We start from the raw sequence: 230686 nt of genomic DNA on the forward strand, positions 1-230686 counted from the left end.
AAACGGATCCATCTGCTCTGCGTCACCGGCGCACTGGTCGGCGGCCTCGCCCTCAGCGGTGGCACCGCGGAGGCGGGCAGCGCCCGGAGCGACGCGGGTGTCCGGGCGCTGCCCGCCGGGGTCTACTTCCAGAACGAGGGCACCGTCGAAGGGTGGTCCAACTACCCGCAGAAGCCCCAGAAGCAAGGCGTCATCCGCGATGTCACCACCCCCGCCTACAAGGGTGGCAACGCCATCGAGGCCAAGCAGACGTACATCAACGAGGGTGGTGGCTACCACTCCGAGACCGTGCAGGCGTCCACCCAGGCCGTCGGCCAGGACCGCTACTACGGCCAGGCCGTCTACATCGCCCCCAACTGGCAGTTCCACAACCAGAACGTCACCTTCCAGCAGTGGTCGCCCGAGGATCCCGAGGGCCCCTGGGAGCTGATGTTCATCCAGAACGACGAACTGCGCATCGGCGGATCCGGCGGCTTCAGCGCCAACGTCGCCAAGGTGACCGATCTGCGTGGCACATGGATCCGGATCGTCACCCGCCTCAAGTTCCACGCGACCGACGGCGCCATCGAGATCTGGGTCAACGGTGTGAAGAAGTACAGCAAGACCGGCGTCACCGTGCTGCCCAAGACGTCGAACACGGCCCGCTGGTCGTCCGGGATCTACTGCACCGGCTGGCGCGAGAACCCGCCCGCGGGCCCGTCGGAGCTCTCCGTCTTCCACGACCAGGCGCGCATCGCCAACTCCTACCGCCTCGCCGAACCCGCCAACTGGTGACATACGCCCGTAGGCGGTGCGGGTGTCCGCGCCGCCTACGGGAGGCCGCTACCTGACCGCGGCCGCGGGGAGGGCCGTCAGGAGCGCTTCTCGATGGTGATGAACGGGTCCCACTGGAAGTACCCGACCAGCTGCTGGTCGCTGTCCAGGATCTGGAAGTAGAAGTGGTACGTGACCTCGCCGGTCTTCTTGACGTCCGCCTCCCAGAAGTGATCCTCGTAGTCCTGCGTCTCGAAGTCCGGCCGGTCGGCGGCCCCGTCCTTCGGGATCGGATAGGTGGCGTCGCCGATCACGACCTGCGGTGTGCTGATGAGCGGGTCGGCGCTCACGTACCGGTACAGCAGGGCGCAGTACTCGCTGTTGAGCGACAGCGTCGTCTCGCGCCACCTGATGATGTCCCTGGGGTTGGCGCGGAAGTTCAGCTCGGCCCCCGAGGTGCCGACGACGCGGTCCTGGCGCGTCGTCATATAGATCAGGCTCTGGTCGACATACGTCGGCTCGGTGTAGTCCTTTGACGCGTCGGGATACTGCTTGGCGATCGAGTACGCGTCGAACGCGATCAGCACGTTAATGATTTCCGACATGTTCCTACTCCCCTTTGACTTTGTACGCCATCGCCCGCGGGTAGTCGTGCCGGTGCAGGCGGACCCGGACCAGCAGTGGTCCGGAGTTGACCGGGTCGGTCGGATCGGTGAGGCGGGCCAGCAGCTCGTCCAGCTCGGAGGTGTGCGCCACGCTGACCCCGTGCGCCGGGGTCTTCTTGCCGGAGAAGACATCCGCCAGCCGCTCGTAGTGCCACGGGTGGAGGACGTTGTAGAAGTCCGCGCCGTCCGTGTCATCGGCGCCGTGGGCGTCCCGGTCCGCGTAGTAGGACGGGTGCACCAGCATCTGCTCGATGCCGTAGAAGTGTCCGTTGTCCATCACGAACACCACCGACCGCAGCCCCAGCCTGGTGTGGGTGGAGATCTCCTGGCAGGTCTCCTGGAAGGCACCGTCGCCGACGAACACCATCGGGCGGGCGTGGCCGCGCTCGGGGGCGAGCGCCGCGCCGGTGGCCGCGCCCACGGACCAGCCGATGGACAGCCAGCTGACCTGCGACAGGAAGCCGCCCGCTGGCAGGGTCAGGTTCATCGAGCCGATGAGGGAGAACGCGGCGTCGGAGACCACCGTCCAGCTCTCCCGGGTCTCCTTGGCCAGGAAGTGGTTGATCCGGTCGAACACCCCGTCGTACGTGAGCCGTTCGCCGGACCCGGACGACGAGCCGCCGGCGCGGAGCGTCGTGGCGCGGTGCTCCTCGAGGGAGGCGGGACGGTCCTCGGCCGCGCCGTGGTGGGCGTGGGCCTCGGCGAAGTAGTCGGCGGTCAGGCCACCGGAGCCGAAGCGCGCCACCAGCGCGTCCTGGAGGGCGGGTATCAGCCGGGCGAGCTGGACGTCGGGGAAGTACTGGGTGCCGACGCTGACACCGCCCCGGGCGGCCACCACCCAGTCCGTGCCGACAGCCAGTTCACCGCCGAGGTTCTTCGAGGTGGACCAGGTGCCGAGGCCGATCCGGCAGGTGGCCCAGTCCTTGAAGATGGAGTGCACCTCCGGGTGGCTGGCCTTGCCGTTGTAGACGCCGTGGAACTGCGGCAGCCGCTCGTCGAGGACGGCCTTGGCGCCGACGGTGGTGCAGAACGGCACGCCGGTGGCCTGTGTCAGATCGCCGAGCTGCCGGTCGAGGCGGAACCGCTCGACCTCCTCGCCCGCCCATACGATCGGGCGGGGCCTGCCGTCCGGGCCGGGGTGCTCCTCGACCAGCGCGAGGATCGCGGCGACGGCCTTGTCCAGCATGGCCTGGTTGCGCGCGCTGAACGGCCGCTCGCGGCGCAGCAGCGGCTCCTCGGCGACGGCACACGGCTCGTCCCACAGATCCTCCATCACCTCCAGATAGACGGGCCTGCGCGTCGACAGACAGGCGGTGAGCGCGGCGTCGATCTGGCCCGGGGCGAGGCCGGGGTTGGAGATGACCTGCGCTTCCACGGTGACCTGCCGGTAGGCGTCCAGATTGCTCTCCCGGCGCGGGCTCATATGGGAGGTGAACAGGCCGAGAGCGCGGTAGTTCTGCCACTGCTCGTACGGCGGGCAGGCGTTGATGGCGATGAGCGGGACATGCTCCACATACGCCCCGCCGCAGGCGTTGAGCAGGTTGAACGCGCCGACACTGTAGGTGACCGCGGCCGCGCCGATGCCGTGGAGACGGGCGTAGGAGTCGGCGGCCTGGCCCGCGCCGCCCTCGGTGGGGGTGCCGACCCACTCGACATCCCCCTCGGCCCGCAGGGTGGTGAGGAACGGGCCGAGGTGGTTGCCGGGTACCCCGAACAGATGGGTGATGCCCAGCTCGGCCAGGCGGCGGGCCAGATAGCGGGCGACCGTGCACTCGGGGGTGATCGCGGTCATGAACCGCCCTCCTGGTCCGGGCCCGGGGTGGTGAGGGGCGGTGCCTGGTGGACGGCGGTGGCGGCGCGGACGGCGCTCTCCAGGGCGCCCTCGATCCAGGCGTGTTTGAGGGAGGTGTGCTCCCCGGCGAAGTGCACCGGGCCCTCGGGGCGGGAGGCGTCCAGATGGAAGCTGGTCATCTGGTGCGGGGTGTACGTGGCGGCCTCGCCGAAGGCGTACGGGTCGCGGGCCCAGCTCTTGGTGGCGCCCAGGCCGGTGAAGAACACCTCGATACGGCGCCCGTGCAGGGCCTGGAGGTTGCGCAGGGCGTAGACATAGCGCTCCGCCTCACGCATGGAGTCCCAGCGCGCGGCGTCGTCGGACCAGGAGTACGAGGCGAGCACCACACCGCCGGTGCTGCCCTCGACCGGGTGCGAGGGGTAGTAGATGAACCGGTTGGGGTTGTCGGTGGCGGAGCCGCCACCGAAGCAGTGGGTGGCGGGTCGTACGGCCGGGCCGCGCAGTGGCATGACGCTGTTGACCTGGCGTAACTCCTCGGTGACCCCGCTGTCCTTGACCGCCGCGCCGAGCAGGTCGCGGCCCGCCTCGGCGAGCGCGGGCACGGGATCGGGTCCGGTCTCGCCGCCGCGCTGGTAGTACTCGTAGAGGCCCGGGGTGATGCTGTCGAGTTCCTCGCGCCAGTCGTCCTCGGTGAACTCCCACCACCGGTGGCTGAACTCCAGCAGCACCTTGGTGGCCGAGTCGTAGTGGGTCTCGATGATGGCGCGGCGCTTCTTGTACGCCATCGAGGGGACGATCTCCACGAAGCGCAGGGTGGAGAACGGGATGGTGACGATGGCCAGGTCAGCGGTCCACAGCCGGGTGGGGCCCGCCGGGTTGTCCTCGGCCACGGTCTGCACGGCCACGCCCCATCCGTCGGGTCCGACGGCACCGGTGCCCTCGGGGGTGGAGTCGCGGCTGGGGTCGAAGTACTCCAGGCGGATCATGCGGTGGCCGAACCGCACCTCGTCGCGCAGGCCCCGGTGGAGGGCGTCCGGGAGTCGCCAGCTGCCGCCGGGTATCTCCCAGTAGCGCACACCGGGGTTGATGTCGGTGTGGCTCAGGAAGCTGTGGAAGAAGGAGAGATGGAGCCGCGAGGACATGTTCTCCAGCGTTCCGACCGCCTCGATGGCCTCGTCGCTGAGCCCGGCGTAGTCGCGCAGGAAGCCGCCCATCGAATAGCCGTCGAAGTCATGGATCACCCGGGCCCAGCCCTCGATCCACTCCTCGAGCGGCTTGTTGACCCGCTTCCCGTCCACGACGTCGGAGTAGTAGTCCCGCACGCTCTCCAGCGCGTCGTCGACCATCTGCACGGCGGGGGCGCGGACCTCGTCATCGGTGAGGTGGAAACCCTCGTTGATCTTCTCCGGGACGGCGCTGTAGTCGGCGCGCCGCACCTGGACGCGGTTGGTGCGGATCCAGGTGTTGCCGCGCTTGTCGGGCGCGCGGAAGTCGGGGCTGTCGTCGCCGTAGGTCCAGGTGCGGCCGGTGAAGGAGGTGTACGTCACCGGGGGGAGGGGGACATCGGGGCCGCTGCCGGTGGCGGGGTCGACGTCCACGTTGTAGAACAGGCGGCGGCCGAGCCCGAGTTTGTCGACGAGGGCGAGGACGAGCGGGTGGAAGTCGGGCAGCCGCATGGCGCCGGCCTCGGCGTACTGGGCGGCGTCGTCGAACGGCTGGTGGTGCTTGGTGGTGCGGAAGGTCTTGATGCGCCCGCCGACACGGCCGGTGTTGGCCTCCAGGATGGTGACGTCGTGGCCCGCGTCCTTCAGCAGCCGGCCGGCCACCAGGCCGGTGATACCGGCGCCGATGATGAGGATCTTCTTGCGGGGGTGGCGGGTGACGCCGAGGCTGCCCGTGTCGATGAGGGTGTGGAGATAGCCGAGTTTGAGGTCGGTGTTGTCCGGTCCGATGAGGAGGAGTTCGCGGGCCAGCTTGAGACAGGTCTGCCAGCGCGCACGGGTGGCGGAGTTATCGCGTGGAGCGTCGGTCATAGCTTGCGATCGTAGATTTGCAGAAACGGTTTCTCGTTTCCTTCACAAGGTAATGTATGGGTAAAGTCCTAAAAAGGCGGACCTTGCGGCTGACGGAATTTCGACTTGCTGGATTTTCCCTGGCGGGAGCCCGAGATCCGGCTGAGGCGGGTGCTTCACCAGGGGGCGGAGGGGAAGGGGGCGTGGCGGCGTCGGCGCCTCGGCGAACTCGGTGGCTATGGCGGCGAAGGACGCAACGGGGCCAGGTCGGCCATGCTCGCGATATGGACGGACGTCGAACTCCTGCCCGATAATGAAGAAATGCGCGTCGCACTAATACCTATGGCCGCTCGGGTACTGTTCAGAAACCTATTCCGACGGGTCCGGCCGCCCATCCGAATGGGTTTCAGGCCGTCAAGGACGTGGCGTACGGGAAATGAGATGAGCGGGTTTCCGGGCGCGCCGGAAACCCGCTCATCCGCTGTGTGGGGATCAGTGCGGAGTCGTCACCGCTGCCGGGCTCACCGCGCCGTCCCGCGCGGCCGCGCCCGCCTCCGCGTCCAGGCTTCGCCGGAAGGTCTCGGGAGCGACCGCCATCGTCGCCGCGGCGATGAGGGCACCCGCGGCCACCAGGACCATCAGGCTCCAGGACGCCCCGCCGCTCCACAGGACCACCGACGTGGCCAGCGTCGGGGTGAAGCCGCCGAGCACCACACTGCTCGCCTGGTAGCCGATCGACACTCCGCTGTAGCGGACCCGGGCGGGGAACAGCTCGGGGCGTAGAACGCGGCCAGCGGGCCGAACACCGCGCCATGTCCCAGGGCCATCATCACGACCAGGGCCAGACAGATCAGCACCGGCGACCGGGTGTCCACCATCAGGAAGAACGGTCCGGCGAAGGCCGCCATGAAGAGCGCGCCCCCGATGAACACCGGCCGGCGGCCCACCCGGTCCGAGAGCGCACCACATCGGCTGCGACCAGGCCACCGCCGACAACGTCGCCGGAGGGCGGCTCGCCGCCCAGTACCTGGTGCGGGCCGGACACGAGCGCATCGGATTCCTGCGGGGACCGCAGTCGGCCAGCACCGCGCTCCACCGGGAGCGCGGCTTCCGCGAGATGCTCGACGAACTCGGGCACCCACTGGCGCCCGAGCTGGTGCTGGCGGGGGACTTCTCCCACGACACGGCGCGCGCGGCGATGCGCGAACTGCTCGACCGCCCGCAGCCCCCGTCCGCCGTCTTCTGCGCCAACGACCTCACCGCCCTCGGCGCCGTGGACGGCGCGATCTCACTGGGCGTGCGGATCCCCGAGGACGTCTGGGTGGTCGGGTACGGACCGCCACCGTGGCACCCGCGCCCCCCGACGGCGAGACGGTCGACTTCATCATCAGCGCCGACGGACCCACGCTGACCGGCGCCCTCAACGGCGGCCTGGCCAGTGTCCCCATCAGCACCCTGACGGTGGGAAGCCACACGGCGGCGGCCGCCTACCCGGGTGACGGCACCTTCGACCCGTCGAGCTCGGCGTTCGTGCCGATCACAGTGGTTCCGGCGGCGACCACGACGACGGTTACGTCGATCAATCCGGCTTCGCCGGTCTGCGGTCAGGCGGCGCAGGTGTGCGTTCAGGTCTCCCCGACGGGGCCGGGCACATGTCAGCCGTCGGGGACGGTGCAGTTCGCGTTCACCAATGGTCCGACGCTGAACGCGAACCTGAACAACGCCGGTCAGGCATGCGTGACCGTCAATCTGTCCGTCGGTGCCCACCCCTTCACGGTCACCTACCCCGGCAACGCCACCACGGGCGCCTCGTCGGCCAGCGGAACGGTCACCGTCGCGCAGGCAACGTCGAACGTCCTCTTCACCTCGACGCCGGCTTCACCGGTGTGCGGTCAGACCGTACAGCTCTGCGCGCATGTGGCGGCCGATTCGCCGAGCACGTACCAGCCGACCGGGCAGGTGACCTTCGCGGTCTCCGGTGGGCCGACGCTGCTCGGGAACCTGGACGCCAACGGGAACGTGTGTGTCCACAGCCGGCATCGCCCCGGGCACCCACACGGTGACCGTCACCTACGCGGGCGACGCGGGCGTACAGGGCTCGTCGGTCACCGGATCGATCACGGTGGCCAAGGCGAACAGCAGCACCTTGCTGACCCCCTCGCCGAATCCGTCCACCTTCGGCCAGAACGTGACCTTCACCGCCACCGTGGTCGCGGTGGCCCCGGGCGGCGGAGTGCCCACGGGGACCGTGACCTTCACCATCAGTGGTGGCCCCACCCTCGTGGGCACCCCGAACGGCGCCGGGCAGGCGACGGCCAGCACCAGCGCGCTGACCGCCGGGCCGCACACGGTCACCGCCACGTACGATCCTGGGCAGCGCGGTCACGGATGCCACCGGAACGGCGACCCTCACCAACGTCACCGTCCCCTCCACCGTGCGCACCGCCCCGACGTACACCGCCACGTTCGCGGGTGCGCCGGGCTTCAGTGCGTCGACGGGCTCGGCAGTGCTGGTGTTCCAGCCGCTGCCGTTGCTCCCGTAGGGCGCCACGTCTGCTCGCCCGCGCCGGACCGCCGCCCCGCTCGCGTTCAGCTGCGATGCAGCGGCGTGCGGGGCGATGTCCCGGCGCGGTGCTGTGGCGGCCCGTCAGGCGGCTGAGCCCGCCAGGGTGTTGCGCAGGGCGGCGAGCCCGTCGGCGTAGATGCCGTGGAAGAGCGCGACGGCTTCGTCGTCGCTGACGCCGGTGGGGGTGAACGTCCCGGACCACTCGACGCGCGACGCGTCGGACCGGCCGGGGACCTCGCGCACGCGCAGCGTGGAGAGGTAGTCGGTCACCGGGAACGGCGCCTCCAGGATGGCGTAGCTGTACGAGCGCGCCGCGTCGTCGAAGGCCACGAGCCGCTCGACGATCACGCCGCCCTCCTCGTTGCGCAGCCGGCGGACGCGGCCGCCCTCGGCGGCGACGCTCTCGGAGATGTACGGCAGCCAGTCGGGCAGCGCGTCGAAGCCGCCGATGAGCTGCCACACCCGATCGGGGGGTACGGCCACGTCGAGGGTGGCGGTGGTGGTGGCCATGGAGATGCTCCTGTCCTAGGTGGGGGGAGGGGGTTCGTCAGGCGGTGGGCAGGGGCGCGAGCGGGGAGACCAGCCCGGCCTCGCGGAGCTCGGTCCAGAACGCCGCGGGGACGTTCTCGTCGAGAGCCGCGACGTCCTCGGCGATACGGCTGGGCCGGGTCGCGCCCGGGATCGCGGCGGCGGCCGCCGGGTGGGCCAGGGAGAACTGAAGGGCGGCGGCCTTGATGCTGACGCCGTGCCGCTCGGCGAGCTCCTTGATGCGCGCCACCTTCTCGATGATGTGCGCGGGCGCGTCCTGGTACTCGAAGTGGGTGCCGCCCGCGAGGATGCCGGAGCTGTAGGGGCCGCCGACGACGAGGCTGACGTCCTGGTCGGCCGCCGTGGGGAGCAGGCGCTGAAGGGCACGGTCGTGGTCCAGCAGCGTGTAGCGCCCGGCCAGCAGGAAGGCGTCCGGCTTCGGCTCGTCCAGGTCGAGGGTGAGCTCGATGGGTTCGACGCGGTTGACGCCGAGCCCCCACGCCTTGATCACGCCCTCGTCGCGCAGCTGCTGGAGGACGCGGAAGGCGCCGGTGCGGGCGCTCTCGTAGACGGCGAGCCACTCGTCGCCGTGGAAGTCCTGGGCCACGTCATGGACCCAGACGATGTCGAGCCGGTCGGTGCGCAGCCGCCGCAGGCTGTCCTCGATGGACCGCTTGGTGGCATCGGCCGTCCAGTCGTGCACGAGCTTGTTGGGGCGGCCGTGTTCGAACAGGCCGCCCTTCTCGCCGAGTTCACGGGCGGCGGGGTCCTCGATCTCGTCGAGGATGACGCGACCCACCTTGGTGCTGAGCACGTAGCTGTCGCGGGGGCGCCCGGCGAGCGCGTCGCCGAGGCGTATCTCCGCCAGGCCCGCGCCGTAGAAGGGGGCGGTGTCGTAGTAGCGGATGCCGTGGTCCCAGGCGGCGTCGACGGTCGCGGCGGCCTCCTCGTCGGAGACGTCGCGGAACATGCTGCCCAGCGGGGCCGTGCCCAGTCCGAGGCGGCCCGGGAGCAGAGACGTGATGGTCATGAAGTGTCCTCGCGGAGAGAGGGGGAAGGGACGGACTCATGGCCTTCGGCCGGTCCGCCGTTCGTTCGCCTTCGACGTTAGGATCGGGACTTCAGACTGTCCAAGACTCTCTTGGATATACTTGAGTCCTCGGAGGTCTTAGATGCTTGACCTGCGACAACTGCGCTACTTCATCGCCGTGGCCGAGACCGAACACGTCGGCCGCGCCGCCGAGCAACTCCACATCTCCCAATCTCCGCTCAGCCGGCAGATCGCTCAGCTGGAGAAGAACCTCGGCCTGACCCTGTTCGAGCGCAGCCAGCAGCGCATCCGCCTCACCCGCGATGGCGCGGTCTTCCTCAGCGAGGCCCGGGCGCTGCTGCGCCACGCCGACCGGCTGGAGAACCTCGGCCGTCGGCTGGGCAGGGGCGAGGAGGGCGGGCTGTGCATCGGGTACGTGGCCGACGCCATGCACACCGGTGTGCTCCCGGGCGCGCTGCGCCGGCTCCAGGAGGAGAGTCCCGGCATCCATGTCGCGCTGTACAGCATGGCCGCGGCCGAGCAGTTCGAGGGGTTGCGCCAGCGCAGCCTGGACATCGCCCTGGTGCGGGAGCCGCCGGACCGCGACGACCCCGTGCTGCGGGCCGCGCCGCTGCTGGAGGACCCGTTGCTGCTGGTCCTTCCGGCGGGTCACCCGCTGGCCGCGGGCGAGACGGTTTCGGCGAAGGATCTGGACGGGCAACCGTGGATCGCGGTCGAGGAGCCGGGCGACCCGGCGTGGCGGGACACGTTCGTCGCCTCGTGCGTGTCCTCGGGCTTCACCCCCGACATCCGGCTCGACGCCGCGGATCCCCTGACGGCACTCGGCCTGGTCGCCTCCGGCCTCGGGCTGGCGCTGGTGCAGAAGAGCATGGTGCGCGGCGCCACGGAGGCCGTGGCCGTGCGCGCCCTGCCCTGGCACGAGGCGTCCGTCCAGCTGTGGGCCGTCTGGCACCACGTCGATCTGCGGCCGGTCGTCGCCTCGTTCCGCGAGACCGTGCTGTCGGACGAGCGGGAGCTGGGTGCGGCGCCGCTGGCCGGTGGCCTCGCCTCCGGGGTGTGAGATCAGCCGGGGTGCTCACACCCCGGAATTCGAAAGTGACGAGGCGTCGAGGGGCGACGCCTCCAACGAGGCCACTGCCGTGACCAGGGTGGTGAGCCTCGGGTCCCGCGCCGCCAGGTCGAGCGCCTCGCGCAGGGCGCCCTCGTACGTCGGCCGGGCCTGGCCGAGCAGGAGCAGCCCGGCCTCGGTGACATTGGTGTAGATCCCGCGCCGGTCGGTGGGGCACAGGTAGCGGGAGAGGAGTTCGCGGTCCTCGAGCCGGGCGACCAGCCGGGTGGTGGCGCTCTGGCTGAGGGCGACCGCGTCGGCCACCTGCTTCATCTGGAGATGGCCGTTGTCCCCGTCGTGCTGCCGGCTCAGGACGTCCAGCACCGCGTACTCGCGGGCGCTGAGCTCATGGCGGGTGTGGAGAGCCCCCTCGAGATGCGTCTCGATTCTGCTGTGCAGCAGTGACAGGGCGCACCAGCTCTGGGCGAGGGGAGTGGCGACGAGGTCCGGTGCGGTCATGGGGGGTGTGGTCATGAATGCCTCCTGATGCGGGGTGGGGCGGGCTGAAGCGGGGCGGGGCGGGGCCCGGTCGGGGTCCGTGGCGGTGGCGATGACGTGATACACAGCACGAGCAATATAGCGCGCTTGCAATTACTGCGTCTGCAAGTATTGTGGATGCTCGTAAAGGGCGGTAGCAATCTCTTGGAGTGAACTTTCATGCCCATCGCACTGCTGGCCCTCGCCATCGGGGCCTTTGGGATCGGAACCACCGAGTTCGTGATCATGGGGCTGCTGCCCGAGGTCGCCGGGGACTTCGATGTGTCCATCCCCACCGCCGGATTCCTGGTGACCGGCTACGCGCTCGGCGTCATGGTCGGCGCGCCGCTGATGACCGCGCTCGGTACGAAGATCTCCCGCAAGCGCATGCTGATGCTGCTGATGGGGCTGTTCGTGGTGGGCAATCTGCTCTCCGCGGTCGCCCCCGCCTTCGGCGTGATGGCCGCGGGGCGGATCGTCGCCTCCTTCGCGCACGGCGCGTTCTTCGGCATCGGATCGGTCGTCGCGGCCGATCTGGTCGCGCCCGAGAAGAAGGCCGGAGCCATCTCGATGATGTTCACCGGCCTGACCATCGCCAATGTCGTCGGCGTGCCGCTCGGCACCTCGATCGGCCAGTCGCTGGGGTGGCGGACCACCTTCTTCCTCGTCGCGGCGCTCGGCGTGATCGGCCTGGCGGGCATCGCCAAGCTCGTTCCCGACATCCCCAAGCCGGAGGGTGTGCACCTGATCCATGAGCTGGCGGCCTTCCGCAATGCACAGGTGCTGCTGGCCATGGCGATGACCGTGCTCGGCTTCGGCGGTGTCTTCGCCGCCATCACCTACATCGCGCCGATGATGACCGAGGTCGCGGGCTTCGCGGACTCCTCCGTCACCTGGCTGCTGGTCCTCTTCGGGCTCGGCATGGTCGGCGGCAATCTCCTCGGCGGCCGGTTCGCCGACCGGGCCCTGATGCCGATGCTGTACGTGTCGCTGGGCGCCCTCGCACTGGTCCTGGCCGCGTTCACCTTCACCGCCCACAACAAAATCGCGGCCGCCGTCTCCATCGCCCTCGTCGGGGCCCTGGGCTTCGCCACCGTGCCCCCGCTCCAGAAGCGGGTGCTGGACCACGCGGCGGGTGCCCCCACCCTCGCCTCCGCCGTCAACATCGGCGCCTTCAACCTGGGCAACGCGCTCTCGGCCTGGCTCGGCGGCCTGGTGATCTCGGCCGGACTCGGCTACACCGCGCCCAACTGGGTCGGCGCCATCCTCGCCGGATCCGCCCTGGTCCTCGCCGTCCTCTCGGCCGCCCTGGAGCGCCGCGACGCCCGCCGCGGCCCCGACGGCGCCACCACCGAACCGGCCCGCGCGTTCACCGGCCGGCACTGAGCCACCCCGTACCGAACACCGAACAGCACCACCACCATCAAGGAGACCGACCCGCCATGAGCACCCCCGAGACCGCCGTCGCCCCGCTGACCACCAAGGACGCCGAGGCCCTCGTCCAGGCCGCCCGCGCCGCCGCCGAGGCGGCCGGGGTGGCGGCCGCCATCAGCGTCCTCGACGCCGGTGGCCATCTGCTGGCCTTCCGACGCGACGACCGGGCCGTACTGATCGCCGGGGAGACCAGCACCCGCAAGGCGTTCACCGCGCTCCAGCTGGACGCCCCCACCGCGGGCCTGGTCGACGCGGTCCAGCCCGGAGGTGCCTTCCACACCCTGCCCACCGCCCTCGACCGCCCGCTGCTGTTCATCGCCGGTGGCGTCCCGGTCCACCGCGACGGCCGGCTGATCGGCGCGCTCGGCGTGGGCGGTGGCGCTCCCGAGCAGGACCACGAGATCGCCACCACGGCGGTCGCGACGCTCGGCTGAGCCCCCCGGGCCGCAGAACCGCACAGCACACCACCCACGACCCGACGAAGGACACCATGACCTCCGTACCCAACGTCACCCTCCACACCGGCCTCGAGATCCCGCAGCTGGGCTTCGGCGTCTTCCAGGTGGAGGACGAGCGGACCACCGGCGCGGTGCGCTCCGCCATCGAGGCCGGCTACCGCTCCATCGACACCGCGGCCATCTACGGCAACGAGGCCGGTGTCGGCCGTGCCCTGGCCGAGTCCGGTGTCCCCCGCGAGGAGCTGTTCCTCACCACCAAGCTGTGGAACGCGGACCAGGGGTACGACTCCACCCTCGCGGCCTTCGATGCCAGCCTGGCCAAGCTGGGCACCGACTATGTGGACCTCTACCTGATCCACTGGCCCACCCCGGCCCGTGACCTCTACCTGGACACCTGGCGCGCCCTGGAGAAGCTGCTGGCCGACGGCCGCACCCGCGCCATCGGCGTGTCCAACTTCCAGCCCGCCCACCTGGGGCGGCTGCTGGACCACAGTGGTGTGGTCCCCGTCATCAACCAGGTGGAGCTGCACCCCTACCTCCAGCAGGGGGAGCTGCGGGCCTTCCACGCCCAGCACAACATCGCCACCGAGGCGTGGAGCCCGCTGGCCCAGGGCGCCCTTCTCCAGGACCCCGCGCTCACCGCGATAGCGCGGCGGCACGGCAAGACGCCCGCCCAGGTGGTCCTGCGCTGGCACCTCCAGCTGGGGAACGTCGTGATCCCCAAGTCCGTGACCCCCGCCCGCATCCGGGAGAACATCGACGTCTTCGACTTCACCCTCACCCCTGAGGACATCGAGGCGATCAGCGCTCTCGACCGCGGTCAGCGCACCGGGCCGGACCCCGACACCCTCAACTGACCCGGCCACCGCGCCACTGGACCACCCCACTCGACCGTCCCACTCGACCGTCCCACTCGACCGTCCCACTCGACCGTGCCGCCGCGGCCGTGCTCATCAGCCGGCCGGGGCGGCGCGGCCCGTTCCCGCCCCGTTTCCCCTCTCCCGGAAGCCGTCCTCGCATCATGCCCACTGCCCTGAACCGCCTGACCCACCCCGGTGGCCGCCTCACCCTCGGCCTGGAACTCCCCCTGGACAACGACTGGGGGCAGTCCCGGCTGGCCACCGACCGGAAGGCGGGCCGCCCCTTCGGCGTGCCGTCCCTCGACGCACACGCCCATCTGGCCCGCCTCGCCGACCGGTCCGGATTCGCCGCCCTGTGGGTCCGTGACGTCCCGCTGTACGACCCGGTGCACTTCGGCGACGCGGGGTCGGTGTTCGAGACCTTCACCCACCTGGGACATCTCGCGGCGGTCACCGAACGCGCGGTCCTCGGCACCGCGGCCGTCGTCCTGCCGCTGCGCCGGCCGCTTCTGGTCGCCAAGGCGGCCGCGACCGTCGACGCCCTGTCCTGCGGGCGCTTCGTCCTCGGCCTGGCCAGTGGTGACCGTCCCGTCGAATGGCCCAGACCGCCAAGCAGGTCAGCGGCGACGCCATCAGCCGGGCCGTCGATCTGCTGCACGAGGCGGACGCGGTGGTGTTCTGCTGCATGGGCTCCTCCAGCATCGCCGCGGAGGAGGGGGTCATGCGGTTCACCCGAGCGGGTAAGAAGTGTCTGCTCTACCGCGACCAGAGCGTGCAGGTCATGCTGGCCACCATCCTGACGCCACGGGATGTGCTCATCGGCATCAGCGACTCCGGCAAGTCCACCGCCATCGTGGACGCCATGCGGCTCGCCCGGCAGACCGGGGCCACCTCCATCGGCATCACCTCCGTCCAGGACAGCCCGCTGGCGGAGCTCAGCGATGTGCCGCTGTTCACCTCCAACGTCGCGGGGGAGGGGCTGTACGGGGAGTCCGTCACCTCGAAGTGGGGCCGGCTGCTGCTGATCGACATCCTCTACGCCAGCTACGCGGCACGCCACTTCGACGACACCCTCCAGCACCTCAAGGAGACCTACGAGGCGGGCATCCGCCACTCCCGTTCCCCCGGAAGCCCGCCGGTGGAGAGCTGACCACCGGGGCCGGTCACCTGGACATGATGTGCAGGACCGCCGTACCGTCCTCCCCGGCGGCCATCAGGATCACCACGGCGCCGGGCTGGGCGGCCGGCCGCATGGTGCTCACCCTTCCGCACACGTTGCTGCTGCCGTGTTCGCGCAGCACGGTGAGGCATCCCTGGCCGGGGCCGCTCGCCCCGCCCCGGGAGCGGTTGCCGCCCGACTCCACCGTGTACGTGACCTTGTTCGGGCCGATCTCGTCCACGGTCAGCGTCGCCGGACCGGCCGGGCCCTCGAAACGGACCGTCACCCGCTCGGACACCGCGACCTCGCAGTTGCCGTCCGCGCAGGCGCCGATGTCACGCCCGTCCGCCGCCGACTCCGACGGTTTCGCCGAGGCGCCGGGATCGCCGGAAGGGCTGCCCGAGGGCCGTGCGGAACGGGACTCCGACGGGTTCCCACCGTGCGAGGGTGCCCCGTCGGTCGTGTCAGAACCGCCGCAACCGGCCACGGTCAGGGCGGTCAGCACCACCATCACGGCCGCCGTACGGCCCAGTCCCGGCTGATGCGCTCGCGCCCCGCGCGTTCCACGTACCGATCTCATGGTGGTCATCATGACCGGTGTCCCGGCGTGCCCGGGTGCGACATTCCGTCGCGGGGCCGGTCAGGGGGCGAGTTGGCGGCTGATGATGAGCCGCTGGATCTGGTTGGTGCCCTCGAAGATCTGCATGATCTTCGCTTCGCGCATATAGCGCTCCACGGGGAAGTCGCGGGTGTAGCCGTAGCCGCCGAAGACCTGGACGGCGTCCGTGGTCACCTTCATGGCGGCGTCGGTCGCCGTCAGCTTGGCGACGCTGGCCTGCCGGGTGTACGGGCGCCCCTGGTCGCGGCGGCGGGCCGCGTCCAGATAGGTGGCGCGCGCGGAGTCGACCGCGGCGGCCATGTCGGCCAGCAGGAAGCCGAGCCCCTGATGGTCGATGATCCTGCGGCCGAAGGCGGTGCGTTCGTGGGCGTAGCCGACCGCGGCGTCCAGGGCCGCCTGGGCGAGCCCGGTGGCGCAGGCGGCGACGCCCAGCCGGCCGGAGTCCAGGGCCTGGAAGGCGATGTGGAGCCCCTGGCCCTCGCCGCCGATGAGCCGGTCGGTGGCGAGGAGGGCGTCGTCCCAGAAGGCGGAGGTGGTGGGGATGGCGTGCAGGCCCATCTTCTCCTCGGGGCGGCCGAAGGTGAGGCCGTCGGTGTGGCCGGGCGCGAAGAAGCAGGAGATGCCATCGCTGCCGGGGGCGGTGCGGGCGAACAGGGCGTAGAAGTCCGCCTTGCCGCCGTGGGTGATCCACGCCTTGGTGCCGTTGATCCGGTAGGCGTCGGGGGCCTTCTCGGCGCGGCAGGTCAGGGCTGCCGCGTCGGACCCGGCCTGGGGCTCGGACAGGCTGTACCCGCCGATGAGCCGGCCGCCGAGGATGTCCTCCGCCCAGCGTTCGCGCTGCCCGGTGGTGCCGAACGTGAGCAGGGGGAAGGCGGCGAGGGTGTGGACGCTGGTGGCGATGGCGACGGCGGCCCAGCGCGCCGCCAGCTCCTCCAGGACCTGGAGGTAGACCTCGTAGGGCTGGCCGCCCCCGCCGAACTCCTCCGGGTAGGGCAGGCCCAGCAGCCCGGCGTCGCCCAGCAGGCGGAACAGGCCCTCGGGGTAGGTCTCGCCGCGTTCGTGCCCGTCGACGCGGGGGGCGAGCTCCTTGTCGGCGATCTCGCGGACGAGGTCGAGCAGGTCCTCGGCCTCACGGGTGGGAAGCAGACGGTCGACGGGCATCAGGGGCGCTCCTGAGGTGCGGACGGGCGAGGAGAGGTGCTGAGGGGGGGCCGGGGTCAGACGGAGACGGCCGCGGGGGCGTCGGCGGAGGCGGTCAGATCGTCCAGGGCCGCGCGGGCCGTGGCGCGGAACTCCTCGACCCGGGCCAGCTTGATGTCCTCGTAGCCGCGGACGGCCTCGACGAGCCGCACCAGATCCTCCACGGCCGTGGCGTTGCCGGGCGTCAGACGGGCCAGGGCGTCGCGGACCAGGCGCGGGTACTCCTCGATCAGCGCCCGCTCCTGGCGGCGGACCTCGGCGTATCCGAAGAGGTCCAGCCGGGTGCCGCGCAGCCGCCGCAGGGCGCGGAGGAGCGAGAAGAGGGCGGGGGCCGTGCGGCGGAGCCGGATCTTGCGCTTCATGCCCAGCGCGCGCAGCGCCGGAGGGTGCAGCAGAACGGACACGTCGGCATCGGCACCGAACTCGTCCGCGATCCTGGCCCGTTCCACGGTGTCCAGATGGAGCCGGGCCACCTCGTACTCGTCCTTGTAGGCCATGAGCTTGTGCAGCCCCTCGGCGTAGGCGACGGCGATGCGCTCGCCCGCCTCGTCACCGGCCCGCCGCCGGGCCGTCGCGGCCACCTGCTCCACCTCGGTGGCGTACCGCTCGGCGTAGGCCCGGTCCTGATAGGCGATCAGGTCGGCGGCGCGCAGGGCGACGGTGTCCTGGAGCGTCCCGGGACCGGCGGCGGTGGCCGCGACGGTGCGCGCCTCGGGTGTGACCTCCAGGACCGGCCGTTCCGGCGCGGCCAGGGTGCGCCGTACGGCCTCGGGGTCGAGGGCGGCGGCGCGCCCCCAGCGGAAGGCCGCGAGGTTCTTCTCCACGGCCGTGCCCAGACGGATCGCGCCCTCGATGGCGTCTTCCGTCAGCGGGAGGCAGCCGCGCTGGAAGGCGGCTCCGACGAGGAGCATATTGGTCGGCATGTGATCGCCGAACAGGGCCTCGGCCATGCTCTGCGCATCGAGGTAGAGGTTGTCCCCGGGGCGGGTGGCCGACTCGATCCGCTCCAGGGCGTCGTCCGGGGAGCCGGGCACGACGACCCGGTTGGTCACCATGGCCGCGGTGGGGACGATGGCGGAGTTGACGACGGCGATGGTGTGGCCGGGGCGGGCGATGCGGAGATTGGCGTCGGCGGCCGCCCCGAGCAGATCGAAGCCGATGAGCACGTCGGCGGTCGCGCGGGAGGCGCGCACGGCACCGGTGACCGGAGTGGCCGAGATCCGTACGTCACTGACGACGGGCCCGCCCTTCTGGGCCAGCCCCGTCTGCTCCAGTCCCGCCGCGTAGCGGCCGTCGAGATGGGCGGCCCGCTGGAGCATCTGGGAGACGGTCACGACACCGGTGCCGCCGATGCCGGGCATCCGCAGCAGTGTGCTCTCCCCGTCCACCGCCGGGGTGGGCGCGGTCAGGGCCACGGGCGGCTGGGGGATGGCACGGGGCCGCTTGTCCTTCGCCTCCTTGGCCGCCTCCGCCTTCGCCTTTGTCGCGTTCGCCTTCGGCTCGACGAGGAGGAAGGAGGGACAGTCGCCCTTCAGACAGCTGAAGTCGGAGTTGCAGGACGCCTGGTGGATCCGGGTCTTGCGGCCGAACGTGGTGTCCACGGGCTGCACCGACAGACACGTGGACACGTCCCCGCAGTCGCCGCAGCCCTCGCAGACCCGCTCGTTGATGACCACCTTCTCGGCGGGGGTGGGCAGCTGACCGCGCTTGCGCAGCCGGCGCTCCTCCGCGGCGCAGCGGTCGTCATGGATGAGCACGGTCACGCCGTCGGTGGCGGCCAGCTCCTTCTCGGCCTCGGGCAGATCGTCGCGGTGGCGCACCGTGGCGATCGGGTCGAGGCGTACGCCGCGGTAGTCGGCCGGTGCCGCGGTGGTCACCACGACCCTCCGCACGCCCTCCAGGGCGAGCCAGCGGGTCAGCGCCGGGACGTCCAGCCGCCCCTCCGGCCGCTGACCGCCCGTCATCGCGACGGCGTCGTTGTAGAGGAGCTTGTACGTCATGGTCACGCCCGCGGCGACCGCCGCGCGGATGGCGAGCGAGCCGGAGTGGTGGAAGGTGCCGTCACCGAGGTTCTGCACGAAGTGCCGGTCGTCGGTGAACGGGGCCAGGCCGATCCACTGCGCGCCTTCGCCGCCCATCTGGGTCAGCCCGATCTGGTGGCCGCGGCCCGCGCCATCGAGGGCGATCATGGCGTGGCAGCCGATGCCCGCGCCGACGAGGGTGTCATCGGCGGTGCGTGTGGAGGTGTTGTGCGGGCAGCCGGAGCAGAAGTAGGGCGTGCGCGCCGAGATGGTGGGCAGTGCGATCCGGGGCGCGGGCGGCGGTGCCAGCGAGGCCAGCCGGGCGGTCGCGGTCCGCGGCAGCCGGTCCTGGCCGATGCGCTGGGCCAGGGCCTTGGCCACGTCCTCGGCGCCGAGGGTGCCGCGGGCAGTGAGCAGCGGCCGGCCGTTCTCGCCGCGGCGGCCGACCACCACGGGCGCGTCGGCGCTGCCGTACAGGGCGGCCTTGAGGTGCCCTTCGAGGAAGGGCACCTTGTCCTCGACGACCAGGACCTGGTCCAGATCGCCGGTCATGGCCACCAGGTCCTCGTCGCAGAGGGGGAACGGCATCGCCAGCCGGATCAGCCGGATACCGAGCGCCTCCATGTCCGCCTCGCCGATGCCGAGGTCGGCCAGGGCGCGCCGCACCACGGCGTACGAGGTGCCGGAGGCCACCACGCCCAAGGTGGCGTGTGCGGCGCTGAAGGTGACGCGGTTCAGCCCGGCCTCGCGGGCGTAGGCGCGCGCCAGGTCCAGTCGGCGGGTGAGCATGTCGTGCTCGGCGTCCACGGACGCGGGGCCGACCAGAGTGGGCGGCGCCCCGCGCGGGGCGGCGGGCGGGGCGGGGATGTCGGGCCGGAGCGCGTCCAGGTCGACGATCGCCGAGGCGTCCGCGATATCCGCGACGATCTTCAGCCCGGCCCAGAGGCCGGTGGCGCGGGACAGTGCCACGGCGTGCAGTCCGAGTTCGAGGATCTCGGGCACGGAGCCGGGCGCGAGCAGGGGCATGGCCAGGCTCTGGCACATCGGCTCGCAGGAGCTGGGCACGGTCGAGGACTTGCTCCCGGGGTCGTCGCCGATCCAGGCCACCGCGCCGCCCAGCGCCGCCGTACCGGCCACCGTCCCATGCCGCATCGCGTCGGCCGCGCGGTCGAGACCGGGATTCTTGCCGTACCAGAACCCGGTCACCGCCTCGTGGCGGCGTCCGGGCACCTGCCCCAGCAGCTGCGTCCCGGCCACGGCGGTGGCGGCCAGCTCCTCGTTGAGCCCGGGCCGGAACACCACACCGGCGGGGTCGAGAAAGCGGCGTGCCCGGGCCAGCTCCAGATCGACCCCGCCGAGCGGTGAGCCCGGATAGCCGGAGACGAACGCGCGGGTGTCCAGGCCACGCGCCTCGTCCAGGCGGCGCTGTTCGAGGGTGAGCCGGACCAGGGCCTGGATGCCGGAGATCAGCACACGGCCGCCGCGGGCCGTGTAGGGGTCATCGAGAGAAACCGCGGCGGGGTCGGTGCTCACGTGAGCCTCCTCGGCGTGTCTGGGGTGCGGCTCAAGGACAGCAACACCCACCGGAGGAGCACAAGTAACTTGCGGCCGATCCGGGTGAAGACGCAAACTGCCGGGGAAATTCGCGAGTCTGACTAAAAGAGTTTGCGCGCGCTGTGCGGGTCGGGCGGGCGTGTGCGGCGCGGAGTGGAGGGCCGATGCCCGAGTTCGACGATGTGGACCGGCAGTTGCTGCGCATGCTGCGCGAGGACGGGCGGCGCACCTTCTCCGAGATGGCACCCGAGGTGGGATTGTCGGTGGCCGCGGTCAAGCGCCGGGTGGACCGGCTCAAGGACGCCGGGGTGATCAAGGGCTTCACGGTGCAGATCGACCACACCAAGCTCGGCTGGGGCATCGAGGCGTTCGTGGAGCTGTCCTACACCGGTACGACACCGGTCGGGGAGATCGTCCGCACCTGCTACACGGTTCCCGAGGTGCAGGCCGTCTTCACCATCGCCGGTGACCCCGACGCGCTCGTGCACGTCCGGGTGCGGGACATCGAGCATCTGCAACAGGTCATCGACGGTCTGCGCCGCGTCGGCCTGGTCACCGGAACCAAGACGCTGATGGTGCTGGGCTCGTGGACACGGCACGCCTGACCTGGGGGCGTGCCTACGGGTGTCCGGCGGATCTTGGCGCCTGCGGCGGGCCACGCGGCGGAGCCGCATATCGATGCCTCCCCCTCCCCGCCCCTTCCCACAACTAGGGCTCCGCCCCAGCCCCCGGACCCCGGGGTCCAGGGGCGGAGCCCCTACCACGCGGCGGAGCCGCATATCGGTGCTGCGGGAAGGGGCGGGGAGGGGAAAGATCCGTCGGACAACCCCCTAAGCGCGCTCGGGGCCCGCTTCGCCCTCTTCCGCGGCGAGGTTCTTCTCGACCTTCATGAGGATCCTGGCGAAGGCCTCGCGCTCCCCGTCGTCGAGCCCGTCCAGGATGTGCTCCTCCAGCCGCGCCCAGGTCTCCGCGACCTTGGGCCGCAGGGAGTAGCTCCGCTCCGAGGCCCGGACCAGCATGACGCGGCGGTCCTGCGGATCGCGGGCCCGGGTGACATGCCCGCCCTGCTCCAGCCGCCGCAGCATCAGGGTCACCGTCGACGGGTCCAGGTCGAGCGCCCTCGCCAGCTCCGACTGCCGGACCGACCCCGCGTCCCACAGGGTCATCATCAGGAATTCCTGGCCGGAGCAGAGGCCGGTCGGGCGCAGCAGCCTGCCCCCGGCGAGGCGGTGCAGGCGGGACACCCGCGCCAGGGTCTGACTGACGTGGCCGCCGTATCCGGCCTCCGTGGCGCCGGTGGGCTCGGCCTCCGTCGCGTCGATGTCCGGGAGCTCTCTGGTCATGGTGGCAAGGCTATCGTGGCCGACCAATCATTGGCCACCCAATGAATGGGTTATGGTGGCTTCGCCGCGAGGTCGTTGGTCGCCCAATGATCTCGTTGCCGACTGTTGTGCCCCATCGACCGCATGCCCCACCGACCCCGGGAGCCGTTGTGTCCACACCCTTCGATCCGATCGACCTCGCCGGGCTGCGGCTCCGCAATCGCCTGGTCATGCCCGCCATGGGCCGTGCCCGTGCCTTCGGGCCCGGCAATACGGCCACCGGCTCCATGGCCACGTACTACGCACAGCGGGCCACGGCCGGGCTGATCATCACGGAGGGTTCGCAGCCGTCCGTGGTCGGCCAGGGCTTCCCCCACACCCCGGGGCTGCACAGCGCCGAGCAGATCGCCGCCTGGCGCCGCGTCACCGACGCGGTGCACGCCGAGGGCGGGACGGTCTTCGCCCAGATCTCGCACGTCGGCAGGGTCGGCGACCCCGGCCTGCTGCCGGACGGGCTGGTCCAGGTCGCTCCCTCGGCCGTCGCCGCACCCGGCCGGCTGTTCACCGTCGACGGGATGAAGGACTTCACCACCCCACGCGAGCTGACCTCCCAGGAGGTGCGGGAGACGATCGCGGACTTCGCCCAGGCGGCACGCAACGCCGTCGAGGCGGGGTTCGACGGGGTCGAACTGCACGCCGCCTACGGCTACTTGATCCACCAGTTCCTGGCCCCCAGCTCCAATCTGCGCACCGATGAGTGGGGTGGTTCGACCGAGGGCCGGGTCCGGTTCGCGGCCGAGGTGGTCGCGGCCGTGTCGGCGGCCATCGGAACGCGGCGCACCGGGATACGGATCTCGCCCGGGATCCGTTACAACGGCATCGAGGAGCCCGACCTCGAGGCCACATACGTCCCGCTGATCCGTCGCCTGAACGAGACCGGCCCCGCGTATCTGCACATCGTCGAGGACTCCCGCGATCTGACCGGCATCCTCCGCAAGGAGTTCTCCGGAACCCTCGTCCTCAACCCCGCGACGGACGGGTTCACCAGCGCGGAGGAGCTGGCGCTCATCGAGGACGGTACGGCCGACATGCTGTCCTTCGGGGCGCTCTTCCTCGCCAACCCGGACCTTCCGGCCCGGCTGCGCGCGGGCGGGCCGTACAACACACCGGACGAGACGACCTACTACGGCGGCACCGACAAGGGGTACATCGACTACCCGCGCCTGAATGCCTGAGGGCCGGCCCTCCTGGCCACGGTCGTAGCCGTGCTCGATGTGGTGGTGCGCGAAGCCGCTCAGGCTGCGTGTGCCACGGTGAACCGCTCGACGGCGTCCCACAGTTCGCGCTCGCGCCGCGGGTCGTAGGACTCCTCCGACGACCGCGCCACCCGGGCGCGGTCGACGTAGGAGCCGGTCGGCGCCGCGGTCGTGCCCAGCACGACATCGGCGAGGTAGCGGCCCGCCGCGCCGCGGCCGGTGGCGAACGGCGTGAGGGCCATCACCGGCAGCACGCGCCGCATGGCGAAGCGGGAGAGCGGACCGGCGTTGCGGGCGAGGCCGGTGCCGGGGACGAAACCGGGGTTGTACGCGATGGCGTCGATCCCGGCCGGAAGCCTCCGCGCGTACTCGTGCACGAGGTGGATGGCGGCCAGCTTGCTCGTCGAGTACGCGGTGCGCCCGCCCGCCGTGCCGGCCGGCTTGGCGAAGGCGCCCGGACGGGCCAGGACATCGGGGGAGTGCCAGACGGGGCCGGGCACCATGCCCATGTTGTGCCTGAAGTCCCCGAAGTGGGTGTCGCTGACGGTGATCACGATCCGGGCGGGCGGGGCGAAGTGGTCCTGGAGCACCCGGACGAAGAGGTGGTTGGCCAGTACGTTGACGGCGAAGGTGGCCTCGTATCCGTCGGGGGACTCGGTCAGCGCGTTGGTGTACTGCATCCCCGCGTTGCCCACGAAGCTACGCAGCGGTGGCAGATCACCGCGCTCCAGCCGGTCGCGGATCTCGGCGGCGGCGGAGCGGACGCTCTGGAGCGAGCCGAGGTCCGCAGGGACGTACGAGACCGTCTGCCCGCCCGTGGCGAGCTCCTCGGCGAGCCGGGCGCCGGAGGACGCGCGGGCCACGACGAGGAGGTGTGCGTCGGGCGACCGCCGCACGATGTGCTCCGCGGCGACGCGCCCGATCCCGCGGCTCGCGCCCGTCATCACGATGGTGTGCTGCGCAGCAGGCATGGAAGGCTCCTTCGCTGGTCGGCCGATGGCGCCCGGCCGGGCGCGGCGGTTCCACGTTCGCCGCCCGTGCCCACGCCGGCCAGTGCCGTCCCCGTCACTAGGACCGGCAGTACCCAGGCTCATCCGGCGCCGCGCGGCGAGAATGCACCCATGGCTTCCTCCCGCTCCGACTTCGCCGCGCTGCTGCGCGCCTGGCGCGACCGCCTCGCCCCGGCCGACGCCGGCTTCACCCCGAAGGCGAGCCGCCGCGCCCCGGGGCTGCGCCGCGAGGAGCTCGCCGAGCTGGCCGGGCTCTCCGTCGACTACATCCTGCGCCTGGAGCAGGGACGCGCGAAGCACCCCTCGGACCAGGTCGTCGGCGCCCTCGCCCGCGCCCTCCAGCTGTCCCGCGCCGAACGCGACCAGCTGTACCGGAGCGCCGGGCTGCTGCCGCCGCGGGACGGGACGGTCAGCTCCCACGTGCCCCCGGGCATCCAGCGGCTCGCGGCGCGCCTGGGCGACGTCCCGATCGGGGTGTTCACCGCCGACTGGACCCTGGTGTGGTGGAACGCGATGTGGAGCGCCCTGCACGGCGACCCCACCGTGCTCCCGGCCGCCGAACGCAACCTCGCCCGCGCCCTGTTCGGCACCGGTGCCGCCCGCGACCCGGTGCTCCGCGTCCGCCCCGAGCGCGGAACCGACACCTTCGAAACCTCGATCGTGGCCGACCTCAAGGACGCCGTCTCCCGCTACCCCGCCGACGCCCGGCTCGCCCGTCTGGTGCGGGAACTCCGGGCGGAGTCCGAGGTCTTCGCCCACCACTGGGCCACCCGGGCGACCGCCGCCCAGCACACCTCGGACCGCAAGACGATCCGGCATCCGGAGATCGGCGACATCCTGCTCGACTGCGATGTGCTCATCGTCCCCGGCGCGGATCTGCGCATGGTCACCTACACGGCGGCGACCGGAACCAGCGACGCGGGCAAGCTGGACCTGCTCCGCGTCACCGGTCCCCACGGGTCAGGACGCGGGCAGCTCACCTCGGACCGTACGGGCCGCGGTGACCAGGTTCTCCAGTGAGGCGCGGGTCTCCGGCCAGCCGCGGGTCTTCAGCCCGCAGTCGGGGTTGACCCACAGCCGCTCGGCCGGGATGGCCTTCAGCCCCGTCCGCAGCAGTTCGGCCGCCTCCTCCGCGCCGGGCACCCGCGGGGAGTGGATGTCGTACACCCCGGGCCCGGCCTCGCGCGGATAGCCGTGGGCGGCGAGCTCGCGGGCCACCTGCATATGGGAGCGGGCGGCCTCCAGGCTGATGACATCGGCGTCGAGGTCGTCGATCGCCTGGACGATGTCGCCGAACTCGGCGTAGCACATATGGGTGTGGATCTGGGTGCCGGGGCGTACGCCGCCGGTGGTGAGCCGGAAGGCCTCGGTCGCCCAGGCCAGATAGGCGGGCCGGTCCGCCGTGCGCAGCGGCAGGGTCTCGCGCAGCGCGGGCTCGTCCACCTGGATGACCGAGGTCCCGGCCGCCTCCAGGTCGTTCACCTCGTCGCGCAGGGCGAGCGCCACCTGGCGGGCGGTGTCGCCGCGGGGCTGGTCGTCGCGGACGAAGGACCAGGCGAGCATGGTGACCGGTCCGGTGAGCATGCCCTTGACCGGGCGGTCGGTGAGCGACTGCGCGTACGCCGTCCAGCGCACCGTCATCGGCTCGGGGCGCGCGATGTCACCGGCCAGGATCGGCGGGCGGACGTAACGCGTGCCGTAGGACTGGACCCAGCCGTGCTGGGTGGCGAGGTAGCCGGTGAGCTGTTCGGCGAAGTACTGGACCATGTCGTTGCGCTCGGCCTCGCCGTGCACCAGCACATCCAGGCCGGTCTTCTCCTGGAAGGAGATCACCTCCTGGATCTCGGCCCTGATGCGCTCCTCGTACCCGGCCGTGTCGATCCGGCCCCCGCGCAGGTCGGCGCGGGCGGTGCGCAGTTCGCCGGTCTGCGGGAAGGAGCCGATGGTGGTGGTCGGCAGCAGCGGCAGCCGGAGGTGGGCGCGCTGGGCCGCGGTGCGCTCGGCGTACGGCTGGGAGCGGCGGGCGTCGGCCTCGGTGACCGCGGCGGCGCGGGCGCGGACGGCCGGGTCGCGGGTGATGGGGGAGCCCGCGCGGGAGGCGAGATCGGCCCGGTTCGCGGCCAGCTCGGCGGTGATCGCGCCGGTGCCGCGGGCCAGGCCCCTGGCGAGGGTGACGATCTCCGCGGTCTTCTGCCGGGCGAAGGCCAGCCAGCGCAGGATCTGCGGTTCGATGTCCCGCTCGGGTGTCGTGTCGAGGGGGACGTGCAGCAGCGAGCAGGAGGCCGCCACATCGACCCGGTCCGCCAGGCCCAGCAGAGTGCCGAGCGTGGCCAGGGACTTCTCCAGGTCGTTGACCCAGATGTTGCGGCCGTTGACGACACCGGCGATCAGCCGCTTGCGGGGCAGTCCGCCGACGGCGGCCAGCGCGTCCAGATTCGCCGCGGCGGCCTCCGTGAAGTCCAGCGCCAGCCCCTCGACCGGGGCGTTGGCCAGCACCGGCAGCGCCTCGCCGAGGCGGTCGAAGTACGAGGCGACCAGCAGCTTCGGGCGGTCGGTGAGGGCGCCGAGGTCGCGATAGGCGCGGCCGGCCGCGTGCCGCTCGGCCGCGGTGCGGTCCTGGACCAGGGCGGGCTCGTCGAGCTGCACCCACTCGGCACCGGCCGCCCGCAGATCGGCCAGGACCTCGGCGTACACCGGAAGCAGCCGGTCCAGGAGGGTGAGCGGCTCGAAGTCCGCGGGCGCGTCGGGCGCGGGCTTGGCGAGCAGGAGGTAGGTGACGGGGCCGACGAGGACCGGCCGCGCGGCCGGCCCGAGGGCGAGGGCCTCCTTGAGCTCGGCGACCTGCTTGGCGGAGTCGGCCGTGAACACCGTGTCCGGGCCCAGCTCGGGGACCAGGTAGTGGTAGTTGGTGTCGAACCACTTGGTCATCTCCAGCGGCGCCACGTCCTGTGTGCCCCGCGCCATCGCGAAGTACCCGTCGAGCGGGTCGGCGGCGACCGCGTCCCGGTGGCGGTCGGGGATGGCGCCGACCATGACGGTGGTGTCCAGCACATGGTCGTAGTACGAGAAGTCGCCGGTGGGGACCTCGTCGATGCCCGCCCCGGCCAGCTGGAGCCAGTTGGCGCGGCGCAGGTCGGCGGCGGTGGCCCTCAGCGCGTCGGCGGTGACGCGGCCCTTCCAGTAGCCCTCGATCGCCTTCTTCAGTTCCCGGTTCGGGCCCTGGCGGGGGTAGCCGTACACGGTGGCCCGTGCTGCCACGGCCGCGGACTTGGTGGTCACGGAGATCTCCTTCGCGAGATGAATCCCTGAGGTCCCGGCGACGGGAGGAGGGCGCGAAGGGTGACGGACCGGACGCCACGACGTCGCGCGGCAGGCGCGCGGTCGTCCGCCTGGTGCATGTTCGCCGACCCGCCCTCGAGGTCACCGGGATGTCCGCGCACGGGTGGTCCGTACGCGGGCAGATGGCAGGTCTTCGGACTCACGGGCGCGCCCTCCTCAGGAGGACACCTACTGGCCGTCGCTTCCCAGGTCCCTCTCACCGGACCCAGTGCGTATGACGGCGGTCGTTCCCGCTCACCGCTGCGGGGCAGTCCCGGATTCCCACCGGGTTCCCTCTTGCGACGTCCCGCCTGGCGGACGGGGCGAACCAGCTGCGCCGGCCAGCCTACGGCATGGGAAACCCCCGGCCGTGTCGGCCGGGGGTGCCGCTCCTCACGGGCTCGTGGAGCGGGGGGTCAGCACGAGCTGGAGTCCGACTGGCCCACCAGATTGACCGGGACGGTGACGAAGGAGAACTGGTTGCTGGCGCATACGCCGGGGAAGGTCGTGGTCGTGCTGCTGGTGTTGTCGACGGTGACATCGGGGCCGTCCTCCGCGAGGGCACCGGTCGCGCCGACGGCGAGGGACGCGGCGGTGAGAGCGAGCGTGGACAGGGCGGTCCGCATACGCATAGGAACTCCTTGCTGGGAATGAGCGGCCGGAAATGACCGGCTTCGCATGCATGGTGCCCCTTTGTCGGACGGATCGCGGCCCAACGTCCCCCCAATGGGGTAACGCGTCACCCGCTGTCACATCATGCGCCGCCGAGCCGTGCGTCGTCCTTGTCGACGAGGGTCTCGGAGAGCGAAGCGCGAGCATCAGTCTGCTGGCGATCTCGCTGGGCTCGGCGGGCCTCGGCGGGGCCTCTTCACGCGTCCATGGCGGTCGGCTCTGGCGCCTGCGGTCCCGTCGTCACCCGAGCCATCGGTGAGCTGATTGCCTCAGCCGCAGATACGAGGGAAATTCAGATTTCTTCCTCGCATCTGCGTGATCTTTGGTCTATCGGCATGGCATGTGCGTTTGCCTGGGATGGGTGTTCGGGTAACGCTCCTCCAGGAGGTGGTAGCCCGTGAGTGACTCCCTCGCAGCTGCCAGTACGGCCGCCGGTCCAATGGCGGAAGTCGCTCTCACCGGCGATCTGACCCGCCCCGCCCGGCTGACGGTGTCCGAGCTGCTCACCTGGCCCCAGCACCGGGCGCAGGTGAGCTTCGACTGCGCCACCAGCGGCATCCAGCGCCACCGCTTCACCGGGCCGTTCCTGCACGACGTCCTGGTCGCCGCCGGCCCCGGCTTCGACCCCGCCCGGCGCAAGGACCGGCTGCGCTTCCTGATCGCCGTACGCGGCGCGGACGGCCACCGCGCGCTGCTGTCCTGGGCCGAGATCGACCCGGACTTCGGCCGCGCCCCGGTCCTGCTCGCGGTCACCATCGACGACACTCCGCTCGACCGCGCGGGCCCCCAGCTCGTCCTGCCCCAGGACCGCTGCGGCGCCCGGTACATCAGCGGCATCGAGGCGATCCGCGTGGACGGCGGATACACCGTCTGGACGTGATGGCCCCTGGTGGAGCCCGGTGGCGGCCGGGCGTCAGATCAGCGGACGGTACGCCGTGAGCGTGACGGACAGCGTCACATCGCAGGGCTCGGGCAGCCGCGCGATGCGCTCCTCCAGCCGCTCGCTCTGCTGATGCCAGGCGTTGGGGCCCATCCCCACCAGCTGCGGCAGGGCCTTGTGGTCCAGTGCCATGGTGCTCCGCGACCGCTCGCGGGCCACCTCGGTGAAATGCGCCGAGAGCCGGTCCGCCAGCCGCTCGTCCTTCTGCTCGCCCACCCGCAGCAGCCCCAGCGCCGCCACCAGTTCCCGTAGATGATCCGGCCGGGGCGTCACCACCAGCAGCACACCCTCGGGGCGCAGAATCCGCCGCAGCTCGGCCGGATTGCGCGGCGCGAAGACATTGAGGACCACCGACGCGGCCCCGTCGGCGAGCGGCAGCCCGTCCCAGGCGTCGGCCACCACCGCGCTGATCCGGGGGTGCGCCCGCGCGGCCCGGCGGGCGGCGAACTTGGAGATGTCGAGCAGGATCCCCTCGGAGTCCGGGAACTCCGACATCACCCGGGCAAGGTGATAGCCCGTGCCGCCACCGATGTCCACGACACAGCCGGGGTCCCCGCCCGCGGCCTCCGGTGCCGTCTCGCGCGCCAGCGCGGCCAGCGCCCCGGCGATCGGCGCGTAGTGACCGGCGGCCAGGAAGTCCGCGCGGGCCGCCACCATGGCGGCGGTGTCCGCGCTGAACTTGGCGGCGCCACGCAGCAGATTGACGTACCCCTGCTTCGCCACGTCGAAGTTGTGCCCCTGCGAGCACTCCAGCGTGCCGTCGGTCATCGTCATGGCGCCGGAGCAGTACGGGCAGTGAAGGTACCGAACCGCCTCTTTCCGCATCGTGTCCCCCGTTACCGCCGTTGTCCTGACAGGGTCCCAGCCTATGCGGATGATCCGGGGGTGCCGCACACCCGCCCCCTGCCGCGGCCGGCGGGCGCGCTCGTTCCTTCGCGGCCAGTCCGCCCGGCGCGGCCGCCCGGCGGCCTCAGCGGCGGCGGGCGGCGGCCTCGAAGCGGCCCACCCAGTACGCGGTGCGGTCGAGATAGGCCGTCTCGGCCGCGCGGCCCGTCCGCCCGTACGCCCCGTTGTAGGTCCGGTAGCTCAGCGCCGTGGGTGGGGTGGCGGTGGCGGGTTCTATCTGGCTGCCCTCGTGCCACTCGTTGAACGAGGTGATCGAGACCCAGGTGGGCGGGCCCCCGTTGGCCGGGGAGAGGGCGTTGTTCCACTCCAGGTCGTAGGTGGCGCCGTCCGCGCGCTCCAGGGTGGGCGTGGTGTTGCCGGGCACGGCGCGGTCGTCGATGTAGCCGGGGCCGATGGACGGCGCCCAGACCATGCCGTGGTCGCGGCAGTACGCGGCCGGACCGGCCCACTGCGGATTGTTGCCCGCGGCGATGGCGTCGTAGGTGTACATGCCGCCGAAGTGCGCCACCTTTGACACGTCCGTGGTCTGGGCAAGCACGATCGCCCGGTCGGCCACCTGGTCCAGCGGGGTCCAGTCGGCGATCCGCAGGGACTCGAAGACGTAGTACGCGCCACGGTTGCCGTGTGCCGCGTCCCGGTGGAAGGCCGGATGGCCGCCGTACCGCTGGATGAGATAGCCGATGTCGTCCACGACGGACCGCGCGGTGCGTCCGGCGTACGGCTCGATGTGCCAGGCCACCTCGAGCCCGTGTGCGGCCGCCGCGTCCAGGAGCAGCGGCACCCGCTGGTCCTCGTAGCCGCCCCGCCCCCACCAACTGGTGACGAGCACACCGGTGCGGGCCTGGGCCAGCCACCCCATGTGGCGGTCGACCACGGCGCGGTCGCCGGAGTCGTACGCACCGGCCACCGGGTAGAAGTCGGAGCCGATCCGGTCGGGCGGGGTGAGGCCGCCCTGCGACCAGTGGCGCCAGGAGCCGCTGACCGCGGGGCTGCCGTACCAGGGGTAGGAGAAGATGTGCACGTCCGGCGAGGGCGCGAGCCGGGCCGCCGGTGAACTGGAGGCGGCGGGCACGGCGGCCGCCGCCCGGCCTTCCGCCGCGGCGGGGGACCCGGCGCCCAGGGCGACGCCCGCGGCCGTGCGGGTCAGAAAGGTCCGGCGCGAGGTGCCGGGGCTCTGTGCCATCTCACGTTCCTTCCGTGGTGGAGGGGCACCTCGGAACCCTCGTCAGCGGGGGTCCTCGGGGCCGGCCGGCGCCGCCGCGTACAGCACATGGCTGTCTGCATATGAGCCCTCGCCCGATGCGAAGCGTTCAGGAAACCGAATGGCGTTGGAGTAACGGAACATAGGCTTGCCGTGATATAGCGTCAAGACGAGCTACGGAAGTTGTCGGGGGCCGGGGTCGGCGGGGCGCCGGGCCGGGGAGCGGAGGCTGGCGTGGAATCGGTGTCGGGAGCAGCGCGGGTCCGGCGTCACGAGGACGTCAAGTCCGCGGCGCGCGTCCTGGAAGTGCTCGAACTCCTGGGTGCCGAGGGCGCCCGGCTCTCGCTCGCCGACATGGCGAGCACCCTGTCCGTGCCCAAGAGCAGCCTGCACGCGGTGCTGCGCACCATGGAGTCCCGCCGCTGGGTGGAGACCGACCCGTCCGGAACGCTGTACAGCCTCGGCCTCAAGGCGCTGCTGACCGGCACCGCCTATCTGGAGAGCGACGACCTGGCCGGGATCGCCGGGCCCGTGCTCGACCTGCTGGCCGAGGAGACGGGCGAGGCCGTCCACCTCGGACGGCTGGACCACACCGATGTCGTCTACCTGGCCAAGCGCGAATCCCGGCACGCCCTGCGGATGTACTCGGCGGTCGGCCGCCGGCTGCCCGCGCACGCCACCGCGCTCGGCAAGGCGATCCTGTCCCAGTACGACGCGGCGGAGGTCCAGCGCCGCCTCAACTGGCCGCTGGAGGCGCTGACTCCGAGCACCGTCACCGACCCGGACGAGCTCCTCGCCCAGCTCGCCGACGCCCGCAAGCGCGGCTGGGCGGCGGACGAGGGCGAGAGTTCGGTGGACATCCGCTGTGTGGCGGTCCCGCTCGGCACCGGGTACGGCGGCGGCGCCGCGATCAGCTGCTCGGCGCCGCGCAGCCGCATGGACGACGCCCGGCTGAGCGAGATCGCCGCCCATGTCACCGAGGCGGCCCACTCGTTGCGGACGCTGCTGAAGCGCCTCGGGGAGCACTGAGCCTCCGCACACCGCCGGGCGCCCGGGTCCGGCCGGATCCCGGTACGGACATTGACACCGCCCCTGAACCCTCTTTACGTTCGAATGGACGATCGCCATTCGGCTATGGGAATGGGAGCGTATGTCCGCGCCGCGCGAGCCGCACCTCCCACTGGCAAAGGCCCCCTGGGCGGAGGAGCGCGGCGACAAGCTCCGCATCACCACCGTACGCACCTTCCTGACGGCGTCTCAGGGCTGTCTCGCCCCGCTGCTGCGCGGCCGCGACCCCAGCGATGTCGAGGACCTGCACCGTCTGGCCCTCAACCGGGAGCGTGCAGAGGCCGTGACGACGAACGAGACGAGCAGATGGGCGCCGCAGGCGCGGGGACTGACCGGGAGGGGACCACTGTGGGCGAGCCGCTGAGGATAGGGCTGGTCGGGGCGGGGAAGATCAGCGGGGCCTATCTGGACACGTTGGCGCGCCTGCCGGGACTGCGCCTGACCGCCGTGACCGACCTCAACCGGGCCCGCGCCGAAGCCGCGGCCAAAACCGCCGAGGCGTCCTCCGAGACCGCGAAGGGCGTGGCCGTCGCCGCGTCGGCCGGCGAGCTGATGGCACGCGAGGACGTCGACGCCGTACTCAACCTGACCATCCCGGCGGCGCACGCCGAGGTGGCGCTGGCCGCGCTCGCCGCGGGCCGGCATGTGTACGGCGAGAAGCCGCTGTCCGGCACCCGCGAGGAGGCCGACGCCATCCTGGTCGGGGCCGGGCGAGCGGGGCTGCGGGTCGGCTGCGCGCCGGACACCGTGCTCGGCCCGGGCACCCAGACCGCGCGCAGGGCCGTGGACGACGGGCTCATCGGCACACCGGTCGCGGCCACCGCCTTCATGGCCACCGCCGGACCCGAGGTGTGGCATCCGGACCCGGAGTTCTACTACCGGCCCGGCGGCGGGCCGCTGTTGGATATGGGCCCGTACTATCTGTCCGCCCTGGTGCACCTGCTGGGCCCGGTGGTCCGGGTCACCGGGGCGGCCTCCCGGCCGCGCGCGCAGCGGAGTATCGGCAGCGGGCCGCGCGCGGGCGGACGCTTCGCGGTGGAGGTGGACACCCATGTCACGGGGGTTCTGGAGCATCGAGGCGGCGCGCTCACCACACTGCTGATGAGCTTCGATGTGCACGCGGCCCGGCTGCCGCGCATCGAAGTCCACGGCAGTGAGGGCTCGCTGTCGGTGCCGGATCCCAACACCTTCGACGGCCCGGTGGAACTCTGGCGCGGTGGCACCTGGGAGCCGCTGGCGCCGTCGGCCGGATACCTGGGCTCCACCCGGGGCTACGGCCTCGCCGACATGGCTCGGGCGCTGGTGGAGGGCCGTCCGCACCGGACCTCCGCCGAGCTCGCCCGCCATGTCCTGGACGTGATGCTCACCCTGCTCGACGCCGTCCGGGAGCGGATCTCGCTGCCGGTCGGCACCACATGTTCCCGTCCCGAGCCCGTGCCCTTCGCCGACGAGCTTTTCATGTCGGCGGGCCATGGCCAGGGGGTGTCCGACAGATCGTGACGCCCGCGGCGGGCCACGCGGCGGAGCCGCATATCGATGCTTCCCCCTCCCCGCCCCTTCCCACAACTGGGGCTCCGCCCCAGACCCCGGGGGTAAAGGGGCGGAGCCCCTGCCACGCGGCGGAGCCGCATATCGGTGCTGCGGGAAGGGGCGGGGAGGGGACAGTTCCGCCGGACACCCCGTAGGGCGGTGTCGAGTACGGGCACAAGGGTCCCCTCCACCCTGCCGAAGGCCCGTACCGCGGCGCGGCGGCGCGCGCCTGTGCTCAGCACGTCCGCGAGTATCCCCCACCGCATACGGAGGGCTGTCCCGCGCCCACGAGGCGGTGAACGGATGACCGGGCACAGGATTTTGTCAACGGGCTTTGCAAAGTGGGGCCGGCTCGGTACGGTCCCCTTACGCTCAACGGACGCGGTCCATCCCCCTCACCGAGGCTCGCATCCGTGCGGCGCCCCAGGCGCGACGGCGCGCGCTGTGCCCAACCCCCTTTGAGAATCACACTTCTCCCCGGAGGTTCCCCGTGCACAGGAAACGTCCCGACCTGCCCGTCCCCGGCCCCGCCCCGCGCCGCTCCGTGATGAAGGCCGCGGCCGGTGCCGTCCTGATCACCGCGGCGAACGCGCCCGCGTGGGCCGCGCCCGTCCGCAGGCGGCCGAAGGCGGGCCGGGTGCTGGTGTTCTCCAAGACGGCGGGCTTCCGGCACGACTCCATCCCCGACGGCATCGCCGCCATCCGGCAACTGGGCACCCAGGCCGGGTTCGCCGTCGACGCCACCGAGGACGCCGCCGCCTTCACCCCCGGCAACCTCGCCCGCTACGCCGCCGTGGTCTTCCTGTCCACGACCGGCGACGTCCTCGACACGGCCCGGCAGACGGCCTTCGAGGGCTATATCGCGGCGGGCGGTGGCTACGCGGGGGTGCATGCCGCCGCCGACACCGAGTACGACTGGCCGTTCTACGGCGGCCTGTGCGGTGCCTGGTTCCAGTCCCACCCGGCGATCCAGCAGGCCACGGTGAAAGTCGAGGACCACGGCCACCCGGCGACGGCCCACCTCGGAAACACCTGGGTGCGCACCGACGAGTGGTACAACTACCGCACCAATCCGCGCGGTACGGCCACCGTGCACGTGCTCGCCGCGCTGGACGAGTCCTCGTACAGCGGCGGCACCATGAACGGCGACCACCCCATCAGCTGGTACCAGGCGTACAAGGGCGGCCGGGCCTTCTACACCGGCCTCGGGCACACCAAGGAGTCCTACGCCGAGCCCGCCTTCCGGCAGCACCTCCTCGGCGGCATCACCTACGCCATGGGCATCACCTACGCCATGGGCGTGGCCAAGTGACCCCCGACGTCCCGCGCCGGCGGTTCATGGCCCTCGCCGCCACGACCACCACGGGCCTCGCCACCACCGGCCTGCCCGCCGGGGCCGCCCACGCCGCTCAGCACGGCGGCCACCAGGCGGCGGACCGGCCGCTTGCGCTGTGGTACCGCGCGCCCGCCGCCGACTGGCTGAGCGCCCTGCCGCTGGGCAACGGGCGGCTCGGCGCGATGGTGTTCGGGGGCACCGAGACCGAGCGGCTCCAGCTCAACGCGGACACCGTCTGGGCGGGCGGGCCGCGGAATTACGACAACCACAAGGGTCTTGCCGCCCTGCCCCGCATCCGGCAGCTCGTCTTCGACGGCACGTGGCCCGAGGCCGAGACGCTGATCAACTCCGACTTCCTCGGTGTGCCCGGCGGCCAGGCCCAGTACCAGACCGTCGGCAATCTGCTCCTGACGCTGCCGACGGGCGGCACGGTGTCCGGCTACCGGCGGGACCTGGACCTGGACTCGGCGATCGCCACCACCACCTACACCCGCGACGGTGTGACCTACACCCGCGAGGCGTTCGCCAGCGCTCCCGACCGCGTCATCGTCGTCCGGCTGTCCGCGTCGAAGAAGGGTGCCCTGTCCTTCGGCGCCACGTTCGACAGCCCGCTGCACACCTCCCTGTCCTCGCCCGACCCGCTCACCGCCGCGCTCGACGGGACCGGCGATGCCACGGGCGGCGTGGACGGCGCGGTGGGGTTCCGCGCGCTGGTGCGGGTGCTCGCCGAGGGCGGCACCACCACCAGCGCGGGCGGAACCGTCACCGTCCGGGGCGCCGACGCGGCCACCGTTCTGGTGGCCATCGGCACCACCTATGTGAACTGGGAGAACGCCCACGGCGACGCGGTGGGCCGGGCGGCGGCGGACCTCAACCCGGCGGCGAACCGCCCGTACGGACAGCTGCGCGGCCGCCATGTCGAGGACCACCGCGCGCTGTTCCGCCGTACCTCGCTGGACGTGGGCACCAGCGACGCGGCGGCCCTGCCCACCGACGAGCGCGTCACCCGCTTCGCCTCCGGCGGCGATCCGCAACTGATCGAGCTGCACTTCCAGTACGGCCGCTATCTGCTCATCGCGGCATCCCGCCCCGGCACCCAGCCGGCCAATCTCCAGGGCATCTGGAACGACCTGACGAGCCCGCCCTGGGGCTCGAAGTACACCATCAACATCAATACGGAGATGAACTACTGGCCGGCCGCCCCCGCCAACCTCCTGGAGTGCTGGGAGCCGGTCTTCGCGCTGCTCGACGAGCTCGCCGTGGCCGGGCAGTCGACGGCGCGTACCCAGTACGGCGCGAACGGCTGGGTCACCCACCACAACACCGACGCCTGGCGCGGCACGGCGCCCGTGGACGGCGCGTTCTGGGGCATGTGGCCGATGGGTGGCGCCTGGCTGTCCATGGCCATCTGGGAGCACTATCGCTACACCCGCGACACGGCGAAGCTGCGGGCGCGCTACCCCGTGCTCAAGGGCGCCGCCCAGTTCTTCCTCGACGCGCTGGTGACCGACCCGACCACGGGCGCGCTGGTCACCTGCCCCTCCGTCTCCCCGGAGAACGCCCACCACGGCGGGGGCGGCGGCTCGCTGTGCGCCGGGCCGACGATGGACATGCAGCTGCTGCGCGACCTGTTCGGCGCGGTGGCCTCGGCCGCCGACCTCCTCGGCACCGACGCCGCCTTCCGGGACCAGGTGCTCGCCGCGCGCGGACGGCTCGCCCCGATGAAGGTCGGCGCGCGGGGTCAGCTCCAGGAGTGGCAGCAGGACTGGGACGCGGGCGCCCCCGAGCAGCAGCACCGCCATGTCTCCCATCTGTACGGGCTGCATCCGAGCAACCAGATCAGCCGGACGCGCACCCCGGAGCTGTTCGCCGCGGCCCGCACCACCCTCGTCCAGCGCGGTGACGCGGGGACCGGTTGGTCGCTCGCCTGGAAGATCAACTTCTGGGCGCGGCTCCAGGAGGGGGACCGCTCCTACAAGCTGCTCACCGATCTGCTCACCCCGGAGCGCACCGCCCCCAACCTCTTCGATCTGCATCCGCCGTTCCAGATCGACGGCAACTTCGGCGCCTGCGCCGGAGTGACCGAATGGCTGTTGCAGAGCCAGCACGACGAACTGCATCTGCTGCCCGCCCTCCCGTCGAACCTGCCGGACGGGAGTGTGCGGGGCCTGCTGGTGCGGGGCGGTTTCGACGTGGACGTCAGCTGGCGGGGCGGTGCGCTGAGCGAGGCGCGGCTGGGGGCCAGGGCCGGAGGCCCTGCGCGGCTGCGCACGGCGAAGGCGGTGCGGGTGACCTCCGGGGACGCACCCGTCGCCACCACCCGGCCGGAGCCGGGGGTCACGGCCTTCACCGCGAACGCGGGCGCCACCTATGTGGTCCGTCCCGCCTGACCGCCTCCCCGCAGCAGGGCGGGGAGGCCGGCCACCGAGTCCAGTACGTGGGTCGCCCCGGCCGCCCGGAACGCCTCGTCACCGTGGGCCCCGGTGCGCACCCCGGCGACCAGCCCCGCCCCGGCCCGTACGCCGCTGAGGATGTCGTAGGAGGTGTCGCCGACGACGGCCACATCCAGGGCGGGGAGGCGTACGCCGGGTAGTAGCGGAAGCTGTCGGCGTCGGCGACCGACTGGTCGTTCGGGTGGTCCACGCGGAGATCGTCGCAGACCGGGGCGCGGGCCACGGGCGGTGGCCGCCGTCGGCCCCGTTCCGCCCGGTGCCGCTACCGGGCCCCCGGGGCGCCGGACTCCAGCAGCCGGCCGCCGTTCCAGACCACACCGACCTGGCGGTAGTACGCGGCGATCGGTTCGCGGACCTCCAGCCGGGCCAGCTCCTCGGTGGGGGAGTCGAACAGCTCCAGCTCGGCGTCGCCGACCCACGGCTGACCGCCCTCGAAGGAGGCGGCGCCGGACTCGATCAGCTCGTCGAGCGCGAGGCCCTTGCCGTTCTCGATCGACGGCAGCCGACGGTGGTGGGCCATCGGGTGGCCGTTGACGAAGCCACCGGTCCCGGAGGGCTCGCGCAGGGTCACCACGACCTGGGCGAGGCGCCGGTCGGCCGCGGCGAGGGTCGCGCCGAACCGGGCGCCGGGCTCGACGCGCGGGGCGGGCCCGTACGGGTGGGGGCGGGTCTGGTGGATGGAGCCGAGCTTCTTCGGATAGCCCTGGTGCAGGCCACGGGCGATCGCGAAGTCCTTGTCGACCCAGATGTAGACGCAGCGGGAGTACGTCCGGCCCCGGTACGTACAGCGGACGACCGCGAAGGTCTCCTTGTACTGGGAGAGCACCGGATCCAGCAGCTCCCGTCCACCGGCCGCGCAGGACTGCCAGTCGGCCCAGATCAGCGCGACCGCCCCCGGGTCCTCCTCGGCGGGCTCCAGCGGCTCCGGCAGGAGTTCACGCACCCGCGCGGGGTCGGTGCGGTACTCGATGGTGAGCAGATCGCCGGAGTAGTGCCACGGCGGGGCGGGGATGAGGGACGCGGCGCCGGTGGCGGTCCTGGGCGGGAAGTAGCCTCGGACGCTGGTCATGCCGTCACGCTCCTGACGCGGATGGGCTGAGGGGTTCAAGGGGGGCCGTCACGTGCGCGCGAGCCGCTCCAGACGCTCGTGGAGCTGGTCGACATAGCCCTCGGACTCCGGCTTCATCAGCACACTCCGCAGGACGCGGGCCCCGTCGGCGTCCCGGACGAGCTTCGGATGGAGGGCCGTCAGCCGATCGGCGCCGACGCGGAGCGTGCTCACGAAGACGGGGTCGCCGTCCGTCATCCCCTCCTGGAGGACGCGGTTGCTGGCCGCGTCGATCTGGGACAACGTGGCGGCCTCGGTCACCGGGAAGTAGCTGACGATGTCCAGCTCCGGGGCCTGGTACAGCTCCAGGTGCTCCGAACCCTCGATCAGTTCGGCCCAGCGCAGCGCCGCCCGCCGGCCCGCCGCGAGCGACTGCCCCAGCCCCTCCCGCGTGGGCGGTATCAGCTGGAAGGTGAGCCACAGCGCGGCGGCCGCCGCACCCGCGCGGGAACACTCCAGGCTGATCTCGCCGAGGTGCAGTTCCTCGGAGGTGAAGTACGTGTACGGCGAGTCGTGCAGATAGAACCGGCCCACCGAGGGGTCGCGGAACAGGACGGCGCCGCAGCCGTACGGCTGGAGGCCGTGCTTGTGCGGGTCCACGACGATGGAATCCGCCTCGGCGATGGCCCGCCACGGCTCCTCGGGCAGGCCCTCCGGGCCCGGCGCCCCGGCCAGCAGGGTGAAGAAGCCGCCGTAGGCGGCGTCGACGTGGATGCGCACGCCGTAGCGCTCGCGCAGCGCCGCCGCCTCGTGGATCGGCTCGACGGCGCCGAGCCCGGTGGTGCCGGCGGTGAGCACGACGGTGCCGACGCGCCCGGTCCGCAGGACCCGCTCCAGCGCGTCGAGATCGATCCGGCCCAGGTCGTCCACCGGGACCGGATGGCCCTCCACTCCGAGGACACCGCACATCCGGCCGTGGGTGTAGTGGGCCTCGGTGCTGTAGGCGACGCCCTTGTCGGGGTGCAGTTCGCGTGCCACGAAGAGCGCCTCGAGGTTGGCGATGGTGCCGCTGGTGGTCAGGTGGCCGAGGTGGGTGTCGTAGCCGAACATCGTGGCGAGCTGCTGGACGGCCTCCCGCTCCATCTCGGCGGTGGCCGGGCCGCCGTCCAGAGCGTGGTTGTTGGGATTGATCAGCATCGCCGTGAGGTAGCCCACGACGGCCGCCGGATGCGGTGGCTTGAGCATCTGGCCCGCGTAACGGGGATGGAAGAAGGGGTAGTTGTCCTTGAGCCGCTCGGTGAAGACCTCGAACGCGGCGGCGAACCGGTCGTCGTCGACCGCCAGCGCCGGATGGGCCTGGTAGGGGCCGAAGCTCTTCACCCAGTCGGCGTTCGACGCCACGGCGGTGGCGAGCCAGGCATTCAGATCCATGTGGTCCACTCCTTGGTCGGGCGGTCGGGCGGTCGGGCCGGAGATTCTGTTCAGGGCAGCTGGTGCGGTCAGGGCAGCTGGTGTGCTCAGGGCCGCTTGGGCGGGCGGATGCCGCGGAACTCCCAGTCTCCCCCGAGGGCGGTGGACAGGACCTCCTCCGACGCGGTGGGCTGCGCTCCGACATCGCCGCGGATCGGGGTCGGGCCGGTGACGATGTGGTTGGTGAGCCGCCCCAGGCCCTCCACCTCCACATCGACCACGTCGCCGGGCTGTACGGGGCGGGAGTTGGCGGGTGTCCCGGAGAGCAGGACGTCACCGGGGTGGAGGGTGATGGTGCGGGCGATGTCGGCGACGAGGTAGTGCATGTCCCACTCCATCTCGTCGGTGGACCCGTCCTGTGCCAGGCGGCCGTTGACGTAGGTGCGCAGATACTTGCCGCGGAAGTCCCAGTCGGTGACCAGTCCCGGCCCCAGCGGGCACAGGGTGTCGGACCCCTTCACCCGGAGCATCGAACCGGCGTCGGTGTCCCGGAAGTCGTGCAGCCCGTAGTCGTTGGCGATGGTGTAACCGGCGATGTGCTCCGCCGCCTGGTGGGGCGCGATGTTCCGCGTGGTCTTCCCGATGACGATGGCCACCTCGCCCTCGTAGTTGAGCCACTTGCAGCCCTCGGGGCGGACGACGGCGCCCCGGTGGGAGGTGAGGGCCGAGGTCGGCTTGTGGAAGTAGGTGGGGGCGGCGGGGAGCCGGACCCGGAACTCGGCGACGCGGCTGCGGTGGTTGAGGTGGACCGCGATCACCTTGGAGGGGACCACGGGAGGCAGGTGGTGTGCCTCGTGGATCGCGACGCGGCGGCCGTCGCCGGTGAGGAGTTCATCGCCCTCGCGGACGGTCTCCACGACCGCGCCGTCGAGGAGGACGCGGCGGTACTCGGGCATGTCGGCTCTCCTCAGGCGGGGCTGGACGGGGTGGTGGCGGACGTGGCCGGGCCGGTGCCGGTCCAGCCGTCCGCCGGGCGGTCGAACCAGAGGTGGGCCTGGCCGGTGCCGACGGAGTTCTCGTACGCGCCGTACTGGCGGGCCGGGGCCACGCACCCCCGCTCGCCGAGGGCGCCGGCCATCATCAGATAGTGGAAGAACCTCGCCTCGGGCTGGTACGTCCAGAACTCGTCCATGGTGTCGAGTACCTTGCCGTGGCGGCCCTCCTTGAGCCAGGCGATGCGCTCCTCGTCGGCCGCCCTCGCCTGGGGGGTGAAGACATGGCGCGGGTCGCTGGCCTCGTGGTCCCGGATCTCGCGCAGTGGCCAGAAGGTGTGCGAGAGGGCGCCGGAGGCGATCAGGAGCACACGGCGGCCGGGGGTGGCGGCGATGCCGTCGGCCAGCGCCCGGCCCAGCCGGAAGTGGTCCTCCATGTCGCCGGTCTGGCACACCCCGATCGTCATCCACCGCTTGCCGGGCAGCCCCTCGCCCAGGAACTTCCAGAGGTTGACGGTGGCGTAGTGGATCGGCAGGAAGGGGTCGTCGATCGGGGTGATGAAGGTGCCGTGTGCCTCGGCGAACCGGGCGACGGCGTGGGCGAGTTCGGGATCGCCCGGGAAGTCGTACGGCATCCGGCACATGCCCCGTGGCAGCTCGTCGGAGGTGAACAGCCCCGCGCGCCGCGAGTGGGCCGTCACGACGAACTCGACCGTGGTGGCCCAGTGGGAGTCCAGGACCACCACGGTGTCGTAGTCATCGCGTCCGAAGACGTCCTCGCGGAGCTGCCGGAGGCCGGTGACCAGGGTGATCTCCTTGCCCTCGTTGAGCTCGCGCCGGGTTTCCCCGGGGAGCACGATGGTGGGGACGTGGGCGAGCAGACCCGCCCCGACGATCTCACCCATGGTCGCTGAATCCCTCTCTGGCGGTCACGCGGTTCTTCAGATCGCAGTAGAAGTCGAAGCTCCAGGTGCCGCCCTCGCGGCCCACGCCGGAGAGCCGGGAGCCGCCGAAGGGCGCCCGCAGATCGCGTACGAAGAAGCAGTTGACCCAGACCGTGCCCGCCACCAGCCGGGCGGTGACGCGTTCGGCGCGCCGGTGGTCGCCGGTGGCCACGGTGGCGGCCAGTCCGTAGCGGGTGTCGTTGGCGAGGTGGATCGCCTCCGCCTCGTCCGCGAAGGTCTGGAGCGTCAGCACCGGGCCGAAGACCTCCTCCTGCGCGATCTCCGAGTCCTGGGCGACATCGGTGAGGAGGGTGGGCCGGTAGTACAGACCGCCGAGCCGGGTGTGGGAGCCGCCGCCGAAGACCACGCGGGCCCCGGCCGCGATCGCTCGCCGTACGAAACCGTCGATCCGCTCGAGCTGGCGGGGGTGGATGGTGGGCCCGATGTCGGTGGCCTCCTCGCGTGGATCGCCCTGCGTCAGCCGGGCGGCCTTGCGCAGGAGGCGGTCGGTGAACTCGTCCGCGACCGACTCCTCGACGAGGAGGCGGGTGGCGGCCAGACACACCTGCCCGGCGTTGTCGAACTGCTCCACGGCGAGGTCGGCGGCCAGTTCCAGATCCGCGTCCGCGAAGACCAACAGCGGTGACTTGCCGCCGAGTTCGAGGCTCAGCGGGGTGAGGTTCCGGGCGGCCGAGGCGGCGATGCGCCGGGCGGTCGGGACCGAGCCGGTGAAACTGATCCGGCGGACGTCCGGATGGGAGGTGAGGTCGTCGCCGATCTCGGAGCCATGGCCCTGGACCACGTTGAGGACACCGGGCGGCAGCCCCGCCTCGGCGGCGATGTCCGCGAGCAGTGAGGCGGTCAGCGGGGACCACTCCGCGGGCTTGAGCACCACCGTGTTCCCGGCGGCCAGGGCCGGGGCGACCTTCCAGGTGGCCAGCATCAGCGGGGCGTTCCACGGCGTGATCAGCACACAGGGGCCCGCCGGGTCCCAGCTGATGTGATGGGTGTGGCCGGGGCCGGTGGGGCCGCCGGTGTGCGTCGTGAAGTCCTCGTGGCCCAGGGTGAGCCGCCAGTCCGCGAAGAAGCGGAAGTTGCGGGCGGCACGCGGTATGACACCCCGGCGGTGCGAGCGCAGCAGCGCGCCGTTGTCCGTGGTCTCGACGATCGCCAGCTCCTCCAGACGCTCCTCCACGCCGTCGGCGATGGCGTGGAGGACGCGGGCGCGCTCGGCCGGGGGAGTGGCGGCCCAGCCGGGGAAGGCGGCCTGGGCGGCGGCCACGGCGGCCTCGGCCTCGTCGGAGCCGCCGCGGGCGATCCGGGCGAGGGTGCTGCCGTCGATGGGTGAGAGGTCGGGGAAGGTGTCGGCGGACGCCACGCGCCGGCCGTCGATCCAGTGCCGGGTGTCGACGGCGACACCGGCGATCAGAGCCTCGCTCACAGCTGTGTCCGGCCGTTGGGGCATGTCCCGGTCCTCCATTTTGTTTGACCCCAAACAAGCTAGACGTGCCACGGGGCCGGGTCAAGGTCGCCCCGGTGGCCGGGGCCTGGGGAGCCGCTCCGGGGACGTGCCCGGGGCGCGGTCACTGGCGGGAGCGGCGGCCCGAACGTCGCGGGGCGAGATCCCTTCCGTCGAGCAGCTGCCGTCGGCGCTCCTCGCCGTGCTCCTCCAACTGCGCCACGATCGCGCGCAGTCCGTTGGCCAGCCGCAGGCACTCCTCGGCGCTCAGCGGCGTGGCGACGAACGCCTCTTCGGCGTTGAACGCGGGGAAGAGGCGCTCCATGAGCTCCTCGCCCTCGGGGGTGAGCGAGAGCAGCACGCGCCGCCCGTCCTCGGGGTGGGACGCGCGGGCCACCAGGTGACGCGACTCCAGGGTGCGCGCGATCCCGGTCAGCGTCCCCTTGGAGATGCCCGCCTCTTCCGCGACCGACCAGGTCTCGGCCTCGCCCCAGATCCACAGCACCCACAGCACCACGAAGCCGGTCCAGGTCAGATCGTGCGGGCGCAGCGCGGAGTTCTCGAGATGCTGGCGGACGGCCGCGGCGGCGCGGTGGATGTTCGCGATGGCGGCCATCTGTTCACGCTGCAACTCGAAACCGCCGAGTCGTTCCTGGACGGCCTGTTCGGTCTCGGCGATGGATCGGCGGCGCCCGGGCACGGTGGATCCTCCTCGGCTTCGGGCGGCCTGGGCCGCCGGGTGATTCGTTCGCGCTCAAATGTAGCCCCAGCGCGCCGGATGCCGGGTGACGGCAACCCTTGTGGACGGCCCGGCCGCCTCGTATCGTGTGGCCTCCCTCGTTTGGCATCAAATAATTCCGGCGCCCTCGGGGGCCGGAACAGAGCACGGGGCCGGAACGGAGCACACCGTCCGGCCCGCTTCCAGGGAGTGACCATTGAGCGCCGAGACAGCCGACCGGGTCCACCGGAGGACCGAGGCGCTCGCGGCCGAGGGCATCGACGTCGTACGGGTCGCCTATCCCGACATGATGGGCTCCGACCGGAGCAGGGACATCCTGCTGCACCATCTGCCGCATGCGGTCGGCCACGGGCTCGCCTTCAGCCGGGCCGTGTACCACACCGCGGCCCTGGGCGATCACTCCTCCATCCCCGGCGGCCTCGAAGCCGGTATGCCGGACTTCCTCGTCCGCCCCGACCTGACCACGCTCGTCGCCGTGCCGTGGGAACCGGGCGTGGCCTGGTGCATCGGCGACGTCCGGGACCCGGACAGCGGGCTGCCCGTGCCCGAATCGCCCCGTGACCTGCTGCGTCAGATCATCGGCCGGCTGCTCGACGCGGATCTGACCGCGGTCGTGGGGCCGGAGCTGGAGTACGTCCTGCTCGACCCGGACCCGGACTCGCCCGTCGGCTGGCGGCGCTACGCCCCCGCCCCGGGCCATGTCTATACGACCGGCCGCAAGGGCGACCCGGACGGACACCTCCTGCGCACCCTCCGGGCGTTGCACGCGCTCGGGCTCGACGTCAGCGGCGGCAACCGGGAGTTCGACAGCGGTCAGTTCGAGATCAACCTCAGCCACTCCGAGGCGCTGGACGCCGCGGACCGGGCCTTTCGCTTCAAGGCGGCGGTCAGGGAACTCGCCCATGGGGAGGGCAGGTTGGCCACGTTCATGGCCAAGCCGTTCAACGACGGAGGCGGCTCGGGATTCCATGTCCACCTGTCCCTCGTGGACGCGGACGGCCGCAACGTCTTCGACGCGCCCCGGGAGCCGTACGGGCTGTCCGCCTCGGCGCGCCACGCCCTGGCGGGCGTGCTCGCCCACGCCCCCGCGCTCTCCGCGCTGCTCAACCCCACCGTCAACTCGTACAAGCGCTTCGGCCCGGACACCACGGCCCCCTGGCTGGTCAACTGGGGCCTGGACAACCGCAACGCCCTGGTGCGCGTCCCGCCCGAGCGCGGCGGCGCCGCCCGACTTGAGGCACGCCTCGGCGACGCCACCGCCAATCCCTACCTCGCCATCGCCGGTCTGCTCGCCGCGGCCCAGCTGGGCATCGCCGCCGCCGAGGAGCCCCCGACGCCGATGACCGGCGAGGGCCGCGACAGGGGCACCGCCACCCTGCTGCCGACCGACCTCGGCCGGGCCCTCGACGCCCTGGAAGGCGACGACGAGCTCACCGATGTGCTCGGCAAGCCCTTCGTCGACGCCTTCCTCACCTTCAAGCGCGATGAGCTCGCCAGGTTCCAGCGGTACGTCACCGACTGGGAGTTCCGCGAGTACGCGCGGCTCATCTGAGGCCGGCCCTCCCCAAGGCGCCGGAGGTCTCAGGCGAGATGCCGGGCGAAGAACCTCAGCGTGCTGTCCAGCTCGAAGGCCGGGATCTCCGCGTGTGCGCCGGGGCTGGCGTGCAGCGTCTTCTCGGCCGAGGCCAGGGCGTCGAACAGCGCCAGGCTCTGGTCGCGTGGCACCCGCTCATCGTCCCACTGCACCAGGAACTCCACCGGGACGGTGATCCGGGCGGCTTCCTCGGCCGAGGCCGAGGCCCCGCCCAGGCCCAGCACCGCCGCGCGGACCCGGGGTTCGGCGGCGACGAACGGAACGCCGAGGCCGCAGCCCAGCGAGATCCCCCAGTAGCCCACCGGGCCGTTGCCGACGTGGTCGAGTTGGCGCACCGCGTCCAGGACCGCCCGCCATTCCGGGACGGTTTGGCGGGCCACGAGCGCCTGGAACTCGGCGATGAGTGGGGCCAGTTCCGCTCCGGCCTCCACACGTGCCTGGTTCTCGGTGGCGATCCGGCCGTACTCCTCGTGCGGTGGCCGGTCGCCGTGTCCGGGCACATCGACCGCCACCGCCGCGAAACCGCACTCGGCCACGAAGCGGTGTGCACGGGCCAGGATGTCCGGGGCCTTCTTGTGCTGACCACCGCCGTGCCCCAGCAGAATCAGGGGACGGGCACTGGTGGCGCCCTCCGGCGTCCAGAGCACGCCGGGAATCTCACCGAGGGTGAAGAGCTGTTCGCGGACACCGTCGGACGACGTTTCAGAGATGAAGCGCATTGCGTCGCAAGCCTTTCGGGATGCCTTCCACGGGCACTCCCTAGGCCATGCGGGAGAAGGAGGCCCGATCTGTCACAGTGTTGATCGGTCTCACCTCCTCGGTTCGCGGCAGCGCACGGCGGCCCTGAAAATACCACGAAGGCCAGTAGCGCCACGGCGCCCCGCGCCCCGCCGTCAGCGGTCCCGGGCGGGGTGCTGGTTCCGCTGGTTCGGGGCGGACGGGTGGTTCGGGGCGGACAGGGCCGGGATCTCGGGGTGGTCGCGCAGGGCCGCCACGACCGCGTTCACCGCGGCGCGCTGCGTCGTGCCGCGCCGCACCGCGATGGTGATGTTGCGGTGCACCGGTGTGCTGAGCTCGCGGGTGGCGACGGCGTGTTCCGAGGTGATGGCGAGGGCGGGCAGCAGGGTGATCGACCGGCCCGACTCGACATGGCGCAGCAGCATCAGATAGTTGCTGAACCGGCAGGCCACCCGGGGTTCGAACCCCGACTCCCGGCACAGCCGTACGGTCAGATCCGCCATGTACGACTGCGGTCGGTCACACGCCCAGGTCTCCTCCGCGCACGCCGCGAGGTTCACCGTCGTACGGCTGGTGAGCGGGTGGTCGCGCGGCAGCACCAGCACGATCGGGTCGGTTCCCAGTGGGATGATCTCGAGGTCCGCGCCCCACGAGAGGCCGACGTAGTCGGTGGTGGTGACGATGACGTCCGCCTCGCCCGAGCGGAGGGCCGGTCCGCCCTCGTGCGGCTCCAGCTCGAGCAGTTCCAGGTGCAGCCGTGGGTGGGTGGTGGCCAGGCGGGTCGCCGCCGGGACCGCGAGGGTGTAGATCGCGCTCTGGAACGCCCCGAGCCGTACGGTGCCGATGGGCTCGTCGTTCAGGGCGTGCAGCTCGGCCTCGGCCTCCGCCATCTGGTCCAGGATCTCCCGGCCCCGGCGGGCCAGCAGCAGCCCGGCCGGGGTCAGCCGCACCTTCCGCCCGGTCCGCTCGATCAGCCGGCACCGGGTCTCGGTCTCCAGGACCGCCAGTTGCTGGGACACCGTCGACGCGCTCAGATGCAGCGTCTCGGCGACCGCGCGCACGGTGCCCAGGGTTTCCAGCAGGCTGAGCAGCCGTAGCCGACCCGAGTTGAGCATGGATGCGATTCTACGGGGGCACTGTCCGGTTCTGGCGAACAGAACGGTCGGATCTGTGCGATGGACGCGCGCAGTGGCGCATCCCTAACGTCGTTCGTATGGATCCCGAGACAGCCGGTGGCGCCGTGGAGCGCCACCTCATCCGCTATTCCGGCCGAGCCGCGTTCACCCCCGAGGTGATCACCCGCGCCGCGGGCACCTCGGTGTACACCGAGAGCGGCCGCGAGCTGCTCGACTTCACCTCCGGCCAGATGAGCGCGATCCTCGGCCACTCCCATCCGGAGATCGTCGCCACGGTGCGCGAGCAGGTCGCCCACCTCGATCATCTGCACAGCGGAATGCTCAGCCGTCCGGTCATCGACCTCACCCGGCGGCTGGCCGAGACCCTGCCCGACCCCCTCGAGAAGGCGTTGCTCCTGACCACCGGGGCGGAGGCGAACGAGGCCGCGGTGCGGATGGCGAAACTCGTCACCGGCCGCCATGAGATCGTCTCGTTCGCCCGGTCCTGGCACGGCATGACCCAGGCCGCCGCGAACGCCACCTACAGCGCCGGGCGCAAGGGCTACGGACCCGCCGCGCCGGGCAACTTCGCGCTGCCCGTACCGGACCGCTTCCACCCCGACATCGTCGACGCCGAGGGTGTGCTCGACTGGCGCCGCCAGCTCGACCTGGGCTTCGACCTCATCGACGCCCAGTCGGTCGGCAGCCTCGCCGCCTGCCTGGTCGAGCCGATCCTCAGCTCCGGCGGCGTCATCGAGCTCCCGCCGGGCTATCTCGCCGCCCTGGCCCAGAAGTGCCGGGAGCGGGACATGCTGCTGATCCTCGACGAGGCCCAGACCGGGCTGTGCCGCACCGGCGACTGGTACGCCTTCGAACACGAGGGCGTCGTCCCGGACATCCTCACACTCTCCAAGACGCTCGGCGCGGGGCTGCCGCTGGCCGCCGTGCTGACCAGCCCGGAGATCGAGCAGCAGGCGTACGACCGCGGGTTCCTGTTCTTCACCACCCATGCCAGCGACCCGCTGCCGGCCGCCGTCGGCAACACCGTCCTCGACGTTCTGGTCCGCGACCACCTCGACAAGCGTGCGCGGGAACTCGGCACGGCACTGCGCGGGCAGCTCGATGAGCTCGCCGCCCGCCACGATGTCGTCGGGGACGTCCGCGGCCGCGGGCTGCTGCTGGGGATGGAGCTGGTCGGTGACCAGGTGCCGGCCGCCGGTGGCGCCGACCGGCTCGGCGCGGCCGTCACCCGGCGCTGCTTCGAGCTCGGCCTGCACATGAACATCGTCCAGCTGCCCGGCATGGGCGGCACCTTCCGGATCGCGCCCCCGCTGACCGCGAGCGACGAGGAGATCGCCCGTGGCGTCGCCATCCTTGACCAGGCGCTCACCGACGCCGTCCGCGGCCTCTGACGCCATGCCATGAGCCCACCCGGCGCCGTCTCATGAGTCCGCATGACACCTGTCACGCGGACTCATGACACACCGCACTCCTCCCGGCCCCGCCGCCCCGACGTGGCCGTCCTGGACATGCGGATACCCGGGCGGGACGGGGTGTCGGTGGCGGCGCGGCTGCGCGAGGAGCTGCCGGAGTGCGCCTCGACGATCGTCACCAGCCATGCCGGGGGCACCGATGGCGGAGATCGCGTCCCGCGCCGCGCTGTCGCCCGGGACGGTGCGCAACTACCTGTCCGCCGCCGCGGCCACACTCGGCGCGGAGAACCGCCATGTGGCGGCGCGGACCGCCCGCGAGCGCGGGTGGCTGTAGGGGGGTCTGCCGATAGCCGTCAGCGCGGGCGCCGGCGTCGGCGGCGGCCGACGAGGAGGGCGCCACCGCCCAGGAGCAGCGCCGCCACGCCCGCGGTCACCCACGCGGCGGCCGTGTCGGCGGGCCGGGACTCCGCCCGCGCGCGGGAGTCGGAGGGGTTGGCCGCGGGCGACGGCCGGGCCGAACCTTTGGCCGTGGCGGCCTTGATGATGAGGTCGGTGACCGCCTGGGGGTGGGCGATCATGGCCACGTGGGAGGAGTTGATCTCCACGGTGTGCGAGTGGGCGCGCTTGGCCTCGAAGCGCTCCTGCCGGGGGTTGATGGTCTTGTCCTGCCGGGCGACGAGGAACCACGACGGGATCTGCCGCCACGCCGCCACCTTGGCCTTCTCCGAGAACGCGGCCGTACTGGCGGGCCGTTGGGTCGCCGCCAGCAACTTCGCCGTACTGGCGGGCAGATCGGCGGCGAAGACCCGGTGGAGCTTGTCCCGCTTGAGGTACAGATCGGTGCCCCGCACCCCGCCACCGGCCCGGTACGGGACCGCCTTGATGGCGGTGGCGAGCTCGCTGGGGTACCGGGCGGCCAGCGCCTGCCCGCTCTCCCCCTTGTCGAGCATCTGGGCGGACACGTACACCAGCGACGTCACCCGGGAGTTCCCCGCCGCGGCCACGCTGATGACCGCGCCGCCGTAGGAGTGGCCCACCAGCACGATCGGGCCCTTGACGCTGTCCAGGACGGAGGCGATGTAGGCGGAGTCGGTGGTGAGGCCGCGCAGCGGGTTGGCGGGGGCGATGACGGGGTAACCGCGGCGCTCCAGCCGCTCGATGACACCGTTCCAGCTGGAGCCGTCCGCGAACGCGCCGTGGATCAGGACCACCGTGGGTTTACGGCCCGCCGCATCGTCCTCCGCGTCCTCCGCGGTGGCCGGGGCCGCCACCGCCGCGCACACCGCCATGGCGCATCCGGCCGCCGCGACGCGTGCCCGGATCCGTTCGCGTGCCCCGATCCGTCCGCGTGCCCGGATCCGTCCGTGTCCGGGGCCGAGAGCCGGAGACGCCGCCATGGTGTCCTCGTTTCCCTTGGGAGCTGTCGCTGGAGCTGTCGCTGGAGCTGTCGCTGGAGCTGTCGCTGGAGCTGTCGCTGGAGTTGTCGCTCCTCAACGTTGGCCGGACCCGCGGCGCGTGGCCGCGCGGCGGGGTCCGACCGGGTGAAGTAGGTGATCCACCAGGGTTGTGCCGCGCTGACAACGATTCCCACGACCTGCCCGCGTCGTCCTTGTACTGCCTTTGCCTCGAGTTCGCCGAGCATTGGCCTGAGCTTGTTTGCCTACAGGAATGGACCACATCACCTTCTTGGTGGCGGTCGTCATCGTCACGGCGCTCGCCTTCGACTTCACCAACGGATTCCATGACACGGCCAACGCGATGGCGACCTCCATCGCCACCGGCGCGCTCACCCCCAGAACCGCGGTTCTGGTGAGCGGGATCCTCAACATCGTCGGTGCCTTCCTGTCCACCGAGGTCGCGAAGACCATCTCCGGTGGCATCGTCGACGACTCCCTGGTCACCCCAGGCATGATCTTCGCGGGGCTGGTCGGAGCGATCCTCTGGAATCTGCTGACCTGGCTGGTCGGGCTGCCGTCGAGCTCGTCGCACGCCCTGTTCGGCGGGCTGATCGGCGCCGTGTGGGTCGGTGCGGGCTCTCATGGCGTGCACTTTGACAAGGTTGTCGAGAAGGTGCTGATACCGGCGGTGGCCTCGCCGGTCGTGGCCGGTGTCGCCGCGCTGCTGGCCACCTACCTCGCGTACCGGCTCACCGACCGGGCCCGTAAGAAGTCCGTGACCAAGGGCTTCCGGGCCGGTCAGATCGCCTCGGCCTCGCTCGTCTCGCTCGCACACGGCACCAACGACGCCCAGAAGACCATGGGCGTCATCACGCTGACCCTGATCTCGACGGGCGCGCTCGGCCACGACGCCGGTCCGCCGCTGTGGGTGATCGCCTCCGCGGGCCTCGCCATCGGCCTCGGCACCTACCTGGGCGGCTGGCGGATCATCCGCACCATGGGCAAGGGCCTGACCGAGATCCAGTCCCCGCAGGGCTTCGCCGCCGAGACCGCCTCCACGACCGTCATCCTCACCTCCGCCCACCTCGGCTTCGCCCTGTCCACCACCCAGGTGGCCTCCGGCAGCATCCTCGGCGCGGGTCTCGGCCGGCGGCTGGCGGAGGTGCGCTGGGGCGTCGCCGGCCGCATGGTCATCGCCTGGATGGTCACCCTGCCCGCCGCCGCGCTGGTCGGCGGTGTCTCCGCGAGCGTGGTCACGAACGGCGGAAACATCGGTGCGGCGGTCGTCGCGCTGATCGGCGCGGCCCTCGCCGGGGGCATCGTGTTCCTCTCCCGCCGTAACCCCGTGGATGCGAAGAACGTCAACGACGCCCACGAGGTCACCATCCGCAACGAACCGCCGGCCAAGGTCGGCACGGCCGCATAAATCCCAGATTTCCGGAGAGTTGAAACGATGCATCTCGACTGGACCGCACTCGGCCAGGTCACCGCGGTGAGCATCGGCGTCACCATTGCCGTGGTCACCGTCTTCGCCCTCGGCGTCCTGGGCGTCGCCCGCGTGGAGGCGGCCCGTGAGGAGAACGGCACCGGCTCGACCCTGGGCCTCACCCAGGCCGGACTGTGCTTCGTGGCGTGCGCGGCGGTGGTGGCCTACGGGATCTACCTGATCGTGCCGCAGTTCCACTGAGAACGGAAGGGAAGGACCGCATGACAACGCCGCCCTTGCTGTCCGAGCTGGCCGACCTGACGGTCGACTACAGCGACCACGACGACCCCGTGCTCATCCGGCCGGACGGAAGCCCGGTCGACACCTGGCGGGAGAACTATCCCTACGCGCAGCGCATGGAGCGCAAGGAGTACGAGTGGCACAAGCGGCTCCAGCAGATAGAACTGCTGAAGCTCCAGAGCTGGATCAAGGAGACCGGACGCCGGCTCGTCATCGTCTTCGAGGGTAGGGACGCGGCCGGCAAGGGCGGCACCATCAAGCGCTTCACCGAGCACCTCAACCCGCGTGGCGCGCGGGTCGTGGCGCTGGAGAAGCCGACCGAGCGCGAACGCGGCCAGTGGTACTTCCAGCGGTATGTGGAGCACCTGCCGACCGCGGGGGAGATCGTGCTCTTCGACCGGTCCTGGTACAACCGGGCCGGTGTCGAGCGGGTCATGGGCTTCTGCTCCAGGGACGAGTACCGGCGCTTCATGCGCCAGGCGCCGCTCTTCGAGCGGATGCTCGTGGACGACGGCGTGGACCTGGTGAAGTTCTGGTTCTCGGTGTCCCAGAGCGAACAGCGCACCCGCTTCACGATCCGCCAGGTGGACCCCGTACGGCAGTGGAAGCTCAGCCCGATGGACCTCGCCTCGCTGGCCCGCTGGGACGACTACACCGCCGCGAAGGTCGCGATGTTCCATGACACGGACACGGAGTACGCGCCCTGGACGGTGGTCAAGAGCAACGACAAGAAGCGGGCGCGGGTGGAGGCCATGCGCAGTGTGCTCGCCCGTTTCGACTACTCCAACAAGGACGAGGAGGTCGTCGGCACCCCCGACCCGCGCATCGTGGGCGCGGCGGCGGGCCTGCTGGAGGAGGGCGAGGACGACACCAACGACGCTGCCGACGGCACCACGCGCGAAACCGACGACGCCGACAGGCGCTGACGAGCACACCGAGGACGAGCACACCGAGGACGAGCACACGGACGCCGGACGCCAGGACGGGGCCCGCACACCCGGGCTCGGCCCTGGCGTCCGGCGGCGCGTCGGACCGCCCCGGGTTGTCCGGTCAAGCCGCCCGTTGTCTCCCGCATCGTTCAGACAGCCGTAACCGACGGCGCGGGGTGTGCACACCTGTTCTCCGCAGGGTGGGCGTCATCCCCGGTGCCCTCACTCCCCGAGAGGCCCGATTCGCCCCACCGCTCGAAGGACGACGCATGCCTCGCCACCTCCGCATCCCCCTCGCCGCCGCGCTGCTGCCGCTCGTGCTCACGGCCTGCGGGGCCAGCGCCTCCGACAACGGCTCCACCTCGGAGGGACGGGACCCCGACACCCTGGTGGTCGCGGCGATCCCGTCGGAGAACTCCACCTCGCTCGCCCAGCAGTACGCCCCGATCGTCAAGCTGCTGGAGGCCGAGACCGGCAAGAAGGTCCAGATGCAGAAGGCGACCAGCTACGCCGCCGTCATCGAGGCGCAGCGGGCGCACAAGGCGGACGTCGCGCTGTACGGTCCGCTCTCCTACGTCGTCGCCAAGGACAGCGGAGCGGGGGTGAAGCTGGCCGGTGCGCTGGTCGCCGCCAAGGGCGGGACACCGGGCTACCAGTCGTACGGCATCACCCGCAGCGGCAACAAGGACATCAAGAGCCTCGCCGACTTCAAGGGCCGCAAGGTGTGCTTCGTGGACCCGACCTCGACGTCCGGCTATCTCTATCCGCAGTCCGGTCTGCTGAAGGCGGGCGTGAAGGCCGGCGACTACACCAAGGTCATGGCGGGCGGCCACGACGCCTCGGCGCTGTCGGTCGCCTCCGGTGACTGCGACGCGGGCTTCGCGTTCGACACCATGGTGGACAGCGACCTGATCAAGCAGGGCAAGCTCAAGAAGGGCCAGCTGAAGACCGTCTGGAAGTCCACCGAGATCCCCGGCTCGCCCGCCGCGGTCTCCACCGACCTCACCGCGAGCCTCCAGAAGAAGATCGTCGACGCGTTCGAGACCAAGGCCAACGCCGACTACATGGAGTCCAAGGGCTACTGCTCCGGCGACGGCTGCAAGATCGACGACAACTGGGGCTTCGTCGCGGTGAAGGACTCCGCCTACGACAGCGTCCGCGCGGTCTGCGACGCCACCAAGGACGCGCAGTGCAAGGGCGGCTCGTGATGGCCACGGCCCCGACCGCCGTCAACGCCACCGCCACCGCCACCGGCTCCCCGGCCATCGCCTCCCCGGCCACCGGCTCCCCGGCCACCGCCGGGGAGCCGGTGATCCGGCTGGACGGTCTGACGAAGCGGTTCGGCAGCGGCGCCGACTCCCTGCTCGCCCTGGACGAGGTGTCGTTCGAGGTGCGGCCCGGCGAGGTCGTGGCCCTGCTGGGGCTGTCCGGCTCCGGCAAGTCGACGCTGCTCTCGCTGCTCGACGGGCTCCAGGCGCCGACCTCCGGCGACGGCACCGTCCTCGGCACCGCGCTGGCCCGGGCCGACCGGTCCGAGCTGCGCGCGCTGCGCCGCCGGATCGGCTTTGTCTTCCAGCAGTTCCATCTGGTGGGCCGGCTCAGCGTCCTGGAGAACGTGTGCACCGGCGCCCTCGGGTCGCTGCGCGGGCCCCGGCTGGGGCTGCTCAGCTATCCGCGGGCGGTGCGGGAACGCGCGCTGGACGGGCTGGAGCAGGTGGGCCTGGCCGCGCACGCCTTCCAGCGGGCGGACACCCTGTCCGGCGGCCAGCAGCAGCGCGTCGCGGTGGCCCGCGCCCTGATGCAGGAACCCGGCCTGCTGCTGGCCGACGAGCCGGTGGCCTCCCTCGACCCCGAGTCCTCGGCCCAGGTCATGCGGCTGCTGGCGCGCGTGGCCCGGGAGCGGGAGCTGACCGTGCTGTGCAGCCTGCACCAGGTCGATCTGGCCCTGTCCTGGGCGCATCGGATCGTCGGCCTGCGGTCGGGCCGGGTGGTGATGGACGTCGCCACCGAGGGCATCGACCGCGCGACGGTGATGCGGCTGTACGAGGAGGTGGCCGCCGGGAGCGCCGAGGGCATGGCCGCGGCCGTCGCGGCGGGCTCGACCGTCGCCCGCCACCCCGTCTCCGCGTCCGTCCCCGTCCCCGCGCTCGCGAAGGGGGACTGAGTGTCGGTAGTCGAACAGCATCCCCCGGCCGCGCCCCCAGCGGACCCGGCCCGGGGCCCGGCGCCGCGGGTCCGCACCGGCGGTCCCTGGCCCGGCCCACCGCGGCCGGGCTCGGCGCGGCCATGGCACTGCTGCTGTGCGTGGGCGGCGGCGTCTGGGCGTTCATCGCGCTCCGGCTCAACATCGCCACACTCATGGACAGCGCCGACAACGCGGTGGCCTTCCTCTCCCGGGCGCTCCCGCTGGACTTCCCGCCGATCGGTGAACTGCTCTCGCTGATCTGGCAGACGCTGGCCATCGTGGTCTCCGCCACCGTGCTCTCGGTGGTGCTCAGCGTGCCGCTGGCCCTGCTGGCGGCCCGTAACACCACCCCGGGGACCGCCGCCCGGGCCGCCGCGCGCGGGGTGATCGTGCTCTGCCGCGCGGTCCCCGAGGTGGTCTTCGCCATCGCCGCCTTCCGTGTCTTCGGGCTGGGCGGGATGACCGGTGTGGTCGCGCTCGGTGTCCACTCCGTCGGCATGGTGGGCAAGCTGTACGCCGACGCCGTCGAGCAGACCGACGAGGGCCCGCGCACCGCGCTGCGCGCGACCGGCGCCGGGCGGTTGCAGCAGATCACCGCGGCGGTGCTGCCGCAGGCGCTGCCGTCCCTGGTGGCCACCGCGCTGCACCGCCTCGACATCAACCTGCGCGCCTCGGCCGTGCTCGGCTTCGTCGGTGTCAACGGTCTGGGGTACGCGCTGTCCACGGCGATCACCACCCTCGACTACCAGCGGGCGATGGCGATCGCGCTGGTCCTGCTGCTGCTCTGCTTCGTGGCCGAGTCGATCTCCGGTGCGATCCGACGCACCCTGCTCCAGGACGTCACCGTGGCACGGCGGCCCCGCCGTTCGTGGCCGGTCTTCCCGGGCGCGCGCCGCGACAGCCGGCCGGGCGACACCGCCGCCGCCGGGGACGCCGCTGTGGACACCTCCGCGTCCCCGGCCGACGGTGCCACGTCCACGTCCACGCCCGTACGCCGCCGCAGCCTGCCGCGCTGGAGCGCCCGGCGGATCCGCCGGACCACCTGGCTGGTGCTCACCGTCGCCCTGGTCGTGGCCTCGGCCCTGCGCTCCGGTCTGTCCTGGGGCACCCTGCGGCGCGGCGCCGAGTCGTTCTTCCCGACGCTGGGCGACTTCCTGCCGCCCGGCACCGGGGGGATCGGCGGCCAGCTCTGGGCCGATCTGTGGGTCACCCTCCAGATCGCGCTCGCGGGCACCCTCATCGGGCTGGTCCTGGCGCTGCCGCTGGGCACCCTCGCGGCGCGGAACGTGGTGGGGTCGCCCCGGGTGGCGCGGTTCTTCCGCACGGTCATCCTCCTGGTGCGGGCCGTCCCGGAGCTCGTCCTGGCGATCGTCTTCGTCGTCGTGACCGGCCTGGGCGCGGTCTCCGGCGCGCTCGCCCTCGGCGTCGGCTCGGTCGGTCTGCTCGGCAAGCTGGTGGCGGACTCCCTGGAGGAGACCGACCCCGGCCCGGCCCGCGCCCTGGTGGCCACCGGTGCCCGCAGGCATCAGGTGTTCTTCGGGGCCGTTCTGCCCCGGGCCCGGCCCGCGGTGGTGGGGCATCTGCTGTACCAGCTCGACGTCAATCTGCGCTCGGCGACCCTGCTCGGCATCGTCGGCGCCGGTGGCGTCGGCTACGACCTGCTGAACGCGGCCCGGGTCCTCCAGTTCCCGGTGGTCACCACCATCGTGCTGATGGTGCTGGGGCTGGTGCTGCTCATCGAGGGGCTGGCCGTCTGGGCGCGCAAGGTGTATGCCTGACCAGGCGCTCCGCCGCATGGCAGGGGCCCCGTCCCTGGACTCGGGGTCTGGGGCGGAGCCCCCCACGCGGCGGAGCCGCAGGTCGTCAGGCGCTGGGAAGGGGCGGGGAGGGGAACAGCCCGCCGCAGGCGGCTCGGCGGAGGACACGACAACTGTTCCCAGCGTTCACCCACTGGCAGCGGAATGGTTCGATTCGCTGACTTGTCGGGACAACTCGCGAGGACCAGAGTGGCCGGGTGTCCAGTCGAAGCCGCTACACAGAGATTGCCGAGGTGCTCGCCGCCGAGATAGCAGACCAACCGACTGACGTCCGCGTCGCCGGCGAGCACGAGATCGCCGCCCGCTTCGGCGTCAGCCGGGCGGCCGCCCGCTCCGCCCTCCAGGAGCTGGAAGGCCGCCATCTGGTCCGCCGGGTCCGGGGCGCGGGCACCTTCGTCAACCGTCCGCTGGACTATGTGCTCTCCCAGAGCCGGGTCCCCTCGATGCACCAGACCATCCGCGAGGCGGGCGGGGTGCCGCGCACCGTGGTGCGCGACGTGACCACCGTCCCGGCCACCGGCGCCATCGCCGAGCGGCTGGAGCGCGAGGAGGGCAGCGCGGTCCACCTGCTGATCCGGCAGTCGTACATCGACGGCCTGCTCAGCGGCTGGTCCCAGGAGTGGATCCCGGTCGACATGCTGCCGGAGCTGGACGCGGCCGTGCACGCCGTGGAGTCGCTGGACTCCATCCTGCGGCAGATGTGCGGGGTGACCCCGGTGCGCTCCTGGTGCCGGGTGAGTAGTGTGCTGCCGGACCGGCGGGTGGCGGAGGGGCTGGAGACGGCCCACAACCGGCCGGTGTGGCTGGTGGAGAGCCTGAGCCGGGACGCGGTCTCCGGCCGTGCGGTGATGTGCAGCTCCAGCTGGTCCCGCCCGGGCAGCATCCGGATCATCGTCGAACTGGACGGCCCGGCCGCCACCCCCTGACCGCCCGCCCCGTCGCCCCGCCCCTCCACCCGGGCTACGGGCCCGCCGGTCACCGCCGGCGGCGTTGGACGTACAGCCGACGGCCCTCCGGGCCGGTCCACTCCAGCCGTACGACACCGGGCACGGCGGCGTCGGCGATGCGCGACGGATCGGACCAGTAGCCGAAGTTCGGATTGCGGAAGAACGTGGCCCACAGGCGGCCGCCGTGGTCCACGAAGACGTTGTTGTGGCCGGCGCCGACACCCGCGGTCCACCGCTTGGAGTACGGCCCCTCGAAGCGGTCCGACACGGCGATGACGGCGTCGTAGTGGTACTGGACCCGGCCCGGACCGGGTGGGTCGTAGGCGTAGCGGGTGGTGCCGTCGGGATTGGCCGACGTCCGGTTCCACGCGGCCTGGAGGAGGTAGTACGCGCCCCCGTGCTTGAACACATACGCACCCTCGAGATACGGCTCGGGGGAGTAGGGCCGCTGCCGGAACGCCGGGAGGCCGGTCGTCGGGACGATGTCCTCCATGTCGTCCCGGAACCTCGCGTACAGGTTGTTGTGCAGCACGAGCCACGCGTCGTCGCCCTCGGTGAAGAGGCTGCCGTCGATGTGGTGGTACGCGCCGGGCTCGATGAAATCCGGCCCCCCGATGAACGGGTCGCCGAAGGGCTTGTCGTGATTGCCCTCGATGAGCCGGTACGGGCCCTCGATGCCGCCCTCGCTCACCAGCAGGAACGAGCCGACCTTCCGCGAGTGGTCGCCCATGCACGCGACGATGTACCAGGTGCCGCGGAAGTAGTGCAGCTCCGGGGCCCAGACCTGGCCACGCTTGCCGAACCGCTCGTCGTACCAGTACTCCTGCCACGGGGCGACGACGGTGCGTCCGGGCCGGTTCTCGCCGGTGAACTCGGGCGACCACACCTTGCCCCGCTCGGCGCCGGGCCGGATGCCGGTCGTGTCGACCAGCCTCCAGGGGCCCCGCAGGGACGGGGCCACCCACACGAAGATGCCGTCGTTCCACGGGCCGGCGGCGGTGAGCCCCGGCACGCGGGTGGTGCCCGTGGCCACGTAGACCGGACGGCCGGCCACGACGAAGCAGTTGACGTAGGTGTCCCGCATCCAGACCACGCCCCGCTCCTGGTCGCGGGGGCGCGGTTCGAGCGGGAGGAGGAAGGAGTTGTCCTTGCGCGGCCACAGGTCCGGGCGGGTGTCCGCGAGGCCGTAGGGGGTGAGTTCGGGCCAGTTCGACGGGTAGCGCCGCAGCGCGGCGGCCTCCGGGGGTGATGCCTGGGCGGCGCCGGGCAGTCCCGCCGCCACGCCCAGGGAACCCGCGACTCCGGCCAACAATGTGCGTCTGTGGATGGGCGACCTGTTCTCGGAGCTGGTTGGCATGAGCACAGCATGCGGACGCCCGTCGATTTTCGTCAAGAGCCAGGAAAAAAGATGACGCGGCGTGGACCGGGTACCCGATGGGGGCGCCCGGAGGGTCCGGACGCTCCGCCCGGAAAGGCGGTGGCTCAATGGATCTGCCCCGTGCCCGTGCGCACGGCACCGTGACCCAGCGGCTCATCGGTGATCATCTGTTGTCCGGCCGGATGGATCCGGGGGAGGAGATCGCGCTGCGGGTGGACCAGACGCTGACGCAGGACGCCACCGGCACGCTGGTGATGCAGGAGCTGGAAGCGCTGGACCTGGACCGGGTCCGCACCGAGACCAGCGTCCAGTACGTCGACCACAACATCCTCCAGGCCGACGAGCGCAATGCCGAGGACCACCTCTTCCTGCGCTCGGCCGCCCGCCGCTTCGGCCTGTGGTTCTCCAAACCCGGCAACGGCGTCTCCCACCCGACCCATATGCACCACTTCGGCGCCTCCGGCAAAACCCTGGCCGGTTCCGACTCGCACACCTGCGCCGCCGGTTCCCTGGGCATGCTGGCGATCGGCACCGGCGGCCTGGAAGTGGCGCTCGCCATGGCCGGACGGCCGCTCCACCTCACCATGCCGAAGGTCTGGGGCATCCGGCTGACCGGGGAGCTGCCCCCGTGGGTCAGCGCCAAGGACGTGATCCTGGAGCTGCTGCGCCGGCACGGGGTGCAGGGAGGCGCCCATCGTGTCCTGGAGTACCACGGCCCCGGGCTGGCCTCCCTCACCGCGATGGACCGCCATGTCATCGCCAACATGGGGGCGGAACTCGGCGCCACCACCACCGTCTTCCCCTCGGACGGGGCGGTGCGCGGCTTCCTCGACGGGGTGGGGCGCGGCGATGACTTCATCGAGATCACCGCGGCGGAGGACGCGTCCTACGACCTCGACGAGGAGATCGACCTGTCGTCACTGGAGCCGCTCATCGCACGGCCCACCTCCCCGGGAAACGTCGTACCGGTCAGGGAAGCCGCCGGGGAGCCCATCGCCCAGGCCGTCATCGGCTCCTCCGCCAACCCCGGATTCCGCGACTTCGCCGTCCCGGCCGCCATGGTGGCCGGGCGCCAGGTCCCGGCCGGGGTGAGCCTCGACATCAACCCGACATCCCGCGAGATCCTCCAGGACCTGACGCGCTGCGGCGCGACGTTCGACCTGATCGCCGCCGGTGCCCGCATCCACCAGTCGGGCTGTCTGGGCTGCATCGGCATGGGGCAGGCCCCGGCCTCGGGAAGCAACTCCCTGCGCACCTTCCCGCGCAACTTCCCCGGTCGCTCCGGCACCGCGGACGACGCGGTGTGGCTGTGTTCACCGGAGACCGCCACGGCCTCCGCGCTGACCGGCGCCATCGCGGATCCGCGCGACTGGGCCGACCGCGTCTCGGTGGCGGCCCCTCCCACGCCGGACGCCCCCGACCCGCCCTCGAACAACGACGCCATGCTGGAACCACCGCTGCCACCGGCGGAGGCGGCAAGCGTCCGGCTGGTACGCGGCCCCAACATCTCCGCGCTGCCGGAGCTGGATCCGCTGCCGGACAGCATGCACGGCCCGGTGCTCCTCAAGGCCGGTGACGATGTCTCGACCGACGAGATCTCCCCGGCCGGGGCGGCCGCCCTGCCCTACCGCTCCAACATCCCCAAGCTGGCGGAATTCACCCTCGTCCGGCTGGACCCCGACTATCCGCGGCGCGCCGAGGCGGTCCGGGAGGACACCGGGCATCTCATCGTCGCCGGTGCGAACTACGGCCAGGGCTCGTCCCGCGAACACGCCGCCATCGCCCCGCGCTACCTCGGCCTGCGGGCCGTCATCGCCAAGTCCTACGCCCGCATCCACTGGCAGAACCTGGTCAACTTCGGTGTGCTGCCGCTCGAATTCGAGGATCCCGCCGACTACGACCGCATCGGCCCCGACGACCGGCTGCATGTGTCCGGTCTGCACGAGGCCCTCGCCCCGGGCGGCGAACCGGCCCTCCGCGTCCGCAACGCGACCCGGGACGAGGAATACACCGTCCGCCACCGCCTCTCGCCCCGGCAGCGGGAAGCGGTGCTCGCGGGCGGTATCATCCCGGCTCTCGCACCCTGAGGTGAGTGCTATGACACTGAGCGACGGCACGTATCGGATAGGCCCGCCGGACGCCCGGCTGCTGATCAGGACCAGCCGTACCGGGCTCGGCCGGAGGGCGGGGCACGATCTGACGCTCGAGGCCACCCGCTGGTCCGGGGACGTGGCGATGGTGGCCGACGCGCCTGAGCGGTCGTCGGTGAGCGTGACGGTCGAGACGGACTCGTTGGACGTACGGGAGGGGACCGGCGGGCTGAAGCCACTCACCGAGGGCGACCGGGCCGACATCAAACGGACGCTGGAGGGCAAGGGGCAACTGCACACCGCGGAGCACCCCACGATCACCTTCCGCTCCACCCACATCACCGGTACGCCCCAGTCCTTCGAGATCACGGGTGACCTCACCATCAAGGGCCGGACCCACCCGGTGACGGTGCACGGGAGCGCCGATCCGGACGGCACGCTGCGTGGCTCGGCGTCCTTCACCCAGTCCACCTGGGGCATCAAGCCGTACACCGCGTTCCTGGGCGCGTTGAAGCTGGCCGACGAGGTCCGGGTGGAGTTCATCTGCCCCGGCGTGGCGGGCCGTTGAGGGCCCGCCACGCCGGGGGCGCGGCCGGGGGATGCCGCTAGCTGTCGGTCCGGGACGCGTCCTGGCAGCTTTCCGCGCCCTTGCACCGCTGAAGCGCGGTGAGGGTGCGATGCAGGGCGGCCCGTTGCTCGGCCGAGAGGGACGCCGCCCGGTTGTTCAGCTGCTCGGGGTCGGAGTCAAGATCGTAGAACTCCCGCTCTCCATCGGTGTATTCGACATAGAGGGAGTCATCGGTGCGCATCGCCGCGTAGGTCGGCGGGTCGCCCGCGTTCTTGGGCGCTGCGTCGGGATCGCCCTTCTTGGACGCCGCGCGATGGTGCTCGACCAGGACGGCATCACGCCACTCGTCCTCGGTCCGGCCGTGCATCAGGTCGCCCAGGCTGCGCCCGTCCACGGTCGACGGCGGGTCCACGCCCGCGAGGTCCAGGAAGGTCGGGTTGAGGTCGACGTTCTCGGCGAGCTGGGACACCTTCTTACCCGCCGGAACATCGGGTCCGGTGACCATCAGCGGCACGTTGATATCGGTGTCGTAGGCGGTCTGCTTTCCGGTGCGGAGCCGGTGTTCACCCATGTGGAAGCCGTTGTCCGACCCGAACACGATATAGGTGTTGTCCGCCAGGCCCTTGTCCTCGAGCGTCTTCTCCAGCTGCCCGATCATGTCGTCGACCGCCTGGACCGAGCGCGCTCGCTTGGCGAAATTCCGGTCGATCCCCTTCTGTTCCTTCGACGTCAGCGGTGACAATGAGCGCTGCCATTCCGGCGCGTTAAGGGTCGCCTTGTCATAGGCATCGGTCTGCGGAGCCTTGAGCCCCGGGAACTTGCCCTTGTCGCGCGGCGCGGGTGTGTAGGGGCCGTGCGGTGCGAACGTGGCCACCTCCAGCATGAACGGCTTCTTCTCTTCCGCCGAGGAGCCGATGAACGAGGTGGCCTTCTTCGCCAGGACGTCCGTCAGATAGTCCTGGGGGGCCTTTCCATAGGGCACGACCTTGCCGTTCTCGTTCAGCTCGTAGTTGTACTCATTGTAGCCCTCCCCGGCGACGTCCCACTCGTCCCAGCCGGCGGGCACATAGGGCTTGTCGGTGCCGTTCTTGTCGCCCGGCTGGTATCCGTTGAGGTACTTGCCCATGAACCCGGTGCGATAGCCGGCGCGTTGCATCGCGGGCCCGAAGGTCTTCTTTTCGTTGCCGTTCTTCAGAAAGGCGCGGTAGCCGCCGTCGTCGCCGCTGTTGGTGAAGACACCGGTGTTGTGCGGGAATTGACCGGTGAGTATGGACGTACGCGACGGGCAGCACAGCGAGTCGGTGGCGAAGAAGTTACTGAAGGTCATCCCCTTCTTCTGCATCTCCTGTACGTGCGGCATGTACTTCACGAGATTCCATGCCAGGTCGTCGGTGAGGACGTACACGATGTTGGGCTTCGTGCCGGAACGCGAGGCGTCGGTGTCAGAGGTGGCACCTTCGGCCGTGTTCCCCATTCTGTTGTTGCACGAGGCCAACATCGCGATGGCCAGGGCCGCACCCAGGGCGGCGAGGACACGTGGACGGCGACTGCCGAACATGGCGCAACCTCCTACGAGTTGTGCGTCTTCGTCGCCGGGAACCGTAGGAGGCGGCTTTGTGTGATTCTTGTGAGACACCGGCGCCCCGGGCCATGAGCGGCCCGGGACGCCTGCCGTGAGCTTGTCCGATCAGCGCGGTGGCCTCGTCGCCTACGGCGTGGCGGCGTGCTGTTTGACGAGTTCGTAACTGCGCAGGCGTGCCGCCAGCGAGTAGACCGGTGTGACCAGCATCAGCTCCTCCGCGCCGGTCGCCTTCGCCACCTCCGCCAGCCGCCGCAGGACCGTCTCGGGCGTGCCGTACGCCTGATGGGCCCCGAACGCCGCGACCCCCGCCCGCTCCTCCGCGGTGAAGGGGTGCGCCGACGCCTCTTCGGGCGAGGGGAACGGGGTCTCGCTGTGGCCCTTGAGGAGTCCGGCCTTGACGACGTTCATCGGGCCCGCGAACCACCTGGCCTCGTCCTCGGTCTCGGCGCACACGGTTTCCACGCACACCAGCACACGGGGGCTCTCGCACCACGGGGAGGGGGAGAAGTGGGCACGGTAGTGGTCGAGCGCGGCGAGGGTGTTGTCGGGGCGGATGTGATGGGCGAAGGCCATGGGCAGGCCGAGCCGCGCGGCGAGCGCCGCACCGGCCTCGCTGGAGGCCAGCAGCCACGGCTCCGGGAGCGTGCCGAGCGCGACCTCCTCGACCAGGAACCGCAGCGTCGCCGCCACATCGTCCCGGTACTCGTCGTCCGTCGTCGCACCGGCGCCACGCCGCAGCGCCCGGGCCGTGGCCTCGTCGAAGGTGCCGGGACCGCGGCCGATGCCCAGGTCGATCCGGTCGGGGTGCAGCGCGGCGAGGGTGCCGAACTGCTCCGCCAGCATGATGGGGGCGTGGTTGGGGGCCAGTACACCTCCGGAACCCAGCCGGATGGCCGAGGTCGACGCGGCCGCGTGGGCGGTCAGGACCACGGGCGGGAAGGCGCCGATGGCGGGGGAGTGGTGGTGCTCGGCGTACCAGAGTCGGCGGTAGCCGAGGGCGTCGAGACGCTGGGCGAACGCGGTGGTGTCACGCAGCGTGTCCACGGCTCGCGTACCAGCTTGGACCATGGCGACTTCCAGCGCGGAGAGCGGCACATCGATCATGCTGTGAGCATACGGAGTGCCGGTGGTGTGCGGCAGCGGTTCCCCGACCCCGGGTGTTCGGAACCCCGGTGGTCAGGGTAGGCGTTGACGGTTTGGCCTACGAAAGAGGAGCGAGACCGCATGGCTGCCACGCTGGACGACATCACCCGCACCTGGCTCCGGGAACCCCGGTTCTGGCAGGTGGCCACGTTGAACCCGGACGGTTCGCCGCAGCTGACGCCGATGTGGGCCGATCTGGAGGACGGCCTTGTGGTGATCAACACCTCGGCGGGCCGGGTCAAGGAGGAGAACCTCCGGCGTGATCCCCGCGTGTCGCTGTGCTGCATGGACACCGAGGACCCGTATCACCGGGTGGAGATCCGGGGCAGCGCCGTCCGCTTCGTCGAGGGCGATCCGGCCGTACGGGTGATGGACCGTCTCGCGCGGAAGTACCTGGGCACGGAGACGTTCCCCTGGCTGGCCCCCGGCGAGGTGCGGGTGGCGGTCTACATCGAGCCGCACCATGTCCACCGCGTGGTCGGCGTGGAGAAGTTCCGGCCGGGGGTGCTGCCGGAGGCGTGAGGACGCCCCCGCGGCCGCTCGAGCGGGGACCGTCCTCTCCTCTCTGTGGGACGCTGGTCGACAGGGGACGTATCCGGACATCGGGGGAGTGCGGGGTGGACGAGGAGCGGCGCCGCGACGACGGCGAGGACGAGGCGCGGGCGCTGCGCGTGTGGGCCACCGTAGCGGCCCGCCAGGCCCAGGACGTGTTGCGGCGCGCGGCGGACGACCCGGCGCGGCCCGTCGCGCTGTCCCGGACGATCGAGCATCTTGCCGCCATCGAGCGGCTGTTGCCCGCGGACGATCCGCTCCGCGACCGCTTCGTGCCCTTGCTGGGCGTCATGGTGTGCATGCGGTTCGTCGGCCGTGGGACGGACGACACGTCCGAGGACGCCCGGCTCGAACGGGAGCATGCCCTGCGCCATCTGCGCTGGGCCGACCGCACCAGACCGCTCACCGACCCGTTCGCGGTGAAGGCCCGGAGCGCGCTGCTCCAGCTGCTCGTCCCGGAGCACTGCGCACGGGCCATGCGCGCGTGGCGCCATGGCCCCCGCCGGAAGCCGCCGCTCCGGGCCTCGGGTTCGTTCCGGGCCTCGGGTCCGCGGCCGCCGACCGCACCCTCGCGGGAGGACCTGGCGGAGGCCAGGGAGGTTCTGAAGCGCCTCACCGCCGGCCCGGAGGATCCGGACCTGCGCGGGATCCTCGGGTTCCTCGCGTCGGAGATCGAGCCGGCGCGGTCCTCGTCCTCCTCCGGCCCCGCCGCCCCGCCCGGGGGGAGTGCGGCGGTCGCCGCGGAGTCGCCCGATGGGATGGCCCCCGGGGAGCGTGCCGAGGACCCACTGGCCGCCGCTGTCCAGGGCGTACTGCGCTGGGCCACGGACGACATACCGCGGTTCACCGAGCTCGTGGTGTGGCTGTACCGGGCCGTGGACCACCCCACGAACTCCCCCGAGAAGGCCGACGCGGAAGTGGCGGCCCTGGGTCTGGACCGGCCGGGCCTCGCCCCGCTGCGCGAGCTGCTGACCGGGCTCGGCTCGGGCGGGGGCGACCCGCGGGCGCTGGCCCAGGAGGTCCGGCGCGGCGCGGACGTCGCCCGGCGCGCCCTGCGGGAGCTGCCGGCGCACACGCCCCAACGGGCCCGCGTCGCCAGGCTGCACGCCGCCCTGCTGGTGTGGGCCAACCTCCTGGTGCCCGGCACGATGGACTTCGACGAGGTGGACGAGGCCATGGCGGAGCCGGGGCCGGATCCCGGCGACCGTCCCAGCGGCCCGGGGTACGTCGGTCTGGAGAAGCGGCTGGCCACTCTGGTCGATGCCGTACGGGTCTCCCAGAGCGGCGATCTGGCGCACCTGGAGACCAGCGCAGCCCGGCTCCGGGAGATGATCGACACCTTGTCCGGGGACGGCGAGAGGACCGCGACCGCCCGCCGTTCCCTGGCCGCCGGCCTGGCCGGGCGGCTCCATGAGGCGGCGCTGCTCGGAGGCGGCCTCCAGACCGCCGACGCCGCGCTGACCATGGCCAGGGAGTTGCGCGTCGTCCACGAGGACGAGGGCTCACCGCCGTCCATGTCCACGCTCACCTCGGCGGTGTTCGCCGCCCATCACGAGCTGGCTCTGGTCCGCCGCGGTGGGGACCCCACCGTGCTGCCGCGCCTGGTCGAGGAGTTGACCGGTCTGTACGCGATACTGCCGCCCGACCAGGAGAACCGCTTCGCCCTCGCCGGCGTCCTGGCCGAGGTCCATCAGGAACACGCCGCCCGTACCCAGGATCCGGAGGAACGCCGCGCCGCGGCCTGGTATCTGAGGGAGGTGGTGGAGACCGACCCGCGGGGCATCGCCCCCATGCTCGCACCGTACTTCCCGGCCGTACGCGCCGCCGCGCTGATCCAGCTGATCATGATCGAGCCCAGCCGGGAAGCCGCCGACGAGGCCATCGCCGAGGTCCACCGGATCCTCGAGGGCCCGCAGCCCTCCCCCCACCAGGAACTCCGGTCGCGGTACCAGCTCGGCCGGGCCCTGCTGCACACGGCCCGCCACCTCGACGACCCGGATCTGCTCGACCTGTGCATCACCGAGCTGTCCCGGGTTCGTGAGCTGATCGCCCGGGGCGATGGCCCGCCGCACACCGCGGATGCCCTGACGCAGCTGTCCGAGGCCCACTGGCTGCGCCGCGACCGCGGCGGTCCGCGCGCCGCCGCGGACCGCGAGGCCGCCCTGGCCGCCCGAAGGGAGGCGCTGGTCAGGGTGTCCGCCGACGTCCTGCTCCAACTCGGCTCCGAGCACGGTCTGTCCGTGGCCCGCTTCGGGTCGGCACAGGCGCTGTGGCTGGCCTACTGGACCACCGTGTGCGGCCGCCCGGACGATGCGGTGAACGCGCTGGAGCTGGGCCGGGCCCTGGTGCTGCGGGCCGCCGCCGCGTCCCGTGGCATTCCCGAACTCCTCGAGGCCCGGGGACACCCGGATCTGGCCCGGCAGTGGCGCGCCGAGGTCGCCACGGACGTGCCCCGGTCCGACGCCACGGCCGCGCCGCCGGGCCAGGCCGCCGGTCAGCAGGTTCCGAGCACCCTGCGAGCCAGGGCACTCGACGCGCTGGGCGCGGGCACCGGTACGGAGGCATGGAAACTGCTCGGCCCCCCGGACCTGCCGGCCCTGAAGGCCGGTCTCACCGCCTCCGGCGCCGACGCGCTCGTCCATCTCGTCCCCGGGCAGCGCCCCGGCATGCCCGGCTTCGCCCTGGTCCTCCGCCCCGACAGCGCGCAGCCCGAAGTCCTGAAGCTGCCATTGCTGACCCCCGGCAGCCCGCCGCTGGAGCGCTACCTCGACGTCACCGCCCGGCGTACCGGGGCAGCCGGCGCCACGGCCGATCCGGGCCGTCGGACGGAGTGGGACGGGAGCTGGGAAGCGGCGTTGCGCGAACTGTGCGACTGGGCCTGGCCCGCCGCGATGGGCCCCGTCCTGGCCGCCGTGGGCCCGCTCCACCAGCCGCCCAGGATCGTGCTGGTGCCGTGCGGGCCACTCGGCGCGGTCGCCTGGCACGCGGCCCGCACCCCGTACGGGACCGGCGGGCGCGAGTACCGGTACGCCTGCGAGGAGGCAGTGCTCAGCTACGCCCCCTCCGGCGCCGAGTTCCTGCGGGCCGCGCCCCGGGACCGGCTGCCCACCACCGCCGGGCAGGTCCTGGTCGCCGACCCCGAACTCAGCCTCGTATGGGCCGAGATCGAGGCGGAGGCGCTGCACACGGCCTGCTACCCGGACGGCCTCCGCTACGGCGAGTTCCCCACGGCCGACCTCAGCGACGCGCCGGGGACACCCGAGGACATCCTGGCCGCCTTGCCCGGTGGCGGCTCACCGGTGGCCGTTCTGCACATCTGCTGCCATGCCCTGGCCGGTCCGGACCCCACGCGCTCGGCACTCTGGCTCGCCGCCCCGCCCACCGGGCCCGAGGACGCCGGACGCCTGACCGTGGCCCGCATCCTGGACGGCGCCGCCACCGAACAGCCGCGCGCCGCAGGCCCGTTGGTGGTGCTCAGCGCCTGCGAGACGGACCTGAGCACCCGCGACCACGACGAGGCCCTGACCCTGTCCACCGCCCTGGTCGCCCGTGGCGCGGCCGATGTCATCGGTTCGCGCTGGGCCGTGAACGACGCCCCGACGGCCCTGATGATGGCCGTCTTCCACGACTTCGTCACCACACACGGCCTCGCCCCGGTGGACGCCCTGCGCGCGGCCCAGCTCTGGATGCTCGACCCGCGCCGCGAGCCCCCGCCCACCCTCCGCGGTGAACTCCGCGGCGAGGCCACCCGCACCGACCTCGACCACATCCACTTCTGGGCCGCCTTCACCCACCAGGGCAACCCGGCGGCCCGGGACGCACACTGAACCCGGCTCCGCGCCCCCGCGCCGTCCGGGGAGGCGGCTATCCGAGGACGAGCGGGAGCTTCGCGGCCAGGTCGCCCAGGTCGGCCCGCTCCTCTGCGGTCGGGGCCCGTCGCCCGGTGCCGACCAGCAGCGTGTCCTTGTCGGACCACGACGCGGGGAACGCCGCCCCGGCGATCCTCTCCAGCATCCCGCGCGCCCCGGCGAGACTCTCGGCGGGAGGGTCCGCCGCGCCCGGGAGGTGGGCGATCAGGTCGAGATGGTGCAGGGTCCACTCCATGACGTACGCGGAGAGGTAGTCGCCCGCGGTGAGCACCACATCGCGGGTGCCGACCCGGAGGGCCGGGTCGGCGAGCCCGGCCGCGCGCCCGGCGGCGGAGCCCACGTCGTCGAGGTGGAACTTCAGCAGCCACGGCTCCTCGTACGCGGCGGCCAGCCGGACGATCAGCGCGTCGAGCGGGTCGTCGCCGGTCGGTGGCGTGTCGGCCACTTCCCAGTAGGTCACCGCGTCGCGCGTGGGTTCCGCGTCGGTGGGGGTCGCCAGGGTGATCAGGACGTCCTGGGCGTCGATGACCAGGTGGCACACCAGGTCCCGGACGAGCCAGCCGGCACAGCCGGAGGGCCGTGCGAAGTCCTCGTCCGGGAGCTCGGCGACCGCCGTGCGCAATGCCGTCCACGAGCGTGAGAAGAGATCCACGGCCGCAAGCTAGCAGTGCGCCGCCCGCTCCGCGAGCGATTTCTTCCCCGCCCGTGCGAACGCCCAACTCGGGCCCGAGAGTGGGGAATTGGTGGGGCGTCGACGCCATCGGCCCCGGCCCGTCACGTGTCGTAGTGGCGTACGTCGTCGAGGTATTCGCGCGCCCGCTCCTGGACCAGCGGGGGCAGCTCCCCGGCGGCCAGATCCGCGAAGGTGGTCTTCTCCAGCACCTGCCGCAGACTCGCCCGCACCGCGCGCCACACATCCGGCAGCACCGCCGCCGCTCCCGGGTACTCCAGACCGCTGAGGCCCACGTCCCGTACGTTGGCCAGCGGGCCGTCGATGGCGCGGATCGCGTCGGCGAGGGTGATCTCCTTCGCCGGGCGCGCCAGCAGATATCCGCCTTCCGGGCCCCGCACACTGCGCACCAGATGGGCCAGGCGCAGCTCGCGCAGGATGCCGAAGAGGAAACGCAGGGGGATGTCCTGCCGGGTCGCCACCTGTTCGGCGGTCAGGGGTGAGCCCTCCGCGGCCGCCAGTTCGGCCATCGCCCGGACGGCATAGTCCGACTTGGCTGTGATCCGCACCAGGGCAAGTTATCACGCACGTCCGTTTCATGGGGTCGGGCCCCATACCACCGGCTTGGGCATCCACCCTGGTGGCGGTCAAGGTCGCCGCGTTGTTCCGCCATGAGTTCACCAAGTTCATTGAATTGGTGCACTTAGAGGGCTACGGTACCGGTTGCGTGAGCGGGGCATTGATCCTTTCCTGCTCCGCCGCCGGTTCCGGGGAAGCAGGAGGTATCACATGGCATCGCCAGAGCCGTGTAGCACATCAGGGCCGTGTACGAGGACCGTCGCCGTCGTGGGGGCGGGGGCCGCCGGCGCGCTGGTGGCGATCCAGCTCTGCGAGACCGCGGCACGCCGCCGTGTCCCGTTCGAACTCCTGCTGATCGACCCGGCCCCGGAGGCCGGCCGTGGCATCGCCTACTCCACCCTCGACCGGCGCCACCGCCTCAATGTGGTGGCGGGCAGGATGAGCTGCTACCCCGACGATCCCGGACACTTCGTGCGGTGGCTGTGCCACCACGGCGAACCGGGCGTGCGGAGCGGCGACTTCGCGGAGCGCTACCGCTACGGCGCCTACCTCGCCGACACCCTGGGCCGGGCCATCATGGCGGCGCAGGGCGTGGTCACCGTCCGCCGACTGCGCACCCGGGCCACCGGCTGCCACTGGACCACTCTCCCCGGCGGGGACCCGCGGGCCCGGCTGGAGCTCGCCGACGGCCGTACCGTCGAGGCGCACCGCGTGGTGCTGGCCACCGGGCCGTCCCGCGCCACCTCCGCCTGGGCCCCCGAGGAACTGCGTGGCAGTGACCGCTTCATCGCCGACCCCTGGGCGCCGGGCGCACTGGACGCCGCCCTCCAGGACGGGCGGAAGGAGGATGTGCTCCTCGTCGGCACCGGGCTGACCGCGGTGGACCTCGCCATGACGCTCGACCGCCCCGGCCGCACGGTGCACGGCGTGTCCCGTGGCGGACGGCTGCCGCAGGCGCATGCGGTGGACCCGCTGCCCGCCGCCACGTGTGCGACGCCCCTGCACGGTCTCTCCCTGGCGGCGCTGCGGGCCGCGGTACGTCAGCACATCGGCCGCGTCATGCGTACCCACGGCGACTGGCGGCCCGCGGTGGACGGACTGCGCCCGGTCACGGCCGAGATCTGGGCATCGATGTCCACCGCGGAGCGAGCCGAGTTCGTGGAGCGGGACGGCTCGTTGTGGAACACCCACCGCCACCGCATGCCCCCGGCCACCGCCGAGGCGGTCGGGCGCATGCGCCGCACCCGGCGGATGCGGACGTACCAGGGGCGGCTCGACTCCGCCTCGGCACGCCCCGACGGCTCCCTGACCGTGTCCCTCACCACGGCCGACGGCCCGCGCACGCTGCCGGTGGGCTGGGTGGTGGACTGTACGGGTCCGGGCCTGCGGCTCTCCGACACGGCCGATCCGCTGTGGCGGAGCCTGCTCGACCAGGGCGCCGCGATGCCCGGCCCGCTCAGCATGGGCGTCGCCACCGACCACGGACGGCTGCGTGGCGCCGACGGCGGCACCACACGCCCGGTGTGGACCCTCGGCGCGCCCCGCCGTGGCGAGTTGTGGGAAACCACCGCCATCCCGGAGATCCGGGCACAGGCCGCCACCATCGCCGAGGCCGTCCTCGACCCCTGGACGGCACCCGCGCTCCCCGCCACCGGCGGCCCGGCCCGGCGCCGGACACGTCGGCCCACGGACACCTCGGGTATGCCCCTCAGCACCCACGCTGCCGCCGCCACCGCCTACCGCCTCGGCGTGGACCGGCTGCTGAAGGTCCGTACCGGGGCCGCGCAGGCGCTCCGCCGCTCCGTGGCGCTCGACCCCGGCTTCGCCCTCGGCCACGCCGCGCTCGCGCTCATCGGCCATGAGTGCGGGGCCGACGTGGACGTCCCGCGCGCCCTGGCCGACGCCCGGCGCGCGGTGCGCGAGCGGGCCGACACTTTCGAACGCTCCTTCGTGGACGTCGTCTCCCGCCGCGTCCTGCACCCACCCGCGGACGGCGACGCCGCCCTCCTGCGCCACCTGGAGGAGTACCCGGGCGACGCGCTGGCGCTCGCCGTCGCCGTGCCCACCATCGCCTTCTCCGGTCTGCGCGATCTCGACGGCACCACCGCGCTCCGCGTGGTCGAGCGCACCGCCCCGGCGCACGGGGAAGGCTGGTTCCACACCTCCCTGCTCGCCTTCATGCGCCAGGAGCAGGGGCGTTACGACGAGGCCGGAGCCCTGGCCGAGCGGGCCCTGGCCGCCGAACCCGCCTCCGGCCACGCCATGCACGCCCTCGCCCATGTGCACTACGAGTCCGGCGACCACCGGACGGGCCGTGAGCGACTTCAGCGATGGCTGGCCCACCAGGGCCGCGGCGGAGCACACCGCGCCCACTTCTCCTGGCACGCCGCCCTGCACGAACTCGCCCTCGAGGACACGGCGGCGGTGCGCCGCCGGTGGGCGGAGCAGCTGTCGCCCGGGAAGGTGTACGGGGTCCGCGCCCTGGTCGACTCCGGCTCCCTGTTGTGGCGCGCCCGGCTGGCGGGTGCGTGGCAGGGCCCGCTCCCGATCGGCGACGTCCTGGACACGGCGCCCGCGGACGTCCTGGAGCGTCCGGCCACCGCGTTCGTCGCGCTGCACGCCGCCATCGCCCTCACCGCCGCGGACGACCTGCCGGGGCTGCGACGGCTGCGGGTTCACGCCCTGCGCGCCGATGAGGTGCAGCGAAGTGTCATCGCGCCGCTGTGCGCGGCGTTCGAGGACATCCTGGAAGAGCGCTGGACCGACGCGGCGCGTGGATTGGAGCGCCTCCTGCCACGGCTCCCCGGTGTGGGCGGCAGCGCCGCGCAGCGCGAGATCGTGGAGGAGGCCCTGCTGCACGCGCTGGTGTCCGCGGGCCGGTGTGAGGCGGCCCGGGATCGCCTGGAGGAGCGGCTGGACCGCCGTTCCTCGCCCCATGACCGGCGACGGCTGACGGCCCTCTCCTCCTGACCACCCGCCGTACCGGCTGGTGCGCGCCCCGGCCCCGATCCCCGGGCCGGGGCGGTGACATGTGAGGGGATGACAGTGGACCAGACCACTTCCGTCCGATGTCTTGACCGTGAACGGACAGCGGGTATGGTCTAGACCTAGTGCGGCGCTCATTCACGGCCGCCCCTTGCGGCCCGTGCAGCGCTCCGTGCAGCCACCCCCCACATCCCCCCACATCCTCACCTTCGGCAAGGACTTCCCGTCTGGCGTGGGGCCTCGCCGTGAAGGAGTTGGCATGAACATGAAGCGAAAGTTGGCGGTTGTCGTCGGCGCGGGGATAGCCCCCATGATCGCTCTGAGCCTCCCCGCGAGCGAGGCGAGCGCGCACGGCTACATCTCCACCCCGCCGAGTCGCCAGGCCCAGTGTGCGGCCGGGACCGTCTCCTGCGGCGACATCAAGTACGAGCCGCAGAGCGTCGAAGGCCCCAAGGGACTGACGAGTTGCAGCGGTGGCAATGCGAAGTTCTCCGAACTCGACGACGACGGCAAGGGCTGGGCGGTCACGCCCATCCCGTCCAAGGCCGACTTCACCTGGAAACTGACCGCGCGTCACGCCACCAACACCTGGCAGTACTTCGTCGGCGGCCAGAAGGTCGCGGAGGTCAACGACGGCGGGGCGCAGCCGGGCGAGACCGTCACTCACCAGGTGGACTTCGGGAGCCTGAAGGGCAAGCAGAAGGTGCTCGCGGTCTGGAACATCGCGGACACCGCCAACGCCTTCTACGCCTGCATCGATGTGAACATCGGCGGCTGAACGCGGGCAGGTGAACGCAGGCGGTTCGAACATCGGCGGTTGAACACCGGAGGCCGGTCGTCCCTGAGGCGGCCGGCCTTCGGCGTCGCCGCGTGTGCGGTGCGCGTGGCGCCCGGCTATCGGGGGCCGTACGTAAGCCTCCGCAGCAGCTTTTCTGCGGGCCCCGGAAGCGACCGGCGCTGGAGGAAATGGGCCCCGGCCACCGTGGCGAGCCACACCAGGACGGCGCTCAGAAACGCGGCGAGCGTCGGGCTGCCGGTCCGCTCCCCGAGCGCGAGGGCGAACGGCGAGAGCAGCACCACCCACGCGAGGGACTGGAACAGATAGCCGCTCAGTGACCGCTGGCCGAGAGCCGCCAGCGCCTCCACGGGAAGCTTCCGCCGCGAGGCGGAGCGGGTCTTCGACAGGCGCAGGGCGAGGAGCCCGAAGAGCGCCACATATCCCGGGCCGCCGAACTGGCCGCTCACTTCGTACAGGCTCAGGAACGCGTCCGCTGTGGCGTCGTCGACATGGACGAATCCGCCGCTGACCAGGCCGATCGGCACCCCGCCCGCGAAGGCCGCGCCGAGTGCGACCACGGCGGTGCGGACCAGCAGCCGCCGGTGGCGGGCCGGGTCCTCCAGGATGCCGCGCCGCGCGGCCCACGCGCCCAGCCAGACGATCACGATGAACCCCAGCACGGTCAGCGTGTGGATCGGCCACTCGCGGAGCCGGTCGGTCACGGAGGTGAGGTAGTCGGGGGCCGAGAGGGAATCGACATCGTCCGTCGGTACGGCGGCGGATCCCGGGCCGCTGTGGGTGGCGCGGTACCCGGCCACGGCCGCCAGGGCGGCGGCGTACACCGCCGTGCACCCCCACAGCCACAGCACGACGCGCTGCACACGTTCGCCGCGGCGCAGGAGCAGCAGGGTGAAGACGATGCCGACGATGCCGTAAGCCCCGAGGAAATCACCGAAGTTGAGCAACGCGGCATGGACGAGGCCGAAGGCGACGAGCCACGCGTTGCGCTTCAGCAGCACCGAGCGGGCCGCGCCGGGCCCGGACCCCTCCGCGTCCTGTCTGCGGGTGAGCTGCACCAGCCCGTAGCCGAACATCACGGCGAACATCGGATAGGCGCGGGCGTGCACGAAGACGAACATGAAGAGGTTGAACGGGCGCTCCCAGCCGTGTGGCGACGCCTCGGCGCCCGGCTGGTTGCCGAAGGCGGCCACCGCGGCGTTCGCGAGCGCGATGAACAGCAGCATGGAGCCCCGCGCCAGATCGGGGGCCAGGGCCCGTTCGGTCCGGCGGACAGGGCCCCGTGCGGGGCCCGGGGCGTGGGACTGCGTTGTGGCTGTCACCTGGATCTCTCTCCGTCCTGACATGAGGGCCCAGCGGGCAAGGGGCATGGGCGAGCCCTCGCCGCCCGGGCTTAGTATAAGCAATAATCTATATGGTAGATACTAAGTGGCGGTAGGCCATGATGTACCCGGTGAGCAATCGAGGCACGAGAAGGAGAAGCGCGATGTCGGCCGAGCAGGAGGAGGCGCCCGCCGAGCTGGCCCGCCTGTGGCGGCTCCCGGTCCCGGCCTCGGGCCTCGGCCGGCCCGCCGCGCTCGACACCGAGCGCGTGGTACGGACGGGGGTGGAACTGGCGGACCGCGACGGGCTGACGGGCGCGACCCTGCCGAAGATCGCGAAGGAGCTGGGCGTCTCCCCGATGTCCCTCTACCGCCATGTGGGATCCAAGGACGAGCTCCTCGTCCTCATGCGGGACCTGGCGCTCGGCTCTCCGCCCGAGGTCGAGACCGCGCCGGACCGGTGGCGTGAGGGGCTACGGCAGTGGACCGTCGCCCAGCGGCTGGTCCACCACGACCGGCCCTGGCTCCCCCGCCTCCCCATCGCGGGGCCGCCGATGGGGCCTCATGAGATCGCCTGGATGGAGGCGGGCCTGAGCGCGCTGAGCGGCACGGAGCTGGACTGGGCCGCGAAGGTCGGCAGTCTGACCCTGCTCAGCGGCTATGTGCGCCACGCCTCCCTGCTGTCCCAGGAACACGCGCAGGGCAGGAGCGAAACGGGCCTGAGCCAGGAGGAGACCGAGCGGGCCTACGGCAGGACCCTGGCGCGGCTCATCACCCCGGACCGATTTCCGCAGGTGGCGCTGTTGTTCTCGTCGGGCCTGTTCGAGTCGGCGCCCGAGGGGGCGTACGACGACCCGGCGACCGACCATGACTTCGTCTTCGGGCTGGAACGCGTCCTCGACGGGATCGCTGTGGCGGTGGATCGTGCGCGGGCGGGGACGGGCTAGAACGGGACGGGACAGGGGGCGGTGACGTCACGCGAGGGCACGGAGCGGGTCAACCCGGTGTCGCGGAGGCTGTGGCACGTCCCGACATCCGTCCTCGTCGGGCGATGACCGCGGTCACGGTCTTGCCCCCCGGCTCCTCGCTGACGGTCGTGGCCGTGGCCATGCCGCTGATCATCTGCCAGCCGAAACCACCGGTCTCGCCGCGGACATCCGGAGCGCGCCGGCGCGGCGGTACACGGCTGGCATCGCCGACGGCGATGGTGATGGCATCAGGGTCGGCCGACACGCGCAGTGAGCAGAACCGGCCGCCCGAGTGCCGTACGGCATTGGTGACCAGCTCCGAGACGACCAGCATCACCGCGTCGGCGGCGCCCTGACCGGGCGCCGGACGCAGTCCTTCCAGAAGGGTGCTGGTGAGATGTCGTGCGTGCGCGGCCGCTTCGGGGCGGCATTCCAGAGTCTCCCGCACCGCGGACGGCGAGGCGGCCGTCCGCTGGGCCGTGGCGGTGTGCATGACGCTCACCTCTTTTCATCGGGTATGTATCGCGCGGTTGGCGGTTTCCACGCGCTTACCCGATGCGGCGCTCCCGAAAAGGGGCGTCCTCAGGATCCCTTTCCGTAGGTGCGCGGTGCGGAGGTGGAGGGCGGGAGACCGCCGTTGAAACGGGTGTCGACATAGTCGGCGAACGAGAAGCGGCGCGGGGTGAGCTTCAGCTTCGCGAAGGTGTCCGCGATCTCCTGCTCGGAGGCGATGGCGGGCTTGTCGACGGCGACGTTCACCCGGGTGCCGTTGGTCCGCTTCACCGAGTCCAGCGCCACCTGGTACGGCAGCCCGGTCTCCTTGCCCCACACCTTGGCCCACTCCTCGGGGTGCTTGTACACCCAGTCCTGGGCCCGGCGCAGCCGCCCGAGATAGTCCTTGACGGCCTTGACCTTCTTCTCGTCCTCGAGGGAGGAGGGGTTGGCCACCTGGAAGTTGAGGCCGTTGACCACGCCCCGGCCCGTGGTGAGGACCCGCGCGTCGGACTGGCGCAGCGCCTGGGAGGTGTACGGGTCCCAGACGGCCCAGGCGTCCACCTTGCCGCGGCTGAAGGCGGCCAGCGCGTCGGCGGGCTGGAGGAAGCTGACCTTGACGTCCTTGATCGAGAGCCCGGCCTTGGCGAGCGAGGCGACCAGTTGGTAATGGGCCGAGCTGCCCTGCGCGACCGCCACCGACTTGCCCTTGAGGTCGGCCGTCCTCTTCACCGGCGACCCTTTCTTGACCAGGATCGCCTCCCCGTCGGACGTGCCGTGCTTGGCGGCCACGACCTTGATGTGGGACTTGGCGGCCGCGGCGAAGACCGGCGGGGTGTTGCCGACCCCGCCGATGTCCACGGCCTTGGCGCTCACGGCCTCCAGGATCGGCGGGCCGGAGGTGAACGTCGACCACTTGATCTTGTACGGGAGGTTCTTGAGCTGCCCGGCGGCGCGCAGCACCGCCTCGTCATTGCCCTTCTGGTCACCCACGTTGAGGGTCACATCGCCCTTGCCGTCGGTGTTGCCGGAGGAGCCGGAGTTGTTCTGCGCGTGCGAGCTGACGCAGGCGGACAGCAGCAGGGCGAGGGGGAGGGACAGGGCGGGGACGATACGCCGTCTCATGTCAGCGGGGTCCGTTCGGGAGATCCGGGAAGTACGGGAAGTACGGGAAGTTCTGGAGGGATTCGGGGCTGGACTTGATGGTTCGGGATGGACCTGGCGGTTCGGGAGGAACCGGGCGGTTCGGGAGGAACCGGGCGGCTTCAGGCGACCTTGTGGACGGCGGCCGGTTCGGGCGCCTTCACACCCAGCCGGTCCAGCAGCTCGGTGCGCAGCTCAGCGAGGAGCGGATCGGCGATGTCGCGCGGCCGGTCCCGGTCCACCCGGATCTGATGCGCGATGACGCCCCCGTCCATCACCAGGACGCGGTCGGCGAGCAGCAGCGCCTCCTCCACGTCATGCGTGACCAGCAGCACCGCGCAGCCGCGCCGCTGCCACAGCTCGGCCACCAGCTGCTGGGCGGTGATCCGGGTGAGCGCGTCCAGCGCGCCGAACGGCTCGTCCAGCAGCAGCAGATCGGGCTCGCGCACCAGCGCACGGGCGAGCGAGGCGCGCTGGGCCTCACCGCCGGAGAGTGTCTTGGGCCAGGCGTCGACGCGATGGCCGAGACCGACCTCCTTCAGCGCCCGCTCGGCCACGGCCCGCCCGGGGCGGCCGTCCAGCCCGAGCAGCACATTGCGCCACACCCGCTTCCAGGGCATCAGCCGGGGTGCCTGGAAGGCGACGGCCTTGCGGCGCGGCACCAGCACCTCGCCCTCGATCTCCCGGTCCAGCCCGGCGAGCACCCGCAGCAGTGTGGACTTGCCGCAGCCGCTGCGGCCGAGCAGCGCCACGAACTCGCCCGCCGGTATGTCCAGTTCGAGGTTGTCGATGACCGCGCGGCCGTCGAACGAGCGGGTCAGCGAGCGCACCCGCACCGCGGCATCGCCGCTCCCGTCCCCCTTCCCCAAATCCTTCGCCGGGGAGTTCACTTGCCGGTGAAGTTCGGTCGCCATTGCAGCAGCAGCCTCTCCAGAGTGCGGACGATGAAATCGGCGAGCAGGCCGAGGGCGGCGTAGACGATCAGGCAGACCACGATCACATCGGTCTGGAAGAACTCCCGTGCGCGGTTGAGCAGAAAGCCGATCCCGTCATCGGCGTTGATGGTCTCGCCGAAGACCAGCGCCAGCCAGGCGGTGGCGAGGGAGTAGCGCAGCCCGGTCATCGCGCCGGGGAGCGCCCCGGGCAGCACCACATGGCGGATCAGCCCCCAGCGGCCGAGCCCGAGCGAGTTCCCGGCCTCGATGAGCTGGGCGTCCACGCCGCGGATGCCCGCGTAGACGTTCAGATAGAGATGGAAGGTGACGCCCAGCGCGATGAGCGCGATCTTCGGGGCCTCGCCGATGCCCATCCAGATGATGAACAGCGGGATCATGCCGACCCAGGGGATGCTGCGCAGCATCTGCACGGTCGCGTCGACGAGGTCCTCGCCGAGCCGGGAGAGCCCGGAGACCAGCGCGAGCGAGATGCCGATGACACCGCCGAGCACCAGCCCGATCAGCACCCGCTGTACGGACACCAGCATGGCGTGCGGGAGGGTGCCGTCCTTGAGCAGGTCGGAGGCGGTACCGGCGATGGTGCCGGGGGAGGCCAGGGTGTCGGAGGGCAGCACACCGGTGGCGCTGGACACCTGCCAGAGCACCAGCAGCAGAAGGGGTCCGGTCGTACGGCGCAGCCATCGCGGCACGGTGCGGCGGCGCGCGGAGAGCGGCACGACCGGTTCGAGAACCGGGGACATGGGGGCTCCACAAAGGGGTACGCCTCGACGCCCCCGTACGCCGTACGACACGACGATCAGCACGGTACGGCGGAACGGGTCCGAGGCGAGGGGGAGGCGAGAAGGGGGGAGGGAGAAAAGGTCAGCGGAGGCCGGGACACGCGGCGGACGCCACCCGCAGCAGGTCGATATGACCGCGCGTGGTGAGCAGGGCTGACGTAGACATGCCCTCGAAGCTAGCGAGGACGTCCGGAACCGGTCAACGGTGTCTTGCCCCTCGGACCTTTGTTGCGGGAGTTTTACGCGACGGCGTATCAGGATGGTTCCATGAGCACATTCCGTACCCACACCATCAGCGTCACCACCGGATCCACCGAGACCGTCGCCGACCTCACCGCCGACTGCGAGGCGTATCTGCGCGAGGTGGCGGACGGCGGCGATGGCCTGCTCAACGTCTTCGTCCCGCACGCCACGGCCGGGATCGCCATCCTGGAGACGGGCGCCGGCAGCGACACCGATCTGCTCGCCGCCCTCCGCGACCTCCTCCCCGCCGACGACCGCTGGCGCCACCGCCACGGCAGCCCCGGCCACGGCCGCGACCACGTCCTCCCCGCCTTCGTACCCCCGCACGCCACCATTCCGGTCATCGGCGGCAGGCTGGCCTTGGGCACCTGGCAGTCGGTGTGCCTGGTCGACACCAACCGGGACAACCCCGACCGTCAGGTGCGGCTGAGCTTCCTGGGCTGACGTGGGGTGACGTGGCCGAGGTGGTCACTCCCGCAGGCCCGCCAGTGTCACCGCCCGGTGGCGCAGGGCGAACGCGGCGGGGGCGACCGACGACACCACGGCGAGTACCGCGCACGCGGCCACGGCCGCGCCGATGGGCGTCCAGGGGACGTCGATCGTGGTCCGCACCGACAGCAGGGCCAGGGCACTCCACATGCCCGCCAGGTTGAGCCCGGTGACCAGCAGGCCCAGGGCCGCGCCGACCGCGACCACCGTCAGCGCCTCGGCGCCCACCAGCCGCAGCACCTGCCAGGTGGTGGCTCCGGCCAGGCGCAGCACGGCCAGTTCGCGGACGCGGTCGGAGGTCGCCATCACCATGGTGTTGGCCACCGAGATGCCCGTGTAGAGGAGGGCGATGCCGAGGACCAGCAGAAAGCCGAGCCAGGTCGTGCGGTTCGTCCCGGGGTGACTCGCCTTCACCCACTGGTCCTTGGTGAAGAGGTGGCCGCCGGTGGTGCGCACCGCCGCACGCAGCCCGGTGGCCGCGGCGTCCGCGTCGGCGCCGCGCGCGAGGGCGATGTCGACCCGGTCCACGGTCGCGCCCGGGGCGTTGCGCGGGGTGACGTAGACGCCGTTGCCGCCGGTGCCGGTGGCCATCACCGCGGCGATCCGCAGCGATCTCTCCGTGCCGTCGCCGAGCCACACCCGCACCCGCTCGCCCACGGTGTGGCGTTGCCACTCGCCATTGACGATGATCGAGTCGTCCTCGAGATCGCTCGCCTTCCCGGCCTCGACCGGCAACCGGGACGTGGCGGCGAGCGGGCCGGGGTCGGCGGCGCGGGCCTCGGACTCGAGGAGCGACCCGCCGTCCTCCAGGACGTAGACGGCGCTCGACGAAGTCGCGGACACCTCGACGCCGGGCACCTCGCGCAGCCTGCGCAGCGTCGCCGTATCGAAGCCCGTACCCCCGGCCGGGGTGATGACGAAGTCGGCGGCCGTCCGCTGACGGGTCTCGGTGGCCCGCGCCCGGTTCAGCGTCGCGGTGGCGCCCAGGAGCGAACCGGCGAGGGCGACCGTGACCAGTACGGGCGCCGCGATCGCGGCCGTACGGCGCACACCGGCGGCGGCGTTCTCCCGCACCAGCATGCCGCCGGCACCGGGCAGCCGGGCCGGGAGCCAGGCGATCAGCCGGGTCAGCGGGCGCACCGCCACCGGCGCGAGCAGCGCGACCGCGGTGATCAGGAGCATCGGCCGGCTCACATAGGTCTTCCGGTGCAGCAGGTCGCCGGGGTCCGTGAGCAGGCTCAGGCACAGTGTCACGACGGCGGTCACCAGCAGGGCCAGGCCGGACAGCCAGCGGCCCCAGGTCATCGTCCCGCCCGTCGTGGTGTCCGCGGACGCCTCGCGCAGCGCCTGGGCGGGGCCGGTGCGGCCTGCCCGCCAGGACGCGGCCGCGGCGCCGCACAGCGCGACGCACAGCCCCGTCCAGAACGCCAGCTGGTACGGCCAGATGTGGTCGCCGATGGTGAACCCGCGCGGCGCGAGGCCACCGTCGGCCACCCGGCGGGCCAGCCGTGGCGCGCCGTACGCGCCGAGCAGACAGCCGGTGGCCGAGGCGAGCACACCCACCACGAGCGCTTCGGCGAAGACCATCCGGCGGATCTGGCCCGGGGTCGCCCCCGCCACCCGCAGCAGCCCGAACTCCCGGCGCCGCTGGGCGACCGCGAACGCGAAGGTGGAGGCCACCACGAACACCGACACGAAGGCGGCGACACCCCCGGCCGTGCCGAACATCGCGTTCATCGCCGCGAGGGCCTCGCGGTCCCGGTCCGGGTCGGGGTCGGCCTGGCGGCGCCCTTGCCCGGTGAGGACCCGGACGCCGTCGCTGCCGCGCACCGCCTCGCGTACGGCCGCCGGGTCGGCGTCCACGACGAGTTGGACGCTGATCGGTGACAGCCGGGCGGCGCGCGCGTCGGTGGAGAAGACGGCGTTCTCGAAGCCGCGCGCCGCGACGGTTCCGACGACCCGCACGGTGCCGCGGTCGGTCCGTACGCGTTTCCCCGGCCTCGCCCAGTCCCCGCTGACCACGACCTCGTCGGCCGCGCGGGGCGGGCGTCCCGCGTCGATCCGGTACGGGGCGAAGGCGGCGGTTGACCAGGGGTGCCCCACCAGGTCGTCCGGTCCGCCCCGCGCCCGTACGGCGAACGACCGGTCCATGACGACGGCGCCGAGCCGCCGCAGCTTCGCGACGGTCCCGGCGGGCACGGCGCGCGGATGTGCGAGTTTCCGGACCTGGACACCGGCCGAGGTGGCCACCCGCAGGGTGTCGGCTCCCCTGACCACGACCGGCGCGGCGGCGAACCGCTCCGGTCCGCGGTCGGGCGCGTCCAGGGACGAGGCGAGCGCCAGGCCCATCACCGCGGTCAGCGCGACGCCCAGCGCGAGGGCGACGAAGCTGCCGGCGAAGGTGGCCCAGCGCGTGCGCAGGGTGCGCAGGACGACGCTCAGCACGGCACGGCCTCCAACGTGGCCATGTGCGCGGCGATGGTGTCGGCACCGGCCCCGGCCAACTCGCCGCTCACCCGCCCGTCGACGAGGAAGAGCACATGGTCGGCGCGGGAGGCGGCCACCGGGTCGTGCGTGACCATGACGATCGTCCGGCCCTCGCCGTCGACCATGCCACGCAGCAACGTCAGCACCTCACGGCCGGTCCGCGAGTCGAGGGCGCCGGTCGGTTCGTCGCCGAAGAGCACATCGGGCCGGGTGATCAGGGCGCGGGCCAGGGCGACGCGCTGCTGCTGGCCACCGGACAGCTCCGCCGGCCGGTGCCGCGCCCGTCCGCCGAGCCCGACCTGCTGGAGCACCTCACGCACCCGGGCCTTGGCGGGGCGGCGGCCGGCGAGGCGCAGGGGCAGCGTCACGTTCTGCTCCGCGGTCAGGGACGGCAGCAGGTTGAACGCCTGGAACACGAACCCGACGCGTTGGCGGCGCAGCAGGGTCAGCCCGGTCTCGCTCAGCCTCGTCAGCTCGGTCCCGGCCACGGTGACCGACCCCGATGTGGGACGGTCCAGCCCCGCGGCGCACTGCAACAGCGTGGACTTGCCGGATCCCGAGGGGCCCATGACGGCGGTGAAGGTTCCCCTGGGGAACGACAGCGAGACATCGTCGAGCGCCGTCACCGCGCCATCCCCTGAACCGTAGCGTCTGCTGACGGAACGCAACTGGATCACGTCGTTGTCCATCTGTCCCCACTCCGCGGTGTCGCTTTCTCGGTGACCTCACGAAACCGCGCGGGGACATGGCGCCGCAGTACGGCAGGGGCGAGACCTGAGGTAGGGCCAGGCATACCCTCGAAGGACTCCCTGGACCGATGGCACCTGCGGCCCGGGGCCTTCTACGGTGACCTCCATGCACTCGCGGAACGTGTGGCACGCCATGTCCGGACCGGGCTTCCTGCTGTCGTCGTGGCCGTGGCGCTCCGCCGGATACCTGCTCACCGGAGCCGTGACCGGTGGCGCCGCGCTCGTGCTGATCGCGGCCACGGCGGCGGCCGGAGCCGTTCTCACCGTCGTGCTGGTGGGGATCCCGCTGCTCGTCCTCGCGGCCCTCGCCGGAATCCCGGTGGCCTGGGTGGAGCGCCACCGGATGCGCCTGATCGACGCGGATCCCGCCGTCGATCCGCACCGGGCGCCCCTCGCCCATGGCCTCTGGGCCTGGCTGACCACGCGCATGAGGGAGCAGGCGACGTGGCGGGAGCTGGGCCACGCCCTGCTCTTCGCGGTGTTGCTGTGGCCGGTCGACGCGCTCGTCGTCGCCGTTGCCCTGCTCTGCCCGCTGTCCATGGTTACGACGCCGCTGCTGATGGCCACGGTCGGCGGCGGCCAGGAGGCGAAGGTGCTCAAGCAGTGGACGGTCACCACCTGGCCGGTGGCCTTCGGCATCGCCGTCCTCGGTGTGGTGCTCCTGATGCTGGGCGCCTATGCCCTGGGGGTGGTGGCGGGCGCCCGGGCCGGACTGACGCGTCTGCTGATCGCTCCGCGCGAGGCCGAACTGGGCACGAGTGTCGTCGAGTTGACCCGTTCCCGCCTCCGGCTGGTGGACGCCTTCGAGGCGGAACGGCGGCGCATCGAGCGCGATCTGCACGACGGGGCCCAACAGCGGCTGGTGGGACTGACGATGACGCTCGGCCTGGCCCGCCTGGACGCACCTCTTGGGCCGGTCGCCGATCAGCTCGCGCGGGCCCAGGAGGAGGCGGACGAGGTGCTCGCGGAGCTGCGCGAACTCATCCGCGGCATCCACCCCAAGGTGCTGTCGGACCACGGCCTCCCCGCGGCCGTCGCCGACGCCGCGGACCGCTCCGCGATCCCCGTGGACGTGGATCTGGCCCTGTCCGGACGGCTGCCCCAAGCGGTCGAGGCCGCCGCGTACTTCGTCGTCCGCGAGGCCCTCACCAACGCCGCCCGGCACAGCGGGGCGAGCCGCGCGGAGGTGAGCGGAGGACACCGGGACGGACGGCTGTTCCTCCAGGTGCGCGACAACGGCCGGGGCGGTGCGGACGCCCGCGCCGGAACCGGCCTGACCGGACTCGCGGACCGGGTTTCGGCGCTGGATGGCAGAATCTCCCTGTCCAGCCCGCCGGGCGGACCGACCCTGTTGCGTGTGGAGATCCCTTGCGTACGGACCGACCGCTCCGCGTAGTACTGGCCGAGGACAGTGTGCTGCTGCGGGAGGGGCTCATCGGGCTGCTCGGCCGCTGCGGGCACGACGTCGTCGCGGCCGTCGGCGACGCTCCCGCACTGTTCGCCGCGGTCGAGGAGCACGCTCCCGACATCGTCCTGACGGATGTGCGGATGCCCCCGGGGTTCCAGGACGAGGGGCTGCACGCGGCGGTGCGGCTGCGCGAGCAGCGGCCCACGCTGCCCGTCCTGGTCCTCAGCCAGTACGTACAGCGGACGTACGCCTCGGAACTGCTGGACTCCGGTGACGGCACGGGCGTCGGCTACCTGCTGAAGGACCGGGTCGGCCAGGTGGCGGACTTCGTGGCCGCCCTGTGCGAGGTCGCGGACGGTGGCACCGTGGTCGACCCCGAGGTGGTGCGGCAGCTGCTGCGCCGACGCCGCGATCCGCTGGAGCGGCTCACCGCGCGGGAGCGGGAGGTGCTGGGGCTGATCGCGGAGGGCAAGTCGAACGGTGCCATCGCCCGTGCGCTGGTGGTGTCCGAGGCGGCCGTGGGCAAGCACATCGGCAGCATCCTCACCAAGCTGGACCTTCCGCCGGCGGAGGAGACCCATCGCAGGGTGCTGGCGGTCCTCGCCTACCTGCGGGCGTGACACGGAGGACGACCGGGAACCGGCCCGGCTGTCGCGGGGCTCTGATCGAGCGCAGCGAGATGGCGGAGCCGGCCGCGGCCGAAGAGGCCGAAGCGCTCGCGAACTTCCCGGTCGCCGACCCGGACGACCCCGCCGAGCACTACTGGGACATGTACACCAGGCGCGACCGCGTCGAGCAGTTCCACCCGGAGTCCCCGGCCATGCGGGCCACCGCCGGATGACCCACGCGGCCGGGGACTCGGGTTGTGCGGCTACGCCCAGCAGCCGTTGACCGTGGCGGCCAGGCCGTCGAGGGTGTCCTTGGTGGCGGCCGGGTCGGCGGAGGACTGGTTCTCGATGAAGGAGAAGACCTTCCACCGGCCGTCCTCCGCCTTCGTCAGACCGCTGAGCGCGATGGCGCCGGTCAGCGTGCCCGTCTTGGCCTTTACCCGGCCGACGGCGCACTGGGAGTCCGCGGTGTCGAAGCGGCCCCACTCGGGGCCCAGGGTGCTGCCCGCCTCGCCCGCCACCGGCAGGCCCTCGTCGATGGAGCGCAGCAGCCCGCTGTAGCGCGGATCGGTGAGCAGGTCGAGGATGTCCGCCACGGTCCGCGCCGGGATGCGGTCCGCGCGGGAGAGCCCGCTGCCGTCGTGGATCTCGAAGTTGGCCATCGAGACCCCGTAGTGGCGGCTGAGGACGTCCCGCACCACGGCCGTGCCGTCCTCGTAGGTGGCGGGCCGGCCGGCGCCGAGCGCGGTCATGCGCAGCACCGTCTCGGCGATGTCGTTGTCGCTCTTCTTGAGCATCTTCTTGATCGTCTCGGACAGCGTGGGGGACAGGTGCTGCCCCACCGGGACGTCCGTGGCCGAGGCCGTGCCGCGCGTGACCTCGCCGTCGACGGTGACGCCCTGGTCGGCGAGTTGCTGGGCGAAGACCTTCCCCGCGTCGATGGAGGTGTCCGCGGACAGCTTGCCGTCCACCACCAGGGAGCGCACCGGCGACACCTGGTCGTCGTAGTAGGAGTCGTTCCAGCCGGTGGCGAGGGTCGGCTCGGGGAAGAGGCTGTCGTCGACGCGGACCTTCACCGAGTCCAGACCCCCGAGCTTCACCCCGGCGGCGGCCGTCTTGGCGAGCTCGGTGAGATCGGCGGTGGTCAGCATGCGGTCGCCGCCGCCGATGAGGGTGAGTGTGCCGTCGCCGTAGACCACCTTGGTGGTGAACCGGTGCTCGGGGCCGAGCACGGTCAACGCCGCCGTGGCGGTGGCCAGTTTGGCGTTGGACGCGGGCATCAGCGCGGTGTCGGCGTCATGCCCCCAGATGACCTTGTCGGACGCGGAGTCCAGCACGATGCCGCTGAAGGTGTCGCCGAGGCTCGGGTTCTGCGCGCGGGTGTTGAGGTTTTCCGCGATCCGCTGCTCGGCGGGGTCCAGCCCGTCGGCGGCCGCGGACTGGGCCGTCGTGGTGGTCTTGGTGCTCTTGTCGGCGGCGAGCGCGGACGGAGCGGACAGCAACGCACCGGTGACCGGGACGGCGGCGATGATGAACGCGCGGCGGACCGCGAGACTCATGGGCTTGGCTTTGCGATGACGCCCGGTGGACGAGGTCGCGCTGGACATGTGGGGGGCTCCGCGGGCGCGTAGGAGGGACAACAGGGCTGGTAGAGCGAAGCACACACTTTAACCGCGACTGATCGGCTCCGTCCCGCCAGTCGGTGGACATGTGGTGAAGCCACTGGGGAGATACATCCCTGCACCGACTCCTCCGGCTATTTACGAGATGTTGCGACCACCGTTGAGAACGATCGCCCCGCCGTCCGTATCCATCGGCGTCGGGCTGTGCCCTCCACTCCGGGACGGGTGGGGGAGCGCGCTCCGACGTGGCCGAGGGCAAGGCGTCCCCGGCGTATGAAGACTGCCGATGAGGGGCGAAGGATGAGGAACAAGAAGAGACACAAGCGATCCAGGGTCATCGGGCTGACCGTGGTCGGAGTGACCGCACTGGCCGTGGGCGGCGGGGCTCTCCTGATGACCGACAACGATGCTTCCGCCGCCCGCCAGTCGGCCGGGCAGCAGACGTCGGCGCGGATGGCCATGACCGTCAAGTGCCCGGATGCCGCGACCCGGCTGGCGAGTGTGCCGCAGCAGGCGCGGCCCACCGTGGACAAGGAACTGGCGACGATGGACAGCCAGGTGGCCGACGCCTACAAGCAGTTGGCCGCGCGCGGTCCAGGCGCCGACCGGGACTGGGTGCGCACCCGGGTGCTGGAGCCGCTGACCGCCCAGCGGCGTGGCGCGCTGAACCGCATCGGGAACGAGATCGACCGGGTGGCGAGCCGCCCGTCCGGCCTGGACACGATGGCGTCCTGCACCGTGCAGGAGGCGCCCAACCCCGCCGCCGCACCTGCCGCGGCTTCGGCGGGCGCCACCCCCGCCGCGGGAACGGCCGCCCCCGCCGCTCCGGCCGCGGGCGGCCAGGCGCAGTCGGGCCCGGTGCGGGCGGACTTCGTGGACATCCGCAAGGTGAAGCCGAACGTCAAGAACCCCCGCACACGGGGCAACGCCTCCCGCGGCACCTTCTCATCGCGCTGCGGACGCAATGAGAACAAGCACTTCAACTCGGACAACGTGATCGTCGCCCCCGGTGTGTCCAACGGCGCCCACCACATGCACGACTACGTCGGCAACCGCGACACCGACGCCTTCTCCACCAACGACAGCCTCGCCGCCGCCGGGACCACCTGCACCAACGGCGACCGCTCCACCCACTACTGGCCGGTCCTGCGGCAACAGGACGGGACGAAGGAGGTCGACGCCGACGCGCCCGGCGGCGGCACCGAGGGCAACATCGGGAAGATCCTGCGGCCGGCCACCGCGTCGATCACCTTCCGTGGCAGCGCGGTGTCCAAGGTCGTGGCGATGCCCAAGTTCCTGCGCATCATCACCGGCGACGCCAAGGCCTTCACCAACGGCACGGCCAACGCCAACGCCTCCTGGAGCTGCACCGGCTTCGAGAACCGGCAGCTGAAGGACAAGTACCCGCTCTGCCCGAAGGGCAGCAAGGTGGTCCGTACGTTCAAGTTCCAGAGCTGCTGGGACGGCAAGAACGCCGACAGCGCGAACCACCGCACCCATGTGGCGTTCGCGGACGCCAACGGCGCGTGCGCCAAGGGGTTCAAAGCCATCCCGCAGCTGATCCAGCGGATCACCTACAAGGTCGCACCCGGCTCGCTCTTCGCGGTCGACAGCTTCCCCGAGCAGCTCCACAAGCCGGTGACCGATCACGGCGACTTCATCAACGTGATGTCCGACTCGCTGATGAAGAAGGCCGTGAAGTGCATCAACACCGGGCGTAAGTGCGGCTGACAGCCGCTGCCCGCAGGGCCCGGTGCCCCGGCCGGATTTCAGATTCCGGCCGGGGCACCGCCCATGTGTGGTTCAGTCCTGGGGCGTGCCCTTGGGCAGCTGCCGCCACGTCACCTGGGTGTTGGCCCGGAAGGCCCAGTCGAGCATCTTCTTCGCGTCCGGGTAGCGCTTGGGCGCGTTGAGGATCACGCCCACGACGGTGCGTCCGTCACGCTTCGCGGCGAAGACCAGGCACCTGCCGGGCGCGGTACCGGTGCCCGTCTTGATGCCGATCGTGCCGCTGTACGAGCCGAGCAGCCGGTTGGTGTTGTTCCAGTAGTACGTCCGGGTCCTGCCGTTGGCGGCCGGGGCCTTCTGGATGGTGTCGACGGACTTCACGACCGTGCTGAGGGTGGCGTTGCCCAGCGCGTGCCTGGCCAGCTTGGCCATGTCGCGCGGCGTGGTGTAGTTCTGTCCCCCCTCCGAGATGCCGTCGAAGGTGTCGTAGTGGGTCCTGGTCATCCCCAGCGCGGACGCCTTCTTGTTCATCTGCGCGATGAACGACTTGGTGCGCTTGGCGGTGGTGTCACCCGTGCCGAACGTGTCGGCGAGCGCCATGGCCGCGTCACAGCCGGACGGCAGCAGCAGCCCGTACACCAGCTGCTTGACGGTGAGCTTGTCCCCCTTCTGGAGGTCCGCCTTGCTGCCACCGACGCGCGCGGTGTAGTCGATGTACGACTGCTTGACGGAGACCTTCTTGTTGAGATCCAGCCCCCGGCTGTCGAGCACCACCATCGCCGTCATCAGCTTCGTGGTGCTCGCCATCGGCCGCTTGGTGTCCGCCGCCTTGGCCCACAGCTGCTTGTTGGTGCCGTTGTCCAGCAGATACGCGCCCTTGGCACTGACCCCCGACGGCCCCCGCACGGCCTCGGTGGCCTGCGCGCTGGTCGCCGGCACGGCGACCGCCAAGGCCGCCGCCGAGGCGATGGCCGCCGTTCCCCAGCGGCGGATCGCCTTACCCCCACGTCTTTCCATACGCCCTCCGTCTCTCCTATGACATGCCGGTGAATGTCCGGGCATGCGCGCATCGTCTCACTGGAGGGATGGTGGCCGCGGCCCGGGGTGCCGACCACAACCGGTCGGGGGGGCGTCAACTACCGCTGGTGACCCACTCATAGGCCCGCCGGGCGTCGAACTCCGGCTGCCCGCCCCGGAAGAGCAGCCCCGCGGAGGCGAACAGCTCCCCGTCCGGAGACGGCCCGCCCGCGTACGGCACGGCGATACACCGCATCCCGGCCCGCCGCGCCGCCTCCACCCCGGGCCCGGCGTCCTCGACCACCACACACTGCCCCGGCTCGACGGCCAGCAGCCGCGCCGCGGCCAGAAACACATCCGGCTCCGGCTTGCCACGGCCCACGTCCTCCGCGGACACATAGCCGGGCAGCAGCGCGTCCAGCCCCGTGGCCTTGAGCGCGGTCTCGATCGCGGAACGCGACGACCCGGAGGCCACGACCAGCGGATGCCCGGCATCCCTCAGCCGCTCCACGAAGGCCCGCATCTCGGGAAAGATCTCGGTCGTGGCCGCCAGCTCCAGATAATGCCGGTTCTTGACGGCGAGCAGCTCCTCCACGGGCGCCTCGATGCCGTACCGCTCGCGCAGCGTCTCCAGCGTCTCGCGCGTCCCGATCCCGATGAACTGCGTATGCTCCTCCCAACTGAAGCCGACGACCCCATACCGCTCCAGGGTCCGCCTCCCCGCCTCGTAGTAGAGGGGCTCGCTGTCCACTAGCGTGCCGTCCAGGTCGAAGATCACGGCGGGCATGGTGCTCATGGGGACAGCATGCCAAGAGTTCGCTCGCCCTATCGCCGGAACTCCGCGTACGCCGTGCCCGCCGAGGGCCCGTGTGACGGCGTGTTGGTCTAGACCGCTCTGTTAGCGTCGGCCCCGAGCGGATACCGAACCGGAGTCGGCGGAAGGGTAGTGCGGTGGGTGTGACAGGGAGTGGGTGGCGGGCGTATATCGGGTCGTTTACCTCGGAGGGTGGTGCCGGGGTCACCGTGGCCGATGTGGATGATGAGACGGGGGCGCTGCGGATCCGGAACTCCACGGATGCGGTCGTCAATCCGTCCTATCTGGCGGTCGCGCCCGGTGGGCGGGTGCTGTACGCGGTGAGTGAGACCGATGACGGGGCGGCCGCGGCTCTGGATGTCGGGCAGGATCCGCCCTCGTTGATCGGAGAGCCCGTGCCGGTGCTCGGTGCGGCGCCTACTCATCTGGCGCTTGCCGGGGGGCAGCTGCTGACGGCCAACTACGGGTCCGGCAGTGTCACGGCGCTGCCGGTGCTGGAGGACGGCCGGCTCGGGGAGGCGGTGGCCGTGCTGCGGCATGAGGGCAGTGGGCCGAATCCGGAGCGGCAGGAGGGGCCGCATGCTCATGCCGTGGCGGCCGATCCGTCGGGTGGCTGGTTGCTCGCCGTGGACCTGGGGATCGACGCGGTGCGGGTGTACGCGCTGCCCGGGCCGCGTCCGCATCGTGAGGTCCGGCTGCGGCCGGGGAGCGGTCCGCGCCATCTGGCGTTCCATCCGCGGGGCGACCGCGCGTATGTCATCAACGAGCTCGATCCGACGATCACCACGTGCCGTTGGGACGCGGCGTCCGGCGTTCTGGAGCCACTCGGTGAGACCCGTGTGGTGCCCGAGGGCACGGACGTCGAGACCTACCCCGCCGAGGTCGTGGTCTCCGGGGACGGCCGCTTCCTGTGGGCCGCGAACCGCGGGCACGACAGCATCGCGACGCTGGCCCTCGACGCTCCGGGCGACCGCATGGAGCTGGTCACCACCACGCCCTGCGGTGGCCACTGGCCGCGCGATCTGACGCTCGGCCCGTCGGGACGACGGCTCTATGCGTCCAATGAGCGCTCGGGCGATGTCACCTGGTTCGACATCGATCCGTCGAGCGGGGTGCCGCGTCGTGGGGGTTCGGTTCCGGCTCCGGCGGCGTCCTGTGTGGTCTTCGGGTGACGTTCGTCCGGTTGATGTGAGTGGGGGGCGGTGACCTTGTGGTCACCGCCCCCCACTCGTCGTCCGTTGTTCCTCGCCCGCCGCGTCAGCGCATCGCCGGGGACGCCTGCTGGAGCGTGATGCCCAGCGCCGCCGCGTACTTCGCCAGCGCCAGCTTGCCCACGGCCGGGTAGTCGCCCAGCGCCTCGGCCGCCGAGCAGCCCGCCTCCTCGGCCGCCGCCGAGATCAGCTCGGTGGAGACCTCCGGGCCGATGAGGTACGGCGCGAGGGCGAGCCGCGCGGAGCCGGCCGAGCGCAGCTGATCGGCGACGCGGAGGACGGCCCCGTCCTCGTCCAGTGCGGCGGCCATCACCGGCACCGCGAGGCGCGCGGAGAGCAGCATGCCGGTGATGCCACCGGCCTGGGCCGCCTCCTCGCCGCCCACCGTGGCGAGGATGATGCCGTCCGCGGCGGTCGCGACCGTGAAGAGCCGGGCGCGGTCGGCGCGGGCCAGGCCCGCCTCCGACAGACGTACGTGCAGGGCCTCGGCGAGCAGCGGATGCGGGCCGAGGACGTCGGTGAGTTCGGCCGCCGAGCCGCTGCTCATGACGGCCTGGCGTATCCGGCGCAGCTGGCCGCTGTCCGGGCCCGCGAGCAGCGGGACCACGACGGCCGCCGGGCCGTCCGTGGGCACCGTGGGGACGGGCGGGACCTCGTCGACGACCTCGCCCGCGGCCTCGGCCGCGGCGATCGCCTCCGCCGCCTCGTCGGCCAGGGCCTTGGCGGCCTCGGCCGCCTGCCGCAGACGCTCGGGGTTCTCCTGGGCGGCGCGCGTGAGCACCGCCTCGAGCTGCGGGAACTCCTCGCCGTCGCCGTCCAGGAAACCGATCTGGGCGTCGAGCCCGGGCATCTCGGAACGGGCGATGCTCAGGAGCTCCTCGGCCAGGCGCCGGGCACCGTCATTCGGCGCACCGGGGACGGCCAGCACCAGCGGAGGCGCGCCGAGAGGTACGGCGGCGGGCTCCGGTCGGCGGTGCCGTCCGGACTGGCGGGGACGCGGCATTCGTACAGGCAGGCCGGACGCGGGCCCTGTGGGGGAGCTCATGGCGCCGCATGTTAGTCGCTCAATGGGCTCGGCTGTTCGGGAGGGGGTGACTGGGGGCATATGTCCCACTCTGTCGACCGGTGTTGTGTGTTGATGTGCGCTCAGCAGCCATACTTGGTCGAAGAATCAGTCATGTGTCCGGAATGATCGGGCATGGCGTTCGATATGGGTCGCCGTGTAGTGGGCACCTGTATGGGACGCCCGTATCGGGTGTCCCATGTCGGGCGTCCTGTGTTGGGCGTAGCGTGCTGGGCGTCCCGCGTTGGGCGTCCTGCGTTGGGCGTTCCGCGTCGTGCCCGCGTCGTCTTCCGTACGGAGCGTGGGCTCAGACGACGCTGAGCAGCGCCGGGTCCCGCGGCAGTCGCAGTTCGTCCGCCGCCAGCGCCGCCGCGACGCACAGCGCCCCGTCCAGCGGATCCCCGGCCGCCTCGGTGACCCGGACCCCGGGCAGCCGCGCCGCCAGCTCCTCGCGCACGGGCGTCAGCAGCGGCGCGCCCATGCGGAACAGCCCGCCGGTGAGCGCCACCTCGCTCGACTCCAGCCGGGGGCAGACCGCCTCCGCGGCCTCGGCGACATGGCGGGCGGCGGTCCGCAGGATCGCCTCCGCGACCGGGTCCTCGGCGGCGCACCGGCCCACCTCGGGGGCGAAGGAGGCCAGGACGGCGGGGCGGTCGGGGCGCGGATACAGCTTCCCCGGCAGCCCGGTCGCGGGGCCGAAGACCGCTTCCAGACGGGCCAGCAGCGGTTTCGAGCCGCCGTCGCGCCCGTCGTACGCGCGCATCGCCGCCTCCAGGCCCGCCCGGCCGATCCACGCACCGCCGCCGCAGTCGCCCAGCAGATGGCCCCACCCGTCGGCCCGCCGCCAGCCGGTGGCGGCCCAGCGGGTGTCCCCGCCCGGGGCGGCGGCGTCCGCGGCGGATGCGGCGTCCGTGCTGGACGTACCGCCAGCGCTGGGTACCCCGCCCGTGCCGGGTGCACTGCCCGTCCTGGACGCACCGCCCGTGCTGGGCGCATTGCCCGTACGGGACGCGTCATCCGGGTCGGACGCGACGCCCAAGCCCTTCGCGGCCCCCTCCGGCACCGCCCCCAGCGCGATCAGCCCCGTCCCCGCGGCGACCACCGCGCCGGGGCGCTGGCCCAACGCCCCGGCGTACGCGGTCACCGCGTCGGCCGCCAGGGCCAGTCGCCGTACGCCCAGGGCGTCGGCGAGCGCGTCCGGGAGCCTGGCACGCAGATCGTCGCCGAGGGTGGCCATGCCCGCCGCGCCGACGCAGACCGCGCCGAGGCGCCGGGCCCCGGCTTCGCGCAACAGCTCCCGGGCGGCGGGCAGCACCCGCGCCAGCAGGTCCTCCGCGTCGATGCCCCGGGCGCCGACGACGGCGGGCGTGGACGAGGACCACGTCAGCGGCGGCGAAGACCACCCCAGCGGCGGCGAGGACCACCCCAGCGGCGTGGACGACATGGGCGTCGGGGACCCGGTCAGTGGGTTCTGCGCGGCGGAGCCGCCGTAGGCGTTCGCGCGGGCCACCCCCACCCGTACGCCCGAGCCGCCCGAATCGATCCCGAGCACATGCGTCGCCGCGGTGTCGGGCACCGTATCGGTCACCGGCTCAGCCGAATCCGCGCGAGTCCTGCTTGAGCGCCGTGTCCACGGTGAGGGCCGTGGCGATCACAAGGCTCAGCAGCGGATCGGGCAGCTGGCGGTGGATCTGGAGGACGTAGTTGTCCGCCGTCGTGAACATCGTCTTCGCCAGGCCCTCCCAGGTCTTGGTGATCCGGGCGACCTCGCTGTCCGTATGGTCGACGATGGCGAAGTTCCAGGCCCGCCAGTTCTCCGCCTTGATGGCGCCGACCTGCTGGCCGTTGACGAGGATGCCGAAGTTGATCTTGCCGAAGACGTTCTGCTGGACGATCTCACCGACCGGCTGTCCGTCCGGACGGGTCACCAGCACCTTGGACTTCACGAACTTCGCGGGCCGGGTGAGTACCAGATGCGGCTGCCCGTTGGCGTCGCGGATCTCCAGCCGATGCGTCATGAACTGGTCGAGGCTCGTGACGAACCGCGCGACCTTCTTCAGCGTGCTCTGGCCGACCTGGACCACCGAACCGATGGTGCGCCCGTGCTGGTCGAAGACGCTGTACTCATTGGTGAGCTCGATCAGCTTGGCCTTCTGGTTCACCACCAGCACCGGTTCGGTGAACAGCGTGCCGCTGCCGCCCGCCACGGGTCCCACATGTGCCTGCTGCTGCACCTGGTGCTGGACCTTGCCGGGGTTGTGGTTGGGCGCGGCGGCCTGCTGCGGTGGGGGCTGTCCGGGCTGGCCGGCGTGCGTATGGGCGGTCCACTGGGCACCGTCCCACCAGCGCAGCTGGTTCGGTGCGCCCTGGGGGTCGGCGTACCAGCCCGGAGGGGTGTTCGTAGGTGATGTCATGGCGGGCAGACTACCCCTGGCCCACCTGGAACTATGGGTTCAGGGAAGGCGCCAGTCCACGGGCTGCGCCCCCTGTTGTGCCAGCAGCTCATTGGCGCGGCTGAAGGGGCGGGAGCCGAAGAACCCGCGGTCGGCGGACATGGGGGAGGGGTGCGCGGACTCGACCGCCGGAAGGCTGCCCAGCAGCGGTCGTACGTTACGGGCGTCGCGGCCCCACAGGATGGCCACCAGGGGGCGGCCGCGCCCGGCCAGCGCCCGGATGGCCTGCTCGGTGACCTCCTCCCAGCCCTTGCCGCGGTGGGCGGCGGGACGGCGCGGGGCCGTGGTGAGCGCCTTGTTGAGCAGCAGCACGCCCTGCTGGGTCCAGGGCGTCAGATCGCCGTTGGACGGACGCGGCAGAGCGAGGTCGGTGTGCAGCTCGCGGTAGATGTTCTCCAGACTGCCGGGCAGCGGCCGCACCTCGGGCGCCACCGAGAAGCTGAGCCCCACCGCATGACCGGGTGTGGGATACGGGTCCTGACCCACGATCAGCACCTTCACCTCGTCGAAGGGCTGCTGGAAGGCGCGCAGCACATTCGGCCCGGCGGGCAGATAGGTGCGGCCTGCCGCGATCTCGGACCGCAGGAAGTCGCCCATCGCCGCGATGCGTTCCTCGACGGGCTCAAGTGCCTTGGCCCAGCCCGCTTCCACAATTTCATTCAAGGGTCGTGCTGCCACACCGCGCCACTCTAGTGGCTCAGCGGGTGGCCGCGTGCCACCTCACGATCACTCTCAGCCGATCGCGGCGATCGCCCTCAGTCGATCACCGCGGCCCGGACACACAGCACATCGGGGAGATGGTGGGCGATCTGCCGCCAGCTCTCGCCCTCGTCGGCGCTCGCGTACACCTCGCCGTTGCGATTGCCGAAGTAGACCCCGGCCGGATCGGCGTCATCGGTGCGCAGCGCGTCCCTCAGCACCACCCCGTAGTGCGGCTCGCCGGGCAGCCCGGCGCACCGCTCCTCCCAGGTGGCGCCCGCGTCCTCGGTGCGGAACACCCGGCAGCGGTAGCCCGGGGGGTAGCGGTCCGAGCCGTCGGCGGCGGGGAAGACGTACGCGACGCCGCTGCGGCGCGGATGGACGGCGACCGCGAAGCCGAAGTCCGCCGGGAGGCCCTCGCTGATCTCGGCCCAGTGCGCCCCGCCGTCGTCGCTGCGGTACACCCCGCCGTGGTTCTGGAGATAGAGCCGGTCGGGGTCGACCGGATCCCGGGCGATCTTGTGGACGCACTGCCCGAACTCGGGATACTGATCCGGCAGGAATTCCGCTCTGAGCCCGCTGTTGGACGGCGCCCAGCTCTCCCCGCCGTCCGCCGAGCGGTACACCCCGCCGGAGGACACGGCGACCATGAGCGCCCGCGGGTCCCTCGGATCGGTGACGACCGTGTGCACGGCCTGCCCGCCGAACCCCTCGCCCCACTCCGGCCGCTGCGGGTGGTCCCACAGGCTGCGGACGAACGCGAAGGTCTCCCCGCCGTCCTCGGAGCGGAACAGCGCGCCCGGCTGGGTGCCCGCGTAGACCACCTCCGGCTCGTCGGGCCCGGCGGGCTCCAGCTGCCACACCCGCTCCAGCGAGGTGCCGGTGGACTCGGGGAACTTCACCGCGGGCCTGGCGGGCTCGTGCCAGCTCGCCCCGAGGTCCTCGGAGCGGAAGACCGAGGGGCCCCAGTGCGAGCTGTCCGCACCGGCCAGCAGCCGGGGGCGGTCGCCCCGGGTGTCGATGCCGACGGAGTACACCGCCTGCATGGGGAAGTGGGGGCCGGTGAGATCCCAGCCCCCGCGGCCGCCGGGGCGGCCGAGGAAGAGACCCTTGCGGGTGCCGACGGCGAGCAGGACATCGTTCATGACGGCTCACTCCTTGGAGTGCGGGACGGGACGGCGGAACGCATGGATGTGTCCGTCATCACAGAGTCTGCACCCACCCACTGACAACGGCCCGGAAGCGGCCGCGGCACGGAAGGCCTTGCGCGTCATACGAGAGGCATCGTAATTTGACGATCGTCGTACTACGGTGGTTACCGTACTAAGCCGCGGTCCGGCCGGACCCCACGAGGAGAAACGGAGACGTTCATGAGTGCCCTCTTCGACCCCTTCACCCTGCGGTCGGTGACCATCCCCAACCGCCTCTGGATGTCGCCCATGTGCCAGTACAGCGCGGACCCGGACAAGGGCGCCGGGGTCCCGCACGACTGGCACTTCGTCCACTACGGTGCCCGCGCCGCCGGCGGCACCGGGCTGATCCTGGTCGAGGCGACGGCCGTGTCCCCCGAGGGCCGCATCAGCCCCGGAGACCTCGGCATCTGGAACGACACCCAGGTCGAGGCGTTCCGTAAGATCGTCCGCTTCCTCAAGGGGCAGGGCACCGTCCCGGGCGTCCAGCTCGCCCATGCCGGCCGTAAGGCGTCCACCGACGCCCCCTGGAGGGGCGGCGCGCCGCTCGGCGCCGACCAGCGGGGCTGGCAGCCGCTGGGGCCGAGCCCGGTCCCGTTCGACGAGGGCCATCCGGTGCCGGACGAGCTGTCCGAGGCGCGGATCGGCGAGATCACCCAACAGTTCGCGGACGCGGCACGGCGCGCGCTCGCGGCCGGTTTCGAGGTGGCCGAGATCCACGGTGCCCACGGCTATCTCATCCATGAGTTCCTCTCCCCGCACAGCAACCACCGCACCGACGGCTACGGCGGCTCCTTCGAGAACCGCGTCCGCTTCGCCCTGGAGGTCGTCGACGCGGTCCGTGCGGTCTGGCCGGACGAACTGCCGCTGTTCTTCCGCATCTCGGCCACCGACTGGCTGGAGGAGAACGGCTGGGCCCCGGAGGACACCGTCCGGCTCGCCGCCCTGCTGAAGGACCACGGTGTGGACCTCCTCGACGTCTCCAGCGGTGGCAACGCCGCCGGTGTGCGCATTCCGGTGGAGCCGGGCTACCAGGTGCCGTTCGCCGCGCGGGTGCGCCGGGAGACCGGGCTGCCGGTGGCCGCCGTCGGGCTGATCACCGAGGCGGAGCAGGCCGAGAAGATCGTCACCAATGGCGAGGCGGACGCCGTACTGCTGGGCCGCGAACTGCTCCGGGACCCCTACTTCGCCCGCCATGCGGCGGTCGAACTGGGCGGCCAGGTGCACAGCCCGGACCAGTACCACCGCGCGGTCCGGTAGGCGCCGCGAGCGACACCGCCGTCCCGTCCGGGGCCTCGAGTAGTTCGGAGCTGAAGTAGTACGGCGATCGTCAAACTACACTGGAGGTCTCGGAACGAGGCGATGAGGAGCAGCCGTGCAGACACAGACCACGCCGACCGCGCCCCAGTCCCAGCCCCGGGCGTCGTCCCAGCCCCAGGCGGCCGGGCGCTCGCTGGAGCATCCACGGCGCGAGGAGATCCGCCTCGAGGACGTGCTGCACGCGCTCTCCGACCCCATGCGGATGCGGGTGGTGCGGACGCTCGCCGAGGAGAACTGCGAGCTGTCCTGTTCGGTCTTCGACCTGCCGGTCAGCAAGTCCACCACCACCCACCACTTCCGGGTGCTGCGCGAATGCGGTGTGATCCACCAGATCTACCGGGGCACCGCCAAGATGAGCGCGCTGCGCCGCGCCGACCTAGACGCGCTGTTCCCCGGACTGCTCGACAGCGTCCTCGCCGCCGCGGCCCTCCAGGAGGGGCGCGGCGGCGGCGACCGGGGCTGAAGTCCGCCCGCCCGGCAGGTGGTTGAAGAGCAGATTGAGCGCGATCGCGGTGACGCACCCGGCGCTGATCCCGCTGTCCATCACCGTCTGGAACCAGTCCGGGAACTCCTTGTAGATCCCCGGCACGCCCACCGGCAGCAGCCCCACGGCGACCGACACCGCCACCACCGTCAGGTTGTGGTTGTCCCGGAAGTCCACCCCGGCCAGTGTGCGCAGCCCGCTCGCCGCGACCGTACCGAACATCACCAGACCCGCACCGCCCAGCACCGGGGCCGGGATCGCCGCCACCACCGCGCCCAGCTTCGGGCCAAGACCGAGCAGCACCAGCAGGCCGCCCGCGGCCGCGACCACCCAGCGGCTGCGCACCCGGGTCATCCCCACCAGGCCGACGTTCTGCGCGAAGGCGGTGTACGGGAAGGTGTTGAAGACCCCGCCGAGTACGGTCGCGGCGCCGTCCGCGCGCAGTCCGTCCGCCAGCCGCTTCCCGTCGACCGGGCGCTCGGTCAGCTCGCCCACCGCGATGAAGTCGCCGGTGGTCTCGGTCATCGTCACCAGCGCGACGACCAGCATGGACACCACGGCCGGGGTCTCGAACGTCGGGGTGCCGAAGTGGAACGGGGTGGAGACGCCGACCCAGTCGGCGTCGCCCACCCCGGAGAAGTCGGTGAAGCCCAGGGGTATCGCGGCCGCCGTCCCGGCCACGATCCCGACCAGCACCGCCACCCGGCTGAGGAACCCGGGCGCGAAGCGCTGCACGGCCAGGACGAGGACCAGCACCCCGGCGGCCAGGCCCAGGTTCTTCGGCGCGCCGAAGTCCGGCGCGCCCTGGCCGCCCGCCGCCCAGTTGCCCGCGACCGGCAGCAGCGAAAGGCCGATGATCAGTATCACCGTGCCGGTCACCAGCGGCGGGAAGAACCGCAGCAGCCGACCGAAGACCGGCGCCAGCACGATCATCGCCACCCCGGCCACGATCACCGAGCCGTAGATCGCGCGCAGCCCGCCGCCCTCCGTGCCGATCAGCACCATGGGGGTGACCGCCGCGAAGGTGCAGCCCTGCATGATCGGCAGCCGGACGCCGAACCGCCACAGCCCCACGCACTGGAGGACCGTGGCGATACCGCACAGCAACAGATCGGCGTTGATGAGATACGCCAGGTCGGCAGGGGACAGCTTCATCGCCCCGCCGACGATCAGCGGCACGGCCACCGCGCCCGCGTACATGGCCAGCACATGCTGGAGTCCGAAGGCGGCGAGCCGGCCGGGCGGCGGCACCTCGTCCACGGGATGGCGTACGGACGTCATGGCGGCTCCTCGCGCGGGGTTGGGCGGCGGATCAGGGTGAGGCGACCGTAGAAGACTTCAACAATCTGTTGATTTCAGGAGTGTTGCCGTTGTGTGTCAACCCCCTGGAACCCGCGGACTCGCCGTCCCACGCCAACCCCATGGATCGCACGGACCCGCGGACCGCCGGTGGAAGCCGGCCCTCGCCCGGCCCGGATCACTCCTGCCCGCGTGCCGCGCCCAGCAGCCCCGTCCAGTCCGGGATCTTCACCTTCGTACGCCCCAGCGCCTCGCCGAGCGCCTCCTCGGCCGCCTCGATCCGCAGCCAACCGGTCCACTCCACCGGCTCCACCCCCGCCTCGCGCAGCGCCCGCAGCGGATCCGGCGCCACCGGGCGGGCGGCGAGCGCGTCCGCGTCGGCCAGCAGCGAGGCCACGGTCTCCTTCGCGCACGGCCGGTTGGTGCCGATCACCCCGGTCGGGCCGCGCTTGATCCACCCCGCCACGTACTCCCCGGGCGAGGGCACGCCGCCGCGCAGCACCCGCCCCGCCGCGTTGGGGACCGTGCCGCGCTCCTCGTCGAACGGCAGCCCCGGCAGCGGCACCCCCCGATAGCCCACCGACCGCAGCACCAGCGGCGCCTCGATGTCCTCGAACACCCCGGTGCCCGCGACCCCGCCGCGCCCGTCCGGCGCGGTCCGCTCGAAGCGCACCGCGCGCACCGCGCCCTCGCCGAGCAGCGCCACCGGCTTGAGGAAGAACCGCAGATGGATCCGGCGCGGCCGGCCGGTGGGCGCGCGCCGCGCCCAGTCGCGCAGCACCTCGACATTGCGCCGGTTGATCCCCGGCAGCCCCGACGGGTCCGCGTACGCCGGGTCCAGCGCCAGCTCCTCGGGGTGCACCAACACATCGGCGCCGGTCAGCGCGCCCAGCTCGCGCAGCTCCTTGGTGGTGAACTTCGCCTGCGACGGCCCCCGCCTGCCGACCATATGGATGTCCGAGACCTGGCTCTCGGACAGCGCCCCGAGGGCGGCGTGCGGCACATCGGTGGGCCTCAGCTCCTCCGCCCCACGGGCCAGAATGCGCGCCACGTCCACCGCGACATTGCCCACCCCGATGACGACGGCGGAGCCCGCCCCGAGCGCGAAGGAGTCGACGGTCGCGTCGGGATGGGCGCTGTACCAGGAGACGAACTCGGTCGCGGAGAAGCTGCCCGGCAGCTCCTCGCCCGGAACGCCGAGCCGCCGGTCGGTGGCCGCGCCCACGCAGTAGACCACCGCGTGGTAGAGCCCGAGCAGCCGCTCGGGCACCAGCGGGGGCGGGCCCACCTGCACATTGCCGAGGAAGCTGACCCGGGGGTGCTCCAGGACCATGCGCAGCGTGTTCTGTAGCGACTTGATCTTCTCGTGGTCGGGTGCGACACCGTAGCGCACCAGCCCGTAGGGACAGGGCAGCCGGTCCAGCACATGCACCGACACCTCGGGGACGGCCTGCTGCTGGACGAGCGCTTGGGCGGCGTACACCCCGCTCGGCCCGGAACCGATGACCGCGACGCGAAGCACGAGGAGCTCCTTCCGCAGGATGTCTCCAGCATCCCACCCGGCGGGGCGCCCTGTCCGGCACTACGCGCCGAGGGACCGGTCCGGGTGACACCGCCCGGCCGCCGGTCCACGGGCCCGCGACCGCGCCGCGAGCCCGGCTCCAAGCGGGTCCAACGGTCCCTCCGGGTTCCGTGCGCCGCCCGCTACGACCTACGACATCTGCCGCATCCGCCGGATCTCGCTGCTCTGCTGCGCGATCACGTCGTTCGCCATCTCCTCCACCCGGACGTTGTTGCCCTGGGCCAGCACATCCGTGGCCATGGAGACCGCGCCCCGGTGATGGGTGATCATCAGCTTGAGGAAGAGCGCGTCGAAGTCGGCGCCCCTGGCGGCGCGCAGCCGCGCGAGCTGCGCCTCGGTGGCCATCCCCGGCATCTTCGCGTCATGGCCCTCGTGGCCGTCCCCGTCGCCGCCCTTCGGCTCGCCGCCGGCCGTCTTCTGCCAGGCGCGCATCGCCTCGATCTCCGGCTTCTGCCCGGACGCGATGCGCTCCGCGAGCCGCTTGACCTTCGCCGACTTGGCGTGGTCGGCGGCGAGGCCGGTCATCACCAGGGCCTGCCGGTGGTGCTCGATCATCATGCGGACGTAGGAGCGGTCGGCCGTGTTGGGGGAGTCGTCGTCCCCCGCCTTCGCCGCCTCCTCGGCCGACAGCTTCTTCGCCGCCTCGCCGGGCTTGCCCGGCGCGATCACCGCGGGCTTCCCGTCCTTGCCCTTCCCCGCGTCGGCCCCGCCGCCGCTCTCCGAGTCACAGCCGGTCAGGACGAGTGCCAGGGCGGCCGCCGCGGCGGCGGCCACGAGAGATGCGGAGTGGAGCGTCGTACGGCGGTTCAACACCGTGGCCTCCTGGGGCGCTTGGGATCCGCAGACCGTCTTAGCACGTCAGCGGCGCTGCCGGTCCGGGCGAGTTGGGAAAATCTCTTTACGAACATGTTGCTACCTGTTGTGGTGTACATGGATAGAGCGATACTTCCCCCGGTCCGTCAACCGTTCAACTCCGAGCGGAGACGGCGACAAAGGGAGGACGCAGTGAAGCCGTGGGAAAGACCTCCGCAGCGGCGCAGATACCTCGGCGCGGCCGCGGCCGCCTTCGGACTGGTGGCCACCTTGCTGGCCGCGGGCCCGGCGGCCGCGACGCCCGACCCCGGTGACGCTCCCCACAAGGAGCGGGTGACGAAGAGCCAGCAGTCGGAAGCCAGGACCGCCATCGAGAACGGCGACATACCCGGTGTGGACCAGATCGTCCACAGCGACAATGTCAGCCACCTCACCAACATCCCCAAGCAGGACCTCAAGGGCGTCAACTCCGACCTGGCCTTCCAGGGCAAGTACGCCTTCGCGGGCAACTACGACGGCTTTGTCATCTACGACATCAGCCGGCCGAAGAGCCCGAAGATCGTGAGCCAGGTGCTCTGCCCGGGCTCCCAGAACGATGTGTCGGTCTCAGGAGACCTGCTCTTCCTCTCCACCGACTCCTCGCGCAGCGACAACTCCTGCAACAGCACCACCCAGCCCGCGACCGAGAAGTCCTCGTGGGAGGGCATGAAGGTCTTCGACATCAGCGACAAGCGGAACCCGGAGTACGTCGCCGCCGTCGAGACCTCCTGCGGTTCGCACACCCACACCCTGGTGCCCGAGCGCAAGGACGTGTACATCTACGTCTCCTCGTACTCGCCCAGCGCCACCTTCCCGGACTGCCAGCCTCCGCACGACGGCATCTCCGTCATCAAGGTGCCCCGCGAGGCGCCCGAGAAGGCCGCGGTCATCGACTTCCCCGTGCTCTTCCCGGACGGCGGAAACCCCGGTGGGCCCACCAACCCCGGCGTCTCCCAGACCACCGGCTGCCATGACCTCACCACGTTCCCCGCGCTGAAGCTGGCGGCGGGCGCGTGCATGGGCGACGGCATCCTGCTCGACATCGCCGACCCCGCGAAGCCGCGGGTCATCGACCGGGTCGAGGACAACGTGAACTTCGCCTTCTGGCACTCGGCCACCTTCAACGAGCGCGGCACCAAGGTCGTGTTCACCGATGAGCTGGGCGGTGGCGTGGCCGCCACCTGCAACACCGAGGTGGGCCAGGACCGAGGTGCCGACGGCATCTACGACATCGTCGGCAAGGGCGACAAGCGCAAGCTGGTCTTCCGGAGCTACTTCAAGATCCCGCGCCACCAGGCCGACACGGAGAACTGTGTGGCCCACAACGGCTCGCTGATCCCGGCCAAGGGCCGCGACATCATGGTCCAGGCGTGGTACCAGGGCGGCGTGTCCATCTGGGACTTCACCGACTCCGACCGGCCGAAGGAGATCGGCTACTTCGAGCGCGGGCCGCTCTCCGCCGACACGCTCATCACCGGCGGCTCCTGGTCCGCGTACTACTACAACGGCTACATCTACTCCAACGACATCCAGAAGGGCTTCGACGTCCTGAAGATCCACGACCGGCGCACCGACAGCGCCGCGTCGGTCCGGCTGCGCGAGCTCAACACGCAGACGCAGCCCGACTACCGCTGAGCGGGGGCTCCCTGGCCCAGGGCGCTCATCGGCTCTCGCCGGGCGGCTCGTCGCCCGGCGGGAGCCCCAGCTCCCAGTCCAGTCCGTAGCGGTGGAACAGCTCCGCCCGCAGCCGCTCGGGCGCCATCGGCGCGCCCGGCAGCAGCACCGCGACCACCGCGCCCATCAGCAGGGCGCGCAGCAGCCGGTAGTCGGCCTCGGGGTCCTCGGAGCCGTACCGCGTGACGGTGTCCCGCAGCAGGGCGGCCAGCCGCTGCTGCTCGGGGCACTGGATGAAACCCTCGGCGGTGAGGATCCCGGCCATATGCGTCCGCATCAGCCGCGGCCGGTCCCGGGCCAGGCCCAGGATCGCGTCGATCGCCCGCGCCAGCAGCTCCCGCCCGGCCTCCTCGCCCTCCGGCCGCGGCTCCCGCTCGAGCACCCGGGCCAGCTCCATGTGCATCAGCCGGTGGACGGCCGTCTGTAGCAGCTGCCGCTTGCCCGGGAAGTAGTACGACACCAGACCGCGGGCCGCCCCGGCCCGGTCGGCGATATCGGCGAGGGTGGTCGCCTCGTAGCCGTGCTCGCCGATCAGCTCGACCGTCGCCTCCAGCAGACGGGCCTGGGATCGGCGCCGCAACTCCTCATTGACCGACGGGCTTCGGGGGACCATGCTGTAACTCCTGCGTTGGCTGGCTGTCAGTCAATATACTCAGGGGACGTGCGGTTGTCCGCCGTTCCCTTGGGGCGGACGCATGTCTCCGCCGGTTCGGGCGACACGGGGGGATCGCCCGAACCGGTGGGTTTCGGGCCTTTGGAGCGCCTGTGGAACCCCGTACGGGGCCCGGCTTTCGGGTGCTAAGGAGCCGTGGCGGCGTCCGGCAGCGGGCCGAGAACCGCCCGCAGGGCGTCCGGGTGCCGGTCCACCGGGAGATGGTCCACCAGATGGACCCGGCGGCCCAGGGCCGCCGCTCCCGCGTCCGCCCTGCGGTCGTCGCCCACCATCACGGCGTCACCCGGGTCCAGCCCCAGCGCGTCGCACGCGGCCTGGAACAGCTGTGGATCCGGCTTCTGGACGCCGTGCTCGAACGAGAGCGCATAGGCGTCCACCAGCCCGTCCAGGCCGTGGGCGCGGAAGACCGGGCGCAGATCCCAGCCGATGTTGCTGACCACCGCGATCCGCACACCGCGCCGGCGCAGCTCGCCCAGCGCCTCGGGGGCGTCGGGGTACGGCCGCCAGGCGGCGGGCTCCCTGTGGCGGTCATAGAGGGCGTCGTAGAGCTCGGGGCGGGGGAGCGGCACCTGGCGGGCCAGACCGGTGTAGGCGGCCCGGTGCAGTTCGGCGTCGCGGTCCCGTACCTGCCACACGTCCTCCAGGTGCGGGGGCACCGCGAGCGGCGGGGCGCCGCCGGGAAGCGCCCCGGCGTCCTCCAGATCCCGCGCGTACCGTACGACCTCCTCCTCCGGGACGGTGGTTCCGGTTCGCTCCAGCGCGGCACGGAGCCAGGACTCGGTGGACTCGATGCGGAACAGCGTCCCCGAGAAGTCGAACAGGGCGCCCTTTATGGTCACAGTTGACGCTCCCTCATCTTCGGTGTGGCCAGGAGCCAGGACTTCCGGCATCGTATGCCGTGGGCCCGATCCCCTTCAGCCACCGGCGCATCCGTTTCGGCCGTTTTGCTGGCAGATAAATCCCGGCCGAATCAAGGCGTAGGGTTTAGGGGATTCATGAGGTGGAGGCTGTTTATCGTCTCGCTGTCGTGGTGATCATACAGGGGTCAATCCCCGTCACTCCGCGACCGAGTCGGGGCAGGCGATATCTGCTGAGCGCGAGGAGGTTGCCGGCAATGGTACGTGACATGACGTCGAGGCAACCGGGGGATGGCCACGGGTTGGGCGCATGCCGGTCCGGAGCTCGCCGCGGCGGGCGGGGAGCGGCGACCGACCGGGGTGGCTGCTGGTAAACGCCAGCTTTGCAAGAAGCAAGGAACGTGGCCGGTTCCGCGACCGGTTTCACAGGCTGAGGTGTATTCGCGTCGGCATGCCGCACTCTCCCTTTATTGTGCGCGTCGGCGCCGGTGGCGTCCCGCCCTTTCCGGGGTGTGCGGACAGGCCGCCCGCTCAGTCGAGCATGATCACACGGGGGCACACGGGGCAGGTAACCGTGGCTGAGGTCACAACCGATGGAAGGTATCGTTCCGGTTGTGTCTCTGCTTATATGACCGTCAAAGGCACTGGCTCCCACCGGAGGTGATCCACATCAGAGAATTCGCCGCCGCCGACGCAGCGGATATCGCGGATATCTGTCTCGCCAGAGAAACCTTCTTCCGCAGGGTGGGATGACTGCGGACATCAACTCATCGCTCAAACGCAACCCCCACAGCGAGGACTGATGAGTATGAGACTGACAGATTATCAATCCGAGCTCCGCGATGTTCTCGGCGCCGCAGCAGAAGGCAATGGCGGGCTTCTGCAAGTGATCGGGGGGCCCGGTGTCGGTAAGACCACCTTATTGGGAAGTCTGAAGGAGCGGGCGGCCGCATCGGGTGCGGTCTGTCTCACGGCGTCCGGATTCGCGGACGACACCGCCATTCCGTTCAATATCGTGGAACAGCTGATCCGATCCTCCACGGCCACCGGCGCATTGGACGTCGTGGCGCGCTGGAGGACCGCCGGGGAGCGGTATGCGGAAGCCGAGCACGATCTGCTGAGAAGTCTGGTCCGGGAGATATCCGATGTGCTGCACCGCATCGCGGGCGGCAGGCAACTGATCCTCGCGGTCGATGATGCCGAGCATGCCGACTACCCCTCCCTGATGTGTCTTCTGCATATCGCCCGGCATGCGTCCGGCACCCGCACCCTCGTCGTGATGACCAGCGGGCAGACCCACCACCTGTGCACCCGCCTTCACAGCTTCCACCACCTCTACAAGATCGATATCGGCACCCTCCCGGAGTCCGGAGTCGAACGCCTGCTGGAGCGGTACGGCGACGCCGACCTGGCCGACCGGATCCACTCCTCCTGCCACGCCATCAGCGGAGGTAACCCGAGGTTGGTCAAGGCCCTGCTGCGGGACCACCTCAAGACCGCTCGGAGCGGGGCAGGTGCGGAGGTCACGGTCGGAGCGGAGTTCCAGGACGCCTATCGCCTGTCCCTGTTGAGTCATCAGGCGCTGCTCCAGGTGGCACAGGCGCTCGCCGTGCTCGGCCCGTACGGCAGCCCCTGGCGGGTGGCCACTCTGCTCGAATGCGGTGCGGAACGCGCGTCCCGGGCCATGGACCTCCTCAACTCCGCGGGCCTGCTGCGGGACGGGCGTTTCCGGCACCCCGCGGCTCATTCCGTCGCGCTGGAGACGCTGGCGGCGGAGGACCGGGCCCGCCTCAGCGCGAAAGCGGCCGAACTTCTGTATGCCGAGGGGGCCGACCCGGTCGCGGTGGCGGAACTCCTGGTCACCGCCGACAAGACGCCGGACCAAAAGGGGGTGGCCGTGCTCTGGCAGGCGGCCCAGAAGAATCTCGACGAGGGCTGCACGGAGGAAGCGATCGCCAGTCTGCGACTCGCCGACCGCGCGGACCTCAGCCGACGGGAGCACATGGACATTCTCATGGCGCTGGTCGGCGCGTTATGGTCCAGCAATCCGGCGGCCGCCGAACCCGAGCTGGACCGCCTGCTGGCCGCGATCCGGGCGGAATCCCCCGCGGACATCCCGGAGCAGTATCAGTGCTTCCTGCTCTTCATGGTGCTGTGGTTCGGCCGGTACGCCGATGCGGACGAGACCTTCAAATGGTCGTCGGGCTGTGATGACACCGACACCGCGTCCAGTATGGCCGCCCTGCGGGTGACCCGGCAGTGGGTCACCTTCCTCAAACCGATGCTGATCCATGACTTCCCCGGACAGGATGTCCCGGACGGGGAAGTCGACGGTTTGTGGGCGGCCAATCTGGAGCACGGGCTCCAGCTCTCCGTGGACGAGCTGGGCATGGAGATCGGACATCTTCAGGATCCTCGGCAGATGGCGGACTTCTCCCCCGACGCCATGCACCTGTTGTCGCCCTCCAACCATTTCTGGTTCGCTTACGCATACGCCTGCCGGATCGTCTGGGCATTGGCCGCCAGGGGAGAATCGGAGGCGGCGGACCGGCTGTGCGGGGCGCTCTTCACCGCGGCCGACAAGCTGAACATGAAGACCCCGTGCGCCGTCGCCCTGTCCATGCGCGCCTATATCCGATGCCGCCATGGGGATTTCACTACCGCCATTGATCTCGCGGGTGCGGCCTTGCGTTCCATCCCGCCGCGCGGCTGGGGTGTCGCCATCGGATTGCCGCTGTCCGTGCTGGTGGCGGCCCACACCGCCGTCGGCAGACTCGAAGAGGCCCAGCGGTATGTGGATTACTGGGTGCCGAAGGAAATGTTCGACAGCGTGGTGGGCCTGGAGTACCTCCGCTCCCGGGGGCAGTACTGCCTGGCCACCAATCGCCCGTACGCCGCGCTGAACGACTTCATGGCGAGCGGGATGCTGATCGACCAGTGGCCCGTGGACTTCGGTGACCTGGCGCCCTGGCGCGTCGACGCCGCCGAGGCGTATCTGCGGGTCCATGAACCGGCGGAGGCCAAGAGACTCGCCCTGGAAGAACTCAAGCTGTCGCCCGACCGGCCCTTGAGCACCCGGGGCAGAGCGCTGCGCATCCTGGCCATGGCCGAGGACCCGGACAAGCGCAGACTGCTCCTCTACCAGTCCGCCAAGTGCCTGCGCGAGCAGGGTGACCGTTATGAGCTCGCCCGCACGCTGGCCGAGCTCAGCCAGGACTACCTCAGCACCGGGGAGACCCAACAGGCGCGCACCACCTGGCACGAGGCGCAGAAGCTGATGGACGAGTGCGGGATGAGCGCCCAGCACGAGAGCCGGCGAGAGCTCGTCGTGGAGGGTGTTGAGAGCGTCGGGAGCTCTCAACCGCCCAAGGACGCGGGGGATTCCGGACACGCCGAGGACGACGCCCCCGGCACAGCGGCCGAGAGCGCCGAACAACCCGTCCTGTCGGAGGCCGAGTGGCGGGTGGCCACGCTGGCGGCGTCCGGAATGACCAACCGGCAGATCGCCAAGAGTCTGTACATCACCGTCAGCACCGTGGAGCAGCATCTGACCCGTATCTACCGCAAGCTCTCGGTGGGAAATCGGCAGGAGCTGTCACGCCGGCTGTGGCTGCTCATAGGTGCCACGGGAGCGTCGTCCGGCTGACCGCCCCGAGGCAAGGGGGGATAGGGGAGTGGTTAGGGGACTGGGGAGCGGGCGCGCGGACCAGACTTGGCAATCCGTAGGGCGGCGCAGTGGCGGCGATGGAGCGACTGACGGGACGGACAGGCATGGACGAGATACGCGACTACCCCGAACTGCGGGCTGCTGCATGCCCGTTCTCACCCCCGCCGGGATACGAGGAGCTGCGCGAGCGGTCCGCCGTCACACGGGTGCGGATGTGGGACGGCAGCACCCCGTTCCTCGTCACCGGCTATCACGAGGCGCGGACCGTGCTCGGCGACGACAGGTTCAGCGCCGACGGCACCCACAAGGCGATGCCCCGCTTTGTGAAGTTCGAGGTGCCGGCCGATGTGTTCAACCTCGGGAGGATGGACGATCCGGAGCACGCCCGGATCCGCCGCATGCTCACCGCGCACTTCACCATCCGGCGCACCGAGGCGATGCGGCCGATGATCCAGGACATCGTGGACGGCCTCCTGGACCGGCTGATCGCCGAGGGGCCGCCGGCCGACCTGGTGGCCGACTTCGCCTTCCCGCTGCCGTCCCAGGTGATCGCCGTGATGCTGGGGGTCTCCGACGCCGACTTCGCCGAGTTCCAGCGGGCGTCGCAGGGCGTCATGGACTTCACCGTGTCGACCGAGGAGATGGGCGCCGCGCTCGGTGTCATGGTGGACTACGTCTCCCGGATGTGTGCGGCCAAGCGCGCCGCCCCGGGCGACGACCTCCTCAGCCGGCTCATCGTCGACCAGGAGCGGACGGGCGCGCTCACCCAGCAACAGGTGGTCGCCACCGCCCTGGTGCTGCTGCTGGCCGGGCACGAGACCACCGCCAACATGATCGCCCTGTCCACCGTCCTGCTGCTGCGAAACCCCGACCAGCTCGCCCGGCTGCGGGCGGACCCCGGGCTGATGCCCAACGCGGTGGACGAACTGCTCCGGTACATCACGATCGTCCAGGAGGGCACCGGACGGGTGGCCATCGAGGACGTCGAGGTCGGCGGCGTACTCATCCCGGCCGGCGAAGGGGTGATCATCAACCTGCCCAGCGCCAACCGCGATCCCCACTTCGCGGGCGCCCACGAGCTGGACCTGAGGCGGCCGAACGCCCGCGAGCACATCGCGTTCGGCTTCGGCGTGCACCAGTGCCTGGGGCAGACCCTCGCCCGGGTCGAGCTCCAGATCGCCCTGGAGACCCTGGTGCGACGGCTGCCGACGCTGCGCCTGGAGGTTCCGTTCGAGGACCTGGCGTTCCTGTACGAGTCGATGAACTTCGGCGTCGCCCGTGTGCCCGTCGCCTGGTGACCGGTCACCAGGGTTGACCGGTGACCGACCGATGGCCGATGGCCGGTGACCGCGGACCGGAGGCCGGGCGGACAACAGAAGGAGAGGGGAGCACCATGGTGAAGGTCTCGGTGGATCAGGAGAAGTGCTGTGCGGCCGGACACTGCGCGCTGGCCGCGCCGGAGGTGTTCGACCAGCGGGAGGAGGACGGGGCCGTCGTGCTGCTGGACCCGAACCCGCCGCTCGCGCTCCGCAACAGCGTCGCCGAGGCGTCGTTCCTCTGCCCGGCCGCCGCGATCGCGGTAGAGGATTAGCAAGCGCTCCACACCCGATCGCGGCCCCGGCGAGACGCTTCTCGCCGGGGCCGCGCAAGCGAGGGGAAGGCAGTCTTGACCACGTCGACTTCCAGTCCGGCCGCCAGTTCCGCGTCTGCTTCCCGGCAGGTCACCGTAGGGCTGGCCGAACGCTCGTACACCGTTCACATCGGACGCGGTGTGCAGCGGCTGCTCCCGCACGTGGTGGCCGCCCTGGGGGCGCGCAAGGCGGTGGTGGTCACCGCGCGGCCCCCCGAGCGGACCCCCGACCCGGGCGTGCCCTCGCTCGTCGTACCGGCCCGTGACGGGGAGGAGGCCAAGGACCTGGCCGCCGTGACGGACCTGTGCCGCCGGTTCGTCGGATTCGGGCTGACCCGCTCGGATGTGGTGGTGTCGTGCGGCGGCGGCACCACGACCGACACGGTGGGCCTGGCCGCCGCCCTCTACCACCGGGGCACACCGGTCGTCCATGTGCCGACCTCGCTGCTGGCCCAGGTGGACGCGAGTGTCGGCGGGAAGACCGCGGTCAATCTGCCCGAGGGCAAGAACCTCGTCGGCGCCTACTGGCAGCCCGCGGCCGTGCTCTGCGACCTCGACCACCTGGACACCCTGCCCGAACGCGAGTGGCGCAACGGCCTCGGTGAGATCGCCCGCTGCCACTTCATCGGCGCGCCCGATCTCGACCGGCTGCCGCTGCTCGACCAGATCGCGGCCAGTGTGACGCTCAAGGCGGGCGTCGTCGCCGCGGACGAACGGGACTCGGGACTGCGCCACCTGCTCAACTACGGCCACACCCTGGGGCATGCGCTGGAACGTGCCACCGGGTTCGCGCTGCGGCACGGGGAGGGCGTGGCCATCGGCACGGTGTTCGCCGGGCGGCTCGCCGGCGCGCTGGGACGCATCGGCCCGGAGCGGGTCGCCGAGCACCGTGAGGTGGTCGCCCGCTATGGCCTGCCGACCGGGCTGCCCCCGCAGGTCTCCGCCCCCGAGCTGGTGGAGCTGATGCGGCTGGACAAGAAGGCCACCGACGGGCTGACGTTCGTCCTGGACGGACCCGAGGGGCCCGGACTGGTGCGCGGGATCTCCGAGGAGACGGTCAGCGCCACCCTCGCGGAGATGCCCCGCGAACCGGAGGGCTGATGTGGCGCGTATCGGAGGGGCGATGTGCCGTGAGCCGGAGGGGCGATGCGCCGCGCGCCGGAATCGCCGTACGCCACGGTATTCGGCCCTTCCCACTAGGGGCACACAGTCCCGGTAGGGGGTTGACGGTACGGCGCGCGCCCTGGATAACTGAACGGCGCGGCGCATAAATCGAGATGCGTTGGGGTCGGTTAGGGGGCGGAGGATCCGGTAGGGGTTGATGCTGGTACGGGCGTGCTGATGGAATCGTTTCCCGATCAACGTTTGGTCTGACCCAAGGGCCGCGAGTCCGCATTTCGTCGACCTCGATCGGGGACCATGAACATGCCCTACAGCTATGCCATGCCGGTGAATACCGAGCGGAATTCCCGTCCGATGGACAGAATAGGGAATGCCGCGGCGCACCTCGGACATCCATTCGGTGACTCTTCGGTGCGGCCCGGGCAGGCCCTTCTCGTGGACGGGCCGCTGGCATGCGGCAAGACGACCCTGCTCCGGTCGTTCGCCGAGCGGGCCTCGGAGGCCGGCTACCTCGCCGTCACGGCGACGTGTTCCCCCAGCGAGCGGGACCTCCCCTTCGGCGTCGTCTCCCAACTGGCCCGCGGGGTCTGGAAGTTACCAGGCGGGCTGCCCGAGGTGCCGGGGCTGTCGGCCATCCTCCACGGGACCAGCGATCCGGCGGACCAGGCCGAGACCGCCCGGCTGTGCCATCGGCTGTGCACCTCGCTGATCGACCATGCGGAGCACACCCCGCTGCTGCTCGCCGTGGACGATGTGCGGCACAGCGACCCGGCCTCCGCGCACTTCCTCCTCCAGCTGGTGCGCCGCCTGGACGCGGCACGTATCGCGGCCGTGTTCACCGACGACCTGAGCCTGCCCGCGCCGTCCCTGCCGCTCCGCTACGAACTGCTGCGCTCCCAGAGCCTGCGCCGGATCGGCCTGGGCCCGCTCAACCGCGAGCAGGTGGCGGACGTGGTCGTGGCGGAGCTGGGCGAGACCGCGAGCCACCGCGCCGGCGACGTCTACGCCGCCACCGGCGGCAACCGGCTGTTGCTGCACACCCTGCTTTCCGACTACCGCGAGCACGGCGAGCCCCGCCAGGCGGGCTACGGACAGTCCTTCCTGAGCTGTCTGCACCGCAATGAGCCGATCTTCCTGGACGTGGTGCGCGCGCTGGCCGTGGTGGGCGCGTCCTTACCCGCCACCGACCTCGCCTGGCTGACCGGCCAGGAACCCGAGCCCATCAGCCAGGTGCTGGCGGCGCTGACCGGGGCCGGGCTGATGGACGAGGGCGCGTTCCGGCACGAGGCGGCGCGGCTCGGCGTGCTCAACGACATGTCGGCGCGGGAGCGCAGGACCCTGCACCAGCGGGCCGCGCGGCTGCTGCACGACCAGGGCAGGCCCGCCACCACGATCGCCCGCCATCTGGTGCGCGCCGGGCAGATCCCCGACTCGTGGCCCGCGGAGGTGCTGCTGGAGGTGGCCGAGCAGGTGGCGGTGGGCGAAGAGCCGTCCATCGCCGTCGACCTGCTGGAGCAGTCCTTCGAGCAGTGTCCGCACGAAGAGCGGCGCGCCGCCCTCCAGGCCAAACTCGCCGAGGCGGAATGGAAGATCAACCCCTCCACCGCCACCCGCCACCACACACCGCTCTACGGCGCCGTCCGCGCCGGCCGGCTCGGCCTCCCCGACAGCGTCACCCTCCTCATGCAACTCCTGTGGAAGGGCGGTCTGACCGACGTGGAGGGGCTGCTCGCCCATCTGCGCGACGACCCCGCCGCCACGGACCAGCTCCACGCCATCGAGGCGGCGCTCACCTGCACCTACCCCTGGCTGGCCGAGCGGCGCACCGCCCCGGCACACCACGGCGGCTCCGCGGCCACGCGGGCGGCGGTGTGGCCCCGGGCCGGCACCGTGCTGGCCGACGTGCTCACCGGCGGCCAGACCCATGACACCGTACGGCGCGCCGAGGAGGTACTGCGCGAACTTCAGCTCGGCCACGACCCGGCATGCCAGGAGCAGGCGGGACTGTTCGCCCTGCTCGCGCTGGTCTACGGCGGCCGGATCGACCTGGCGTCCGCCTGGTGCGAGGGCGCGCTCGGCGAGACCGGCGGGGGACCGCACGTCCCCATGCGGCAGGCGGTGCTGGCGGCGGCCAGGTCGGAGATCGCCCTGCGCCGCGGTGACCTCGCCGAGGCCGCGGAGCGGGCCCGGGCAGCCCTCACCCATGCCTCCCCCGGCGCGTGGGGCGTGGCGATCGGGCTGCCGCTCGGCGCCCTCATCCTGGCGTGCACACGGATGGGCCGGCACGAGGAAGCGGGGTTCCACGTCGCGCAGACCGTGCCCAACGCCATGTTCAAGAGCACCTACGGGCTGCACTACCTCTTCGCCCGCGGCCACTACTTCCTCGCCGCCAACCGCCACCAGGCGGCGCTCGCGGACTTCCTGCTGTGCGGCGAACTGCTCACCGACTGGGGGCTGAGCAGCGGCTGCGACCCGGTGCCGTGGCGGATCGGGGCGGCGGAGGCCTGGCTCGCACAGGGCAACCACGACCAGGCCCGGATCCTGGTCTACCAGCAGCTCAGCCGTCCGCACACGGACGGGGCCAGGGCCCGCGGGCAGTCGCTGCGCCTCCTGGCGGCCACCAGCTCGGCCAAGCGGCGGCCGCAGTTGCTCAACGAGGCGGTGGGGCTGTTCACCGAGCAGGAGGACAAGTACGAGCTGGCCCGTACGCTGTGGGACCTCAGCCAGGCGTACCACGCGCTCGGGGAGAAGAAGCAGGCCCGCCGGACCATGCGCCGGGCCTGGCACGTGGCGAAGATGTGCGACGCGGCCTCGCTGTACGAGGAGTGGCTGCCGGCCGACGACCCCTCCCAGGCCACGGCGCTGATGCCGAAGACGGACACCGGGATCGAGCGGTTGACCCACTCCGAACGGCGTGTCGCGTCGCTGGCCGCCATGGGCTACACCAACCGGGAGATCGCCGGGAAGCTGTACGTCACGGCCAGCACCGTGGAACAGCATCTGACCCGGGTGTTCCGCAAGCTGGACATCAAGCACCGGGAGCAACTGCCCACCGAACTCTACGCCGACCGCATGGAGTTGGCGTGACAGCGGACGGCCATGCCCCGGGAGGATCCCGGGGCATGGCCGTCGTGGGTGTGCGGTGTGTGCGGTGTGCGCGGTGTCAGCGCTTGACCGCGAGCGTGATGCCATCCCCCACGGTGAGCATGCTGATCTCGACGCGTGTGTCCTCCCGGAGCAGCTTGTTCACCTCGCGCAGGGCGGCGGTGTCGGCGTCCTGCGCGGCCGGGTCGACCACCCGGCCGAAGAAGAGGGTGTTGTCCAGGACGATGAGCCCGCCGCGCCGGAGCAGCGCCAGCGACTCCTCGTAGTAGTGGGCGTATCCGGTCTTGTCCGCGTCGATGAAGACCAGGTCGAACTCCCGGCCCTCCCGCCGCAGTCCGGCGAGGGTGTCCTTCGCGTCACCGATGCGCACATCGATGCGGTCCGCCACCCCGGCGCGCTCCCAGAACGGGCGGCCGAGCTGCGGCCACTTCGGTGTGATGTCGCAGGTGATCAGCGAGCCGTCGGCCGGCAGCGCCCGCGCCATGCACAGTGTGCTGTATCCGGTGAAGGTGCCGATCTCCAGCACCGAACGGGCGCCGACGAGCCGCACCAGGAGCCCGAGGAGCTGACCTTCCTCGGGCATCACCTGCATGGCCTGCGCGGCGGGCAGACCGGCGGTCTCCGCCCGCAGCCCGGCCAGGACCTCGTCATCGCGCAGGGACAGTTCCCGTACATAGCCGAGAATTTCTTCGGTCACATCGACTTGCTGAGCCATCGGATTGCCGCACCCCGCAAAGGTGAAAGGGAAAGTCAATGCGACCGATGCTAAGAATCCGCAGACGCGCCGCGCAATGGCGCCTGCCGGAATGCTGGAACTCATATTCCGGCTGAGGGGGGTCTAGGGGGGATCCTTAGGGGATTTGCGCGAAAGCCCGGACAATATCGTGAACGCGGAAGCGCGTGTCATGGTCGGCACGTTGTTCACAACGCGCTGCGGAGGCGATGAATGAGCGGACATGCGGAAGCGCCGCGGCTCATGGTGCTGGGCGCAGGAACGATGGGACTGGGAATCACCTCGCTCGCCGTCGGCCACGGAATCCCGGTGACGGTCGTCGAGGTGGACGAGGCCAGGGCCGGCCGGACGCGGGCCGCGGTCACCGAACGGCTCCGTATGGCCCAGCTCATGGGAGCCCTGCCGGCCGGCCGGCCGCGGGGCGAGCTGGCGGTCACCGCGTCCCCGGCCGACGGCCGGGACGCCACCGCCGTGGTGGAGGCCGTCACCGAGGACACCCCCACCAAGGCCAAGGTGCTCGAGGCGGTCGCCGGGCTCACCGGAGCCCAGGTGCCACTGATCTCCAACACCTCCTCCATCCCGATCGACGAACTGGCCGGTTTCATCGCCGATCCGGCGCGGCTGGTCGGCACCCACTTCATGAACCCGCCCTATCTGATCCCCACGGTGGAGGTGATCCGCGGCCCCCGCACGGGGGACGCGGTGATGAGCGCCGTGACGGATCTGCTGCGGGCGCTGGAGCGCAAGCCGGTCGTCGTCGGCGACGGGCCGGGGTTCGTCACCAGCCGGGTGCTGCATCCGATGATCAACGACGCGATCCGGGTGGTGCAGGAGGGCACCGCGACGGTGGAGGCCGTGGACGACCTCATGCGGGAGTGCCTGGGCCACCGCACCGGGCCGCTGCGCACCGCGGACCTGATCGGCCTGGACAACCTCGCCGACTCGCTGCGCGTGCTGTACGAACGCACTGGGGACTCCCGGTGCGCGCCGAGCGAATTGCTGCTGGAGAAGGTCCGCGACGGCCACCTGGGCCGCAAGTCGGGCCGCGGGTTCTACGCATACGGGAAGGAACTGGCGTGACCATCTCATCGAAGCCGGGCAGCCACACCGCCGAGACGGTGGCGCAGGAGGTGCAGCAGTTCCTCGAACAGCGCACCAAGCAGAGCTGGGACCCGGACACCGATCTGTTCAGCAGCGGTGCCGTGTCCTCGATGTTCGCCATGGAACTGGTCGTGCACCTGGAGTCGACCTTCGACGTGGTGATCACCGGCCCCGACCTGGCGCTGGACAACTTCCGCACGGTGAACGCGATGACCGGGATGGTCCTGCGGCTGCGCGAGGCACAGCCGTGACCGACGCCGCCACCAGCCATGCCGAGCTGGTCAGCGGGTTGATCGGGGACCGGGCCGACGCCTGGGACGTGGCCGGGGAGCTGCCCCGCGACCTGCTGGTCAAACTCGGCGCCTCCGGAGTGCTGTGCGCACAGGTCGGCCCCGAGCACGGCGGCACCGGGCTGGACAGCCGGGCGGGCGGGGAGCTCACCGCGCTGGTCGGCGCCCGGTGCAGCTCCCTGCGCAGCGTGATGACCTCGCAGGGCATGGCGGCGTGGACCGTACGGAGACTCGGCGGCCCGGAGCAGTCGGACACCTTTCTGCCCCGGCTGACCTCCGGTGACCTGGCGGCGGTCGCGTTCAGCGAGCCAGGGGCGGGCAGCGACCTGTCGGCGATGGAGACCGAGATCGCCGACGACGGCACACACGTGGTCGTCACCGGGCGGAAGGTGTGGATCACCGCCGCCCACTACGCCGATCTGCTGGTGGTGTTCGGCACGTTTGGGGGCGGCGCCACGGCCGTGGTCGTGCCCGCCCGGGCGCCCGGAGTCCGGATCACCCGGGTGGCGAACCCGCTGGGCTGCCGTGCCGCGGGCCACGCGGACATCACCCTGGACGCGGTCCGGGTGCCCGCCGACCACGTACTCGGTGGCACCGGGCTGCCGCTGCCCCTCGCGACCACCGCCGCGCTCACCTACGGGCGGATGTCCGTGGCGTGGGGGTGTGTCGGCATTCTGCGCGCGTGTCTGGACGCCGCCACCGCGCACACCGCCACCCGGGAGCAGTCCGGCCGCGTACTCGCCGAGCACCAGTTGGTGGCCCGGCACCTGGCCGAGCTGTATGTCGCGGAGCGGCACGCCACCCGGGCCTGCGAACACGCCAGTGACTCCTGGGACGCCGGCTCGCCCGACATGGCGGTGGACGCGGTGCACGCCAAGTACGTGGCCTCGCGCGAGGCGGCCGAGGGCGCGGCCCGCGCCGTACAGCTCCTGGCGTCCGCCGGGGCCTCCGACGGCCATGTGGTGGCCCGGGCGTACCGCGACGCCAAGCTGATGGAAGTCATCGAGGGCACCAGCGAGATCTGCCAGCTCATCCTGGCCCAGCACACGCGGAAGCCGGTCCAGTACACGCGGAGGAAGGTGCAAGCATGACGGAGGGGAAGCCCGTGAGCGGGAGCGAGCCGCCGACGGCCGTCAAATGTCTCGTCTGGGACCTGGACAACACCCTGTGGCGCGGCACCCTGCTCGAGGACGGGGAGGTGCCGCCGTTCGAGTGGGTGCGCGATGTCATCACCACCCTCGACGAACGTGGCATTCTCCAGTCGGTCGCCAGCAAGAACGACCATGACCACGCCTGGGCGCGCCTGGAGGCGCTCGGTCTCGCCGAGTACTTCGTCCTGCCGCACATCGGCTGGGGCCCCAAGTCGGAAGCGGTGCGCGCCATCGCGGAGCGGCTGAACTTCGCCCACCGCGCCATGGCCTTCGTGGACGACCAGCCCGCCGAACGCGCCGAGGTCGCCTACCGGCTCCCCGAGGTGCGCTGCTACAAGGCCGAGGACGTGGCCGGGCTCACCGGACTGCCCGAGTTCAGCCCCGCCGTGGTCACCGTGGACTCGCGGCAGCGGCGGACCATGTACCAGTCGGGGTTCCGCCGGGACGCCGAGCGGGCCGAATTCAGCGGCCCCGACGAGGAGTTCCTGCGCACCCTGGACATCCGGATGGCCATCGCCCGCGCCACCGAGCGGGAGCTGTCCCGGGTCGAGGAACTGACCCTGCGCACCAGCCAGATGAATGCCACCGGTGTGCACTACGCCGACTCCGTACTGCGCGGACTGCTCACCGACCCCGCCCATGAGGTGCTGGTCCTCACGATGGGCGACCGGTTCGGCACGCACGGGGCCGTCGGCATCGTGCTGCTGGAGAGGCATCCGAAGGTGTGGCATCTGAAACTGCTCGCCACCTCCTGCCGCGTGGTCTCCTACGGCGCCGGATCCACCGTGCTGAACTGGCTGGCCGACCAGGCGGCGCGGGCCGGGGTGCACCTGGCCGCCGACTTCCGGCGCACCGACCGCAACCGGATGATGGAGGTCGCCTACCGCTTCGCCGGGTTCGCCGAAACCACCTGCGGGTGCGCCGCCGCCCTCGCGCCCCCCGGCGAGGAGGGGGTCGAACGCCTCCACCTCACCCCCGCGTTCCAGCCGGCCCCGACGACGTTGCGACTGACGGCGCCTGACCTCGCCGACGCGGCGCTGCCGCACTCCCGCTGACCGGCGGGCGCTTCCGCCCCGGATCCTCGCGTTCGCCTCTGACTGGTTTGGGTGATCACTGTGCTTGTGCTCGGGCTCAACGGCAACTTCTCCGCCGCGGACACCGATGTGGTGCCGCAGCTGGGCGAGGTGTTCTTCCACGACTCGGCGGCTTCTTTGATCCGCGACGGCGAACTCGTGGCCGCGGTGGAGGAGGAGCGGCTCAACCGGATCAAAAAGACGACGAAATTTCCCCTCAACGCGGTCCGTGAGTGTCTGGCCCTGGCCGGTGCGCGGCCCGAGGACGTCGACGCGGTGGGCTACTACTTTCCCGAGAGCCACATCGACACCGTCCTCAACCACCTCTACACCGAATATCCGCGGGTGCCCCTGCGCTACTCCCGGGAGCTGATCAGGGAGCGGCTGAAGGAGGGCCTGGACTGGGACCTGCCGGACGAGAAGCTGGTGTACGTACCGCACCACGAGGCACACGCGTACTCCTCGTATCTGCACTCCGGCATGGACTCCGCCCTGGTCCTGGTGCTGGACGGCCGTGGCGAGCTGCACTCCGGCACCGTCTACCGCGCCGAGGGCACACAGCTGGAGAAGCTGGCCGACTACCCCGTGGCCAAGTCACTGGGCGGGCTCTATCTGAACGCCACCTATCTGCTCGGCTACGGCTTCGGCGACGAGTACAAGGTGATGGGCCTGGCCCCCTGGGGCGACCCCGCCACCTACCGCGACACCTTCGCCAAGCTCTACACCCTCCGCGACAACGGCGAGTACGAGCTGCACGGCAACATCATGGTGCCGAACCTGGTCAGCCCGCTGTTCTACGCCGAGGGTTTCCGGCCGCGCCGCAAGGGCGAGCCGTTCACCCAGGCGCACCGCGACTTCGCCGCCGCGCTCCAGGAGACGGTCGAGAAGATCGTGCTGCACATCCTCCAGCACTGGGCGAAGACCAGCGGTCTGTCGCGCCTGTGCTTCGGCGGAGGTGTCGCCCACAACTCCAGCCTCAACGGCCTGATCCTCAAATCCGGCCTGTTCGACGAGGTGTTCGTGCACCCCGCCTCGCACGACGCGGGCGCGGGCGAGGGCGCCGCCTACGCCGCGGCGGCGAGCCTGGGCACCCTCCAGCGGCCGAGGAGGCGGCTGCTCAGCGCGAGCCTCGGCCCGGCGCTCGGCGACCGGGAGTGGATCAGGGCCCGGCTGGCCGACTGGGCGCCGCTGATCGATGTGGAGTTCCCCGACGACGCCGTGGAGACCGCGGCCGGACTCCTCGCCGGGGGAGAGGTGCTCGGCTGGGCCTACGGCCGGTCCGAGTTCGGCCCCCGCGCCCTGGGCCACCGCAGCATCGTCGCGGACGCGCGCCCCGAGGAGAACCGCACCCGCATCAACGCCATGGTGAAGAAGCGCGAGGGCTTCCGGCCGTTCGCCCCGGTGGTCACCGCGGAGGCCGCCCCCGACTACTTCGACCTCTCCGGCGCGGAGGGCCACCACGAGTTCATGTCCTTCGTGGTGCCGGTGCTGCCGGAGCGGCGTACGGAACTCGGCGCGGTCACCCACGTGGACGGCACCGCCCGGGTGCAGGTCGTCTCGGCCGAGTCGGGCGAGCGGTTCCACCGCCTGGTACGGCGGTTCGGCGAGCTCACCGGCACCCCGGTGCTCCTCAACACCTCCTTCAACAACAACGCCGAACCCATCGTGCAGAGCCTCGACGACGTGGTGACCAGCTTCCTCACCACCGACCTGGACGCCCTGGTGGTGGAGGACTGCCTGGTCCGCGCCAAACCCTCGCCCGACCTGGGCGCCCTGGTGCCGCGGTTCCGCCCGGTGACCCGGCTGGCCGAGCGCAGGACCGCCGGTCCTGACGCCTCGGCGGGAGCGAAGACCCACGAGATCTCCCTCGACTACGACGGCGGCCCGTCCGCGAAGGTGTCACCCGAGCTGTACGAACTGCTCGGCGCGGTGGACGGCACCACCACGCTCGGGGACCTGGCCAAGACCGTCGCGGGCGGGCTGTCGGAGGCGCTGGCCACCGAGGTGTTCGCCCTGTGGGAGCAGCGGTTCCTCACCCTGACCCCGGCCGGGGACATCGGGCCGTCGGCGGACGACGGCACCCGGGGGCGCTGACCCGATGGCGGCGGACCCGATCACCGAAGTGCACCGGGAGGTCACCCGGCTGCTGACGAAACTGGGCCGGCCCTCCGGCACCCGCCCGGACGCCCTCGTGGAGGCGTGCGTGGCCTGCCTGGAGGCCGCCCAGTGCACCGCGGCCGCCGCCACCGGCCAGGAACACCCGGACACCGGCGCCCAGGAAGCCCTCCATGCGGTCAACGCGGCCGCCCTGGCCATCAGATACGCCCTGGTCAAGGCGGGCGACGAACGCCGCCGCGCGGCCCGGACGGGGGAGAGCGTCACCTCGGACACCTAGTCGCTCCGCTGGATGTGCCCCGACCTGCCGTCGCTCTTGCGCGGCGCCTCTCCCGAGGTGCCATCAGACCCCGCCCCCGGCCGCGAAGCGGGATGCGGGGTCTTCGCACGCCGCCGCGTGTGCTTCTTGTGCGCGGACTGCCGCGAGATACCGAGCGGCTCGGCGATGTCGCCCCAGGCCCAGCCAAGTTCCCGGGCCCGGTCGACCTGGAGCGCCTCCATCTCGTCGACGAGCCTCCGCAGCGCTCGTACGGCGGCCAGCCCTTCGCGGATCTTGTCCGACGTCGCGGCCGCGACGAGCTCGTTCACCTCGGATTCGTCCATATTGTCAACCCAAGCTGACGCTCCGGTCGGCCGTCAAGGATCTCGGCGAGGCTTGTCAGCTTAGGTTGACACGCAGAGGTTGTCAGCCTAGGTTGACGCGAGCCCGGGCATGAATCCGCGCCCACCGATCGGGAGGAGGGATGCCATGCCGCGCGCTCAGGCAGCGCACGCCGTGGACATCGATGATCCGCCCCCACCTCGTAAACAGGCGGTCCTGGTCTTCCTGGGGCTGATGCTCGCCATGCTTCTGGGGACGCTGGACACCCAGATCGTCGCCACCGCCATGCCGACCATCAGCGGTGACCTCGGTGGCGTCGAACAGTTCGCCTGGGTCAGCACCGCGTATCTGCTGACCTTCAGCGTGACCACGCCGCTGTACGGAAAGCTCGGCGACCTCCTCGGACGCAAGCGCGTCTTCGTCTTCGCCATCGTGGTCTTCCTGATCGGCTCCGCGCTGTGCGGTGTGGCCGGGTCGATGACCCAACTCATCGCGTTCCGCGCCGTGCAGGGCACCGGCGGGGGCGGGCTCACCGTCTCGATCTTCGCGATCCTCGGCGACCTGTTCAGCCCCCGCGAGGGCGCCCGCTACCAGAGCTACGCCACCGCCACCTTCGCCGTATCCAGCGTCAGCGGGCCCCTGCTCGGCGGATTGATCACCGACCACCTCGGCTGGCGCTGGACCTTCTTCCTCAACATGCCGGTCGGCGCGACCGCCCTGCTGATGGTGACCGTCTTCCTGCCACTGCCCGACCGTCGCGGGACCCCGCGGGTCGACTACGCGGGCATCATCACGCTCGGAGGCGCCGTGAGCTGCCTGGTGCTGCTCACCAACTGGGCGGGCACCGCGTACGCATGGGGCTCCACCGTCATCGTCGGGCTGGCGATCGCCGTTCTCGCCCTGGGCCTGCTCTGGTTCGTGGCGGAGCGCCGAGCGCGCGAACCGGTCGTTCCCCCGCGCATGTTCACCAGCTCCACCTTTGCCATCTCCAACGCGGTGGCGTTCGTCGGCGGTTTCATCTCCATCGGCGCACTGAACTACCTCGCTCTGTACCTCCAGATGGTGACGGGCACCAGCCCGCAGCACGCCGGCCTGCTGATGCTTCCGATGACGGCCGGAATGCTCCTGGCCACCATGGCCACCGGCCACCTCATGGCCACGACGGGTCAGTACAAGTGGTATCCCGCCGCGAGCATGGCCGTGTCCGCGGTGGCCCTGTACCTGCTGTCGACCATGACGGCCGGCACCGGCTTCGCCGTCGCCTCCGCCTTCATGGCCGTACTCGGTCTGGGCGCCGGCCTCTCCCAGCAGGTCACCGTCGTCGCCTCGCAGAGCGCGGTCGAGGTGCGTGACGGTGCGCCGTATGCCGGAAGCCGCGCGGGACGCCTACACCTCGGCGTACGCCGACTCCCTGTCCAGCGTCTTCCTCACCGCCCTGCCACTCACCCTGGTCGGCCTGGTCTGCGCGCTCTTCCTGAAGAAGCTCCCACTCCGTGCCGGTGGCGGACCGGGCAGGGGCCGGCGATGACCAGGCGGGGGAGCCTTACGAGCGGTGGGTGGGGGGCGGGTTCAGCTGCGTGGCCAAGTCGTCCACCAGGGAGTGGAGTTCGTCCTCGTCCCTCGCGATGCCGAACAGGTAGAAGTCCGGGCGTACCAGCACCGCCAGCGCGTCCATCTCCGACAGGTAGGGCAGGTATCGGTCCTCCACGTCCAGCGCGTCCCGTGGGGCCAGGTCGGCCGTGGGTGTGTCCGCGGGGACCATGCGGACCAGTCGGGTGCCGATGCCGTCGAGGAACTTCAGGCGTCGTGCGTCCAGCGCCGGGACCACGTCCTCGGCGTAGAGGAGGACGAAACCGGTGCCCACCACGTCGTCGAACAGGCCGGTGGTCCCCGCGCGGCGGACTCGCCACTGGGGGCCCGCCTGGCCGGCGTACGGTGCCGGGCGGCCCTGACCGTCCTTTCGCAGCAGCCCGTCCACGAGCGGCTTCACCACGGAGCGGCGGGCGGCGCTCGGGCCGATGTTGCGTTTGCGTGCGGCCAGCATCGCCGCGTCACGGTCCGCCGCCGCGGCCGGGTCCGCCATGCACACCACCCGGCCCAGGCCCACCGACATCTCCACCGCGTGCCGCACATGTGCCCGCCGCTCGGTGGTGTAGGTGTCCAGCAGCGTCGGTGCCGCGTGTCCGCCGAGGACCAGGTCCAGCTTCCAGGCCAGGTTGGCCGCGTCACGGAAGCCCGAGCACATGCCCTGCCCCGCGAACGGCGGCATGAGGTGTGCCGAGTCCCCGGCCAGCAGCATCCGTCCGGCCCGCCAGCGCTCGGCCCAGCGGGCCTGGAAGGTGTAGACCGCGTGCCGGTCCAGGACGCCGTTGTCGGGCGTCACATCGAACAGCCGCAGCAGCTCCCAGGCGCTCTCCACGGTGCCGAAGTGGTCGGGGTCGTCCGCGGGCACCCGCATGAACTCGTACCGCCGGTGGCCGGGGCCCGCGGACACCGCCGTCCGGGGGCGTGCCGGGTCGCAGATCTCCAGGTTGTTCGGCCGGAACTCGCGGTGTTCGTGCAACCGCACGTCGCAGATCAGCCAGTCGTACGAGAAGTCCAGGTCCGTCATGGTGGTGCCGACACCCGTCCGCACCAGGCTGTTCGCGCCGTCGCAGCCGACCACCCACAGCGCGGTGAGGCCCGTCTTCTCCCCGTCCGGGCCGACCACGGTCAAGGTCACACGGTCGCCGTCGTCCGCGAGTCCCACCGCCTCGTATCCGCGCAGGATCCGCAGCGGTGGCAACGTCGCCCCGTGCTCGATCAGCGCGGACTCCAGGGCGGGTTGATAGGCGGACAGCGCCTCCGGCCAGGTGCAGTGGCCCCGGTCGGCCACCTCGTGGTCGATCAGCGTCTCGCCCTTGGTGTTCTGCCAGGCGTGGTCCCGCGCGGGTTCGGTGAACTTGTCGAGCGAGTCGCCGATCCCGGCCGAGGCCAGAATGCGCGCGGCCTCACTGTCGAACCCGACCGCCCGGGGGTGCCGGTACGGCTCCGGCCAGCGCTCCACCACCGTCACCCGCCGGCCGCGCTGGGCCAGCAGCGCCGACAGCAGCTGGCCCACCGGCCCATAGCCGACGATCAGCACCTCGGCCTCGATGCCGTCCGTCTCTCGCGCGGTGTCCACCGCCGTCTCCCTCCCGCTCATGCGCCCGCCAGGATCAGATCGACCACGTCCTGGAATTCGTCCGCCTTCACCAGCACCTTGGTGCGCTCCACCCCGTCCTCGACGGTGAAGTAGCGCCTGCCGATGAGCACGATCTTCCCGTTGTCCGTGGCCCGGCTGCGGAAGGTGGTTCCCGCGAGCACCGAGTCCTGCGCGTAGTCGTCCAGGCTGTCCAGCCGCACCGCGTCCCAGCCGGACGGATCGGCCAGCTCCGGCCGGAACCGGTACACCGGCTGCCAGTCGCTCTCCTTGGGCCGCCGTTCCACCACCCGGTAGCCGTCGTGTTCGGTCACGCGGTACGAGCAGCCGTACTGGTGCTGCTCCTCCTCGGACAGGTACAGCGGCTCCGCATACGACGGCCCGGGGAAGCCGACGTCCACGAGGTGGGTCCGGCCATCGAGGTGGACCAGGTCGAAGGTGTGCTCCCGCTCCGGGCCGAAGGTCCCGTTCGCCTGCCGCACCGCGGCCGCCACCATGCGCACGTCGTAGCCGAGTTCGGCCAGCAGCGTGTGGAACAGCCGGTTGAGCTCGTAGCACACTCCGCCATGGCCCTCGGTCACCACGTGCTCGAACACCACGTCCAGCGGGACGTTCGTGAGGTGCCGCGAGGCCGGGAGCCGGTCGGGGGCCGTGGAGTTGTCGTACGGGACCGCCATGAGATGCCGTTTGTGCAGATGCCGGAGGGTGTCGAGGGTCGGTGGGGGTGTGCCCTCCACCCCGATGCGCCGCAGATACTTCGCCACGTCGAACATGCTGTGTGTCACCTCTCCGTGCTCTGGTCGTCGTCTTCGGCCGCTTCCCGGGCCGCCACGTCCGTGTCCGTGGTGGCGGCGCTCAGCGCGAGCTGGTCCTGGAGGTGCTCGGCGGCCATCGACGGGGTGGGGTAGTCGAACAGCATCGCCGCCGCGAGCTGGAGGCCGGTGGCGGTGTTGAGGCGGTTGCGCAGTTCCACCGCGGTCAGCGAGTCGAACCCGATCTCGAAGAGGGCGTCGTCCGGCCCCACCGCGTCCGGCGTGGCGTGTCCGAGGACGGCCGCGGCTTCGGCGCGGACGAGTTCGGTGAGGCGCTGGTGCCGCTGAGTCGGGTCGAGGGCGGCCAGCCGCTCGGCGAGGGACGGGGCGTCGGCCTCGGGCTGGGCCGAGGTGTGGGCGGTGGGACGGTGCCGGCCGCGTATGAGGGTGCGCAGCAGGGGCGGCAGGGTGTGCGGGCCGGTGTTGTTCTGGAGGGCGGCGAGATCGAGTTTGAGGGGTACGAGGTGAGGGTGAGGGGCGGCGAGCGCGGTGTCGAGGAGGCGCATGCCGTCGGCGTCGGTCAGGGGGATGACACCGCTGTCGCGGGTGCGTTGCTGCTGGGTGGTGGTCATCCCGGCGGTGAGTGCGCTGGTGGTTTCCCACAGGCCCCAGGCGAGTGAGGTGGCGGGGAGTCCGGCGGCGTGACGCTGCTGGGCGAGGGCGTCGGCGTAGGTGTTGGCGGCGGCGTAGTTGGCTTGGCCGGGGGTGCCGAGGGTGCCGGTGGCGGAGGAGTAGACGACGAAGGCGGCCAGGTCGTGATTGTCGTGGGTGAGGTCGTGGAGGTGGGTGAGGGCGTCGACCTTGGGGCGGAGGACGGTGTCGAGGCGGTCGGGGGTGAGGTCGGTGAGGAGTGCGTCGTCGAGGGTTCCGGCGGTGTGGATGATGGCGGTGAGGGGGTGGTCGGCTGGGATGTCGGCGAGGAGGGTGGTGAGTTGGTCGCGGTCGGCGGTGTCGCAGGCGGCGATGCGGACGTGTGCGCCGAGTTCGGTGAGTTCGGTGGTGAGGTCCGTGGCGCCGGGGGCGTCGGGGCCCTGGCGGCTGGTCAGGAGGAGGTGGCGGGCTCCGTGGTGGGTGATGAGGTGGCGGGCGGTGAGGGCGCCGAGGGTGCCGGTGCCGCCGGTGATGAGGACGGTGCCCTCGGGGTTCAGGGCGAGGGGCTCGGGTGTGGTGGCGGGGGCGGGCGTCAGTTGGGGGGTGTAGGCGGTGGCGTCACGGAGGGCGAGCTGGGCCTCGGCGGCGGCGAGCGCGGTGGGCAGGACCCGGTGGGAGTGGTCGTCGGTGTCGATGAGCTGGATACGCCCGGGGTGCTCGGACTGGGCCGAGCGGACCAGACCCCAGACGGCGGCCGCGGCCGGGTCGGTGACCTCGGCGGTGTCGTGGACGGCCATGGCGCCGTGGGTGAGGACGACCAGGCGGGTCTCCGCCAGTTCGGGCCGGTCCACCCACTGCCGCAGCAGCTCCAGGACCCGGGCACAGAGCGCGTGCGTACGGTCGATGGACCCGGTCTTCTCCGGCACCCAGGCGGACACGTCGGCGACGAGCACGGCGGGCCGCTCCCCGGCCTCCACCATCTCCATGGCCGCCACGGCCTCGGAGACATCGGCATAGCCCGGCGGGGAGTCCGGGAGTCGGCTCTCCCCGAGCGCGGCCCACCGCGCTTCCGTGGCGTCGAGCCCGCATTCGGACCAGCCGACCGCCCACAGAGCATTGCCGCCCGACGCGGCGGACAGCGCGCGCAACTGGTCGGGTGTGGTCTCCCGGAGCTGGAGGGAGCCGATCGTGGCCACCGGAACGCCCTGCGGATCGATGATCCGTACGCACAGCCCGTCCCCGTCGGACACCGTCGCCCGCACCCGTACCGCGGTGGCGCCCACGGCGTGGAGCCGCACATCGGTCCAGGCGAACGGCAGCATCGTGGGCCGCTCACCATCGGACTGGAAGCAGAAGTTCCCGGCGTGCAGGGTGGCGTCCAGCAGCGCCGGATGGATGCCGAACCGCCCGGCGACCCCGGTCTGCTCCTCCGGCACGGACACCTCGGCGAACACCTCGTCGTCCCGCTTCCACACCGCCCTCAGCCCGCGGAACGCCGGGCCGTACTCGTACCCGACCTCGGCCAGGTGCTCGTAGAAACCCTCGAGGGCGACGGGCTCCGAGCCCTCGGGCGGCCACGGCTGAGCGTTCTCGGGCGGCGGGGTCGTGGCTCCTGCGGTCAGGGTGCCGGTGGCGTGCTCGGTCCACTGCCGTATGCCCTCCGGGCGCGAGTAGACCCCCACCTTGCGGCGCCCGCGTTCCTCGCCACCGACGAGCACCTGGACGTGCAGCGTGCCCTCGTCCGGTACCGTCATCGGCCGGCTGATGACCAGCTCCTCCAGGGTGGGCGTGTCCGCCTCGTCCCCGGCGCGCACCGCCAGCTCGACCATCGCCGTACCGGGGAGCAGGACGGTGCCGGAGACGGCGTGGTCGGCCAGCCAGGGGTGGCTGTGCAGGGAGAGACGCCCGGTGAGCAGCACACCTCCGGTGTCGGGCACGCTCACCACGGCCCCGACCAGCGGATGGCCGGTGTCCTCCAGCCCCACGGCACGGACGTCGCCCGGACCGCCGCGGTCCAGCCAGAACGTCTCGTGTTCGAAGGGGTAGGTGGGGAGCGGGATGGGGGAGGGTTGTGATCCGGTGTACGCGGTGGGCCAGTCCATTGGTGTTCCCCTGGTGGACAGTTCGGCGAGGTGGGTGAGGAAGCGGGTGGGGGTGTCGTCGTCGCGGCGGAGGGTGCCGGTGACGGTGGTGGTGTGGAGGGTGTTGGTGGTTTCGAGGGTTTCTTGGATGGCGGTGGTGAGGACGGGGTGGGGGCTGACTTCGATGTAGGTGCGGTAGCCGTTGTCGGCGAGGGTGCGGATGGTGTGCTCGAACTGCACGGTTTGGCGGAGGTTGCGGTACCAGTAGTCGCTGTCGAGGGTGTTGGGTTCGATCCACTGGCCGGTGACGGTGGAGAGCCAGGGGATGGTGCCGGGGGAGGCGGTGATGTCTGCGAGTGCGTGGTGTAGGTGGTCTTGGATGGTGTCGACGTGTCCGGTGTGGGAGGCGTAGTCGACGGGGATGATGCGGGCCCTGATGCCCTGGTCGGTGTAGTGGGTGTGCAGCTCGTGGAGGGCGTCGGTGTCGCCTGCGATGACGGTGGCGTTGGGGCCGTTGTGGGCGGCGATCCAGAGTTTGCCGTGCCAGTTGGTGAGGTTGATGGTGTGGGCGGGGGTGGCGAGGGACATCATGCCGCCGTGTCCGGCGAGGTGGTGGGCGATGGTCTGGCTGCGGAGGGCGATGATTTTGGCGGCGGTGGGGAGGGTGAGGTGTCCGGCGACGTGGGCGGCGGCGATTTCGCCTTGGGAGTGGCCGATGACGGCGTCGGGGTGGATGCCCACGGACTGCCAGAGGGCGGCCAGGGAGACGACGACGGCGAAGGTGGCGGGCTGGACGATATCGACACGCTCGAGGCTCGGCGCGTCGGGTGCGTCGGTGATGACGTCGATGAGCGACCAGTCGGTGTACGGGGCCAGGGCTTCGGCGCATTCCTTCAGCCGGGCCGCGAAGACCGGCGAGGTTTTCAGGAGCTGTGCTCCCATGCCGACCCATTGGGCGCCCTGACCGGGGAAGACGAAGACCGTCTTGCCGTGGGTGGTGGCGTGGCCGGTGGTGAGGCGGGGGTGGGGTTGCCCGGTGGCGAGGGCGGTGAGAGCAGCCGTGGCCTCGTCGCTATCGGTGTCGGTGTCGGTGTCGGTGTCGGTGAGGATGACGGCACGGTGGTCGTGGAGAGTGCGGGTGGTGGCCAGGGACCAGCCGATGTCCACCGGGCGTGCGTCCACGCCGGATTCCAGGTGATCCAGCAGGCGTTGCGCCTGAGCCCGTAGCGCTGCCGGGCTCTTGGCGGACAGGACCCAGGGGGCGATTCCGCCGGTGGCGACCAGCCCAGGGGTGTCCGTGCCCTGGTCCACCTTCGACGCGGCTTCGGGTTCGGGCTGAGGTGCTTGCTCCAGGATGAGGTGGGCGTTGGTGCCGCTGACGCCGAAGGAGGAGATCCCGGCGCGGCGCGGGTGGCCGGTCTCCGGCCACGCCCGCCCCTCGGTGAGCAGGGACACCGCGCCCGACGCCCAATCCACCTGCGCGGTCGGTTCGTTGATGTGCAGGGACCGCGGAAGTGTGCCGTGCCGTATCGCCAGCACCATCTTGATGACGCTGGCCACGCCCGCGGCCGCCTGGGCATGGCCGATGTTGGACTTGAGCGAACCGAGCCATACCGGCTCGTCCCCCCGGCGCTCCTGTCCGTAGGTGGCCAGGAGGGCCTGGGCCTCGATGGGGTCGCCGAGGGCGGTGCCGGTGCCGTGGGCTTCGACGGCGTCGATGTCCGAGGGGGACAGTCCGGCGTTCGCCAGCGCCTGCCGGATCACCCGCTGCTGCGACGGCCCGTTCGGCGCGGTGAGGCCATTGCTGGCCCCGTCCTGGTTGACGGCCGTGCCACGAACCACGGCCAGCACCTCGTGCCCGTTGCGGCGGGCCTCCGAGAGCCGTTCCAGCAGCACCAGACCGACGCCCTCGGACCAGTTGGTGCCGTCCGCGCCCTCGCCGAAGGACTTGCAGCGGCCGTCCGACGCGAGGCCGCGCTGGCGCGAGAACTCGACGAACGCGCCGGGCTGGCCCATGACGGCGACGCCACCGGCGAGTGCCATCGTGCATTCGCCGGAGCGCAGGGCCTGTACGGCGAGGTGGAGGGCCACCAGCGAGGAGGAGCAGGCCGTGTCCACGGTCACCGCCGGACCGGTCAGCCCGAAGGTGTACGACACCCGGCCCGACGCCACGCTCGTCGCGCCGCCCACCCCGAGGTAGCCCTCCAAGCCCTCCGGGGCCGCGCCCGGCCCGACGCCGTACCCCTGGCCGCTGGCCCCGACGAAGACACCGACCTCCTGTCCGCGCAGCGACGTCGGAACGATCCCGGAGCGTTCCAGGGTCTCCCAGGCGGTCTCCAGCAGTACGCGCTGCTGCGGGTCCATCGACAGCGCCTCGCGCGGGGAGATGCCGAAGAAGGCGGCGTCGAACCCGCCCGCGTCGGTGAGGAAACCGCCCTCGCGTACGTAGGACTTGCCCAGAGCGTCCGGGTCGGAGTCGAACAGCTCGGCCAGGTCCCAGCCCCGGTCCCGCGGGAACGGCCCGATGGCATCGTCTCCGGCGGCGACCAGCCGCCACAGGTCCTCGGGGGTGCGGACGTCCCCGGGCAGGCGGCAGCCCATGCCGACCACGACGACCGGATCCTCGGCCTGGTCCGGAGCGGTCCGGTCACGTCGCACCGGCCGGGGCGTGGCCTCGGCCGTACGCCCGCCCAGTTGGTCACGCAGAAACTCGGCGGTGGCCACGGGGCTCGGGTGGTCGAAGACCAGCGTCGCCGGCAGCCGCAAGCCGGTGGCGGTGTTGAGGCGGTTGCGCAGCTCCACGGCGGTCAGCGAGTCGAATCCCATGTCACGGAACGCCTGTTCCGGCCCGATGGGGTCGATCGTGGGAAACCCGAGTACCGAAGCGGCCTCTTCACGGATCAACTCGACGAGCACACGCTCCTGTTGGGCCTCTGGCAGCCCGGCCAGCCGCTCGACGAGGCCGCCCTCACCGGCCTTGGGCACCGGCCGGGCCGTACGCCGCGTCGGCCGGACCAGACCCCGCAACAGTGGCGGGGGCTCCGTGGCCTCCGCGCCGAGGGCGGCGAGGTCGAACCTCATCGGCATCAGCACCGACAGCCCGGACTCCACCGACCGGTCGAACAGGCCCAGGGCCTCCGTGGTGGACAGCCCGACGATGCCCCCGCGCCGCATCCGGTGCAGATCGCCGGAGCCCAGCCCGGCCGTCATGCCACTGGTCTCCGCCCACATGCCCCAGGCCAGCGAGGTGGCGGGGAGTCCGTGCGCACGCCGCCACTGTGCGAGACCGTCCAGATAGGCGTTGGCGGCGGAGTAGTTGCCCTGCCCGGGCCCGCCGAGGACCCCGGCGGCGGAGGAGTAGATGACGAACGCCGCCAGGTCGTGGTTGTCGTGGGTGAGGTCGTGGAGGTGGGTGATCGCGTCGACCTTGGGGCGGAAGACGGTGTCGAGGCGGTCGGGGGTGAGTGCGGTGAGGATGCCGTCGTCCAGGGTGCCGGCGGTGTGGACCACGGCGGTGAGGGGGTGGTCGGCCGGGATGGTGGCGAGGACGGTGGCGAGCTGGTCTCGGTCGGCGGTGTCGCAGGCGGCGATGCGGATGTGTGCGCCGAGTTCGGTGAGCTCGGTGGTGAGGTCTGTGGCACCGGGGGCATCCGGTCCCCGGCGGCTGAGCAGCAGCAGATGGCGTACGCCCTGCCGGCCGACGAGGTGGCGGGCGACGGTGGCGCCGAGGGCGCCCGTGCCGCCGGTGACCAGGACCGTGCCATCCGGATCCAGGGCACGGGGGAGGGTGAGCACGAGCTTGCCGGTGTGCCGTCCCTGGCTCATCCAGCGGAACGCCTCGGGAGCGCGGGTGATGTCCCAGTGCCGTACGGGCAGCGGCTCGATCCGGCCCGCCTCGAACAGTTCCACCAGCTGGCCCAGCAACTCCCGCACCCGCTCGGCAGGGGCCTCGCCACCGAGGTCGAACGCCCGGTAGACGACCCCTGGATGCCGCGCCCCGACCTCGCCGGGCTCCCGCAGATCGGTCTTCCCCATCTCCAGGAACCGGCCGCCGTGGCCGAGGAGCCCGAGGGAGGCGTCGATGTGCTCGCCCGTGAGCGAGTTGAGAACGACATCGGCGGTGGGAAAGGTGTCGGCGTAGGCGAGGTCGCGGCTGGAGGCGAGGCGTTCGGCGGGAATGCCGAGCCGGTGCAGGGTGTGGTGTTTGGAGGGGTGGGCGGTGCCCAGGACGGTGGCGCCGAAGTGCTGTGCGAGCTGGACGGCGGCCATGCCCACCCCGCCCGCGGCGGCGTGCACCAGCACCGTCTCGCCAGGTTGGACCCTCCCGAGGTCCTGCAACGCGTACAGCGCCGTCAGATAGGCCACCGGCACCCCGGCCGCCGTGCCGAAAGACCAGCCCTCCGGCATCCGGATCACCGTACGCGCGTCGGCGGTGGCCAGCGGGCCGAACGAGCCGGAGAACAGGCCCATCACCCGGTCGCCCACGGCCAGGTCCCCGACGCCCGGGCCGACCTCGGTCACCACACCGGCGCCCTCGGTGCCGATCACCGACCGGCCCGGATACATGCCGAGAGTCACCAGCACATCGCGGAAGTTGAGCCCGGCGGCACGGACCTCGATCCGCACCTGACCGGACTCCAGCGGTGCGGTTCCGGCCTCGTCGGGCAGCAGCGCGAGGTTGTCCAGGGTGCCGTACTCGGGCGAGTCCAGATGCCACGACGGCTGTGCGGGCACCCGCAGGCCGGGCTCGACCCGGGCCAGGCGTGGCACCCACACCGCGCCACCGCGCACCGCCAGCTGGGGTTCGTCCCCGGACCCGGCCCACACACCGGCGGGCAGCACGGGGAGCTCCTCGTACGTGGCATCGGCGTCCACCAGGGCCAGCCGCCCCGGGTGTTCGGCCTGGGCCGAGCGGACCAGGCCCCAGATCGCGGTGGCGGCCGGGTCGGTGACCTCGGCGTCCCCGTGCACGGCGACCGCGCCGCGGGTGACCACGGCCAGCCGCGTCCCGGCCATCGCGTCGTCGCCGACCCACCGCTGGATCTCCGCCAGCAGGCGGCCGGTGAGCTCCCGGGCGCGCGCGGGCAGCGGCGCGGTGAGGTCGTTCGCCCACGTGCGCGTGTCGGCCACGAGGACGTCGGGAAGGGTGCCCGCGGTGCCCCTTGCTTCGCCGAGCGGCGCCCAGGAAACCGCGCCCTCCGGCAAGGCGTGTTCGCTCCAGCGGACCGTCCACAGCGCGTCATCGGCTTTGCCGCTCTCCAGCTGGGCCGGGTCCACCGCCCGCAGCGTGAGCGAGTCCACGGAGGCCACCGTCTGGCCCGAGCCATCGGTCAGCCGCACCGCGAACGCGTCGTCGCCCATCGGCCGGACATGCACCCGGACCGCGGTCGCGCCGCCCGCGTACAGACGGACGTTGTTCCAGGCGAACGGCAGCAGCGTCACCTGTCGCTCCGGATCGGAGGGCAGGCAGAAGCTGCCCGCGTGCAACGCGGCGTCCAGCAACGCCGGGTGGATGCCGAACCGTTCGGCCTCCGTGGTGTACGCCTCCGGCAGCGCCACGTCGCCGAAGATCTCACCGTCCCGGCGCCACGCGGCGACGAGCCCGCGGAACGCCGGTCCGTACGCGTAACCGGCGTCGACGAGCGAGCGGTAGAAGTCTTCCACCGGGATCGGCTCGGCTTCGGCGGGTGGCCACTCGCCGACCGCCCCGTCCCGCGGTGCCGGGACCTGCGCGGTGAGCGTGCCGGTGGCGTGTTCGGTCCAGTCCGTGCCGCCGTCGGCGCGGGAGTAGATCCGCACCGTGCGCCGCCCGCCCTCGTCCGCGCCCACGACGACCTGCACACTCAGGGCGGTGTCGGCGGTCAGCGTCATCGGCTGCCCGATCACCAGCTCCTCCAGCACCGGGGTGCCGGTCTCGTCCCCGGCGCGCACCGCCAGCTCCACCATCGCCGTGCCGGGCACCAACACCGCACCGGAGATGACGTGTTCGCCCAGCCACGGCTGGGCCCGTACCGACAGCCGCCCGCTGAGCTGCACACCGCCCGTCTCCGGCAGTTGCACCACAGCGCCCAGCAGCGGGTGGCCCGCCTCCCCGAGGCCCACCGCGCCCACATCGCCGGACCCGGCGGCCCGCTCCAGCCAGTAGTGCTCATGCTGGAAGGCGTACGTCGGAAGGGCGACGCGCCGGGCGCCGGACCCGGCGAACAACGCGTCCAAGTCCACCGGCACACCGCGTACGTACAGACCGGCGAGCCCGGCCAGCACCGCCTGGGCCTCCTGGACGCCCGGACGCAGGGACGGGACGAACGCCCCGTCCGCCACCGCGGCCGCCTTCACATCCGCATCGGCATCCGGCAGACAGTCCTGGCCCATCGCGGTCAGCACCCCGTCCGGGCCCAGCTCCAGATGGGTGCGCACGCCCGCGTCGGCGAGCGCGCGGACACCGTCGAGGAACCGCACCGCGCCCCGCACATGCCGCACCCAGTACTCCGGGGTGCACAGCTCCTCGGGATCCGCGATCCCACCCGTCAGATTCGACACCACGGGCACCCGGGGCGGCGCGTAGGTCAGCCGCGACACCACCTCGCGGAACGCGTCCAGCATTCCGTCCATGTGAGGCGAGTGGAACGCGTGCGAGACCACGAGCCGCTTGGTCTTGCGGCCCTGCCGCGCCAGTGTCTCCGCCACCGCCGTGACCACGTCCTCGTCACCGGAGACGACCACGGACGTCGGGCCGTTGACCGCGGCGATGGAGGCCAGGTGCTCCTTCCCCGTGAGCAGGGGGATGACCTCGTCCTCGGCCGCCTCCACCGCGACCATCGCCCCGGTCGCGTCGAGTCGCTGCATCAGCCGCCCGCGCGCCCGCACCAGTGTGCAGGCGTCCGGCAGGGACAGGACCCCGGCCACATGAGCCGCGACCACCTCGCCGATCGAGTGACCCAGCACATACGCGGGGCGCACCCCCCACGACTCCACGAGCCGGAACAGCGCCACCTCCAGCGCGAACAGCGCGGGCTGGGTGAACTCGGTCCGGTCCAGCAGCGCCGCCCTCGCCGACCCCTCCTCGGCGAACACCACCTCGGCGAGCGACACCTTGTCGCCCCCGCCCCCGTCGCCATCTCCAGCGCGCAGGTCGCCGAACTGGGCGCATACGTCATCGAAGGCCCGCGCGAACACCGGGTAGCTGCCGTGCAGTTCCCGGCCCATTCCGGCGCGCTGGCTGCCCTGGCCGGTGAACAGCACCGCGACCTTGCCGGAGGCCACGGACCCGGTGACCGCCGACCTGGCGGACGCGCCCGAGGCCACCGCCTCCAGCCCCGCGACGGCCTCCTCGGCATCGGCGCACAGCACGACCGCGCGGTGGTCGTGGAGGCTCCGGGTGGTGGCCAGCGACCAGCCCACGTCCCGCGCGCTGCCGGCGTCCGTCTTCCGTACATGGGTCAGCAGCCGGGCGGCCTGGGCCCGCAGCGCCGCCTCCGTATGGCCCGAGAGCACCCAGGGCACGACGTGGCCGGTGGCGACCGGACCCGGCTCGGTGGACTCCTCCGGCTGCGGGGCGGTGTTGTCCGCCGGGGCCTGCTCGAGGATGACATGGGCGTTCGTTCCGCTGACGCCGAAGGACGAGATTCCGGCGCGGCGGGCGTGTCCCGTCTCCGGCCACGCCCGCCCCTCGGTGAGCAGGGACACCGCGCCCGTGCCCCAGTTCACCTTGGAGGTGGGCTCTTCGGCGTGGAGGGTCTTCGGCAGCCGGCCGTGCCGTAACGCCATGACGGTCTTGATGACACTGGCGATCCCGGCGGCGGCCTGCGCATGTCCGATGTTGGACTTCAACGACCCCAGCCACAGCGGTTGGTCCTCCGGACGGTTCCGGCCGTACGTGGCAAGAAGCGCCTGGGCCTCGATCGGGTCGCCGAGGGCGGTGCCGGTGCCATGGGCCTCGACCGCGTCCACATCGGCCACCGTCAGCCCGGCGTTGGACAGCGCCTGGCGGATCACCCGCTCCTGGGAAGGGCCGTTGGGCGCGGTGAGGCCGTTGCTCGCGCCGTCCTGGTTGACCGCCGTGCCCCGGATGACGGCCAGGACGTCGTGGCCGTTGCGGCGCGCGTCGGAGAGCCGCTCCAGCAACACGAGCCCGACACCCTCGGACCAGGTGGTGCCGTCGGCGCTCTCGCCGAACGACTTGCAGCGCCCGTCGGGTGCCAGGCCACGCTGGCGGGAGAACTCCACGAACGCGGTGGGCTGGCCCATGACGGCGACACCACCGGCCAGCGCCATGGAGCATTCGCCGGACCGCAGTGCCTGTACGGCGAGATGGGTGGCCACGAGTGAGGAGGAGCAGGCGGTGTCCACGGTCACGGCGGGCCCGGTCAGCCCGAGCGTGTACGACACGCGTCCGGAGATGACGCTGCCGGAGGCGCCGACCCCGAGATAGCCCTCCAGGCCCTTGGGCGCATCACCCGGGCCGCCGCCGTACCCCTGGCCGCTGCCCCCGGCGAACACCGCGATGTCGCGGCCCTCCACCGACCGCGGATCCATCCCCGCCCGCTCGAACGTCTCCCACGCGGTCTCCAGCAGCAGCCGCTGCTGCGGGTCCAGCGACAGGGCCTCGCGCGGCGAGATGCCGAAGAACGCGGCATCGAAACCGCCCGCACCCTCCAGGAATCCCGCCTCGCGCACGTAGGACTTGCCCACGGCGTCCGGATCGGAGTCGAAGAGTGTCTCCAGGTCCCAGCCGCGGTCCTGGGGGAACGGGCCGATCGCGTCCCGGCCCTCGGCGACCAGCTCCCACAGCGACTCCGGGTCGGTCACCCCGCCCGGCAGCCGGCACGCCATCGCCACGATCGCCACGGGTTCGGTGGACTCGGCGATCAGCCGGTCGTTCTCCCGCCGCAGCCGTTCGACGTCCATCAGCGAGGTACGCAGCGCCTTGACCAGGTCTTCCCGGGACGCAGCCATGTGTGCTCCTCTCCGCAACCGCGGCGTCAGTCGTTTCCGAAGGTCGTGCCGCGCATCGCCCGGCTCACCAGTTCGTCGGCGTCCAGGTCCGCGATCGCGGTGTTCTCCGCCTCGGCGGCGGTGCTCAGCTCGCTCAGACCACTCAGCCCGCCCGGCTCACCGGCCGTGGAGTCCGCGAGGCGCACCAGCGCGTCCAGCACCCCGAGCTCGTGGAAGCGGCGCAACGGCACCGAGGCAAGCACCCGACGGATCTCCCGCTCACGGCCGTCGGCGTCGGTGGCCGCGCCGTTCGCGAGGCCGTCCACGGTCCCGTTGGCGGTCTCGTCCGCGGTGGGCAGCAGCTCCGTACGGAGCTTCCTCGCCAGCGTGGTGGGTTTCGGATAGTCGAACACCACCGTGGGCGAGAGCTGGAGGCCGGTGGCCGCGTTGATCCGGTTGCGCAGCTCCACCGCGGTCAGCGAGTCGAACCCGGTGTCCTTGAACGCGCGCTCCGGCTCCACCGCGTCACCGTCGGCATGCCCGAGCACGGCCGCCGCCTCGCGCCGTACCAGGTCGGTCAGGAACGCCTCCCGCTCCGGGCCGGTCAGCTCGGCCAGGCTGTCCAGGAGCACCTCGCGCCGCGACGCGCCCCCACCCGGCGCGTCCGCCGCCAGGATCTCGGCGACCTCGGGCAACTGCCGCAGCAGCGGCCGCTCCCGGGCCATCGTGTATCCCGGCACGAACCGTGCCCAGTCGATGTCGGCGACGATCACATTCGGCGGGCCACCGCCCACGGCACGCGCCATCGCACGCAGCGCGGGCGCCGGGTCCATCGGCAGGATCCCGATACGACGCCACTGGTCGCCGCCATCGGCGTCGATCATGCCGACGCCACCGCCCCAGCCGCCCCATGCCACCGACGTGGCCGCGAGACCCCGGGCGCGGCGGCGCTGCGCCAGCCCGTCGAGGAAAGCGTTGCCCGCCCCGTACGGGGCCTGACCGCCACTGCCCCAGACACCGGCACCGGAGGAGAACAGCACGAAGGCGTCCAGCTCCCGGTCGCCGACGAGCCCGTCCAGTACCAGCGCGCCACGCACCTTCGCCCCCGTCACAGCGGCGAACTCCTCGGCGGTCACCTCGGTGACCGGAGCCGGGGGCAGTCCGGCACCGGCGGTGTGCACCACCGCGGTCAGCGGATGTGTCCGCTCCGCCTCCGCCAGCACGGCGGCCACGGCGTCCCGGTCGGTCACATCACACGCGGCGACCGTGACCCGCACATCCGTCAGGTCCGCCACCAGTTCGGCCGCACCCGGCGCGTCACCGCCCTGCCTGCTGAGCAGCACCACATGGTCCGCCCCGTTCGCGGCGAGCCAGCGCGCCACGTGTGAACCGAGCCCACCGGTGCCGCCCGTGACCAGTACGGTGCCGCGTGGCTTCCAGGCGCTGCCCGAGCCGTCCCGGTCCCGCAGCATCCGGCGCGCGAAGAGCCCGTCGGCGCGCACCGCGAGTTGATCCTCCCCCTCCGGGGAGCACAGCGCCGCGAACAGCCCGTCCGGCAACTCCTCGTCGTCTCCTTGGGCCGGAAGGTCGATCAGGCCGCCGAAGGTGTCCGGGTGGTCGAGCCCGAGCACGGCGCCGAATCCCCACACCGCCGACTGCACCGGGTCGGCCGCCTCACCGGCCACCGCGACCCCGCCACTGGTGACACACCACAGCGGTGCGGTGACGCCGTGGTCCCGCAACGCCTGCGTCGCCGCCAGCGTCGCAGCGGTGCCCACGGACACCGTGCCGTACTCGGTGTCGGCGCGGTCGTCCCACGAGAGCAGGGACACCACACCCGCACAGCCGTCCGCCGACTTGACCTGGTCACCCAGCGCCTCCCGGCTGGTCTCGGCGACCTCGACGGCCACCACCTCGGCGCCCCGCGCGGCCAGTCCGTCCAGCACCGCACGGACCCGTGCCGAACCGGCCCGTACGGCCGGGACCAGCACCAGCCACCGGCCCGACAGGTGCGGTTCGGCGGCGGCCACCCGGGTCCAGCCGACCCGGTACCGCCATGCGTCGGCGAGGGAGTCCTCCCGGCTGCGCCGGCGCCACGAGGCCAGCGCGGGCAGCACCGTGCCCAGGGCCGCCGCGTCCACGTCGAGGTCCCGCGCCAGGGACTGCGCGTCTCCGTCCTCGATGGCCGCCCACAGGGAGCTGTCGGCGGTCTCGGCCCGTGTCGGTGTCCTGGCAGGCTCCAGCCAGTAGTGCTGGTGCTGGAAGGGGTAGGTGGGCAGGGGTACTTTACGGGCTCCGGAGCCGGCGAAGAGGGTGGGCCAGTGGACTGGTGTTCCGGTGGTGGTGAGTTCGGCGAGGTGGGTGAGGAAGCGGTGGGGGCTGTCGTCGTCGCGTCGGAGGGTGCCGGTGATGGTGGTTTGTAGGTGGGGGTGGGTTTCGGTGGTGTCTTGGATGGCGGTGGTGAGGACGGGGTGGGTGCTGACCTCGATGAAGGTGCGGTAGCCGTGGTTGAGGAGGTTTTGGGTGGCTTGGTGGAAGCGGACGGTGTCGTGGAGGTTGCGGTACCAGTAGTCGGTGGTGATGTGGGTGGGGTCGGCCCAGTCGGCGGTGACGGTGGACATCCAGGCGGTGTGGCCGGGTGTGGCGGTGACGCCGTCGAGTACCTGGTGGAGTTGGTCTTTGATGGTGTTGACGTGTCCGGAGTGTCCGGCGAAGTCGACGCCGGGGAGTTGCCAGCGGTAGATCTTGGCTTTGGAGAGGGTTTTGCCGAATTCGGTGAGTGCGTCGGGGTCTCCGGATATGGAGATGGAGGCGGGGCCGTTGACGGCGGCGATCCACAGGCGTCCGTCCCAGGGGGCCAGTGCTTCCTGGATCCATTCTTGTGAGGTGAGGACGGACATCATGCCGCCGTGTCCGGTGAGGTGGTGGGCGATGGTTTGGCTGCGGAGGGTGACGATTTTGGCGGCGGTGGGGAGGGTGAGGTGTCCGGCGATGTGGGCGGCGGCGATTTCGCCTTGGGAGTGGCCGATGACGGCGTCGGGGTGGATGCCGTTGGCCTGCCAGAGTGCGGCGAGGGAGACCATGATGGCGAAGGTGGTGGGCTGGAGGACGTCGACGCGGTCGAGTGAGGGTGCGTCGGGTGCGCCGGTGATGACGTCGATCAGCGACCAGTCGGTGTAGGGGGCCAGGGCCTCGGCACACTCGTTCAGCCGGGCCGCGAAGACCGGTGAGGTCTGGAGGAGTTCTGCTCCCATGCCTGTCCACTGGGCACCTTGGCCGGGGAAGACGAAGACTGTCTTGCCGTCGGTGCCGGTCTCCCCGGTGACCAGGTTGGGGTGGGGCTGCCCTTCGCTGAGGGCGGTGAGGGCGGCCGTCGCCTGGTCGAGATCGGTGGCGAGGACGACCGCGCGGTGTTCCAGTGCGGTGCGGGTGGTGGCCAGCGACCAGCCCAGGTCCACCGGGTCGGTGTCGGGGTGGGTGCGCAGGTGGGCGATCAGGCGCTCGGCCTGTGCGCGTAGCGCCGCCGGGCTCTTGGCGGACAGTACCCACGGCGCCACGCCCCCCGTGGCCACCAGCCCGGGAGCCTCCGGTTCCGTGGCTTCGGTTTCTACGGCCGTCTCTTCCGGGGCCTGTTCGAGGATGAGATGGGCGTTGGTGCCGCTGACGCCGAAGGAGGACACACCGGCGCGGCGTGGGTGTCCGGTCTCCGGCCAGGGCCGGGCCTCGGTGAGCAGGGACACCGCGCCCGATGTCCAGTCCACCTTGGCGGTGGGCTCGTCGGCGTGGAGTGTCTTGGGCAGTACGCCATGCCGCATGGCCTGCACCATCTTGATGACGCCCGCGATTCCCGCCGTGGCCTGGGTGTGGCCGATGTTGGACTTCAGGGAGCCCAGCCAGAGGGGGTGGTCGGCGGGGCGGTTCTGGCCGTAGGTGGCCAGGAGGGCCTGGGCCTCGATGGGGTCGCCGAGGGCGGTACCGGTGCCGTGGGCCTCGACCGCGTCGATGTCGGCGGGCGACAGCCCGGCGTTGGCCAGGGCCTGCCGTATGACCCGCTGCTGGGAAGGGCCGTTGGGAGCGGTGAGGCCGTTGCTCGCGCCGTCCTGGTTCACCGCCGTACCGCGGATCACGGCCAGCACCTCATGGCCGTTGCGGCGCGCCTCGGAGAGCCGCTCCAGCAGCACCAGCCCGACGCCCTCGCTGAAGGTGGTGCCGTCGGCGCCCTCGCTGAAGGACTTGCTGCGGCCGTCCGGCGCGAGACCGCGCTGGTGGGAGAAGCTCACGAACCCGTCCGGGGTCGACATCACCGTCACACCCCCGGCCAGGGCCATCGAGCACTCGCCCTCACGTACCGCCTTGGCCGCCCAGTGGATGGCCACCAGCGAGGAGGAGCACGCCGTGTCCACCGTCACCGCGGGACCGGTCAGGCCCAGTGTGTAGGCCACTCGTCCGGACACCACGCTCCCCGACTTCCCCGTGCTCAGATAGGTCTCGGACCCCTCGGGCAGCTCACCGGCGTTCGTCGCGTAGTCGTGGTAGATGAGCCCGGCGAAGACGCCGGTGTCGCTTCCCTGCATCGACCGCGGGGCGATACCGGCCTGCTCGAAGGTCTCCCACGCGGTCTCCAGCAGCAGCCGTTGCTGCGGGTCCATCGCCACGGCCTCGCGCGGGGAGATGCCGAAGAAGTCCGCGTCGAACTGGGTGGCCCCCTCCAGGAACCCGCCCTCGCGCACATAGGTCGTGCCCACCCGGTCCGGGTCCGGGTCGAACAGCGTGTCCAGGTCCCAACCACGGTCGGCGGGGAACGCCCCGATGCCGTCCTCCCCGTCGGCCACCAGCCGCCACAGCCCGTCCGGGTCGGTCACCCGGCCGGGGAGCCGGCAGGCCATGCCGACGATGACCACGGGGTCGTCCGCGTCGGCCCCCGGCCCGGCGACGGCGGCCGGAGCCGCCTGCGTCGAGCCGAACAGCTCGTCCCGCAGATACCCGGCGGTGATCGCGGCGGTCGGGTAGTCGAACACCACGGTCGCGGGGAGCCGTAGCCCCGTGGCGGCGTTGAGGCGGTTGCGCAGTTCCACCGCCGTCAGCGAGTCGAACCCGATCTCCCGGAAGGGCTGGTCCGGCCCGATGCTGTCGATCGTCGTATGACCGAGCACGGCCGCGGCCTCGGTGCGGACGAGCTCGGTGAGGTGGCGCAGCCGTTCGCCGTGGTCGAGGGCGGCGAGCCGCTGCATGAGCGACGACGTGTCGGCGGGCGCCGGTGTGTGGGCCGTACGGCGCGCGGGACGCCGTACGAGATGGCGGAGCAACGGGGGAACGTGCCGCGCCCTGTCGTGGGCCCGAAGCGCGGCCGGGCTGATCTTGATCGGGACGAGGTGGGGGTCGGTGGCGGTGAGGGCCGTGTCGAGGAGGGCGAGACCCTCGTCGTCGGTGAGGGGTGCGACACCGCCGCGATGGGTGCGCCGGCGATCCTCGGTGTTCATGGTGGCGGTGAGTGCGCTGGTGGTTTCCCACAGGCCCCAGGCGAGTGAGGTGGCGGGGAGTCCGGCGGCGTGACGCTGGTGGATGAGGGCGTCGGCGTAGGTGTTGGCGGCGGCGTAGTTGGCTTGGCCGGGGGTGCCGAGGGTGCCGGTGGCGGAGGAGTAGACGACGAAGGCGGTCAGGTCGTGGTTGTCGTGGGTGAGGTCGTGGAGGTGGGTGAGGGCGTCGACCTTGGGGCGGAGGACGGTGTCGAGGCGGTCGGGGGTGAGGTCGGTGAGGAGTGCGTCGTCGAGGGTTCCGGCGGTGTGGATGATGGCGGTGAGGGGGTGGTCGGCTGGGATGTCGGCGAGGAGGGTGGTGAGTTGGTCGCGGTCGGCGGTGTCGCAGGCGGCGATGCGGACGTGTGCGCCGAGTTCGGTGAGTTCGGTGGTGAGTTCGGACGCGCCTGGGGTGTTGGGGCCTTGGCGGCTGGTCAGGAGGAGGTGGCGGGCTCCGTGGTGGGTGATGAGGTGGCGGGCGGTGAGGGCGCCGAGGGTGCCGGTGCCGCCGGTGATGAGGACGGTGCCCTCGGGGTTCAGGGGAAGTGACTGGGCTGGTGTGTTGGTGGGTGCGGCGGTGAGCCGGGGCACCCAGAGGGTGTTGTCGCGGAGGGCGAGTTGGGGCTGGTCGGCGGTCAGTGCGGTGGGGAGCGCCTGGTCCGAGTGGCCGTCGGTGTCGAGGAGGCGGACACGGTCGGGGTGCTCGGACTGGGCCGAGCGGACCAGGCCCCAGATCGCCGCCGCGGCGGGATCGGTGACCTCGGCCGAGTCGCGTACGGCCATCGCGCCGCGCGTGAGTATCACCAGCCGGGTGTCCGACAGCTCGGGCAGCGTCACCCACTGCTGCAACAGGTCCAGCGCCTTGGTGGTCAACTCGCGTGCGCGGGCGGTGGGGTCGGTGTCGGGGGACTGCCATGTGGCGGTGTCGACGACGATCAGGGTGGGCCGGTCCTCGGCCTCGGCGACCGCTGTGACATCTGCGAAGGCCGGGGTTTCTGCGGCGGCGAGGGCGGGGGAGACGTCCCCGAGGGTGCCCCACGAGACCTCGTCCGTGGCGGTGATGGTGCCGTGTTCGGTCCAGGTGACGGTCCACAGCGCATCGTCGAGGGGTGTGGAGGTGAGCGCTTCGAGCTGCCCTGCGTCGACCTCCCGCAATATCAGCGAGCCGATCGACGCGACCAGCCCTCCGGCCGCGTCGACCAGGGCCACGGAGAGCCCGCCGTCCTCGGTGTAACGGGCGTGTACGCGCACCGACGTGGCACCAGTGGCGTGCAGGCGTATGTCGTTCCACGCGAACGGCAGCAGCATGCGGCTGCCGGGCTCGCCGGGCAGGCAGTAGTTGCTCGCGTGCAACGCGGCGTCCAGCAGTGCCGGGTGAATGCCGAACCGGCCGGCGGCCTCCGTCTGCTCCTCCGGCAGCGCGGCCTCCGCGAACACCTCGCCGTCGCGGGTCCAGACCGCCCTCAGTCCCTGGAAGGTCGGCCCGTAGTCGTAGCCCCCCTCGGCCATCTGCTCGTACAGACCCCCGACGGCCACCGGCTCGGCACCGGCGGGCGGCCATTCGGCCACGGCGGGCGGCGGGGGAGCGGCGCTGTCCTGGGCCAGTGTGCCGGTGGCGTGCTCCGTCCACTGGGTGCTTTCCTCGGCGCGGGAGTAGACGCGTACGTCTCGGCGCTCGGACTCGTCGGGGCCGCCCACGACCACCCTGATGTCCAGGGAGCCACTGTCCGGCAGGGCCAGTGGCTGCTCGATGACGAGCTCTTCCAGGGTGGGGGCGTCGGTCTCGTCCCCGGCGCGGATGGCGAGTTCGGCCATCGCGGCGCCGGGGAGGAGTACGGCGCCGGACACGGTGTGGTCGGCCAGCCAGGGGTGAGTGGTCAGGGAGAGCCGTCCGGTGAGGACGGTGCCCCCGGTGTCGGGGAGGTGGACGGCGGCGGTGAGCAGCGGGTGCGCGGGGTCGTGGAGACCGGCCGAGGCGACGTCGCCCGTGCTGGTGGCGCGGGTGAGCCAGTAGTGGTGGTGTTGGAAGGGGTAGGTGGGGAGGGGTGTGGGGTGGGGGTTGGTGGTGGTGTAGAGGGTGGTCCAGTTGGGGGTGTGGCCGTGGGTGGTGAGGTGGGCGAGGTGGGTGAGGAAGCGGGTGGGGGTGTCGTCGTCGCGGCGGAGGGTGCCGGTGACGGTGGTGGTGTGGGGGGTGTTGGTGGTTTCGAGGGTTTCTTGGATGGCGGTGGTGAGGACGGGGTGGGGGCTGACTTCGATGTAGGTGCGGTAGCCGTTGTCGGCGAGGGTGCGGATGGTGTGCTCGAACTGCACGGTTTGGCGGAGGTTGCGGTACCAGTAGTCGCTGTCGAGGGTGTTGGGTTCGATCCACTGGCCGGTGACGGTGGAGAGCCAGGGGATGGTGCCGGGGGAGGCGGTGATGTCGGCCAGGGTCTGGTGGAGTTCGTTCTTGATGGTGTCGACGTGTCCGGTGTGGGAGGCGTAGTCGACGGGGATGATGCGGGCCCTGATGCCTTGGTCGGTGTAGTGGGTGTGGAGTTGGTGGAGGGCGTCGGTGTCGCCTGCGATGACGGTGGCGTTGGGGCCGTTGTGGGCGGCGATCCAGAGTTTGCCGTGCCAGTTGGTGAGGTTGATGGTGTGGGCGGGGGTGGCGAGGGACATCATGCCGCCGTGTCCGGCGAGGTGGTGGGCGATGGTCTGGCTGCGGAGTGCGACGATTTTGGCGGCGGTGGGCAGGGTGAGGTGTCCGGCGACGCAGGCGGCGGCGATTTCGCCTTGGGAGTGGCCGATGACGGCGTCGGGGTGGATGCCCACGGACTGCCACAGGGCGGCGAGGGAGACGACGACGGCGAAGGTGGCGGGCTGGACGACATCGACTCGCTCGAGGCTCGGCGCGTCGGGTACGCCGGTGATGACGTCGATGAGCGACCAGTCGGTATACGGCGCCAGGGCCTCGGCACATTCCTTCAGCCGGGCCGCGAAGACCGGCGAGGTTTTCAGGAGCTGTGCTCCCATGCCGACCCACTGAGCGCCCTGACCGGGGAAGACGAACACGGTTTTGCCGTCTGGCCCGGTCTGTCCGGTGATCAGGAGTGGGTCGGGTCGTCCTTCCGCGAGGGCGCGGGCGGTTGTCGTGCCTCCGTTGGTGTCCGTGGCGAGGATGACTGCGCGGTGTTCCAGGGCGGCGCGGGTGGTGGCCAGTGACCAGCCCACATCGACCGCACGCGGAGCATCGCCCGTCTCCAGGTGGCTGACCAGGCGTTCCGCCTGGGCGCGCAGTGCCGCCGGGGTCTTGCCGGACAGCAGCCACGGCACCACCCCGCCCGTGGCCACGAGACCAGGCGTACCCTCCTCGTCCGGATCCGCTTCGGGCGCGTCCGCTTCCGGCGCCTGCTCCAGGATCACGTGTGCGTTCGTCCCACTGACGCCGAACGACGAGATCCCCGCTCGTCGCGGGCGCCCCGTCTCCGGCCATGCCCGCGCCTCGGACAGCAGCGACACCGCACCCGAAGCCCAGTCCACCTTGCTGGTCGGCTCGTCGGCGTGGAGTGTCTTGGGCAGTACGCCATGCCGCATGGCCTGGACCATCTTGATGATGCCCGCGACACCCGCTGCCGCCTGCGTATGGCCGATGTTGGACTTGATGGAACCCAGCCAGAGGGGCAGGTCCTCCGGGCGGTTCTGGCCGTACGTGGCCAGCAGGGCCTGGGCCTCGATCGGGTCGCCGAGACTCGTACCGGTGCCGTGTGCCTCCACCACATCCACATCGGCCACCGAAAGCCCCGCGTTGGACAGCGCCTGCCGGATCACCCGCTCCTGGGACGGACCATTGGGTGCGGTGAGGCCGTTGCTCGCCCCGTCCTGGTTGACCGCCGTACCACGGACGACGGCCAGCACCTCGTGCCCGTTGCGACGGGCGTCCGACAGGCGTTCCAGCAGCACCAGACCGACGCCCTCGGACCAGTTGGTGCCGTCCGCGCCCTCGCCGAAGGACTTGCAGCGCCCGTCGCGCGCCAGCCCCCGCTGCCGGGAGAACCCGACGAAGCCACCGGGGGTGGCCATCACCATCACCCCACCGGCGAGCGCCATCGAGCACTCCCCGGACCGGAGCGCATGGCCGGCCAAGTGCATCGCCACGAGCGACGAGGAGCAGCCGGTGTCCAGGCTGACCGCCGGGCCGAGCAGACCGAGCGAGTACGAGATACGGCCGGACGCGATGCTGCCCGCGCCACCGATTCCCAGATACCCCTCGAATCCGTCCGGCACCTGGTCGACGGTCAGCGCGTAGTCGCCGTTGGCCACGCCGGTGAACACACCGACGTCGCTGTCCGCCAGCGAACTCGGGTCGATTCCCGCGTTCTCCAAGGTCTCCCACGCGGTCTCCAACAGCAGCCGCTGCTGGGGATCGGTGGCCAGCGCCTCCCGTGGGGAGATGCCGAAGAACTCGGCGTCGAACTCCGCCGCGCCGGCGAGGAAACCGCCCTCGTGCACATAGGAGGTGCCGCTGGCGTCCGGGTTGGCGTCGAAGAGGTTCTCCAGGTCCCAGCCACGGTCCTCCGGGAAGCCGCCGATCGCGTCCCGGCCGTCGGCCACCAGATCCCACAGCTCGTCCGGGGTGGTCACCCCGCCCGGGAAGCGGCAGCCCATGCCGACGATGGCGATCGGCTCCTCCGTCGCCGTCTCGGCCTTGCGCAACCGCTCCCGCGTCTGGTGCAGATCGGCGGTAACCCGCTTGAGGTAGTTGAGGAGCTTTTCGTCATTCGCCATCTGGACCTCGTCAAGAGCCTCGTGGGTGAAATCGGTGAGCGGAGACGAGAGGGGAATCAGTCCATGCCGAACTCCTGGTCGATGAAGGCGAACACATCGTCGGCGCTCGCCGTGTCGAGTCGTTCGGTGACGGTGTCGCCGTTCACGCCGACCGCCTCGATCTCGGCGACCTTGGTGGTCATCCGCTGCAACCGTGAGGTGATCCGGGCGCGTTCGATCTTCTCCTTCGGCAGCGCCACCAGACTGGCCTCCAGCCGTTCCAGCTCGGCCAGCACCGAGTCCACCGACGAGGTGTCGGTCTGGCCGAGTTCGGTGCGGATGCGACGGGCCAGCACACTGGGCCGCGGGTGGTCGAACACCATCGTGGCGGGCAGCCGCAGCCCTGTGGCGGCGTTGAGGCGGTTGCGCAGTTCCACCGCGGTCAGCGAGTCGAATCCGATCTCGCTGAACGGACGGTCCCCGGTGGCGTCGGCGCTCGCGTGTCCGAGCACGGCCGCGGCCTCCGCCTGCACCAGCTCGGTGAGCAGCCGCTCCTGGTCCTCGGGGCTCAGCCCGGCCAGCCGTGCGACCAGCTCCGACTGTCCCGCGCCGTCCTCGGGCGCGTCCTCGGCCAGCAGGTCGATGACGTCGGGCAGACCCCGCAGCAGGGGCCGGAACCGGGCCATGGTGTAGCCGGGGGCGAACCGTTCCCAGTCGATGTCGGCCACCACGCCGTGGGCGGTGCCGCTGCCCACCGTGTGTGCCATCGCCAGCGCGGCCAGCCGCGGATCCATGGTCATCAGACCCGTACGACGCCACTGCGCGCCCATCATCTCGTCGATGGTGCCGAGGCCGCCGCCCCAGGCGCCCCAGGCCACCGACGTGGCGGCCAGCCCCCGGGCGCGGCGGCGCTGCGCCAGCGCGTCGAGGTAGGCGTTGCCGGCCGCGTAGGCGCTCTGGCCGCCACTGCCCCAGGCCGCCGCACCGGACGAGAAGAGGACGAAGGCGTCCAACTCCCGTTCCCACAACAGGTCGTCGAGGTGTCGCGCCCCGGCGATCTTCGCCCGGCCGATATCGGCGAACTCGGCGAGTGTCATCTTCGACAGCGGCTTCTCCGGCAGCGCCAGCCCCGCGGCATGGACCACGGCCGACAGCGGCGCGCCGTCCGGGAGCTCCGCCAGTACGGCGGCGAGCTGCTCCCGGTCGGTCACATCGCAGGCCGCGATGGTCACGTCCGAGCCCAGTGCGGTCAGCTCGGCCTCCAGCTCCGCCGCGCCCGGTGCCTGGGCACCCTGGCGGCTGAGCAGCACCACATGCCGGGCGCCGTGGCCCGCGGCCCAACGGGCCACGTACGAACCGAGCCCGCCGGTGCCACCGGTGATCAGCACCGTGTCCCGTGGCTGCCACACCGGCGCCGAGGCCACCGGTTCGCGCCGCATCCGCCGGGCGAACACCCCCGACGCGCGCACCGCCACCTGGTCCTCCGCGTCCACTCCGGCGAGGACCGCGCACAGCCGTGCGAGAGCCGGCCCGTCCGGCGTCTGCGGCAGATCGACGATCCCGCCCCAGGTGGACGGCTGGTCCAGCCCCTGTACCACGCCCATCCCCCAGACCAGCGGCTGGAACTCGCTGGTCACCTCGGACAGCTCACGCACGGCCACCGCGCCACGGGTCACGCACCACAGGGGAGCGGCGAGCCCGATCTCCTCCACGGCCTGCATCAGCGCCACCGTGGCCGCCACGCCCCGGGAAAGGGTGCCGGGTTCGCAGATCCGCTCGTCCCATGCCAGCAGGGACACCACGCCGGCGTACTCGTCATCGGAGTCGTCGGACATCCGCTCCCGCAGGCGCGCGGTCAGCTCCGCCCGCTCCACGGTGTCCACCTCGACCACCACGGGGTCGGCGCCGTGCTCGGCCAGGGCGGCGACCACGCCCGTCACCGAGGCGTCGTCCGCCTGTGGCGAGGGGACGACCACCAGCCACGTTCCCGGCAGTATCGGCGGCTCCCCGGTCGCCACCGGATCCCACGCGATGCGGTACGACCAACTGTCCACGGTGGACTGGTCCTGGTTGCGCCGCCGCCACGATGTCAGCCCCGGCAGAACGGGCTCCAGCGCCTTCTCCTCGACACCGAGCGAATCGGCGAGGGAGGACAGGTCGCCCCGCTCCACGGCGTCCCAGAACACCCCGTCGGCCACCGCCTCCGGCACCTCGGACGGCGTGAGCCAGTAGTGGTGGTGTTGGAAGGGGTAGGTGGGGAGGGGTGTGGGGTGGGGGTTGGTGGTGGTGTAGAGGGTGGTCCAGTTGGGGGTGTGGCCGTGGGTGGTGAGGTGGGCGAGGTGGGTGAGGAAGCGGGTGGGGGTGTCGTCGTCGCGGCGGAGGGTGCCGGTGACGGTGGTGGTGTGGGGGGTGTTGGTGGTTTCGAGGGTTTCTTGGATGGCGGTGGTGAGGACGGGGTGGGGGCTGACTTCGATGTAGGTGCGGTAGCCGTCGTCGGCGAGGGTGTGGATGGTGTGCTCGAACTGGACGGTCTGGCGGAGGTTGCGGTACCAGTAGTCGCTGTCGAGCGTGTCGGCTTCTACCCACTGGCCGGTGACGGTGGAGAGCCAGGGGATGGTGCCGGGGGAGGCGGTGATGTCGGCCAGGGTCTGGTGGAGTTCGTTCTTGATGGTGTCGACGTGTCCGGTGTGGGAGGCGTAGTCGACGGGGATGATGCGGGCCCTGATGCCCTGGTCGGTGTAGTGGGCGTGCAAATCGTGGAGGGCGTCGGTGTCGCCTGCGACGACGGTTGACTGAGGGCTGTTGTGCGCGGCGATCCAGAGTCGGCCCTGCCACGGGGCGAGTGCTTCCTCGACTTCTGCTCGTGAGGTGAGGACGGACATCATGCCGCCGTGTCCGGCGAGGTGGTGGGCGATGGTCTGACTGCGGAGGGCGACGATTTTGGCGGCGGTGGGCAGGGTGAGGTGTCCGGCGACGCAGGCGGCGGCGATTTCGCCTTGGGAGTGGCCGATGACGGCGTCGGGGTGGATGCCCACGGACTGCCAGAGGGCGGCGAGGGAGACGACGACGGCGAAGGTGGCGGGCTGGACGACATCGACACGCTCGAGCGAAGGGGCGTCGGGTACGCCGGTGATGACGTCGATCAGCGACCAGTCGGTATACGGCGCCAGGGCCTCGGCGCATTCGTTCAGCCGGGCGGCGAAGACTGGTGAGGTCTTCAGGAGCTGTGCTCCCATGCCGACCCATTGGGCGCCCTGACCGGGGAAGACGAACACGGTCTTGCCATCCGTCCCGGTCTGTCCGGTGATCAGGAGTGGGTCGGGTCGTCCTTCCGCCAGGGCGCGGGCGGTTGCCGTGCCTCCGTTGGTGTCCGTGGCGAGGATGACTGCGCGGTGTTCCAGGGCGGCGCGGGTGGTGGCCAGTGACCAGCCCACATCGACCGCACGCGGAGCATCGCCCGTCTCCAGGTGGCTGACCAGGCGCTCCGCCTGGGCGCGCAGCGCCGCCGGGGTCTTGCCGGACAGCATCCACGGCACCACCCCGCCCGTGGCCACCAGACCAGGCGCATCCGAGCCATCCGGCTCCGACTCCGCCTCAGCCACGGCGACTTCCGGCGCCTGCTCCAGGATCACATGCGCGTTCGTCCCACTGATACCGAAGGACGAGATCCCGGCTCGTCGCCGGCGGCCGGTCTCCGGCCACGCCCGCGACTCGGACAGCAGCGACACCGCACCCGAAGCCCAGTCCACCTTGGTGGTGGGCTCGTCGGCATGCAGGGACTGCGGAAGCGTGCCGTGCCGCATCGCCAGCACCATCTTGATGAGGCCCGCGATGCCAGCGGCGGCCTGGGTGTGGCCGAGGTTGGACTTCAGAGACCCGAGCCAGAGCGGCTCGTCCCCCGCGCGCCCCTGCCCGTACGTGGCGAGAAGTGCCTGAGCCTCGATCGGGTCGCCGAGGGCGGTGCCGGTGCCATGCGCCTCGACCGCGTCCACATCGGCCGCCGACAGCCCGGCGTTCGCCAGCGCCTGCCGAATCACCCGCTGCTGGGAGGGGCCATTGGGCGCGGTGAGGCCGTTGCTCGCGCCGTCCTGGTTCACCGCCGTACCGCGGATCACGGCCAGCACCTCGTGGCCGTTGCGGCGGGCGTCGGAGAGCCGTTCCAGCAGCACCAGCCCAATACCCTCGCTGAAGGTCGTGCCGTCGGCGCCCTCGCTGAAGGACTTGCTGCGGCCGTCAGGGGCGAGTCCGCGCTGGCGGGAGAAGCTGATGAAGCCGCTGGGCTTGGCGATCACCGTCACGCCACCGGCGAGCGCCATCGAGCACTCGCCCGCCCGCAGCGCCTGTACGGCCAGGTGCAGCGCCACCAGCGACGACGAGCACGCCGTGTCCACCGTCACCGCGGGGCCTTCCAGGCCCAGCAGATAGGCCACCCGACCGGAGGCCACACTCGTGGTGCTACCGGTCATCAGATAGCCCTCCAACTCCGGCGGGGACGCCTCGGAGTGGCCGATGTACCCCTGGTCGATGACCCCGGCGAACACCCCGACGGCCCGCCCGCGCACGGACATCGGGTCGATGCCCGCCCGTTCGAACAGCTCCCACGAGGTCTCGGCGAGCAGCCGCTGCTGCGGGTCCATCGCCAGCGCCTCACGCGGCGAGATGCCGAAGAACTCGGCGTCGAACTCGCCCGCGCCGCTGAGGAATCCGCCCTCGCGCACATACGACTTGCCCACGGCGTCCGGATCGAGGTCGAAGAGTGTTTCCAGGTCCCAGCCCCGGTCCGAGGGGAACGGGCCGATCGCGTCCCGGCCCTGGGACACCAGATCCCAGAGCTCCTCCGGGCCGGTGACCTCGCCGGGCAGTCGGCAGTTCATCGACACGATGGCCACCGGGTCGTCCGCCGGGTCCACCGCCGAGGCGCGTACCACCGCCGATGTTGACGGCGAGGCCGCGTCCCCGGCCACCACGGACCGCAGATGCGTGGCCATCGCCTCCGGTGTCGCGTAGTCGAACACGACCGTCGCGGGCAGGCGCAGCCCCGTCGCGCCCGAGAGCCGGTTGCGCAGTTCCACCGCGATGAGCGAGTCGACGCCGATCTCGCTGAACGCACGCCGGGCGTCCACGGCGTCCTTCCCGGTGTGCCCGAGCACGGTCGCCGTGTGGTCGCGTACCAGGTCCAGCAGCAGCCGGTGCTGATCGGCCTCGGACAGCGCCGCCAGCCGGGCCGTAAGACCACCCTCGGCCGATGCGCCCGCCATGGACCGCAGGGTGCGCCGGGTCGGCCGGACGAGGCCGGTGAGCAGGGGCGACACATCGCCCGGAGCGGGCTCGTCCCGCAGCGCGCCGGAAGCCGGCTTCGCGGTGTCCAGCTTTGCCGGTACGACCAGGGACAACCCCAGGCCGAGAGCGCTGTCGAAGAGGCTCAGCGCGTGTTCGGTGCTCATCGGGCGGACGACACCGTGCTTGCCGCGCTCCCGGTTCGCCGTGACCAGCGCGGCGGACAGCTCGCTGGCCTCCGCCCACAGGCCCCAGGCCAGGGACAGCCCGGCCAGCCCCGCCGCGCGCCGCCGCTGCACGAAGGCGTCGAGGAAGGTGTTGGCCGCGGCGTAGTTGGCCTGGCCCGCGTTTCCGAGGATTCCGGCGGCGGAGGAGTACACGGCGAAGAGGGCCAGGTCGTGGTGGTGCGTGAGGTCGTGCAGATGGGTGACCGCGTCGACTTTGGGGCGGAAGACGGTGTCGATGCGGTCGGGGTCGAGGCTGGTGATGATGCCGTCGGCGAGGGCGCCGGCGGTGTGCACGACGCCGGTGAGGGGGTGGTCGGCCGGGATGTCGGCGAGGACGGTGGCGAGTTGGTCGCGGTCGGCGATGTCCCGGGCGGTGATGTGCACCCGCGTGCCGAGTGCGGTCAGCTCGTCGTGGAGGTCGGCCGCGCCGGGTGCGTTCGGCCCCTGGCGGCTTGCGAGGACCAGGTGGCGTACGCCGTGATGGGTGACGAGGTGGCGGGCGATGGCGGAGCCGAGGGTACCGGTGCCACCGGTGACCAGGACGGTGCCCTCGGGGTCGAGGGCGCGGGGGAGGGTGAGCACGATCTTGCCGGTGTGGCGGCCCTGGCTCATCCAGCGGAACGCGTCGGGGGCGCGGGTGATGTCCCACGGCCGGGTGGGCAGCGGGGGAATCAGGCCCCGCTCGAACAGGTCCACCAGCTCGACCAGCAGCTCCTGGATGCGGTCCGGCCCCGCGTCCGCGCCCAGGTCGAACGCGCGATATGTGCGGTCCGGGTGGGTGGCGCTCACCTCGTCCGCGTCCCGGATGTCGGTGCGCCCCATCTCGATGAACCGGCCGCCGGAGTTGAGCAGCCCCAGCGAGGCGTCGATGTGTTCGCCGGTGAGGGAGTTGAGGACGAGGTCGGCGGCGGGGAAGGTGCGGGCGTAGGTGAGGTCGCGGCTGGACGCGCGCCGCTCCTCGGGCACGCCGAGCCGTTCGAGGATGTGGTGTTTGGCGGGGTGGGCAGTGGCGAGGACGGTGGCGCCGAAGTGGTGGGCGAGGTGTACGGCGGCCATGCCGACACCACCGGCGGCGGCATGCACCAGCACCGTCTCGCCCGGCTGGACGTGGCCCAGGTCCCGCAGCGCGTACAGCGCGGTGAGGTAGGCGACCGGCACCCCTGCCGCCGCCGTGAACGACCAGTCGCGCGGCATCCGTACGACCGTCCGCCGGTCCGCCACCACCAGCGGTCCGAACGAACCGGGCAGCATGCCCATCACCCGGTCGCCCACGGCCAGGTCCGCCACACCCGGGCCGACCTCGGTCACCACACCGGCGCCCTCGGTACCGATCTCCGCCTCGTACATCCCGAGGGCGATGAGCACATCGCGGAAGTTCTGACCGGCGGCGCGCACCGCGATCCGCACCTGGCCCGCCTCCAGCGGCGCCTCCGCCGGGGGGTGGGGCACCAGGGCGAGGTTCTCCAGCGTGCCGTGTTCGGTGACGTCCAGACGCCACGCGGCGACTGCCGGTACCGCAAGTCCCGGGCGCGTACGCACCAGGCGTGGCGCCCACGCGGTTCCGCCACGCAGCGCGAGCTGGGGTTCCTCCGTGGCCAGCGCGGCGGGCAGGGCCTCGGCCGACCGGTCATCGGTGTCGATGACGTACACCCGGCCCGGGTGTTCGGCCTGCGCGGCGCGCACCAGGCCCCACACCGCGGCGGCGGCCGGGTCGGTGACCTCGGCGTCGTCATGCACCGCCATGCCGCCTCCGGTGAGCACCACCAAGCGGCTGTCGGCGAGTCCGTCGTCGCTGATCAGACGCTGTATCGCGGCCAGTGCCCGGCCGGTCAGCGCACGGGCGCGCTCCGGCAGTTCGCCACCTTCCGTGCCGTACGCCCGGGTGTCGGCCACGACCACCGGCGGCCACGTGTCGTCGTCGTGCACGGCGTCCAGCTCCGCCCACGTCACCTCGTTGCGGGCAAGGGGATGCTCGGTCCACTCCACGGTGAACTGGGAGTCCGCGCTGGACGAGGGCGATGTGCTGCGGAGCTGCTCCGCGTTGGTCTCCCTCAGCACCAGCGATCCGATGGTCACCACGGGCACGCCGTGCGGATCGGTCGCGTGCAGTGACAGGTTGTCCGGCCCGGTGGAGGTGGCCCGCACCCGCAGGGCGGTGGCGCCGCTGGCGTGCAACCGCACGCCGTTCCACGAGAACGGAAGATACGTCGCACCACCGGGCTCATGGCCCGGGCAGAAGTTGCTCGCGTGCAGCGCGGCGTCCAGCAGCGCCGGATGGATGCCGAAGCGGCCCGCCAGTTCGTGCTGCTCCTCACCGAGGGCGATCTCGGCGAACACCTCACCGTCGTGGGTCCACGCGGCGGTCAGCCCGCGGAACACCGGCCCGTACTCATAACCCGCCTCGGCCAGGCGGTCGTAGAAGCCCTCCAGGGCAACGGGCTCCGCCCCGGCGGGCGGCCACTGCCGCTCCGCCTCGACGGGAGTTTCGACGGGAGCGACCACCTGCGGGGACAGCATGCCCGAGGCGTGCTCGACCCAGGGCTCGGACTCGTCGGGGCGGGAGTAGACCCGTACCGCACGCCGCTCGTCGTCCTCGGCCGCACCGACCAGGACCTGCACCTGAAGCGCGCCGTCCTCGGGCAGCTGCATGGGCCGGCCGAGGACCAGCTCCTCCAGCACCGGGGTACCGGTCTCGTCCCCCGCACGTACGGCCAGTTCCACGATCGCCGTACCCGGCACCAGGGCGACGCCCGACAGCATATGGTCGGCCAGCCAGGACTGCGCCGACGGCGCCAGCCGCCCGGTGAGCAGCACGCCTCCGGTGTCCGGCACGCTGACCACGGCCCCCAGCAGCGGATGCGCCGCCTCGCGCAGGCCGACGGAACCGACGTCCCCGGGATGGCCGGTGGCGGCCAGCCAGTAGTGCTGGTGCTGGAAGGGGTAGGTGGGCAGGGGTACTTTACGGGCTCCGGAGCCGGCGAAGAGGGTGGGCCAGTGGACTGGTGTTCCGGTGGTGGTGAGTTCGGCGAGGTGGGTGAGGAAGCGGTGGGGGCTGTCGTCGTCGCGTCGGAGGGTGCCGGTGATGGTGGTTTGTAGGTGGGGGTGGGTTTCGGTGGTGTCTTGGATGGCGGTGGTGAGGACGGGGTGGGTGCTGACCTCGATGAAGGTGCGGTAGCCGTGGTTGAGGAGGTTTTGGGTGGCTTGGTGGAAGCGGACGGTGTCGTGGAGGTTGCGGTACCAGTAGTCGGTGGTGATGTGGGTGGGGTCGGCCCAGTCGGCGGTGACGGTGGACATCCAGGCGGTGTGGCCGGGTGTGGCGGTGACGCCGTCGAGTACCTGGTGGAGTTGGTCTTTGATGGTGTTGACGTGTCCGGAGTGTCCGGCGAAGTCGACGCCGGGGAGTTGCCAGCGGTAGATCTTGGCTTTGGAGAGGGTTTTGCCGAATTCGGTGAGTGCGTCGGGGTCTCCGGATATGGAGATGGAGGCGGGGCCGTTGACGGCGGCGATCCACAGGCGTCCGTCCCAGGGGGCCAGTGCTTCCTGGATCCATTCTTGTGAGGTGAGGACGGACATCATGCCGCCGTGTCCGGTGAGGTGGTGGGCGATGGTTTGGCTGCGGAGGGTGACGATTTTGGCGGCGGTGGGGAGGGTGAGGTGTCCGGCGATGTGGGCGGCGGCGATTTCGCCTTGGGAGTGGCCGATGACGGCGTCGGGGTGGATGCCGTTGGCCTGCCAGAGTGCGGCGAGGGAGACCATGATGGCGAAGGTGGTGGGCTGGAGGACGTCGACGCGGTCGAGTGAGGGTGCGTCGGGTGCGCCGGTGATGACGTCGATCAGCGACCAGTCGGTGTAGGGAGCCAGGGCCTCGGCACACTCGTTCAGCCGGGCCGCGAAGACCGGTGAGGTCTGGAGGAGTTGGGCTCCCATGCCTGTCCACTGGGCGCCCTGACCGGGGAAGACAAAGACCGTCTTGCCGCGGGTGGTGGCGTGGCCGGTGGTGAGGCGGGGGTGGGGTTGTTCAGCCGCGAGGGCGGTGAGCGCGGCCGTGGCCTCACTGCCCTCGGTGTCGGTCATGATGACGGCGCGGTGGTCGTGGAGGGTGCGGGTGGTGGCCAGGGACCAGCCGATGTCCAGCGGCTGTGCGGTCACGCCGGATTCCAGGTGGTCCAGCAGGCGTTGGGCCTGAGCCCGTAGGGCTGCCGGAGTCCTGGCGGACAGGACCCAGGGCACGGCCCCGCCGGTCGCCACGAGCCCGGGGGCGTCCGCACCGTCGTCCGGCTTCGGCGCGGCTTCGGGCTCCGGTTCGGGTGCCTGCTCCAGGATGAGATGGGCGTTGGTGCCGCTGATACCGAAGGAGGAGATCCCGGCTCGGCGGAGGTGCCCGGTCTCCGGCCAGGGCCGGGCCTCGGTGAGCAGGGACACCGCGCCCGACGCCCAATCCACCTCAGGCGTCGGCTCGTCGGCGTGCAGGGACCGCGGCAGCGTGCCGTGCCGCATCGCCAGCACCATCTTGATGACACTGGACACGCCCGCCGCGGCCAGTGTGTGTCCGGTGTTGGACTTCAGCGAACCGAGCCACACCGGCTCGTCCCCCGGGCGGTCCTGTCCGTAAGTGGCCAGGAGGGCCTGGGCCTCGATGGGGTCACCGAGGGCGGTGCCGGTGCCGTGGGCCTCGACCGCGTCGATATCGGCGCCCGACAGCCCCGCGTTCGCCAGCGCCTGCCGGATCACCCGCTGCTGCGACGGCCCGTTCGGCGCGGTGAGGCCGTTGCTCGCGCCGTCCTGGTTCACCGCCGTACCGCGGATCACGGCCAGCACCTCATGGCCGTTGCGGCGGGCGTCGGACAGCCGCTCCAGCAACAGTACGCCGACGCCCTCGCTGAAGGTCGTGCCGTCCGCACCCGCGCCGAACGCCTTGCACAGGCCGTCCGGCGCCAGACCGCGCTGGCGTGAGAACTCCACGAACGCCGAGGCACGCCCCATCACCGTGGCGCCCCCGGTCAGCGCCATCGAGCACTCGCCCTGCCGCAGCGCCTGTACGGCCCAGTGCATGGCCACCAGCGAGGAGGAGCACGCCGTGTCCACCGTGACCGCCGGGCCCTCCAGGCCCAGCACATACGCCACCCGGCCGGAGGCGACACTCGTCGCCGAGCCGGTGAGCATGTAGCCCTCCAGGTCCTCGGGGGCGGGTCCGCCGCGCACGCCGTAGTCCTGGTTGATGACACCGGCGAACACGCCGATGTCCCGGCCTCCCACCGCCGTCGGATCCATGCCCGCCCGCTCGAACGTCTCCCAGCAGGCCTCCAGGAACAGCCGTTGCTGCGGGTCCATCGCCAGCGCCTCACGTGGCGAGATGCCGAAGAAGTCCGCGTCGAAACCGGCCGCGTCCTCGAGGAACCCGCCGCGCAGCACATAGGAGGTGCCACTGTGGTCCGGGTCCGCGTCGAACAGCGCTTCCAGGTCCCAGCCCCGGTCGCGGGGGAAGTCGGTGATGCCATCGCGCTCGCCGAGCAGCAGGTCCCACAGCCCGTCCGGGTCGGTCACCCCGCCCGGCAGCCGGCAGCTCATCGCCACCACGGCGATCGGCTCGTCCGCTGCGGCGCCGGTGCGCACGGTCACCGGGGTCGCGGCGGCGGGTGCCGGACCGCCGCCGAGCTCGGTGTGGAGCAGATCGGCGAGGAGGACCGGGGTCGGGTGGTCGAAGAGCGACGTCGCGGGCAAGCGCAGCTCCGTCGCCGAGTTGAGCCGGTTGCGCAGCTCGACGGCCGTCAGTGAGTCGAAGCCCATCTCCTTGAACGCTACTGTCGGCTCGATCGCCTCAGGACCGGTGTGGCCGAGGACCACTGCGGCCTCCGCCCGCACCAGGGTGAGCAGGAACTCCCGCTGCCCGGCGGGTGACAGCCCGGCCAGCTGCCCCGACAGACCACCGGCCGCCGACGCGGTGGCCACGGCCCGCGCTGTGCGCCGCACCGGCCGTGCCAGCCCGCGCAGCAGCGGGGACACCTCGGCGTCCGGCGCGCGGAGGGCGGCGAGGTCGACTTTCGCGGCCATGAGCGCGGGCAGTCCGGACCGCAGCCCGGTGTCGAACACCCGCAGCGCCTCGGCGTTGTCCATGCCCAGCACCCCCGCGCGCCGGGTGCGGCGTACGTCGGTGGCGTCCATCGTCGCCGTGAGCGTGCTGGTGTCGCTCCACAGCCCCCACGCCAGCGAGGTGGCGGGCTGGTGGCGGGCGTGCCGCCACTGGGCGAAGGCGTCGAGGAAGGCGTTGGCGGCGGCGTAGTTGGCCTGGCCCGCGTTGCCGAGGACCCCGGCGGCGGAGGAGTAGATGACGAACGCCGCCAGGTCGTGGTTGTCGTGGGTGAGGTCGTGGAGGTGGGTGATCGCGTCGACCTTGGGGCGGAAGACGGTGTCGAGGCGGTCGGGGGTGAGTGCGGTGAGGATGCCGTCGTCCAGGGTGCCGGCGGTGTGGACCACGGCGGTGAGGGGGTGGTCGGCCGGGATGGTGGCGAGGGCGGCGGCGAGTTGGTCTCGGTCGGCGGTGTCGCAGGCGGCGATGCGGATGTGTGCGCCGAGTTCGGTGAGTTCGGTGGTGAGGTCCGTGGCGCCGGGGGCGTCGGGGCCCTGGCGGCTGACCAGGAGCAGATGGCGTGCGCCGTGGTGGGTGATGAGGTGGCGGGCGATGGTGGCGCCGAGGGTGCCGGTGCCGCCGGTGACCAGGACGGTGCCGTCGGGGTCCAGGGCGCGGGGGAGGGTGAGCACGAGCTTGCCGGTGTGACGGCCCTGGCTCATCCAGCGGAAGGCCGTCGGCGCCTGGGTGATGTCCCAGTGCCGTACGGGCAGCGGCTGGATCGCACCCTGACGGAACAGCTCCACCAACTCCGCGAGCAACTCCCGGATGCGGTCCGGCCCCGCGTCGCTTCCCAGGTCGAACGCCTGGTAACCGACACCGGGATGTGCCTCGGCGACCGCTGCGGGATCGCGGATGTCGTTCTTGCCCATCTCCACGAACCGGCCACCGGTGCCGAGCAGCCCCAGTGAGGTGTCCACGAACTCGCCGGTGAGGGAGTTCAGCACCACGTCCAGCGCGGGAAACGCCGAGGCGAAACCGAGGTCGCGGCTGGACGCCAGACGCTCCTCCGGCACTCCCAGCGCGGTCAGCACATGGTGCTTCGACGGATGGGCGGTGGCGTACACGGTGGCGCCGAAGTGCCGTGCCAGCTGGACGGCCGCCATACCCACCCCGCCCGCGGCGGCATGCACCAGCAACGTCTCACCCGGCTGGATGCCGCCCAGGTCCCGCAGCCCGTACAGCGCCGTCAGATAGGCCACCGGCACACCGGCGGCGGTGGCGTACGACCAGCCCTCGGGGATCGGCGCCACGGTTCGGGCGTCCGCGGTGGCCAGCGGGCCGAAGGAGCGGGGGAACAGACCCATCACCCGGTCGCCCACGGCCAGGCCCTCGACACCCGGGCCGACCTCGGTCACCACACCGGCGCCCTCGCCGCCCAGGCCCTCCTGATCCGCCACGCCGCCGAGCGCGACGAGCACGTCCCGGAAGTTCTGACCGGCGGCGCGGACTTCGATCCGGACCTGACCGGTGGCCAGTGGCGCGGTCGCCTCCGGGCCCGGCCGCAGCACCAGGTTCTCCAGGCTGCCCTTCTCCGAGACGTCCAGGTACCAGTGGTCGTGCTCGGGTACGGCGAGACCCCGCGGCGACCGCACCAGACGCGGCACCCACAGCACCCCACGGCGCAGCGCCAACTGCGGTTCGCCGGACGCCACCGCGGCGGACAGGGCCTCCCGCGACACGTCGTCGGCGTCCACCAGGGTGATACGGCCGGGGTGTTCGGACTGGGCGGAGCGGACCAGGCCCCAGATCGCGGCAGCGGCCGGATCGGTGACCTCGGCGGTGTCGTGTACGGACACCGCGCCATGGGTGCGCAATATCAGCCGGGTGTCGGTGAGTTCGGGTTGGCCGACCCACCGCTGCACCAGATTCAGTGCGCGCGTGGCCAGGCCCCGGGTCCGCGCGGGCAGGACGGTGTCCTCGGTGGTCCAGAGCGTGGTGTCGATGAGCACGGCCTCGGGCCGGTCCTCGCCCGCGACCAGCGCGTCCACGTGGGCGTCGTCGAGGGTGGCCCACGAGACCTCGGTGTCGGCGGTGACCGGGTGCTCGGTCCAATCCAGCGTGAACAGCGCGTCAGCGGACCGATCGGCGCCACTGGAGGCGGCGGCGAGCTGTTCGGGACTGATCGCCCGGAGCACCAGGGAGTCCACCGAGGCGACGGGGGCTCCGGTGCTGTCGAACAGGCTGATGGTGAACGAATCCGTGCCGGTGGCGCGGGCGCGTACGCGGACGGCGGTGGCTCCCGTCGCCAGCAGCCGTACGTCGTTCCATACGAAGGGGAGTGGCGTCTGGCCCGGGGTTGGGGGGACGCAGAAGTTGCTCGCGTGCAACGCGGCGTCCAGCAGTGCCGGGTGAATGCCGAACCGTCCGGCGGTCTCCGTCTGGTCCTCCGGCAGCGCGGCCTCCGCGAACACCTCGCCGTCGCGCTTCCACACCGCCTTCAGACCGCGGAACGCGGGCCCGTACTCGTACCCGGCCTGGGCGAGCTTGTCGTAGAAGTCGTCCAGAGCGATCGGCTCGACACCGGGCGGCGGCCACTCGGCGGTGCCGTCCTGCGTGTCGTCCCGCATGCCGTCCTCAGCCGAGCCGTCCGGCTGCGTGGCGAGAGTGCCCGAGGCGTGCTCCAGCCACTCCTGGGCCGCGTCGGCGCGGGAGTAGACCCGCACGCTGCGGCGCCCGTCCTCCGCGCCGCCGACCAGCACCTGGACCTGGAGCGCACCGTCTTCGGGCAACGTCATCGGCTGGCCGATGACGAGCTCTTCCAGGGTGGGGGTGTCGGTCTCGTCCCCGGCCCGGATGGCGAGTTCGGCCATCGCGGTGCCGGGCAGCAGCACAGTTCCGGACACGGCGTGGTCGGCCAGCCACGGATGGGTGGTCAGCGACAGCTGCCCTGTGAGCATCACACCACCGGTGTCGGGCACGCTCACCACGGCCCCGGCCAGCGGGTGTCCGGTGTCCTGAAGACCCACGGCACTCACATCGCCCGTGCTGGTGGCGCGGGTGAGCCAGTAGTGGTGGTGTTGGAAGGGGTAGGTGGGGAGGGGTGTGGGGTGGGGGTTGGTGGTGGTGTAGAGGGTGGTCCAGTTGGGGGTGTGGCCGTGGGTGGTGAGGTGGGCGAGGTGGGTGAGGAAGCGGGTGGGGGTGTCGTCGTCGCGGCGGAGGGTGCCGGTGACGGTGGTGGTGTGGGGGGTGTTGGTGGTTTCGAGGGTTTCTTGGATGGCGGTGGTGAGGACGGGGTGGGGGCTGACTTCGATGTAGGTGCGGTAGCCGTTGTCGGCGAGGGTGCGGATGGTGTGCTCGAACTGCACGGTTTGGCGGAGGTTGCGGTACCAGTAGTCGCTGTCGAGGGTGTTGGGTTCGATCCACTGGCCGGTGACGGTGGAGAGCCAGGGGATGGTGCCGGGGGAGGCGGTGATGTCTGCGAGTGCGTGGTGTAGGTGGTCTTGGATGGTGTCGACGTGTCCGGTGTGGGAGGCGTAGTCGACGGGGATGATGCGGGCCCTGATGCCCTGGTCGGTGTAGTGGGTGTGGAGTTGGTGGAGGGCGTCGGTGTCGCCTGCGATGACGGTGGCGTTGGGGCCGTTGTGGGCGGCGATCCAGAGTTTGCCGTGCCAGTTGGTGAGGTTGATGGTGTGGGCGGGGGTGGCGAGGGACATCATGCCGCCGTGTCCGGCGAGGTGGTGGGCGATGGTCTGGCTGCGGAGGGCGATGATTTTGGCGGCGGTGGGGAGGGTGAGGTGTCCGGCGACGTGGGCGGCGGCGATTTCGCCTTGGGAGTGGCCGATGACGGCGTCGGGGTGGATGCCTACGGACTGCCAGAGGGCGGCGAGGGAGACGACGACGGCGAAGGTGGCGGGCTGGACGACATCGACTCGCTCGAGGCTCGGCGCGTCGGGTACGCCGGTGATGACGTCGATGAGCGACCAGTCGGTGTACGGGGCCAGGGCCTCGGCACATTCGAGGAGGCGTTCGGCGAACACGGTAGAGGTCTGTAGGAGTTGGGCTCCCATTCCGACCCACTGGGCGCCCTGACCGGGGAAGACGAACGCGGTCTTGCCATCCGTCCCGGTCTGTCCGGTGATCAGGAGTGGGTCGGGTCGTCCTTCCGCGAGGGCGCGGGCGGTTGCCGTGCCTCCGTTGGTGTCCGTGGCGAGGATGACTGCGCGGTGTTCCAGGGCGGCGCGGGTGGTGGCCAGTGACCAGCCCACATCGACCGCACGCGGAGCAGCGCCCGTCTCCAGGTGGCTGACCAGGCGTTCCGCCTGGGCGCGTAGTGCCGCCGGGGTCTTGCCGGACAGCAGCCACGGCACCACCCCACCCGTGGCCACCAGACCAGGCGCATCCGCGCCATCCGACTCCGACTCCGCCTCAGCCACGGCGACTTCCGGCGCCTGCTCCAGGATCACATGCGCGTTCGTCCCACTGACGCCGAACGACGAGATCCCCGCGCGACGCGGGCGCCCCTTCTCCGGCCACGCCCGCGACTCGGACAGCAGCGACACCGCACCCGAAGCCCAGTCCACCTTGCTGGTCGGCTCGTCGGCGTACAACGTCTTGGGCAGCGTGTTGTGCCGCATCGCCAGCACCATCTTGATCACACCGGCCACGCCCGCCGCCGCCTGCGCATGCCCGATGTTGGACTTCAACGAACCGAGCCAGAGCGGCTGATCCTCCGACCGTTCCTGCCCGTACGTGGCCAGGAGCGCCTGGGCCTCGATCGGGTCGCCGAGACTCGTACCGGTGCCGTGTGCCTCGACCGCGTCCACATCGGCCACCGCCAGCCCGGCGTTCGCCAGCGCCTGCCGGATCACCCGTTCCTGGGACGGGCCGTTGGGCGCGGTGAGGCCGTTGCTGGCCCCGTCCTGGTTGACGGCCGTGCCGCGTACGACGGCGAGCACCTGATGCCCGTTGCGGCGGGCCTCCGAGAGCCGTTCCAGCAGTACCAGACCGACACCCTCGGACCAGTTGGTGCCATCGGCCCCCTCCGCGAAGGACTTGCACCGGCCGTCGGGGGCGAGGCCGCGCTGGCGGGAGAACTCGATGAACGACGTCGGCCTGCTCATCACCGCGACACCCCCGGCGAGTGCCAACGAGCACTCGCCCGTACGCACCGCCTGAACCGCCAGATGCAGCGCCACCAGCGAGGACGAGCAGGCCGTGTCCACGGTCACCGCGGGCCCGGTCAGGCCCAGTGCGTAGGCCACGCGTCCGGAGACGACGCTCCCGGCGCTGCCCACGCCGAGGTGGCCCTCCAGGCCCTCCGCCGCGGTCCCGGCGTCGGACCCGTAGTCGTGGTACATCACCCCGCTGAACACGCCGACGTCGGTGCCGTGCAGCGACGTCGGGTCGATTCCGGCGTTCTCGAAGGTCTCCCACGCCGTCTCCAGCAGCAGCCGCTGCTGCGGGTCCATCGCCAGCGCCTCACGCGGCGAGATGCCGAAGAACGCGGCGTCGAACCCGCCCGCGTCGCTGAGGAAACCGCCCTCGCGCACGTAGGACGTGCCCACGGCGTCCGGATCGGAGTCGAACAGCCCGGCCAGGTCCCAGCCCCGGTCCTCCGGAAACCCGGCGATCGCGTCCCGGCCGTCGGCCACCAGCCGCCACAGGTCGTCGGGCGTCCTGACCTCACCTGGGAGGTGGCAGCCCATCGCGACGATCGCCACCGGCTCGTCGGACCCCCCGCGCGCCCGCACCGGCGCCTGCTCTGGCTCCCGCCGCCTCCCGGTGATCTCCCGCACCAGATGCCGCGCCAGCGCGGCGGGGCTCGGGTGGTCGAAGACCACCGTGGCGGCGAGCCGTGCCCCGGTGGCCGCGTTCAGCCGGTTCCTCAGCGCGACGGCGGTCAGTGAGGTGAAGCCGAACGCGCTGAACGCCTGGTCGGCCTCAACGGCGTCGACCGAGGCCAACCCCAGCGTCGCCGCGGCGTGTTCGCGTACCAGCGCCAGCGCCGTGCGCTGCCGGCCGGACTCGCTCTCGGCCTCCAGCCGCCGCCGGAACTCCGCGACGGCGGGCTCGTCCGACGTCGGTACGCCGGACGGCGCGTCCACCAGGTGTCGCAGCACCGCGGGCACCGGCTCGCCGCCCGGCAGCCCCGTGGTGCTCGGCCTGAGCAGTACCAGCGGGCCCTGGGCGGCGGTCAGCGCCGCGTCGAAGAGGGCCAGCGCCTCGGGCAGGGGTACGGCACCGGCCACCGGCGCCGTGCCCTGCTCGCCCGGCAGCGGGCCCCACGCCAGGGCCAGCCCGCCCAGGCCCAGCGCCCGGCGCCGTCGTACCAGGGCCTCGCCGAACTGGTCGGCGGCCGCCCGCTCCGGGCGGCCCGGTGAGCCCAGCACACCCGCGGCGGAGGTGACGACGACGAACAGCGCCGGGTCGGCCCGGCGGGTCCGCTCGTCCAGGTGTGTCATGCCGCGCAGCGACGCGTCGAGCGACCGCTCCGGGCCCGGCTCCTCGATGTGCACCGCGGCGGTCACCGGCCGGTCCTGTGCGTCCAGCACCGCGTCCAGCGCCGTCGGGTCGGCCGGATCGCACACGGCCATCGAGACCTGGGCGCCCTCCTGTCCCAACTCGGTGCGCAACGCGGCCGCCGCGTCCTCCGGCAGACCGTTCGCGCCGAGCAGCAGCAGGTGGCGGGCGCCGTACGTGGTCACCAGGTGGCGGGCCAGCGCGGTGCCACGGACGGTGTCGCCACCGTTGATCACGACCAGTCCGTCCGGGTCGAGAGCCGGGTCGAGAGCCGGGGCGGGGTCGGGGCCGGGGTCCGGCTCCGCGGGGACCGAGACACGGGTCAGGCGCGGCACCAGCAGTACGCCGGTACGGATCGCCGCCTGGTCGTGCCCGTCCTCGACGGCACGCAGCAGTGCGGCTTCCCGGCCGTCCTCCCCGTCCCCGGCGACGTCCGCGAACACGCCCCCGTCCCCGTCCCCGTCCCCGTCGACGTCCGCGTTCCCGGCCACGTCCACCAGCGTCAGTCGGCCGGGGTACGCGGCTTGCAGCGACCGCACCACACCCCACAGCGCCGCCGCCAGTGGCTCCGGTGCGGCCTCCTCGGCGCCGGTGGCGACCGCGCCCGTCGTGGCCACCACGAACCTCGTCCCGGCCAGCCGGTCGTCGGCCAGCCACGCGCCCAGTCGGGCCGTCAGCTCACCGGTCGGGTCCTGCCCCTCGTCCCGTATGTCCCACATGTTCCGCACCGCGGGCGCCACCACGACCACATCCGGGCTCGGGCAGTCGTCCGCCACAACGGCGCCGTCCACCACCCGTACGTCCACCCCAACGCCCCGCAGCCCCTCCGCGAGGCCGAGCGCGTCGGCGTCCATCAGCGCCCAAGTGCCGTTCCCCACCGGGGCGTCCGGCAGCGCCGCCTGCGGCACCCAGTCCAGCCGCAGCAGCGAGTCGTACTGGCCGTCCCCGGCGGCCCGCAGCCGTGCGGGCAGCTCCAGCAGCACATGCCGGGTGATCTTCCCCGAGGCGGTGCGCGGCACCCGGGCGATCTCGTAGATCTCCTCCGGGACCTTGAAGTACGACAGCCGCTCGCGGCACATGGCCAGCAGCGCCGACGGGTCGAAGCTGTCCGGGCCGGGTACCACGAAGGCCACCGGCACCTCGCCGAGCACCGCGTGCGGCTTGCCCACCACGGCCACGTCCGCCACGCCGGGCACGGTGCGCAGCACAGCCTCCACCTCGCCCGGGTGGATGTTCTCCCCGGCGCGGATGATGAGTTCCTTGATCCGGCCGGTCACCGTGCAGAACCCGGCCTTGTCGCGGCGGCCGAGGTCCCCGGTGCGGTACCAGCCGTCGCGCAGCGCCGCGGCCGTCGCCTCCGGCTGGTTGTGGTATCCGACCATGATGTTCGGCCCGGACACCCAGAACTCGCCCTCCTGCCCGGCCGGAACGTCCACCCCCGTGTCCGGGTCCACCAGCCGCACCGTCAGCCCCGGCACCGGCAGCCCGCACGAGCCCTCGACCCGCTGGCCGGTGGGCCAGTTCGCCGCGATCGCGCCACACGTCTCGGTGCTGCCGTACGCGTCGACGAGCGGCACCCCGAAGGTGGACTCGAACGACCTGACCAGGTCCGCCGTGGCCACTGCCCCGCCCACGAGGGCGATCCGCAGCTGGGGCGCGGCGAAGTCACGATCCCGCGCCGCCTCGATCAGGTGGTGGTAGAGCGTCGGCACTCCGGCGACGAAGGTCGAGCGGTCCTCGCGCAGTGCCTCCAGCACATCGGCCGTCGACACCCCGTCCACGATCCGGGTGCTGGCCCCGACGGCGGTCGCCGCCAGCAGACATACGATGTGCGAAAGGCTGTGGAAGAGGGGAAGCGGCCACAGCACGCGGTCCTCGGCGGTCAGCCCCGTCACGGGTACGTAGCAGGCGGCCAGGGACCACAGGCAGTTCCGCTGTGTGGACAGCACGCCCTTCGGCAGGCCGGTGGTGCCCGAGGTGTAGAGCATCCACGCGATCTCGTCCAGGCCCAGGTCGTCGCGGGCCGCCAGTTCCGGTTCGGTGTCCGGCAGCGGCTCGAACGCGACGAAACCCTCCGGCAGCGGGCCGTCCCCGCTGACCACCACCCTCAGCTCCGGGAACCGCTCCCGCAGCCGGTCGAACTGATCGGCGTGGGCGATGTCGGTGAGCACCAGCCGGGCGCCGCTGTCGGAGAGCAGATACGAGAGCTCCGCATCGGTCGAACGCGGGTTGACCGGCACCGTGATGGCGTTCGCGCGCAGGACGCCGAAGTAGCTCTCCAGCATCTCGACGCGGTTGCCCAGACAGATCATCGCGCGGTCGCCGGGATGCAGCCGCAGCCCGGCGAGATGACCGGCCAGCCGCCGGGTACGGCGCTCGAGCTCGGCATGGCTGACCGTACGGTAGCCGTCGGAACAGGCCGGCTTGTCACCGAAGCGATCCGCGTTGGCCTGGAGCAGTTCCGGCACCGGCCGGATCAGGTCAGTCCGTAGCATGCCGCCACACCTCTCGGTTCGAAGCAGGGCGCGCGGGAGCGGCGACCGACCCGCGCGGGATCGCCCCGTGCGCGGGACAGCCGCGCTCCGGTCGCGCGGCCCGAGGGAAGGAAGGCCCGGGAGAGAAAGCTCCAGCGAGCTCGGAAGAGCTCGCCGCCGTTGGTGAAAATTCTTGTTCCGGCAGCGAGCGGGCCGTCCCCTAAACATCCCCCTCATTCCCCCTGACGCGCCATGGCCGCGGGAGCTCTACAAACATGTAGATTCTGTTTTCTGCCCACAATGGAGGTATTACTGAGAAGGAGATGCAGATGACGCTGTGGGACCGCCTCAGGGACTCGGTCCAGACGATGCAGGCTCAGCTCACGGCGAAGAAGCACGAGTTGCAGAGCGGGGCGTTCCGGGACGCGAGCATGGCCATGTGCGCCTTGGTGGCGGCGGCGGACGGCACGATCGACCCGTCGGAGCGGGGGCGCGTGGCCCAGCTCATCGCCACCAACGACGTGCTCCAGAACTTCCCCCCGGAGGATCTGCACCGCCGCTTCGAGGATCACCTCGACGAGCTCACCACGGACTTCACCCTCGGCACGGCGAGCGCCATGCGGGAGATCGGCAAGGCGAAGCGGAGGCCCGCCGAGGCGCGGGCCGTCATCCAGATCGGCATCGTCATCGGCTGCGCCGACGGCTACTTCGACGAGAGCGAACGGGACGTCGTCCGCCAGGCGTGCTCAGCCCTGGACATCCCCCCGACCGAGTTCGACCTCCACCGCCCCCTCCGCGTCCCCCGCCCGTACCGGGCCCCGGACGAGCTCCCACGGGCGGCCGGCGACCGGGTGTCCGGGCGGGCGGACGCCGGTACGGGCCGGGCCGTACGCCCCGGGGCGGCCGTACCCGGCGACGACCTCCAGGTCTTCCTCAAGGCGCTGACCAGCGGAACCCGTCAGAAGCTCTTCGCGCACTTCGCCGACGGGGAGGAGCTGACCGTGGGCGAGGTCGCCGAGCGCGCCGGGCTCGGTCCGTCGACCACCTCCGAGCACCTCGCGGTGCTCCGGCGCGGCGGTCTGCTCCAGTCGACCCGCAGCGGCAAACTGGTCCGCTACCGCGCCGACAGGGAGGGCATCGCCGAACTGCTCGGGCAGCTCCATTCCTACCTCCTCGCCCCCTCCGAACCGCGGGACACCCCTCCCGCCCATGGCTAAGCGCCCTCGCTGAAGTCCGGTGCGGTTCGGGTGCGCCCCGAAGGGGCGCGGGGCTGTGTCGATGTGCGGCTCCGCCGCGCGGGCGCGACCGGCCACGACGCAGCCGCGGATGAACGACCGCACCTCGCGGCACTTCCCGCGGAGCGCTTAGTTCGCCGGATCGGGCCGTCACCGCGGCTCCGGTGCGGCAGTAGAGTGCGACGGTGACCTCTCCGCCGGAAAACCCGCCGTCACTCGTCAGCGAAGACGACCGCGAGGCGGCCGTGCGGCGCCTACAGGACGCGTACGCCGAAGGGCACATCTCGCACGAGGAGATGGACCAGCGCCTCCATACGGTGCTCACCGCCACGACCCACGGCGAGCTCATGTCGGCCCTGGCCTCGCTCCCCGCGGAGCCCCCGGGCACCACGTCCACGATCGCCGCCCACAGCGGACGGATCCGGCGGCGCGGCCCATGGCTCGTACCGCGAACCCTCAAGGTCGAGTCGGCGTTCGGCAGGGTGCACCTGGACCTGTCCCGGGCGGTCATCGAGCACCCGATCATCGACATCGAGCTGGCGCTCGGCACCGGCAGAGCCAGGATTACGGTGCCGCGCGACGCGATCGTCGACGTCGAGGGCCTGCACACCGGGTGGAAGGACCTGCGCTACAAGCCCCGTCCGTCCCTCCCCAGTGGCCCGGGCGGCCCGAAGATCCGGATCTCCGGGGCCGTGGGGTTCGGACGCTTGAGGATCCGCCACGCGCGGCGTTGAGCCCCCAGCCGGCGCCGGAGCCACCGGCCCGCCGCTCTTTGGCGCCTCCGGCTCTTGACTTTCCTATCGGGAAAGTAGGACGCTTACTTTCCCGATAGGAAAGTGAGGTCTCGGCATGGACAACATCGTTCCGGAACAGGCCCGCACCGCCCTCGACGCGGCCGACCGTGCCCGCCGCCAGGTGGCCGAGGAAGTCGGCCTGCCCCGCGGCTACTGGTGGGCCATGGCGGCCGGCTGGATTCTGCTGGGCGTGCTCGGCAATGTGCTGCCGCCCTGGCTGGCCGGGGTCGCGACGGTGGGCTTCGGCGTGGGCCACGGGGTGCTCGCGCCGCGCCTGCTCGACGGACGCCGCCGCACGGATCGGCTCCAGGTGAGCGCGGCGGTCGCCGGTCGCCGCACCCCCCTGGTGGTGGTCGGCATGCTGCTCGGGCTCATCGGGGTCACCGTCCTGGTGGCGCTCGCCCTCGACGCCGACGGCGCCGGCCATGCCGGTATCTGGGCGGCGGTGCTGACCGCGGCCGTCATCGGGTTCGGCGGACCGGAGATGCTGCGCGTTCTGCGCCGGTGGGCGCGGGCATGACGAAGGCGCAATTCGACGAGTTGATCCACCCCAGCACCCGTCTGTCGCTGGTGGCGACCCTGGCGGCCGCCGACTGGGCGGAGTTCGCCTTCCTCAAGGACCGGCTCCAACTGTCCGACTCGGCGCTCTCCAAGCAGCTCACGACGCTCGAGGAGGCCGGGTACGTCGCCACGGAACGCCGGCTCAGCGGCAGCCGCCGGAAGGTGCGCGCCCGGCTCACGAGCGCCGGCCGGGATGCCTTCAACGGCCACATCGAGGCACTGCGGGCGATCGTCGCCGACGCCGCGGCGCCGGCCCAGGAGCCCCCGGCGTGAGGCCGGCCCCGGCGCTCAGCCGACGTGGACGTGAGGGCGGCGGGCGCGGTCGGGCTCGGCCTCGCGGAGCACCTCCCTGGTGACGGGTGCGACCTCCCCCTGGCCGAACAGGAAGAACCGCAGGAACTGGGCGAAGGGGCTGCCCTCGGTCCACTCGAAGTAGATGTGCGGCCGCTGCCCGGTGGCGTCCCGTATGTGGAGCAGCAGGGCGGCCAGTGAGTTGGGGATGCTGGAGCCGTCGAGGGTGAGGACCCGGTACCGGTCGTGCAGCACCTCGCCGCGCACCCGTACCGCCGTCTCGAAGTCGGACGGGTCACGCACGCTGACCTCGACGAAGATGAGGTCGTCAGCGGCCGGGATGTCGTTGTCGGCCCGGATCTGGTGGATCTTGTCGCGGTATTCGGCCGGGTCGCGGTTGTCCGGCTCGTTGGCGATGAACCGCATGCGGCGGGTGGCGGCGTCGCGGACGAACCGCTCCGCCGTGGCGTCCAACTCCATGTCCGTCACGCGCAGTTCGAAGGCGCGGGCGAGCCGGGAGAGCAGTGACACCAGGATGATGCCCGCGATGAAGCACGCCCCGATCTTCACACCGTCGGGGCGTTCCACCACGTTCACCCCGGTCGTGTAGACGAAGACCACGGAGATCACGCCGAAGCCGATGGTCCAGCCCCGCTGCCGGGCGCGGCGGGCGGTGATGGTGACCGCGACGGCGGCGGAGGTCATCAGGACCAGCACCCCGGTGGCGTAGGCACCGCCCTGGGCGTCCACGTCGGCGTCGAAGAGCCAGGTGACCAGGAAGCCGATCAGGGTGAAGACCAGCACCATGGGACGGACCGCACGGGCCCAGTGCGGGGCCATGCCGTAGCGGGGCAGATAGCGCGGCATCAGGTTGAGCAGTCCGGCCATCGCGGAGGCGCCCGCGAACCACAGGATGCCGATGGTCGCGGCGTCGTAGACGCTGCCGAAGACGGACCCCAGATAGTGGTGGGCGAGATACGCGAGGGCTCGTCCATTGGCCTCGCCGCCGGCCTTGAACTCGTCCTGCGGGATGAGCACGGTGGTGATGAAGCTCGTGGTGATCAGGAAGACGCTCATGATCACGGCGGCGGTGGTGAGCAGCTTCCTGGTGTCCCGGATCCGCCCGGTGGGACGCTCCTCGGTGTCGCCGGGGCCGCCGTCCACATGGGGCATGACGGCCACACCGGTCTCGAACCCGGATAGCCCCAGCGCGAGTTTGGGGAACACCACCAGCGCCAGACCGACCATGATCAGCGGGTTGCCGTGCTCTTCGGTCAGCGCCCGCGACCAGTCGGTGACCACGTGGGACGCGGTGGCCACATGCCACAGCCCGACGAACACGACGACCGCGTTCAGCGCCAGGTAGCCGCCCACGAGCACCACCGCCACACCGATGGCCTCCATGAAGCCCTTGAGGAAGACGGCGCCGAGCAGGGCGATCAACCCCAGCGTGATGGCCACCTCATGGCCGTGCAGAACGCTGGTGAAGTGCGGGTTCTCCACCAGGTGGGTGGAGGCGTCGGCGGCCGAGAGGGTGATGGTGATCAGGAAGTCGGTGGCCGCGAACCCCAGCAGCGCCAGCACGAAGAGCTTGCCCTGCCAGAACGACAGCAGCCGCTCCAGCATCGCGATCGACCCCTCGCCGTGCGGGCTCTCCTTGGCCACCCGCCGGTACACCGGCAGCGCCCCGGCCAGGGTCACGGCCACCAGCACGATGGTGGCGATGGGGGACAGCAGCCCGGCGGCGAGGGCGGCGATGCCGGGCTGGTAGCCGAGCGTGGAGAAGTAGTCCACGCCGGTCAGACACATCACCCGCCACCACCGCTGCCCCTTGTGCCCCTCCGGGGGCTGGGCGTGCGGCCCCGGCTGCTGCTTGGCCATATCGGACAGGCCCTCCAGCAGCCAGCTCCGCAGCCGACCCCCTTTACGGGCCGCCTCCTGGCGGGGTTCCACATCGGTGGAGGTGGCCATCGCGTGCTCCAGATCACATAGCGTTTACCGATCATGCCGTCCACGGGTGGACGGTCGAATCAGGGTATGCGGGCCCTTCGCCACACCTCACAGCGGCATGTCCGTCGCGGCGGCCCCGACCCCTGCCCTCATCCGGCGGCACGGTCAAAGCCGCGTCCCCGGCATGGTGGCGAATCGACATGCTCATCCGCGCACAACTGGACGCGTGACGAGGGCGTTGCGGACGTATGATCCCTGCTCACAGGAGCCCTCCAGGCGCTGTGCGGTGGGTTTAACCCGTGGTGATCGGCCTGAGAGACCCGCGCAATGAGCGGTTTGTACGGTCACGAAACGTTGGACTGGACCGAGCACAGGATGAGGAGGCGCCCGTGGTCGCGTCGGGCTTCCGGAGCGAGGACACGACGAACACGACGAAGGTGCGGACGGTCTGCTCGTACTGCGGTGTGGGATGCGGCTTGGTCCTCGATGTCGGCAGGGGGCCGGACGGGCGCCGTACGGTCCTGAAGGCCTCCGGGGACAAGGAGCACCCGGCGAACTTCGGCCGGCTGTGCACCAAGGGCGCCACCACCGCCGATATGCTCGCCGCCCCCGGGCGCCTGACCACGGCGCTCCGGCGTCCGCACCGTGAGGAAGAGCCGGTGCCGGTGTCCAGGGACGAGGCGATCGCCGAGACGGCGGGCCGGCTGCGGGCGATCGTCGACGAGCACGGGCCGGACGCGGTCGCCCTCTATGTCTCCGGGCAGCTGAGCCTGGAGGCGCAGTACCTCGCGAACAAGCTGGCCAAGGGGTTCCTCCGCACCAACCAGATCGAGTCGAACTCCCGGCTGTGCATGGCCAGTGCCGGTACCGGCTACAAGCTCTCGCTGGGCGCGGACGGGCCGCCGGGCTCCTATCAGGACTTCGACCGGGCCGATGTCTTCTTCGTCGTCGGCTCCAACATGGCCGACTGCCATCCCATCCTCTTCCTGCGGATGATGGACCGGATGAAGTCGGCCGGTGCCCAGCTGATCGTGGTCGATCCGCGCCGCACCGCCACCGCGGCCAAGGCCGACCTGTTCTTGCAGATCGAGCCGGGCACGGACCTGGTACTGCTCAATGGGCTGCTGCACCTCCTGCATGCGAACGGCCGCACGGACGCCGAGTTCATCGCCGCGCACACCGAGGGCTGGGAGGCGATGCCGGAGTTCCTCGCCGACTACCCGCCCGCCACCGTCGCCGAGATCACCGGCATCCCGGAAGACGACATCCGCACCGCCGCCCGGCTGATCGGCGAGGCGGGCGAGTGGATGAGCTGCTGGACGATGGGCCTCAACCAGTCCACGCACGGCACCTGGAACACCAACGCGCTCGTCAACCTCCATCTCGCCACGGGCGCGATCTGCCGCCCGGGCAGCGGACCCTTCTCCCTGACCGGGCAGCCCAACGCCATGGGCGGCCGCGAGATGGGCTACATGGGGCCGGGACTTCCCGGTCAGCGGTCGGTGCTCGCCGACGCCGACCGGGCCTTCGTCGAGAACCTGTGGGAGCTGCCGCCGGACACGATCCGCGCGGACGGCGTCGGCAAGGGCACCGTCGAGATGTTCCAGAAGATGGCCGCCGGGGACATCAAGGCGTGCTGGATCATCTGCACCAACCCGGTCGCCTCGGTCGCGAACCGCAAGACGGTCATCGAGGGCCTGGAGGCCGCCGAATTCGTCGTCACGCAGGACGTGTTCGCCGAGACGGAGACGAACGCGTACGCCGACATCGTGCTGCCCGGCGCGCTGTGGACCGAGACCGAGGGCGTCCTGATCAACAGCGAGCGCACCCTCACCCTCGCCCAGCCGGCCGCCGATCCGCCCGGCGAGGCGATGGCGGACTGGCGCGTCATCGCGTCCGTGGCCCGCGCCATGGGCTTCGAGAGCGGCTTCGCGTACGACAGCGCGGAGGAGGTCTTCGAGGAGATCAAGCGCGCTTTCAACCCGTCGACCGGCTGGGACCTGCGCGGTGTGAGCTACGAGCGGCTGCGCTCCACCCCGGTGCAGTGGCCCGCCGCGAGCGCCGAGGGATCCGACCGCAATCCGATCCGGTACGTCGGTGAGGACGGCTCGCCGCTCTTCCCGACCGCGAGCGGCCGTGCGGTCTTCCACCCCCGCCCGCACATACCGGCCGCGGAGCTGCCCGACGACGACTACCCGTACATACTCAACACCGGCCGCCTACAGCATCAGTGGCACACCCTGACGAAGACGGCCAAGGTGGCCAAGCTGAACAAGCTCAGCTCCGGTCCCTTCGTGGAGGTGCACCCGCGGGACGCGGCCGAGCTGGGCCTCGCCGAGGGAGATTCGGTGGAGGTCGCCTCGCGGCGCGGCCGGGCCGTGCTGCCCGCGGTCGTCACCGACCGGGTGCGGCCGGGCTGTTGTTTCGCGCCGTTCCACTGGAACGACCTTTTCGGGGAGTACCTCAGTGTGAACGCGGTGACCAGCGACGCCGTCGATCCGCTGTCGTTCCAGCCCGAGTTCAAGGTGTGCGCGGTGTCACTGGCCAAGGTGGCCACCCCGGTGACGGCGCGGGCGCCGGCGCGGACGGACGCACGGTCCACGGCCACGGAGTCCAGCACTGGCACGGCGTCCACCGCGGACACGGCGTCCACCGCGGACACGGCGTCCACCGCGGACACGGCGTCCACGACGGCCGTGTCGTCCACCGCGGACGCGACGGTCCCCCCGCCGCCCGCCGTCCTTCCCGCCGCTTCCGCTCGCGCCGTGTTCGGGCTGGAACCCGCCCCGCCGCCGGCCCTCACCGAACTCGAACGCCGGTATCTGACCGGCTTCCTCGCCGGAATCCCGTCCGGCACTCCCGGCGTACCGGTGCTGCCCGCGGACGCCCCGTTCAGCCCGTCGCACGCCCTGTGGGTGAACGGGGTGCTGGCCGGGATGTACTCCAGAGCCGAGGCGACGCGTCCCACCGCGCACGACGCCGGCGACTCCCCGCGGTCGTCCTCCTCGCAGCCGTCCGCCCCGCAGCCGTCCTCCCCGCCCGTGGACGTGGCGCGCCGCCAAGTCGTGATCCTCTGGGCGTCCCAGACCGGGAACGCCGAGGAGTTCGCGGCCGCCTCGGCCGAGCGGCTGGCCGCGCACGGCCATGTCGCCTCCCGCGTGTCCATGGACGAGGCCGACCCCGCCGCGCTGCCGTCCGACGCCGACCTGCTGCTGATCACGAGCACCTTCGGCGACGGCGACGCACCGGACAACGGCGCCGCCTTCTGGGCCGCCCTCACCGCGCCCGACGCCCCGCGCCTGCCGGACCGGCGGTACTCCGTCCTGGCCTTCGGCGACTCCTCCTACGACGACTTCTGCGGCCACGGCCGCCGCCTCGACCGGCGTATGGAAGAGCTGGGCGCGGTGCGGCTGGCCCCGCGCACCGACTGCGAACCGGACTACGAGACCGAGGCCGGGGCCTGGCTCGACCAGATACTCATCGCGCTGAAGAGCGCGGAGCAACCCGCACCCGACCCGGCACCCGCACCCGACCCGGCACCCGCACCCGCCCCCGCACCCGACCCGGCCCCCGCAGCCGACCCGGCCCCCGCAGCCGACCCGGCACCCGCAGCCGGGACGGCTCCCCGGCCGAGCCGTCCCGCCCCTGCCACCGCCCGCCTGACCGGCAACCGCCGCTTGAGTCTGCCGGGCGCGGGCAAGGAGGTCCGCCGCTTCACCTTCGACACCCGTGACAGCGAGACCCCACTGGGCTACGAGGCCGGTGACGCCCTGGCGGTGCAACCGCTCAACTGGCCCGCACTCGTGGCCGAATGGCTGGCCCTCACCGGCCTCGACGCGAACGCGGCCGTTCAGGTCCGACACGTGGGGGAGGTGCCCTTCGCCGAGGCCCTGTCGCGCCATCTCGACATCACCCGCGTCACCCCCGACCTGCTGCGCTTCGTCGCCGATCGCACTCGCGACCCCCGTGACCTGCGGAAGCTCCTGCGCCCTGACAACAAGGGAGAGCTGGCGAAGTGGTCCTGGGGACGTCAGGCCGTGGACGTACTGGCCGAGTTCGGCATCCGGGCCGGCGCGCAGGAGTGGACCGACCTGCTGGGACGCTTACGGCACCGCCTGTACTCCATATCGTCCAGCCCGCTGACCGACCCCCACCTGGTCTCGCTGACGGTCTCCGTCGTCCGTTACGAGAACCTGGGCGGGCGTCCGCGCCAGGGCGTCTGCTCCCCCTTCCTCGCCGACGCCGAGCCGGGCACCCCGGTGCCGGTCCGGGTCCAGCGCGCGCCGCACTTCCGCCCGCCCGCCGACCCCGACACGCCGATGGTGATGGTCGGCCCCGGCACCGGCGTCGCGCCCTTCATCGCCTTCCTGGAGGAACGCCGGGCCCGCGGCCACCGCGCCCCGAACTGGCTGTTCTTCGGGGAACAGCACCGTGCCACCGACTTCTACTACGAGGAGGAGCTGACCGCGTTCCTCGCCGAGGGCATCCTCACCCGCCTGGACACCGCGTTCTCCCGCGACGAGCGCGCCAAGAAATACGTCCAGGACCGCATGCGCGAACACGGCCCCCTGCTGTGGTCCTGGCTCCAGGACGGCGCCCACTTCTACGTCTGCGGCGACGCTTCCCGCATGGCCAAGGACGTCGACCAGGCCCTGCGGGACATCGCCACCGTCCACGGCGGCCTGGACGAGGCCGAGGCGGCGGCGTACGTCAAGCAACTCGCCACCGACAAACGCTACCTGCGCGACGTCTACTGACCGCCGCGCTCCATCAGGCGCCGACGGCTTCCAGCAGGAGATGGAGGTCATGGGCGGCCTCGGCGATGGACAGGGCGGTGATGGCGAGGACCGTGGCCGTCGCGGTGGCGAGGAGGGGGTGGCGGCCGAAGGGGGGAGCGAGGAGGGCGGCGACACGGCGGGGCACGGGCCCGGCGGCGGCGAGTGGGGTGCGGCGGCCGAGGATGGCCAGCGCGGCGCCCGGGGCGCGGCCGGGGGCGTCGTGGGCGGCGAGGGCGGCCTTGCCGACGGTGCGGGCGACCCGCTCGCGGTCGCCGGTGGCGGCGGCCGCGTTCTCATCGGCCCACCGTTCGACGGTGTACGTCACGGCCGTGGCGAGGGGGCGTAGCAGCGGGTTGGCGGCGGCGCCGAACTGGGCCAGGGCGACGAAGGCGTAATGGCGGCACGTCAGATGGGCGCGTTCGTGGGCGAGCAGGATGCGGCGCTCGGTCTCGTCCAGGGTGTGCAGCATGCCGGTGGAGACGACGACGCGACCGGGCAGGCCGGGGATCGCGAAGGCGTTGGGGGCCTCGTCCTCGATCACGACCAGATCGTCTTCGGCGGGCATGCAGGCCGCTTCCAGGGCGGCGGCGGTCAGGGTGCGGGCGCGCCGCCAGAGCATGCGGGCGGCCATGAGGACGGCGGCGCCGAGCAGTAGCCCGGCGATCAGGGCGACGGACAGTTCGGCGGGGTCGTCGCGCTGCGCGGTGTGGGCCGACCAGTGGCCGAGGCCGGCCAGCTGGGGGAAGCGGATCAGCCCGGTGATGGCCAGCAGCCCCAGCGAGATGGTGGTCGCCGTGCCCAGGACGAGGGCCGAGGCGGTGAGCAGCCAGGTCGCCAGGCGGGGTTCGCACCGCTCCGCCAGGGGGCGTGCGCCGAGGGGAGCGAGCAGGGAGAGCAGCAGGGGGATGTAGACGGCGATGCGCATCTCGGCGGCCTCTTCCTCTTCCTCTTCCTACTGGTCGGGGTCGAGCAGCTGGCGCAGCAGGTCCGCGTCGGTGGTGGACAGGCCGTCGGCGAAGCGGGCGAGGACGTCCTGACGGTCGGACCGCTCCTCCAGAACCGAGCGCATGCGGCGGGCGGCGAAGCCGGGGTCGTCGGTCACGGGGGCGTAGGCGTAGGCCCGGCCGCGCGGGGTGCGGGTGAGCAGCTGCTTGGTGTGCATGCGGGTGAGGATCGTCACCACGCTGTTGTAGGTCAGCTCGCTGCCGAGGCGTTCGGTGACCTCGCGGGGGGTCAGCGCGCCGTCGGCCCGCTGGAGCAGTTCGAGGATCTCGGCCTCGCGTGCACCGTTGGGCCGCTTGGGGCCGTGTCCTGGTGTGCGGGTGCCCATGGATTTGGCGTCCCTTCCCTCATCTCTTACAGTCGTGTAGGACTCCTACACCGGTGTAAAAGTCACTGTCTCCCAAGTGTGCCATGCGCTCGTACCCGGGCCGAACCCTGCCCTGGGCGGCGTACGGCCGGAAAGGACCCCGCAGTGCCGTTGGCCCTCGATCCGCTGGATGCCGCCCCATTCCCGATCGGTCGCCGCGCCGGGACCCGTATCGCCGCGGGGCCGACCGTGGGGAGCGCCAAGTGAAGATCACCTTCCTGATCCACAACGTGTACGCGATCGGCGGCACGATCCGCACCACGCTCAATCTCGCCGCGGCGCTCGCCGACCGGCACGAGGTGACGATCGTGTCGATGCTCCGCCACCGCGCCCGCCCGCGGTTCGCCATCGATCCGCGGGTGACGGTGGTGCCCCTGGTCGACATACGCGCGGACGCCGCCGACGCGGCCGACCCGCTGCTGCACCGGCCGGCCGAGGTCTTCCCCACCGCCGAGAAGCGGTACGGGCAGTACAGCCGCCTCACCGACCAGCGGGCGCGGGAGTACCTGCGGAGCTGCGACGCGGACGTGATCATCGGCACCCGGCCGGGCATCAATGTGTACCTGGCCCGCTTCGCCCCGCCCCGGGCGCTGCGCATCGCCCAGGAACACCTCACCCACGACATGCACACCAAGAAGCTGCGCGCCCAGCTCGCCCGGGACTATCGCGACCTGGACGCCGTGGTCACCACGACCGACGCCGACGCCGCCGTCTACCGGGCGAGGATGCGGCTGCCGGGCGTGCGGATCCTGGCCGTCCCCAACGGCGTGCCCGACCCCGGCCTGCCGCCCACCGACGGCGGCGCCCCCGTCATCGCCGCGGCCGGACGCCTGGTGCGCGCCAAGCGCTTCGACCTGCTCATCGAGGCATTCACCGATGTCGCCGCCAAGCACCCCGGCTGGTCGCTGCGCGTTTACGGCGCGGGCGCCGACAAGGAGCGGCTCCAGCGGCTGATCGAGGAGCGGGGCCTGGAGGACCGGGCGGCGCTGATGGGTGCGGTGTCCCCGATCGAGGCCGAGTTCGCCAAGGCGTCGATCGTCGCCTCCGCCTCCGACGCGGAGTCCTTCGGCATGACGCTGGTCGAGGCGATGCGCTGCGGCATACCGGTGGTCGCCACCGACTGCCCGCTCGGCCCCGCCGAGATCATCAACGACGGCGTCGACGGCCGGCTGGTCCCCATGGGCGACCGGCAGGCGCTCGCCGCCGCGCTGAGCGACCTGATCGCCGACGAGCCCGGCCGCCGCCGCATGGGCGAGGCCGCCCGCGCCGCGGCCCGCCGCTTCGATCCGGCCCATGTGGCCCACGCCTACGAGGAACTGTTCGGCGACCTCGCCGCCACGCGCTCCTCCCGTGCCTGGCAGCGCCGCAAGGCCCGCTGGCGCAACCGCGCGGGCCGGGCCCTGCGCCGTCTGCGCCGCCTGCCCCGATCCCACTGACCGCGGTAGCCCGCGCCGCTCCCCAAGCGAGCACGGCCCGCTCCATCCACCACAGAAACGGATCCAGATGAGTGCCATCAGCATCGGCCAGGCGGCCGTCCTCGGCATCGTCGAAGGCATCACGGAGTTCCTCCCCGTCTCCTCCACCGGCCATCTGAAGATCACCGAAGGGCTGATGGGCATCCCGGTCGACGACACCTCCGTGGTCGGCTTCACCGCGGTCATCCAGGTCGGCGCGATCGCCGCGGTGCTCGTGTACTTCTTCAAGGACATCGTGCGGATCGTCTCCGCCTGGGGCCGCGGACTCGCCCACCGCGAACAGCGGCACCACCACGACTACAAGTTCGCCTGGTGGGTCATCTGCGCCACCATCCCCATCGTGATCGTGGGCCTGGCAGCGAAACCCCTCATCGAGGGCCCGCTCGCATCCCTGTGGGTGGTCGCCGGCTCCCTCGTCGCCGGGTCCGGCGTGATGTGGGTGGCCGACCAGATGGGCCGCCACAAGCGCGGCGAGGACGACACGGGCTTCAAGGACGCGATGCTGGTCGGCTGCTCGCAGATCCTCGCGCTGCTCTTCCCCGGCTTCTCACGCTCCGGCGCCACCATGTCCACCGCGCTCATCCTCGACCTGGACCGGGTGGCCGCCACCCGCCTGTCCTTCTTCCTCGGCATCCCCGCGCTGACCGGCGCGGGCCTGTACGAGCTGAAGGACGCCGTCGGCGCCGGGGTCGGCACCGCCCCCCTCGTGGTGGGCACCGCCGTCTCGTTCGTGGTCGCCTACGCCTCGATCGCCTGGCTGCTGAAGTTCGTCGCCAAGCACTCCTTCAACGCCTTCGTCGTCTATCGCGTCGCCATCGGCCTGCTGCTGCTCGGCCTGCTGGGCACCGGAGCGCTCACGGCATGATCGCTTCGCGTACGGTCATCCGCCCGCCACGCCGGATCCCGTGGTTGGTGCCGGTGGCCCTCGCCTATGCGGCGGCCCAACTCGCCCTCGTGGTGCCGCATCTGGGGCTGGGCTGGGACGAAACGGTGTACCTCTCCCAGGTCGACCCGCACCGCCCGGCGGCGTACTTCAGCGCCCCGCGCTCGCGCGGCATCAGCCTTCTGGCCGCTCCCGTGCTCGCCGTCACCGACTCCACCACGGTGCTCCGGATCGTCCTGGCGCTGCTGTCCGCCGCCGCCCTGTACGCGGCCTATCGTGTCTGGCAGCCGCTGCTGGGCCCGGGGCGGACGGCCCTGGCCGCGCTGCTGTTCGCCGGTCTGTGGACCACCCTGCTCTACGGACCGCAGGCCATGCCCAACCTGTGGGTGGCCCTGTCCGCGGTGGCGGCCGTCGGCTGGTTCCTGCGTGCCGCCCACCCACCTGCGGGGCGGCGGGCCCTGCTCGGCCTGGGCGCCATGGTCGCGGCCGCCACCTGCTTCCGCTTCTCCGACGGCGTATGGCTCGTCCTGCCCCTGCTCGCGGCGTGCGCGATCGTCCCGGCCTGGCGGCGCCCGGCGCCCGCGCTCGCCGTGGCCGGCGGGTTCGCCGTGGGTGGCGCCGAGTGGGTGGCGGAGGCGTACGTACGCTGGGGCGGGGTCGGCGCCCGGCTGCACCGCTCCAGCGCCACCGAGGGCGGCATGGGCGCGCACTGGGCGGGCGGCATGGCCTGGCGCAGCCTCAACGGCCCCCTGCTCTGCCGCCCCTGCCACGTCCCGCTCACCCACCCCGAGCTCACCCTGTGGTGGCTGGCCCTGCCCGTCCTCGCCCTCACCGCCTGCGCCCTGGCCTGGCGGGCCCGGCGCGACGCGGTCATCCTGCTCCCCGTCGCCTGCGCCGCCACGCTGAGCATCCCCTACCTGCTGCTCATCAACTACTCCGCGCCGCGCTTCCTGCTGCCCGTCTACGCCCTGCTCTCCCCTCCGCTCGCCGCCCTGGCCGCACAGTCCGCGCGGGCCATCCGCCCGCCCCGCGCCCGCGCCCTGGCCACCGGGCTGGCGGCCGCGCTGCTCGCCCTGCACCTGTCCGCGCAAGTCGAGGTGCTCGACCGCGACACGGCCGCCGCCCGCACCACCGCCGCCCGCTACCGCACCGCCGCCCACGACCTGCGCCGCCTCGGACTCACCCCGCCCTGCCTGGTCAGCGGCAGACACGCCCCGCCCATCGGCTACGACGCCGGCTGCGCCTCGGCCAACGTCGGCGGCAACAACCGCAACACCACCGCGCACACCCTGCTACGCCGCGCCGCCCGCGAACCCACCGCCGCCCTCGCCAGAACCCGCTCCGGCCCTCCCCACTACGCCCGCGCCTGGACCCCCCACCGCCTGCCGGGCACCGGACTCACCGCCTACGTGCGCTCCCCGGTCAGCGCGTCCGGCCCCGGGGCTTGAGGGGTACCGGGGGGAGTTCGGGGGCGGGGAGCGGGGCGCCGTCGTAGCCGTGGACCTCGCCGAAGCGGGTGCCCGATGCCCAGTCCTCGCGGGCCTGGGAGATCTCGTCATGGGAGCGGCCGATGAAGTTCCACCACATCACGATCTTCTCCTCGAAGGGCTCCCCGCCCAGCAGCATGAACGCGCTGTCCACGTCGGCCCGCAGCGGCAGTTCGGTGCGTCCGCAGCCTAGGTAGAGGAGGGAGCCGGGGGCGAGGCGTACCCCGTCGACCTCGGACTCGCCGGACATGGTGAGGGCCGCGTACTCGAAGTCGGGCCGCACCGGCAGCCGGGTGTCGGTGCCGGCCGCGAGGGCGACGTCCGCGCCCATCAGGGGGGTGAACGTGGTGCCGGGCGAGGCCGCGCCGTCCAGTTCGCCGAGGACGACCGTCGCCCGCAGCCCTCCGCCGCCGGTCACCTGGGGCAGCTCGGCGTGGTGCTCCCACATGGGGGCGATCTGGCGGTCGCCGTCGGGCAGCGCGACCCATAGCTGTGCCCCGTGCAGCAGCCGGGCGTGTTCGCGCGGGGACTCCTCGGAGTGCGCGATGGCCCGACCCGAGGTCATCAGCCCCAACTCGCCGGGGCGCACCGTCTGGAGGCTGCCGACGCTGTCGCGGTGCAGCACCTCGCCGTCGTGCAGCCAGCTGACCGTCTGGAGCCCCATGTGCGGATGCGGAGGGACCTGCATGCCCGGTTCCTGGGCGATGTCGTCCGGGCCGTAGTGGTCGATGAAGCACCATGCGCCGACCATGCGCCGCCCGAGGTTCGGCAGGAGCCGGCGCACGATGGTGGACTCGCCCAGCGGGACCTGTTTGGCGGCCAGCAGTTCCCGGACCGGCTGGGCGGTGACGTCCTGGCGGCCGCCGCACACGGTCGGGGCGGGCCTCGTATCGAGATTGCTCATGACCGCACTCTCCCATCGCCCCGGGCAGCTCAGGGGGAGCCAGGGGGATGTTTAGGGGGCGGTCGGACCGCCGCCGGAAGAAGAATCTATCCGGTGACCGCACCGACCCGAAGGAGATCGCATGCCGTCCACACTGCACACCGAGTCCGTGGCGACCGTCCTGGACGGACTGCTGGAGGCCGAGCGCGAAGGCGACGAGCGCGCGTTCGCCGAGACCGGTGTGACCGATCCCAAGTCGGCCTGGGCCGAACTGGACGCCAGTCAGATGGCCGAGACGTTCAAGGACGCCTCCATGTCGGTGTCCAAGGAGGGCGGTGAGCTGCTCTACCTGCTCACCCGCGCGACCGGCGCCCGGACCGTCGTCGAGTACGGAACCTCCTTCGGCGTGTCCACCCTCTACCTGGCCAGCGCGGTGCGGGACAACGGCGGCGGGCAGGTGATCGGCACGGAACTACAGGCGGACAAGGCGGCCAAGGCCACGGAGGCCATCGCCGCCGCCGGGCTCTCCGACATCGCCACCGTCCGCGTCGGCGACGCGCGCGAGACCCTGCGGGACCTGCCCGGGTCGGTGGACCTGCTGCTGATGGACGGCTGGCCGAACCTCAACCGGGCGGTGCTCGAGGTGGTGGAACCCCGGCTGCGCCAGGGCGCGCTGGTGCTCGTGGACGACATGGACATGGAGTTCGGCTTCGACATCCACCGGGAGATGCGGGAGTACCTCGCCGACCCCGCGAGCGGCTATCTCTCGCTGCCCCTGGGGGTCGCACACGGGATCCTGGCCGCGGTGCGGCTCGGCTGAGCGGATCGGCGGAATGCGGCTGCGGTTCGGTGGCGCCCCGCAGGGGCGCGGGCTGCGTCGATGTGCGGCTCCGCCGCGGCTGTGTCGATGTGCGGCTCCGCCGCGTGGGCGACCAGTCACGACGGCGCCGCGGACGATCCACGGCAGGTCAGGGCACTTCCAGCGGAGCGCTTAGCACCCGGGTGCGGCTACCGTTCGCGCTTGGTGAAGCGTGGGTTCGGGGTTCATGAGCGCACTCTCCCCTCCGGGGACGCCTCGTGCTCGCCCGTACGGCTCTGGACGTAGCCGTACGAGGCGATCGCCCCGTACACCAGCGCCGCGCCCAGCAGCCAGCCGGCCAGGACGTCGCTGGGCCAGTGGACGCCCAGATAGAGCCGGGTGAAGCCGACGCCCAGCACGGATACGGCCCCTACGGCGGCCATGAGCCGCAGCCACTTCGCGGGTGCCCCGTGCAGCGTCATCAGCCACAGCAGCAGCCCGAAGGCGACGGTCGCGGTCAGGGCGTGGCCGGACGGGAAGGCCGTGTAGTGCGCCGAGTCCACCGGATCCGGCCACCGGGGACGCTCCCGGTCGAGCGCGGCCTTCACCGCCTGTTGCAGCGCCGTGCCCAGCGCCGCCGTGACGGCCACCCAGAGGGCGAGCCGCCACTCCCGGCGCCACAGCAGCCACCCCACGGCCACGGCCAGCAGCGCACGCATCGTCCAGGGGTCCCAGAACCAATCCGTGAGCACCCTGTTGGCCCGAGTGAGGCCGTGGTGCCGGACGGCGGAGTGGTGCAGGGTGACGACGATGTCCCGGTCGACGGTCCCGAGGGGCCCCCAATGGGCGGCCACCAGGGCGAGCACCACGAGGAAGAGCGCGGTGAAGACGGCCGCGGCGCGGGCGGCTCGGTGGTGGAGGGTTGCCGGCTGCATGGGTCGATGATCGCCGACGGGCGGGCCCCGGAGCCAGGAGGCCCTCGATCTTCCTCGAATCAGGAGCCGCCGTTCTGCCGAGAACGCCGAGAACGTTGTACTGAGAACGCCGAGAACGTTGTACTGAGAACGCAGAACGTCGTACTGAGAACGCCGGGAACGCCTACCCGAGCACCCGCAGCGCCGGGACGAGCGTGACCAGCAGCGGGACGGCCGGGACGAGCGCCGCGGTGGCCGTAAGGCGCCAGCGGCGCGCCACCGGGAGGCGGGAGGCCGGGGCCAGCAGCCGGTCCACCCGCTGCGGCACCTGCGCGAGCCCGCTGGGGCAGGGGCCGAACACCCCACGGTCCTCGTTGAGTTCGACCAGCGCGAGCGCGGTGGTCGTCCGCCCGAAGCGCCGTGACGCGGAGTCGTCGGCGGCCAGCTCGACCAGCCGGTGCACCTCGTCGCGGAACGCCGCGAACATGGTCACCTGAGGAAAACCGATGGCCAGCGCGCCCGAGCAGTGCAGCAGCCAGTGGTGACGGGCGCGGGCGTGGCCCTGCTCATGGGCGATGACGGCGTCCAGCCGACGGCCCTTGAGGCGGCGCAGCGCCGCCGTGGTGATGACCAACTGGGGCGTGGTGCCCGGCAGCCACCAGGCGTCCGGCTTGTCGCTCTCCAGGACCACCAGACGCTCCTCGCCGGGCTCCTCACCGGGCAAGGCGGGGGAGCGGACGAGGAGTTCGGCGCGGTGCTGCCTGCGCCAGGCGCGGGCGCGGCCGATCTCGCGGGTGAGCATCACCGCGCTCCAGACGGCCCCGAAGGCGAGCACGAGGGCGACGGGTGCGGCCAACGGCCCGTAGCCGGACAGCGCGTACGCGTCCACCACGCCCTTGGGCGCGGGGGCGAAGACATTGCCGCGCACGGCATCCCAGGCGGCCGCCCCGGTGAGCGCCATGGTCAGCGCGCAGCACAACAGCACTCCGACGACCACGCACTGCCACACCCAGAGGGCGAGCACGGGTTCGCGGTCGATCCAGTCGGAGCGGGACAGCAGGCGCGGCGCCATTGCCGCCGCCAGTGCGCCGAGGCCCATCAGCGCGAACGGGACCATCATGGCCGTCAGCCTATGATCGCGACGCTCGGGCGGGTACGGTCACGGCGGGGAAGTGACGCATGCCACGGTGCGACTACGCAACGCGTTGCGGCCCGTTCACAGCGTCAGCAGCATCGCGAACATCCCTATCCCCATCGACAGCCTGCACGCATGCCGCAGCTCGGGCCGCCGCGACCACCCGGCGCCGGGTGGCCCCGCCCCCGCCGCGTCCACGGCCCCGTCCGTCATCGGTACGAGCCGCAGCCCGGACCGTACGACGTAGACCGCGAAGTACACGAGCAGCACCCCGGTCAGCAGCGGCACCCCGCCCGCCATCCGGCCCGGGGCCGTCTCCCCGGTGGGGTGATGATGGCCGCCGGTGGTGCCCACCATCATCGCGAGCGCCATGTAGACCATCGCCAGCGCGCCGATGGTGTGATGCAGACGGTGCCCCGGGAGCCCGGCCCCGTGCGGGACCGGCAGCAGCGCCCTTACGGCGGCCACGGCGAAGACCGCCACGAAGGCGGGCGGGCCCCAGGGCCGGGGGTCCAGCACGGTGGACGGCACCGCCATCACGGCCATCCCCCACCCCATCAGCGCCTCGGCGCCCGCGATCCGCCGCCCCGGCCCGGGCGGCTCACCGCGCATCTGCAACAGACAGTAGCCACCCGTGGCCGCGCACAGCGCGACCAGCAGCCAGCCGATGAGTGGAGGTCCGTGCACGGCCACACCTCCCGAAGGGGGACGTATTACCAGGAGACATCCCCTGCCGCGGCACCACACACGGGAGCGCATGGGCGCAGTGGGGGAGCGCGAGGCGTGCGGAGTAGTGGGGAGCGCGCGGCCTGGTATGGCACGGTGAGAGATGCGCCCGTGGATCACGCAGGCCCCAGCCGCACCACGGGACGTGAACAGCCGTCCAAAGAGGAGGAGAGCCCGTGTCGAATCCACCGCTTCCCGAGGCCGCGGTCGCCATGCTCGAGAAGCCCAATCCGGCCGTGATCGCGACGGTCCGGTCCGACGGTCAGCCGGTGTCCACGGCCACCTGGTACCTCTGGGACGACGGCCGGATCCTGGTCAACATGGACGAGGGCCGCAAGCGGCTCGACCACATCCGTAACGACCCCAGGGTCTCGCTCACCGTGATCGACGAGGCGAACTGGTACAACCACATCACCCTCATCGGCCGGGTCGTCGAGCTCCAGGACGACAAGGACCTGGCCGGAATCGACCGGCTGGCCCAGCAATACCTGGGCAGGGAGTACCCGCAGCGGGACCGCGGCCGGGTCAGCGCCTGGATCGAGATCGAACGCTGGCACGGCTGGGGCGAGCACAAGGAGAACACCCAGCCCGGCTGATCTCCCCTCCGGCACCGTCCGCCGTCCGTCCCACCACCACCTCCGGCCACCGCGAGCCGTGGCGGGCGGACGGCGTCAGACGATCCCGGTACGGGACGTCGCATCCGACGCCCCGACGGTACGGCCGTGGCGATCTACGGCACTGGCCGGTACATCGCAGTGACGGGACGCCGACATGGCAACGCCCTGTCGCTGCTGGGTAATCTGTCCCTGGCCGTCAGCGCGTTCCTGCGTTGAGGTGCCCGGAGAATCGCGGAAGTCGCGCCACGCGTCGCGAACCTCGCGAAGCACTCCGATCGCCTTAACGAGTGATCTTGATTAGGTTCTTTATTTGCCACCCGCGATCGCTAAGGGCTCCTAACAAAAGTGGTGGACTTGACCTGGCCAGCGGTTGGCGTCACGCACGAGGCAGCCGGATAGCGGAACGCGGTCAGCCGCGCCATCGCACGCGATAAACCCGGCGACGCCGACGATCACTCCCGGGATACTGGTCGCCCATGAATGAGGTCAAAGTCGTCGTTGCCCATTCCGAGCGCGCGACCCTGCGCGTCGGCGGCGTGTTCCTGAAGGTGGACGCAGATCAGGCGCGCATCGACGTCGAGGTCGAGGCGATGGCCCTGGCGCCGGTCCCGACTCCGAAGGTCCTGTGGCGCAAGCCGCCCGTGCTCGCGATCGAGGCGGTCCCGGGGACGGCGCTCGGCCGCCTCGGCGAGCCGTCGACCGCGTCCCCGGCGGCGTGGGCTGCGGCGGGTGCCGCCATCCGGAAGTTGCACGACGCGCCGTTGCCGCCCTGGCCCGGCCGGGCGGGCCAGGGCCTCGACGAGTTGGCCGCGGATCTCGACGGCGAGTGCGAGTGGCTCGTGACGAACGGCGTCCTGCCCGCCGACCTGGTCACCCGCAACCGCCAGGTCGCCGAGGCCGCGCTCCGGCCCTGGACTCCGGTATTCACGCACGGCGACCTGCAGATCACTCACGTGTTCGTCGACAGCGACGAGATCACGGGCATCATCGACTGGTCCGAGGCGGGCCGGGGTGATGCCCTGTTCGACCTCGCCACGTTGACGCTCGGACACGAGGAGCACCTCGGCGACGTCGTTGCCGGCTATGGCACCGACGTTGACCCCGACGTGATCCGCGCGTGGTGGTCATTGCGAAGCCTGCTGGGGGTTCGCTGGCTGGTCGAGCATGGCTTTGACCCGTTCGCGCCGGGCTGTGAAGTCGAGGTGCTGAGATCCCGGATGTGAGGCTGCGCGGGCCCGACTGCTGCGAACGCGTTCTGACGCGTCAGCAGGCCATCTCGTAGGCGCGTTGCCTGCCCTTACGCCCGACAAAGTGCGGGGCGGAGTCGTCGCCAGCAGATGACGGCGCAGCCGAAGGTGACGAACGCATGATGGATGTCGTCGCGGATCTCCCAGCGGATGCGCAGGCGGCGGAACCAGTGCAGCAACGCGATCGCTCCTTCCACGACCCAGCGGTAGACGCCCAGGCCGGAGCCGTGCATGGTGCCGCGCCGGGCGATGTGCGGGGTGATCTGGAACCGGCGGGCCTTGTCCCGGTACACCTCGTGGTCATCGCCACGGTCGCGTACAGGTGCTTGGGGCGGCACAGTGGTTGGCCGCGCTTGCCGCGGACCGGCGGGATGGCCTGGATCAATGGGATCAGTTGGGTGACCTCGTTGCAGTTGCCGCCGGTGGTGATCGCGGTAGGTGGGATGCCGTGCGCCTCGACGATCAGGTGGTGCTTGCTGCCGGCCTTGCCCCGGTCCACCGGGGACGGACCGGTGGTCGGCCCGCTCTTCATCGCGCGGATGTGGCTGGAGTCGACCGCAGCGCGGGAGAAGTCCAGCAGGTCTGCGGCCCGTAGCTCGGAGAGCAGCAGCTCGTGCAGGCGCTGCCAGACCCCGACCTCGTTCCAGTCCCGCAGCCGTCGCCAGCAGGTCATCCCCGAGCCGAAGCATCAACTAGAACTGACACGACGTCATTCCCGGATCCCCAGAAGCCTCATTTTGTCAGGAGTCGTAAGGGCGCCGTCGGGGGGCAGCAGGGACCGATCTCGGAAAGATCTTTCGCAACGCTGGCACACCTTGGTCCTTGATCATTTTCCTTTGACGCCTGAAGGGTGGAGCGCTGATGGCCGGACGATGACCCGCCCCGAAGGACCCATCGAAGCGCCGTCGACGAGGTGCCGGAGGAGGACGAATGATCTGCCGGCCCTGCGCCAGGGCGGGTCGACGAGCGCCGCCCCGAGGACCGCGCCCGGTGCGTTGGCGACGGGTGCACGTGCCAGCACCGGCTCGTTGGCGACCGTCAGACGAAATGACCGCAACACAGCAGCCTCCGTCGGGATCATCCGGCGGGGGCTTTTTGCGTTCTCAGGATGCCAGTCCGGACCGCTTGGCCATCGCCGGCAGATCCGGTCGGCTGCGCTGGTGGAGGGTCCAGAGGACGCGGAGCACTTCCCGTGCCATGGGGTGGATCTCCGCCATCTGCGGAGCGACGTGGAAGGCGTACTTCAGCGCGTCCTCGGCCCCGACGAGATCTTTCGTTGCCAGGCGAGCACGCGCAGCGTCGATGGCCAGCCGACCGACCCGTGACGGCTTGAGCCCTGCGGGAGGGTTCTTGAGCAGCGGGGCCGCTACTTCGGCCGCCTTGTCGGGGTGGTTCAGCTCGATCTGCGCAGCCAGCTCGTACAGTGCGGTGTTGCCTTGGCCAAACGTCAGGTTGTGCTGAAGAACGTCGGGCCCGCTGATTCTCTCCGCCATCGCCTTTGCCCGCCTGACGTGGTCCGCGGTGGCGTTGGCGTCCTCGTGACGGCTGGCCAGGACGATGCCGCGGAGATGGAGCGATCCCAGATGGACGACGCGTTCCAGGTCGTCGCCCGGCGTCCGCTCGTACTGGACGATGGCGCGCTCGATGATGGCCAGCCCGTCGGAGTACTCGCCGGCTGACTGGTACGTCCCCGCCTCGTTCCACGCCGCAGCAGCCACGGCCTCGGGATTCCATGTCTGCTGAGCTGCCCACTGCTGACGTGACACGATCATGTCCGCCAGGTCCGGCTGACGGAAACGGTGAGCGCAGGCGTAGGCACAGCTATAGACGTCGGCCACCTGCCCCCACGCCACTGCGTCACCGTCGCTCTCCATTGCCGTTGCGGTGACCTGACCGAGAAGCTTGGGGAGGAGCTGGAGCAGCTTCAGATAGTCGGTATCGGCACGGAGCTGGGCGGCCCGCTGGAGGGACGCTGCCAGTTCGCCAGGAGGCGGAACGTCCTCACGCGGCAGCGTGTGACGACGTACGACGGTTCGGAGGGCGTCCATCAGCTCGTGCTGCTTCGACGGATCAGCGAATGGATCGCCGTAGATGCGGGCCGTCGTGACCTTCAAGGCGCTCGCCGCTGCTGCCACGTTCGGCGGAGTAGCCGGGCGAAGTCCAGTCTCGATCTTGCTCAGATACGAGAGCGTGATCCCCATTTGACGGGCGAGCCGTCTGGCTCAGCCCACGGACCTTACGCAATACCGCGATGTTCTCGCCCGCTGACGGTGCGCTGTGCATGGCCCCACTGTTGCACGGGAAAGTCCGTTCGTCCCTCCCTGCCAAGGGTTCTGACGCTCCGTTGTGCAAGTTTTGTGTTAACTGATCAGAAGTCACCCGTAGTTATCTGGTCACACAGGGGAAGTCAGTGACCGGGGAGCCGCAATGACCACCGACGAGTCAAACACCCTCGTATTCATCTACGACCGCGAAGGGACCAGTCAGACGGATCGATTGCTCGCCCGCATCAGCCTCTGTCGAGCCTACGCGGCCGAGATGAAATGGGACGTTGCAGGTCAATGGGTCGATCGCGGGGATGCCGCCGTGGGTGAACGTCGGCCGTTCTGGCAAGGCATGATCGCGGCAATGAAGCAGGAAGGTCAGGGACGCCGCATCGTGTGTCTGGTGGCGACCTGGAACCGCGTCGCGTATCTCCCGGTCGTTCGTGCTCATCTGCGGCAGCTCGTCACCGACATCGGCGGAACCTGCGTAGCCGTCGAAGACGCTGCGGCCCCTCCGCCTCCGCCTAGTTCCCAGGACGCGGTCCTGCGTCGGATCCGTGCCGGCGGGGTTCAGGTCCGGCCGGGGGCGACGCTAGTTCGTCACGAGGGGACGGCGTCGTGACCTGGTACTCCAGCAGAGACGACGACCGCATGTCGCGGCGAGAGGCGATCACGCGAGTTGCGACCATGACGCCTTGCGAAAAAGCCGCTGTGACGTTTGAGGACCGGGGGCGCGCAGCCATCAGGGCATCGTCGCGGTACCTGGCTGACCCGTCGACGTCGCTCGAAGACGCGCAGGCTGCGATCAAGCTGCTTCAGCTTGCTCTCTCGGACCTGATTATGGTCGCGGAAGACCGACAGCGACGGCTGGTGCAGTTCCAGGAAGCTGCCAGCCACCCCGCTTGATGGCTTCCTCGTCCCCACCCTCACCGGCTGCGGAGGGGCCGAGGGTCGGCGGCGGACGCTCCTCGCGCGTCATGCCCACGCCGCCGGCGGGGGCTCTTGAGACGTGGAAGGGACGTTCTCAAGGCCCCCGCATCAAGACCCCTGCCTGTCGGGCGCTGGAAAGTCAGGCGGGCAGGAAGCGGTCCGGGAGTGCTTTGGTCGGCTCCTCCCGGGCCGTGGTCCCGCTCCGAGTCCCGGTGACGTGCGACGGGATGAGGGGCGGGGGCCGGACGTAGACACCCCGCCCCGGTCGAGTGCTTGGAGGCTGACGACCGGGACGAGGACAGCGCACCACTCACAGAAAAGAGGCACGCACATGAGCAACGGTACAGCTCTGCTGTCCGACGAGGACCGCGCGGCCGTCATCGACACGGTGATGGTCAACAACCCCGACATGGCGCCGGGACTGGCCGGGCGCATCGTCGATGAGGCGGTGAAATACGTCGCGGCCGTCGCAACCGCTCCCGAACCGCTCACCCCGTCCAGGGTCGTCGACGAGGGGTGGCACGCGCTCATCCTCCACACCCGCGTCTACCGACGGCTGTGCGACAAGGTCGGCAAGTTCATCCACCACGTCCCGGAGCGCCCGGACCCGGTGAACCGAGACCCCGAGGCACTGACGAAGACTCAAGCCCAGATCGTCGCGATGGGTTACACCGTGGATGACGCGCTGTGGCTCGCACCGGGTGACACCTCCATCCCGGTCGCGGCGCACTGCCAGCACGGTCCCGGCGGCCCGGAGGGGAGCTGCACGGGCAGCGGCGAGGGCGACGGTCCGAGCGGCCCGAACTGACAACTGACTGACCGGCGGAGCGACGGCGCATACCATCATCACGGGAGGTGGCTATGTCGATACAGTGGGTGAACCCCGACCGGAGAGGGCTCGTGGCTGTCGTTGAGCAGCTTCGTGGCCCCCAGCCTCGGCCTGCGAACGCCTGCGGGTGTACGCGTCGGCGAGGACCGCGGATGACGGCGACGGTTATTGCAGTCGGCGGGATCGCCTACGCCGTCACGTGCAACAGGTGTGGCGGTAAAGGCGTCGTTCCGTAGGTCATCAGTCCCACCAGCGGTCCCGTCCGTGTGCTCAACCCGTGGCGCCGGGCGGGGCTTCTTCGTGTCTGGCTGCTGTCAGATCCCCGGTCGGTATCGAATCGGATGGTCCTCGGGTACCTCCACGACGGCGATCCGCACGCCGTCCGGATCCGCGATCCACATCTCCACCAGCCCCCACGGCTCCTTCTTCGGCGGCCGCAGCACCTCGACCCCCTGCGCGGTGAGCTCCTTGTGCGCCGCCGCCGCGTCCGCCACCTGGAGCCACAGCTGGAGGCCCGGGGCGGGCGGGGTGTCCGAGCGGCCGGAGACCTCCAGGAAGCCCCCGCCGAGGAAGTAGACCGTGCCGCGCTCGGGGCCCGTCCCGAACTCCCGGTAGACCGCCAGGCCCAGGGCCTCGCCGTAGAACGCCCGGGAGCGCTCGGGGTCCGTCGGCCGCAGCAGGACGCGGCTGCTCAGTACGTGAACCATGCCCGCGACCCTACGCAACCTGACCCCTTCGGGGCAGGTTAAGGTCTATTTGCCGCCACCGGCCGCCACACCGGCCACCAGTTGCCACACCGGCCACCGGCTGCCACACCGGCCACCGGCTGCCACACCGGCCACCGGTGGCCACCCCGGCTGCCCCGCCGTCACCGAAGGGAACCCTGCCGACGCCATGGACACCGCGGACACCACCGTACGAGCCACCGACCCCCTCACCTTCCGCACGGCCACCGAGGCCGATGTGGAGGGGCTCGTGGCACTGATCGAGTCGGCCTACCGCGGGGACGCCAGCCGCGCCGGATGGACCACGGAAGCGGACATCCTGGACGGGCAGCGCACCGATCCGGAGGATGTCGCGGACGTGGTGGGGGCCGAGAACGGCCGGATGATGATCGTCGAGCGGAACGGTGAGCTGATCGCCTGCTGCCAGCTCGAGCACCGCGGTGACCACGCCTACTTCGGCATGTTCGCGGTCCGGCCCGCGCTCCAGGGCGGGGGGCTGGGCAAGGTGATCATCGCCGAGGCCGAGCGGTTCGCACGGGCGGAGTGGGGCGCCAAGGAGATGCATATGACGGTGATCTCCGCCCGCGAGGAGTTGATCGCCTGGTACGAGCGGCGCGGCTACACCCGTACCGGCCGGATGACTCCGTTCCCGTACGGCGAAGAGCGCTTCGGTGTGCCGCGCCGCGCCGACCTCGAGTTCGAGCTGCTGATCAAGCCCCTCGACTGAGCCCCCCGAGGGGCTCTGAACGCCTCCGAGGACCCTCAGAGCCCCGCTCACGCCGTACGGGTGAACGCCGTATGGGTGAACGCCGTACGGGGGAATGCCGCCCGCGAACGCGTCACGCCGTGAAGCGCGCCGCCCGCCGGATCTCCGGGAAGTCGGTCGTGGCGCCGTCCAGGCGGAGGCCACGGACCAGCTTCAGCTGGTCGGGGGTGTTCACGGTCCAGCCGATGACCTTGAGGTCGTCGGCGTGTGCCTTCTCCACCAGCTCCAGGGTCAGCCTGCGGATGTTGAGCACCAGCATCCCGGCGCCGACGGCATGCGCCCGGTCGATCACATCGAGGCCGTAGCGGCTGGCCACGAGGGCGGTGCGGGCGGTCGGGAGCAGGGTGCGGATCTCCGCGAGCGCCTCGTCGTGGAAGGACAGGATGTCCACCCGGTCCAGCAGATCGCGCCGGGTCAGCACCTCGGCCAGCGCCCGGGCGGCCGCCGTGTCCTTGATCTCGGCCTGGAGCGGCGCCTCCACGGCGTCCACGACCTCCTCGAAGACCGGGATCCGCTCACCCTGCCCGGCGTCCAGCGCCCGCAGCTCCGCGAGGGTGAAGTCGCTGATCGGGCCCTTGCCGTCGGTGGTGCGGCCGACGTCCGCGTCGTGCATCACCACGAGCGCGCCGTCCTTGCTGAGGTGCAGATCCAGTTCGATGACGTCCATGCCCTCGTGCTCGGCGCGGACGAAGGACCGCAGGGTGTTCTCCGGCTCGACACCCATCACTCCGCGGTGTCCGATGGTGAGAAAAGTCAACGCTGTCTCGCTCTTCTGACGGCCCTCGACGGCCTTCGTCGGGTCGTCTGCGTCGGGTCGGGGGAGGCAGTGGGGTGGCTGATTCATCGGCACGCGGCGGACGGGCCGCCCGGACCGGCGCACACCCTACCGGCCGCTCATGACAGGACCGTTCAAGCGGGGCCGTGGCATGAGTCGAGCCGATGGGGGCAGGAAAAACTGCGGTGGTGCTGCTGTGGCGCAGGATGATTTCCCGTACCGTCGCTTGAGCGAGGGAGCGTCCATAGATACGGTGGTCATACGCGAGTTTCTTCGGTGAAGGAGTGGTCATGACGGAAATCCTTTCGTCTGCGATAGGTGAAGGTGCCGTTCTGTCCGCAGAGCGTGTGGTCGATCGTCCGGCCTGGCCGGCCCTCAAGGACGCTGTCGAAACGTTTCGCCCGTGGCAGTCCAAGGACGGTTCCATCGACTTCGAGGCCGAGGGCGCACCCACTCGGGAGACCGCCGCGGCGACCATCGACCGGGTGATCGCGGCCATCGAGGAGCTCGCCCCGCTGCTTCCGCACGACGCCGACTACCACCGGGCGGTCGTCGCGGATCTGCGCCGCTGGGCCGAGGAGGGATTCGGGGTCCCCGACTTCCTCGACTCGCTGCTCGCCTTCCAGCCCGCCCGCACGCGTGCCGACGGCCTCCAGCACCTCGTGGTCTTCCCCATGTACACGCAGAACGGCAACCCGGACCGCAATCTGGAGGCCGTGGTGCTGCGCATGGTCTGGCCGGAGTGGCTGGCCGAGCTGGAGCGCACCCGCTATGACAACCCGCTCTACTGCGGACTGGCCTTCGAGGACTTCACCTCCGGCTACGACACCAACTCCGCGGTGCTCTTCCCGGAGACCATCGCCGTCCGCGAGGCCCCCGAGCGGTTCAGCTGGGGCGGCATCTTCTGCGACCGCGAGGCGGCCCGGTTCCGCCGGGTCAGCGAGGCGGCCGTCCGGGCCCTGGGGATCGAACTCCCCGACGACATCCGGGACATGCTCGCCGACCAGCGCCGCTGCCAGGAGGCGTTCGCCCTGTGGGACATGGTCCACGACCGCACCCACAGCCATGGCGACCTGCCGTTCGACCCCTTCATGATCAAGCAGCGGCAGCCGTTCTGGATGTACGGACTGGAGGAGCTGCGCTGCGACCTCACCGCCTTCAAGGAGGCCGTGAAGCTGGACGCCGAGGGCGTCGCCCAGGGCCGTGACGTCCAGTACGCCGTGATCTTCGACCGGATGTTCCGGTTCCCGGTCACCGGTGCGCGGGTCCGCAACTACGACGGGCTCGGCGGCCAGTTGCTCTTCGCCTACCTCCACCAGCACGACGTCGTACGCTGGACGGACAACACCCTGCACATCGACTGGTCCCGCGCCTCGCAGGTCACCAACCAGCTGTGCGGCGAGATCGAGAAGCTCTACCGGGACGGTATCGACCGCCCCAAGCTCGTCCACTGGTTCAAGGCGTACGAGCTGGTGTCGACCTATCTCGCCCCGCACCCCGGCTCGGTCTGGGCCAAGGGCCCCGAAGCCCTGGACCTGAGCCAGCCGCCGCGCAAGCTCGTCGACGACGTGCTCCCCGACGAGTTTCCGCTGAGCATGTTCTACGAGGCGCTCGGGAAGAAGCTGCGTGACGTGGTCGCCTCCACCAAGGGCATCACGGCCGACAGTGACCTGTCGGCGGCGGCATGAGCACCGCGGCGGCGAGCCCCCAGGCGGGGCAGGAAGAGGAGGCGGCGAGCATGACCACACCGACATCGAGCCCCAGCCCGAACGAGCCGGGCGAGCGGCCGCTGGACGGTGCGGTGGTGGCGGTGGCCGGCGCGGCCGGCCCCGCGGGCCGGGCCGCGGTGCTCCGCCTCGCCGAGGCGGGTGCCACCGTCGTCGCCTCCGACGCCGACCCGGTCCGGCTGGCCGAGGTCGTGGACGCGGCGCGCTACGCCCACGGCGGCGCCAGCGTCACCGGTGAGACGGTCGACCTGCTCGACCTCGGCGCCGCCCGCGCCTGGGCCGACCGCACCGAGAAGGAGTTCGGCCGGGTCGACGGGCTGATCCACCTGGTCGGCGGCTGGCGCGGCAGCAAGACCTTCGCCGACGCCCCGCTCGCCGACTGGGACACCCTGCACAATCTGCTGATCCGTACCGCCCAGCACACCTCCCTCGCCTTCCACGACGCCCTGCTGCGCAGCGGCAAGGGCCGCTATGTGCTGATCAGCGCGGCGGGCGCCTCCAAGCCCACCGCGGGCAACGCCGCGTATGCCGCGGCCAAGGCCGCCGCCGAGGCCTGGACGCTCGCGCTCGCCGACTCCTTCCGCAAGCTGGGGGGCGAGGGCGGTCCGTCGGCGGCCGCTGCCATCCTGGTGGTCAAGGCGCTGGTGCACGACGCCATGCGGGCGGAGCGCCCCAACGCGAAGTTCGCGGGCTTCACGGACGTCAAGGAGCTGGCCGAGGCCATCACCGGACTCTGGGACCGGCCCGCCCAGGAAGTGAACGGAACCCGCCAGTGGCTGACCCCCAAGCCGTGAGGACCGACGCCCGCCGCCACCACGACCCCGAGGTACGCGGCTTCGCCAGCGACAACTACGCCGGCACCCACCCGGAGATCCTCGCCGCGCTCGCCCTCGCCGACGGAGGCCATCAGGTCTCCTACGGCGAGGACGACTACACCGCGCATCTCCAGTTCGTCATGCGCAGCCACTTCGGCCCGCACGCCCAGGCGTTCCCGGTCTTCAACGGCACCGGATCCAACGTCGTCGCCCTCCAGGCCCTCACCGACCGCTGGGGTGCGGTGATCTGCGCCGAGTCCGCCCATATCAACGTGGACGAGTGCGGGGCGCCCGAGCGCGTCGGCGGGCTGAAGCTGCTCACCGTCCCCACCGAGGACGGCAAGCTCACCCCCGAGCTCATCGACCGCCAGGCGTGGGGCTGGGACGATGAGCACCGGGCGATGCCGCAGGTGGTCTCGATCGCCCAGAACACCGAGCTCGGCACCGTCTACACGGTGGACGAGATCCGCGCCATCTGTGACCATGCGCACGAGCGCGGGATGAAGGTCCACCTCGACGGCGCCCGGATAGCCAACGCGGCCGCGTCGCTGGACGTGCCGATGCGCGCGTTCACCAACGCGGCGGGTGTCGACATCCTGTCGTTCGGCGGCACCAAGAACGGGATGCTCTTCGGCGAGGCCGTCGTCGTCCTCGACCCGGACGCGGTGGGCGCCATGAAGCATCTGCGCAAGCTGTCCATGCAGCTGGCGTCCAAGATGCGGTTCATCTCCGTCCAGCTGGAGGCCCTGCTCGCCCGCGACCTGTGGCTGCGCAACGCCCGCCACGCCAACACCATGGCGCAGCGGCTGGCGGATGGCGTGCGCGCGGTGGACGGGGTGGAGATCCTCCACCCGGTTCAGGCCAACGCGGTCTTCGCCCGGCTCCCGCACGAGGTGAGCGAACGCCTCCAGAAGCGCTACCGCTTCTACTTCTGGGACGAGGCCGCGGGCGACGTGCGCTGGATGTGCTCCTTCGACACCACGGAGGAGGACGTGGACGGCTTCATCACGGCCCTCAAGGAGGAGATGGGCCGGTAGGCCGTTTCCGGGAACGAGCGCACGGGGCGGGCCCCACGGCCCGCCCCGCGGCAGTCCGTCCTAGCGGCCCCGGTCCAGGGCCAGCGCCTCGGCCGGGGTGGGCGCGGTGCCGCCCAGGTGGGCCGGGACCCACCAGGTGTCCTCCGGGCCCTTGGGCCGCACCGGATAGGCCCGCTGCGCCGCCTCCAGCAGTTCCTGCACCCGGCCGCGCAGCCGCTCGGTCAGGGTGTCCGAGGGCTCGGTCGGGTCGGCCTCCATCGGCTCGCCGACCCGCATCGTGATCGGGTAGTGATGGCGGCCCAGGGCCCGCTTCTGGCCCTTGGTCCACAGCCGCTGGGTGCCCCACAGCGCCATCGGCAGCAGCGGGACGCCCGCCTCCTGCGCCAGCCGGGCCGCGCCCGACTTGAAGTTCTTGAGCGTGAAGGACCGCGAGATCGTCGCCTCCGGGAAGACGCCGATGATCTCGCCGGAGCGCAGCGCGCGCAGGGCGTGCTTGTACGCGTCCATGCCCGCCGCGCGGTCCACCGGAATGTGCTTCATCGCGCGCATCAGCGGCCCGGAGACCTTGTGCCGGAAGACCGACTCCTTGGCCATGAACCGCACCAGCCGCTTGGCCGGACGGGCGGTCAGCCCGCAGAAGACGAAGTCGAGATAGCCGATGTGGTTGCTCACCAGAACCGCGCCACCCGTCTGCGGGACATTCTCGGTGCCCTTGATGTCGAAGCGCAGATCGAGCGCCTTGAACATGGTGCGGGCGATGCCGATCACCGGCGGGTAGACGAGCTCTGCCATCGAGGACCCTTCGTCGTATGCCTGGGGAGGGCTCTCCCAGCGGAAGTTACGCGGCCGTAGGTATCCGGCTTCTGGCAGATGGTGCCCGATGTCGTCTCTTTGTGCTACCGCACGGCACGGCCCGGCCGAGAGATCCTCATCACGTCGGGGAGCCGCCGGGGAATCCCCGGGCCGCCCAGGACGCTGCACCAGGGAGGCCCGAACGGGAGGAGACAGGTGCGAGACGGCGACGGAAGCCGGCGGCTGGGCGCCGCCGAGCTCGGCGCGGAGCTGGGGGAGCGGGCGACGCTGATCCAGTTCTCCAGCGCCTTCTGCCAGCCCTGCCGGGCCACCCGGCGGACGCTGTCCGAGGTGGCCGCGATGGTGGACGGGGTGGCACACATCGAGATCGACGCCGAGTCGAGGCTGGAGCTCGTCCGGGCGCTGGACATCGCCCGCACCCCCACCGTGCTGGTGCTCGACGCGGCCGGGCGGGTCGTACGACGGGCCTCCGGGCCGCCGCGCCGGGCCGATGTCATCGCCGCTCTGGGTGATGCCGTGTGAGCCTCCGCGCCCCGGCCCCACTTGACGGTCCGCACCCCGCGTGGTCAGGGTGAACGGCATGCGGCCTGGACCCCTTCTTTACGGACGTGTGCACGTGGACCTGATGCGGACCGCCGGCGCACGGTGTCCGGGCGGGTGAGCGAACGAGAGGACAAGCGCAGCCCCCGCCCGCACCTCCGGCAGAAGGACAACTCCATGACGGCAACGCACGACCTCGGCACGTCCCCGCTGACGACGTCCGACCTCTTCCGCTCCGTCTTCCGCCGGCACGCCTCCGGCGTCGCCGTGATCACCGCCCAGGGCACCCGCCCGGTCGGCTTCACCGCCACCTCCCTCGCCTCCGTGGCCGCCGAGCCGCCGCTGCTCTCCTTCGGCGTGGGCACCGGCTCCTCGAGCTGGCCGGTGCTCTCCGAGGCCGAGTACGTCGGTGTCCACATTCTGGGCGAGCACCAGCGGGAGCTGGCCGGGACCTTCGCGCGCAGCGGTGCCGACCGCTTCGGACCGGCCACCGGCTGGCGCTCGGGACCGGAGGGCGTACCGGTGCTCGACGGGGTGCTGGCGTGGCTGGTGTGCCGGGTGGTGGCCCGGATACCCGCCGGGGACCACCGGGTGCTGATCGGCGAGGTCACCACGGGTACGGCGGCCGGGGCCGGCCGTCCGCTGCTGTACCACCAGGGGCGCTTCAACGCGCTCCGCGACTGACCTGCCACGCGCTCCGCGGCCGGCCCGCGCCCCCTCGGTTGGCATGTACGCCTCGCGTTGATCACGGCCGTTGGCAAGGTCACAGTTCAAGCGGGTTGCGCATGGGGAATGAGCTGGGTGTACTGACGAGTAATATTTTGCTGCGGTGCATGGGCCGCCCCGGCAGGAAACCGCCCGCGGTACCGCCCGGGTCCCGCCCCCGAAGGCGCCTATGCTGCCAGCAACAAGGCAGCTCGGTAGAGACGATGCAGTAGGAGAGCCGGCGTGAGCTTGAGGATCGTTGTCTGTGTTAAGTACGTGCCCGACGCCACCGGCGACCGGCACTTCGCCGAAGACCTGACCGTCGATCGCGACGACGTGGACGGCCTGCTCTCGGAGCTGGACGAGTACGCGGTCGAGCAGGCCCTCCAGATCGCCGACGAGGCCGATGACGCCGAGATCACCGTGCTGACCGTCGGCCCGGAGGACGCCAAGGACGCGCTGCGCAAGGCGCTGTCGATGGGGGCGGACAAGGCCGTGCACGTCGAGGACGAGGATCTGCACGGGACCGACGCGCTGGGCACCTCGCTGGTGCTGGCCAGGGCCATCGAGAAGACCGGCTACGACCTGGTGGTCTGCGGGATGGCTTCCACGGACGGCACGATGGGCGTGCTTGCGGCGATGCTGGCGGAGCGCCTGGGTGTGCCGCAGGTGTCGCTGCTGTCGGAGGTGTCGGTCGAGGACGGCACGGTGACGGGGCGCCGTGACGGGGACACCGCGACCGAGCAGCTTCAGGCGCGGCTTCCGGCGGTGGTGTCGGTGACCGACCAGTCCGGTGAGGCCCGCTACCCGTCGTTCAAGGGCATCATGGCGGCGAAGAAGAAGCCGGTGGCCTCCTGGGATCTGTCCGACCTCGACATCGAGGCCGAGGACGTGGGGCTGGAGGGTGCCTGGACGGCCGTGGAGGGCGCCACCGAGCGTCCGGCCCGCACCGCGGGCACGATCGTCAAGGACGAGGGCGAGGGCGGTAAGCAGCTCGCCGCCTTTCTCGCGGAGCGCAAATTCATCTGACGCTGCCTGGCGGGTCAGAAGTTCATCTGAGCCGCGCCGTCCCTACCGTCCAGATCTTTCGCATGTCGCAGGAGAGCGATTCCCATGGCTGAAGTCCTTGTCTTTGTCGACCACGTGGACGGTGCCGTCCGCAAGCCCACTCTGGAGCTGCTGACCCTGGCCCGCCGCATCGGCGAGCCGGTCGCGGTCTCCCTCGGCTCCGGTGCCGAGAACACCGCGCCCGCCCTCGCCGAGCATGGCGCGGTGAGGGTCCTGACCGCGGAGGCGCCCGAGTTCGCCGACTACCTGGTCGTTCCGAAGGTGGATGCGGTCCAGGCCGCGTTTGAGGCCGTCTCGCCGTCCGCCGTGCTGTTCCCGTCCTCCGCGGAGGGCAAGGAGATCGCGGCCCGGCTCGCGGTCCGTATCGGCTCGGGCATCATCACCGACGCGGTGGACCTGGAGGCCGGTGAGGAGGGTCCGGTGGCCACGCAGTCGGTCTTCGCCGCCGCCTTCACCACCAGGTCCCGGGTCAGCAGGGGCACTCCGGTGATCACCGTGAAGCCGAACTCGGCGGCGGTGGAGGCGGCCCCGGCCGCGGGCGCGGTCGAGGCGCTTGAGGTGTCCTTCTCGGAGAAGGCGACCGGTACGAAGGTCGTGGCGCGTACGCCGCGTGAGTCGACCGGGCGTCCGGACCTGACCGAGGCCGCGATCGTGGTCTCCGGTGGCCGTGGTGTGGGTGGCGCGGAGAACTTCCCCGTGGTCGAGGCGCTCGCCGACTCCCTGGGTGCGGCCGTGGGCGCCTCGCGCGCCGCGGTGGACGCGGGCTGGTACCCGCACACCAATCAGGTGGGCCAGACCGGCAAGACCGTTTCGCCGCAGCTGTACATCGCGGCGGGTATCTCGGGGGCGATCCAGCACCGGGCCGGTATGCAGACCTCGAAGACCATCGTGGCCGTCAACAAGGATGCCGAGGCCCCGATCTTCGACCTGGTCGACTACGGCGTGGTCGGTGACCTCTTCGAGGTCGTCCCGCAGCTGACCGAGGAGGTCAAGACCCGCAAGGGCTGACCCCCGCCGGATCTCCGCGAGGCCCCGCACGCGATGCGCGTGCGGGGCCTCGCGGCTGCCGGGAGGGTGTTGACCCGCGGTTCCACGGCTGGCTAACTTCACTGCACGGATCATCGTTTCCGTACAGCGGAAATGGCGGGAAGGGTGGAGGAGCGGACATGGAGCCTCAGAAGACGGTGCGGACCAGCCTGCCCGGTGCCGTACGGGCGTCCATCGCCGACTCCCTCGCCGCCGTCGACGCCGAGCTCGCCCGCCGCTATCCCGGCGACCCGGGCACCCGTCAGCCCGTCCACACCGTCTACGTCCCGGCCGACCTCTTCACCGCCGGTACGGTGCGCGACTGGGGCGACCAGGCGCTGGCGGCCCTCGACCGGCACGCCCCCGACGCCGCCTCCTTCGCCGCCGTCCTCGGCCTCCCCGGCGAACTCGCCGAACCCGTCCACACCCGGGTGCGGGCCAAGCTCGAGCGCGAGCCCGTGGAGGATCTGCGGATCGACTTCGAGGACGGCTACGGCCCCCGCCCCGACGCCGAGGAGGACGCCGCGGCCGTCCGCGCCGCCTCGCTCGTCGCGGCCGCCGGCGCGGAGGGCACCGCGCCGCCCTACGTGGGCATCCGCATGAAGTGCCTGGAGGCCGCCGTACGCGACCGCGGCATCCGCACCCTCGACATCTTCCTCACCGGGCTGATGGCGTCCGGAGGGCTGCCGGACGGCCTGGTGCTCACCCTGCCCAAGGTGACGTACGCCGAGCAGGTCACCGCGATGGCCCGGCTGTGCGAGGAGTTCGAGAAGGCGCACGGACTCGCCCCCGGCCGCATCGGCTTCGAGATCCAGATCGAGACCACCCAGGCCATCCTCGGCCCGGACGGTCGCGCCACCGTCGCCCGGATGATCGACGCCGCCGAGGGGCGGGCCACCGGACTGCACTACGGCACCTTCGACTACAGCGCCTCCTGTGGCGTCGGCGCCGCCCACCAGTCCATGGACCACCCCGTGGCCGACCACGCCAAGGCCGTGATGCAGGTCGCCGCCGCGGGCACCGGCGTACGGCTCTCCGACGGCTCCACCAACGTGCTGCCGGTCGGCCCCACCGAGCGGGTCCACGACGCCTGGCGGCTCCACCACCGCCTGGTCCGGCGGTCGTTGGCGCGCGCCTACTACCAGGGCTGGGACATGCACCCCGGCCACCTCCCGACCCGCTACGCCGCCGTCTACGCGTTCTACCGCGAGGGCCTGGAGGCGGCCGCGGAACGGCTCGCCGCGTATGTGGACCGTACGGCCGGAGGAACCGGCATCGCCGACGAACCGGCCACCGCGAAGGCGCTCAGCGGTCACTTGGTGCGCGGGCTGGACTGCGGGGCTCTCGACGGCGCCGAGGTCGAGCGGCTGACCGGGCTCGGCCGCGCCGAACTCGACGCGCTGGCGGGCCGCGTCGCCCCGGCTGCCTCCTGACCGACCCCGGAACACCGGATCCGCGGGAGCCCACGGATCGGCCCGTACCACCGGGCCCGCTGATCCGCTTGGCCACATCCGCTCACCCGCACGTGGCACCCGGGATGCGGCCCCGCCGGTGAAGGCGGGAGATGGGTGTCATGGCCAGAAGCGCCGTGTCGGCCCTGCTGATCCTGCTCGGTTGCCTCCTCGTACCGGTGTCCGTGCTGACGGTGTGGGTCCACGACATCGTCCTGGACACCGACCGCTATGTGGCGACCGTCGCCCCGCTCGCGAAGGACCCGGCGATCCAGGACACCGCCGTGGACCAGGTCAGCCAGGCCGTCGACATCCGCCACAACAGCCAGGAGATCACCGCCGGCATCGCCTCCTGGCTGCGCGCCCACGGCCTCCCGGAGCGGGCCGCCGACACCATCGAGGGGCTGGCCCCGCAGCTGGACTCGGCCCTGGACCAGGCGGTGCGGAAGGTGGCCGTCCACATCGTGCGCAGCGAGCAGTTCCCCGCCGTGTGGACCGGCGCCAACCGGGCCGCACACACCGCCGTCGTGAGCGCCCTCACCGGCAAGGGCGGCGGGCCGGTCGGCGTCGAGGGCCACACCGTCACCCTCAACGTCGGCGCCGCCGTGGAGCGGGTCAGACAGCAGCTGGTGGACGCCGGGCTCCCCGCGGTGACCGGCATCCCGGACATCCACCAGCGGCTCGTCCTCTTCCACTCCGACCGGCTCGACACCATCCGACGGTCGGCGCGCCTGCTCGACCTGGCCGGGAACTGGCTGCCCGCGCTGACCGTGACCCTCGGCGGTACGGGAGTGCTGCTCGCCCGCCGGCGCCGCCGGGCGCTCGCCCGCGCGGCCCTGGGCACCGCGCTCGCCTCCCTCGCCCTGGCCCTGGTCCTCGTGGTGGGCCGCCGCTACTACCTCGACCATGTGCCGACGAGCGTACTGTCCCGGGAGGCCGCCTCGGTCCTCTTCGACACGGTGGTGCGCTTCCTGCGGGTCACCGTGCTCACCGTGCTGGTGCTCGGCCTCGTGGTCGCGCTCGGCGCCTATCTGGCAGGGCCGGGGCGGCTGCCGAGCACCGTACGCGGCCGGGCCGAGGTCCTCGCCGACAGCGCGGCCCGCTGGGGCGCGGCCCACGGGATGCGCACCGGCCGGGCCGGCACCTGGACCGCCGACCACCGGCGGGGACTGACGACGACGGCCCTGCTGGTGCCGGTCGCGGTGTTCGCCCTGTGGAACCACCCCACCGTGCTGACGGTGCTCTTCCTGGTGCTGATCCTGCTGGCCGCCCTCGCCGTGATCGCCCTCCTGGCCGCCACGGGCCGCACGGGTGCACACGGCCGGGGCGGTTGAGCCGGGGCGGGGTGGTCCGCCCACAAGCCGTCAGGGGGCCAGGATGAGCACGATGAAGATCAGGCACGCGGCGACATTGACCACCCAGCTATGGGTGGTGAGCCATTCCCGGAGCCGGGGCATCGCGCGCCGCGCCCGGTCGCCGAGGAGGAGGTAGACCAGCAGCGGCAGTGCCGCGATCAGCACGGTGGCGGCGATGAACGGCAGCGCCGCCGTCCATTCCGCGTCGTGCTGCTCCAGATTCGCCCCCACGGTCAGCATGACCGCGATGTCGGACGGCATGAGCAGGATGATCAGAAAGCCGGTCGTGAGCGCCTTACGGGGATCGGCCTCCATCAGCGAGCCCAGCCACTTCGGCGGCTCGACCGTCCGCCGCTTCACCACGTTCTTCACGGCGACCAGCGCCAGCAGCCCCACCAGCACCAGTTGGACGACGACCGCCGCCACACCCCGACCGGACGAGTCGCCCGGTGCGATGGCCTGCCCCAGCAGCGCGAAGATCCCCCGGGCGAGGGCGACTCCCACCGCCGTGGCGATCGCCACCCCGAGCAGAAACGCCGGGCACACCCGCACCGGCCGCGCGGTGGTCACGAGGACGACGGCGGCCACGATCTGCGGCCCCGCCATCATCGTGACGGCCAGGGGAAGAACCTGGAGTCCCATGGTCCGCCCGCCCTTCCGGCCTCCGCCGCGTGGTGACGCCCCGCCCTCCCATTGGTACGCACTGCCCGCCCTTGTGGCATCCGCTGGTGAGCCGACCGGGGGCCGCCGTAAGCTGAGGATGTGGGTCCTGGTGGGGCCCTGGCGGCCTCGCCGGGTGTGTCCGACGGGAGGCAGACGATGGACTATCCACTGCTGAATGTTTTTCTGACCACGATGTGGGTCTTTCTGTGGATCCTGTGGCTGTTTCTGCTGTTCCGCGTGTTCGCCGATCTCTTCCGCGACGACTCGCTGAACGGATGGGCCAAGGCGGGCTGGACCGTCTTCGTCCTGGTGCTGCCCTTCCTCGGCGTCTTCGTGTACCTGGTGGCACGTGGCCGTGGGATGGGCATGCGTGAGATGAAGCGGGCCGAGAAGGCGGAGGCGGACTTCCGGGAGTTCGTACGGACGACCGCCGCCACGGGCCGCGCGGAGGAGCTCGAGCACCTGGTGGAGCTCAAGAATCACGGCGACCTCACGGCCGAGGAGTACGAGCGCGCCAAGGCAAAGGTGCTCGCCGCCTGAGAGGTGGTGGAACGCCTTCGGGTTGTCGCGGGCGAAGGCGCGGGCGCCGTCGGGGCCGGACCGGTCAGTACGGTCAGTACCGCAGCGCCGTGCCCACGTTCGCCGTGATGCGGCCGGTGAGCTTGCGGTGGCTGCGGGCGGTGGCCGGAGTGGGCTGGTCCGGGGGCACCTTGGACAGGCGCAGGACGACGGCGTCCACCAAGTCCCCGCTCGCGTCGCGGAAGTTGACCTCGATGGCGTAGCCGGCCGGGTGCTTGGCCCGGTTGGTCACGGTCAGCGGTGCCACGGCCCGTCCCGCGCCGTCGCGGCTCACCCGGCCGACCTTCACCTCGCGCTTGGCCTGGGATCCGCCCTTGATCTTGTCCAGCTCGGCCTGCGCCGACGCCCTCGCGGACGCGACGGCGGCGGAGGCCCGGGACACCTCGGACGACGGGGTGCCCCCGCCGTCCGAACAGCCGACGGCCGCCGGCGCCAGCACGGCCATGAGGCTCACCGCGCAGATCGTCCGCGTTCGGCGCCCGCTCATCGCATCTCCCTCGTTCCGTCGGACGGGCCCCGGGCCCTCCGCCTCCACCCTCGGGGGAGTGGGAGACCGAGGCAACCGGAGCGGGGCCGTTCAGGCGTTCGGGGAAGGGCGCCGTTCGGGGAAGGAGTGTCGTTCGGAGAGGAGGGCGCTCAGGATGTCGCGGGCGGGGGCAGTTCGCCCGAGCCGCGCGGGATCAGCCGGGTCGGCAGGACGAGCCGCCGGGGGTCCCCGCCCGCGCCGTCGAGGCGGCGGAAGAGCAGATCGGCTGCCGTACGGCCGAGCTGGGCCGAGTCCTGGGCTATGACGGTGATCCCGGGGGAGAGCAGATCGGCGAGCTCGAAGTCGTCGAAGCCGATGAGGGCCACCGGCGTGGCGGGCGCGGGGCGCTCGGCCAGGACCCGTACGACCGTGACGGTGACCCGGTTGTTGCCCGCGAAGAGCGCGGTGACCGGCTCGGCGGCGTCCAGCATCGCGGTGGCCGCGGTCCGGACCCGCTCCGGATCGGTGGGGCCGAGCGAGACCCAGGCGTCATGGACCGGCAACCCGGCCTCGCTCATCGCCGCGTGATAGCCGCGCAGCCGTTCGGTGGCGGTGTGGATGCCGGGCAGGTCGCCGAGGAAGCCGATCCGGCGGTGGCCATGGGCGATCAGATGGGCGACGGCGTCGTGGGAACCGCCGAAGCTGTCGGCGAGCACGGCGTCGGCGTCGATGCGCCCCGCGGGCCGGTCGACGAAGACGGTGGCGACCCCGGCCGCCATCTCGGGCGCCAGATAGCGGTGGTCATGGCCGGCCGGGATGATGACGAGGCCGTCGACCCGGCGCGCGCACAGCGCGAGCACCAGCTCCTGCTCCCGCTCGGGGTCCTCCGCGCTGGATCCGTTGATCAGCAGCGCGCCATGGGCCCGGGCGACCTCCTCGACGGCGCGGCTCAGCGGACCGTAGAAAGGGTCGGCCAGATCCTCCAGGACCAGTCCGATGCTCGCCGTACGGCCCTTGCGCAGAATGCGGGCGCTGTCATTGCGGCGGAAGCCGAGCGCGGTGATGGCCTCCTGGACGCGGCGCTCGGTGTCGGGGGTGACGCCCGGCTCGCCGTTGACCACTCTGGAGACGGTCTTGAGGCCGACTCCGGCCCGTGCGGCGACGTCCTTCATAGTGGGCCGGGTGCCGTAACGGCGTGTGGGGGTGCGGCTGGCGGTGCCCGGGGCGGTGTCGGTCACAGTGCGCTCGTCCCGTCGCTGGTCGTCGTGGGGGAAGGAGTGACGAGCATAGCCCCTGGACAACGTTGTCAGCGCCGGGAAGACTATGGCCGCACACCGAACACGTCCATGCCCACCAGCATGCCCACCAGGAGAGTCGACACCTATGCCACGTGACCTCATCGCCGCACTGGACATCGGCGGGACCAAGATCGCGGGCGCTCTGGTGGACGGAAGCGGAAAGCTGGTCGTACGGGCCCGCCGCGCCACCCTTGCCCAGGAGACCGGTGCCACGGTGATGGGCCAGGTCACCGCCGTGCTCGAGGAACTCGCGGCCACCGCGCACTGGTCGCGGGCCGCCGCCGTCGGCATTGGCAGCGCGGGCCCGGTGGACGCCTCAGTGGGCACCGTCAGCCCCGTCAACATCCCCGGCTGGCGTGACTTCCCGCTGGTCGCCGGGGTCCGGGAGACCACCGGCGCACTGCCGCTCTCGCTGGTCGGCGACGGGCCGGCGATGACGGCCGCCGAACACTGGCAGGGCGCGGCGCGCGGCCGTAAGAGCGCGCTGTGCATGGTGGTCTCCACCGGCGTGGGCGGCGGGCTGGTCCTGGGCGGCCGGCTGCACCCGGGCCCGACCGGAAACGCCGGGCACATCGGCCACATCAGCGTGGAGCTGAACGGCGACCCGTGCCCGTGTGGCGGACGCGGCTGTGTGGAGCGGATCGCCAGCGGCCCCAACATCGCCCGCCGCGCCCTGGACGGCGGCTGGCGCCCGGGGCCGGACGGCGACACCAGCGCCGAGGCCGTCGCCGCCTCGGCGCGGGCCGGAGACCCGGTCGCGCGGGCCTCCTTCGAACGGGCCGCCCAGGCCCTGGCCGCCGGGATCGCCGCGACCGCCGCGCTCGTCGAGATCGAGGTGGCGGTCGTGGGCGGCGGCGTGGCGGGCGCCGGGGACGTGCTCTTCGCGCCCCTGCGGCGCGCCCTGCGCGACTACGCGACCCTGTCGTTCGTCCAGGGGCTGGAGGTCGTCCCGGCGCAGATGGGCACCGACGCCGGGCTGGTGGGCGCGGCCGCCGCGGCGGCGCAGGAGGCGCGTCTCGAGGGGTTCGGCCCGGCGGCGGGCACGGGTCCGGCCGGGGACTGAGCCCCGCTCCTTCACCGTTTGACCATGACCCGCTGTCACCGTCTCCCCCTAAGCTGTTCGCCCTGAGCCCGGAAGTGTCCGGGCGCCCCTTTGACGACAGACCCTGGGGGAGGCGGAGCGGTGGCACCGGCGGACATGGGCGGCGATCTGTCCGGGCGGCTGCTGGGCGGGCGGTACCAGGTGACGGGCAGCCTCGGCCGGGGCGGCATGGGCGTGGTCTGCAAGGCCGTGGACACGGTGCTCGGCCGGGAGGTCGCGGTCAAGGTGCTGCGCGCCCACACCGACGCCTCCAGCGCCGAACTGGCCGATCTGCGCACCCGGATGCAGCGGGAGGCGCGGGCGGCGGCCCGGATCCGGCACTCCGGTGTGATCACGGTCCACGACGTGGCCGAGGAGGGCGGGCTGCCGCTCATCGTCATGGAGCTCATCGACGGGCCCTCGCTCGACGATGTGCTCGACGAGCGGGGCACCCTCGACCCCCGGGAGGCCGCGGGGATCGGCGCCGAGGTCGCGGACGCGCTCGGCGCGGCCCATGGCGCCGGGGTGCTGCACCGGGATGTGAAGCCCGGCAATGTGCTGCTGGACCGCGAGGGCCGTGTCGTCCTCACGGACTTCGGCATCGCGAGCCTGGAAGCGCCCGAGGACGGCGCCACCACCAAGCTGACCCGCAGCGGCGAGCTGATCGGCTCGCTGGACTATCTCGCGCCCGAGCGCGCCCAGGGCCAGGACCCGAGCCCGGCCTCGGACATCTGGGCGCTGGGGATGACGCTGTACGCGGCGGTGGAGGGCTCGTCGCCGTTCCGCCGCACCTCCGTGTGGTCCACGCTCACCGCGATCGTCAATGAGCCGCTGCCCGAGCCGCGGCTGGCCGGGCCGCTGGCCCCTGTGTTGCGCGCGTTGATGGACAAGGACCCGCGAGGGCGGCCGTCCGCCGCCGAGGCGCGCCGGATGCTGGCGGAGGTGGCCGCGGGGGAGACGCCGCGGGGTGCGGCCGGGCCGCCGCCCGTTCCATCGAGCGAGCCAGCCGCCTCCGCCCCGTCGCCGGGGTTCGGCCCGCCGCCCGTAGAGCCGCTGGTGAGCGGGGAGCCGGGCGCGGGGGACGGGGCCGGGGCGCGAAGCGCGGGGCGCAGGCGCCGCGGAGTGCTCATCGCGGCCGCGGCCGCCACCGTCGCGCTCATCGGCGGCGGGCTGACGTACGCGCTGGTCGGAGGCGATGGCCACACCACGGAGTCGGGGCGGACGAAGGATCCGCCGAGCGAACCGGCGGGTCCGGGGAAGACCGCCGCACCGGGCGGCGGTAAGGCGAGCGGCACGGCCGGGCAGGGCAGCGCGGAGCCGGCCGACACGGCCTCACCCACTCCGGACGGCGACAACGGCGACCAGGGCGGCCCGGCGGCCTCATCGGCCCCGCCCCCGGGCGCCGCGCCCGTCTGCCATGGCGGCGACGGCGGGCGGTACGACTGCGAGGTGTGGCGCGACGCCACCTCGTACACCCACGGCGGTGAGCCGGTCGGCACCCTCAAGCACGGTGTGAACTACTTCTCCTGCCAGGAGAACCTGGGCCGCCGGGAGACCTATGGCAAGTGGACGAACGTGTGGTGGGCCAGGACCGACGACGACAACGGCCATCGCGATGTCTATGTGAGCGTCGTCTACGTCAAGGGCGGCGACAATGACGCGCCCCTTCCCGGACTGCCCGAGTGCTGAGCCGGGGACGGCCGCGGGAAGGGGCGGATCTCATCGGTGGATCTCCATCGGTGGATCTCGTCAGCAGGTGAAGGCCGCGTCGGCCCAGTCCCCGTGATCGCTGGTGACCCCGTCCCCGCCGTCGGTGACGACGAGCCGGACCGTCTGCGCCCCGCCGATGGCGGCGTCAAGGGCGGTGGCCGGATCGGCGTTGGTCAGCGTCTTCGACGAGGCCACCTTGGTGTCGTCCGCCCAGACCTCGAAGCCGACCGTCCCGGCGGTGCCCTCCTCGTCGTCCACGCCGACCTGTGCGGTGAAGCGCGAGCACCGGCCCCCGGTGTAGTACGTGACCTCACTCGGCGCGTGCACGCCCAGGCCCTTGGCGTACGTGGTGCCGCCGAGGGTGAGCGGATGGCCGTCACCCGCGTCGTTCTCGCCGACGCTGGTGTTCTTCTCCACCGGGCCCCAGCCGTTGAGCGCGCTCAGCCAGGGCAGATCGCTCGCGTACGAGCTGCCGGAGGGCGGAGCGACCACCACATGGAGGGCCGAGACCAGCCGGGCGGCGGCCTTCTGGCCGCCCGGTGAGCGGTAGTCGGCGCTGACCGTCAGGTCGTACGCACCGGGCGCGGCTCCGGCGGGGGCGGTCACCTGCCAGCGCGTGGCCAGCTTCGAGCCGGTGGGCAGCGAGGCGGCCCGGGTCGGGGAGGTGGCCTTGATCCGCCAGCCGTCGGGGCCGGTGAGCCGGACCGAGACCTGCTGGGCCGGGGTGCGGCCGAGGTCGGTGAGCGTGGTGTCGACCTGGGCCGCGGCCCCGGCCTCGGTCAGCGCGGTGCCGTCGAGGCCGAGTTCGGCGGCGGGCGGGTAGGAGGCCCAGCGGGAGTCGGCCGAGGCCCGGTAGAGCACGGTGCCATGGGCCGGGACGGTGGCCGAGATGGCTCCGGCGGTGTTGTAGTCCTTGTGCGCCCACAGGTCGCGCAGCCGGTACGCGGTCGCCCGGGGCAGCCCGACCCCGGTCGCCGTGGTGGCGATGTGCTGCGGCCGGTCGGTCTCGTTGAACAGCGCGACGGCGCGGCTGCCGTCCGCCATCTCCTTGGCGACGACCCAGCGCCCACCCTCGGAGGAGACCACGGTGCCCTGCTTGCCCAGCGGGTCCTGATCGACGGCGATCACTTCGTGATTGCCGAGGATCTCGTACGTCTCGGCGTTGGCCTTGCGCAGATCGGTACCGATCAGCAGCGGTGCGGCCATGATCGACCACAGCGAGAAGTGGCTGCGGTACTCGGTGGCCGTCATCCCGCCGTTGCCGACCTCCAGCATGTCGGGGTCGTTCCAGTGGCCGGGCCCGGCGTACTTCGCGAGCGGCAGGTTCTGCTTGGCGATCGACAGCATGCTGCCCCAGCTGTCGCTGATGTCGCCCGTGGTCCGCCACAGATGGCCGACTTCCCCGGCCCACTCCCAGGGCTTGTTCTCGCCCCATTCGCAGATGCTGTAGACGATGGGGCGGCCGGTGGTCGCGGTCGCGGCCTTCAGGGCGTCGCGCATGGTGCGGTAGCGCTGCTTGGCGTCGACACCCTGGTTATTGCAGTTGTCGTACTTGAGGTAGTCGATGCCCCAGTCGGCGAACTGCTGGGCGTCGGACTTCTCATGGCCGAGGCCCCCGGGGAAGCCGGCGCTGTTGCAGGTCTTGGTGCCCGCGCTGGTGTAGATGCCGATCTTCAGTCCCTTGGAGTGGACATAGTCGGCGACGGCCTTGATGCCGTTCGGGAAGCGGACCGGATCGGGCACCAGCTTGCCATTGGCATCGCGCTGCGGCAGCGCCCAGCAGTCGTCGAGGTTGACGTACTGGTATCCGGCGTCCTTCAGCCCCTTGGCCACGAAGATGTCGGCGATGCCCTTGACCATCGCCTCATTGAACTCCGCGCGGCAGTGGGTGGAGTTCCAGTTGTTGAAGCCCATCGGAGGGGTGAGGGCGAGCCCGTCACCGGGCTCGCCGCCCGGGACGGAGGCCGGTGGGGTGACCTCGGCGGGATGCGCGGGCTGGGCGACGGCCGGGAGGGCCAGGCCGACCGTGGCCAGCAGACCGGCGCTCAATGCTCCGATGACTCTTCGCCTCGCGGGTCGAAAACAGCGGTGGCGCACGATGCGGGTCCTCCGTTCTCAACGGGGGTGACGCAGTGTCATAGCTGCGTCACATGCGAGCGTTTACGGTAGACCCTGTTGGAGTCTGTTGGAAGAGATGCGATAACAGTTGTTCGATATCTCGTCAAAACCCTTGACGATTCGCCTGGCCGCCGGGTGAGATCCCCTCACTCGCGTTCGGTTGTGTTTGATTGAACCTCTGTGGAGGGGCACATGGCACCGTCATCGTCAGGACATCGGATCTCCCGCCGTGCGCTACTACGAGGCACCGCGGCCGGAGCCGGCGCGGTAGCCCTTCCGACGCTGCTGACCGCCTGCGGTGGTCCGGGCAACGAAGTGAAGATCGGCTCCAATGCCTCCGACGCCGTGCCCCGCAAGGCGTTCGCCGAGGTGTTCAACGCGTACGAGAAGAAGTCGGACAAGAAGGTCAAGGTCAACACCGTCAACCACGAGGCCTTCCAGGAGGGCATCAACCGCTATCTGAAGGGCACCCCCGACGACGTCTTCATGTGGTTCGCCGGGTACCGCATGCAGTTCTTCGCCGAGCAGGGGCAGCTCGCCGAGATCAGCGACCTCTGGAAGGGCTTCGACGGCTTCTCCGACGCGCTCAAGGCGCAGTCCACCGGTAAGGACGGCAAGCAGTACCTCGTGCCGTACTACTACTACCCCTGGGCCGTCTTCTACCGGAAGAGCGTCTTCGCCCAGCGCGGCTACGAGGTTCCGAAGACCTTCGACGAGTTCCGGGCGCTCGCCAAGCGGATGGACAAGGACGGTCTCGACGCCATCGCCTTCGGCGACAAGGACGGCTGGCCCGCCATGGGGACCTTCGACTATCTCAATATGCGGGCCAACGGCTACGACTTCCATATCTCCCTCATGGGCGGCAAGGAGTCCTGGACCGATCCCAAGGTCCGAAACGTCTTCGACCTGTGGCGCGGACTGATGCCGTACCACCAGAAAGGCGCCAACGGGCGGACCTGGCAGGAGGCCGCGCAGAGCCTGGCGCAGAAGAAGTCCGGTATGGCGGTCTTCGGGCTGCCCCACCCTGGGCAGCAGTTCTCCGCCGCCGACCGCGATGATCTGGACTTCTTCCCCTTCCCGGAGATCGACTCCGCCTATGGCCAGGACGCGGTGGAGGCGCCGATCGACGGCTTTCTGCTGGCGAAGAAGTCCAAGCGGCAGAAGGAGGGCAAGGAGCTGATGAAGTACCTCGCCACCCCCGCCGCCGAGGAGATCTACCTGAAGCGGGACCCGAACAACATCGCCGTCAACGACAAGGCGTCCACCTCGTCGTACAACGCGCTTCAGAAGAAGGCCGTCGACCTCGTCTCGAACGCCAAGCAGATATCGCAGTTCATGGACCGGGACACCCGGCCGGACTTCGCGTCCCAGGTGATGATCCGGGCCATTCAGCAGTTCATCAACAAGCCGAACGACATCGACGGCCTCACCAAGGACATCGAGTCCCAGAAGAAGACCATCTTCGCCAGCGACTAGGAGATCCGCGCCGTGCCCCTCACGACCGCGCGGCGTGCCAAACGGCGGGGTCCGCGGAGGTTCACCTCCCGCGACCTCGCCGTCATCGGCGTGCTGCTGGGCATACCCGTCCTGCTCGACCTGGCCCTGATCTGGGGCCCGACCCTCGCCTCCATCGGCCTGTCCTTCACCAGCTGGGACGGCATCGGCGATATCCACTGGGTGGGCATCGACAACTACAAGACCCTCTTCACCGACTATCCGCCGTTCTGGCCCGCGGTCCGCAACAATCTGCTCTGGGTGGCCTTTCTCGGCTTGGTCGCGACCCCCTTCGGCCTGCTGCTGGCCGTACTGCTGGACAAGGGTGTGCGGTTCAGCCGCTTCTACCAGTCCACCCTCTATATGCCGGTGGTGCTCTCCCTCGCCATCGTCGGCTTCATCGCACAGCTGGTCTTCTCCCGTGACCAGGGTGCGCTGAACGCGATCCTCGCCAACAAGAACGACCCGGTGGACTGGCTCGGAGACCCGGACCTCAATATCTGGATGGTGCTGCTGGCGGCCGCCTGGCGGCACACCGGGTATGTGATGATCCTCTATCTGGCCGGGCTGAAATCCGTCGATCCCTCGCTCAAGGAAGCGGCCGCGATCGACGGTGCCAGCGAGACCCAGACCTTCTTCCGGGTGGTGCTGCCCACTCTGCGGCCCGTCAATATCATCGTCGGCGTCATCACCGTGATCGAGGCATTGCGCGCCTTCGACATCGTCTACGCCATCAACCACGGGCGTAACGGGCTCGAACTGCTCTCGGTGCTGGTCACCGACAACATCATCGGCGAGGCCAGCCGGATCGGATTCGGCTCCGCGATCGCCGTCGTCCTGCTGACCGTGTCCCTGGGATTCATCGTGACCTATCTGGTCCAGGAGCTGCGAGGGGGGAAGAAGGGATGACCGTCACCACTCCGCCCGCCCCCGTACGGACCGTGACCCCGGTGACCGGCACCGCCAAGCGACGGGTGACCCGTGGCCGGCTCGGGCTGCACGCCTTTCTGATGGTCGTGTCGCTCGCCTTCCTCGCCCCGCTGCTGCTCGCCGTCTACGCCTCGCTGCGGCCGTACGAGGAGACCGCGAAATACGGCTATTTCTCGCTGCCGCGCCATCTGTCATTCGACTACTACGCCAAGGCGTTCAACGACTCCGGGATGGGCAAGTACTTCGTCAACTCGCTCATCATCGCGGTGCCCGGGGTGCTGTTGACGCTGTTTCTCGCCTCGTTCGTCGCCTTCTGTGTGACCCGGCTGAGAATACGCGGCGGGCTGGTACTGCTGATGGTGTTCACGGCGGGCAATCTGCTGCCGCAGCAGGTCATCGTCACCCCGCTCTATGTGCTCTTCACCAAGATCGATCTGCCCTATTGGATGTCGGACTCGATGACGATGTACGACTCCTACTGGGCCGTGCTCGCCGTTCAGGTCGCCTTCCAGGTGGGATTCTGCGTCTTCGTCCTCGCCAACTTCATGCGCACCATTCCCGATGAGATCGTGGAGGCGGCGCGGGTGGACGGCGCGGGGGTCTGGGCGCAGTACTGGAACATCACGCTTCCGCTGTGCCGGCCCGCGCTGGCCGCGCTCGCCACCCTGCAATTCACCTGGATGTACAACGACTTCCTGTGGGCGCTCGTCTTCATCTCCGACGGCGACAAGCTGCCCATCACCTCCGCGCTCAACAATCTGCGCGGCCAGTTCTTCACCGACTACAACCTGCTCGCGGCGGGCTCGGTGATCGTGGCGCTTCCCACGGTGCTGGTCTTCCTGCTGTTGCAGCGCCACTTCATCGCCGGGCTCACCCTCGGCGCCAGCAAGGGCTGATACGACAGGGGTCACTGTGGCTCACATGGCCACGGTGACCCCTGTGGCACAAGGGCCACACGATCCCCGGCCACGCGCCGTCGCCCCGCCCCGCGTCCCCCGCCCAACCCGTCCGGAGCGACGCGATCCGTCACTCGGTCGTCTTCGCGCGTTTCCGTGGCAGGGTGATGCGGGCAACTGTCAGGAGGCGATGGAATAGGGGGAAATGTGATCGTCTGGCTGAACGGTGCGTTCGGTGCGGGTAAGACCTCCGCGGCCCGCGAATTGGTGGACTTCATGCCCGGCAGCACGTTCTACGACCCGGAGCTGGTCGGTAACGGTCTGCGGATGATGCTCCCGCGGAAACGTCTTGAGCAGGTGTCCGACTACCAGGATCTGCCCTCCTGGCGCCGGCTGGTGGTGGACACCGGAGCGGCGCTGATCGCGGAGGTCGGCGGCCCGCTCGTGGTCCCGATGACGGTCCTCAGACAGGAGTACCGGGATGAGATCTTCGGCGGGTTCGCGGCCCGTCGCATCCCCGTACGGCATGTTCTGCTGCACACCGATGAAACGATCCTTCGCGAGCGCATAGCCGAACGCGAGGAGATACCCGGGAACGCGGACGCCAGCGAGTCCGTACGCCAGTGGTGCCTGGCCCACCTCGCGCCCTATCGGGCGGCCCTGACCTGGCTGACCACCGATGCCCATGTCGTGGACACCACCGGGCTCACCCCGCGCCAGACCGCCCAGCACATCGCCGACGCGGTCCGCGAGGGCGCCGGGATCTGCGACATCGTGCAGACCCCGGAGCCGAGGGCGGAGACGCTGGCCGCCGGGGTCCTGCTCTTCGACGAGGAGGACCGGGTGCTGCTCGTCGACCCCACCTACAAGCCCGGCTGGGAGTTCCCCGGCGGCGTCGTCGAGCCGGGCGAACCCCCCATGTGCGCCGGGGTGCGCGAGGTCACCGAGGAGCTGGGGCTACGGCTGGACGAACCGCTGCGGCTGCTGGTGGCCGACTGGGAACGCCCCCAGCCGCCCGGCTACGGGGGCCTGCGGCTGCTCTTCGACGGCGGCAAGCTCTCCAGCGCGGCCGCCCGGGAGGTGCTGCTGCCCGGCTCCGAACTGCGCGGCTGGCGCTTCGTCACCGAGAGCGAGGCCGCCGCGCTGCTGCCACCGGTGCGGCTGAGCCGGCTGCGCTGGGCGCTGCGCGCCCGTGAGCAGGGCCGCCCGCTGTATCTCGAAGCGGGCGTCCCCACGGGCTGACCACGCAGGCCCGGCCCGTGGGGCCGCCCGCAGGCCCGGCCCGTGGGGCCGCCCCCGCCGACCGGGTGCGAGGTGAAGGGGGGCTCAGCCCTTGCCCGCCGCGTACATCCCCAGGAACAGCGCCTCGGTGAGCGAGAGCTTCTCCAACTCCTCGGGCGAGACGCTCTCGTTGACCGCGTGGATCTGCGCCTCCGGCTCGCTCAGTCCGATCAGCAGGATCTCCGCCTCCGGGTAGAGCGAGGCCAGCGTGTTGCACAGCGGGATCGAGCCGCCCTGCCCGGCGATCGCCATCTCCTGCCCGTCGTACGCCAGGCGCATCGCCTCCCGCATCGCCGCGTACGCCGGGCTCGTGGTGTCCGCGCGGAACGGCTGGCCCTGGCCGACCTGCTCCACCGAAAGCCGCGCGCCCCACGGCACCGAGGACCGGAGGTGCTCGGCGAGCAGCCGGTTGGCCTCGGCCGCGTCCACGCCCGGCGGCACCCGCAGGCTGATCAGCGCCCGCGCGCCCGCCTGGACGGACGGGGTGGCGCCGACCACCGGCGGGCAGTCGATGCCGAGCACGGTGACCGCCGGGCGCGCCCAGATGCGGTCCGCGACCGTACCGGAGCCGATCAGCCCGACCCCGTCGAGCACCTTGGCGTCCTTGCGGAACTCCTCGTCCGGGTACTGGAGCCCGTCCCAGGCCGCGTCCGCGTCGAGGCCCTTGACCGTGGTCGAGCCGTCCTCGGCGCGCAGCGAGTCCAGGACGCGGATCAGCGCGGCGAGCGCGTCCGGGGCCGCCCCGCCGAACTGGCCGGAGTGCAGATTGCCCTCCAGGGTCTCCACCGAGACCCGCAGCAGCGTCATCCCGCGCAGCGTGGCCGTGACCGTCGGCAGCCCGACCCGGAAGTTGCCCGCGTCGCCGATCACGATGGTGTCGGCGGTCAGCAGCTCCGGATGGGCCTCGGCGTAGCGCTCAAGACCGCCCGTGCCCTGCTCCTCCGAACCCTCCACGATCACCTTGACGTTGACCGGGACCCCGCCGTTCGCCTTGAGCGCGCGCAGCGCGGTGAGATGCATGATCACGCCGCCCTTGCAGTCCGCGGCGCCCCGCCCGTACCAGCGGCCGTCGCGCTCGGTCAGCTCGAAGGGCGGGGTGTACCAGGCGCCCTCGTCCAGCGGGGGCTGCACGTCGTAGTGGGCGTAGAGCAGCACGGTCGGGGCACCGGCCGGACCGGGCAGGAAGCCGTAGACGGACTGCGTGCCGTCGGGCGTGTCCAGCAGCGCCACGTCCTCGAACCCCTCGGCGCGCAGCGCGTCGGCCACCCAGCGGGCGGCCGCCTCGCATTCGCCGGGCGGGAACTGCGCCGGGTCCGCCACCGACTTGAAGGCCACCAGCTCGGCCAGCTCGGCCCTGGCGCGCGATTGCAGGGCGGCGACGGTGGCGGCGAGAGGCGCCTTCTCCATGGGGGGACCCTCCTGGGGTGCGACGGGCCGGCGGCGGGATGCGCGGCGATGGGCACGTATGTACGGCTTGATGCCGCGCGGCCGATCATCCCACAGCGGGGTCATCCGCCGGGGAGCCGTAGGATGCCGGTTAGGCGCATCAGGTCGGTCGATTGGGAGCGGATCCACACGTGAGCAGCGACAACGCAGCCCCGGACAATGAGACGGTATGGGACGTCGTCGTGGTGGGCGCGGGCCCCGCGGGTGCCTCCGCGGCCCATGCCGCCGCCTGCGCCGGGCGCCGGGTGCTGTTGTTGGAGAAGGCCGAGCTGCCGCGCTACAAGACCTGCGGCGGTGGCATCATCGGCCCCTCGCGCGACGCCCTTCCGCCGGGTTTCGAACTGCCGCTGCGGGAGCGGGTGCACGCGGTCACATTCTCGCTGAACGGCAAGCTGTCCCGCACCCGCCGCTCCAAGCACGCGCTCTTCGGGCTGATCAACCGGCCGGAGTTCGACGCGGCCCTGGTCGACGCCGCCAGGGACGCGGGCGCCGAGGTCCGTACGGGCGTCGCGGTCACCCGCGTCGAGCAGCACGGCCCGGCCGTGCCCGACCGGCGCACGGTCGCCGTGGTGCTCTCCGACGGTGAGACCGTGCTGGCGCGGGCCGTCGTCGGCGCCGACGGCAGCGCGAGCCGCATAGGCGCGCATGTCGGCGTGAAGCTGGACCAGGTGGATCTCGGCCTCGAGGCGGAGATCCCCGTTCCGGAGACCGTCGCGGAGGACTGGGCGGGCCGGGTGCTCATCGACTGGGGCCCGATGCCGGGGAGTTACGGCTGGGTCTTCCCCAAGGGCGACACCCTTACCGTCGGCGTCATCTCGGCGCGCGGCGAGGGCGCCGGTACCAAGCGCTACCTGGAGGACTTCATCGCCCGGCTCGGCCTCGCCGGATTCGAGCCGAGCATCTCCTCCGGCCATCTGACCCGCTGCCGCGCCGACGACTCGCCGCTGTCCCGCGGCCGGGTCCTGGTGTGCGGCGACGCGGCCGGACTGCTGGAGCCGTGGACCCGCGAGGGCATCTCCTACGCGCTGCGCTCGGGTCGGCTCGCGGGGGAGTGGGCGGTGCGCGTCGCCGAGGCCCACGACGCGGTGGACGCCCGCCGCCAGGCCCTGAACTACGCCTTCGCGATCAAGGCGGGGCTCGGCGTGGAGATGGGCGTCGGCCGCCGACTGCACACGGTCTTCTCCCGCCGCCCCGGGATGTTCCACGCGGCGATCACGGGCTTCCGCCCGGCGTGGCGCGCCTTCACGAAGATCACCCGCGGCACCACCACGCTGGGCGACCTCGTCCGCACCCACCCGGCCGCCCGCCGGGCCCTGGGGGCGATGGACCGGGGCTAGGGGGTATCCGACGGATCTTGACGCCTGCGGCGGGCTGCTCCCCTCCCCGCCCCTTCCCGCGGCATCGATATGCGGCTCCGCCGCGTGGCAGGGGCTCTGCCCCTGGACCCCGGGGTCTGGGGCAGAGCTCCGCACGCGGCGGAGTCCGCCGGACACCGCACAGGGCTTGGCTTCGGCCGCGTCGGGCTGATCTTCGCGGGGTCTGCGACGGGCCATGCCGGGGGCGCCCCGCCGGTACGGGAAGAGGCGACGCTGCCGGAGACAGGCGGTGCGAGGTCCCTGGCGGGCATGCTGGGCGAGCCGCTGCCTGTGCCCGCGCTCGCACGGCTCCACGGCTCGTCGCTGGGCGCCGCAGGTGCTCGGTCTGAGCTCTCCCCACGTCCGCCGCGCCGCGGCCGGGAGCCGGGCTGGCTCGGCCCCGTCCCGCGATCCGCCCGGCAGGGCATGGGCGCCTACTCCGCCGGGAGTAGGCGCGGGCACCGCGCAGGGGGGACGCCTGGGCCGCGCCGCCGGTTTAGCGTTGCCCGTATGCACGGATTCACGGGGGAGCACGGCCCGGGGCAGTGGCCGGGCGGATGGCGGCGCCGGGCGCCCTTCGACCCATCGCGTTCGGCCCTGCCCTGGCGCTCCTCGCTCGCCATCGCCGTCATCCAGATGGTGGGCACCGGGTTCGCCGCTCACGATCAGCCCGCACGGGCGGACCTCGGACCCGGGAGCGCCGTGCTGCTGCTCGCCGGGCCCGCGCTGCTGCTCATGCGCCATCGCCGCCCCGGGACCGTCGTGGTCGGCACGGCGGCGGTGACCGCCGGCTACCTCGCCGCCGGATATCCGTACGGGCCCGTCTTCCTCAGCCTCGTCGTCGCCTGCGTGGCGGCCATCGCGGCCGGGCGGCGGATCGCCGCGTGGAGCGCGCTCGGACTGCTGTGGGGAAGCCATCTGCTCATCGGCCACTGGCTCTACCGCTGGCTGCCGCCGGGCGATGACGGGCCCGTCGGATGGGGACAGGAGCTGGCGGTCACCGCCTGGGCGACGGCGATCGTGGCCGCTTCCGAACACGTCCGCATACGGCGTGAGCAGTGGGCCCGCCAACGGGCCGAACGGGAGGCGGCGGCGCGGCGCCGGGCGGACGAGGAGCGGCTGCGGATCGCCCGCGAACTGCATGACGTACTCGCCCACAGCATCTCGGTCATCAACGTCCAGGCGGGCGTCGGGCTCGCCCTCCTCGACCAGGACCCCGAGCAGGCCCGCACCGCGCTGACCACCATCAAGGCGGCCAGCAAGGAGGCGCTGGGCGAGGTCCGCCAGGTCCTCGACACCCTGCGGACCTCCGGCTCCGGCGCGTCCGGCGCCGCGCCCCGCTCACCCGCGCCCGGCCTGGACCGGTTGGCGGAGCTGACCGGGCAGGCGGCGGACGCGGGGCTCGCGGTGCGGGTGGAGGTGGAGGGCGTACGGACGGCCCTGCCGCCGGGCGCCGATCTCGCGGCGTTCCGTATCGTGCAGGAGGCCCTGACCAACATCGTCCGCCACTCCGGCTCCCGGAACGCCCAGGTACTGCTGCACTATGCCCCCGGTGAGTTGGAGCTGCGAGTGGACGACGACGGCCCCGCGACCGGGGACGGGGCGACGGGCGGCGGCAACGGCCTGGTCGGCATGCGCGAGCGGGCCGCCGCGCTCGGCGGCACAGTGGCGGCGGGCCCGCGCCCGGACGGCGGCTTCCGCGTCCGGGCCAGGATCCCGTTCAAGGGTGGGAGGGAGACCCCATGACGGATGAGGACGGGCCCGAGACCGTGATCCGTGTGGCGCTCGCCGACGACCAGCTCCTCGTCCGCGCCGGATTCCGCGCCCTGCTGGCCGCGCAGCCGGATATCGAGGTGGTCGGCGAGGCGGCCGACGGGGGGCAGGCGCTGGCGCTCGTACGGGAGCGACGCCCCGATGTCGTCCTCATGGACATCCGGATGCCGGTGCTCGACGGCCTCGCCGCCACCCGTGGGATCACCGCGGACCCGGCCCTCGGCGAGGTGAAGGTGGTCATGCTGACCACCTTCGAACTCGATGAGTACGTCTTCGAGGCGATCCGCTCCGGCGCCTCCGGCTTCCTGGTCAAGGACACCGAGCCGGATGAGCTGCTGCGGGCGGTGCGCGCGGTCGTCGGCGGCGACGCGCTGCTGTCGCCCGGGGTGACCCGCCGTCTCATCGCCGAGTTCGCGGCCCGCTCCAGGGAGCCCGCGCCCGCGGCGGCGCTGGCGGAGCTGACCGAGCGGGAGCGGGAGGTGATGGCCCTGGTCGGGATGGGGCTGTCGAACCAGGAGATCGCCCGGCGGCTCGTGGTCAGCCCGCTCACCGCCAAGACCCATGTGAGCCGGACGATGGTCAAACTGGGCGCCCGGGACCGCGCCCAACTCGTCGTGCTCGCCTATGAGTCGGGTCTGGTCCGGCCGGGCTGGCTCGGCTGAGCGAGGGCTTTGCGGTCCGGGCTTTGTGCTGCGGGCTCTGCGGTCCGGGTTTTGTGCTCGGGGTGTGCTCCGGGTGTGCTCCGGGTTTTGTGCTGCGGGTTTTGTGCTGCGGGTCCCTCGCCGGGTACGGCCCTCCGCCCGGCACACCCCTCCCCTCAGAACAATCCTCTCGGCTCAGAACAGCCCTTCCGGGGCCTCCGCTTCCCGCTCCCGCCGTGCCACCGGCGCCGTCGTCGGGGCGTCCGCCGCGGCCGCCGACAGTGCCCAGCCCGCCAGCTGCCGGGTGCCCAGCAGCAGGGCCCGGCCGTCCGTCGAGGTCAGATGGATGTCCGGGCCCGCCACGGCGTCGATACGACCGGCCACGGTGGCCTCGGGGACGAGCTGGACCAGCCCCGGCGCCGGCCGCACCCGGTCCAGATGGAACGCCACGTCATGGTGGACCGGCTCGAACGGGGCCAGGGCCAGCGACTCCGGCAGACCGCCCAGGCCGCGCGCCCGCTGGTGGAGCGCGGCGAGGTCGGCGGCCCGCCGCTCAGGCGGCGGCGGGGCCTCGCGGGCGGTGCGCTTGGCGGCGTAGGGAAAGCGGTCCGGGACGCCGAGCGCTGCGCCCAGCACGGCCTCGGCGCGGCGCGCGGCCATCAGCGGACCACGGCCCAGCAGGCAGTACGAGAGGGCGGCCTGCTCCAGCAGCCGTGCCCCCTCCCGCTCGGCCGCGGTGATCCCGACCTTGACCAGCTCCGGACCGAACCAGGCGAGATAGACGTCGTAAGGGCGCGGATCGTCCGTACGGGTGTCGGCGGCCACCGAGTACGAGCGGTCCAGCCGGGCGCAGTCCGGGCACTGCGCCGATACGGCGGAGGCCGGGACCTCGGCCCCGGCCGGGCACGGAGTGTGCCGGGCGCCCCTGCGGACGCCGACGCAGGCGCGCCTGGGGCCGGTGGTGAACGAGAGCGGGCGGTCCGGAGTCAGCGGGGAGAGCCGTTCCCCCTGGGCCGGATGGCGCCAGACCAGCGCGGGCCCGCCGCGGGCCCAGCGCGCCCCGGCGCACTGCCACCGTGCGGGCCGCGGGTCCTGGCTCTGGCCCTGGGGCATCAGCGCCGCTGCCGGGAGAAGAGCCACAGCGCCCGCACCAGGCGGGCGGTGAATCCGGTGGTGGCCACCGCGAAGGCGGCGACGTGCCAGGCATGCTCATGGGCCCGGTCCAGGTCGCCGAAGAGGGCGGGGCTCGCGACCGCGACGTAGAGCACGGCCGCCAGCAGACCGGCCGTGACCAGGGCGAACACTATCTCGATGGTGAGCGCGTCGCGTTCTTCCTGGGTACGGGGTCCGGTCATCTCGTCTCAGCCCTTCGCCTGGTGTCCGGTGGCCGTCGCCGGGTCGGTCCTCCCCGGCCCCGGCCCGCGCTGCCCGTCATGGTGCTTCCGGCGCACGTACAGCTGCTTCCGTACGCGTGCCACGACCGTACCGTCCGCGGCGACCACCTCGTTCTCGAACCACGGCAGCGCCTTGCCGCCGTCCGCCGTGGCCTCGCGGATCTCCTCGAGCCGCTCCTCGGTGAGCTTGAAGTCGGCGAACACATCGCCGCGGCCGGGCGAGACGAAGTCGATCTCGCCCGCCTTGTCCCAGACGATGTAGTCCCGGCCGAGCCGTCGCATCACCAGCAGCATCCAGAACGGGTCGCTCATCGAGAACAGCGAACCGCCGAAATGGGTCCCCACGTAGTTGGAGTTGAAGCGGCGCAGCCGCAGCCTGACGCGGGCGCTGCTCCAGTCCTCCGCCAGGTGGACCACCCGCACTCCGGCGAAGAGATAGGGCGGCCACCAGTTCATCGCGCGGCGCAGTCCGCGCGGCGACATCGATCGACGTGACATGACAGGAAGCTAACACGGGTTATTACTCGTCGGTAACCCAAGCGGTTGGCCCGCCCGAGCGGTGGGCGCGGCCAAGTGGCGCGCGTTCCCGGGCGATGGGCGCGATCCGATCGGTGGGCGCGACCCGGGCGCTGGGCGCGACCCGAGCGGTGTGGTCGCGCCCCGAGCGGCCGGGAGGTCAGATCCCCGAGTGCTCCCGCCACAGCTCGGCCAGCTTCTCGTCCCCCTCCGTGGTCAGCGCGCTGATCGGCAGTCGGTTCCAGAGCGCGAGATAGACGTCGTGGGCCGGGCCGCTGAGCTCGCAGTCGGCCGCCCCCTCACCATGGCGCTCGGTGCGCGGAGCGTCCTGGGACAGCCGCATCGTCCAGACCGCGCCCTGGTCCGTGGTCCGCACCCGGAGCGTGCGCGGGGTGTCCGTACGCACGCGGGACCGGTCCAGGCTGTGGAAACCGGCCAGCAGCTCATCGACCCCGTCGGCCGCGAACTCCGGGGTGAACGGCGAGAAGTCTCCGCCGCGCGCCGACTCCGCGTCGATCCGGTGGATGGCCGTCTCATGGGCCTGGCGCCGGACCCAGAACGCCAGCGGGGACTCCGCGGGCAGGAAGGTGAAGCACTTCACCTCGGGGTCGGCATGGGTGAGGGCGTCGACAAGGCGGGCATGGACCTCGCGGTACCACGACACCAGCTCGGGGTCGGCCGGTGCCGCCTCGAGCGTCGGCCGGACCGGCTCGGTCAGGCCCTCGGCGACGAACCGGGCGGCCCAGCCGTGCACCTGGCCGATGTGCGACAGCAGGTCCCGGACGCGCCAGTCCGGGCAGGTGGGAACGGGGGCGTCCACCCCGGCTTCGGCCGCGGCGTCGGCCAGCAACCGGCCCTCGCGGTCGACGATTTCGATCAACTCGGCAGTCTCCATGTCGGAATCATGCCAGCCGCCTCTGACAACGACGGGCCGGGGCGGACGGAACGTCAGCTTCCGGCCGTGCGCGCGGCGTTCCGCGTGCCGTACGCGACGACGGCCGCCACGGCGGCCAGCGCCGCGACCGTGGTGAGCGCGACCGGCAGCGAGTACCAGTCGGCGAGGAAGCCGATCGTCGGCGGGCCCAGCAGCATGCCGCCGTAGCCGAGCGTGGAGGCCGCGGCGACCCCGCCCGCCCCCGTCAGCGCGCCCGCCCGCGCGATGGCGACCGGGAAGAGGTTGGCCAGCCCCAGCCCGGTGACCGCGAAGCCGAGGAGGGTGAGCCAGACCGTGGGCGCGAGCGAGCCCAGCAGCATTCCGGCCGCGGCCGTGGCGCCGCCCGCGATCAACGTCCTGGTCTGGCCGAGCCGTTCGAGCAGCGCGGTGCCGCTCAGCCGCCCGACGGCCATCATCAGGGCGAAGACGGCGTAGCCCGCGGCGGCGAGCCCGGCGGACGCGTCGAGGTCCTGGTGCAGATGGAGCGCGGCCCAGTCGGCCATCGCGCCCTCGCCGTACGCCGTGCACAGCGCGATCAGGCCGAACACGGCGACGAGCCACCGGACCCGCCCCGGCCGCGGTGCGCCGGGGGGCGATGCGAGGCCGGCGGCAGGCCCGGACTCGGCCGCGGGCCCCGTGCCGCTCCGCGGCGTGGGCACCGGCAGCGAGATCAGCGTCCGGCCCGCGACGGCCGTGAGCAGCAGCCCGAAGACCGCGAGCAGCGACAGATGGCGGGTGGGGGAGAGATGGTCGGCGATCAGCCCGCCCAGCCCGGCCCCGGCCATCCCGCCCAGGCTGAACGCGGCGTGGAAGCCGGGCATGACCGGGCGGCACAGGGCGGCGATGAGGTCGACGGCCGCGCTGTTCATGGCCACGTTGAGGGCGCCGAACCCGGTGCCGAAGACCAGCAGCACCAGGCCGAGGGCGAGCGCGGAGTGGGTCAGCGGCGGCAGCGCGACCGAGCCCGCGAGCAGCGCACCGGCGGCCACCGTCGTCGGATGGTTGCCGAAGCGGCGGCACAGGCGCCCGGTGGCCATCATCGTGGCCGTACCGCCCGCCGACACGCCGAGCAGCGCCAGCCCCAGCGCGCCCTCCGAGGCGCTCGTCTGGTCCTTGATCGCGGGGATCCGGGCGACCCACCCGGCGAACACGAATCCGTCGAGAAAGAAGAACGCGGTGATGGCGGCGCGGAGTCGGGTGAGGGCGCGATCCGTGGAGGCGGAGCGGCGCGCGCCCGGAGTGGCCGTCCGTGTTTTGTTTGGAGTCGGCACAAAGTGAGAATAGAGGCGTGACCCAGACACGGACAAGGCTCGAGCGCGGCCGAAGCGCTCTTGGCCCGGCACTGGCACTCGTCCACACCGGCCGTGCGCCCACCCGCGCCGTGCTCACCGCCGAGCTCGGGGTGACCCGAGCGACCGCGGGCGCCGTCGCCGCCGAGTTGGAGGCGCTCGGCCTGATCCAGGTCGACTCGCGGCCGCTCGGGGCCGCCGGGGCACAGGGCCGTCCCTCCCACCGGCTGTCGATCGCGCCTCACGGGCCGGTCGCGCTCGCCGCCCAGGTGCACGCCGACGGCTTCCGCGCGGCGCTGGTCGGACTCGGGGGGCAGACCGTGGCCACCGCCCCCGGCTGCATGACCGTGCCCGCCGACCCGGCGCACGTCATCGACGCGGTCGTCGAGGCCGGTGCCCGGCTGCTGAGTGAGACCGGCCGCCGCTGTGTGGGCGCGGGGCTCGCCGTCCCGTCCGCGGTCGCCGAACCGGAGGGCACCGCCCTGAACCCGCTGCACGTCGCCTGGCCGGCGGGCGCTCCGGTCCGCGAGCTGTTCAACCGCAGCCTGGCGGCGGCCGGGATCCGTGGCGACGACGGCGAGCCGGTCACCGGCTTCGCGGGCAATGACGTCAACCTGGCAGCGCTCGCCGAACATCGCCATGGCGCGGGCGGCGGCGCTCAGCATCTGCTCTGCGTCGCCACCGGGCACCGGGGCGTCGGTGGCGCGCTGGTGCTCGACGGACGGCTGCACACCGGCAGTGCGGGGCTCGCCCTCGAGGTGGGCCATCTGACCGTCAACCCCGAGGGACCGCCCTGCCACTGCGGCAGCCGCGGCTGTCTGGACATCGAGGCCGATCCGCTCGCCTTCCTCACGGCGGCCGGGCGCGAACCGGGCCCGGAGGTGTCCCTCTTGCAGCAGGCCCGCGATCTGCTGCGCGAGGAGTACGCCACGGCACCGTCCGTAAGGGCGGCCACCGAGCAGCTCATCGACCGCCTCGGCCTGGGGCTCGCCGGTCTGGTCAACATCCTCAACCCGGACCGGATCATCCTCGGCGGGCTGCACCGCGAGCTCCTGGAGGCCGACCCGGAGCGGCTGCGCGCCGTGGTGGCGGAGCGCAGCCTGTGGGGCCGGAGTGGGGGCGTACCGATCCTGCCGTGCACGCTGGACCACAACAGCCTGGTCGGAGCGGCGGAGCTGGCGTGGCAGCCGGTCCTGGACGACCCGCTGGCGGCCCTGGGCGTGGGCTGACCGGCCCGGCGGTCACCAGTGCCGCCCCCGGGGAAGCGCGTCCACGTCCGGGGTCGACAGATGGAGCACCTGGTAGCGGTCACCCGGCTCCGAGGGCGGTGCCGACTCCTCCCAGAGCGTGAAGTGGATCAGCTCCCAGCCGCGCGGGTCGATGCCGAGGGCCGTGGTGTGGACGCCGTCCTTACGGGCGCGCTCGGCCAGCCGTACCAGCGCGTCCTCGACGGCGGAGGCGGGATCGGTGGCCGGGACCGGCTCGGCGTGGCGGGTGGCGGCGCGTGGCATGGCGCCCGCGGCCGGGCCCCGCTCGAAGCCGAGCCCCTGCCAGTGCTCGACCGGGGGTCTGCCGAAGTCCCGGACGATGCCCTGGAATCCGGGGCCCCACAGAAACCGGTTCATGGCCTCGGGCGCGGTCCACAGATAGAACGGGGCGTACTGATGGACCGGCGAGCCGTCCACACCGCGCTCCCGGATCCC

General features: G+C 71.7%; 168 protein-coding genes, 9 pseudogenes and 1 riboswitch (2 of these 178 only partly in view). Of the genes and pseudogenes, 95 read left to right on the top strand and 82 right to left on the bottom strand.

The annotated features are described in order from the left end of the window. Positions 1–774 carry the 3' portion of a heparin lyase I family protein gene (locus KHP12_RS42885; RefSeq protein WP_086883901.1) on the top strand. 21 nt of this gene lie to the left of the window's left edge, so the window shows 774 of its 795 coding nt (coding positions 22–795); the start codon falls outside the window, past its left edge; it ends in the stop codon at positions 772–774. Positions 775–851: 77 nt separating this feature from the next. Here KHP12_RS42885 and KHP12_RS42890 read toward each other — a convergent pair whose 3' ends face one another. From KHP12_RS42890 to KHP12_RS42905, 4 genes are all read right to left on the bottom strand, one after another. Continuing rightward, positions 852–1358 (bottom strand): inclusion body family protein, encoded by a 507-nt coding sequence (locus KHP12_RS42890; RefSeq protein WP_086883900.1) that lies wholly within the window; start codon positions 1356–1358, stop codon positions 852–854. Between the two features lie 4 nt (positions 1359–1362). Continuing rightward, positions 1363–3210 (bottom strand): thiamine pyrophosphate-binding protein, encoded by a 1848-nt coding sequence (locus KHP12_RS42895; RefSeq protein WP_086883899.1) that lies wholly within the window; start codon positions 3208–3210, stop codon positions 1363–1365. Beyond that, positions 3207–5243 (bottom strand): flavin monoamine oxidase family protein, encoded by a 2037-nt coding sequence (locus KHP12_RS42900; protein ID WP_211834496.1) that lies wholly within the window; start codon positions 5241–5243, stop codon positions 3207–3209. The genes KHP12_RS42895 and KHP12_RS42900 overlap by 4 nt, the downstream gene beginning before the upstream one ends. A gap of 471 nt (positions 5244–5714) precedes the next feature. Beyond that, entirely contained in the window at positions 5715–5963 is a 249-nt protein-coding gene (locus KHP12_RS42905; protein ID WP_211834497.1) for a hypothetical protein, read from the bottom strand. Positions 5964–6189: 226 nt separating this feature from the next. Between KHP12_RS42905 and KHP12_RS42910 the strand changes: the two genes are divergently transcribed. The 3 genes and pseudogenes from KHP12_RS42910 (at position 6190) to KHP12_RS53640 (ending at position 7881) form a co-directional block, all read left to right on the top strand. After that, positions 6190–6633: a substrate-binding domain-containing protein gene (locus KHP12_RS42910; RefSeq protein ID WP_086883897.1), complete on the top strand. Its 444-nt coding sequence runs from the start codon at positions 6190–6192 to the stop codon at positions 6631–6633. Next, a pseudogene (locus tag KHP12_RS53635) lies at positions 6567–7001 on the top strand (Ig-like domain repeat protein); the annotation flags it as partial. The gene KHP12_RS42910 and the pseudogene KHP12_RS53635, both read left to right, overlap by 67 nt. Positions 7002–7428: 427 nt before the next feature. Further along, complete coding sequence (locus KHP12_RS53640; RefSeq protein WP_372455330.1) at positions 7429–7881, top strand: Ig-like domain-containing protein; 453 nt, start codon at positions 7429–7431, stop codon at positions 7879–7881. On the opposite strand, the gene KHP12_RS42925 is transcribed toward KHP12_RS53640, so the two are convergent. Beyond that, positions 7870–8298, bottom strand: a complete 429-nt coding sequence (locus KHP12_RS42925) for an SRPBCC family protein (protein ID WP_086883905.1) — start codon at positions 8296–8298, stop codon at positions 7870–7872. The two genes, KHP12_RS53640 and KHP12_RS42925, sit on opposite strands and share 12 nt — an antisense overlap. A 37-nt stretch (positions 8299–8335) precedes the next feature. After that, complete coding sequence (locus KHP12_RS42930; RefSeq protein ID WP_086880829.1) at positions 8336–9346, bottom strand: aldo/keto reductase; 1011 nt, start codon at positions 9344–9346, stop codon at positions 8336–8338. Positions 9347–9488: 142 nt separating this feature from the next. Here KHP12_RS42930 and KHP12_RS42935 point away from each other — a divergent pair, with 142 nt between their 5' ends. Further along, on the top strand, positions 9489–10427 hold the full coding sequence (locus tag KHP12_RS42935) for a LysR substrate-binding domain-containing protein (RefSeq protein WP_086880828.1): 939 nt from the start codon (positions 9489–9491) through the stop codon (positions 10425–10427). A gap of 15 nt (positions 10428–10442) precedes the next feature. Here KHP12_RS42935 and KHP12_RS42940 read toward each other — a convergent pair whose 3' ends face one another. Further along, on the bottom strand, positions 10443–10934 hold the full coding sequence (locus tag KHP12_RS42940; RefSeq protein WP_037946356.1) for a MarR family winged helix-turn-helix transcriptional regulator: 492 nt from the start codon (positions 10932–10934) through the stop codon (positions 10443–10445). Between the two features lie 198 nt (positions 10935–11132). Here KHP12_RS42940 and KHP12_RS42945 point away from each other — a divergent pair, with 198 nt between their 5' ends. From KHP12_RS42945 to KHP12_RS42965, 5 genes and pseudogenes are all read left to right on the top strand, one after another. Then, positions 11133–12338, top strand: a complete 1206-nt coding sequence (locus tag KHP12_RS42945) for an MFS transporter (protein WP_086886348.1) — start codon at positions 11133–11135, stop codon at positions 12336–12338. A gap of 56 nt (positions 12339–12394) precedes the next feature. After that, positions 12395–12820 (top strand): GlcG/HbpS family heme-binding protein, encoded by a 426-nt coding sequence (locus KHP12_RS42950; protein WP_037946352.1) that lies wholly within the window; start codon positions 12395–12397, stop codon positions 12818–12820. 56 nt (positions 12821–12876) lie between these two features. Beyond that, the gene (locus tag KHP12_RS42955; RefSeq protein WP_086886349.1) at positions 12877–13701 is read left to right on the top strand and encodes an aldo/keto reductase; all 825 of its coding nucleotides are present in this window, start codon (positions 12877–12879) and stop codon (positions 13699–13701) included. A gap of 164 nt (positions 13702–13865) precedes the next feature. Continuing rightward, a pseudogene (locus tag KHP12_RS42960) lies at positions 13866–14240 on the top strand (LLM class flavin-dependent oxidoreductase); the annotation flags it as partial. 59 nt (positions 14241–14299) lie between these two features. Beyond that, the gene (locus KHP12_RS42965; RefSeq protein ID WP_086886350.1) at positions 14300–14854 is read left to right on the top strand and encodes a MurR/RpiR family transcriptional regulator; all 555 of its coding nucleotides are present in this window, start codon (positions 14300–14302) and stop codon (positions 14852–14854) included. A 13-nt stretch (positions 14855–14867) separates the two neighbouring features. Here KHP12_RS42965 and KHP12_RS42970 read toward each other — a convergent pair whose 3' ends face one another. Genes KHP12_RS42970 through KHP12_RS42980 form a run of 3 tightly spaced genes read right to left on the bottom strand, consistent with a single transcriptional unit; the run spans position 14868 to position 20236 of the window. Then, the gene (locus KHP12_RS42970; protein WP_244203485.1) at positions 14868–15443 is read right to left on the bottom strand and encodes a hypothetical protein; all 576 of its coding nucleotides are present in this window, start codon (positions 15441–15443) and stop codon (positions 14868–14870) included. Positions 15444–15503: 60 nt separating this feature from the next. Continuing rightward, complete coding sequence (locus tag KHP12_RS42975) at positions 15504–16643, bottom strand: acyl-CoA dehydrogenase family protein (protein WP_086886351.1); 1140 nt, start codon at positions 16641–16643, stop codon at positions 15504–15506. A gap of 56 nt (positions 16644–16699) precedes the next feature. Beyond that, complete coding sequence (locus KHP12_RS42980) at positions 16700–20236, bottom strand: indolepyruvate ferredoxin oxidoreductase family protein (RefSeq protein ID WP_086886352.1); 3537 nt, start codon at positions 20234–20236, stop codon at positions 16700–16702. Between the two features lie 185 nt (positions 20237–20421). Between KHP12_RS42980 and KHP12_RS42985 the strand changes: the two genes are divergently transcribed. Further along, positions 20422–20862 carry an Lrp/AsnC family transcriptional regulator gene (locus KHP12_RS42985; protein ID WP_086886353.1) on the top strand — a complete coding sequence of 147 codons (441 nt, stop codon included), beginning with the start codon at positions 20422–20424 and terminating at the stop codon, positions 20860–20862. 225 nt (positions 20863–21087) lie between these two features. Here KHP12_RS42985 and KHP12_RS42990 read toward each other — a convergent pair whose 3' ends face one another. Beyond that, positions 21088–21600 carry a MarR family winged helix-turn-helix transcriptional regulator gene (locus tag KHP12_RS42990; protein WP_086879918.1) on the bottom strand — a complete coding sequence of 171 codons (513 nt, stop codon included), beginning with the start codon at positions 21598–21600 and terminating at the stop codon, positions 21088–21090. A gap of 149 nt (positions 21601–21749) precedes the next feature. On the opposite strand from KHP12_RS42990, the gene KHP12_RS42995 reads away from it, so the two are divergent. After that, complete coding sequence (locus KHP12_RS42995; RefSeq protein ID WP_086879919.1) at positions 21750–22814, top strand: alkene reductase; 1065 nt, start codon at positions 21750–21752, stop codon at positions 22812–22814. Positions 22815–22873: 59 nt separating this feature from the next. On the opposite strand, the gene KHP12_RS43000 is transcribed toward KHP12_RS42995, so the two are convergent. After that, positions 22874–23806 (bottom strand): SDR family NAD(P)-dependent oxidoreductase, encoded by a 933-nt coding sequence (locus KHP12_RS43000; protein ID WP_208652848.1) that lies wholly within the window; start codon positions 23804–23806, stop codon positions 22874–22876. Positions 23807–23956: 150 nt separating this feature from the next. On the opposite strand from KHP12_RS43000, the gene KHP12_RS43005 reads away from it, so the two are divergent. After that, complete coding sequence (locus KHP12_RS43005; protein WP_211834499.1) at positions 23957–24865, top strand: helix-turn-helix transcriptional regulator; 909 nt, start codon at positions 23957–23959, stop codon at positions 24863–24865. On the opposite strand, the gene metE is transcribed toward KHP12_RS43005, so the two are convergent. Both metE and KHP12_RS43015 read right to left on the bottom strand, forming a co-directional pair. Next, positions 24806–27124, bottom strand: a complete 2319-nt coding sequence (gene metE / locus KHP12_RS43010) for a 5-methyltetrahydropteroyltriglutamate--homocysteine S-methyltransferase (RefSeq protein ID WP_211834500.1) — start codon at positions 27122–27124, stop codon at positions 24806–24808. The two genes, KHP12_RS43005 and metE, sit on opposite strands and share 60 nt — an antisense overlap. A gap of 167 nt (positions 27125–27291) precedes the next feature. Continuing rightward, a riboswitch (cobalamin riboswitch) is annotated at positions 27292–27511 on the bottom strand. Positions 27512–27579: 68 nt separating this feature from the next. Next, positions 27580–27795, bottom strand: a complete 216-nt coding sequence (locus KHP12_RS43015) for a hypothetical protein (protein WP_037961950.1) — start codon at positions 27793–27795, stop codon at positions 27580–27582. 437 nt (positions 27796–28232) lie between these two features. On the opposite strand from KHP12_RS43015, the gene KHP12_RS43020 reads away from it, so the two are divergent. Next, positions 28233–28715, top strand: a complete 483-nt coding sequence (locus tag KHP12_RS43020; protein WP_086879923.1) for a molybdopterin-dependent oxidoreductase — start codon at positions 28233–28235, stop codon at positions 28713–28715. A gap of 33 nt (positions 28716–28748) precedes the next feature. On the opposite strand, the gene KHP12_RS43025 is transcribed toward KHP12_RS43020, so the two are convergent. Both KHP12_RS43025 and KHP12_RS43030 read right to left on the bottom strand, forming a co-directional pair. Further along, positions 28749–29600, bottom strand: coding sequence for a putative RNA methyltransferase (locus KHP12_RS43025; protein ID WP_086879924.1), 852 nt, complete (start codon positions 29598–29600; stop codon positions 28749–28751). A 145-nt stretch (positions 29601–29745) separates the two neighbouring features. Beyond that, positions 29746–30864 carry a glycoside hydrolase family 99 protein gene (locus KHP12_RS43030; RefSeq protein ID WP_211834501.1) on the bottom strand — a complete coding sequence of 373 codons (1119 nt, stop codon included), beginning with the start codon at positions 30862–30864 and terminating at the stop codon, positions 29746–29748. A gap of 252 nt (positions 30865–31116) precedes the next feature. Between KHP12_RS43030 and KHP12_RS43035 the strand changes: the two genes are divergently transcribed. From KHP12_RS43035 to KHP12_RS43055, 5 genes and pseudogenes are all read left to right on the top strand, one after another. Beyond that, a complete protein-coding gene (locus KHP12_RS43035; protein ID WP_086879925.1) occupies positions 31117–31911 on the top strand; it encodes an IclR family transcriptional regulator in 795 nt (264 codons plus the stop codon). 121 nt (positions 31912–32032) lie between these two features. Continuing rightward, positions 32033–32314, top strand: a complete 282-nt coding sequence (locus KHP12_RS51865; RefSeq protein ID WP_244202532.1) for a hypothetical protein — start codon at positions 32033–32035, stop codon at positions 32312–32314. Next, positions 32299–33450 (top strand): Gfo/Idh/MocA family protein, encoded by a 1152-nt coding sequence (locus KHP12_RS43045; RefSeq protein WP_211834502.1) that lies wholly within the window; start codon positions 32299–32301, stop codon positions 33448–33450. Before KHP12_RS51865 ends, KHP12_RS43045 begins: the two co-directional genes overlap by 16 nt. A 577-nt stretch (positions 33451–34027) precedes the next feature. Next, a pseudogene (locus KHP12_RS43050) lies at positions 34028–34762 on the top strand (ThuA domain-containing protein); the annotation flags it as partial. 56 nt (positions 34763–34818) lie between these two features. Next, positions 34819–37206, top strand: coding sequence for a glycoside hydrolase family 95 protein (locus KHP12_RS43055; RefSeq protein ID WP_246649280.1), 2388 nt, complete (start codon positions 34819–34821; stop codon positions 37204–37206). Here the strand turns inward: KHP12_RS43055 and KHP12_RS43060 are convergent. The 7 genes and pseudogenes from KHP12_RS43060 to KHP12_RS43090 all read right to left on the bottom strand — a co-directional run. After that, positions 37185–37379 (bottom strand): annotated as a pseudogene (locus KHP12_RS43060) (haloacid dehalogenase); the annotation flags it as partial. The gene KHP12_RS43055 and the pseudogene KHP12_RS43060 overlap by 22 nt on opposite strands. A gap of 152 nt (positions 37380–37531) precedes the next feature. Next, entirely contained in the window at positions 37532–38338 is an 807-nt protein-coding gene (locus KHP12_RS43065) for an acetoacetate decarboxylase family protein (RefSeq protein WP_210609028.1), read from the bottom strand. A gap of 48 nt (positions 38339–38386) precedes the next feature. Next, positions 38387–39748: a pyridoxal phosphate-dependent decarboxylase family protein gene (locus KHP12_RS43070; RefSeq protein ID WP_210609027.1), complete on the bottom strand. Its 1362-nt coding sequence runs from the start codon at positions 39746–39748 to the stop codon at positions 38387–38389. Between the two features lie 86 nt (positions 39749–39834). Continuing rightward, a complete protein-coding gene (locus KHP12_RS43075) occupies positions 39835–40683 on the bottom strand; it encodes a fumarylacetoacetate hydrolase family protein (protein WP_086882874.1) in 849 nt (282 codons plus the stop codon). Positions 40684–40694: 11 nt separating this feature from the next. Further along, the gene (locus KHP12_RS43080) at positions 40695–41624 is read right to left on the bottom strand and encodes a 3,4-dihydroxyphenylacetate 2,3-dioxygenase (RefSeq protein WP_086882875.1); all 930 of its coding nucleotides are present in this window, start codon (positions 41622–41624) and stop codon (positions 40695–40697) included. Further along, the gene (locus KHP12_RS43085; RefSeq protein WP_211834504.1) at positions 41617–43128 is read right to left on the bottom strand and encodes an aldehyde dehydrogenase; all 1512 of its coding nucleotides are present in this window, start codon (positions 43126–43128) and stop codon (positions 41617–41619) included. The genes KHP12_RS43080 and KHP12_RS43085 overlap by 8 nt, the downstream gene beginning before the upstream one ends. A 118-nt stretch (positions 43129–43246) precedes the next feature. Next, entirely contained in the window at positions 43247–43822 is a 576-nt protein-coding gene (locus KHP12_RS43090) for a MarR family winged helix-turn-helix transcriptional regulator (protein WP_037965120.1), read from the bottom strand. A 235-nt stretch (positions 43823–44057) separates the two neighbouring features. Between KHP12_RS43090 and KHP12_RS43095 the strand changes: the two genes are divergently transcribed. Then, on the top strand, positions 44058–45413 hold the full coding sequence (locus KHP12_RS43095; RefSeq protein WP_086882877.1) for a glutamine synthetase family protein: 1356 nt from the start codon (positions 44058–44060) through the stop codon (positions 45411–45413). A gap of 29 nt (positions 45414–45442) precedes the next feature. Here the strand turns inward: KHP12_RS43095 and KHP12_RS43100 are convergent, their stop codons facing one another. Beyond that, positions 45443–46174, bottom strand: coding sequence for a dienelactone hydrolase family protein (locus tag KHP12_RS43100; protein WP_211834505.1), 732 nt, complete (start codon positions 46172–46174; stop codon positions 45443–45445). A gap of 174 nt (positions 46175–46348) precedes the next feature. Further along, positions 46349–47308, bottom strand: a complete 960-nt coding sequence (locus tag KHP12_RS43105) for a LysR family transcriptional regulator (protein ID WP_086882879.1) — start codon at positions 47306–47308, stop codon at positions 46349–46351. Positions 47309–47406: 98 nt separating this feature from the next. Here KHP12_RS43105 and KHP12_RS43110 point away from each other — a divergent pair, with 98 nt between their 5' ends. Both KHP12_RS43110 and KHP12_RS43115 read left to right on the top strand, forming a co-directional pair. After that, positions 47407–48720, top strand: coding sequence for an aspartate aminotransferase family protein (locus KHP12_RS43110; RefSeq protein ID WP_086882880.1), 1314 nt, complete (start codon positions 47407–47409; stop codon positions 48718–48720). Between the two features lie 81 nt (positions 48721–48801). Further along, positions 48802–49075: pseudogene (locus tag KHP12_RS43115) on the top strand (response regulator transcription factor); the annotation flags it as partial. A 19-nt stretch (positions 49076–49094) separates the two neighbouring features. On the opposite strand, the gene KHP12_RS43120 reads toward KHP12_RS43115, so the two are convergent. Next, positions 49095–50138 (bottom strand): alpha/beta fold hydrolase, encoded by a 1044-nt coding sequence (locus KHP12_RS43120; protein ID WP_244202946.1) that lies wholly within the window; start codon positions 50136–50138, stop codon positions 49095–49097. A gap of 271 nt (positions 50139–50409) precedes the next feature. On the opposite strand from KHP12_RS43120, the gene KHP12_RS43125 reads away from it, so the two are divergent. From KHP12_RS43125 to KHP12_RS43155, 7 genes are all read left to right on the top strand, one after another. Beyond that, complete coding sequence (locus KHP12_RS43125) at positions 50410–51564, top strand: inorganic phosphate transporter (protein WP_211834506.1); 1155 nt, start codon at positions 50410–50412, stop codon at positions 51562–51564. 27 nt (positions 51565–51591) lie between these two features. Next, the gene (locus KHP12_RS43130; RefSeq protein WP_086882882.1) at positions 51592–51825 is read left to right on the top strand and encodes a hypothetical protein; all 234 of its coding nucleotides are present in this window, start codon (positions 51592–51594) and stop codon (positions 51823–51825) included. A 20-nt stretch (positions 51826–51845) separates the two neighbouring features. Next, positions 51846–52790, top strand: a complete 945-nt coding sequence (ppk2, locus tag KHP12_RS43135) for a polyphosphate kinase 2 (protein ID WP_211834507.1) — start codon at positions 51846–51848, stop codon at positions 52788–52790. A 272-nt stretch (positions 52791–53062) separates the two neighbouring features. Continuing rightward, positions 53063–54001 (top strand): phosphate/phosphite/phosphonate ABC transporter substrate-binding protein, encoded by a 939-nt coding sequence (locus KHP12_RS43140; protein ID WP_086882884.1) that lies wholly within the window; start codon positions 53063–53065, stop codon positions 53999–54001. Continuing rightward, positions 54001–54957 (top strand): phosphonate ABC transporter ATP-binding protein, encoded by a 957-nt coding sequence (phnC, locus tag KHP12_RS43145; protein WP_246643278.1) that lies wholly within the window; start codon positions 54001–54003, stop codon positions 54955–54957. Before KHP12_RS43140 ends, phnC begins: the two co-directional genes overlap by 1 nt. 122 nt (positions 54958–55079) lie before the next feature. After that, the gene (gene phnE, locus KHP12_RS43150; protein WP_245010392.1) at positions 55080–56756 is read left to right on the top strand and encodes a phosphonate ABC transporter, permease protein PhnE; all 1677 of its coding nucleotides are present in this window, start codon (positions 55080–55082) and stop codon (positions 56754–56756) included. Between the two features lie 236 nt (positions 56757–56992). After that, positions 56993–57721, top strand: coding sequence for a GntR family transcriptional regulator (locus tag KHP12_RS43155; protein WP_210609026.1), 729 nt, complete (start codon positions 56993–56995; stop codon positions 57719–57721). A 49-nt stretch (positions 57722–57770) separates the two neighbouring features. Here KHP12_RS43155 and KHP12_RS43160 read toward each other — a convergent pair whose 3' ends face one another. Then, positions 57771–59099 (bottom strand): family 43 glycosylhydrolase, encoded by a 1329-nt coding sequence (locus tag KHP12_RS43160; protein WP_086883848.1) that lies wholly within the window; start codon positions 59097–59099, stop codon positions 57771–57773. A gap of 128 nt (positions 59100–59227) precedes the next feature. Here KHP12_RS43160 and KHP12_RS43165 point away from each other — a divergent pair, with 128 nt between their 5' ends. Both KHP12_RS43165 and KHP12_RS43170 read left to right on the top strand, forming a co-directional pair. Then, positions 59228–61207 carry an aconitate hydratase gene (locus KHP12_RS43165; RefSeq protein WP_086883845.1) on the top strand — a complete coding sequence of 660 codons (1980 nt, stop codon included), beginning with the start codon at positions 59228–59230 and terminating at the stop codon, positions 61205–61207. A gap of 10 nt (positions 61208–61217) precedes the next feature. Next, positions 61218–61778 (top strand): YceI family protein, encoded by a 561-nt coding sequence (locus KHP12_RS43170; RefSeq protein ID WP_211834508.1) that lies wholly within the window; start codon positions 61218–61220, stop codon positions 61776–61778. Positions 61779–61815: 37 nt separating this feature from the next. Here the strand turns inward: KHP12_RS43170 and KHP12_RS43175 are convergent, their stop codons facing one another. After that, entirely contained in the window at positions 61816–63336 is a 1521-nt protein-coding gene (locus tag KHP12_RS43175) for a sulfatase family protein (protein ID WP_086883843.1), read from the bottom strand. 150 nt (positions 63337–63486) lie between these two features. Next, positions 63487–64464, bottom strand: coding sequence for an MsnO8 family LLM class oxidoreductase (locus KHP12_RS43180; RefSeq protein WP_086883842.1), 978 nt, complete (start codon positions 64462–64464; stop codon positions 63487–63489). A 120-nt stretch (positions 64465–64584) separates the two neighbouring features. On the opposite strand from KHP12_RS43180, the gene KHP12_RS43185 reads away from it, so the two are divergent. Next, on the top strand, positions 64585–65025 hold the full coding sequence (locus KHP12_RS43185) for a PPOX class F420-dependent oxidoreductase (RefSeq protein WP_086883841.1): 441 nt from the start codon (positions 64585–64587) through the stop codon (positions 65023–65025). 95 nt (positions 65026–65120) lie between these two features. Next, positions 65121–68882: a CHAT domain-containing protein gene (locus tag KHP12_RS43190; RefSeq protein WP_211834509.1), complete on the top strand. Its 3762-nt coding sequence runs from the start codon at positions 65121–65123 to the stop codon at positions 68880–68882. A 37-nt stretch (positions 68883–68919) separates the two neighbouring features. Here the strand turns inward: KHP12_RS43190 and KHP12_RS43195 are convergent, their stop codons facing one another. After that, entirely contained in the window at positions 68920–69576 is a 657-nt protein-coding gene (locus KHP12_RS43195) for a maleylpyruvate isomerase N-terminal domain-containing protein (protein ID WP_086883839.1), read from the bottom strand. Between the two features lie 122 nt (positions 69577–69698). Then, on the bottom strand, positions 69699–70163 hold the full coding sequence (locus KHP12_RS43200; protein WP_086883838.1) for an RrF2 family transcriptional regulator: 465 nt from the start codon (positions 70161–70163) through the stop codon (positions 69699–69701). Between the two features lie 220 nt (positions 70164–70383). Between KHP12_RS43200 and KHP12_RS43205 the strand changes: the two genes are divergently transcribed. Next, positions 70384–73143 (top strand): FAD/NAD(P)-binding protein, encoded by a 2760-nt coding sequence (locus tag KHP12_RS43205; protein WP_211834510.1) that lies wholly within the window; start codon positions 70384–70386, stop codon positions 73141–73143. Between the two features lie 274 nt (positions 73144–73417). Next, a complete protein-coding gene (locus KHP12_RS43210; RefSeq protein ID WP_086883836.1) occupies positions 73418–73936 on the top strand; it encodes a lytic polysaccharide monooxygenase auxiliary activity family 9 protein in 519 nt (172 codons plus the stop codon). 116 nt (positions 73937–74052) lie between these two features. On the opposite strand, the gene KHP12_RS43215 is transcribed toward KHP12_RS43210, so the two are convergent. After that, positions 74053–75276 carry a DUF418 domain-containing protein gene (locus tag KHP12_RS43215; protein ID WP_211834511.1) on the bottom strand — a complete coding sequence of 408 codons (1224 nt, stop codon included), beginning with the start codon at positions 75274–75276 and terminating at the stop codon, positions 74053–74055. Between the two features lie 164 nt (positions 75277–75440). On the opposite strand from KHP12_RS43215, the gene KHP12_RS43220 reads away from it, so the two are divergent. Beyond that, positions 75441–76223 (top strand): TetR/AcrR family transcriptional regulator, encoded by a 783-nt coding sequence (locus KHP12_RS43220; protein WP_086883834.1) that lies wholly within the window; start codon positions 75441–75443, stop codon positions 76221–76223. 49 nt (positions 76224–76272) lie between these two features. Here KHP12_RS43220 and KHP12_RS43225 read toward each other — a convergent pair whose 3' ends face one another. From KHP12_RS43225 to KHP12_RS53645, 5 genes are all read right to left on the bottom strand, one after another. Continuing rightward, a complete protein-coding gene (locus KHP12_RS43225; RefSeq protein ID WP_086883847.1) occupies positions 76273–76737 on the bottom strand; it encodes an ATP-binding protein in 465 nt (154 codons plus the stop codon). An 89-nt stretch (positions 76738–76826) separates the two neighbouring features. Next, complete coding sequence (locus KHP12_RS43230) at positions 76827–77861, bottom strand: ABC transporter substrate-binding protein (protein ID WP_086883833.1); 1035 nt, start codon at positions 77859–77861, stop codon at positions 76827–76829. A 140-nt stretch (positions 77862–78001) separates the two neighbouring features. Further along, positions 78002–78793, bottom strand: coding sequence for an ABC transporter ATP-binding protein (locus tag KHP12_RS43235; protein WP_086883832.1), 792 nt, complete (start codon positions 78791–78793; stop codon positions 78002–78004). Then, positions 78766–79575: an ABC transporter permease gene (locus KHP12_RS43240; protein ID WP_086883831.1), complete on the bottom strand. Its 810-nt coding sequence runs from the start codon at positions 79573–79575 to the stop codon at positions 78766–78768. Before KHP12_RS43240 ends, KHP12_RS43235 begins: the two co-directional genes overlap by 28 nt. Before the next feature lie 121 nt (positions 79576–79696). Then, positions 79697–79780: a putative leader peptide gene (locus KHP12_RS53645; protein ID WP_350203233.1), complete on the bottom strand. Its 84-nt coding sequence runs from the start codon at positions 79778–79780 to the stop codon at positions 79697–79699. A gap of 101 nt (positions 79781–79881) precedes the next feature. Here KHP12_RS53645 and KHP12_RS43245 point away from each other — a divergent pair, with 101 nt between their 5' ends. After that, on the top strand, positions 79882–80301 hold the full coding sequence (locus tag KHP12_RS43245; protein WP_086883830.1) for a YjbQ family protein: 420 nt from the start codon (positions 79882–79884) through the stop codon (positions 80299–80301). A 24-nt stretch (positions 80302–80325) separates the two neighbouring features. Here the strand turns inward: KHP12_RS43245 and KHP12_RS43250 are convergent, their stop codons facing one another. Both KHP12_RS43250 and KHP12_RS43255 read right to left on the bottom strand, forming a co-directional pair. Then, a complete protein-coding gene (locus KHP12_RS43250; RefSeq protein WP_086883829.1) occupies positions 80326–82791 on the bottom strand; it encodes an FtsX-like permease family protein in 2466 nt (821 codons plus the stop codon). Then, a complete protein-coding gene (locus KHP12_RS43255; protein ID WP_086883828.1) occupies positions 82785–83522 on the bottom strand; it encodes an ABC transporter ATP-binding protein in 738 nt (245 codons plus the stop codon). Before KHP12_RS43255 ends, KHP12_RS43250 begins: the two co-directional genes overlap by 7 nt. Before the next feature lie 193 nt (positions 83523–83715). On the opposite strand from KHP12_RS43255, the gene KHP12_RS43260 reads away from it, so the two are divergent. Genes KHP12_RS43260 through KHP12_RS43270 form a run of 3 tightly spaced genes read left to right on the top strand, consistent with a single transcriptional unit; the run spans position 83716 to position 85831 of the window. Then, complete coding sequence (locus KHP12_RS43260) at positions 83716–84978, top strand: sensor histidine kinase (RefSeq protein WP_211834989.1); 1263 nt, start codon at positions 83716–83718, stop codon at positions 84976–84978. Beyond that, positions 84951–85610 (top strand): response regulator, encoded by a 660-nt coding sequence (locus KHP12_RS43265; RefSeq protein WP_086883827.1) that lies wholly within the window; start codon positions 84951–84953, stop codon positions 85608–85610. Before KHP12_RS43260 ends, KHP12_RS43265 begins: the two co-directional genes overlap by 28 nt. Then, entirely contained in the window at positions 85607–85831 is a 225-nt protein-coding gene (locus KHP12_RS43270; RefSeq protein WP_210609024.1) for a hypothetical protein, read from the top strand. The genes KHP12_RS43265 and KHP12_RS43270 overlap by 4 nt, the downstream gene beginning before the upstream one ends. Before the next feature lie 30 nt (positions 85832–85861). On the opposite strand, the gene dacB is transcribed toward KHP12_RS43270, so the two are convergent. Then, positions 85862–87205: a D-alanyl-D-alanine carboxypeptidase/D-alanyl-D-alanine endopeptidase gene (gene dacB / locus KHP12_RS43275; RefSeq protein WP_086883826.1), complete on the bottom strand. Its 1344-nt coding sequence runs from the start codon at positions 87203–87205 to the stop codon at positions 85862–85864. Positions 87206–87520: 315 nt separating this feature from the next. Between dacB and KHP12_RS43280 the strand changes: the two genes are divergently transcribed. After that, positions 87521–88951 (top strand): DUF1996 domain-containing protein, encoded by a 1431-nt coding sequence (locus KHP12_RS43280; RefSeq protein WP_086883825.1) that lies wholly within the window; start codon positions 87521–87523, stop codon positions 88949–88951. A 72-nt stretch (positions 88952–89023) separates the two neighbouring features. Here KHP12_RS43280 and KHP12_RS43285 read toward each other — a convergent pair whose 3' ends face one another. Together KHP12_RS43285 and KHP12_RS43290 are read right to left on the bottom strand one after the other, a co-directional pair. Beyond that, entirely contained in the window at positions 89024–89965 is a 942-nt protein-coding gene (locus KHP12_RS43285) for a D-alanyl-D-alanine carboxypeptidase family protein (protein WP_086883824.1), read from the bottom strand. Between the two features lie 115 nt (positions 89966–90080). After that, positions 90081–90761: an HAD family hydrolase gene (locus tag KHP12_RS43290; protein ID WP_086883823.1), complete on the bottom strand. Its 681-nt coding sequence runs from the start codon at positions 90759–90761 to the stop codon at positions 90081–90083. A gap of 155 nt (positions 90762–90916) precedes the next feature. On the opposite strand from KHP12_RS43290, the gene KHP12_RS43295 reads away from it, so the two are divergent. Beyond that, entirely contained in the window at positions 90917–91951 is a 1035-nt protein-coding gene (locus KHP12_RS43295) for a lactonase family protein (RefSeq protein WP_086883822.1), read from the top strand. A gap of 85 nt (positions 91952–92036) precedes the next feature. On the opposite strand, the gene KHP12_RS43300 is transcribed toward KHP12_RS43295, so the two are convergent. The 5 genes from KHP12_RS43300 to KHP12_RS43320 all read right to left on the bottom strand — a co-directional run bounded on the left by KHP12_RS43300 (position 92037) and on the right by KHP12_RS43320 (position 97350). Further along, positions 92037–93035, bottom strand: a complete 999-nt coding sequence (locus KHP12_RS43300; RefSeq protein WP_086883821.1) for a sirohydrochlorin chelatase family protein — start codon at positions 93033–93035, stop codon at positions 92037–92039. A 325-nt stretch (positions 93036–93360) separates the two neighbouring features. Beyond that, complete coding sequence (locus tag KHP12_RS43305) at positions 93361–94641, bottom strand: N-acetylglucosamine kinase (RefSeq protein WP_372455270.1); 1281 nt, start codon at positions 94639–94641, stop codon at positions 93361–93363. A gap of 4 nt (positions 94642–94645) precedes the next feature. After that, positions 94646–95467 carry an LURP-one-related family protein gene (locus KHP12_RS43310; protein ID WP_086885373.1) on the bottom strand — a complete coding sequence of 274 codons (822 nt, stop codon included), beginning with the start codon at positions 95465–95467 and terminating at the stop codon, positions 94646–94648. 39 nt (positions 95468–95506) lie between these two features. Next, the gene (locus tag KHP12_RS43315; RefSeq protein ID WP_086885372.1) at positions 95507–96184 is read right to left on the bottom strand and encodes a uracil-DNA glycosylase; all 678 of its coding nucleotides are present in this window, start codon (positions 96182–96184) and stop codon (positions 95507–95509) included. Between the two features lie 77 nt (positions 96185–96261). Further along, entirely contained in the window at positions 96262–97350 is a 1089-nt protein-coding gene (locus KHP12_RS43320) for a WD40/YVTN/BNR-like repeat-containing protein (protein ID WP_086885371.1), read from the bottom strand. 225 nt (positions 97351–97575) lie between these two features. Here KHP12_RS43320 and KHP12_RS43325 point away from each other — a divergent pair, with 225 nt between their 5' ends. Together KHP12_RS43325 and KHP12_RS43330 are read left to right on the top strand one after the other, a co-directional pair. Next, complete coding sequence (locus KHP12_RS43325; RefSeq protein ID WP_211834512.1) at positions 97576–98655, top strand: NADH:flavin oxidoreductase/NADH oxidase; 1080 nt, start codon at positions 97576–97578, stop codon at positions 98653–98655. Positions 98656–98848: 193 nt separating this feature from the next. Beyond that, the gene (locus KHP12_RS43330) at positions 98849–99178 is read left to right on the top strand and encodes an ArsR/SmtB family transcription factor (protein WP_086885374.1); all 330 of its coding nucleotides are present in this window, start codon (positions 98849–98851) and stop codon (positions 99176–99178) included. Here the strand turns inward: KHP12_RS43330 and KHP12_RS43335 are convergent. The 3 genes from KHP12_RS43335 to KHP12_RS43345 form a co-directional block, all read right to left on the bottom strand. After that, positions 99092–100480, bottom strand: coding sequence for a nucleobase:cation symporter-2 family protein (locus KHP12_RS43335; protein ID WP_086885369.1), 1389 nt, complete (start codon positions 100478–100480; stop codon positions 99092–99094). The two genes, KHP12_RS43330 and KHP12_RS43335, sit on opposite strands and share 87 nt — an antisense overlap. A 196-nt stretch (positions 100481–100676) precedes the next feature. Beyond that, the gene (locus tag KHP12_RS43340) at positions 100677–102020 is read right to left on the bottom strand and encodes an FAD-dependent oxidoreductase (RefSeq protein WP_086885368.1); all 1344 of its coding nucleotides are present in this window, start codon (positions 102018–102020) and stop codon (positions 100677–100679) included. A 189-nt stretch (positions 102021–102209) separates the two neighbouring features. Further along, positions 102210–102893 carry a DUF305 domain-containing protein gene (locus KHP12_RS43345; RefSeq protein WP_086885367.1) on the bottom strand — a complete coding sequence of 228 codons (684 nt, stop codon included), beginning with the start codon at positions 102891–102893 and terminating at the stop codon, positions 102210–102212. 192 nt (positions 102894–103085) lie between these two features. Between KHP12_RS43345 and KHP12_RS43350 the strand changes: the two genes are divergently transcribed. Continuing rightward, a complete protein-coding gene (locus KHP12_RS43350; protein ID WP_086885366.1) occupies positions 103086–104567 on the top strand; it encodes an LVIVD repeat-containing protein in 1482 nt (493 codons plus the stop codon). A 25-nt stretch (positions 104568–104592) separates the two neighbouring features. Here KHP12_RS43350 and KHP12_RS43355 read toward each other — a convergent pair whose 3' ends face one another. Then, on the bottom strand, positions 104593–105219 hold the full coding sequence (locus tag KHP12_RS43355; protein WP_086885365.1) for a TetR/AcrR family transcriptional regulator: 627 nt from the start codon (positions 105217–105219) through the stop codon (positions 104593–104595). 185 nt (positions 105220–105404) lie between these two features. After that, the gene (locus KHP12_RS43360; RefSeq protein ID WP_308289531.1) at positions 105405–106118 is read right to left on the bottom strand and encodes an HAD family hydrolase; all 714 of its coding nucleotides are present in this window, start codon (positions 106116–106118) and stop codon (positions 105405–105407) included. Between the two features lie 826 nt (positions 106119–106944). Between KHP12_RS43360 and KHP12_RS43365 the strand changes: the two genes are divergently transcribed. The 5 genes from KHP12_RS43365 (at position 106945) to KHP12_RS43385 (ending at position 115642) form a co-directional block, all read left to right on the top strand. After that, positions 106945–109782, top strand: coding sequence for a helix-turn-helix transcriptional regulator (locus tag KHP12_RS43365; RefSeq protein WP_167442741.1), 2838 nt, complete (start codon positions 106945–106947; stop codon positions 109780–109782). Between the two features lie 125 nt (positions 109783–109907). Further along, entirely contained in the window at positions 109908–111101 is a 1194-nt protein-coding gene (locus KHP12_RS43370; protein ID WP_211834514.1) for a cytochrome P450, read from the top strand. A gap of 98 nt (positions 111102–111199) precedes the next feature. Next, positions 111200–111394: a ferredoxin gene (locus KHP12_RS43375; protein WP_211834990.1), complete on the top strand. Its 195-nt coding sequence runs from the start codon at positions 111200–111202 to the stop codon at positions 111392–111394. Between the two features lie 75 nt (positions 111395–111469). Continuing rightward, positions 111470–112534: a 3-dehydroquinate synthase family protein gene (locus KHP12_RS43380; protein WP_086885361.1), complete on the top strand. Its 1065-nt coding sequence runs from the start codon at positions 111470–111472 to the stop codon at positions 112532–112534. Between the two features lie 375 nt (positions 112535–112909). Beyond that, positions 112910–115642, top strand: coding sequence for a helix-turn-helix transcriptional regulator (locus KHP12_RS43385; RefSeq protein WP_245010385.1), 2733 nt, complete (start codon positions 112910–112912; stop codon positions 115640–115642). Between the two features lie 76 nt (positions 115643–115718). Here the strand turns inward: KHP12_RS43385 and KHP12_RS43390 are convergent, their stop codons facing one another. Continuing rightward, a complete protein-coding gene (locus KHP12_RS43390) occupies positions 115719–116375 on the bottom strand; it encodes a class I SAM-dependent methyltransferase (RefSeq protein WP_086885359.1) in 657 nt (218 codons plus the stop codon). Between the two features lie 231 nt (positions 116376–116606). Here KHP12_RS43390 and KHP12_RS43395 point away from each other — a divergent pair, with 231 nt between their 5' ends. From KHP12_RS43395 to KHP12_RS43420, 6 genes are read left to right on the top strand one after another with little or no spacing between them, the layout of a single operon-like run. Next, positions 116607–117473, top strand: coding sequence for a 3-hydroxyacyl-CoA dehydrogenase family protein (locus KHP12_RS43395; protein ID WP_086885358.1), 867 nt, complete (start codon positions 116607–116609; stop codon positions 117471–117473). Continuing rightward, positions 117470–117745: an acyl carrier protein gene (locus KHP12_RS43400; protein ID WP_037961686.1), complete on the top strand. Its 276-nt coding sequence runs from the start codon at positions 117470–117472 to the stop codon at positions 117743–117745. Before KHP12_RS43395 ends, KHP12_RS43400 begins: the two co-directional genes overlap by 4 nt. Then, positions 117742–118875 carry an acyl-CoA dehydrogenase family protein gene (locus KHP12_RS43405; protein WP_086885357.1) on the top strand — a complete coding sequence of 378 codons (1134 nt, stop codon included), beginning with the start codon at positions 117742–117744 and terminating at the stop codon, positions 118873–118875. Before KHP12_RS43400 ends, KHP12_RS43405 begins: the two co-directional genes overlap by 4 nt. Then, entirely contained in the window at positions 118872–119990 is a 1119-nt protein-coding gene (locus KHP12_RS43410; RefSeq protein ID WP_211834515.1) for an HAD-IIIC family phosphatase, read from the top strand. The genes KHP12_RS43405 and KHP12_RS43410 overlap by 4 nt, the downstream gene beginning before the upstream one ends. A 51-nt stretch (positions 119991–120041) precedes the next feature. Then, a complete protein-coding gene (locus tag KHP12_RS43415) occupies positions 120042–122102 on the top strand; it encodes a carbamoyltransferase family protein (protein WP_086885355.1) in 2061 nt (686 codons plus the stop codon). 4 nt (positions 122103–122106) lie between these two features. Further along, the gene (locus KHP12_RS43420; RefSeq protein ID WP_086885354.1) at positions 122107–122403 is read left to right on the top strand and encodes an O-linked N-acetylglucosamine transferase; all 297 of its coding nucleotides are present in this window, start codon (positions 122107–122109) and stop codon (positions 122401–122403) included. Here KHP12_RS43420 and KHP12_RS43425 read toward each other — a convergent pair. Then, positions 122400–122726: a hypothetical protein gene (locus tag KHP12_RS43425; RefSeq protein WP_308017010.1), complete on the bottom strand. Its 327-nt coding sequence runs from the start codon at positions 122724–122726 to the stop codon at positions 122400–122402. The two genes, KHP12_RS43420 and KHP12_RS43425, sit on opposite strands and share 4 nt — an antisense overlap. A gap of 241 nt (positions 122727–122967) precedes the next feature. Here KHP12_RS43425 and KHP12_RS53650 point away from each other — a divergent pair. Then, a pseudogene (locus KHP12_RS53650) lies at positions 122968–123642 on the top strand (MFS transporter); the annotation flags it as partial. Positions 123643–124087: 445 nt separating this feature from the next. Continuing rightward, complete coding sequence (locus KHP12_RS43435; RefSeq protein ID WP_167442829.1) at positions 124088–124252, top strand: hypothetical protein; 165 nt, start codon at positions 124088–124090, stop codon at positions 124250–124252. Positions 124253–124267: 15 nt separating this feature from the next. On the opposite strand, the gene mhpA is transcribed toward KHP12_RS43435, so the two are convergent. The 5 genes from mhpA to KHP12_RS43460 are packed head-to-tail and all read right to left on the bottom strand — an operon-like array spanning position 124268 to position 169170. Next, entirely contained in the window at positions 124268–125887 is a 1620-nt protein-coding gene (gene mhpA / locus KHP12_RS43440) for a bifunctional 3-(3-hydroxy-phenyl)propionate/3-hydroxycinnamic acid hydroxylase MhpA (protein ID WP_308036201.1), read from the bottom strand. Positions 125888–125904: 17 nt separating this feature from the next. Next, entirely contained in the window at positions 125905–126690 is a 786-nt protein-coding gene (locus KHP12_RS43445; protein WP_308017012.1) for an arylamine N-acetyltransferase family protein, read from the bottom strand. After that, positions 126687–138344, bottom strand: coding sequence for a type I polyketide synthase (locus tag KHP12_RS43450; protein ID WP_211834516.1), 11658 nt, complete (start codon positions 138342–138344; stop codon positions 126687–126689). The genes KHP12_RS43445 and KHP12_RS43450 overlap by 4 nt, the downstream gene beginning before the upstream one ends. Before the next feature lie 26 nt (positions 138345–138370). Next, the gene (locus KHP12_RS43455) at positions 138371–148603 is read right to left on the bottom strand and encodes a type I polyketide synthase (RefSeq protein WP_211834517.1); all 10233 of its coding nucleotides are present in this window, start codon (positions 148601–148603) and stop codon (positions 138371–138373) included. Positions 148604–148659: 56 nt separating this feature from the next. Continuing rightward, positions 148660–169170: a type I polyketide synthase gene (locus tag KHP12_RS43460; RefSeq protein ID WP_211834518.1), complete on the bottom strand. Its 20511-nt coding sequence runs from the start codon at positions 169168–169170 to the stop codon at positions 148660–148662. A 308-nt stretch (positions 169171–169478) separates the two neighbouring features. On the opposite strand from KHP12_RS43460, the pseudogene KHP12_RS51885 reads away from it, so the two are divergent. The 5 genes and pseudogenes from KHP12_RS51885 to KHP12_RS43480 all read left to right on the top strand — a co-directional run. Beyond that, positions 169479–169931, top strand: a pseudogene (locus KHP12_RS51885) (tellurite resistance TerB family protein); the annotation flags it as partial. 69 nt (positions 169932–170000) lie between these two features. After that, a complete protein-coding gene (locus KHP12_RS51890; protein WP_240812882.1) occupies positions 170001–170366 on the top strand; it encodes an ArsR/SmtB family transcription factor in 366 nt (121 codons plus the stop codon). Between the two features lie 203 nt (positions 170367–170569). Further along, positions 170570–171118: a DUF1707 SHOCT-like domain-containing protein gene (locus KHP12_RS43470; RefSeq protein ID WP_086886112.1), complete on the top strand. Its 549-nt coding sequence runs from the start codon at positions 170570–170572 to the stop codon at positions 171116–171118. 115 nt (positions 171119–171233) lie between these two features. Then, on the top strand, positions 171234–171698 hold the full coding sequence (locus KHP12_RS43475; protein WP_086886113.1) for a hypothetical protein: 465 nt from the start codon (positions 171234–171236) through the stop codon (positions 171696–171698). Next, positions 171695–172012, top strand: coding sequence for a transcriptional regulator (locus tag KHP12_RS43480; RefSeq protein WP_086886116.1), 318 nt, complete (start codon positions 171695–171697; stop codon positions 172010–172012). The genes KHP12_RS43475 and KHP12_RS43480 overlap by 4 nt, the downstream gene beginning before the upstream one ends. A gap of 15 nt (positions 172013–172027) precedes the next feature. Here the strand turns inward: KHP12_RS43480 and KHP12_RS43485 are convergent, their stop codons facing one another. Further along, on the bottom strand, positions 172028–174001 hold the full coding sequence (locus tag KHP12_RS43485) for an APC family permease (protein WP_086886114.1): 1974 nt from the start codon (positions 173999–174001) through the stop codon (positions 172028–172030). 368 nt (positions 174002–174369) lie between these two features. Here KHP12_RS43485 and KHP12_RS43490 point away from each other — a divergent pair, with 368 nt between their 5' ends. Continuing rightward, positions 174370–178737: a molybdopterin-dependent oxidoreductase gene (locus tag KHP12_RS43490; protein WP_210609015.1), complete on the top strand. Its 4368-nt coding sequence runs from the start codon at positions 174370–174372 to the stop codon at positions 178735–178737. A gap of 13 nt (positions 178738–178750) precedes the next feature. On the opposite strand, the gene KHP12_RS43495 is transcribed toward KHP12_RS43490, so the two are convergent. Next, positions 178751–179683, bottom strand: a complete 933-nt coding sequence (locus KHP12_RS43495) for a M56 family metallopeptidase (protein WP_210609014.1) — start codon at positions 179681–179683, stop codon at positions 178751–178753. A gap of 27 nt (positions 179684–179710) precedes the next feature. Continuing rightward, positions 179711–180088, bottom strand: a complete 378-nt coding sequence (locus KHP12_RS43500; RefSeq protein WP_037963840.1) for a BlaI/MecI/CopY family transcriptional regulator — start codon at positions 180086–180088, stop codon at positions 179711–179713. 242 nt (positions 180089–180330) lie between these two features. Between KHP12_RS43500 and KHP12_RS43505 the strand changes: the two genes are divergently transcribed. The 3 genes from KHP12_RS43505 (at position 180331) to KHP12_RS43515 (ending at position 183933) form a co-directional block, all read left to right on the top strand. Next, positions 180331–181563, top strand: coding sequence for a glycosyltransferase family 4 protein (locus KHP12_RS43505; RefSeq protein WP_086886101.1), 1233 nt, complete (start codon positions 180331–180333; stop codon positions 181561–181563). A gap of 67 nt (positions 181564–181630) precedes the next feature. Further along, a complete protein-coding gene (locus KHP12_RS43510; protein ID WP_086886100.1) occupies positions 181631–182467 on the top strand; it encodes an undecaprenyl-diphosphate phosphatase in 837 nt (278 codons plus the stop codon). Further along, positions 182464–183933: a hypothetical protein gene (locus KHP12_RS43515; protein ID WP_210609013.1), complete on the top strand. Its 1470-nt coding sequence runs from the start codon at positions 182464–182466 to the stop codon at positions 183931–183933. The genes KHP12_RS43510 and KHP12_RS43515 overlap by 4 nt, the downstream gene beginning before the upstream one ends. Here the strand turns inward: KHP12_RS43515 and KHP12_RS43520 are convergent. Beyond that, a complete protein-coding gene (locus KHP12_RS43520) occupies positions 183908–184876 on the bottom strand; it encodes a pirin family protein (RefSeq protein WP_210609012.1) in 969 nt (322 codons plus the stop codon). The genes KHP12_RS43515 and KHP12_RS43520 overlap by 26 nt on opposite strands. A 121-nt stretch (positions 184877–184997) precedes the next feature. Between KHP12_RS43520 and KHP12_RS43525 the strand changes: the two genes are divergently transcribed. Then, positions 184998–185675 carry an O-methyltransferase gene (locus tag KHP12_RS43525; RefSeq protein ID WP_037963848.1) on the top strand — a complete coding sequence of 226 codons (678 nt, stop codon included), beginning with the start codon at positions 184998–185000 and terminating at the stop codon, positions 185673–185675. Between the two features lie 224 nt (positions 185676–185899). On the opposite strand, the gene KHP12_RS43530 is transcribed toward KHP12_RS43525, so the two are convergent. The 3 genes from KHP12_RS43530 to KHP12_RS43540 form a co-directional block, all read right to left on the bottom strand. Next, positions 185900–186589: a phosphatase PAP2 family protein gene (locus KHP12_RS43530; RefSeq protein ID WP_210609011.1), complete on the bottom strand. Its 690-nt coding sequence runs from the start codon at positions 186587–186589 to the stop codon at positions 185900–185902. A gap of 163 nt (positions 186590–186752) precedes the next feature. Continuing rightward, the gene (locus KHP12_RS43535) at positions 186753–187688 is read right to left on the bottom strand and encodes a M56 family metallopeptidase (protein WP_210609010.1); all 936 of its coding nucleotides are present in this window, start codon (positions 187686–187688) and stop codon (positions 186753–186755) included. A 96-nt stretch (positions 187689–187784) separates the two neighbouring features. Then, positions 187785–188390, bottom strand: a complete 606-nt coding sequence (locus KHP12_RS43540; protein ID WP_210609009.1) for a DUF5134 domain-containing protein — start codon at positions 188388–188390, stop codon at positions 187785–187787. Between the two features lie 215 nt (positions 188391–188605). On the opposite strand from KHP12_RS43540, the gene KHP12_RS43545 reads away from it, so the two are divergent. Together KHP12_RS43545 and KHP12_RS43555 are read left to right on the top strand one after the other, a co-directional pair. Further along, on the top strand, positions 188606–189025 hold the full coding sequence (locus KHP12_RS43545; protein WP_037963851.1) for a PPOX class F420-dependent oxidoreductase: 420 nt from the start codon (positions 188606–188608) through the stop codon (positions 189023–189025). A 497-nt stretch (positions 189026–189522) separates the two neighbouring features. Then, the gene (locus KHP12_RS43555) at positions 189523–190269 is read left to right on the top strand and encodes a phosphotransferase family protein (RefSeq protein ID WP_086885478.1); all 747 of its coding nucleotides are present in this window, start codon (positions 189523–189525) and stop codon (positions 190267–190269) included. A 74-nt stretch (positions 190270–190343) separates the two neighbouring features. Here the strand turns inward: KHP12_RS43555 and KHP12_RS43560 are convergent. Then, positions 190344–190975, bottom strand: a pseudogene (locus KHP12_RS43560) (IS5 family transposase); the annotation flags it as partial. Between the two features lie 421 nt (positions 190976–191396). After that, positions 191397–192497 (bottom strand): annotated as a pseudogene (locus KHP12_RS43565) (hypothetical protein); the annotation flags it as partial. A gap of 223 nt (positions 192498–192720) precedes the next feature. Between KHP12_RS43565 and KHP12_RS43570 the strand changes: the two are divergent. The 3 genes from KHP12_RS43570 (at position 192721) to KHP12_RS43580 (ending at position 194295) form a co-directional block, all read left to right on the top strand. Beyond that, a complete protein-coding gene (locus KHP12_RS43570; protein WP_086885480.1) occupies positions 192721–193179 on the top strand; it encodes a recombinase family protein in 459 nt (152 codons plus the stop codon). Beyond that, the gene (locus tag KHP12_RS43575) at positions 193176–193463 is read left to right on the top strand and encodes a hypothetical protein (protein WP_086885481.1); all 288 of its coding nucleotides are present in this window, start codon (positions 193176–193178) and stop codon (positions 193461–193463) included. Before KHP12_RS43570 ends, KHP12_RS43575 begins: the two co-directional genes overlap by 4 nt. A 355-nt stretch (positions 193464–193818) precedes the next feature. After that, the gene (locus tag KHP12_RS43580; protein WP_086885482.1) at positions 193819–194295 is read left to right on the top strand and encodes a glycine-rich domain-containing protein; all 477 of its coding nucleotides are present in this window, start codon (positions 193819–193821) and stop codon (positions 194293–194295) included. A gap of 335 nt (positions 194296–194630) precedes the next feature. Here the strand turns inward: KHP12_RS43580 and KHP12_RS43585 are convergent, their stop codons facing one another. Continuing rightward, complete coding sequence (locus KHP12_RS43585; protein WP_086885483.1) at positions 194631–195023, bottom strand: VOC family protein; 393 nt, start codon at positions 195021–195023, stop codon at positions 194631–194633. Between the two features lie 187 nt (positions 195024–195210). Here KHP12_RS43585 and KHP12_RS43590 point away from each other — a divergent pair, with 187 nt between their 5' ends. Further along, complete coding sequence (locus KHP12_RS43590; protein ID WP_086885484.1) at positions 195211–195768, top strand: GNAT family N-acetyltransferase; 558 nt, start codon at positions 195211–195213, stop codon at positions 195766–195768. 112 nt (positions 195769–195880) lie between these two features. On the opposite strand, the gene KHP12_RS43595 is transcribed toward KHP12_RS43590, so the two are convergent. Continuing rightward, entirely contained in the window at positions 195881–196564 is a 684-nt protein-coding gene (locus KHP12_RS43595; RefSeq protein WP_086885485.1) for a glycerophosphodiester phosphodiesterase, read from the bottom strand. 308 nt (positions 196565–196872) lie between these two features. On the opposite strand from KHP12_RS43595, the gene KHP12_RS43600 reads away from it, so the two are divergent. From KHP12_RS43600 to KHP12_RS43610, 3 genes are read left to right on the top strand one after another with little or no spacing between them, the layout of a single operon-like run. Continuing rightward, on the top strand, positions 196873–198270 hold the full coding sequence (locus KHP12_RS43600) for a DUF6421 family protein (RefSeq protein WP_086885486.1): 1398 nt from the start codon (positions 196873–196875) through the stop codon (positions 198268–198270). A gap of 50 nt (positions 198271–198320) precedes the next feature. After that, positions 198321–199103 carry an SDR family NAD(P)-dependent oxidoreductase gene (locus tag KHP12_RS43605; protein ID WP_086885487.1) on the top strand — a complete coding sequence of 261 codons (783 nt, stop codon included), beginning with the start codon at positions 198321–198323 and terminating at the stop codon, positions 199101–199103. Continuing rightward, positions 199100–200161, top strand: coding sequence for a threonine aldolase family protein (locus KHP12_RS43610; protein WP_198549150.1), 1062 nt, complete (start codon positions 199100–199102; stop codon positions 200159–200161). The genes KHP12_RS43605 and KHP12_RS43610 overlap by 4 nt, the downstream gene beginning before the upstream one ends. A gap of 60 nt (positions 200162–200221) precedes the next feature. Here KHP12_RS43610 and KHP12_RS43615 read toward each other — a convergent pair whose 3' ends face one another. Further along, positions 200222–200953 carry a lysophospholipid acyltransferase family protein gene (locus KHP12_RS43615; protein ID WP_037963862.1) on the bottom strand — a complete coding sequence of 244 codons (732 nt, stop codon included), beginning with the start codon at positions 200951–200953 and terminating at the stop codon, positions 200222–200224. A gap of 183 nt (positions 200954–201136) precedes the next feature. On the opposite strand from KHP12_RS43615, the gene KHP12_RS43620 reads away from it, so the two are divergent. The 7 genes from KHP12_RS43620 (at position 201137) to KHP12_RS43645 (ending at position 207098) form a co-directional block, all read left to right on the top strand. Further along, positions 201137–201496: a TlpA family protein disulfide reductase gene (locus KHP12_RS43620; protein ID WP_086885489.1), complete on the top strand. Its 360-nt coding sequence runs from the start codon at positions 201137–201139 to the stop codon at positions 201494–201496. Between the two features lie 58 nt (positions 201497–201554). After that, on the top strand, positions 201555–201635 hold the full coding sequence (locus KHP12_RS53655; protein WP_317259516.1) for a putative leader peptide: 81 nt from the start codon (positions 201555–201557) through the stop codon (positions 201633–201635). Positions 201636–201691: 56 nt separating this feature from the next. Continuing rightward, on the top strand, positions 201692–202198 hold the full coding sequence (locus KHP12_RS43625; protein ID WP_086885488.1) for a flavin reductase family protein: 507 nt from the start codon (positions 201692–201694) through the stop codon (positions 202196–202198). Positions 202199–202462: 264 nt separating this feature from the next. Next, complete coding sequence (locus KHP12_RS43630) at positions 202463–203248, top strand: electron transfer flavoprotein subunit beta/FixA family protein (RefSeq protein ID WP_210609008.1); 786 nt, start codon at positions 202463–202465, stop codon at positions 203246–203248. An 84-nt stretch (positions 203249–203332) separates the two neighbouring features. After that, positions 203333–204295, top strand: coding sequence for an electron transfer flavoprotein subunit alpha/FixB family protein (locus KHP12_RS43635; protein ID WP_210609007.1), 963 nt, complete (start codon positions 203333–203335; stop codon positions 204293–204295). 158 nt (positions 204296–204453) lie between these two features. Next, positions 204454–205746, top strand: coding sequence for a DUF6986 family protein (locus KHP12_RS43640; RefSeq protein WP_086879760.1), 1293 nt, complete (start codon positions 204454–204456; stop codon positions 205744–205746). Between the two features lie 140 nt (positions 205747–205886). Then, positions 205887–207098 (top strand): hypothetical protein, encoded by a 1212-nt coding sequence (locus KHP12_RS43645; protein WP_086879763.1) that lies wholly within the window; start codon positions 205887–205889, stop codon positions 207096–207098. Positions 207099–207128: 30 nt separating this feature from the next. On the opposite strand, the gene KHP12_RS43650 is transcribed toward KHP12_RS43645, so the two are convergent. Beyond that, positions 207129–207761, bottom strand: a complete 633-nt coding sequence (locus tag KHP12_RS43650) for a GAP family protein (RefSeq protein WP_086879759.1) — start codon at positions 207759–207761, stop codon at positions 207129–207131. Between the two features lie 177 nt (positions 207762–207938). On the opposite strand from KHP12_RS43650, the gene KHP12_RS43655 reads away from it, so the two are divergent. After that, positions 207939–208322: an SHOCT domain-containing protein gene (locus KHP12_RS43655; protein WP_086879758.1), complete on the top strand. Its 384-nt coding sequence runs from the start codon at positions 207939–207941 to the stop codon at positions 208320–208322. 73 nt (positions 208323–208395) lie between these two features. On the opposite strand, the gene KHP12_RS43660 is transcribed toward KHP12_RS43655, so the two are convergent. Together KHP12_RS43660 and KHP12_RS43665 are read right to left on the bottom strand one after the other, a co-directional pair. Continuing rightward, entirely contained in the window at positions 208396–208848 is a 453-nt protein-coding gene (locus KHP12_RS43660; RefSeq protein ID WP_211834519.1) for a hypothetical protein, read from the bottom strand. 149 nt (positions 208849–208997) lie between these two features. Beyond that, complete coding sequence (locus KHP12_RS43665; protein ID WP_037961999.1) at positions 208998–210065, bottom strand: LacI family DNA-binding transcriptional regulator; 1068 nt, start codon at positions 210063–210065, stop codon at positions 208998–209000. 145 nt (positions 210066–210210) lie between these two features. Here KHP12_RS43665 and KHP12_RS43670 point away from each other — a divergent pair, with 145 nt between their 5' ends. Together KHP12_RS43670 and KHP12_RS43675 are read left to right on the top strand one after the other, a co-directional pair. Beyond that, on the top strand, positions 210211–211188 hold the full coding sequence (locus KHP12_RS43670; RefSeq protein ID WP_211834520.1) for an ROK family protein: 978 nt from the start codon (positions 210211–210213) through the stop codon (positions 211186–211188). A gap of 135 nt (positions 211189–211323) precedes the next feature. Then, positions 211324–212895 carry a serine/threonine-protein kinase gene (locus tag KHP12_RS43675; RefSeq protein WP_086879762.1) on the top strand — a complete coding sequence of 524 codons (1572 nt, stop codon included), beginning with the start codon at positions 211324–211326 and terminating at the stop codon, positions 212893–212895. Between the two features lie 60 nt (positions 212896–212955). Here the strand turns inward: KHP12_RS43675 and KHP12_RS43680 are convergent, their stop codons facing one another. Next, complete coding sequence (locus tag KHP12_RS43680) at positions 212956–215013, bottom strand: NPCBM/NEW2 domain-containing protein (RefSeq protein WP_086879755.1); 2058 nt, start codon at positions 215011–215013, stop codon at positions 212956–212958. 213 nt (positions 215014–215226) lie between these two features. Here KHP12_RS43680 and KHP12_RS43685 point away from each other — a divergent pair, with 213 nt between their 5' ends. The 4 genes from KHP12_RS43685 to KHP12_RS43700 all read left to right on the top strand — a co-directional run bounded on the left by KHP12_RS43685 (position 215227) and on the right by KHP12_RS43700 (position 219596). Further along, positions 215227–216510 carry an ABC transporter substrate-binding protein gene (locus KHP12_RS43685; protein WP_166484439.1) on the top strand — a complete coding sequence of 428 codons (1284 nt, stop codon included), beginning with the start codon at positions 215227–215229 and terminating at the stop codon, positions 216508–216510. A 12-nt stretch (positions 216511–216522) separates the two neighbouring features. After that, entirely contained in the window at positions 216523–217437 is a 915-nt protein-coding gene (locus tag KHP12_RS43690; RefSeq protein ID WP_086879754.1) for a carbohydrate ABC transporter permease, read from the top strand. Continuing rightward, positions 217434–218354 carry a carbohydrate ABC transporter permease gene (locus tag KHP12_RS43695; protein ID WP_208652837.1) on the top strand — a complete coding sequence of 307 codons (921 nt, stop codon included), beginning with the start codon at positions 217434–217436 and terminating at the stop codon, positions 218352–218354. Before KHP12_RS43690 ends, KHP12_RS43695 begins: the two co-directional genes overlap by 4 nt. Before the next feature lie 207 nt (positions 218355–218561). Further along, on the top strand, positions 218562–219596 hold the full coding sequence (locus KHP12_RS43700) for an NUDIX hydrolase (RefSeq protein ID WP_086879753.1): 1035 nt from the start codon (positions 218562–218564) through the stop codon (positions 219594–219596). Between the two features lie 84 nt (positions 219597–219680). Here the strand turns inward: KHP12_RS43700 and KHP12_RS43705 are convergent, their stop codons facing one another. Continuing rightward, complete coding sequence (locus KHP12_RS43705) at positions 219681–221042, bottom strand: dipeptidase (protein WP_086879752.1); 1362 nt, start codon at positions 221040–221042, stop codon at positions 219681–219683. Between the two features lie 170 nt (positions 221043–221212). On the opposite strand from KHP12_RS43705, the gene KHP12_RS43710 reads away from it, so the two are divergent. From KHP12_RS43710 to KHP12_RS43720, 3 genes are all read left to right on the top strand, one after another. Continuing rightward, entirely contained in the window at positions 221213–222418 is a 1206-nt protein-coding gene (locus tag KHP12_RS43710; protein WP_037962009.1) for a geranylgeranyl reductase family protein, read from the top strand. 528 nt (positions 222419–222946) lie between these two features. Continuing rightward, positions 222947–224182 (top strand): sensor histidine kinase, encoded by a 1236-nt coding sequence (locus KHP12_RS43715; protein ID WP_086879751.1) that lies wholly within the window; start codon positions 222947–222949, stop codon positions 224180–224182. Positions 224183–224205: 23 nt separating this feature from the next. Further along, on the top strand, positions 224206–224871 hold the full coding sequence (locus KHP12_RS43720; RefSeq protein WP_211834991.1) for a response regulator transcription factor: 666 nt from the start codon (positions 224206–224208) through the stop codon (positions 224869–224871). 174 nt (positions 224872–225045) lie between these two features. Here the strand turns inward: KHP12_RS43720 and KHP12_RS43725 are convergent, their stop codons facing one another. The 5 genes from KHP12_RS43725 to KHP12_RS43745 all read right to left on the bottom strand — a co-directional run bounded on the left by KHP12_RS43725 (position 225046) and on the right by KHP12_RS43745 (position 228965). Next, a complete protein-coding gene (locus tag KHP12_RS43725) occupies positions 225046–225963 on the bottom strand; it encodes a DUF2797 domain-containing protein (RefSeq protein WP_086879750.1) in 918 nt (305 codons plus the stop codon). Next, positions 225963–226205, bottom strand: a complete 243-nt coding sequence (locus tag KHP12_RS43730) for a DUF6332 family protein (RefSeq protein ID WP_086879749.1) — start codon at positions 226203–226205, stop codon at positions 225963–225965. The genes KHP12_RS43725 and KHP12_RS43730 overlap by 1 nt, the downstream gene beginning before the upstream one ends. Positions 226206–226211: 6 nt before the next feature. Beyond that, positions 226212–226742 carry a DUF4442 domain-containing protein gene (locus KHP12_RS43735; RefSeq protein ID WP_244202516.1) on the bottom strand — a complete coding sequence of 177 codons (531 nt, stop codon included), beginning with the start codon at positions 226740–226742 and terminating at the stop codon, positions 226212–226214. Between the two features lie 178 nt (positions 226743–226920). Next, positions 226921–227655, bottom strand: a complete 735-nt coding sequence (locus tag KHP12_RS43740) for a maleylpyruvate isomerase family mycothiol-dependent enzyme (protein ID WP_086879747.1) — start codon at positions 227653–227655, stop codon at positions 226921–226923. A gap of 53 nt (positions 227656–227708) precedes the next feature. Beyond that, positions 227709–228965: an MFS transporter gene (locus tag KHP12_RS43745; protein WP_211834521.1), complete on the bottom strand. Its 1257-nt coding sequence runs from the start codon at positions 228963–228965 to the stop codon at positions 227709–227711. 17 nt (positions 228966–228982) lie between these two features. On the opposite strand from KHP12_RS43745, the gene KHP12_RS43750 reads away from it, so the two are divergent. Next, the gene (locus KHP12_RS43750) at positions 228983–230212 is read left to right on the top strand and encodes an ROK family protein (RefSeq protein WP_211834522.1); all 1230 of its coding nucleotides are present in this window, start codon (positions 228983–228985) and stop codon (positions 230210–230212) included. Positions 230213–230224: 12 nt separating this feature from the next. On the opposite strand, the gene KHP12_RS43755 is transcribed toward KHP12_RS43750, so the two are convergent. Further along, positions 230225–230686, bottom strand: partial view of a DUF4865 family protein gene (locus KHP12_RS43755; protein WP_211834523.1) — the 3' portion only. The gene runs 123 nt beyond the window's last position; only the last 462 of its 585 coding nucleotides appear in the window; its start codon lies off the right edge, out of view — the gene reads right to left on this strand; the stop codon is at positions 230225–230227.

Source organism: Streptomyces asiaticus, assembly GCF_018138715.1.
GTDB classification, from domain to species: domain Bacteria; phylum Actinomycetota; class Actinomycetes; order Streptomycetales; family Streptomycetaceae; genus Streptomyces; species Streptomyces asiaticus.

Bases quoted from the DNA above. Each gene is read 5' to 3' on its own strand.
- KHP12_RS42890 (WP_086883900.1), bottom strand. From the start codon at position 1,358: ATGTCGGAAATCATTAACGTGCTGATCGCGTTCGACGCGTACTCGATC.
- KHP12_RS42895 (WP_086883899.1), bottom strand. From the start codon at position 3,210: ATGACCGCGATCACCCCCGAGTGCACGGTCGCCCGCTATCTGGCCCGC.
- KHP12_RS42900 (WP_211834496.1), bottom strand. From the start codon at position 5,243: ATGACCGACGCTCCACGCGATAACTCCGCCACCCGTGCGCGCTGGCAG.
- KHP12_RS42925 (WP_086883905.1), bottom strand. From the start codon at position 8,298: ATGGCCACCACCACCGCCACCCTCGACGTGGCCGTACCCCCCGATCGG.
- KHP12_RS42930 (WP_086880829.1), bottom strand. From the start codon at position 9,346: ATGACCATCACGTCTCTGCTCCCGGGCCGCCTCGGACTGGGCACGGCC.
- KHP12_RS42935 (WP_086880828.1), top strand. From the start codon at position 9,489: ATGCTTGACCTGCGACAACTGCGCTACTTCATCGCCGTGGCCGAGACC.
- KHP12_RS42940 (WP_037946356.1), bottom strand. From the start codon at position 10,934: ATGACCGCACCGGACCTCGTCGCCACTCCCCTCGCCCAGAGCTGGTGC.
- KHP12_RS42945 (WP_086886348.1), top strand. From the start codon at position 11,133: ATGCCCATCGCACTGCTGGCCCTCGCCATCGGGGCCTTTGGGATCGGA.
- KHP12_RS42950 (WP_037946352.1), top strand. From the start codon at position 12,395: ATGAGCACCCCCGAGACCGCCGTCGCCCCGCTGACCACCAAGGACGCC.
- KHP12_RS42955 (WP_086886349.1), top strand. From the start codon at position 12,877: ATGACCTCCGTACCCAACGTCACCCTCCACACCGGCCTCGAGATCCCG.
- KHP12_RS42965 (WP_086886350.1), top strand. From the start codon at position 14,300: ATGGCCCAGACCGCCAAGCAGGTCAGCGGCGACGCCATCAGCCGGGCC.
- KHP12_RS42970 (WP_244203485.1), bottom strand. From the start codon at position 15,443: ATGAGATCGGTACGTGGAACGCGCGGGGCGCGAGCGCATCAGCCGGGA.
- KHP12_RS42975 (WP_086886351.1), bottom strand. From the start codon at position 16,643: ATGCCCGTCGACCGTCTGCTTCCCACCCGTGAGGCCGAGGACCTGCTC.
- KHP12_RS42985 (WP_086886353.1), top strand. From the start codon at position 20,422: ATGCCCGAGTTCGACGATGTGGACCGGCAGTTGCTGCGCATGCTGCGC.
- KHP12_RS42990 (WP_086879918.1), bottom strand. From the start codon at position 21,600: ATGACCAGAGAGCTCCCGGACATCGACGCGACGGAGGCCGAGCCCACC.
- KHP12_RS43000 (WP_208652848.1), bottom strand. From the start codon at position 23,806: ATGCCTGCTGCGCAGCACACCATCGTGATGACGGGCGCGAGCCGCGGG.
- KHP12_RS43005 (WP_211834499.1), top strand. From the start codon at position 23,957: ATGGCTTCCTCCCGCTCCGACTTCGCCGCGCTGCTGCGCGCCTGGCGC.
- KHP12_RS43015 (WP_037961950.1), bottom strand. From the start codon at position 27,795: ATGCGTATGCGGACCGCCCTGTCCACGCTCGCTCTCACCGCCGCGTCC.
- KHP12_RS43025 (WP_086879924.1), bottom strand. From the start codon at position 29,600: ATGCGGAAAGAGGCGGTTCGGTACCTTCACTGCCCGTACTGCTCCGGC.
- KHP12_RS43030 (WP_211834501.1), bottom strand. From the start codon at position 30,864: ATGGCACAGAGCCCCGGCACCTCGCGCCGGACCTTTCTGACCCGCACG.
- KHP12_RS51865 (WP_244202532.1), top strand. From the start codon at position 32,033: ATGTCCGCGCCGCGCGAGCCGCACCTCCCACTGGCAAAGGCCCCCTGG.
- KHP12_RS43055 (WP_246649280.1), top strand. From the start codon at position 34,819: ATGGCCCTCGCCGCCACGACCACCACGGGCCTCGCCACCACCGGCCTG.
- KHP12_RS43065 (WP_210609028.1), bottom strand. From the start codon at position 38,338: ATGACCAGCGTCCGAGGCTACTTCCCGCCCAGGACCGCCACCGGCGCC.
- KHP12_RS43070 (WP_210609027.1), bottom strand. From the start codon at position 39,748: ATGGATCTGAATGCCTGGCTCGCCACCGCCGTGGCGTCGAACGCCGAC.
- KHP12_RS43075 (WP_086882874.1), bottom strand. From the start codon at position 40,683: ATGCCCGAGTACCGCCGCGTCCTCCTCGACGGCGCGGTCGTGGAGACC.
- KHP12_RS43080 (WP_086882875.1), bottom strand. From the start codon at position 41,624: ATGGGTGAGATCGTCGGGGCGGGTCTGCTCGCCCACGTCCCCACCATC.
- KHP12_RS43085 (WP_211834504.1), bottom strand. From the start codon at position 43,128: ATGCCCCAACGGCCGGACACAGCTGTGAGCGAGGCTCTGATCGCCGGT.
- KHP12_RS43100 (WP_211834505.1), bottom strand. From the start codon at position 46,174: ATGCGCTTCATCTCTGAAACGTCGTCCGACGGTGTCCGCGAACAGCTC.
- KHP12_RS43105 (WP_086882879.1), bottom strand. From the start codon at position 47,308: ATGCTCAACTCGGGTCGGCTACGGCTGCTCAGCCTGCTGGAAACCCTG.
- KHP12_RS43110 (WP_086882880.1), top strand. From the start codon at position 47,407: ATGGATCCCGAGACAGCCGGTGGCGCCGTGGAGCGCCACCTCATCCGC.
- KHP12_RS43120 (WP_244202946.1), bottom strand. From the start codon at position 50,138: ATGGCGGCGTCTCCGGCTCTCGGCCCCGGACACGGACGGATCCGGGCA.
- KHP12_RS43125 (WP_211834506.1), top strand. From the start codon at position 50,410: ATGGACCACATCACCTTCTTGGTGGCGGTCGTCATCGTCACGGCGCTC.
- KHP12_RS43130 (WP_086882882.1), top strand. From the start codon at position 51,592: ATGCATCTCGACTGGACCGCACTCGGCCAGGTCACCGCGGTGAGCATC.
- ppk2 (WP_211834507.1), top strand. From the start codon at position 51,846: ATGACAACGCCGCCCTTGCTGTCCGAGCTGGCCGACCTGACGGTCGAC.
- KHP12_RS43140 (WP_086882884.1), top strand. From the start codon at position 53,063: ATGCCTCGCCACCTCCGCATCCCCCTCGCCGCCGCGCTGCTGCCGCTC.
- phnC (WP_246643278.1), top strand. From the start codon at position 54,001: ATGGCCACGGCCCCGACCGCCGTCAACGCCACCGCCACCGCCACCGGC.
- phnE (WP_245010392.1), top strand. From the start codon at position 55,080: ATGGCACTGCTGCTGTGCGTGGGCGGCGGCGTCTGGGCGTTCATCGCG.
- KHP12_RS43160 (WP_086883848.1), bottom strand. From the start codon at position 59,099: ATGCCAACCAGCTCCGAGAACAGGTCGCCCATCCACAGACGCACATTG.
- KHP12_RS43165 (WP_086883845.1), top strand. From the start codon at position 59,228: ATGGATCTGCCCCGTGCCCGTGCGCACGGCACCGTGACCCAGCGGCTC.
- KHP12_RS43170 (WP_211834508.1), top strand. From the start codon at position 61,218: ATGACACTGAGCGACGGCACGTATCGGATAGGCCCGCCGGACGCCCGG.
- KHP12_RS43175 (WP_086883843.1), bottom strand. From the start codon at position 63,336: ATGTTCGGCAGTCGCCGTCCACGTGTCCTCGCCGCCCTGGGTGCGGCC.
- KHP12_RS43180 (WP_086883842.1), bottom strand. From the start codon at position 64,464: ATGATCGATGTGCCGCTCTCCGCGCTGGAAGTCGCCATGGTCCAAGCT.
- KHP12_RS43185 (WP_086883841.1), top strand. From the start codon at position 64,585: ATGGCTGCCACGCTGGACGACATCACCCGCACCTGGCTCCGGGAACCC.
- KHP12_RS43205 (WP_211834510.1), top strand. From the start codon at position 70,384: ATGGCATCGCCAGAGCCGTGTAGCACATCAGGGCCGTGTACGAGGACC.
- KHP12_RS43210 (WP_086883836.1), top strand. From the start codon at position 73,418: ATGAACATGAAGCGAAAGTTGGCGGTTGTCGTCGGCGCGGGGATAGCC.
- KHP12_RS43220 (WP_086883834.1), top strand. From the start codon at position 75,441: ATGTCGGCCGAGCAGGAGGAGGCGCCCGCCGAGCTGGCCCGCCTGTGG.
- KHP12_RS43225 (WP_086883847.1), bottom strand. From the start codon at position 76,737: ATGCACACCGCCACGGCCCAGCGGACGGCCGCCTCGCCGTCCGCGGTG.
- KHP12_RS43230 (WP_086883833.1), bottom strand. From the start codon at position 77,861: ATGAGACGGCGTATCGTCCCCGCCCTGTCCCTCCCCCTCGCCCTGCTG.
- KHP12_RS43235 (WP_086883832.1), bottom strand. From the start codon at position 78,793: ATGGCGACCGAACTTCACCGGCAAGTGAACTCCCCGGCGAAGGATTTG.
- KHP12_RS43240 (WP_086883831.1), bottom strand. From the start codon at position 79,575: ATGTCCCCGGTTCTCGAACCGGTCGTGCCGCTCTCCGCGCGCCGCCGC.
- KHP12_RS53645 (WP_350203233.1), bottom strand. From the start codon at position 79,780: ATGTCTACGTCAGCCCTGCTCACCACGCGCGGTCATATCGACCTGCTG.
- KHP12_RS43245 (WP_086883830.1), top strand. From the start codon at position 79,882: ATGAGCACATTCCGTACCCACACCATCAGCGTCACCACCGGATCCACC.
- KHP12_RS43255 (WP_086883828.1), bottom strand. From the start codon at position 83,522: ATGGACAACGACGTGATCCAGTTGCGTTCCGTCAGCAGACGCTACGGT.
- KHP12_RS43260 (WP_211834989.1), top strand. From the start codon at position 83,716: ATGTCCGGACCGGGCTTCCTGCTGTCGTCGTGGCCGTGGCGCTCCGCC.
- dacB (WP_086883826.1), bottom strand. From the start codon at position 87,205: ATGTCCAGCGCGACCTCGTCCACCGGGCGTCATCGCAAAGCCAAGCCC.
- KHP12_RS43280 (WP_086883825.1), top strand. From the start codon at position 87,521: ATGAGGAACAAGAAGAGACACAAGCGATCCAGGGTCATCGGGCTGACC.
- KHP12_RS43285 (WP_086883824.1), bottom strand. From the start codon at position 89,965: ATGGAAAGACGTGGGGGTAAGGCGATCCGCCGCTGGGGAACGGCGGCC.
- KHP12_RS43290 (WP_086883823.1), bottom strand. From the start codon at position 90,761: ATGAGCACCATGCCCGCCGTGATCTTCGACCTGGACGGCACGCTAGTG.
- KHP12_RS43300 (WP_086883821.1), bottom strand. From the start codon at position 93,035: ATGAGCTCCCCCACAGGGCCCGCGTCCGGCCTGCCTGTACGAATGCCG.
- KHP12_RS43310 (WP_086885373.1), bottom strand. From the start codon at position 95,467: ATGACATCACCTACGAACACCCCTCCGGGCTGGTACGCCGACCCCCAG.
- KHP12_RS43320 (WP_086885371.1), bottom strand. From the start codon at position 97,350: ATGAACGATGTCCTGCTCGCCGTCGGCACCCGCAAGGGTCTCTTCCTC.
- KHP12_RS43325 (WP_211834512.1), top strand. From the start codon at position 97,576: ATGAGTGCCCTCTTCGACCCCTTCACCCTGCGGTCGGTGACCATCCCC.
- KHP12_RS43335 (WP_086885369.1), bottom strand. From the start codon at position 100,480: ATGACGTCCGTACGCCATCCCGTGGACGAGGTGCCGCCGCCCGGCCGG.
- KHP12_RS43355 (WP_086885365.1), bottom strand. From the start codon at position 105,219: ATGGTCCCCCGAAGCCCGTCGGTCAATGAGGAGTTGCGGCGCCGATCC.
- KHP12_RS43365 (WP_167442741.1), top strand. From the start codon at position 106,945: ATGAGACTGACAGATTATCAATCCGAGCTCCGCGATGTTCTCGGCGCC.
- KHP12_RS43370 (WP_211834514.1), top strand. From the start codon at position 109,908: ATGGACGAGATACGCGACTACCCCGAACTGCGGGCTGCTGCATGCCCG.
- KHP12_RS43385 (WP_245010385.1), top strand. From the start codon at position 112,910: ATGGACAGAATAGGGAATGCCGCGGCGCACCTCGGACATCCATTCGGT.
- KHP12_RS43390 (WP_086885359.1), bottom strand. From the start codon at position 116,375: ATGGCTCAGCAAGTCGATGTGACCGAAGAAATTCTCGGCTATGTACGG.
- KHP12_RS43395 (WP_086885358.1), top strand. From the start codon at position 116,607: ATGAGCGGACATGCGGAAGCGCCGCGGCTCATGGTGCTGGGCGCAGGA.
- KHP12_RS43410 (WP_211834515.1), top strand. From the start codon at position 118,872: ATGACGGAGGGGAAGCCCGTGAGCGGGAGCGAGCCGCCGACGGCCGTC.
- KHP12_RS43420 (WP_086885354.1), top strand. From the start codon at position 122,107: ATGGCGGCGGACCCGATCACCGAAGTGCACCGGGAGGTCACCCGGCTG.
- KHP12_RS43425 (WP_308017010.1), bottom strand. From the start codon at position 122,726: ATGGACGAATCCGAGGTGAACGAGCTCGTCGCGGCCGCGACGTCGGAC.
- KHP12_RS43435 (WP_167442829.1), top strand. From the start codon at position 124,088: ATGCCGGAAGCCGCGCGGGACGCCTACACCTCGGCGTACGCCGACTCC.
- KHP12_RS43450 (WP_211834516.1), bottom strand. From the start codon at position 138,344: ATGGCTGCGTCCCGGGAAGACCTGGTCAAGGCGCTGCGTACCTCGCTG.
- KHP12_RS43455 (WP_211834517.1), bottom strand. From the start codon at position 148,603: ATGGCGAATGACGAAAAGCTCCTCAACTACCTCAAGCGGGTTACCGCC.
- KHP12_RS43460 (WP_211834518.1), bottom strand. From the start codon at position 169,170: ATGCTACGGACTGACCTGATCCGGCCGGTGCCGGAACTGCTCCAGGCC.
- KHP12_RS43475 (WP_086886113.1), top strand. From the start codon at position 171,234: ATGGACAACATCGTTCCGGAACAGGCCCGCACCGCCCTCGACGCGGCC.
- KHP12_RS43480 (WP_086886116.1), top strand. From the start codon at position 171,695: ATGACGAAGGCGCAATTCGACGAGTTGATCCACCCCAGCACCCGTCTG.
- KHP12_RS43485 (WP_086886114.1), bottom strand. From the start codon at position 174,001: ATGGCCACCTCCACCGATGTGGAACCCCGCCAGGAGGCGGCCCGTAAA.
- KHP12_RS43495 (WP_210609014.1), bottom strand. From the start codon at position 179,683: ATGCGCATCGCCGTCTACATCCCCCTGCTGCTCTCCCTGCTCGCTCCC.
- KHP12_RS43500 (WP_037963840.1), bottom strand. From the start codon at position 180,088: ATGGGCACCCGCACACCAGGACACGGCCCCAAGCGGCCCAACGGTGCA.
- KHP12_RS43510 (WP_086886100.1), top strand. From the start codon at position 181,631: ATGAGTGCCATCAGCATCGGCCAGGCGGCCGTCCTCGGCATCGTCGAA.
- KHP12_RS43515 (WP_210609013.1), top strand. From the start codon at position 182,464: ATGATCGCTTCGCGTACGGTCATCCGCCCGCCACGCCGGATCCCGTGG.
- KHP12_RS43520 (WP_210609012.1), bottom strand. From the start codon at position 184,876: ATGAGCAATCTCGATACGAGGCCCGCCCCGACCGTGTGCGGCGGCCGC.
- KHP12_RS43525 (WP_037963848.1), top strand. From the start codon at position 184,998: ATGCCGTCCACACTGCACACCGAGTCCGTGGCGACCGTCCTGGACGGA.
- KHP12_RS43530 (WP_210609011.1), bottom strand. From the start codon at position 186,589: ATGCAGCCGGCAACCCTCCACCACCGAGCCGCCCGCGCCGCGGCCGTC.
- KHP12_RS43535 (WP_210609010.1), bottom strand. From the start codon at position 187,688: ATGATGGTCCCGTTCGCGCTGATGGGCCTCGGCGCACTGGCGGCGGCA.
- KHP12_RS43555 (WP_086885478.1), top strand. From the start codon at position 189,523: ATGAATGAGGTCAAAGTCGTCGTTGCCCATTCCGAGCGCGCGACCCTG.
- KHP12_RS43570 (WP_086885480.1), top strand. From the start codon at position 192,721: ATGACCACCGACGAGTCAAACACCCTCGTATTCATCTACGACCGCGAA.
- KHP12_RS43580 (WP_086885482.1), top strand. From the start codon at position 193,819: ATGAGCAACGGTACAGCTCTGCTGTCCGACGAGGACCGCGCGGCCGTC.
- KHP12_RS43585 (WP_086885483.1), bottom strand. From the start codon at position 195,023: ATGGTTCACGTACTGAGCAGCCGCGTCCTGCTGCGGCCGACGGACCCC.
- KHP12_RS43590 (WP_086885484.1), top strand. From the start codon at position 195,211: ATGGACACCGCGGACACCACCGTACGAGCCACCGACCCCCTCACCTTC.
- KHP12_RS43600 (WP_086885486.1), top strand. From the start codon at position 196,873: ATGACGGAAATCCTTTCGTCTGCGATAGGTGAAGGTGCCGTTCTGTCC.
- KHP12_RS43605 (WP_086885487.1), top strand. From the start codon at position 198,321: ATGACCACACCGACATCGAGCCCCAGCCCGAACGAGCCGGGCGAGCGG.
- KHP12_RS43615 (WP_037963862.1), bottom strand. From the start codon at position 200,953: ATGGCAGAGCTCGTCTACCCGCCGGTGATCGGCATCGCCCGCACCATG.
- KHP12_RS53655 (WP_317259516.1), top strand. From the start codon at position 201,555: ATGCGGCCTGGACCCCTTCTTTACGGACGTGTGCACGTGGACCTGATG.
- KHP12_RS43625 (WP_086885488.1), top strand. From the start codon at position 201,692: ATGACGGCAACGCACGACCTCGGCACGTCCCCGCTGACGACGTCCGAC.
- KHP12_RS43635 (WP_210609007.1), top strand. From the start codon at position 203,333: ATGGCTGAAGTCCTTGTCTTTGTCGACCACGTGGACGGTGCCGTCCGC.
- KHP12_RS43640 (WP_086879760.1), top strand. From the start codon at position 204,454: ATGGAGCCTCAGAAGACGGTGCGGACCAGCCTGCCCGGTGCCGTACGG.
- KHP12_RS43645 (WP_086879763.1), top strand. From the start codon at position 205,887: ATGGCCAGAAGCGCCGTGTCGGCCCTGCTGATCCTGCTCGGTTGCCTC.
- KHP12_RS43650 (WP_086879759.1), bottom strand. From the start codon at position 207,761: ATGGGACTCCAGGTTCTTCCCCTGGCCGTCACGATGATGGCGGGGCCG.
- KHP12_RS43655 (WP_086879758.1), top strand. From the start codon at position 207,939: ATGGACTATCCACTGCTGAATGTTTTTCTGACCACGATGTGGGTCTTT.
- KHP12_RS43660 (WP_211834519.1), bottom strand. From the start codon at position 208,848: ATGAGCGGGCGCCGAACGCGGACGATCTGCGCGGTGAGCCTCATGGCC.
- KHP12_RS43670 (WP_211834520.1), top strand. From the start codon at position 210,211: ATGCCACGTGACCTCATCGCCGCACTGGACATCGGCGGGACCAAGATC.
- KHP12_RS43675 (WP_086879762.1), top strand. From the start codon at position 211,324: ATGGGCGGCGATCTGTCCGGGCGGCTGCTGGGCGGGCGGTACCAGGTG.
- KHP12_RS43685 (WP_166484439.1), top strand. From the start codon at position 215,227: ATGGCACCGTCATCGTCAGGACATCGGATCTCCCGCCGTGCGCTACTA.
- KHP12_RS43695 (WP_208652837.1), top strand. From the start codon at position 217,434: ATGACCGTCACCACTCCGCCCGCCCCCGTACGGACCGTGACCCCGGTG.
- KHP12_RS43705 (WP_086879752.1), bottom strand. From the start codon at position 221,042: ATGGAGAAGGCGCCTCTCGCCGCCACCGTCGCCGCCCTGCAATCGCGC.
- KHP12_RS43715 (WP_086879751.1), top strand. From the start codon at position 222,947: ATGCACGGATTCACGGGGGAGCACGGCCCGGGGCAGTGGCCGGGCGGA.
- KHP12_RS43725 (WP_086879750.1), bottom strand. From the start codon at position 225,963: ATGCCCCAGGGCCAGAGCCAGGACCCGCGGCCCGCACGGTGGCAGTGC.
- KHP12_RS43730 (WP_086879749.1), bottom strand. From the start codon at position 226,205: ATGACCGGACCCCGTACCCAGGAAGAACGCGACGCGCTCACCATCGAG.
- KHP12_RS43735 (WP_244202516.1), bottom strand. From the start codon at position 226,742: ATGTCACGTCGATCGATGTCGCCGCGCGGACTGCGCCGCGCGATGAAC.
- KHP12_RS43740 (WP_086879747.1), bottom strand. From the start codon at position 227,655: ATGGAGACTGCCGAGTTGATCGAAATCGTCGACCGCGAGGGCCGGTTG.